The 227,398-nt window shown below is 68.1% G+C and carries 214 protein-coding genes, 8 tRNA genes, 3 rRNA genes, 1 other RNA gene, 3 pseudogenes and 1 riboswitch (2 of these 230 running past the window's edge); of the genes and pseudogenes, 140 read left to right on the plus strand and 89 right to left on the minus strand.

What is annotated here, in order from left to right:
- From AC2D10_RS15805 to poxB, 4 genes are all read left to right on the plus strand, one after another.
- A protein-coding gene (locus AC2D10_RS15805) for an NAD-dependent succinate-semialdehyde dehydrogenase (protein WP_484709026.1) crosses the window boundary here: on the plus strand, positions 1–310 show its end. 1,166 nt of this gene lie to the left of the window's left edge; the window shows 310 of its 1,476 coding nt (coding positions 1,167–1,476); its start codon lies off the left edge, out of view; it ends in the stop codon at positions 308–310.
- Between the two features lie 34 nt (positions 311–344).
- Positions 345–1,709: an NAD-dependent succinate-semialdehyde dehydrogenase gene (locus tag AC2D10_RS15810; RefSeq protein WP_484709029.1), complete on the plus strand. Its 1,365-nt coding sequence runs from the start codon at positions 345–347 to the stop codon at positions 1,707–1,709.
- Between the two features lie 207 nt (positions 1,710–1,916).
- On the plus strand, positions 1,917–2,804 hold the full coding sequence (locus tag AC2D10_RS15815) for an endonuclease domain-containing protein (RefSeq protein ID WP_484709030.1): 888 nt from the start codon (positions 1,917–1,919) through the stop codon (positions 2,802–2,804).
- Positions 2,805–2,945: 141 nt separating this feature from the next.
- A complete protein-coding gene (gene poxB, locus AC2D10_RS15820; RefSeq protein WP_484709032.1) occupies positions 2,946–4,667 on the plus strand; it encodes a ubiquinone-dependent pyruvate dehydrogenase in 1,722 nt (573 codons plus the stop codon).
- Positions 4,668–4,679: 12 nt separating this feature from the next.
- Here the strand turns inward: poxB and AC2D10_RS15825 are convergent, their stop codons facing one another.
- Positions 4,680–7,478 carry a tetratricopeptide repeat protein gene (locus AC2D10_RS15825; protein ID WP_484709034.1) on the minus strand — a complete coding sequence of 933 codons (2,799 nt, stop codon included), beginning with the start codon at positions 7,476–7,478 and terminating at the stop codon, positions 4,680–4,682.
- 46 nt (positions 7,479–7,524) lie between these two features.
- On the minus strand, positions 7,525–9,369 hold the full coding sequence (locus AC2D10_RS15830; protein ID WP_484709035.1) for an HSP90 family protein: 1,845 nt from the start codon (positions 9,367–9,369) through the stop codon (positions 7,525–7,527).
- 170 nt (positions 9,370–9,539) lie between these two features.
- Between AC2D10_RS15830 and AC2D10_RS15835 the strand changes: the two genes are divergently transcribed.
- The 8 genes from AC2D10_RS15835 to AC2D10_RS15870 all read left to right on the plus strand — a co-directional run bounded on the left by AC2D10_RS15835 (position 9,540) and on the right by AC2D10_RS15870 (position 14,814).
- A tRNA-Trp gene (locus AC2D10_RS15835) sits at positions 9,540–9,612 on the plus strand.
- A gap of 39 nt (positions 9,613–9,651) precedes the next feature.
- Positions 9,652–9,912, plus strand: a complete 261-nt coding sequence (gene secE / locus AC2D10_RS15840; RefSeq protein WP_484709038.1) for a preprotein translocase subunit SecE — start codon at positions 9,652–9,654, stop codon at positions 9,910–9,912.
- Between the two features lie 42 nt (positions 9,913–9,954).
- Positions 9,955–11,019 (plus strand): transcription termination/antitermination protein NusG, encoded by a 1,065-nt coding sequence (gene nusG, locus AC2D10_RS15845; protein WP_484709040.1) that lies wholly within the window; start codon positions 9,955–9,957, stop codon positions 11,017–11,019.
- Between the two features lie 223 nt (positions 11,020–11,242).
- Positions 11,243–11,674, plus strand: coding sequence for a 50S ribosomal protein L11 (rplK, locus tag AC2D10_RS15850; protein WP_484709042.1), 432 nt, complete (start codon positions 11,243–11,245; stop codon positions 11,672–11,674).
- A gap of 11 nt (positions 11,675–11,685) precedes the next feature.
- Positions 11,686–12,372, plus strand: a complete 687-nt coding sequence (rplA, locus tag AC2D10_RS15855) for a 50S ribosomal protein L1 (protein ID WP_484709045.1) — start codon at positions 11,686–11,688, stop codon at positions 12,370–12,372.
- Between the two features lie 185 nt (positions 12,373–12,557).
- Positions 12,558–13,379, plus strand: coding sequence for an amino acid ABC transporter substrate-binding protein (locus AC2D10_RS15860; protein ID WP_484709046.1), 822 nt, complete (start codon positions 12,558–12,560; stop codon positions 13,377–13,379).
- A gap of 3 nt (positions 13,380–13,382) precedes the next feature.
- Positions 13,383–14,045, plus strand: coding sequence for an amino acid ABC transporter permease (locus tag AC2D10_RS15865; RefSeq protein ID WP_484709047.1), 663 nt, complete (start codon positions 13,383–13,385; stop codon positions 14,043–14,045).
- Positions 14,032–14,814 carry an amino acid ABC transporter ATP-binding protein gene (locus AC2D10_RS15870; RefSeq protein ID WP_484709048.1) on the plus strand — a complete coding sequence of 261 codons (783 nt, stop codon included), beginning with the start codon at positions 14,032–14,034 and terminating at the stop codon, positions 14,812–14,814. Before AC2D10_RS15865 ends, AC2D10_RS15870 begins: the two co-directional genes overlap by 14 nt.
- A 21-nt stretch (positions 14,815–14,835) precedes the next feature.
- On the opposite strand, the gene AC2D10_RS15875 is transcribed toward AC2D10_RS15870, so the two are convergent.
- Entirely contained in the window at positions 14,836–15,555 is a 720-nt protein-coding gene (locus tag AC2D10_RS15875; protein ID WP_484709049.1) for a LysE/ArgO family amino acid transporter, read from the minus strand.
- A gap of 70 nt (positions 15,556–15,625) precedes the next feature.
- On the opposite strand from AC2D10_RS15875, the gene AC2D10_RS15880 reads away from it, so the two are divergent.
- From AC2D10_RS15880 to AC2D10_RS15905, 6 genes are all read left to right on the plus strand, one after another.
- Complete coding sequence (locus tag AC2D10_RS15880; protein ID WP_484709050.1) at positions 15,626–16,510, plus strand: LysR family transcriptional regulator ArgP; 885 nt, start codon at positions 15,626–15,628, stop codon at positions 16,508–16,510.
- A 377-nt stretch (positions 16,511–16,887) separates the two neighbouring features.
- Positions 16,888–17,517 (plus strand): SipW-dependent-type signal peptide-containing protein, encoded by a 630-nt coding sequence (locus AC2D10_RS15885; protein ID WP_484709051.1) that lies wholly within the window; start codon positions 16,888–16,890, stop codon positions 17,515–17,517.
- A gap of 7 nt (positions 17,518–17,524) precedes the next feature.
- Positions 17,525–18,145 (plus strand): SipW-dependent-type signal peptide-containing protein, encoded by a 621-nt coding sequence (locus AC2D10_RS15890; protein ID WP_484709052.1) that lies wholly within the window; start codon positions 17,525–17,527, stop codon positions 18,143–18,145.
- Positions 18,146–18,180: 35 nt separating this feature from the next.
- Positions 18,181–18,774, plus strand: coding sequence for a signal peptidase I (locus tag AC2D10_RS15895; protein ID WP_484709054.1), 594 nt, complete (start codon positions 18,181–18,183; stop codon positions 18,772–18,774).
- Positions 18,771–19,406: an LPXTG cell wall anchor domain-containing protein gene (locus AC2D10_RS15900; protein ID WP_484709056.1), complete on the plus strand. Its 636-nt coding sequence runs from the start codon at positions 18,771–18,773 to the stop codon at positions 19,404–19,406. Before AC2D10_RS15895 ends, AC2D10_RS15900 begins: the two co-directional genes overlap by 4 nt.
- Entirely contained in the window at positions 19,403–19,945 is a 543-nt protein-coding gene (locus tag AC2D10_RS15905) for a hypothetical protein (RefSeq protein ID WP_484709057.1), read from the plus strand. The genes AC2D10_RS15900 and AC2D10_RS15905 overlap by 4 nt, the downstream gene beginning before the upstream one ends.
- 19 nt (positions 19,946–19,964) lie before the next feature.
- On the opposite strand, the gene AC2D10_RS15910 is transcribed toward AC2D10_RS15905, so the two are convergent.
- A complete protein-coding gene (locus AC2D10_RS15910) occupies positions 19,965–20,645 on the minus strand; it encodes a YqaJ viral recombinase family protein (RefSeq protein ID WP_484709058.1) in 681 nt (226 codons plus the stop codon).
- A 358-nt stretch (positions 20,646–21,003) separates the two neighbouring features.
- Here AC2D10_RS15910 and AC2D10_RS15915 point away from each other — a divergent pair, with 358 nt between their 5' ends.
- From AC2D10_RS15915 to rplL, 3 genes are all read left to right on the plus strand, one after another.
- The gene (locus AC2D10_RS15915) at positions 21,004–21,981 is read left to right on the plus strand and encodes a hypothetical protein (RefSeq protein ID WP_484709060.1); all 978 of its coding nucleotides are present in this window, start codon (positions 21,004–21,006) and stop codon (positions 21,979–21,981) included.
- 460 nt (positions 21,982–22,441) lie between these two features.
- Positions 22,442–22,930, plus strand: coding sequence for a 50S ribosomal protein L10 (rplJ, locus tag AC2D10_RS15920; protein WP_053097428.1), 489 nt, complete (start codon positions 22,442–22,444; stop codon positions 22,928–22,930).
- 48 nt (positions 22,931–22,978) lie between these two features.
- Positions 22,979–23,356 carry a 50S ribosomal protein L7/L12 gene (rplL, locus tag AC2D10_RS15925; protein WP_484709061.1) on the plus strand — a complete coding sequence of 126 codons (378 nt, stop codon included), beginning with the start codon at positions 22,979–22,981 and terminating at the stop codon, positions 23,354–23,356.
- A gap of 93 nt (positions 23,357–23,449) precedes the next feature.
- Here rplL and AC2D10_RS15930 read toward each other — a convergent pair whose 3' ends face one another.
- Positions 23,450–24,454, minus strand: a complete 1,005-nt coding sequence (locus tag AC2D10_RS15930; RefSeq protein WP_484709062.1) for a LacI family DNA-binding transcriptional regulator — start codon at positions 24,452–24,454, stop codon at positions 23,450–23,452.
- Between the two features lie 293 nt (positions 24,455–24,747).
- Here AC2D10_RS15930 and AC2D10_RS15935 point away from each other — a divergent pair, with 293 nt between their 5' ends.
- The 8 genes from AC2D10_RS15935 (at position 24,748) to AC2D10_RS15970 (ending at position 33,971) form a co-directional block, all read left to right on the plus strand.
- Positions 24,748–26,076: an ABC transporter substrate-binding protein gene (locus AC2D10_RS15935; protein WP_484709063.1), complete on the plus strand. Its 1,329-nt coding sequence runs from the start codon at positions 24,748–24,750 to the stop codon at positions 26,074–26,076.
- A 110-nt stretch (positions 26,077–26,186) separates the two neighbouring features.
- Positions 26,187–27,524 carry a carbohydrate ABC transporter permease gene (locus tag AC2D10_RS15940; protein ID WP_484709064.1) on the plus strand — a complete coding sequence of 446 codons (1,338 nt, stop codon included), beginning with the start codon at positions 26,187–26,189 and terminating at the stop codon, positions 27,522–27,524.
- Positions 27,524–28,495, plus strand: a complete 972-nt coding sequence (locus AC2D10_RS15945; protein WP_484709065.1) for a carbohydrate ABC transporter permease — start codon at positions 27,524–27,526, stop codon at positions 28,493–28,495. The genes AC2D10_RS15940 and AC2D10_RS15945 overlap by 1 nt, the downstream gene beginning before the upstream one ends.
- Positions 28,496–28,588: 93 nt before the next feature.
- Positions 28,589–29,980: a cystathionine beta-synthase gene (locus tag AC2D10_RS15950; RefSeq protein WP_484709066.1), complete on the plus strand. Its 1,392-nt coding sequence runs from the start codon at positions 28,589–28,591 to the stop codon at positions 29,978–29,980.
- A gap of 66 nt (positions 29,981–30,046) precedes the next feature.
- Positions 30,047–31,201, plus strand: coding sequence for a cystathionine gamma-synthase (locus AC2D10_RS15955; RefSeq protein WP_484709067.1), 1,155 nt, complete (start codon positions 30,047–30,049; stop codon positions 31,199–31,201).
- A 113-nt stretch (positions 31,202–31,314) separates the two neighbouring features.
- A complete protein-coding gene (locus AC2D10_RS15960; RefSeq protein ID WP_484709069.1) occupies positions 31,315–32,679 on the plus strand; it encodes a multidrug effflux MFS transporter in 1,365 nt (454 codons plus the stop codon).
- Between the two features lie 30 nt (positions 32,680–32,709).
- Positions 32,710–33,342: a phosphatase PAP2 family protein gene (locus tag AC2D10_RS15965; RefSeq protein ID WP_484709070.1), complete on the plus strand. Its 633-nt coding sequence runs from the start codon at positions 32,710–32,712 to the stop codon at positions 33,340–33,342.
- Between the two features lie 26 nt (positions 33,343–33,368).
- Positions 33,369–33,971, plus strand: a complete 603-nt coding sequence (locus AC2D10_RS15970; RefSeq protein WP_484709072.1) for a GNAT family N-acetyltransferase — start codon at positions 33,369–33,371, stop codon at positions 33,969–33,971.
- A gap of 165 nt (positions 33,972–34,136) precedes the next feature.
- On the opposite strand, the gene AC2D10_RS15975 is transcribed toward AC2D10_RS15970, so the two are convergent.
- Positions 34,137–34,221: transfer RNA gene (locus tag AC2D10_RS15975), tRNA-Ser, on the minus strand.
- Positions 34,222–34,453: 232 nt separating this feature from the next.
- On the opposite strand from AC2D10_RS15975, the gene AC2D10_RS15980 reads away from it, so the two are divergent.
- The 13 genes from AC2D10_RS15980 to trhO all read left to right on the plus strand — a co-directional run bounded on the left by AC2D10_RS15980 (position 34,454) and on the right by trhO (position 44,792).
- Positions 34,454–35,158 (plus strand): hypothetical protein, encoded by a 705-nt coding sequence (locus AC2D10_RS15980; RefSeq protein WP_484709073.1) that lies wholly within the window; start codon positions 34,454–34,456, stop codon positions 35,156–35,158.
- Positions 35,155–36,204 carry a daptide biosynthesis RiPP recognition protein gene (mpaB, locus tag AC2D10_RS15985; protein WP_484709074.1) on the plus strand — a complete coding sequence of 350 codons (1,050 nt, stop codon included), beginning with the start codon at positions 35,155–35,157 and terminating at the stop codon, positions 36,202–36,204. The genes AC2D10_RS15980 and mpaB overlap by 4 nt, the downstream gene beginning before the upstream one ends.
- A complete protein-coding gene (gene mpaD / locus AC2D10_RS15990; RefSeq protein ID WP_484709076.1) occupies positions 36,201–37,460 on the plus strand; it encodes a daptide-type RiPP biosynthesis aminotransferase in 1,260 nt (419 codons plus the stop codon). The genes mpaB and mpaD overlap by 4 nt, the downstream gene beginning before the upstream one ends.
- On the plus strand, positions 37,457–38,647 hold the full coding sequence (mpaC, locus tag AC2D10_RS15995; protein ID WP_484709077.1) for a daptide-type RiPP biosynthesis dehydogenase: 1,191 nt from the start codon (positions 37,457–37,459) through the stop codon (positions 38,645–38,647). The genes mpaD and mpaC overlap by 4 nt, the downstream gene beginning before the upstream one ends.
- Complete coding sequence (mpaA1, locus tag AC2D10_RS16000) at positions 38,648–38,782, plus strand: MpaA1 family daptide-type RiPP (RefSeq protein ID WP_484709078.1); 135 nt, start codon at positions 38,648–38,650, stop codon at positions 38,780–38,782.
- 36 nt (positions 38,783–38,818) lie between these two features.
- Positions 38,819–38,944: an MpaA2 family daptide-type RiPP gene (mpaA2, locus tag AC2D10_RS16005; RefSeq protein WP_484709079.1), complete on the plus strand. Its 126-nt coding sequence runs from the start codon at positions 38,819–38,821 to the stop codon at positions 38,942–38,944.
- 39 nt (positions 38,945–38,983) lie between these two features.
- Entirely contained in the window at positions 38,984–39,103 is a 120-nt protein-coding gene (gene mpaA3, locus AC2D10_RS16010; RefSeq protein ID WP_484709080.1) for an MpaA3 family daptide-type RiPP, read from the plus strand.
- Positions 39,104–39,170: 67 nt separating this feature from the next.
- Positions 39,171–39,998, plus strand: a complete 828-nt coding sequence (mpaM, locus tag AC2D10_RS16015; RefSeq protein WP_484709082.1) for a daptide-type RiPP biosynthesis methyltransferase — start codon at positions 39,171–39,173, stop codon at positions 39,996–39,998.
- Positions 39,979–41,661 (plus strand): daptide biosynthesis intramembrane metalloprotease, encoded by a 1,683-nt coding sequence (gene mpaP, locus AC2D10_RS16020; protein ID WP_484709083.1) that lies wholly within the window; start codon positions 39,979–39,981, stop codon positions 41,659–41,661. The genes mpaM and mpaP overlap by 20 nt, the downstream gene beginning before the upstream one ends.
- Positions 41,658–42,380: an ATP-binding cassette domain-containing protein gene (locus AC2D10_RS16025; protein WP_484709084.1), complete on the plus strand. Its 723-nt coding sequence runs from the start codon at positions 41,658–41,660 to the stop codon at positions 42,378–42,380. The genes mpaP and AC2D10_RS16025 overlap by 4 nt, the downstream gene beginning before the upstream one ends.
- Entirely contained in the window at positions 42,377–43,105 is a 729-nt protein-coding gene (locus tag AC2D10_RS16030; protein ID WP_484709086.1) for an ABC transporter permease, read from the plus strand. The genes AC2D10_RS16025 and AC2D10_RS16030 overlap by 4 nt, the downstream gene beginning before the upstream one ends.
- A complete protein-coding gene (locus AC2D10_RS16035; protein WP_484709087.1) occupies positions 43,102–43,836 on the plus strand; it encodes a hypothetical protein in 735 nt (244 codons plus the stop codon). The genes AC2D10_RS16030 and AC2D10_RS16035 overlap by 4 nt, the downstream gene beginning before the upstream one ends.
- Before the next feature lie 62 nt (positions 43,837–43,898).
- Entirely contained in the window at positions 43,899–44,792 is an 894-nt protein-coding gene (trhO, locus tag AC2D10_RS16040) for an oxygen-dependent tRNA uridine(34) hydroxylase TrhO (protein WP_484709088.1), read from the plus strand.
- 54 nt (positions 44,793–44,846) lie between these two features.
- Here the strand turns inward: trhO and AC2D10_RS16045 are convergent, their stop codons facing one another.
- Genes AC2D10_RS16045 through AC2D10_RS16055 form a run of 3 tightly spaced genes read right to left on the minus strand, consistent with a single transcriptional unit; the run spans position 44,847 to position 49,279 of the window.
- Entirely contained in the window at positions 44,847–47,111 is a 2,265-nt protein-coding gene (locus AC2D10_RS16045; RefSeq protein WP_484709090.1) for a transglutaminase TgpA family protein, read from the minus strand.
- On the minus strand, positions 47,098–48,291 hold the full coding sequence (locus AC2D10_RS16050; RefSeq protein ID WP_484709091.1) for a DUF58 domain-containing protein: 1,194 nt from the start codon (positions 48,289–48,291) through the stop codon (positions 47,098–47,100). The genes AC2D10_RS16045 and AC2D10_RS16050 overlap by 14 nt, the downstream gene beginning before the upstream one ends.
- Before the next feature lie 10 nt (positions 48,292–48,301).
- Positions 48,302–49,279 (minus strand): AAA family ATPase, encoded by a 978-nt coding sequence (locus AC2D10_RS16055; RefSeq protein WP_484709092.1) that lies wholly within the window; start codon positions 49,277–49,279, stop codon positions 48,302–48,304.
- Positions 49,280–49,422: 143 nt separating this feature from the next.
- Between AC2D10_RS16055 and ffs the strand changes: the two genes are divergently transcribed.
- The 16 genes from ffs (at position 49,423) to AC2D10_RS16135 (ending at position 68,724) form a co-directional block, all read left to right on the plus strand.
- An RNA gene (gene ffs, locus AC2D10_RS16060) (signal recognition particle sRNA small type) lies at positions 49,423–49,519 on the plus strand.
- A gap of 41 nt (positions 49,520–49,560) precedes the next feature.
- Positions 49,561–50,157 (plus strand): rhomboid family intramembrane serine protease, encoded by a 597-nt coding sequence (locus tag AC2D10_RS16065; RefSeq protein WP_484709093.1) that lies wholly within the window; start codon positions 49,561–49,563, stop codon positions 50,155–50,157.
- Between the two features lie 211 nt (positions 50,158–50,368).
- Positions 50,369–50,833: a hypothetical protein gene (locus tag AC2D10_RS16070; RefSeq protein ID WP_484709094.1), complete on the plus strand. Its 465-nt coding sequence runs from the start codon at positions 50,369–50,371 to the stop codon at positions 50,831–50,833.
- A 30-nt stretch (positions 50,834–50,863) separates the two neighbouring features.
- Positions 50,864–52,981, plus strand: coding sequence for a phosphate acetyltransferase (gene pta / locus AC2D10_RS16075; RefSeq protein ID WP_484709096.1), 2,118 nt, complete (start codon positions 50,864–50,866; stop codon positions 52,979–52,981).
- A complete protein-coding gene (locus AC2D10_RS16080) occupies positions 52,978–54,198 on the plus strand; it encodes an acetate/propionate family kinase (RefSeq protein ID WP_484709097.1) in 1,221 nt (406 codons plus the stop codon). Before pta ends, AC2D10_RS16080 begins: the two co-directional genes overlap by 4 nt.
- 131 nt (positions 54,199–54,329) lie before the next feature.
- Positions 54,330–55,121 carry an HAD family hydrolase gene (locus AC2D10_RS16085; RefSeq protein WP_484709099.1) on the plus strand — a complete coding sequence of 264 codons (792 nt, stop codon included), beginning with the start codon at positions 54,330–54,332 and terminating at the stop codon, positions 55,119–55,121.
- Positions 55,118–57,625 carry a glycoside hydrolase family 65 protein gene (locus AC2D10_RS16090; protein WP_484709100.1) on the plus strand — a complete coding sequence of 836 codons (2,508 nt, stop codon included), beginning with the start codon at positions 55,118–55,120 and terminating at the stop codon, positions 57,623–57,625. The genes AC2D10_RS16085 and AC2D10_RS16090 overlap by 4 nt, the downstream gene beginning before the upstream one ends.
- Positions 57,626–57,668: 43 nt before the next feature.
- Entirely contained in the window at positions 57,669–60,023 is a 2,355-nt protein-coding gene (locus AC2D10_RS16095) for a DNA polymerase III subunit gamma and tau (RefSeq protein ID WP_484709101.1), read from the plus strand.
- Positions 60,023–60,616, plus strand: a complete 594-nt coding sequence (recR, locus tag AC2D10_RS16100; protein ID WP_484709102.1) for a recombination mediator RecR — start codon at positions 60,023–60,025, stop codon at positions 60,614–60,616. Before AC2D10_RS16095 ends, recR begins: the two co-directional genes overlap by 1 nt.
- Before the next feature lie 34 nt (positions 60,617–60,650).
- Complete coding sequence (locus AC2D10_RS16105) at positions 60,651–61,568, plus strand: DMT family transporter (protein ID WP_484709104.1); 918 nt, start codon at positions 60,651–60,653, stop codon at positions 61,566–61,568.
- A 293-nt stretch (positions 61,569–61,861) separates the two neighbouring features.
- The gene (locus tag AC2D10_RS16110) at positions 61,862–63,142 is read left to right on the plus strand and encodes an aspartate kinase (protein WP_484709105.1); all 1,281 of its coding nucleotides are present in this window, start codon (positions 61,862–61,864) and stop codon (positions 63,140–63,142) included.
- Between the two features lie 115 nt (positions 63,143–63,257).
- Positions 63,258–64,328, plus strand: coding sequence for an aspartate-semialdehyde dehydrogenase (locus tag AC2D10_RS16115; RefSeq protein WP_484709106.1), 1,071 nt, complete (start codon positions 63,258–63,260; stop codon positions 64,326–64,328).
- 53 nt (positions 64,329–64,381) lie between these two features.
- Positions 64,382–65,851, plus strand: coding sequence for a malate:quinone oxidoreductase (locus AC2D10_RS16120; RefSeq protein ID WP_484709107.1), 1,470 nt, complete (start codon positions 64,382–64,384; stop codon positions 65,849–65,851).
- Positions 65,852–65,858: 7 nt separating this feature from the next.
- Positions 65,859–66,512: a thymidine kinase gene (locus AC2D10_RS16125; RefSeq protein WP_484709109.1), complete on the plus strand. Its 654-nt coding sequence runs from the start codon at positions 65,859–65,861 to the stop codon at positions 66,510–66,512.
- 126 nt (positions 66,513–66,638) lie between these two features.
- Entirely contained in the window at positions 66,639–67,433 is a 795-nt protein-coding gene (locus tag AC2D10_RS16130; RefSeq protein ID WP_484709110.1) for a FadR/GntR family transcriptional regulator, read from the plus strand.
- Between the two features lie 10 nt (positions 67,434–67,443).
- On the plus strand, positions 67,444–68,724 hold the full coding sequence (locus tag AC2D10_RS16135) for an alpha-hydroxy acid oxidase (protein WP_484709111.1): 1,281 nt from the start codon (positions 67,444–67,446) through the stop codon (positions 68,722–68,724).
- Positions 68,725–68,851: 127 nt separating this feature from the next.
- Here the strand turns inward: AC2D10_RS16135 and AC2D10_RS16140 are convergent, their stop codons facing one another.
- The 5 genes from AC2D10_RS16140 to AC2D10_RS16160 all read right to left on the minus strand — a co-directional run bounded on the left by AC2D10_RS16140 (position 68,852) and on the right by AC2D10_RS16160 (position 73,774).
- On the minus strand, positions 68,852–69,607 hold the full coding sequence (locus AC2D10_RS16140; RefSeq protein WP_484709112.1) for an HAD-IIB family hydrolase: 756 nt from the start codon (positions 69,605–69,607) through the stop codon (positions 68,852–68,854).
- Positions 69,604–70,080, minus strand: a complete 477-nt coding sequence (locus tag AC2D10_RS16145; RefSeq protein ID WP_484709113.1) for a VanZ family protein — start codon at positions 70,078–70,080, stop codon at positions 69,604–69,606. The genes AC2D10_RS16140 and AC2D10_RS16145 overlap by 4 nt, the downstream gene beginning before the upstream one ends.
- A 66-nt stretch (positions 70,081–70,146) precedes the next feature.
- Positions 70,147–70,223: transfer RNA gene (locus AC2D10_RS16150), tRNA-Pro, on the minus strand.
- Between the two features lie 51 nt (positions 70,224–70,274).
- The gene (locus tag AC2D10_RS16155) at positions 70,275–71,213 is read right to left on the minus strand and encodes a metallophosphoesterase (protein ID WP_484709115.1); all 939 of its coding nucleotides are present in this window, start codon (positions 71,211–71,213) and stop codon (positions 70,275–70,277) included.
- Positions 71,210–73,774, minus strand: a complete 2,565-nt coding sequence (locus AC2D10_RS16160) for a transglycosylase domain-containing protein (RefSeq protein WP_484709116.1) — start codon at positions 73,772–73,774, stop codon at positions 71,210–71,212. The genes AC2D10_RS16155 and AC2D10_RS16160 overlap by 4 nt, the downstream gene beginning before the upstream one ends.
- A gap of 89 nt (positions 73,775–73,863) precedes the next feature.
- Between AC2D10_RS16160 and sp36 the strand changes: the two genes are divergently transcribed.
- Positions 73,864–74,088 carry a Sp36 family protein gene (sp36, locus tag AC2D10_RS16165; protein WP_484709117.1) on the plus strand — a complete coding sequence of 75 codons (225 nt, stop codon included), beginning with the start codon at positions 73,864–73,866 and terminating at the stop codon, positions 74,086–74,088.
- A complete protein-coding gene (locus tag AC2D10_RS16170; RefSeq protein ID WP_484709119.1) occupies positions 74,085–74,543 on the plus strand; it encodes a RidA family protein in 459 nt (152 codons plus the stop codon). The genes sp36 and AC2D10_RS16170 overlap by 4 nt, the downstream gene beginning before the upstream one ends.
- A gap of 12 nt (positions 74,544–74,555) precedes the next feature.
- Here the strand turns inward: AC2D10_RS16170 and acs are convergent, their stop codons facing one another.
- Positions 74,556–76,523, minus strand: coding sequence for an acetate--CoA ligase (gene acs, locus AC2D10_RS16175; protein ID WP_484709121.1), 1,968 nt, complete (start codon positions 76,521–76,523; stop codon positions 74,556–74,558).
- 468 nt (positions 76,524–76,991) lie between these two features.
- Here acs and AC2D10_RS16180 point away from each other — a divergent pair, with 468 nt between their 5' ends.
- The 12 genes from AC2D10_RS16180 to AC2D10_RS16235 all read left to right on the plus strand — a co-directional run bounded on the left by AC2D10_RS16180 (position 76,992) and on the right by AC2D10_RS16235 (position 87,643).
- On the plus strand, positions 76,992–77,900 hold the full coding sequence (locus AC2D10_RS16180) for a TadA family conjugal transfer-associated ATPase (protein ID WP_484711857.1): 909 nt from the start codon (positions 76,992–76,994) through the stop codon (positions 77,898–77,900).
- Positions 77,894–78,796: a type II secretion system F family protein gene (locus AC2D10_RS16185; RefSeq protein ID WP_484709122.1), complete on the plus strand. Its 903-nt coding sequence runs from the start codon at positions 77,894–77,896 to the stop codon at positions 78,794–78,796. The genes AC2D10_RS16180 and AC2D10_RS16185 overlap by 7 nt, the downstream gene beginning before the upstream one ends.
- A 37-nt stretch (positions 78,797–78,833) precedes the next feature.
- Positions 78,834–79,067 (plus strand): DUF4244 domain-containing protein, encoded by a 234-nt coding sequence (locus AC2D10_RS16190; RefSeq protein WP_484709123.1) that lies wholly within the window; start codon positions 78,834–78,836, stop codon positions 79,065–79,067.
- Positions 79,048–79,419 (plus strand): TadE family type IV pilus minor pilin, encoded by a 372-nt coding sequence (locus tag AC2D10_RS16195; protein WP_484709124.1) that lies wholly within the window; start codon positions 79,048–79,050, stop codon positions 79,417–79,419. Before AC2D10_RS16190 ends, AC2D10_RS16195 begins: the two co-directional genes overlap by 20 nt.
- On the plus strand, positions 79,419–79,748 hold the full coding sequence (locus tag AC2D10_RS16200) for a helicase (protein ID WP_484709126.1): 330 nt from the start codon (positions 79,419–79,421) through the stop codon (positions 79,746–79,748). Before AC2D10_RS16195 ends, AC2D10_RS16200 begins: the two co-directional genes overlap by 1 nt.
- 78 nt (positions 79,749–79,826) lie before the next feature.
- Entirely contained in the window at positions 79,827–82,700 is a 2,874-nt protein-coding gene (gene topA / locus AC2D10_RS16205; RefSeq protein ID WP_484709127.1) for a type I DNA topoisomerase, read from the plus strand.
- Complete coding sequence (gene tmk / locus AC2D10_RS16210; RefSeq protein WP_484709129.1) at positions 82,697–83,332, plus strand: dTMP kinase; 636 nt, start codon at positions 82,697–82,699, stop codon at positions 83,330–83,332. Before topA ends, tmk begins: the two co-directional genes overlap by 4 nt.
- A gap of 259 nt (positions 83,333–83,591) precedes the next feature.
- Positions 83,592–84,749 (plus strand): DNA polymerase III subunit delta', encoded by a 1,158-nt coding sequence (locus AC2D10_RS16215; protein ID WP_484709130.1) that lies wholly within the window; start codon positions 83,592–83,594, stop codon positions 84,747–84,749.
- 35 nt (positions 84,750–84,784) lie between these two features.
- Positions 84,785–86,302, plus strand: coding sequence for an alpha/beta hydrolase (locus AC2D10_RS16220; protein ID WP_484711858.1), 1,518 nt, complete (start codon positions 84,785–84,787; stop codon positions 86,300–86,302).
- 81 nt (positions 86,303–86,383) lie between these two features.
- A tRNA-Thr gene (locus AC2D10_RS16225) sits at positions 86,384–86,456 on the plus strand.
- An 84-nt stretch (positions 86,457–86,540) separates the two neighbouring features.
- On the plus strand, positions 86,541–87,113 hold the full coding sequence (locus tag AC2D10_RS16230) for an isochorismatase family protein (RefSeq protein WP_484709132.1): 573 nt from the start codon (positions 86,541–86,543) through the stop codon (positions 87,111–87,113).
- Positions 87,110–87,643, plus strand: coding sequence for a DUF1697 domain-containing protein (locus AC2D10_RS16235; RefSeq protein WP_484709133.1), 534 nt, complete (start codon positions 87,110–87,112; stop codon positions 87,641–87,643). The genes AC2D10_RS16230 and AC2D10_RS16235 overlap by 4 nt, the downstream gene beginning before the upstream one ends.
- On the opposite strand, the gene AC2D10_RS16240 is transcribed toward AC2D10_RS16235, so the two are convergent.
- Entirely contained in the window at positions 87,640–87,864 is a 225-nt protein-coding gene (locus tag AC2D10_RS16240; RefSeq protein ID WP_484709134.1) for a hypothetical protein, read from the minus strand. The genes AC2D10_RS16235 and AC2D10_RS16240 overlap by 4 nt on opposite strands.
- A 25-nt stretch (positions 87,865–87,889) precedes the next feature.
- Here AC2D10_RS16240 and AC2D10_RS16245 point away from each other — a divergent pair, with 25 nt between their 5' ends.
- Complete coding sequence (locus AC2D10_RS16245) at positions 87,890–88,408, plus strand: CGNR zinc finger domain-containing protein (RefSeq protein WP_484709136.1); 519 nt, start codon at positions 87,890–87,892, stop codon at positions 88,406–88,408.
- Between the two features lie 100 nt (positions 88,409–88,508).
- Here the strand turns inward: AC2D10_RS16245 and AC2D10_RS16250 are convergent, their stop codons facing one another.
- The 3 genes from AC2D10_RS16250 to AC2D10_RS16260 all read right to left on the minus strand — a co-directional run bounded on the left by AC2D10_RS16250 (position 88,509) and on the right by AC2D10_RS16260 (position 90,080).
- Positions 88,509–89,054 (minus strand): type 1 glutamine amidotransferase domain-containing protein, encoded by a 546-nt coding sequence (locus AC2D10_RS16250; protein WP_484709137.1) that lies wholly within the window; start codon positions 89,052–89,054, stop codon positions 88,509–88,511.
- Between the two features lie 124 nt (positions 89,055–89,178).
- A tRNA-Lys gene (locus AC2D10_RS16255) sits at positions 89,179–89,251 on the minus strand.
- A gap of 160 nt (positions 89,252–89,411) precedes the next feature.
- On the minus strand, positions 89,412–90,080 hold the full coding sequence (locus AC2D10_RS16260) for a fasciclin domain-containing protein (protein WP_484709138.1): 669 nt from the start codon (positions 90,078–90,080) through the stop codon (positions 89,412–89,414).
- Between the two features lie 208 nt (positions 90,081–90,288).
- On the opposite strand from AC2D10_RS16260, the gene sigK reads away from it, so the two are divergent.
- From sigK to AC2D10_RS16285, 5 genes are all read left to right on the plus strand, one after another.
- Positions 90,289–90,888, plus strand: a complete 600-nt coding sequence (sigK, locus tag AC2D10_RS16265) for an ECF RNA polymerase sigma factor SigK (protein WP_484709140.1) — start codon at positions 90,289–90,291, stop codon at positions 90,886–90,888.
- Positions 90,885–91,682, plus strand: a complete 798-nt coding sequence (locus AC2D10_RS16270) for an anti-sigma factor (RefSeq protein ID WP_484709141.1) — start codon at positions 90,885–90,887, stop codon at positions 91,680–91,682. The genes sigK and AC2D10_RS16270 overlap by 4 nt, the downstream gene beginning before the upstream one ends.
- Positions 91,683–91,726: 44 nt before the next feature.
- The gene (locus tag AC2D10_RS16275; protein ID WP_484709143.1) at positions 91,727–92,356 is read left to right on the plus strand and encodes a DNA-directed RNA polymerase subunit beta; all 630 of its coding nucleotides are present in this window, start codon (positions 91,727–91,729) and stop codon (positions 92,354–92,356) included.
- Between the two features lie 163 nt (positions 92,357–92,519).
- A complete protein-coding gene (locus tag AC2D10_RS16280) occupies positions 92,520–93,404 on the plus strand; it encodes an aminotransferase class IV (protein ID WP_484709144.1) in 885 nt (294 codons plus the stop codon).
- A 31-nt stretch (positions 93,405–93,435) separates the two neighbouring features.
- The gene (locus tag AC2D10_RS16285) at positions 93,436–95,133 is read left to right on the plus strand and encodes a long-chain-fatty-acid--CoA ligase (protein ID WP_484709145.1); all 1,698 of its coding nucleotides are present in this window, start codon (positions 93,436–93,438) and stop codon (positions 95,131–95,133) included.
- 69 nt (positions 95,134–95,202) lie between these two features.
- On the opposite strand, the gene pstB is transcribed toward AC2D10_RS16285, so the two are convergent.
- From pstB to AC2D10_RS16320, 7 genes are all read right to left on the minus strand, one after another.
- Entirely contained in the window at positions 95,203–95,982 is a 780-nt protein-coding gene (gene pstB / locus AC2D10_RS16290) for a phosphate ABC transporter ATP-binding protein PstB (protein WP_484709147.1), read from the minus strand.
- Between the two features lie 25 nt (positions 95,983–96,007).
- Positions 96,008–97,114, minus strand: coding sequence for a phosphate ABC transporter permease PstA (gene pstA, locus AC2D10_RS16295; RefSeq protein WP_484709149.1), 1,107 nt, complete (start codon positions 97,112–97,114; stop codon positions 96,008–96,010).
- Position 97,115: 1 nt separating this feature from the next.
- Positions 97,116–98,087, minus strand: a complete 972-nt coding sequence (pstC, locus tag AC2D10_RS16300) for a phosphate ABC transporter permease subunit PstC (protein WP_484709150.1) — start codon at positions 98,085–98,087, stop codon at positions 97,116–97,118.
- 105 nt (positions 98,088–98,192) lie between these two features.
- Positions 98,193–99,296, minus strand: coding sequence for a phosphate ABC transporter substrate-binding protein PstS (locus AC2D10_RS16305; RefSeq protein ID WP_484709151.1), 1,104 nt, complete (start codon positions 99,294–99,296; stop codon positions 98,193–98,195).
- Positions 99,297–99,504: 208 nt separating this feature from the next.
- Complete coding sequence (locus AC2D10_RS16310) at positions 99,505–100,482, minus strand: NUDIX hydrolase (protein ID WP_484709153.1); 978 nt, start codon at positions 100,480–100,482, stop codon at positions 99,505–99,507.
- Complete coding sequence (locus AC2D10_RS16315; RefSeq protein ID WP_484709154.1) at positions 100,479–102,644, minus strand: RNA degradosome polyphosphate kinase; 2,166 nt, start codon at positions 102,642–102,644, stop codon at positions 100,479–100,481. The genes AC2D10_RS16310 and AC2D10_RS16315 overlap by 4 nt, the downstream gene beginning before the upstream one ends.
- Before the next feature lie 55 nt (positions 102,645–102,699).
- A complete protein-coding gene (locus AC2D10_RS16320) occupies positions 102,700–103,383 on the minus strand; it encodes a winged helix-turn-helix transcriptional regulator (protein ID WP_484709155.1) in 684 nt (227 codons plus the stop codon).
- Between the two features lie 72 nt (positions 103,384–103,455).
- Between AC2D10_RS16320 and AC2D10_RS16325 the strand changes: the two genes are divergently transcribed.
- The 3 genes from AC2D10_RS16325 to ygfZ all read left to right on the plus strand — a co-directional run bounded on the left by AC2D10_RS16325 (position 103,456) and on the right by ygfZ (position 105,663).
- Positions 103,456–103,746 carry a hypothetical protein gene (locus tag AC2D10_RS16325; protein ID WP_484709156.1) on the plus strand — a complete coding sequence of 97 codons (291 nt, stop codon included), beginning with the start codon at positions 103,456–103,458 and terminating at the stop codon, positions 103,744–103,746.
- A 152-nt stretch (positions 103,747–103,898) separates the two neighbouring features.
- Complete coding sequence (locus tag AC2D10_RS16330; protein ID WP_484709157.1) at positions 103,899–104,501, plus strand: nitrobindin family protein; 603 nt, start codon at positions 103,899–103,901, stop codon at positions 104,499–104,501.
- 1 nt (position 104,502) lies between these two features.
- Entirely contained in the window at positions 104,503–105,663 is a 1,161-nt protein-coding gene (gene ygfZ, locus AC2D10_RS16335) for a CAF17-like 4Fe-4S cluster assembly/insertion protein YgfZ (protein ID WP_484709158.1), read from the plus strand.
- An 11-nt stretch (positions 105,664–105,674) separates the two neighbouring features.
- Here the strand turns inward: ygfZ and AC2D10_RS16340 are convergent, their stop codons facing one another.
- Positions 105,675–106,499 (minus strand): class I SAM-dependent methyltransferase, encoded by an 825-nt coding sequence (locus AC2D10_RS16340; RefSeq protein WP_484709159.1) that lies wholly within the window; start codon positions 106,497–106,499, stop codon positions 105,675–105,677.
- 99 nt (positions 106,500–106,598) lie between these two features.
- Between AC2D10_RS16340 and AC2D10_RS16345 the strand changes: the two genes are divergently transcribed.
- A complete protein-coding gene (locus tag AC2D10_RS16345) occupies positions 106,599–107,348 on the plus strand; it encodes a phosphoglyceromutase (protein ID WP_484709160.1) in 750 nt (249 codons plus the stop codon).
- A gap of 113 nt (positions 107,349–107,461) precedes the next feature.
- Here AC2D10_RS16345 and phoU read toward each other — a convergent pair whose 3' ends face one another.
- Positions 107,462–108,160, minus strand: a complete 699-nt coding sequence (gene phoU / locus AC2D10_RS16350; RefSeq protein WP_484709161.1) for a phosphate signaling complex protein PhoU — start codon at positions 108,158–108,160, stop codon at positions 107,462–107,464.
- 199 nt (positions 108,161–108,359) lie between these two features.
- On the opposite strand from phoU, the gene AC2D10_RS16355 reads away from it, so the two are divergent.
- Entirely contained in the window at positions 108,360–109,595 is a 1,236-nt protein-coding gene (locus AC2D10_RS16355; RefSeq protein ID WP_484709163.1) for a sensor histidine kinase, read from the plus strand.
- A complete protein-coding gene (locus AC2D10_RS16360; RefSeq protein ID WP_484709165.1) occupies positions 109,592–110,275 on the plus strand; it encodes a response regulator in 684 nt (227 codons plus the stop codon). The genes AC2D10_RS16355 and AC2D10_RS16360 overlap by 4 nt, the downstream gene beginning before the upstream one ends.
- 83 nt (positions 110,276–110,358) lie before the next feature.
- Here AC2D10_RS16360 and AC2D10_RS16365 read toward each other — a convergent pair whose 3' ends face one another.
- Entirely contained in the window at positions 110,359–110,832 is a 474-nt protein-coding gene (locus AC2D10_RS16365; RefSeq protein ID WP_484709166.1) for a DNA modification methylase, read from the minus strand.
- 137 nt (positions 110,833–110,969) lie between these two features.
- On the opposite strand from AC2D10_RS16365, the gene AC2D10_RS16370 reads away from it, so the two are divergent.
- The 5 genes from AC2D10_RS16370 (at position 110,970) to AC2D10_RS16390 (ending at position 115,895) form a co-directional block, all read left to right on the plus strand.
- A complete protein-coding gene (locus tag AC2D10_RS16370; RefSeq protein WP_484711859.1) occupies positions 110,970–111,452 on the plus strand; it encodes a CarD family transcriptional regulator in 483 nt (160 codons plus the stop codon).
- Positions 111,453–111,546: 94 nt separating this feature from the next.
- A complete protein-coding gene (gene ispD, locus AC2D10_RS16375) occupies positions 111,547–112,791 on the plus strand; it encodes a 2-C-methyl-D-erythritol 4-phosphate cytidylyltransferase (protein ID WP_484711860.1) in 1,245 nt (414 codons plus the stop codon).
- A gap of 9 nt (positions 112,792–112,800) precedes the next feature.
- On the plus strand, positions 112,801–114,204 hold the full coding sequence (cysS, locus tag AC2D10_RS16380; RefSeq protein ID WP_484709167.1) for a cysteine--tRNA ligase: 1,404 nt from the start codon (positions 112,801–112,803) through the stop codon (positions 114,202–114,204).
- Positions 114,197–115,201 (plus strand): 23S rRNA (guanosine(2251)-2'-O)-methyltransferase RlmB, encoded by a 1,005-nt coding sequence (gene rlmB, locus AC2D10_RS16385; protein ID WP_484709169.1) that lies wholly within the window; start codon positions 114,197–114,199, stop codon positions 115,199–115,201. The genes cysS and rlmB overlap by 8 nt, the downstream gene beginning before the upstream one ends.
- Positions 115,202–115,253: 52 nt before the next feature.
- Complete coding sequence (locus AC2D10_RS16390) at positions 115,254–115,895, plus strand: NAD(P)-dependent oxidoreductase (protein WP_484709170.1); 642 nt, start codon at positions 115,254–115,256, stop codon at positions 115,893–115,895.
- A 37-nt stretch (positions 115,896–115,932) separates the two neighbouring features.
- On the opposite strand, the gene AC2D10_RS16395 is transcribed toward AC2D10_RS16390, so the two are convergent.
- Both AC2D10_RS16395 and AC2D10_RS16400 read right to left on the minus strand, forming a co-directional pair.
- Positions 115,933–117,237: a DUF4032 domain-containing protein gene (locus tag AC2D10_RS16395; protein WP_484709172.1), complete on the minus strand. Its 1,305-nt coding sequence runs from the start codon at positions 117,235–117,237 to the stop codon at positions 115,933–115,935.
- Positions 117,238–117,322: 85 nt separating this feature from the next.
- Entirely contained in the window at positions 117,323–118,426 is a 1,104-nt protein-coding gene (locus AC2D10_RS16400; RefSeq protein ID WP_484709173.1) for an ABC transporter ATP-binding protein, read from the minus strand.
- Between the two features lie 229 nt (positions 118,427–118,655).
- Here AC2D10_RS16400 and AC2D10_RS16405 point away from each other — a divergent pair, with 229 nt between their 5' ends.
- From AC2D10_RS16405 to AC2D10_RS16415, 3 genes are all read left to right on the plus strand, one after another.
- Positions 118,656–119,624, plus strand: a complete 969-nt coding sequence (locus tag AC2D10_RS16405; RefSeq protein ID WP_484709176.1) for a DsbA family protein — start codon at positions 118,656–118,658, stop codon at positions 119,622–119,624.
- A gap of 41 nt (positions 119,625–119,665) precedes the next feature.
- Positions 119,666–119,738: transfer RNA gene (locus AC2D10_RS16410), tRNA-Thr, on the plus strand.
- A gap of 100 nt (positions 119,739–119,838) precedes the next feature.
- A complete protein-coding gene (locus AC2D10_RS16415; protein ID WP_484709177.1) occupies positions 119,839–120,792 on the plus strand; it encodes an aldo/keto reductase in 954 nt (317 codons plus the stop codon).
- A gap of 24 nt (positions 120,793–120,816) precedes the next feature.
- On the opposite strand, the gene AC2D10_RS16420 is transcribed toward AC2D10_RS16415, so the two are convergent.
- From AC2D10_RS16420 to AC2D10_RS16440, 5 genes are all read right to left on the minus strand, one after another.
- Positions 120,817–121,503: a response regulator gene (locus AC2D10_RS16420; RefSeq protein WP_484709179.1), complete on the minus strand. Its 687-nt coding sequence runs from the start codon at positions 121,501–121,503 to the stop codon at positions 120,817–120,819.
- A complete protein-coding gene (locus tag AC2D10_RS16425; protein ID WP_484709181.1) occupies positions 121,500–122,786 on the minus strand; it encodes a sensor histidine kinase in 1,287 nt (428 codons plus the stop codon). The genes AC2D10_RS16420 and AC2D10_RS16425 overlap by 4 nt, the downstream gene beginning before the upstream one ends.
- Before the next feature lie 10 nt (positions 122,787–122,796).
- Positions 122,797–123,624, minus strand: a complete 828-nt coding sequence (locus tag AC2D10_RS16430; protein ID WP_484709182.1) for an ABC transporter permease — start codon at positions 123,622–123,624, stop codon at positions 122,797–122,799.
- Complete coding sequence (locus tag AC2D10_RS16435) at positions 123,621–124,532, minus strand: ABC transporter ATP-binding protein (protein WP_484709183.1); 912 nt, start codon at positions 124,530–124,532, stop codon at positions 123,621–123,623. Before AC2D10_RS16435 ends, AC2D10_RS16430 begins: the two co-directional genes overlap by 4 nt.
- Before the next feature lie 107 nt (positions 124,533–124,639).
- Positions 124,640–125,293, minus strand: coding sequence for an SOS response-associated peptidase family protein (locus AC2D10_RS16440; protein ID WP_484709184.1), 654 nt, complete (start codon positions 125,291–125,293; stop codon positions 124,640–124,642).
- Between the two features lie 104 nt (positions 125,294–125,397).
- Between AC2D10_RS16440 and AC2D10_RS16445 the strand changes: the two genes are divergently transcribed.
- Positions 125,398–126,312 carry a DMT family transporter gene (locus AC2D10_RS16445; RefSeq protein WP_484711861.1) on the plus strand — a complete coding sequence of 305 codons (915 nt, stop codon included), beginning with the start codon at positions 125,398–125,400 and terminating at the stop codon, positions 126,310–126,312.
- 4 nt (positions 126,313–126,316) lie between these two features.
- Here the strand turns inward: AC2D10_RS16445 and AC2D10_RS16450 are convergent, their stop codons facing one another.
- Together AC2D10_RS16450 and msrB are read right to left on the minus strand one after the other, a co-directional pair.
- Positions 126,317–126,868 (minus strand): nitroreductase family protein, encoded by a 552-nt coding sequence (locus AC2D10_RS16450; protein ID WP_484709185.1) that lies wholly within the window; start codon positions 126,866–126,868, stop codon positions 126,317–126,319.
- On the minus strand, positions 126,865–127,269 hold the full coding sequence (gene msrB, locus AC2D10_RS16455) for a peptide-methionine (R)-S-oxide reductase MsrB (protein ID WP_484709186.1): 405 nt from the start codon (positions 127,267–127,269) through the stop codon (positions 126,865–126,867). The genes AC2D10_RS16450 and msrB overlap by 4 nt, the downstream gene beginning before the upstream one ends.
- Positions 127,270–127,339: 70 nt before the next feature.
- Here msrB and AC2D10_RS16460 point away from each other — a divergent pair, with 70 nt between their 5' ends.
- The 4 genes from AC2D10_RS16460 to groL all read left to right on the plus strand — a co-directional run bounded on the left by AC2D10_RS16460 (position 127,340) and on the right by groL (position 130,980).
- Positions 127,340–128,332: a DUF2332 family protein gene (locus AC2D10_RS16460; RefSeq protein ID WP_484709187.1), complete on the plus strand. Its 993-nt coding sequence runs from the start codon at positions 127,340–127,342 to the stop codon at positions 128,330–128,332.
- Between the two features lie 9 nt (positions 128,333–128,341).
- Complete coding sequence (locus AC2D10_RS16465) at positions 128,342–128,599, plus strand: DUF3263 domain-containing protein (RefSeq protein WP_484709188.1); 258 nt, start codon at positions 128,342–128,344, stop codon at positions 128,597–128,599.
- A gap of 70 nt (positions 128,600–128,669) precedes the next feature.
- On the plus strand, positions 128,670–129,236 hold the full coding sequence (locus tag AC2D10_RS16470) for a LytR C-terminal domain-containing protein (protein WP_484709189.1): 567 nt from the start codon (positions 128,670–128,672) through the stop codon (positions 129,234–129,236).
- Positions 129,237–129,360: 124 nt separating this feature from the next.
- On the plus strand, positions 129,361–130,980 hold the full coding sequence (gene groL, locus AC2D10_RS16475) for a chaperonin GroEL (protein ID WP_484709190.1): 1,620 nt from the start codon (positions 129,361–129,363) through the stop codon (positions 130,978–130,980).
- Between the two features lie 86 nt (positions 130,981–131,066).
- Here the strand turns inward: groL and AC2D10_RS16480 are convergent, their stop codons facing one another.
- From AC2D10_RS16480 to AC2D10_RS16490, 3 genes are all read right to left on the minus strand, one after another.
- Positions 131,067–131,354, minus strand: a complete 288-nt coding sequence (locus tag AC2D10_RS16480; RefSeq protein ID WP_484709191.1) for a WXG100 family type VII secretion target — start codon at positions 131,352–131,354, stop codon at positions 131,067–131,069.
- A 131-nt stretch (positions 131,355–131,485) separates the two neighbouring features.
- Positions 131,486–133,177 carry a sensor histidine kinase gene (locus AC2D10_RS16485; protein ID WP_484709192.1) on the minus strand — a complete coding sequence of 564 codons (1,692 nt, stop codon included), beginning with the start codon at positions 133,175–133,177 and terminating at the stop codon, positions 131,486–131,488.
- A gap of 41 nt (positions 133,178–133,218) precedes the next feature.
- Positions 133,219–133,911: a response regulator transcription factor gene (locus AC2D10_RS16490; protein WP_484709193.1), complete on the minus strand. Its 693-nt coding sequence runs from the start codon at positions 133,909–133,911 to the stop codon at positions 133,219–133,221.
- Between the two features lie 131 nt (positions 133,912–134,042).
- Between AC2D10_RS16490 and AC2D10_RS16495 the strand changes: the two genes are divergently transcribed.
- Positions 134,043–135,071, plus strand: coding sequence for a CPBP family intramembrane glutamic endopeptidase (locus tag AC2D10_RS16495; protein WP_484709195.1), 1,029 nt, complete (start codon positions 134,043–134,045; stop codon positions 135,069–135,071).
- A gap of 48 nt (positions 135,072–135,119) precedes the next feature.
- Here AC2D10_RS16495 and AC2D10_RS16500 read toward each other — a convergent pair whose 3' ends face one another.
- From AC2D10_RS16500 to AC2D10_RS16510, 3 genes are read right to left on the minus strand one after another with little or no spacing between them, the layout of a single operon-like run.
- On the minus strand, positions 135,120–136,766 hold the full coding sequence (locus AC2D10_RS16500; RefSeq protein WP_484709196.1) for a DNA repair helicase XPB: 1,647 nt from the start codon (positions 136,764–136,766) through the stop codon (positions 135,120–135,122).
- A gap of 36 nt (positions 136,767–136,802) precedes the next feature.
- Positions 136,803–138,509 (minus strand): helicase-associated domain-containing protein, encoded by a 1,707-nt coding sequence (locus AC2D10_RS16505; protein ID WP_484709197.1) that lies wholly within the window; start codon positions 138,507–138,509, stop codon positions 136,803–136,805.
- A gap of 9 nt (positions 138,510–138,518) precedes the next feature.
- Positions 138,519–138,794: a multidrug ABC transporter ATPase gene (locus tag AC2D10_RS16510; protein ID WP_484709198.1), complete on the minus strand. Its 276-nt coding sequence runs from the start codon at positions 138,792–138,794 to the stop codon at positions 138,519–138,521.
- 114 nt (positions 138,795–138,908) lie between these two features.
- Between AC2D10_RS16510 and AC2D10_RS16515 the strand changes: the two genes are divergently transcribed.
- Together AC2D10_RS16515 and AC2D10_RS16520 are read left to right on the plus strand one after the other, a co-directional pair.
- Positions 138,909–139,289, plus strand: a complete 381-nt coding sequence (locus AC2D10_RS16515; RefSeq protein ID WP_484709199.1) for a cold-shock protein — start codon at positions 138,909–138,911, stop codon at positions 139,287–139,289.
- Positions 139,273–139,926, plus strand: a complete 654-nt coding sequence (locus tag AC2D10_RS16520) for a DUF3027 domain-containing protein (protein ID WP_484709200.1) — start codon at positions 139,273–139,275, stop codon at positions 139,924–139,926. Before AC2D10_RS16515 ends, AC2D10_RS16520 begins: the two co-directional genes overlap by 17 nt.
- Positions 139,927–139,936: 10 nt before the next feature.
- Here AC2D10_RS16520 and serC read toward each other — a convergent pair whose 3' ends face one another.
- A complete protein-coding gene (gene serC, locus AC2D10_RS16525; protein WP_484709201.1) occupies positions 139,937–141,049 on the minus strand; it encodes a phosphoserine transaminase in 1,113 nt (370 codons plus the stop codon).
- Between the two features lie 101 nt (positions 141,050–141,150).
- On the opposite strand from serC, the gene AC2D10_RS16530 reads away from it, so the two are divergent.
- From AC2D10_RS16530 to AC2D10_RS16540, 3 genes are all read left to right on the plus strand, one after another.
- The gene (locus tag AC2D10_RS16530; RefSeq protein WP_484709202.1) at positions 141,151–141,852 is read left to right on the plus strand and encodes an iron-dependent transcriptional repressor DtxR; all 702 of its coding nucleotides are present in this window, start codon (positions 141,151–141,153) and stop codon (positions 141,850–141,852) included.
- A 349-nt stretch (positions 141,853–142,201) separates the two neighbouring features.
- Positions 142,202–142,939 carry a M23 family metallopeptidase gene (locus AC2D10_RS16535; RefSeq protein WP_484709203.1) on the plus strand — a complete coding sequence of 246 codons (738 nt, stop codon included), beginning with the start codon at positions 142,202–142,204 and terminating at the stop codon, positions 142,937–142,939.
- A gap of 309 nt (positions 142,940–143,248) precedes the next feature.
- The gene (locus AC2D10_RS16540; RefSeq protein ID WP_484709204.1) at positions 143,249–143,746 is read left to right on the plus strand and encodes an HNH endonuclease; all 498 of its coding nucleotides are present in this window, start codon (positions 143,249–143,251) and stop codon (positions 143,744–143,746) included.
- A 37-nt stretch (positions 143,747–143,783) separates the two neighbouring features.
- Here AC2D10_RS16540 and AC2D10_RS16545 read toward each other — a convergent pair.
- The 9 genes and pseudogenes from AC2D10_RS16545 to idi form a co-directional block, all read right to left on the minus strand.
- Positions 143,784–143,860: transfer RNA gene (locus AC2D10_RS16545), tRNA-Arg, on the minus strand.
- A gap of 40 nt (positions 143,861–143,900) precedes the next feature.
- The gene (locus AC2D10_RS16550; RefSeq protein WP_484709206.1) at positions 143,901–146,087 is read right to left on the minus strand and encodes an MMPL family transporter; all 2,187 of its coding nucleotides are present in this window, start codon (positions 146,085–146,087) and stop codon (positions 143,901–143,903) included.
- Between the two features lie 32 nt (positions 146,088–146,119).
- A complete protein-coding gene (locus tag AC2D10_RS16555; protein WP_484709208.1) occupies positions 146,120–147,010 on the minus strand; it encodes a prenyltransferase in 891 nt (296 codons plus the stop codon).
- On the minus strand, positions 147,007–147,348 hold the full coding sequence (locus tag AC2D10_RS16560) for a lycopene cyclase domain-containing protein (protein WP_484709210.1): 342 nt from the start codon (positions 147,346–147,348) through the stop codon (positions 147,007–147,009). Before AC2D10_RS16560 ends, AC2D10_RS16555 begins: the two co-directional genes overlap by 4 nt.
- Positions 147,345–147,692, minus strand: a complete 348-nt coding sequence (locus tag AC2D10_RS16565; RefSeq protein ID WP_484711862.1) for a lycopene cyclase domain-containing protein — start codon at positions 147,690–147,692, stop codon at positions 147,345–147,347. The genes AC2D10_RS16560 and AC2D10_RS16565 overlap by 4 nt, the downstream gene beginning before the upstream one ends.
- Positions 147,692–149,329: pseudogene (crtI, locus tag AC2D10_RS16570) on the minus strand (phytoene desaturase family protein); the annotation flags it as partial. The pseudogene crtI and the gene AC2D10_RS16565, both read right to left, overlap by 1 nt.
- Positions 149,290–150,198 (minus strand): phytoene/squalene synthase family protein, encoded by a 909-nt coding sequence (locus AC2D10_RS16575; protein ID WP_484709212.1) that lies wholly within the window; start codon positions 150,196–150,198, stop codon positions 149,290–149,292. The pseudogene crtI and the gene AC2D10_RS16575, both read right to left, overlap by 40 nt.
- Entirely contained in the window at positions 150,195–151,277 is a 1,083-nt protein-coding gene (locus tag AC2D10_RS16580; protein ID WP_484709213.1) for a polyprenyl synthetase family protein, read from the minus strand. The genes AC2D10_RS16575 and AC2D10_RS16580 overlap by 4 nt, the downstream gene beginning before the upstream one ends.
- Before the next feature lie 3 nt (positions 151,278–151,280).
- Complete coding sequence (gene idi, locus AC2D10_RS16585) at positions 151,281–151,802, minus strand: isopentenyl-diphosphate Delta-isomerase (protein ID WP_484709214.1); 522 nt, start codon at positions 151,800–151,802, stop codon at positions 151,281–151,283.
- 76 nt (positions 151,803–151,878) lie between these two features.
- Here idi and AC2D10_RS16590 point away from each other — a divergent pair, with 76 nt between their 5' ends.
- Positions 151,879–152,514, plus strand: a complete 636-nt coding sequence (locus tag AC2D10_RS16590) for a MarR family winged helix-turn-helix transcriptional regulator (RefSeq protein ID WP_484709215.1) — start codon at positions 151,879–151,881, stop codon at positions 152,512–152,514.
- Between the two features lie 32 nt (positions 152,515–152,546).
- Here AC2D10_RS16590 and AC2D10_RS16595 read toward each other — a convergent pair whose 3' ends face one another.
- From AC2D10_RS16595 to AC2D10_RS16605, 3 genes are all read right to left on the minus strand, one after another.
- Positions 152,547–152,894 carry a histone-like nucleoid-structuring protein Lsr2 gene (locus AC2D10_RS16595; protein ID WP_484709217.1) on the minus strand — a complete coding sequence of 116 codons (348 nt, stop codon included), beginning with the start codon at positions 152,892–152,894 and terminating at the stop codon, positions 152,547–152,549.
- 69 nt (positions 152,895–152,963) lie between these two features.
- Positions 152,964–153,290 carry a DMT family transporter gene (locus AC2D10_RS16600; protein ID WP_484709218.1) on the minus strand — a complete coding sequence of 109 codons (327 nt, stop codon included), beginning with the start codon at positions 153,288–153,290 and terminating at the stop codon, positions 152,964–152,966.
- A 10-nt stretch (positions 153,291–153,300) separates the two neighbouring features.
- A riboswitch (guanidine-III (ykkC-III) riboswitch) is annotated at positions 153,301–153,368 on the minus strand.
- A 45-nt stretch (positions 153,369–153,413) separates the two neighbouring features.
- Positions 153,414–154,268, minus strand: coding sequence for a LuxR C-terminal-related transcriptional regulator (locus AC2D10_RS16605; protein ID WP_484709220.1), 855 nt, complete (start codon positions 154,266–154,268; stop codon positions 153,414–153,416).
- Between the two features lie 108 nt (positions 154,269–154,376).
- Between AC2D10_RS16605 and AC2D10_RS16610 the strand changes: the two genes are divergently transcribed.
- Positions 154,377–154,724 (plus strand): DUF485 domain-containing protein, encoded by a 348-nt coding sequence (locus AC2D10_RS16610; RefSeq protein ID WP_484709221.1) that lies wholly within the window; start codon positions 154,377–154,379, stop codon positions 154,722–154,724.
- Positions 154,721–156,358, plus strand: coding sequence for a solute symporter family protein (locus AC2D10_RS16615; RefSeq protein WP_484709222.1), 1,638 nt, complete (start codon positions 154,721–154,723; stop codon positions 156,356–156,358). The genes AC2D10_RS16610 and AC2D10_RS16615 overlap by 4 nt, the downstream gene beginning before the upstream one ends.
- Before the next feature lie 78 nt (positions 156,359–156,436).
- Here the strand turns inward: AC2D10_RS16615 and AC2D10_RS16620 are convergent, their stop codons facing one another.
- Positions 156,437–156,946 carry a methylated-DNA--[protein]-cysteine S-methyltransferase gene (locus tag AC2D10_RS16620; protein ID WP_484709224.1) on the minus strand — a complete coding sequence of 170 codons (510 nt, stop codon included), beginning with the start codon at positions 156,944–156,946 and terminating at the stop codon, positions 156,437–156,439.
- Positions 156,947–157,161: 215 nt separating this feature from the next.
- On the opposite strand from AC2D10_RS16620, the gene AC2D10_RS16625 reads away from it, so the two are divergent.
- Both AC2D10_RS16625 and AC2D10_RS16630 read left to right on the plus strand, forming a co-directional pair.
- Positions 157,162–160,845, plus strand: a complete 3,684-nt coding sequence (locus AC2D10_RS16625) for an AAA family ATPase (protein ID WP_484709226.1) — start codon at positions 157,162–157,164, stop codon at positions 160,843–160,845.
- On the plus strand, positions 160,838–161,044 hold the full coding sequence (locus AC2D10_RS16630; protein ID WP_484709227.1) for a hypothetical protein: 207 nt from the start codon (positions 160,838–160,840) through the stop codon (positions 161,042–161,044). The genes AC2D10_RS16625 and AC2D10_RS16630 overlap by 8 nt, the downstream gene beginning before the upstream one ends.
- A gap of 82 nt (positions 161,045–161,126) precedes the next feature.
- Here AC2D10_RS16630 and mscL read toward each other — a convergent pair whose 3' ends face one another.
- The 3 genes from mscL to AC2D10_RS16645 are packed head-to-tail and all read right to left on the minus strand — an operon-like array spanning position 161,127 to position 162,458.
- Positions 161,127–161,549 carry a large conductance mechanosensitive channel protein MscL gene (gene mscL, locus AC2D10_RS16635; protein WP_484709230.1) on the minus strand — a complete coding sequence of 141 codons (423 nt, stop codon included), beginning with the start codon at positions 161,547–161,549 and terminating at the stop codon, positions 161,127–161,129.
- A gap of 25 nt (positions 161,550–161,574) precedes the next feature.
- Positions 161,575–161,847, minus strand: a complete 273-nt coding sequence (locus AC2D10_RS16640; RefSeq protein WP_484709231.1) for an FmdB family zinc ribbon protein — start codon at positions 161,845–161,847, stop codon at positions 161,575–161,577.
- Between the two features lie 14 nt (positions 161,848–161,861).
- Complete coding sequence (locus tag AC2D10_RS16645) at positions 161,862–162,458, minus strand: 5-formyltetrahydrofolate cyclo-ligase (RefSeq protein WP_484709232.1); 597 nt, start codon at positions 162,456–162,458, stop codon at positions 161,862–161,864.
- A 40-nt stretch (positions 162,459–162,498) separates the two neighbouring features.
- Here AC2D10_RS16645 and galU point away from each other — a divergent pair, with 40 nt between their 5' ends.
- The 7 genes from galU (at position 162,499) to rrf (ending at position 171,126) form a co-directional block, all read left to right on the plus strand.
- Positions 162,499–163,386 (plus strand): UTP--glucose-1-phosphate uridylyltransferase GalU, encoded by an 888-nt coding sequence (gene galU / locus AC2D10_RS16650; RefSeq protein WP_484709233.1) that lies wholly within the window; start codon positions 162,499–162,501, stop codon positions 163,384–163,386.
- Between the two features lie 27 nt (positions 163,387–163,413).
- A complete protein-coding gene (locus AC2D10_RS16655) occupies positions 163,414–164,043 on the plus strand; it encodes a GNAT family N-acetyltransferase (protein ID WP_484709236.1) in 630 nt (209 codons plus the stop codon).
- Between the two features lie 90 nt (positions 164,044–164,133).
- On the plus strand, positions 164,134–164,982 hold the full coding sequence (locus tag AC2D10_RS16660; protein WP_484709239.1) for a hypothetical protein: 849 nt from the start codon (positions 164,134–164,136) through the stop codon (positions 164,980–164,982).
- A 50-nt stretch (positions 164,983–165,032) separates the two neighbouring features.
- Positions 165,033–165,105, plus strand: a tRNA-Ala gene (locus AC2D10_RS16665).
- A gap of 751 nt (positions 165,106–165,856) precedes the next feature.
- Positions 165,857–167,378: ribosomal RNA gene (locus tag AC2D10_RS16670) — 16S ribosomal RNA — on the plus strand.
- A gap of 419 nt (positions 167,379–167,797) precedes the next feature.
- Positions 167,798–170,901: ribosomal RNA gene (locus AC2D10_RS16675) — 23S ribosomal RNA — on the plus strand.
- A gap of 108 nt (positions 170,902–171,009) precedes the next feature.
- Positions 171,010–171,126, plus strand: a 5S ribosomal RNA gene (rrf, locus tag AC2D10_RS16680).
- Together the 16S, 23S and 5S rRNA genes form the textbook arrangement of a ribosomal RNA operon.
- An 82-nt stretch (positions 171,127–171,208) precedes the next feature.
- Here the strand turns inward: rrf and AC2D10_RS16685 are convergent.
- Positions 171,209–171,991 (minus strand): IclR family transcriptional regulator, encoded by a 783-nt coding sequence (locus AC2D10_RS16685; RefSeq protein WP_484709240.1) that lies wholly within the window; start codon positions 171,989–171,991, stop codon positions 171,209–171,211.
- 57 nt (positions 171,992–172,048) lie between these two features.
- Between AC2D10_RS16685 and hutH the strand changes: the two genes are divergently transcribed.
- Genes hutH through hutI form a run of 3 tightly spaced genes read left to right on the plus strand, consistent with a single transcriptional unit; the run spans position 172,049 to position 176,470 of the window.
- Positions 172,049–173,608: a histidine ammonia-lyase gene (gene hutH, locus AC2D10_RS16690; RefSeq protein WP_484709243.1), complete on the plus strand. Its 1,560-nt coding sequence runs from the start codon at positions 172,049–172,051 to the stop codon at positions 173,606–173,608.
- A complete protein-coding gene (hutU, locus tag AC2D10_RS16695; RefSeq protein WP_484709244.1) occupies positions 173,601–175,307 on the plus strand; it encodes a urocanate hydratase in 1,707 nt (568 codons plus the stop codon). Before hutH ends, hutU begins: the two co-directional genes overlap by 8 nt.
- Positions 175,304–176,470 (plus strand): imidazolonepropionase, encoded by a 1,167-nt coding sequence (hutI, locus tag AC2D10_RS16700; RefSeq protein ID WP_484709245.1) that lies wholly within the window; start codon positions 175,304–175,306, stop codon positions 176,468–176,470. Before hutU ends, hutI begins: the two co-directional genes overlap by 4 nt.
- Before the next feature lie 23 nt (positions 176,471–176,493).
- On the opposite strand, the gene AC2D10_RS16705 is transcribed toward hutI, so the two are convergent.
- Together AC2D10_RS16705 and AC2D10_RS16710 are read right to left on the minus strand one after the other, a co-directional pair.
- A complete protein-coding gene (locus tag AC2D10_RS16705) occupies positions 176,494–177,426 on the minus strand; it encodes an agmatinase family protein (RefSeq protein ID WP_484709247.1) in 933 nt (310 codons plus the stop codon).
- Position 177,427: 1 nt separating this feature from the next.
- On the minus strand, positions 177,428–178,705 hold the full coding sequence (locus AC2D10_RS16710) for a DUF445 domain-containing protein (protein ID WP_484709248.1): 1,278 nt from the start codon (positions 178,703–178,705) through the stop codon (positions 177,428–177,430).
- Positions 178,706–178,782: 77 nt separating this feature from the next.
- Between AC2D10_RS16710 and AC2D10_RS16715 the strand changes: the two genes are divergently transcribed.
- A complete protein-coding gene (locus AC2D10_RS16715; protein ID WP_484709249.1) occupies positions 178,783–179,058 on the plus strand; it encodes a metal-sensitive transcriptional regulator in 276 nt (91 codons plus the stop codon).
- Positions 179,059–179,079: 21 nt separating this feature from the next.
- Here the strand turns inward: AC2D10_RS16715 and AC2D10_RS16720 are convergent, their stop codons facing one another.
- Positions 179,080–180,627, minus strand: a complete 1,548-nt coding sequence (locus AC2D10_RS16720; RefSeq protein ID WP_484709250.1) for an amino acid permease — start codon at positions 180,625–180,627, stop codon at positions 179,080–179,082.
- 155 nt (positions 180,628–180,782) lie between these two features.
- On the opposite strand from AC2D10_RS16720, the gene AC2D10_RS16725 reads away from it, so the two are divergent.
- The 5 genes from AC2D10_RS16725 to AC2D10_RS16745 are packed head-to-tail and all read left to right on the plus strand — an operon-like array spanning position 180,783 to position 185,796.
- Positions 180,783–182,138 carry a glutamine synthetase family protein gene (locus AC2D10_RS16725; protein WP_484711863.1) on the plus strand — a complete coding sequence of 452 codons (1,356 nt, stop codon included), beginning with the start codon at positions 180,783–180,785 and terminating at the stop codon, positions 182,136–182,138.
- A complete protein-coding gene (locus tag AC2D10_RS16730; protein ID WP_484709252.1) occupies positions 182,119–182,871 on the plus strand; it encodes a gamma-glutamyl-gamma-aminobutyrate hydrolase family protein in 753 nt (250 codons plus the stop codon). The genes AC2D10_RS16725 and AC2D10_RS16730 overlap by 20 nt, the downstream gene beginning before the upstream one ends.
- Positions 182,868–184,229 carry an aldehyde dehydrogenase family protein gene (locus AC2D10_RS16735; RefSeq protein ID WP_484709253.1) on the plus strand — a complete coding sequence of 454 codons (1,362 nt, stop codon included), beginning with the start codon at positions 182,868–182,870 and terminating at the stop codon, positions 184,227–184,229. The genes AC2D10_RS16730 and AC2D10_RS16735 overlap by 4 nt, the downstream gene beginning before the upstream one ends.
- Positions 184,230–184,254: 25 nt before the next feature.
- Complete coding sequence (locus AC2D10_RS16740; RefSeq protein WP_484709254.1) at positions 184,255–185,034, plus strand: 3-oxoacyl-ACP reductase; 780 nt, start codon at positions 184,255–184,257, stop codon at positions 185,032–185,034.
- Positions 185,035–185,067: 33 nt separating this feature from the next.
- Positions 185,068–185,796 carry a FadR/GntR family transcriptional regulator gene (locus tag AC2D10_RS16745; RefSeq protein ID WP_484709255.1) on the plus strand — a complete coding sequence of 243 codons (729 nt, stop codon included), beginning with the start codon at positions 185,068–185,070 and terminating at the stop codon, positions 185,794–185,796.
- A gap of 31 nt (positions 185,797–185,827) precedes the next feature.
- Here AC2D10_RS16745 and AC2D10_RS16750 read toward each other — a convergent pair whose 3' ends face one another.
- The 5 genes and pseudogenes from AC2D10_RS16750 to AC2D10_RS16770 form a co-directional block, all read right to left on the minus strand.
- Positions 185,828–186,295, minus strand: a complete 468-nt coding sequence (locus AC2D10_RS16750) for an Lrp/AsnC family transcriptional regulator (protein WP_484709256.1) — start codon at positions 186,293–186,295, stop codon at positions 185,828–185,830.
- 110 nt (positions 186,296–186,405) lie between these two features.
- Positions 186,406–187,565 (minus strand): annotated as a pseudogene (locus AC2D10_RS16755) (acyl-CoA dehydrogenase family protein).
- Positions 187,562–188,320, minus strand: coding sequence for an alpha/beta fold hydrolase (locus tag AC2D10_RS16760; protein WP_484709257.1), 759 nt, complete (start codon positions 188,318–188,320; stop codon positions 187,562–187,564). Before AC2D10_RS16760 ends, AC2D10_RS16755 begins: the two are co-directional and overlap by 4 nt.
- A 41-nt stretch (positions 188,321–188,361) precedes the next feature.
- The gene (locus tag AC2D10_RS16765; protein WP_484709258.1) at positions 188,362–189,279 is read right to left on the minus strand and encodes a sugar kinase; all 918 of its coding nucleotides are present in this window, start codon (positions 189,277–189,279) and stop codon (positions 188,362–188,364) included.
- Between the two features lie 14 nt (positions 189,280–189,293).
- Complete coding sequence (locus tag AC2D10_RS16770; RefSeq protein WP_484709259.1) at positions 189,294–190,502, minus strand: MFS transporter; 1,209 nt, start codon at positions 190,500–190,502, stop codon at positions 189,294–189,296.
- A gap of 388 nt (positions 190,503–190,890) precedes the next feature.
- Between AC2D10_RS16770 and nrdH the strand changes: the two genes are divergently transcribed.
- The 6 genes from nrdH to AC2D10_RS16800 all read left to right on the plus strand — a co-directional run bounded on the left by nrdH (position 190,891) and on the right by AC2D10_RS16800 (position 196,633).
- Complete coding sequence (gene nrdH, locus AC2D10_RS16775) at positions 190,891–191,124, plus strand: glutaredoxin-like protein NrdH (protein ID WP_045279611.1); 234 nt, start codon at positions 190,891–190,893, stop codon at positions 191,122–191,124.
- Positions 191,125–191,132: 8 nt separating this feature from the next.
- Positions 191,133–191,582, plus strand: coding sequence for a class Ib ribonucleoside-diphosphate reductase assembly flavoprotein NrdI (nrdI, locus tag AC2D10_RS16780; protein ID WP_484709260.1), 450 nt, complete (start codon positions 191,133–191,135; stop codon positions 191,580–191,582).
- A gap of 41 nt (positions 191,583–191,623) precedes the next feature.
- Positions 191,624–193,723 carry a class 1b ribonucleoside-diphosphate reductase subunit alpha gene (gene nrdE, locus AC2D10_RS16785; RefSeq protein ID WP_484711864.1) on the plus strand — a complete coding sequence of 700 codons (2,100 nt, stop codon included), beginning with the start codon at positions 191,624–191,626 and terminating at the stop codon, positions 193,721–193,723.
- 32 nt (positions 193,724–193,755) lie between these two features.
- Positions 193,756–194,733: a class 1b ribonucleoside-diphosphate reductase subunit beta gene (gene nrdF / locus AC2D10_RS16790; RefSeq protein ID WP_484709261.1), complete on the plus strand. Its 978-nt coding sequence runs from the start codon at positions 193,756–193,758 to the stop codon at positions 194,731–194,733.
- A gap of 363 nt (positions 194,734–195,096) precedes the next feature.
- Positions 195,097–196,368 (plus strand): tyrosine-type recombinase/integrase, encoded by a 1,272-nt coding sequence (locus AC2D10_RS16795; RefSeq protein ID WP_484709262.1) that lies wholly within the window; start codon positions 195,097–195,099, stop codon positions 196,366–196,368.
- Positions 196,369–196,426: 58 nt separating this feature from the next.
- Positions 196,427–196,633, plus strand: coding sequence for a helix-turn-helix domain-containing protein (locus tag AC2D10_RS16800; protein ID WP_484709263.1), 207 nt, complete (start codon positions 196,427–196,429; stop codon positions 196,631–196,633).
- A gap of 3 nt (positions 196,634–196,636) precedes the next feature.
- On the opposite strand, the gene AC2D10_RS16805 is transcribed toward AC2D10_RS16800, so the two are convergent.
- Positions 196,637–197,620 (minus strand): DNA-processing protein DprA, encoded by a 984-nt coding sequence (locus AC2D10_RS16805; RefSeq protein WP_484709264.1) that lies wholly within the window; start codon positions 197,618–197,620, stop codon positions 196,637–196,639.
- A gap of 193 nt (positions 197,621–197,813) precedes the next feature.
- Here AC2D10_RS16805 and AC2D10_RS16810 point away from each other — a divergent pair, with 193 nt between their 5' ends.
- Entirely contained in the window at positions 197,814–198,170 is a 357-nt protein-coding gene (locus AC2D10_RS16810) for a sulfate permease (protein WP_484709265.1), read from the plus strand.
- A gap of 14 nt (positions 198,171–198,184) precedes the next feature.
- Here AC2D10_RS16810 and AC2D10_RS16815 read toward each other — a convergent pair whose 3' ends face one another.
- From AC2D10_RS16815 to AC2D10_RS16840, 6 genes are read right to left on the minus strand one after another with little or no spacing between them, the layout of a single operon-like run.
- Positions 198,185–198,751, minus strand: a complete 567-nt coding sequence (locus AC2D10_RS16815) for a hypothetical protein (RefSeq protein ID WP_484709266.1) — start codon at positions 198,749–198,751, stop codon at positions 198,185–198,187.
- Between the two features lie 18 nt (positions 198,752–198,769).
- On the minus strand, positions 198,770–199,225 hold the full coding sequence (locus tag AC2D10_RS16820) for a single-stranded DNA-binding protein (protein WP_045263447.1): 456 nt from the start codon (positions 199,223–199,225) through the stop codon (positions 198,770–198,772).
- A gap of 2 nt (positions 199,226–199,227) precedes the next feature.
- Positions 199,228–201,087 carry a type IV secretory system conjugative DNA transfer family protein gene (locus AC2D10_RS16825; RefSeq protein ID WP_484709268.1) on the minus strand — a complete coding sequence of 620 codons (1,860 nt, stop codon included), beginning with the start codon at positions 201,085–201,087 and terminating at the stop codon, positions 199,228–199,230.
- On the minus strand, positions 201,084–201,617 hold the full coding sequence (locus AC2D10_RS16830; RefSeq protein ID WP_484709269.1) for a hypothetical protein: 534 nt from the start codon (positions 201,615–201,617) through the stop codon (positions 201,084–201,086). Before AC2D10_RS16830 ends, AC2D10_RS16825 begins: the two co-directional genes overlap by 4 nt.
- A 35-nt stretch (positions 201,618–201,652) precedes the next feature.
- Positions 201,653–203,137: an ATP-binding protein gene (locus AC2D10_RS16835; RefSeq protein WP_484709270.1), complete on the minus strand. Its 1,485-nt coding sequence runs from the start codon at positions 203,135–203,137 to the stop codon at positions 201,653–201,655.
- On the minus strand, positions 203,134–203,898 hold the full coding sequence (locus AC2D10_RS16840; RefSeq protein WP_484709271.1) for a hypothetical protein: 765 nt from the start codon (positions 203,896–203,898) through the stop codon (positions 203,134–203,136). Before AC2D10_RS16840 ends, AC2D10_RS16835 begins: the two co-directional genes overlap by 4 nt.
- Before the next feature lie 142 nt (positions 203,899–204,040).
- Between AC2D10_RS16840 and AC2D10_RS16845 the strand changes: the two genes are divergently transcribed.
- Positions 204,041–205,762 carry a hypothetical protein gene (locus AC2D10_RS16845; protein ID WP_484709272.1) on the plus strand — a complete coding sequence of 574 codons (1,722 nt, stop codon included), beginning with the start codon at positions 204,041–204,043 and terminating at the stop codon, positions 205,760–205,762.
- Between the two features lie 2 nt (positions 205,763–205,764).
- Here AC2D10_RS16845 and AC2D10_RS16850 read toward each other — a convergent pair whose 3' ends face one another.
- From AC2D10_RS16850 to AC2D10_RS16905, 12 genes and pseudogenes are all read right to left on the minus strand, one after another.
- The gene (locus AC2D10_RS16850) at positions 205,765–207,231 is read right to left on the minus strand and encodes an SCO6880 family protein (RefSeq protein ID WP_484709274.1); all 1,467 of its coding nucleotides are present in this window, start codon (positions 207,229–207,231) and stop codon (positions 205,765–205,767) included.
- 6 nt (positions 207,232–207,237) lie between these two features.
- Positions 207,238–208,605: a conjugal transfer protein TrbL gene (locus AC2D10_RS16855; RefSeq protein WP_484709276.1), complete on the minus strand. Its 1,368-nt coding sequence runs from the start codon at positions 208,603–208,605 to the stop codon at positions 207,238–207,240.
- A 34-nt stretch (positions 208,606–208,639) separates the two neighbouring features.
- Complete coding sequence (locus tag AC2D10_RS16860) at positions 208,640–208,912, minus strand: DUF6112 family protein (protein WP_378821424.1); 273 nt, start codon at positions 208,910–208,912, stop codon at positions 208,640–208,642.
- A gap of 192 nt (positions 208,913–209,104) precedes the next feature.
- Complete coding sequence (locus tag AC2D10_RS16865) at positions 209,105–209,371, minus strand: DUF6112 family protein (RefSeq protein ID WP_484709277.1); 267 nt, start codon at positions 209,369–209,371, stop codon at positions 209,105–209,107.
- 8 nt (positions 209,372–209,379) lie between these two features.
- Positions 209,380–210,552, minus strand: a pseudogene (locus AC2D10_RS16870) (M23 family metallopeptidase); the annotation flags it as partial.
- Between the two features lie 12 nt (positions 210,553–210,564).
- Positions 210,565–211,248, minus strand: a complete 684-nt coding sequence (locus tag AC2D10_RS16875; protein ID WP_484709278.1) for a hypothetical protein — start codon at positions 211,246–211,248, stop codon at positions 210,565–210,567.
- Positions 211,249–211,278: 30 nt separating this feature from the next.
- Positions 211,279–212,286 (minus strand): ParB N-terminal domain-containing protein, encoded by a 1,008-nt coding sequence (locus AC2D10_RS16880; RefSeq protein WP_484709279.1) that lies wholly within the window; start codon positions 212,284–212,286, stop codon positions 211,279–211,281.
- Positions 212,283–213,134 carry a hypothetical protein gene (locus AC2D10_RS16885; protein WP_484711865.1) on the minus strand — a complete coding sequence of 284 codons (852 nt, stop codon included), beginning with the start codon at positions 213,132–213,134 and terminating at the stop codon, positions 212,283–212,285. The genes AC2D10_RS16880 and AC2D10_RS16885 overlap by 4 nt, the downstream gene beginning before the upstream one ends.
- 100 nt (positions 213,135–213,234) lie before the next feature.
- Entirely contained in the window at positions 213,235–213,603 is a 369-nt protein-coding gene (locus AC2D10_RS16890; RefSeq protein ID WP_484709280.1) for a hypothetical protein, read from the minus strand.
- On the minus strand, positions 213,600–214,175 hold the full coding sequence (locus AC2D10_RS16895; protein WP_484709281.1) for a DUF2637 domain-containing protein: 576 nt from the start codon (positions 214,173–214,175) through the stop codon (positions 213,600–213,602). The genes AC2D10_RS16890 and AC2D10_RS16895 overlap by 4 nt, the downstream gene beginning before the upstream one ends.
- A gap of 29 nt (positions 214,176–214,204) precedes the next feature.
- The gene (locus tag AC2D10_RS16900; protein ID WP_484709283.1) at positions 214,205–215,122 is read right to left on the minus strand and encodes a bifunctional DNA primase/polymerase; all 918 of its coding nucleotides are present in this window, start codon (positions 215,120–215,122) and stop codon (positions 214,205–214,207) included.
- Positions 215,119–216,204 carry an ArdC-like ssDNA-binding domain-containing protein gene (locus tag AC2D10_RS16905; RefSeq protein ID WP_484709285.1) on the minus strand — a complete coding sequence of 362 codons (1,086 nt, stop codon included), beginning with the start codon at positions 216,202–216,204 and terminating at the stop codon, positions 215,119–215,121. The genes AC2D10_RS16900 and AC2D10_RS16905 overlap by 4 nt, the downstream gene beginning before the upstream one ends.
- 340 nt (positions 216,205–216,544) lie before the next feature.
- On the opposite strand from AC2D10_RS16905, the gene AC2D10_RS16910 reads away from it, so the two are divergent.
- From AC2D10_RS16910 to AC2D10_RS16945, 8 genes are all read left to right on the plus strand, one after another.
- Positions 216,545–216,973 carry a hypothetical protein gene (locus AC2D10_RS16910; protein ID WP_045263463.1) on the plus strand — a complete coding sequence of 143 codons (429 nt, stop codon included), beginning with the start codon at positions 216,545–216,547 and terminating at the stop codon, positions 216,971–216,973.
- Positions 216,973–217,500: a hypothetical protein gene (locus AC2D10_RS16915; RefSeq protein WP_484709287.1), complete on the plus strand. Its 528-nt coding sequence runs from the start codon at positions 216,973–216,975 to the stop codon at positions 217,498–217,500. Before AC2D10_RS16910 ends, AC2D10_RS16915 begins: the two co-directional genes overlap by 1 nt.
- A complete protein-coding gene (locus AC2D10_RS16920) occupies positions 217,497–218,522 on the plus strand; it encodes a DUF6545 domain-containing protein (protein WP_484709289.1) in 1,026 nt (341 codons plus the stop codon). The genes AC2D10_RS16915 and AC2D10_RS16920 overlap by 4 nt, the downstream gene beginning before the upstream one ends.
- Positions 218,519–219,661: an alpha/beta hydrolase family protein gene (locus tag AC2D10_RS16925; protein WP_484709291.1), complete on the plus strand. Its 1,143-nt coding sequence runs from the start codon at positions 218,519–218,521 to the stop codon at positions 219,659–219,661. Before AC2D10_RS16920 ends, AC2D10_RS16925 begins: the two co-directional genes overlap by 4 nt.
- A gap of 252 nt (positions 219,662–219,913) precedes the next feature.
- On the plus strand, positions 219,914–223,459 hold the full coding sequence (gene mobF / locus AC2D10_RS16930; RefSeq protein ID WP_484711866.1) for a MobF family relaxase: 3,546 nt from the start codon (positions 219,914–219,916) through the stop codon (positions 223,457–223,459).
- A gap of 295 nt (positions 223,460–223,754) precedes the next feature.
- A complete protein-coding gene (locus tag AC2D10_RS16935) occupies positions 223,755–224,669 on the plus strand; it encodes an SCO6880 family protein (RefSeq protein ID WP_484709293.1) in 915 nt (304 codons plus the stop codon).
- Between the two features lie 89 nt (positions 224,670–224,758).
- A complete protein-coding gene (locus AC2D10_RS16940) occupies positions 224,759–226,351 on the plus strand; it encodes a hypothetical protein (RefSeq protein ID WP_484709294.1) in 1,593 nt (530 codons plus the stop codon).
- Positions 226,352–226,426: 75 nt separating this feature from the next.
- Positions 226,427–227,398: the 5' portion of a type IV secretory system conjugative DNA transfer family protein gene (locus AC2D10_RS16945; protein ID WP_484709296.1), read on the plus strand. 696 nt of this gene lie beyond the right edge of the window; the window shows 972 of its 1,668 coding nt (coding positions 1–972); its start codon is at positions 226,427–226,429; the stop codon falls past the right edge of the window.

Here is a 227,398-nt window from a genome sequence, read left to right on the forward strand (position 1 = left end):
GATCCTCCGCGAGGAGATCTTCGGACCGGTGCTCGCCATCGCCACGTTCGAGTCCGAAGACGAAGCCGTGCGCCTGGCCAACGACACCGAGTACGGACTCGTCTCGTACGTCTTCACCGAGAGCCTGCAGCGCGGGCAGCGCATGATCGACGCGCTCGAGACCGGCATGATGGGACTCAATGTGGGCGTCGTCTCGAACGCCGCGGCTCCGTTCGGCGGCGTCAAGCAGTCCGGCGTCGGCCGCGAGGGCGGCTTCGAGGGCATCCACGAGTACCTGTCCACCAAGTACACGCTGATCCCGGTCTCCTGACCGCGGCATCGCCACCGACCCGAGAGGACACGTCATGACCGACTACGCCGTCACCAACCCCGCCACCGGAGAGACGCTGCAGTCCTTCGACACCTTCACCGACGCGCAGATCGAGGAGGCCGTCGAGGCCGCCGCCCACGCGCACCGCGACTGGTCGCGCTCGTCGACCGTGGCCGAGCGCGCCGCCCTCGTGCGTCGCGCGGCGGAGCTGCACCGCGAACACCGCGAGGCGCTCGCCGACATCTTCGTGCGCGAGATGGGCAAGCCGCGCGAGGCGGCGCTCGGAGAGGTCGACTTCGCCGCCGACATCGCCGAGTACTACGCCGACCAGGCTGAGTCGATCATGGCCGACCAGCCGATCGACATCCTCGGCGACGGCTCGGCGATCATCCGCCGCTCGTCGCTGGGGCCGCTCGTGGGCATCATGCCGTGGAACTTCCCGGCGTACCAGATCGTGCGCTTCGCGGCGCCGAACCTGATCGTCGGCAACACGATCCTGCTGAAGCCGGCGCCGCAGTGCCCGGAGTCGTCGACCGCGATCGCCGCGATCTACGACGAGGCCGGATTCCCGCCCGGGGCGTATCAGAACGTGCTGGCGACGAACGATCAGATCGCGAAGATGATCGCCGACCCGCGGGTGCAGGGTGTCTCGCTCACCGGTTCGGAGCGCGCCGGTGCCGCGGTGGCCGAAGTCGCCGGACGCCACCTGAAGAAGGTCGCGCTGGAGCTCGGCGGATCCGACCCGTTCATCGTGCTGTCGACCGACGATCTCGACGCGACCGTGAAGGCCGGCGTCGACGCGCGTCTGGACAACAACGGTCAGGCGTGCAACGGCGCCAAGCGCTTCATCATCGTCGACGAGCTGTACGACGCCTTCGTCGAGAAGTTCGTTGCCGAGATGGCGGCGGTCGAGGCGAGCGACCCCACGCTCGACGACACGGTGCTCGGGCCGGTCTCGTCCGAGGCCGCGGCCGAGAACCTGCAGAAGCAGATCGACCAGGCCGTCGAGCAGGGCGCCACGCTGCTGACCGGTGGCACGCGCGACGGGGCGTTCTTCGCTCCCACGGTGCTCGCCGACGTCACGCCCGCGATGAACGTCTACCACGAGGAGCTCTTCGGCCCGGCGGCCGTCGTCTACCGCGCAGCCGACGAGGATGCCGCGGTGGCGCTGGCGAACGACACGACCTTCGGCCTCGGCTCGTACGTCTTCACGACCGACGCCGAGCAGGCCGAGCGCGTGGCCGACCGGATCGAGGCGGGCATGGTCTACGTCAACCTGGTGCTCGCCGACAGCCCGGAGCTGCCGTTCGGCGGCATCAAGCGCAGCGGTACCGCCCGCGAGCTCGGACACCTGGCGGCTGACGAGTTCGTGAACAAGAAGCTCATCCGCATCGGCTGATCTGCACGGGCCCGTCGCGCTGAGAAGTCACGGGCCCGTCGCGCTGAGAAGTCACTGAACGCCGCTTCCCGAGGCTGGGGGGCGGCGTTCTCTGACCCCTCACTCCCCGCGCCGAGCGCCCTCCACGGACGGCGCGGGGCGGAGGACTGTGCACAGGGCGTGAGGCTGGGGCGCGGGTGGTGAGGGTGATGCGAGCAGGATCAGCGGATGCATCCATCACCACTTCCACGGGGAACGCCGGTCGGCTTCACCGTCGCCGCCGCACGTGCGCAGGGGGTCACCCCGCGACGTCTGCGAGCCAAGGATCTCAGCAGCCCGTTCCACGGAACGCGAGCGCGCAGGCGGCTCATCGAGGCGGAGGTCGTGTCCGTGCTCCTGGCGGCGCTTCCGCCGCACGCTTTCGTGTGCGGCACGACGGCGGCTCGCCTGTGGGGGCTGCCGCTCTCTGCGGCGGATGAGGAGGATGCCTGGGCGCGACCGCGGATCGGCGTGCCTGCCGAGGAGACACGCATCCGTCGTGCAGGTGTGCTCGGGCATCGCCTCGTACTGCAGGGCGGCGATGTGGTCCACCGCCGGGGGATCCCGATGCTGTCTCCCGCGCGGACGTGGGTCGACGTCTCGCGCGAACTGCGCCTTCCGCGCTTCCTGGCCCTGACCGATGCGCTGATCAGTGTGCGGCGTCCGCTCGTCTCGATCGAGGAACTCGCGGACCACCATCAACGATTCGCCGGAGGACGCGGGACGACGATCCGACAGCGCGCGCTCGAACTGGCAGACGGTCGTGCGGAGTCTCCCCGGGAATCCATGGTGCGCCTCATCCTGATCGAGGCGGGGCTGCCGCATCCGAGGTGCAATGTCGAGATCCGCGACGGTCGCCGGCTCGTGGCGCGCGTCGACATGCTCTACACCGAGGCGCGGCTGATCATCGAGTACGACGGAGATCACCACCGGGATCCGCATCAATGGAGCCGTGATCAGATCCGACGCTCCGAGCTCGAAGCACTGGGGTATCGCATGGTCGTCGTGACGCGGCGGGATTTCGACGACCCCGCGGCGCTCGTGCGCCGTGTCAGACGGATGCTCGCCGCGTCATGACGGGCCAGGCGTCATGACGAGCCGAGGGGTCAGAGACTGTCGCGTGCGGACCTCCGCGGGCGGCGCTCTCTGACCCCTCAGCGCCGCAGAGCGCCGCAGAAGTCCGAGACCCCGCACCCGCGCCGGGCGTAGGGTCGAAGCATGGCCAATGTCGCTGAGAACATCGTCAAGACTCTGAAAGCCAACGGGATCGACCACGTCTACGGTCTGCCCGGAGATTCGCTGAACGGATTCACGGATGCCATCCGCAAGGACGGCAGCATCCGCTGGGTGCACGTCAGACACGAGGAGTCCGCGGCCTTCGCGGCGGCGGCGGATGCGGCGACCACGGGTGACCTCGCAGTCGTCGCCGGCTCCTGCGGCCCGGGCAACCTGCACCTGATCAACGGACTCTACGACGCGAATCGCTCCCGCGTGCCGGTGCTCGCGATCGCGGCCCACATCCCCACGACCGAGATCGGCACGGGCTACTTCCAGGAGACGCACCCGCAGGAGCTGTTCCGCGAGTGCAGCGTCTACGTCGAGTACGTCGCCGATCCGCGCCAGATGCCGCGGCTGCTCGAGATCGCGATGCGCACGGCGATCGAGAAGCGCGGGGTCGCCGTGCTCGTGATCCCCGGTGACGTGGCGCTGTCGGACATCGCCGACAACCGCGCCGTGGTCATCGAGCGGACCCGCCCCGTGGTCGCCCCCAGCGGACCTGAGCTCGAGAAGGCGGCCACGCTGCTCAACGCCGCGAAGAAGGTCACGATCCTCGCGGGAGCCGGGGTCGAGAACGCGCACGACGAGGTCATCGCGCTGGCGGACCGCCTGGGCGCCCCGATCGTGCATGCCCTGCGCGGCAAGGAGTTCATCGAGCACGACAACCCGTTCGACGTCGGGATGACGGGGCTGCTCGGCTTCGCCTCGGGGTACCGGGCGATGGAGTCGGCGGATGCGCTGTTGGTGCTTGGCAGCGACTTCCCGTACGAACAGTTCTACCCGGAGGACGCCACCACGATCCAGGTCGACATCCGCGGCGAGCAGCTCGGCAAACGGCATCCGCTCGATCTCGGACTCGTGGGCGACGTCGCCGCGACCGTCGACGCTCTGCTGCCGCGCCTCGCCGAGAAGGACCGCGGGCACCTCGATGATGCCCTCGCGCACTATCGCAAGACCCGCGCGAAGCTCGACGACCTCGCCGTGCCGACGAAGGCCGGACGCCCGATCCATCCGCAGTATCTCGCGCGACTGCTGAACGAGCAGGCGGCGGATGACGCGATCTTCACCGCCGACGTCGGGTCCCCCACCGTCTGGGCGGCCCGCTATCTGCGCATGACCGAGAACCGTCGCCTCATCGGCTCGTTCACCCACGGGTCGATGGCGAACGCACTCATGCACGGGATCGGCGCGCAGGTCGCGCACCCCGGGCGGCAGGTCGTCGCCCTCGCCGGTGACGGCGGGCTCGCCATGATGCTGGGGGAGCTGCTCACGCTCACGCAGAACGAACTGCCGGTGAAGACGATCGTGGTGAACAACTCCTCGCTGAACTTCGTGGAGCTCGAGATGAAGGCGGCGGGCTTCGTCACCTACGGCACCGGGCTCGACAACCCGAGCTTCGCGGCGATCGCCGAGGCGATGGGCATCTTCGCACGCCGCGTCGAGAACAGCGAGGATCTGCCGGATGCCGTGCGCGAGGTACTCGCGCATGACGGCCCCGCCCTGCTCGACGTCGTCACCGAACGCCAGGAGCTGTCGATGCCCCCGGCGATCACGGCTGAGCAGGTGGGCGGGTTCGCGCTGTACGCGATCCGCACGGTCATGTCGGGGCGCGGCGACGAGCTGCTCGACCTGGCCCGCGCGAACTGGCGTCAGCTGTTCTGAGCCCCCGCGGCTTCAGCTCTCGATGAGGGCCCGCACCTCCGCGGCCTCGCCATGGCGTCCGAGCGCCTCGAGCGTGTCACCGAGTTCGAGCGCGGCCACCTGCCGCAGCGGGGCGTGCTCTGCGCCATGATCGAGTGCGCTCCGGTAGATCGCGACTGCGTCGGCGGCTCGCTCGTTGCCCGCGAGCAGCCGGGCGGCGAACAGCTCCGATCCGCCGGCGGCACCGCTGTCGCCGATCTGGGCGAAGCCGTCGGCGGCGGTCAGGGCGGCCGCGACCGCATCGTCGACGCGTCCGAGCTGGGCGAGTGCGCGTCCGCGTGAGTCGGTCACGTCGGCGAGCAGCCAGTGCGCCTCATGCTCCTGCGCGAGAGAGGTGACCTCGTCGAACAGGGTGAAGGCGCGCTCGTCTCCGCGTCCGCCGTAGACCTGCCCGAGATTGTGCAGCACCTCGGCGCGCGCGCCGACGGCATCCGGGGCCCGGCGCACGATCTCGGCGGCGGACTCCAGCAGGGTCAGCGCATCGTCGTGCTCCTCGAACTGCGCGAGGATCTTCGCCTGCTCACCCATCGACAGTGACTGCTCGGCGTGCTCCTCCGCCTCGCCGTAGAGCTCGGCCGCGTACCCGAACGCGCCATACGCCTGGCTGAACTCGCCGGCGGCGCTCAGCGCCCGTGCGAGCATCGACGCCGTCATGGCGCGTGATGCCGCCGGTACCTCGGCCTTCTCCTCCTGCTCGAGCACCTCGCCGAACAACTCGGCCGCCTCCTCGGCGTCGCCGACCGCGAGCATCGCGCGCGCCAGACGGAAGTTCGCCCCCGCGAGGTCGCCGCCCTCCTGCGCGATCAGCCGCGCGGTGACGCGGTATCGGGTGACCGCCTTCTCGAGGTCTCCGGCATCCTCCCAGAGTGCGCCGGCGAGCAGATGCGCCGAGGCGAGCGCTGTCGTCGCACCGAGTCCGGCGAGCAGCCGGCACGTCTCGTCGGCATCCTCCGCGCCCTCGCGAAAGGCGTTCGTGCCCCCGCGCACTCTTGCGCGCGTGTGCAGCGCCTGAGCGCGGTGGCCGGTGCTCAGGTCATCCTGCGCCAGGAAGCGGTCGAGGATCACGATGGTGGCCTCGATGTCGTTCTTCTGCAGCAGTGCCGTGATCGCGATCAGTGTGGTGGTGTTCGTCAGACGGACGTCGCCGGCTTCGACGAAGGCGCGAGCCGCCTCTTCCACGCGGTCGAGGGCGGCGTCGGGCTCGTCGTCCTGCAGGTGCATGACGGCACGGCTGAGAGCGAGGTCCCCGCGCGACCAGGCAGGCAGGGCGGATGCGGCGGCGAGAGCCTCTTCGAGGTCGGCGGTCGATTCCGGGGTGTGCAGCCCGAACGTGGCGAGCCCGAGGCGTTCCTCGAGGTCGGCCTGCTCATGCCTGCCCGTCGCGCGCAGAGCGGCCAGACGGTCGGGCAGGAGCGCTGCCGCCTCGTCGGCACGGTCGAGCGCCATGAGCACGCCCAGGTGCATCGACAGCAGCTGCGCACGTTGGGCGGGATCGTCGACGCCGAGTGCGCGCGGCAGCGCCTCGAGGGTCTCCTTCTCCGCGCCGTACTGCGCGAGCTCCATCACCCGCTCGTACCATCCGGCGGCATCCGTGGGGCTGGTGGCGGCGGCGGTCGTGACGAACGCGTCCGAGCGGATCGGCACGTCGTAGTGCTCGTCGGCGAGAGCGCGCAGGCGCTGCAGGCTCTGCGCGTGACCGTCGGTGCCGTCTCGACCGTCGAACTCCGCGCCGATGCGCTCGGCCGTCGCCCACGCGGCGCCCGCGAGGTCATCGGCGCTCCACACCCCCTCGTGCGTGCCGAAGAACGGCTCGAGCGCCGGCGACTCCGCCCCGCGCACGGGAGTGTCGCCGTAACCTGCCGCCGTGACACGGTCGAGGGCGAAAGCGAACGCCGCCAGCGCCGCGAAGTGTGCGTCGACGTTGAGTCCGTCGTGTGCCAGCCAGCCGATGTGCCGCTCGACGAGCGTGAGCGCACGGGCCTCGTTGCCGGTGACCGCGGTGAAGACGATGTTGTTCGCGACGATCCCCAGGTTGTCGGGGTTGTCCTTCGCGAGGCGGTAGCTGCGCAGATGCGCGGTCTTGGCGTCGTCGCCGCGGCCGGCGCGCAGGTACGGCACCAGCACGCGCGAGAGGGCGTGCTCCGGCTCCTCACCGCACGAGAATCCGCCCTCGATCATCTCCTCCACCAGCCGGATCGCGTCGTCATCGCGCCCGGTCTGGGCGAAGAACCCCGCGAACTGGCTGCGCCCGCAGGCGTCGCAGTGGCTGTGCTCGTCGCGGGGCGTCGCCTCGAGCTGCACGCGCAGGGCTTCGGCGTCGTCCGTGCGACCGGCGTCCCACGCATCCTCGAACCGGGCCGTGAGCACGCCGCTCATGCCGAGGCCGGCGGCGCGGTAGTGCGCCTCCATGTCGTCGAGCACCGCAGCGATCTGCTCCTGCGAGAACGCGGGAGAGGAGCGCAGTGACGACGCCATCCACTTGAACTGCCACATCAGGTCGGCGCCGCCGTTGTCGAGATCGGCGGGGAAGCGCTGCGGATCCGCGTCATGGTGCGCGAGGCACCAGGCGAAGGAGTTCAGCATCACGTCGGTCGCTCCGTTCATGTTCGCCGACGCCGTTTGCCGCATCCGCGCCTCGTACTCGAGCTGTTCGTCGCCGATCTCGATCGCCAGCGCCACCGCCTCGGCCACGAGCGCGTGCTCGGCCGGGCCCCAGGGCGTCCGGTCGATCTCTTCGATCAGCTGCTGGAAGCGCTTCTTCGGACGTGCCATGGGGTGGTCCCTTCGAGGATGGATGCGGCGTCGGGTGCGAGGAGCGCTAGAGCGCCTCGTCGAAGGGGAGGGTGTCCTCTTCGAGCCCGGCCGAGAGTGAGACGAGGTCGCTGAGTGCCGAGGTCATGAGCCGCCGGTCGGCATCGGAGAGCGGATGGTGCCCGGACAGCAGCGCCTGGATGTACAGCAGCTGCACCGTGCGGGCGAACACGGCGTCGTCGCCCACCCGCACGAGCGCGCGCACCACGCGGTTCGACCAGTTCAGGCACAGTCGGGCGCTGAGGTCGTCGTCGCGCCCCGCCGACCGGGTCTGGTCGATGCGGTTGAGCACGCCGCCCCACAGTGCTCCGGTGACGCCCTTCGTGCGCGTGCGGTCGAGGGCGCGCAGCACCTCGGGGTCGGCGACGTAGAGCGCGGTGAGATCGGGGCGATCGATGGAGCGCACCACCACCGCGCAGTCGGATGCCGCGAGCACGGCCCCCGCGCGGGCTTCGAGCGCCACGGCCGCATCGCGATCGTCGAGCGGGGGCGGGTCCAGGCGGTCGAGCTCGCCGGTCACGTCGACCTTCTCGATCGTCACGTGCGGGTAGAGCTCGGGCAGCATCCGCACCAGGTCGGCGTCGTAGAGATAGCCGCCGTTGACGAGCACCTCGGAGCCGGGGGAGATGCCGGCCACCTGGCGGAACTCGTCGACCGAGGCGGCGTAACGCACGTGCGCGTAGCGTTCGACGAGATCGCCGACGCGCATCGTGCCGTGCGTGGTCTCGACCGTCAGCCACCGCGTGATGAACTGCGCGAGCTCGGGGTCGTGGCGCACGAGCGACTTGAGGCCCACCTCGTGAACGGCGACGAACTGCGCCAGGCGGTGCGGCTCGCGCAGCCCCAGCTCGAGGACCCAGCGGCGGATGCCGGCGCCGAGCTGTTCGCGCACGTGCTCGAGCGCCGCATCCTCGACCAGTGATTCGCGGCTGGCCGTGGGAGCGAGGCCGGTCGAGTCGACGACGGCGCGCACGAAGAACGCCCACTCCGGCAGTACGTCGTCGACGCGCTCGGCCAGCAGCATGCGCCCGAGGTACATGCGCGTGGCCTGGCGGGCCCCGGGCGGCGGGGCGAAGGGCAGCACATAGGCGAGGCCGCGGGTGCCGGTGGCTGCCTCGCTCAGCTCGATCACGTCGAGCGGGCCCGCGCCCAGCAGGTCGCGCCCGTACTGCAGTGCGTCGTCGACGTGGTCGACGGCGTCGAGGAACGGGGGCTCGCGGGTGATGTCGACATCACCGCCGGGGGAGTCGATCGTGACGCGCACCGGCAGGAACTCGCCGAACGTCGTGGCCAGCTCGTGCACGGCGGCGGGGCGCAGCAGCTCGTCGGCGTCGAAGCGGGGGATCAGGTGCACGCTGGTGCCGATCGGGAGCTCCTCCTCGATCTCGGCGACCCGGAAGGTGCCGTCAGCGCTGCCCGTCCACTCGACCGATGCCCCGCCCCGGGCGCTGCGCGAGCGGATCACGATCGTGTCGGCCACCATGAAGCAGCTCAGCAGTCCGATGCCGAACTGGCCCAGATAGTCGCTGCGGGGCAGGTCGAAGATGTCGCGCTTGGAGCTGCGGCCCACGGTCGCCAGCAGATCGGCGACCTCGGCGGCGGTGAGGCCCACGCCGTCGTCGCGCAGCACGAACTCGCCGCTCTCGGCGGTGAGCGGTGTGATGCGGATGCGACCGCCGCCTCCGTCGACCTCGCGGCGCGCGGTGATCGCGTCACGCGCGTTCTGGAGGAGCTCGCGCAGGTACACCCGCGGGCTCGAGTAGATGTGCCGGCTGAGCAGATCGACGACTCCGCGCAGATCCACTTGGAACTGCTGCACTTCAGCGCTCACCGGCGCTCCCTCCTCCTGCATTCCGCTCGCCGAGCCTAACAACAACGCCGCTTCGGGGCCGGTTCGGCTCCACCGGATCGATGCCGTATGCTTGTGGAGCAGTTGTTTTCTGCAATCTTTCGCCATGCCTGGGGTCCTCGGACCCCAGCTTTCGTGAAAGAGTGGAAGACACCCCGAGGTCGCAGACCTCTAGGGCGGTAGCTCAATTGGCAGAGCAGCGGTCTCCAAAACCGCAGGTTGCAGGTTCGATTCCTGTCCGCCCTGCGCGTCAGCGCACGCTGACACACGAAAGGTACATTCAGGATGGATCAGGAAGACCCGCGCGGCGAGGTCGTCGCTGCTGGCGCCCCCCGCGAGAAGAAGCTGGGCTTCTTCGCCGGCATCGCCCTGTTCATCCGTCAGGTCATCTCCGAACTGCGCAAAGTCGTCACGCCGACGCGCAAGGAGCTGTTCAAGTTCACCGGTGTGGTGCTCGTCTTCGTTCTGATCGTCATGGGCATCGTCTACGGCTTGGACACTCTGTTCGCGTACGTGACGCACTGGGTATTCGGAATCCCCGGCTGATGACGCCCCGCGGCCTCGGCCGCAGCAATGGAGAAGAAACACGTGGCTGAACGATATTCCGACGATGCCGACTGGGCGACCGCGGCAGAGCAGTCCAGCGAGGAAGACGAAGCCCAGGAGGGCAACGTCCTCGCTGCGGAAGAGCTCTCGGTCACCTCGGCAGAGCACGTCGCCCTGCACATCGAAGACCAGGACGGCGAAGAAGAAGACACCGACATCGATGGCGACATCGAAGTCGACGACCCGGAAGCGGATGCGATTGTGAACGACGCCCTCAACCTGGACGAAGCGGCTGAGTCCGAAGCCGCCGCCGAGGTCCTCAACGACGCCGTGGCCGAAGAGACGGCCGACCTCGAGGCAGCTGCGGCTGACGAGGTCACCCCCTACGACGGTCCCGACGTGAACGGCGACGACGACGCTCCGGCGGTCGACGCTGAAGACGCCGACGCTGAAGACGCCGACGCCGCGGAGGACGACGCGGAAGAGGACCCGTACGAGACCTTTCGCATGGATCTGCGCATGCTCCCCGGCAAGTGGTACGTCATCCACTCCTACGCCGGCTTCGAGCGCAAGGTGAAGGCGAACATCGAGCAGCGCAAGTCGACGCTCGAGGTCGAGGACGAGATCTACCAGATCGAGGTCCCGATGGAGGACGTCGTCGAGATCAAGAACGGCCAGCGCAAGATGGTCACCCGCGTGCGCATCCCCGGCTACGTGCTGGTGCGCATGGAGCTCACCGAAGACACCTGGTCGGTCGTGCGCCACACGCCCGGCGTCACCGGCTTCGTGGGCAACGCCCACAACCCGACGCCGCTGCGCTTCGAAGAGGCCTTCAACATGCTGAAGTCGCTCGTCGAGGTCAAGGACGTCCCGACCGCCAAGAACATCGCCTCCAAGGGCGGCCTCGCCGTGGCGCGTCCGCTGCCGGCCGAGGTCGACTTCGAGGTCGGCGAGACCATCACGATCAAGGAGGGCTCGTTCGCGGGTCTGCCCGGTTCGATCAGCGAGATCAAGCCCGAGAGCGGCAAGCTCACGGTCCTCGTCTCGCTCTTCGAGCGCGAGACCCCGGTCGAGCTCTCGTTCGACCAGGTCACCAAGATGCTCTGACCCTCGGGTCCCTCGAACGGCCGTCCCTCTCGGGGCGGCCGTTCTGCGTTTCTGATCCCGCAGCCGCAGTCGTCAAGCGTGGAAGGCGGAGCGGGCCGGGATCAGGTAGACTTACGTGGTTTGTGTGCCGCTTCGGCGTGCGCAGAGACGACCGCTGTCCGGAAACGCCGGATCCGCGGGAGAAACGGATGCTCCGGCATCCGATTCGATGAAAGGAAAGAGAATGGCACCGAAGAAGAAGGTGACCGGCCTGATCAAGCTTCAGATCAAGGCAGGTGCAGCCAACCCGGCGCCGCCGATCGGCCCCGCGCTCGGTCAGCATGGCGTCAACATCATGGAGTTCTGCAAGGCGTACAACGCCGCGACCGAGTCGCAGCGCGGCAACGTCATCCCCGTCGAGATCACCGTCTACGAGGACCGCAGCTTCACGTTCATCCTGAAGACTCCGCCCGCCGCGGAGCTCATCAAGAAGGCCGCCGGAATCCCCAAGGGCTCCGCGACCCCGCACACCGTCAAGGTGGCGAAGATCACCAAGGCTCAGGTTCGCGAGATCGCGGAGACCAAGCAGTCCGACCTGAACGCGAACGACATCGAGGCCGCCTCGAAGATCATCGCGGGCACCGCCCGTTCCATGGGCATCACGGTCGAGGGCTGAGGAGAATAATCATGGCTAAGTCCAAGGCTTACAACGCTGCCGTCGAGAAGATCGAGGCAGACCGTTTCTACACTCCCACCGAGGCAGTCGCCCTCGCGAAGGAGACCGGCTCCGCGAAGTTCGACTCGACCGTCGAGGTCGCGCTCAAGCTCGCCGTCGACCCCCGCAAGGCGGACCAGATGGTGCGCGGCACCGTCATCCTGCCCCACGGCACCGGTAAGACCGCCCGCGTCATCGTGTTCGCGACGGGTCCGGCCGCTGAGGCTGCGATCGCCGCAGGCGCCGACGAGGTCGGTGGCGCCGAGCTCATCCAGCGTGTCGCTGACGGCTGGACGAACTTCGACGCTGCAGTCTCCACCCCGGAGCTCATGGGCCAGGTCGGTCGTCTCGGAAAGGTCCTGGGTCCGCGTGGACTCATGCCGAACCCGAAGACCGGCACCGTGACCCCGAACACGGCCAAGGCCGTCGAGGAGATCAAGGGCGGAAAGATCGAGTTCCGCGTCGACAAGCACGCCAACGTGCACTTCGTCGTGGGCAAGGCATCCTTCACCGCCGAGCAGCTCGACGAGAACATCGGCGCAGCGCTCGAGGAGATCGTCCGCCTCAAGCCGTCGAGCTCCAAGGGCCGTTACATCCAGAAGGGTGCGGTGTCGACCACGTTCGGCCCCGGCATCCCGCTGGACGTCAACGCCATCTGAGTCTGACTCCCTGAAACGCCCTCGGCTCCCGCCGGGGGCGTTTCTGCACCCGCAACACGGTGCCCGCGTCGAAATGCAGGGTCACGCGCGGCCCACAGCCGCGAATCCCCGCGTACTGTGAAGAGGTTCCATTGACACCGCGCGCCACAGCAATCGCGCACATCGCACCCCAGGAGGGTTCGCCCATGTCCCGTCGTCTCATCGCCGCCACCGCTCTCGTCCTCACGGCCGCCGCGCTCACCGCCTGCAGCGGCGGCAGCGCACCCGAGGCGACCGGCGCCCCCGGTGACAGCACCGCCTCGTCGGACTTCGCACTCGTCACTGACGGAAAGCTCACCGTCGCGACCGAGGGCACCTACCGCCCGTTCAGCTTCCACGCCGACGGCGGCACGGGCGAGCTCACCGGCTACGACGTCGAGATCATCCAGGCGGTCGCCGAGAAGCTCGACCTCGAGGTCGAGTTCCAGGAGACGCAGTGGGACGCGATCTTCGCCGGTCTCGACGCCGGCCGCTTCGACGTGATCGCGAACCAGGTCACGATCAACGACGAGCGCGAGGCGAAGTACCTCTTCAGCACGCCGTACACGGTCTCGCCCGGCGTGATCGTGGTGGCCGAGGGCGACGACTCGATCACCTCCTTCGACGACCTGACGGGCAAGACCACCGCGCAGTCGCTCACCAGCAACTGGAACGAGCTGGCCACCGAGTCCGGTGCCACCGTCGAGCCGGTCGAGGGCTGGGCCCAGGCCGTCGCGCTGCTGCGTCAGGGACGCGTGGACGCGACCGTGAACGACAAGCTCACCTTCCTCGATTACGAGAAGACCGACGGACCCACCGGCCTGAAGATCGCCGCCGAGACCGACGACGCCGGTCAGCAGGCCTTCGTGTTCGCGAAGGACAAGGAGTCGCTCGTCGACGCCGTGGATGCCGCGCTCGAGGAGCTGCGCGCCGACGGCACCCTCGCCGAGATCAGCGACAAGTACTTCGGCGCCGACGTCACCGAGTAGCCCGTGGATCCCTGGGAGCTGTTCCTCACCTCGATCGGCCCGATCGCCCTCGCCGGGCTGGTCGGGACGATCCCCCTGGCGCTGAGTTCGTTCGCGCTGGGGCTGGTGATCGCGCTCGGGATCGCGCTGATGCGCATCTCGACGCGACGCATCGTCTCGGGCATCGCGCGCGTGTACATCTCGATCATCCGCGGCACGCCGCTGCTGGTGCAGCTCTTCGTGATCTTCTACGGTCTGCCCTCGATCGGTGTCACGATCGATCCCTGGCCGTGCGCGATCATCGCGTTCTCGCTGAACGTGGGCGGCTACGCGGCCGAGGTGATCCGGGCGTCGATCCTCTCGGTGCCGCAGGGGCAGTGGGAGGCCGCGTACACGGTCGGCATGGGCCGTACCCGCACGCTGACCCGCATCATCCTGCCGCAGGCCGCGCGGGTGTCGGTGCCGCCGCTGTCGAACACGTTCATCTCGCTCGTGAAGGACACTTCGCTCGCCTCGCTGATCCTTGTGACGGAGCTGTTCAAGGTGTCGCAGCAGATCGCGGCGTCGACCTACCAGTTCATGGTGATCTACCTGACGGCCGCGCTCGTCTACTGGGTGTTCTGCCTGGTGCTGTCGACGGGGCAGAGCGCTCTCGAGAAGAGGTTGGACAGTCGTGTCGCGAATTGAACCCGCCGAGGCGCTGCTCACGGCCCGCGGTCTGCGCAAGAGCTTCGGCGACAACGAGGTGCTGCGGGGCATCGACCTCACGCTGCACCGCGGGGAGGTCGTCGTGCTCATCGGCCCCAGTGGGTCGGGCAAGACGACGGTGCTGCGGTCGCTGAACGGACTCGAGACCCCGGACGCCGGCACGATCGCCGTACAGGGCGGCCCTGACATCGACTTCGCCACGCGTCCGGACGCGAGGCAGCGCTTCGCCCTGCGCGACCGCTCGGCGATGGTGTTCCAGCATCACAACCTCTTCCCGCACCTCACGGTGATCGAGAACGTGATCGAGGGCCCGTGGCGCGTGCACGGCCGTCCGAAGGACGAGGTCGTCGCCGAAGCCCGGGCCCTGCTCGCCCGTGTCGGTCTCGATGACAAGGAGAACGCGCGCCCGCATCAGCTCTCCGGCGGTCAGCAGCAGCGCGTCGGCATCGTGCGGGCGCTCGCGCTCAAGCCCGACCTGCTGCTGTTCGACGAGCCCACGAGCGCGCTCGACCCCGAACTCGTGGGGGAGGTGCTGCTCGTGATCAAGGAGCTCGCCGACGAGGGGTGGACGATGGCCGTCGTCACGCACGAGCTGAGCTTCGCCCGCGAGGCGGCCGACCACGTGCTGTTCATGGATGCCGGGGCGGTGATCGAGCAGGGTGCGCCCGAGCAGCTGTTCAGCGCCCCGCAGCACGAGCGCACACAGCGGTTCCTCACGCGCATCATGCGTCCGCTCGACGGGATCTGAGCCCGGCGGGCTGGGTGCGGCTCAGCCCTCGAGGACGGGCAGCACGAGGCTGATCGCGAGCGCGATCATGATCACCGCGATCACCGCGTCGAGGATGCGCCACGAGGTCGGCGTGCGCAGCCAGCGGCCGAGGTGACGGGCGCCGAAGCCGAGGGCGGTGAACCACAGGATGCTGGCCGTCACCGCGCCGCCCGCGAACAGCCATCGCTCCTCGCCGTGGGTGGCGGCGATCGATCCGAGCATGAGCACTGTGTCCAGGTACACGTGCGGGTTGAGCCACGTGAGCGCGAGCACGGTCAGGACGACCGGCGCGAGGCGGGTGCGCGTGGCGGTGGTTGTGGTTGTGGTTGTGGTTGTGGTTGTGGTTGTGGTTGCGGTTGCGGTTGTGGTTGTGGTTGCGGTGGCGATGCGTCCGTTCGAGGGCGTCGGAGCGGCGTCGTCGGCGCGCAGCGCCTCGCCTGTGCCCGTCCACGCGCGGCGGGCGGCGAGGAGTCCGTAGATCAGCAGGAACAGGGCGCCCGCGACCCGCGCGACGTCGACCAGCCACGGAGCGGCCGAGATCACGAAGCCGAGCCCCGCGACGCCGGCGATGATCAGCACGGCATCCGACACCGCGCAGATGATGACCACGGGCACCACGTGCTCGCGGCGGATGCCCTGACGCAGCACGAAGACGTTCTGCGCGCCGATCGCGACGATGAGGGAGAGGCCGAGGCCGAGGCCGGCGAGAACGGAGAGCATGGTCCCAGCGTAGGAACCTGCGACCTGCAGCACCAGACAGGATTCCTACCGAACCGTTAGCATCGCTCATGTGAGGATTGATCCTGAACTCGCGGCGACCGTGGCCGCCGTCGCCGACGAAGGCACGCTCGACGCGGCATCCCGGCGACTGCAGATCACCCCGTCGGCCGTGAGCCAGCGTCTCAAGACGCTCGAGCAGCAGCTCGGCCGCATCCTGATCGTGCGCAGCAAACCGGCACGGCTGACCGAGGCAGGCGAGGCGGTCGTGCGGCTGGCGCGCCAGATCGCGCTCCTTGAGCACGACGCGCTCGTGGGTGTCGGGCTCGACAGTGACAATGACAGCGACGCGCGGCGCATCACGGTGCCGCTCGCCGTGAACGCCGACTCCCTCGCGACGTGGTTCCTCGCGCCACTGGCGCGGCTGTCGACCGCGCGAGACATCGACTTCGACCTGCATCGCGACGACCAGAACTTCACCGCGCGCCTGCTCGAGTCCGGCACCGTGATGGCGGCCGTGACGAGCGAGAAGGAGCCGGTGGCGGGCTGTTCGGTGTCGCCGCTGGGTGTGCTCGAGTATGAGGCGGTGGCGGATCCGGCCTTCGTGGATCGCTGGTTCGCCGATGGAGCCACGTCGGCGGCGCTCGCCCAGGCGCCGTTCGTGGACTTCGACCGACGCGACACCCTCCAGCATGACTGGCTTCGTGCGCGCGGAGTCGAGCAGCAGGGTGTTTCCCGCCACTATGTGCCGGCGTCGCACGACTACATGCTGGCGGTGAGTCTCGGGCTCGGGTGGGGGATGCTGCCGCTGCTGCAGGAGTCCGAGGGGCTCGTGCGGCTGGGCGGTCCCACCCTGCGCGTGGCGCTGTACTGGCAGCAGTGGAACCTGCGCTCCCCGCTGCTCGACACGATCGCCGCCGAGGTCGCCGCCGAGGCCCGCACCGTCCTGCATCCCTAGCCCCCGCCCGCCGCCGGGCTCGCCCCCGAGAACGTCCCCCCGAGAACTTCCGCCGAGTGCACGGCATCCGGCCGGGTGCACGGGGTACCTGCGTCATCAGGCCGTGCGCTCGGCGATTCCCCGTGCACTCGGCGACCGCGAGACGTGCGCAGGGCGCGTTGCGCAGGGGGCGAGGTACAGGGCGGATGCCGGGGCGGATGCCGCGCCGTGATCGAGTTGTGACCGGATGCGCGCAATGAGCGCCCTCCCTGCGCCGACACGCATTGTCGCCCGGGATGCGCCCGATCAGGATTGAAGAGAAAGTGCGTGATTGCAGGCTGCTGAGGGGCGGCCATTCCCAGGCATCGCGTCATCGACGATTCCTGAGGGGGAACATCATGCCCAAGAAAGACACCCAGCGCAAAGTCCTCGCCGTCCTCGCCGGAGGCCTGGTTCTCGGAGTGGGCGTCGCCGTGACGCTCGCCGCGTGGAACGACTCCGAGTTCGCGACCGGCACCTTCACCGCCGGCTCGTTCAATCTCGAGGGTTCGACCACCGGCGATGTCGATGACGACTACGCCGACCATGCCACAGCCGGTACGGCCGCGACTCTCGCGTTCGACCTGCCTGCGGACCTCGTCTCGAGCATGTCGCCGGCCGACGTCGTCTACGCGGGCTTCTGGGTCCGACTCGCCGAGGGCACCACCACCGGCGCCACCCTGGAAGCCGACGGGACGACCGCCTCGGCCGACGCGACGTCGAACGCCGAGCACCTGTCCTACGACGTCTACGAGCTCGCGCCGGGTGCCACGTGCGACGCGACCACTGCTGTGGGCACTCCGGTCGCCTCGGGCGCCACACTCGACGTCCAGACCGGCGCCACCGACATCACACTCACCGAGGGCGCCACCGCCACCACGCCCGGGACCGCCGTGCAGCTGTGCTTCCGTGTCGAGGCCGGTGCCGGGCTCGAGCAGGGCCTCGCCACGACGGCTACGTGGGAGTTCGCGGCAACTTCCACGAGCTGAGCGGGCCATGAGAACCCGCCGCAGCGTGCGGGAGGCGAGGCGATTGCGCTCCCGCCGCATCCGAGCTGTCCTCGCGGGCGGACTCGTGCTGGGGATCGGGACCGCCGTCACCCTCGCCGCCTGGAACGACTCCGAGTACAGCGCCGCGACCTTCACCGCCGGGCAGTTCGGCATCGTGGGGGCGACCGACGGTGTCACATTCACCGATCACCCGGTCGCGTCGCCGGCGGCGCTCACGTTCACCGTTGCGCCCACGGCGATGGCCCCCGGCAACACCACGTACGCGCTGTTCAGCGTGAAGACGGTGAACCCGTCGGTCGCGGGCACCCTGCAGCTGACGGCGGGCGCGCCGACCGGCACCGGGCTGGCCCCGTTCCTCACGTACGGGGTGAAGACGGTCACCGGGCCGACGTGCAACAGCACCACGTACGCTGCCGGCACCTCGGTGTCGGTGGTGGCCGACGGCTCGGCACTCACCGCAGGCGGGGCGACGGCCCAGTCGCTCGCGGCCAACGGGGCCGCGGCGGTCAACTACTGCATCGCGGTCACCCTGCCCACTGCCGCGCCGAACGGTGCGCAGGGGCTCACGATGACGCAGACATGGACGTTCACGGGCACGTCGTCCTGACACGACAGGAAGAGGGAACGGGAATGAGCACGCCGGTGACCAGGCGCAGTCTGCGAGAGCAGACCGCCGACTCCGGCACGCCCGTCTCCGTGTCGGAGCACACGTCGACGCGGTCCCGCGCCGGCGCGGTCATCACCGACATCTTCCTGTGGATCGCCGCAGTGGCCGGAGTGATCTGCATCGTGCTCGTCATCCTGGCGTTCACCGCGCAGATCACGCTGATCATGTTCCGCACCGGTTCGATGGCGCCGACGATCCCGGCCGGCTCGGTCGCCGTCGTGCAGCGCGTCGATGCCGAGCGGATCGCCGTGGGAGACGTCGTGACCGTCGACCGCGCGGGCGACCTCCCCGTGACCCACCGCGTCACGTCCGTCGCCCCCAGCACGTCCGACGCGTCCGACGCCGAGCGGGTCATCACGATGCGCGGCGACGCCAACGCCACCGACGACGCCGCCCCGTACACCGTGTCATCCGTGCGAGTGGTGCTGTTCTCGGTGCCCGGCATCGCCGCGGTGATCGCAGGAATGGGCAACCCCGCCGTTCTCGGCGCGCTGACGGTCGGAGCGACCACGCTGGTCGTCTGGGCCTTCTGGCCGCGTCGGAGTCGTTCGAAGGCCGACAAGTCATGAGACGCCGGGCTGCCGTGACCGGAGCGATCGCACTGCTCGCGGCGCTCGCGCTCCCGAGTCCGGCGTGGGCGGCTCCGAGCACGCAGGTCGTGCAGGGGGAGGTGCTGCGTCTCGTGTCGGTCGCCGACTGGGACGCGGCGTCGAGCCTGCGCCCGGGCGTGCCGGTGCGGTGGGATGTGGCCGTCAGCGCCGCCGCTCCCGACCCCGGCACGGTGACCATCGCCGTGAGCGCGACCGGAGATGCCCCGCTGCACCTCGGCGTCGCGCTCTGCCCGACGGCCTGGCAGGAGAGCGGATGCCCCGGCGGCGAGACCACGCTGCACTCCGACTGGAGCATCCCCCGTGACGGCTCCGAGGTCGCCCTCACCGACATCGCCGACACGGAGGTCGCCCGCCTGCGTCTGACGATCGCGCTCGCCGCAGATCAGGCGGCGGGGAGCACCGAGGTGCGGGTACATGCGCACGGTGCGGGGGAGTCGGCGGTGATCGGCCCCGGCGGCGACGGTCTTGCCACGACGGGGCCGTCGTCCGTCGCCCCGTGGATGCTCGGGGGCATCGTCATCCTCGCTGCCGGGGGCGCTCTGCTGTTCGCGGCCAGGCGGCGTCGGCGCCGCGAGGAGGAGGAGGAATGATGCGCTCCTCTCCGCGTTCGGCGCGATCCTTCGCACGGCGGATGCTCGTCGGGGTGATCGGCCTCGCGGCGCTGGTCTCGGTCGCCACGGTGCCGTCCGTCCAGATGACGGAGGCGCGGTTCACCGATGTCGAGCAGGTCTCGGCATCCTTCACCGCTCTTGCGCTGAAGCCCGCCACGATCCTTCGCACGCCCCTCTGCGTCCGCCCTCCCGCACTGGGCGGAAACGTGTTCTCGATTGAATGGCAGTGGCCGACGTCGGCGCCGTACGACACCTTCACGGCTGCGAACGTGCGATGGAAGGTCGGGACAGCGGAGTCTGTCGCAGTCCCCACGACGGGTCCTGACGCGTCGGGGCGCTACACCTCGACGTTCAACACCGGACTGCTGACCGGCGTGCTCGGAACCCTGCTCGGGGCAGACCTGCGGGTCGAGATGCGCACCACATTGCACAACTGGACTTCGGGCGCCGTATCGGCGATGACCTACAACGCGCCGCTACTCGTCGGAGCGCCGACCTGCACTATCGCCAACGGTTGAGCGCCGAGCGGGGGAGTCGCTACTCGGCCAGTGCCAGTGCGCGGAACGCGTCGCGCTCGCGCAGCTGCTCGCGGCGGCTGGTCACCGGGTCGACGAGACGCGTGGGCGGCTGCTGACCGGTCGTGCGGCGGTAGAGCTCGTCGATCAGGTCGGTCGCGAGGGTGACCAGCTTCGCGATCTCGTGGTCGTCGCGGTCGATCCACACGCAGCGGGGCTCGTCGTGGATCGGCGAGAAGTCGACGTGCTCCTCCCAGACGAAGAGGGTGCGTTCGGCGCCGAGCACGTGCTGCTGCCACCAGATCTGTCGCAGGTAGGTGCGGGGGATGCCGCGGAACGCCTTGTTCGTGGTCTTGATCTCGGCGAGTTTGATGCGCCCCGCAGCATCCACGGCGATGCCGTCGGGAGTGGCGAGGTGGCGGTGTTCGACCTCGGCGCGGAACAGCGCCGACGAGGGGAGGATGCCGTGTGTCGCCGCCACCCACGCGGCGATCTCGGGCTCGCGGCGGCGTCCGTGATCGGTGTAGACGTTGCCGCTGAAGCGGGGTCCGCCGCCGAGTTTGGAATCCGCCGCCCGGGCGATCGACTTCTCGCTGGTGAGTCCGGCGACGTCGGTGGCGGTGATTCCGCGGGATCGGGCTCGCAGCCAGGCGACGCGGTCGCGGGAGTCCGCGACGATGCGTGCGGCGAGCTCCTGATTCACCCTTCGACCCTAACCCGGTCCGCCGACGTCGGGCTCCGCACACGCCGCCTTCCCCCTCACGCCCCCTTCCTCACACCCCGCCCGCCCCCGCCCCCGCCCGCCCCGCCCCCTCCCCGCACCCTCCCCGCCCCTCCCTCTTTCGCCGAGCGCACGGGTTGCCGCCGAGTGCACGGGCTGTCGGCGTCGGAAAGCCGTGCAGTGGGCAGGATGCCGTGCACTCGGCGACGGTTGGAGGGGGAAGCGGAGGGCGCTCGGGTGCGCGCGACCCTCGCTGCACAGGGTGGTGATGCGGCGGCGCACTCCACAGAAAGCGGGAACGCGGTCAACCGAGGGAGACGCTCCGCGTCAGCATGAGCGGATGCCGCCGCCACCGACACCCGTGATCGAACACCTCGTGCGCTCGCGCGCGCATCTGGTCATGAACGGATGGACCGACCGGCGGATCGCCGCCGCGGTCCGCACGGGGGAGCTCGCCCTGATCCGTCGAGGCTCGTTCATGAGCGCGGAGGAGCGGAAGCTGCTCTGGCCGGAGCAGCGGCATCACGCCCACGTCATCGCCGTCGCCCGCGATGCGCGCGGACCCGCGGTGATGTCGCACTCCTCGGCCGCGGTGCTGTGGCAGCTGCCGCTCTATGCGATCCGCTGCGCGCGCGTCCACATGACCTGCGGCACGCCGTCGAGGATCTCGAGCGCTCCGGACGTGCGGCGCCACTTCGCGCCGTTGCCGGCGGATGACGTGGTGACGGTGCGCGGCATCCGGTGCACGAGCCTGTCGCGCACCGTGTTCGACCTCATCCGAACCCTGCCCCAGGAAGCGGCGGTCGCGGTCGCGGATGCGGCCGAGCGCATGATGGCGGAGCGCCTTCGGGAGTGGGACCAGGATGCGGTGGTGTCGTGGCGGCGGCAGCTCGCCGTTCGGCTGCAGGCAGCCGGAGGTGCGCGCGGCATCCGGCAGGCGCGCTGGGTGGCGGAGTTCGCCGACGGGCGAGCGCAGCTTCCCGGTGAGAGCGTGAGTCGTCTGCAGCTGTGGCGGCTCGGATTCGCCCTACCGGACCTGCAGGTGCCGATCGAGGGGCCGGGAGAGTCGATGTATCTCGTCGACTTCGGGCTGTCGGACGTACGAAGCTTCGGCGAGTTCGACGGCAGGACGAAGTACCTCGATGAGGCGATGCGATCAGGCAGGACGCTCGAGCAGGTGCTCCTCGAGGAAAAGCAGCGGGAGGACTGGATCCGCGGGCGCACGCACTGGCGTCTCGCCCGCTGGGGGTCCGAGCACATCACCACGCCTCACGCTCTCGCCGCGCGTCTCGCCGCCTTCGGCATCCGTCCCCCCTGACCCCCGTTTGCCCTCCTCTCGCCCTCCTGCGCGCCCGCTCTCGCTCCCCGAGTGCACGGCCTGTCATCGAGTGCACGGCATTTCGACGTCGATACGCCGTGCACTCGGGGAGATCCCGTGCACTCGGAGGAGGAGGGGGGGAGGAGGAGGAGGGGGGAGGAGGAGTGAGCGAGGGAGGAGGAAGAGGGACGCCGGGGTGGGAGGGACGCGGAAGGCGGGAGGCGGCGGGCGGGATTTGGAGCGGAGCGAGGTGTCGGGTAGAGTTCATGTAACCGAAGACCGCTGGTCATCGTCCTGCGCGCAAGCGCAAGGTGATCGAAGCTCTGCATCGCAGAGGCCCGCGCAGGTGTCACGAACTCTCGAAGCTCCGTGCGCTTGCGCCGGAGCTTTTTTCTATGCAGCCGGGTCGAGGTCGGTGCCTCACCACCGTGAGGCGCCTCGTACACACCAAGGAGTGACCATGGCGCAGAAGGATGCATCGGTTGCCGAGCTCACGAAGTCATTCGAGAACTCGACCGCCGTTCTGCTGACCGAGTACCGCGGTCTGACGGTTGCCCAGCTCAAGGAGCTGCGCAACAGCATCCGTCAGGACGCTGAGTACGCCGTGGTGAAGAACACGCTGACCAAGATCGCCGCCAACAAGGCCGGCATCACTGCGCTGGACGACGACCTCAAGGGTCCGTCTGCCGTCGCTTTCGTGCACGGTGACTTCGTCGCCACTGCCAAGGCTCTTCGTGACTTCGCCAAGGCCAACCCGCTTCTCGTGATCAAGTCCGGCATCTTCGAGGGCAACGCCCTCTCTGCCGACGAGGTCAACAAGTACGCCGCGCTCGAGAGCCGTGAGGTTCTGCTGGCGAAGGCTGCGGGCATGATGAAGGCGACGATGGGCAAGGCTGCCGCCACCATCGATGCTCTTCGCGAAAAGCTGGAGACCGCAGAGGCCGCGTAAGCGTCCGGCGTTCTCGTTCAACAAACCCCATCTATTAGGAGATACACCATGGCTAAGCTCACCACTGAGGAGCTGCTCGAGCAGTTCGCCGGCCTCACCCTCGTCGAGCTCAACGACTTCGTCAAGGCGTTCGAGGAGAAGTTCGAGGTCACTGCTGCTGCCCCCGTCGCCGTTGCCGGCGCAGGTGGCGGCGCTGCTGAAGAGGTTGAGGAGAAGGACTCCTTCGACGTCATCCTCGAGGCTGCGGGCGACAAGAAGATCCAGGTCATCAAGACGGTCCGCGAGCTCACCTCGCTGGGTCTCGGCGAGGCCAAGGCTGTCGTCGACGGCGCTCCCAAGGCCGTGCTCGAGGGCGCGAACAAGGAAGCCGCCGAGAAGGCCAAGGAGGCCCTCGAGGCCGCCGGCGCGACGGTCACCCTCAAGTAATCCCGTCGGGGTCGGGCGCTCAGCGCCTCGACTCCTGCAGCATCGAAGGCCCCGGGTTCGCCCGGGGCCTTCACGCGTGTCCGGCCCTCTCGCTCAGCGCGGGGCCGACGTCGAGCTGCGGATGACGAGGGCGGATGCCGCGGCGACGTGCTCGAACGGCGCATCGGGCTCGGCCATGCGGTGTGTCAGCAGCCTGACGGCCTCGTGGCCCTGCTCCCGCGGCGACTGCCCGATCGTGGTCAGCGCGAACATCTCGGCGTGCTCGTGGTCGTCGATGCCGATCACGCTGAGCTCCGTCGGCACGGCGATCCCGAGTCGCCGCGCGGCGATGATCGCACCGATGGCCGCCTCATCGCAGACGCCGACGATGGCCGTCGGGCGAAGGCGTCGATCGCCCAGCAGTCCGGCTGCGGCCGCGTAGCCGCCCGGCATGCTGGGGGAGGCGCCCGCCACGCGCACGTGCGTGGAGAGCCCCGCCGCCTCGAGTGCGTCGCGGTAGCCGTCGACCCGCCGCGCGTCGCCCACACTCTGCTCGGTGGTATCGGCCTGGCCGCCGACGAACGCGATGTCGACGTGGCCCAGTTCGATCAGGTGCTCGGTGGCGATGCGTGCGGCCTCGGCGTCGTCGATCGACACCGAGCTGGAGTCCTGGTTGTACGGGCCGACGGTGACGAGTGGCCGGGCGGTGCGCTCCAGCTGCTCCAACTCCGACGCGCTGGGGCGGATGCCCACGGCGATGATCCCGTCGAACCGGCGGCGGGGGAGCACGCTCTCGAACAGTCGATCGCGCGTGGCGTGGCCTTCGGGCACTCCGTAGAGCGCCAGGTCGTAGTCGAGCGCGAAGAGCGAGTCCTGCACCCCCGCGAGCAGTTCGGCGAAGAACCAGCGATGCACGGGGGGCGTCACCACGCCGACGGTCTGCGTGCGTCCGGTCGCGAGGCTCGTGGCGGAGGAGTGCGCGATGTAGGCGAGGGCGTCGGCGGCGTCCTCGACCCGGCGGCGTGTCGACTCGGCGACGTAGCCGCGTCCGGTGAGCGCGCGGCTGGCGGTGGCCTTCGAGACGCCGGCGCGCGCGGCGACATCGGCGATCGTGCTCATCGGTCCTCCTCGACCAGGCCTGCGCAGAGGCACATCTGCGCTCCCCGCCGAAGCGGGCATGCGGGTGTCAGCGTAGCCGCTCATCGGTGAAAAGGGAACCGGTTCCACACTGCGAGCTTGGGAGCGCTCCCATCCGCGGCACGGTCGGTGAGAGAAAGGTTGTGAGCTTGTGATGTTCCTCACTTGTGCGGGGCATCGGAGGCCAAGTAGGTTTACCTGGAATCGGTTCCCCAATGGATGCGGCGATTGCTCCTCAGGGTGAACGGATGAACTACCTCAGAGGAGAGAAACACATGGCTTTGTCACAGCGATCCCGCCTTCTCGCTCCCCTCGCTTTCGTCGGAGTCGCAGCGTTCGCGCTGGCCGGCTGCGCCGAGGGCGGCAGCGGAGAAAGCGGAGACGGAGAAGGCAAGACGACCGTCCGGATCTCGGGCGGCATCACCGGCATCGAAGCAGATGACCTGAACGAGTCGTTCGCCGCCTTCACCGAAGACACCGGCATCACCGTCGAGTACACGGGCGACAAGTCGTTCGAGGGCAACATCGTCACGAAGGTGACCGGTGGCGACGCTCCCGACATCGCCATCGTCCCGCAGCCCGGTCTGCTCAAGACCCTGGTCGACACCGGCAAGGTCAAGGCTGCGCCCGAGGGTGTCGAGGCGGCCGTCGACGAGAACTGGTCCGAGGACTGGAAGAAGTACGGCACGTTCGACGACACGTTCTACGCCGCTCCCATGCTCGCGAACCTCAAGGGCTACGTCTGGTACTCCCCGGCGAGCTTCGCCGAGTGGGGCGTCGAGGTTCCCAAGACGTGGGATGAGATGATCGCACTCACCGACACGATCGTCGAGAAGACGGGTCAGCCCGCCTGGTGCGCCGGCTTCGCGTCCGACGCAGCCTCCGGTTGGCCGGGCACCGACTGGATCGAGGACCTCGTCCTGCGCCAGTCCGGCGCGGATGTCTACGACGACTGGGTGGCGGGCGACGTCAAGTTCACCGACCCGGAGATCAAGGAGGCGTTCGACGCGGTCGGCACCATCCTGCTGAACCCGGAGTACGTCAACGCCGGTTACGGAGATGTCAAGAGCATCAACGCCACCGCGTTCGGTGACGTCGCGGCCGCGGTCGCCGACGGCAGCTGCGCGCTGACGCACCAGGCCTCGTTCCTGTCGGCCAACTTCCTCGACGTGCAGACCGCCGCGGGCGAGACCCCGACCGTCGCACCCGACGGAGACGTCTACGCGTTCATCCTCCCGGGCCTGACCGAGGGCGAGCTGCAGATCGAGGGCGGCGGCGAGTTCGTCACCGCGTTCTCCGATGACGAGTCCACCGTCCAGGTGCTCGAGTTCATGGCATCCCCCGAGTTCGCCGACGCCCGCGTCAAGCTCGGTGGAGTGATCTCCGCCAACAAGGGCGCCGACCCGAGCCTCGCCTCGAGCGAGTTCCTGCAGGAGGCCATGGCCATCATGCAGGACGAGACCACCGTCTTCCGTTTCGACGCATCGGACCTGATGCCGTCGACGGTCGGCAACGGCTCCTTCTGGAAGGGAATGGTCGACTGGATCGACGGCAAGGACACCGAGACGGTGCTCTCCGACATCCAGGCCGGCTACGAGAACTGATCTCGCAGCACCGCAACAGCTGAACCGAACGGGGCCGGGCTCACGAGCCCGGCCCCGTTCCTCCCATCCACACCGCGTGGGTACGAAGCCGTACTCAGAAGGGGACACCCATGTCGCAAGCGACAGTCGAGCAGCCTGTCAAGGCAGATCCTCCCGTGACGACTCACGGAGCAGATGAGAAGGGACGCAGGCTGACACGCATCGTCGTGATCGCCGGCTTCGTCCTCCTCGTCGCCCTGGCCCTGGGCCTCGTCTTCACCACCTCCACCGAAGAGTCGGCCCGCATCACGATCGGCTTCTCGCTCAACAGCTTCTTCGTCTGGCTCGGCGGCATGCCGCCTCTCGTGCAGATCCCGGCGGTGCTTCTGGCCTTCGGCGTGGTCGTCACGGTCGTCCTCGTGCTCATCGAGTTCGCCCCGCGTCCCGGTCGCGGCTACTTCATCATGCGTCTCATCGCGTGCCTGGTCATCCCGGTGCTCGCGTTCCTGCTGCTTCGTCCCTACGCCAACGCGGTGCTCTACGTCGTGGCGATCTCGCTGCTCGTGGGCGCACTGCTCTTCTTCGCCGACTACCGGTCGCGCCAGGGAGCCGGGTACCTGTTCCAGCTCATCCTGTTCATGGCGCCGGCGGCGACCATGCTGATCCTCGGCCTCATCTACCCGGCGATCTCGACGATCTTCAAGTCGTTCTTCGACAAGACCGGGGCCGAATTCGTCGGCCTCGAGAACTACTACTGGGTGTTCACGAACCCGACCGGCACGGCCTCGGTCATCAACACGATCCTCTGGGCGCTGCTCGCCCCGACGATCTCTGTGGTCATCGGCCTCGCCTATGCGGTCTTCATCGACAAGGCGCGCGGCGAGAAATTCCTCAAGGTGCTCGTCTTCATGCCCGTCGCCATCTCGTTCGTCGGTGGCGGCATCATCTGGAAGTTCATGTACGACGCCCGTCAGGGCGACCAGATCGGTCTGCTCAACGCGATCGTCACCGGATTCGGCGGAGACCCCGTGCAGTGGCTCGCCGTGAAGCCGATCATCAACACCCTGATGCTGCTCGTCGTGTTCATCTGGATGCAGACCGGCTTCGCCATGGTCATCCTCTCGGCCGCGATTAAGGCCGTGCCGATCGAACAGATGGAAGCGGCCGAGCTCGACGGCACCAACGCCTGGCAGCGGTTCCGCAACGTCACCGTCCCCGGCATCCGGTCCTCTCTGATCGTCGTGCTGACGACCGTGACGATCGCCTCGCTGAAGGTCTACGACATCGTCGCGGTGATGACCGGCGGTCGTGACGACACCACCGTCCTCGGATTCGAGATGGTCAACCAGCAGCAGAGGTTCCAGAGCTACGGACACTCCTCGGCGCTCGCCGTGGTGCTGTTCCTGTTCGTGTTGCCCCTGATCATCTACAACGCCCGTTCGATGGCCAAGCAGAGGGAGATCCGCTGATGAGCGCCACGCAAGCCGTCGTCGCCCGCGACAACCGCACCAAGCGTCAGGTCGAGCGCGACACCCGCCGCCATGAGGCGATCGCCCACAAGAAGCTGACGTCGAAGGGGGCGACGATCGCCGCGGTGATCATCGCGATCTTCTGGACCATCCCGACGTTCGGCCTCTTCGTGACGTCGTTCCGCCCCGGAGCCGACACGCAGACCACCGGATGGTGGACCGCCTTCAGCAACCCGCAGTTCACGTTCGACAACTACATCGAGGCGCTGAGCTCGGGCGGCACGTCGACCACGCTCGCCTCGGCCTTCGTGAACTCGCTGGCGATCACGATCCCCGCGACGGTCTTCCCGATCGTGCTGGCCGCGCTCGCGGCGTATGCGTTCGCGTGGATCGACTTCAAGGGTCGCAGCATGCTGTTCGTGTTCGTCTTCGCCCTGCAGATCGTGCCGATCCAGATGGCCCTCGTGCCGCTGCTCAGCCTGTTCTCCGAGGGGCTGACGATCAACGACGTGCCGATCTTCCCCGGCTTCGGTCTCAACGAGGTGCAGTACAGCTTCGCCCGCGTCTGGATCGCCCACGCGATCTTCGCCCTGCCGCTGGCGACCTTCATGCTGCACAACTTCATCTCCGAGATCCCCGGCGAGGTCATCGAGGCCGCACGCGTCGACGGCGCCGGCCACGGGCAGGTGTTCTTCCGCATCATCCTGCCGCTGGCGATGCCGGCGATCGCGTCGTTCGCGATCTTCCAGTTCCTCTGGGTCTGGAACGATCTGCTGGTGGCGACGATCTTCGCGTCGCCGGGAGCGCTGCCCATCACGCAGGCCCTCAACTCGCTCTCGGGCACCTGGGGCAACCGATGGTTCCTGCAGTCGGCGGGAACGTTCATCTCGATCATCGTGCCGCTGATCGTGTTCTTCGCGCTGCAGCGGTTCTTCGTGCGCGGACTGCTGGCGGGTGCGACGAAGGGCTGACCCTTCGACGGCCGGGCAGGCCAGACCAGAGACGGATGCCGCGGCGGGTGCAACACGCACCCGCCGCGGCTTTCGTCGCCGTAGCCTGAACACATGAAGTACGCAGACTCGATCGTCGACCTGATCGGCGACACGCCCCTCGTGAAGCTTCACCACGTCACCGAGGGCATCGCGTGCACGGTCCTCGTGAAGCTCGAGTACCTCAACCCGGGCGGCTCGGCGAAGGATCGCATCGCCGCGCGGATCATCGACGCCGCCGAGGCCGCCGGCGATCTGCAGCCCGGCGGGACCATCGTCGAGCCCACGAGCGGCAACACCGGCGTCGGTCTGGCGCTCGTGGCCCAGCAGCGCGGCTACTCCTGCGTCTTCGTGGTGCCTGACAAGGTCGGCGCCGACAAGATCGACGTGCTGCGTGCCTACGGGGCCGAGGTGGTCATCACCCCGACCTCGGTCGCCGCCGACAGCCCCGAGTCGTACTACAGCGTGAGCGACCGACTGGCGCGCGAGATCCCGGGCGCGTTCAAGCCCAATCAGTACGAGAACCCCAACGGGCCGCGCAGCCACTACGAGACCACGGGGCCCGAGATCTGGCGCGACACCGAAGGGCGCCTGACGCACTTCGTCGCGGGCGTCGGCACCGGAGGCACGATCACCGGCACCGGGCGCTATCTGCGAGACGTGTCGGAGGACCGCGTGCGGATCATCGGCATCGACCCCGAGGGCAGCGTGTACAGCGGGGGCACCGGTCGGCCCTACCTCGTCGAGGGTGTGGGGGAGGACATCTGGCCGGGAGCGTACGACCCGACGGTGCCGCACGAGATCATCGCCGTCAGCGATGCGGAGTCCTTCGCGATGACGCGGCGCCTCGCGCGCGAGGAGGGCATCCTGGTGGGCGGCTCGAGCGGCATGGCGGTGGTGGGGGCGCTGCGCGCAGCACGCGACCTGCCGGCGGAGGCCGTGATGGTGGTGCTGCTGCCGGACGGCGGGCGCGGGTACCTCAGCAAGATCTTCAACGACGGCTGGATGCGCTCGTACGGCTTCAGCGACGTCGAGGACGGCGAGACCGTGGCCGATGTGCTCGCCGCGCGGACGCAGCGACAGGCCCAGGGGTCGAAGGCTGCGGGCATGCCGGATCTCGTGCACGCGCACCCGACCGACACCGTGCTCGAGGTGATCGGCATGATGACCGAGTACGAGGTGTCGCAGCTGGTCGTGCTCAGCGCCGAGCCGCCGGTGATGATGGGCGAGGTGGTGGGCACCGTCGACGAGAAGGGGCTGCTCGACCTGCTGTTCCGCGGCGAGGCCAAGGCGACCGATGCCGTGGGAGAGCACACGGGGGAGCGGCTGCCGCTGATCGGCATCCACGCCCCGATCGCGCAGGCCCGGGCGGCGCTCGCCGACGCGGATGCGCTGCTGGTGACCGAGGGCGGCAAGCCGCACACCGTGCTGACGCGGCAGGACCTGCTCGCCTACCTGTCACGCTGAGCGCGCCGCCGACGTCGGGCGTAACAGGGGCGTCCGACCCCTCGAGGGCGGTCGTAGGCTGGGGGCATGTCCGAGCATGCTTTCGCCACCCGAGCCATCCACGCAGGCCAAGAGCCCGATCCGCTCACGGGGGCGATCATCCCGCCGATCTACCAGGCCTCCACGCACGTGCAGGACGGCATCGGCGGCTTCCGCTCCGGCTACGAGTACAACCGCGCGGGCAACCCGACCCGGTCGTCGCTCGAGACCCAGATCGCCGCGCTCGAGGGCGGCACGAGGGCCCTGTCGTTCGCGTCGGGCCTCGCCGCCGAAGACGCGCTGCTGCGCGGCATCCTCAAGCCGGGAGACCACATCCTGCTCGGCAACGACGTGTACGGCGGCACCTACCGCCTGCTCACGAAGGTGCTCTCCGCCTGGGGCATCGAGACCACCACGGTCGAGCTCGGCGACATCGACGCGCTGCGCGCGGAACTGCGTCCGACGACGAAGATCGTCTGGCTCGAGACGCCCAGCAACCCGCTGCTCAAGGTCGTCGACATCGCGCGGATCTCCGAGATCGCGCACGCCGCCGACGCACTGGTCGTGGTCGACAACACCTTCGCCTCGCCCGCGCTGCAGCAGCCGCTCGCGCTCGGCGCCGATCTGGTCGTGCACTCGACGACCAAGTACCTCGGCGGGCACTCGGACGTGCTCGGCGGAGCCGTGGTGTTCGCCGATGACCGGTTCTTCGAGCAGGTCAAGTTCCAGCAGTTCGCGGTCGGCGCCGTCTCGGCGCCGTTCGACGGCTGGCTCACCACCCGGGGCATCAAGACGCTCGCGCTGCGGATGCGCCAGCACTCCGAGAACGCCCAGGCGATCGCGGAGTGGGCGCAGTCACGTCCTGAGTTCGAGACCGTGTTCTACCCCGGACTCGCCTCGCACCCGGGGCACGACATCGCCGCCTCGCAGATGAGCGGGTTCGGCGGGATGCTGTCGCTCGCTCTGACCGCGGGCCCGGCGGCCGCGCGCGGACTGGCCGAGTCGACCGAGCTGTTCCAGCTGGCCGAGTCGCTCGGCGGCGTCGAGTCGCTGATCGGGTACCCGGCCGAGATGACGCACGCCTCGGTCAAGGGAACTCCGCTCGCGGTGGCCGAGAACATCATCCGCCTGTCGGTCGGCATCGAAGACGTGTCGGACCTGCTCGCCGACCTCGAGCAGGGTCTGGCGCGCGTCGCGCGGTGACCGGGGCGGCTGGCCGAGCCGGCTGGCAGCGAGCGCCGGGTGCGGCGTAACATGGGAGGCTTCCCGCTCGAATCGATTCGAGCCCGCCTCCCCTGATCTCCGGAAGGACCTCTGTGTCCGACGCGCCACGCACCGACTCCGTCCCGACGCCCCCGCCGACCGAACGCACCGCGACCGGCAGCATCCGCGTGCCGTCTGCGACCGGCGCCATCCGCACGCTCGGATCGAACCCGGCCACGGCGCCGATCATGCTGCACCCCGGCGACGCCATCCCGAACCGGCGCCGTGTGCTCTACATCATCCTGCTCGGTGCGCTCACCGCGCTGGGCCCGTTCACGATCGACCTGTACCTGCCGGCGTTCCCGGTGCTCGAGGCCGACTTCCAGACCTCGGCGGCCGCGATCCAACTGACGCTGACCGGCACGATGGTCGGCTTCGCGATCGGCCAGCTCGTCGTCGGACCGCTGAGCGACAAGGTCGGGCGTCGCGTGCCGCTGATCGTCGTGACGGCGCTGCACGTGCTGGCGAGTGTGGCCGCGGCCTTCGCTCCGACGCTCGAGCTGCTCAGCGTCGCCCGCGTGCTGATGGGCATCGGTGCCGCAGCAGGTGGCGTGGTGGCGATGGCGATCGTGCGCGACCTCTTCGGCGGGCGCCGTCTGGTCGTCATGCTCTCGCGCCTCGCGCTCGTCTCAGGCGTGGCCCCGGTCGCCGCGCCGCTGATCGGCTCGTGGCTGCTCACCCTCATGCCGTGGCGCGGCATCTTCGTGGTGCTCGCGGCGTATGGCATCGTGATGCTGATCTCGGCGATCATCTTCATCCCCGAGACCCTGCCCGCCGCCCGACGCAGCGGAAGCGGAGGGACCACCGTCCTGCAGCGCTACCGTTCGGTGCTGTCGGATCGTGTCTTCATCGGTGTGCTGATCATCGGAGGCATGACGTTCTCCGGACTCTTCTCGTATCTGTCGGCTTCGCCGTTCCTGTTCCAGCAGACCCACGGCCTCGACCCGCAGCAGTACGGTCTGGTGTTCGCGGTGAACTCGCTCGGCGTCGTGCTCGGCGTGCAGACCGCCTCGCGTCTCGCCGCTCGCTTCGGGCCCCAGTGGGTGATGGCGTACTCGACCGCCGTGCTGCTGCTCGCCGGAATCGCGATCGTCGTGACCGACCAGATGGGGCTCGGACTCTGGGGCACGCTCGTGCCGCTGTTCGTCTTCATGACGGCGTGCGGCTTCACGTTCCCGAACGTGCAGGTGCTCGCGCTCGACCGTCACGGCAAGGCGGCCGGCACCGCGGCCTCGATCCTGGGTGCCGTCAACTTCGGCGTCGCCGGGCTCGTCTCGCCCATCGTCGGATGGGTGTCGCACGACGCCGGGATCACCGCCACCACGATGGCTTCGGTGATGGTCGGTTGCGCCACGATCGGCGTGCTCGCGCTCTGGCTGGTCGTTCGTCCGCGCACCGTGGGGATGCTCGCGCCGTGAGTACTCGGTTTCATCGGCCATGATAGGACGATGAACAGACGGAAGCTGCTGTGGGTGGGCGTGGCATGCCTCGTCCTCGCCACAGGACTGGGGGCCGCTGTCGTCTTCGGGTTCAACACGACCCCGGCATTCGACGCGTGGTGGAATGACCTGATCGCCGGAGTGAGAACCGACGGCATGATCGCCTTCGCGTCGGTGCTCAACGCGGTGGGCGGCGGGTGGATCGCGATCTCGCTGATCCCGCTGCTCGTGATCCTGGCGTTCCTGCTGGCGCGAAGGTGGAGATCCGCGGTGTTCATCGCCGCGTGCTTCATCGCCAGCGCCGTCGTCGTGCAACTGCTCAAGAACGTGTTCGGTCGCGCCCGGCCCGAGGACATGCTGGTGGTGAGCGACTTCGGCTCCTTCCCCTCGGGGCACGCGGCGAACGCGGCGACGATCGCCGCCGTCGCCTGGGTGCTGTTCCCGCGCCTGTGGGTCGCGATCGTCGGGGCGCTGTGGATGCTGGCGATGGCGCTCTCGCGCACGTTCCTCTCGGTGCACTGGGCGAGTGACACCCTGGGCGGCGCGCTCGTCGGTGTGGGCGTGGTCCTCGTGTTCGCGGCGTGGCTGCTCCCGTGGGTGCAGAAGCGCAAGGAAGCCGTTCCCGCGGCGGCGATAGGCTGAGGCTCCCGCCGTCCTGAGGAGCATCCGTGTCGCACATCCGCCCGTACCGCCCGGCCGATCGCGACGCGCTGTACGAGGTCTGCGCGCGGACGGCGGATGTTGGCGGCGACGCCACCGGCATCCTCTCCGACGACCGGCTCTGGGGCGACCTGTTCGCCGTGCCCTACGTCGAGCGGCATCCGGATCTCGCCTGGGTGGTCGAGACCGACGACGAACGGGTCATCGGCTACCTCGTGGCGACGGACGACACCGACGCGTTCTTCACCTGGTTCCGCGACGAGTGGTGGCCGGCGTTCCACGAGCGCTTCCCCCGGCCGGGAACGCGGACGACGCGCGAGGAGAAGATGATCGCGTACGGGTACGAGCGTGCCCCGGGCGTCGAGCCGCTGGCGACCGAGTATCCCGCGCACCTGCACATCGACCTGCTGCCCGAGACGCAGGGGCAGGGCCTGGGGCGGGAGCTGATCGCGACGCTGTTCGCTGAGCTCGAACGGCGGGGCGTGCGCGGCCTGCACCTGGGCATGGACCCGGACAACACCGGCGCCGCGGCCTTCTACGAGCGCCTGGGCATGACGCCGCTGCCGACCGAGCCGGGCGGGCAGAGCTTCGGCGTCCGCTTCGGGGAGTAGCGCGGCGGCTGCTTCACACCACCCCGGGCGGCGGGGGTCGCGGATGGCCGCATCCCTGCGCGTGAGGCGGCCATTCGCGACACCTGCGCGCGCGCCAACGCCGCGCGGAACGGCGGGGGAATGACTGAAGGGCCTCGCTTTCGCGGGGCCCTTCAGGCTCTTCGGCGGTGACGGCGGGATTCGAACCCGCGGTTGCTTGCACAACACACGCTTTCCAAGCGTGCTCCTTCGGCCGCTCGGACACGTCACCAAGGAACAACCTGTTCATCCTATCCGATCGGTCGAGTGTGACAGGACAGGAGTGGCTGAGCCTCTTCCCATCAGGACGTTTCGGAGGAGATCACTGCCCGGAGTTCCCCTTCAAAGGGTTGTTGTCGTGCATCTGGATGAATCTATAAAGTCCTCGTATGAGGTCGAAAACCACTGACAGGGCAGCGTCGTCGCGATCCAGCCATCGCACGGCACTCGCGTTCAGGCAATACGTGAGCGGCGTCCGAGCGAGTGGCTCCGGCATCGTCTTCTTCCTCGAATGCGCCGACCACATCGGTGCGGTCCGGCGTATCACCCGGCCTGCCGACACGGTGATCGCCCCGGACGACACCGGTCAGGCGCCCACGGATCGTCACACCATCGGCTACAGCGGGTCGTTCAGCGAGCCCGGAGGCGAGATGATCCTGGATGGGGGCGGGTCCTTCGTCGTGCGGGACTACCTCACTGCGGCGTCGACCTCCAGCACGGGGCTTACCGTCGTGCGGCAGGCATCGGCGGAGGGAGTGGCTGCCTTCCTCGGCGACGCCGACGCCGCCAAGCACTCCGGCAGATTCGTCGAACAGCTCCTCCGCAGTGATGTGCTGCTCGAATCCGTCGCCTCGTTCGTCTGCTCCGGATCGCCGGGTGACGCGCTGGTCCGCGTGCACGTGACCGCAGAGGGCGAGTACCGCGACGGGCCGGACGGTCTCCTGCTCGGAAGAGTCGGCCACACGCGGGCGAAGATCGAGGCGGCGGCTGCCGCCGGCGCCGGTCGAGGCCGCGCCTTCGCACGGATCGTCGACCGCCGCGTCCTCGAGGCAGACCTCGACGACCGGCCCTGGCTGGAGAGCTACGTGGCGGCACTCGATCTGCTGCGCCAGGGGAGTGCCGCACCGACACCGTCGGCCGCCACGGCGTACGGCTGGGACGACGAATGACACGCGACGGTGGCGGGAGCGGGCCGGAGCTGCTCGGAGTGCGAGCGCTCCGCGAGTGGATCACCGGAGAGCGGCACGAGTATTCGCGGGTCTTCCTGGTCGACCAGGGCGCGTCGGCAGAGGGAGTCGCTGACGTCGTCGGCCACGATGACGTGATGCTTCTGCCCGCGGGGAGCGGAACGTATGCGGGGCCGGCCCGCACGGCTCTCTACAGCGGCGCGCTGTGCGAGATCGGCGATGAGCTGTTCTTCGGCGAACGCAGCGTCGAGCTGCAGGACTACGTCGCTGCGGCGTTCGTGCAGATCGTCGGCCCCACGGCGGTGTCCCTCGTCGATGAGTCCAGCTGGGAGGCGTTCATCGACGACGCGGAACTCGCTCGCCGGACCGGGATCTTCCCCTCGCCGCTGATCGACCCGCGGGTGCTCCTTGCGGTCCGCAGCGCCCTGCTGAACCCCGATGAGGTGACCACGCCGAGCGCCATCCGGGTGACCCCGGGCGGCGGCGTCGGCGTCGGCATGCGCGGCGATGTCATCGGTACTGTCGGCCAGCTGGAGACCCTGCTCGAGGTCCCGCTGCCCCGCGCTGCGGCATGGGGGAGCCTGCTCCCCGCCGAGGTGCTCGTGGCTGACCTGTCGAGTCGCGGATGGATCGCGCGATACCTCCACGCGACGGACCTCATGAAGATCCTGCGTCTCGAGAACGGTGCTGCCCGAATCTCGGGTTTCGGCTGGTTCGGGCTCGATGACGACCTCGCCGACGCCGAGCCGCTGACCGCAGATCCGTTCCTGCTCGACACCGCAGAGGGATTCGTGCTCGCTGACACCGTGACTCTGCGCCGCCAGCTGCTGTCACCGGCGACAGCTACGGTCGTCGCCGCCATCCAGACCTCGAGTACGCCCGAGGTCGCGGCCGAGCGCGTGGCCCGGGAGCTCGGGCGGCCCGCTTCGGAGGCCCGCAGCCTCTGCCTCGAGGCCGTCACCGCCCTCAACGTCCATGTCGGCCGACGATCTGGCATCCTCTCCCCGGCGACGGGCAGAGAGACGTGAGCGCCCCCCACGCGCTGTGGACGTCGATGCTCCCGGCAGACACGACCTTCACTCCAGACCGGGTGGCCGTCGCTGCCGCCGGACACCGTGTCGAGTTCGCAGACGGGTCGTCACGCCTCTGCGCGACGAGCGGACTGTGGAACGTCCCGCTCGGCTTCGGCAACCCCGCCGTCGCCGAAGCCGTGAGCAGAGCGACCCACGACGCGTCGTACCTGTCGCTGTTCCGCGCGCCGCATCGGTACGCGGAAGCCGCGGCCGAAGCCCTCATCGAGCTCGCGCACCCGAGCCGGTACAGCAGGGTCATCTTCTCCACATCGGGCGGTGCGGCGAACGACGCGGCGATGAAACTCGCACGGCAGTACTGGGCGCAGAGAGGAGGTGGGCCCCGCTCGCTCGTCGTGGGCCTGAAGGGCAGCTATCACGGCACGATGTACGGCAGTCATGCGCTGAGCGGAGACGACCTCCTCCAAGCCGTGTACTCCGTCGACCGCCGGTCGGTGCGGCACGTGTCGCACAGCGACGACGGAGAGGAGCTGGAGACGCTGTTGAAGCGTGAGGGCTCGCGCGTCGCGTCGGTCGTCGTCGAGCCGGTCCTGGGCACCGGCGCACATGCCCTGTCGGCGGCGTTCATCCATCGCCTCCTCGCCCTGCGCGAGGAGTACGGGTTCCTGCTCGTCGCTGATGAGGTGGCGACGGGACTCGGCCGTACCGGCACGATGTTCGCCTCTGACCGCTGGGCGTCCGCGCCTGACGTGCTCATCCTCTCGAAAGCACTGACGAACGGAGCCATGGGTGCCGCGGCGCTCCTGGTGGGGGCTCGCGTCGCATCGGAATTCGTGTGTGGCGGGTGGACCTTCGTCCACGGTGAGACTCAGGCGGGGACTCCGGCGTGTGCGGCGGCGATCCTCGCGGTGATCGACGAACTGCGCCGTATCGACGTCGAACCGACGACGCAGGCGCTGGGGACCGACCTGCTTCGCCTCGCGACGGCTTGGAAGTCCGACGGTGTGGTCACGGAGATCACGGGGAGCGGATGCTTTGTGGGACTCGGTCTGCGCCACCAGGACGAGAGCCCGCTCTCCGGGGCCGAGGTTCTTCGTGTCGTCTCCGCCATCGCGAAGCACGGCGTCCTCGTGCAGCCGGGCCCCAGTTCCATCGAGCTGATCCCGGCCTATGGATTCTCGGCAGAAGAGCTTCGCGAGGTCGACACGGCTGTGCGCGCGGGTCTGGCACAGGCGCAGGAGGCGGCCGCATGACCTCCGAGTTCGCCGGTCGGCTCCCCACCCTCTGGCACGGGGAAGGCGTCGCGCGCCAGCGGGTGACGCACCTCACCGCGGGCCGCGAGACCCTCGTGATCGTGGATTCAGCAGTCGCCGCCCCTTTCGAGCTCGCGTCCTCAGCGAGAACCATCACGGTCGACGCGCCCTCGGTGGACGTCGGAGTGGTCGTCACGATGGCGCGGGAGATCGTTCGTCTGCGACCGACGCTGCTCGTGGCCGTCGGCGGAGGGACGGTGCTGGACGCCTGCAAGGTCGCCGCACTGGCTCTCGCCCCCGGGCGGGTGTTCGACTACGCCATCCGACACGCATCGAGGTCCGCGCTGACCCTCCTGCCACCTGCCCTGCCGCCGGTGGAGATCATCGCCGTGCCGACCACGCTCGGCACCTCGTCGGAGACGAACAGCGTGGGGGTTCTCAAGAACGACCGCGGCTACCGGCTGCTCGTGGGGCTCGCCCTCCGGCCACGCCACGCGATCATCGATCCGAGCGCGCTGGCGACGCTCACTCCCGCGGCGGTCAGGGAGGGCGCACTGGAGGCATTCCTTCGTCTGGCGGGCGCGTCGACGAGTGCGCACAGCAGCACGAGACAGAGACAAGACGCCATCACGCTCGGGAAGGCGCTTCTCGCCGCGGTCAGTCGTGACGTGGATTCGTCGGCAGGAAGGCTGCGTCTCGCGCGGCTGAGCGCCGCAACCCAGCGCAGCGCGGCGCTGCGCGGACCGGACCCGTACAGTGCACGGCACTGGTACGTAGCGAACGAGGTGGCGTTTCTGCTGGAGGTCCGCAAGATGATCGCCACGGCGGCGATCATCGCCGGGGTGTGGGGCCGGATCTGCTCGGGCGATGTGCGCTGGGGAGACCGGGAGAGCCTGGAGGACTTCTGGACTCAGGCTGCGGGCGGGATGTCTCTGCCTCTGGATCCGCCCGCCGGTATCGCCGCGCTCATCGACCGCTGGCAGATACCGCGTCCGTCGCGACCGTCGGGTAAAGACATCGACCGCATCTCCGCGGCCACCGAGAGCGCATGGGGAAATCATCGCCCGATGCTTTCCGGGCTCGTCGCAGAAGACTTCCGAGATGTGCTCCGTGAATCCTCATGGAGTCCTGAGCAGGTCAGGCGCGAGCGCCGACCTCCGGTGTTCATGGCGAGGGAGGTGAATTGAATGGACGAGAAGGATGAAAACAGAATCCAGTTCCACGAGCTGGACACGATGGAGGCCCCCAGTTGGGAGAGCTTCTATCGAGGCGTGTCGAGTGCGCTGATTCTCATTGGGATCGGCGCAGCGGCCGCGACCTGATCTCAGGTCGCTCGAAACGAAGGGGAGGAGGTGAAGATGCACTCCACAATGCCGACACTCGAGTTCACAGAACTCGAGGCCATGGAGGCCCTGAACGACACAGATGACTATATTCGCGGCTTTGCCGTGGGCGTCATCATCGGGATTCTTGCGCTGACCTGAAGCGCGCCGCGCACCTGACATCGACGAAGGAGGTGCAGATTGCACACAACCTCGCTGGAGTTCATGGAACTCGAACAGATCGACGCCCCACTCGAATGGTGGGAGCACGCCAGCTACATCATTCTCATCATCGGCGGCGCGGCAGCGATCGCAACCTGACCGGTGGGGTGCGCGCGAACATCCCGCGCGCGCACCCCATCGACCACTGCGGAGAGGAGACGGGCAGTTGTCAGAACTGATCACCGACGCGATATCGACGCGACTCGCCAGCGTCGGCGCGATCGCCCGGGCGCAAGACCTGTACGCCGGAGTCGGCACCGACTTCTACGAGCGACTGGTCGGTTGCGACCGAGCCGAGATCCGCGAGATGCTGGCGCTCGCGCGAGAGGCCGCGGATCCCATCCTCGATATCGCCGCGGGTGGGGGGAGACTGACGATTCCGCTGGTGAGATCGGGCAGACACGTCACCGCGATCGATCTCTCCGACGACATGCTGTCTCATCTTCGTCGGGCATTGCCCGCGCATTCGGCGCTCGAGTGCGTGGTCGCGGACATGCGCGACTTCTCCCTGGGCCGCCTGTTCGGACTCATCATCATCGGCGCGACATCCATCACGTTGCTCAATCGCGGGGGGCGGTCACGTCTCTACGCGACGGTGCTCCGTCACCTTGCTCCGGGCGCCGTGTTCGCCTTCACCGTCGCCGGCGGCGTCTCGGCCGACGAACTCGCGGTATCGAGGGACCAGGAGATCAGAGTTCCGGCACCCGGCGGCGAAGAGATCTACCTGTTCGCGCAACAGCTCGAAGACGGCGGTTCAGCGCGGGTCGTCAACTGGGTCCGTGCGTCCGACATCGCAGACGGCGAAGAGGTGACCGTGCTCACGAGCCGCCTGCAGGTGCTCCGCCACGACGTGATCGCGAGAGAGCTGGTCGAGGCCGGGTTCACGGAACCTGCCGTGTCTCCGGTGCGGACGAGCAGCGGAGTGGAGATCCTTCTCCTCACGACATCGCGGGCGGAATCGCGGGAGGTGGCGGATGACGATGCCTCCGACTAGTTCGCCACGCCGCCGAACCTCGCGTGAGAGTCCGCTCGCCGCCGACGCGCGTCCTCATCTCGCTTCCGGCGTCACCTTCGAGAAGGTGCCCGATGACGCTGTCTGGATCACGATGGTCCATGACGTGCCGTCGTCGAGGGTCTCGCGAACAGTCGTCGACCTGTTGACGGCGATGAACGGCGAGACCGCGCTGCGAGACCTGCACCTGCGCTTCGCTGCATCCGAATCGTGGGAGACGTTCTGCCACCTCGTCGAGCGCTTCCGCGCCAGCGGCCTCCTGGCGGGCGACACGAAGCTCCCGCCCGGCCGACTGGCCTATCGACCGCCCTTCACCGTGCAGATCGCGACGCTTCGTGCCCCGGGAATCTTCCGTCGCCTGGATCGCATGACCGTCCGGCTGCCGTACCGCCTGGTTCTGGTCTCGGTCGGTGTGCTCCTCCTGCTGGGGCTCCTGGCGGCCACGGTTCAGGCGAGAGATCTTCTGAACGTCCTCACCGGGCCGGTCCCCGTGGTCGGCCTCATGATCGTGGTCGCCGTGCTTTCGCTGACGACCCTTCTTCACGAGGTCGCCCATGGACTCACGCTCACTCGGTTCGGCGGAAGGCCTCGCCGGGCGGGCTTCATGCTCTTCTACCTGACTCCGGCATTCTTCGTCGACGTGACAGACGGCTGGCGTCTTGCAAGGCGACGCCAACGCGTCGCCGTCGCCCTGGCCGGCCCGGCCGTGCATGCTGTCATCGCAGCCGTGGCGCTTCTCGCCGCGCTCGCTTTCCCTCACCCGACGGTCCACGCGATGCTGTTGCTGCTCGCGCTCTCGTGCAGCGGCATCGTTCTGATCAACCTCATCCCGTTCGTGCGATTCGACGGGTACATCGCACTCATGAGCGCGCTCGATGAACCGAACCTTCGAGTACGGGCGATACGGGATGCCGCGAGCTTCCTGACCAGCCTCCTGTTCGGCGGACGACGGATGAGCAAAGACCTGAACAGGTGGTGGAGCGTGCCGTTCGGTCTCGCCAGCCTCATCGCCCCGGTCGTGCTGGTCGTGTTCGCCGTGGCCCGCACCGCTCACGCGCTCGCCGGGGGAGGACCGATTCTCGGCCTCCTCGTGGTTGCGCTGGAAGTCGTCGTCATCGTGGTCGGCATCGTGCTTCTGGCGAGGTCCCTGCGACGCGTGCGTCGATCGGGGGTCTCGCGGCTGCGGTTCGCCATCGTCTGCGCCGCACTGGTGGCGAGCGTCGCCATCGCCGGGGTGCTCATCCCCGTGCCCCGGACGGCGACGTACGGCTTCTGCACTCGCGGCGACCGGGTGGTGATCGTGAGCGCAGCAGAGAACACCGACGCGCACATACCCCCGGGTGCCCACGTCGTGCTGATGAGCAACGGCATCCTTGCGAATTCACACGTCGGCGAGGGAACTGTGCAGCCGCAGCGACCGAGATCGACGACGGTCCCACTCGATGCGCTCTTCCCCGTGACGGCCGACGGGGTGTCGGTGCCAGCGGTGATCGTCGCCGGGGTGGATGTCTCCGAGGCGACCGACGATCCACCCTCCACGGGGCTGGCGCGCATCGAGCTCGGCTCGAGAACGCTCTGGGAGACGCTCTGGGCGACGGGCGCGGCGCTGCCACTGTCGAATTCTGAGAGAGAAGGAAGCGAATGAGAATGAACGACCACGCGATCGAAGTCCGAGGACTCACGAAGAGGTACGGCCGACGCACCGCCGTCGAGGACCTGTCATTCGTCGTGCCGCGCGGGTCGATCGTCGGGCTCTTGGGTCCGAACGGCGCGGGAAAGTCGACGACGCTGCGAGCCATCGTCGGCCTGCTCGCGCCGACCAGCGGCGCCAGCCTCATCGACGGGGTGCCGTTCTCCGCACTCGACAACCCGGCATCGCACGTCGGTGTCCACATGGACGGCTTCGGCTTCGAGCTGGGCATCACGGCGAGACGACACGTCGAGATCTCCCGACTTGCGGCGGGAGCACCGCCCAGCCGTGTCGACGAGGTGCTCGACGAGGTGGGGCTCGCCGCGGATGCGCGTCGCCGCGTGAAGACGTTCTCGACGGGAATGGCCCAGAGGCTCGGGTTGGCCACCGCCCTCGTCGGTTCACCCCGCACGCTCATCCTGGACGAGCCGGCGAACGGGCTCGACCCCGACGGCATCCGCTGGCTGCGCCGATTCCTGGGCGGCTTCGCTGAACGCGGCGGCACCGTGCTGGTCTCCAGCCATCAGCTGGCCGAACTGGAGCAGTTCGTCGATGAGGTCGTCGTGATCAAGCAGCGTGCCCTCTTCGCGGGAAAGCTACGCGACCTCGTCACCGACGACGGCGACTCCCTCGAGAGCAAGTACTTCGATCTCGTGAAAGGAGCATCCGCATGAGCACGGTGATCCGCAGTGAAGTGCTGCGTTCGGTGAGCGGGCTGTCCGTGCTGGCGGTCTATCTCATCGCTCTCCTCATGCCCGCCTTCGTCCTCTTCTCCGACGGCTCGCGCTTCGATCTCGCCGGTGTCGATTCCGCCACCGCCACCGCGCGTCTTCTGGAGCCGCTCGCCTGGTCCGTCATCTCCGCGGCGTTCGTCGGTTCTTACGCCGTCACCCGCGAGTTCTACTACGGGTCGATGGACAGGACGCTCACCGCACTCGGCTTCGGTCGAGCCTTCTGGGGGAAGCTCGTCGCGGGGGTGGTCGTCGCGGTCGTGTTGTCCGTGGGCGTCTTCGTTCTCTGGACCGTGGGCGTCTTCGTCCTGCTGGTCCAGAACGGGCTGACACTCGATCTCACGCGCGGGGCCGGGCAGGTATACGCCGGGGCGCTGATCGGTGCGGTTCTCGGCGCACTCATCGGAGTGTCGATCGGGTGGATCACCCGTAACTACTACGTGACGGCCGCCATCGTGCTCGTCCTGCCGATGGTCGTGGAGTTCGCGTTGTTGCGCACGGCACCGGAGGTGGCGAAGTTCTCGCCCGGGCTCGCCATCGCCGCGCTGGGGGTGCCGGGATACGGGGGTCATCTGCTCGAGTTCGCGCCCGCGCTCGGAGTAGGAGTGGTGTGGACTGTCGCTCTGGTCGTGATCGCCTGGCTCCGGGGACGCCGGGGAGCCGCGTGATCGGTCAGGCCTTTCGGGCGCAGGCACGCATCGTCACGGGCGATGTCGTTCTGCTCGGCGTCGCGCTGGCGGCGTTCGTGCTGTCGCTCTCGTTGGCGACGAGTGTTCCGCCCGAGCTCCGAGATGCGCCGGACGCCGTCCGTGCCGAGTTCGTCGGGTCGTTCCGCGTCGTGCTCGCGACATACGCAGCCGTTCTCGCCGCCGTCTACGGCTCTTTCCGCTACACCATCGACCGGCGCGACGGCGTGATCGCCCAGCGTCTGACGGTGCAGCCCCGGTGGGCGATCTTCACCGCCAGAGTGCCGGCCTCCGCTGTCGGTGGGGCGATCGTGGCGCTCGCCGGGGCGGTGGGTGGCCATGTCGCGCTGACCGTCTGCGTGGGCGGGGTGCCGGTGGAGTGGTCAGCCGTCGGACCCACGCTCGCGTTCGGTGCCGTGGCGGGTCTCTGGGGATTGGGGATCGGGATCGTCGTGCAGGCCCATCTCGTGGCGCTCTTCGTCGCGTCGATGTCGATGAGCGCGGCCCTGCTTCTCGCGATGTTCTGGAGCTCCGGTGCCGTCTACCTGCCACCGCTCGTGATGCTGCAGGCGGTGGGGTTCGACGTCGTCGCCGCGGGGATCCCGCCGGAGGCTCGCCTCGACCCCGCCCTGGCGATGTGGGTGACGGCTGGCTGGGTGCTGGTCGCTCTCGGGGCCGGAGGAGTCTCGTTCCTGAAGCGTGATGTGAGGTGACGGCCCCGGCCCGCGCCACCGGCAGTTCGGATCGGCGCCGAGAGACGACGTAAGATCCCTGGGTGGCAACCCCCAAGATCGTGCTCTTCTACGCCTTCGCTCCGCTCGCCGACCCCGAGGCGATCCGCCTGTGGCAGCGCGACCTGGGCGAGGCGCTGGGCCTCCGTGGCCGGATCCTGCTGTCGAAGGACGGAATCAACGGCACGCTCGGCGGCGACGTGCGCGCCGTGAAGAAGTGGCTGCGGTCGTTCCGCTCGTACCCGCCGTTCGCGAACGCCGACGTCAAGTGGAGCGAGGGGACCGGCCTCGACGCCGAGGGCCGCAGCCTCGACTTCCCCAAGCTGAGCGTGAAGGTCCGCGACGAGATCGTGTCATTCGGGGCGCCCGGCGAGCTGCGCGTCGACGAGAACGGCGTGGTCGGCGGGGGTACCCGGCTCACGCCCGAGCAACTGCATGAGCTCGTGCAGGAGCGGGGCGACGACGTGGTGTTCTTCGACGGGCGCAACGCGCTCGAGGCGCAGATCGGCCGCTTCCGCGACGCGGTGGTGCCCGACACCGAGACCACCCGCGACTTCGTGCGACTGCTCGACTCGGGCGAGTACGACGATCTGAAGGGCAAGCCGGTCGTGACCTACTGCACCGGCGGCATCCGCTGCGAGGTGCTGTCGAGTCTGATGACGGCTCGCGGCTTCGGCGAGGTGTACCAGCTCGAGGGGGGCATCGTCCGCTACGGCGAGCAGTACGGTGACGACGGACTCTGGGAGGGATCGCTGTACGTGTTCGACAAGCGCGGGTCGATCGACTTCTCCGACCATGCCGCAGTGGTCGGACACTGCGTCGGATGCGGCACCCCGACCAAGCGCACCGCGAACTGCCCCGATCTCGCGTGTCGCGTGCAGTCGGTGGTGTGCGCAGACTGCGAGAGCGTCGCCTGCCCCGCCCACGCAGCGGCGTGAGCTGACAGCGCAGCTCAGCTCAGCTCAGCTTAGCTCAGCTCAGCTCAGCTCAGCTCAGCCCAGCGCCGCAGCGCTGCGCCCGCGCACCACGAACAGCGAGCGCGGCACCAGCAGCGCCTGCGCCTGGGTGAGACGGTCGCTGCGGCGCAGCATCCCTCCGATCACGGCGCGCAGCGCCCCCGAGAGATCGTCGTCGACCGTCCCCGTGCGCGCGTAGTTCGCCCGTTCGATCGCCGAGACGAGCACTCTCACCGCGTCGTCGTCGACCCCGTACTGCTGGGTGAGCGTCGCACCGCGCACCCGGGGTGTGTCGGCGTCTGAGACGGGCAGCTGCAGGTCGATCAGGGTGTCGCGCAGCTCGGCCCAGGCGGCGGCCGCATCGCCGGTCCGCGCTCGCCGCAGCCGCAGCTCGCGCTCGATGCGTCGGATCGCCGCGGGGATCAGCAGCAGGGCGAGGATGCCGGCGACCGTCCAGACGATGGGGGCGGGATCCAGCTGGCGCAGCTCGCCGGCTGTGGAGCTGTTGTCGCCTGCGTCTCCTCGGTCCAGCTCGGGGTTGGTCGTCTGCTCGGCCTGCGGGGCCACGGAGGGAGCCGGGTCTGAGGGGCCGCTGTCGCCGCCGCCGGGCGTGGTCGTCGCCTGCGCGAACGCGGTCGGCACTCCCAGCGAGGCGGTGGGCTCGAACGGCACCCAGCCGACGCCGGGGAACAGCACCTCGGGCCAGGAGTGCAGCTGGTCGCTGGTGACCGAGAAGATCGATTCGTCGCCGCGCCTCTCGGTCGTCAGCGCACCGGGGAGGTAGCCGACCACGATGCGGGTCTGCATGTCGAGGCTCTGCGCCATCAGGGCGAAGGCGCCGGCGAAGTGCACGCAGTAGCCCGATCGCACATCGAGGAAGCGCGCGACCGCGTCAGCCCCGGTGCCGTCGAACCCTTCGTCCACCGGAGTCTCGAGCGAGTAGGAGAACGAGGAGCGGAACCAGCTCTGCAGCGCCACGAGCCGGTCGTAGTCGGTGGACTCCTCGGCGGTCACCTCGGTCGCGAGGTCTCCGATCACATCGGGAAGATCGCGCACGTCGGGGTCGATCTCGGCCGACGCGGCGTCGAGGCCGCGGATCTGCTCGAGCGTCGGAGCCACGCTGGTCGCGGTGACGGTGTAGTCGTTGCCCGCGGCATCCTCGTTGCGCGACACGAGAGTGCGGTTCTCGGGCAGGACCCGCCAGGCGCCCGACACGCCCTGCACGCGGGTGGCGGGGTACGGCACCGGCAGCCACGAGCTCGACATGCGCAGCACCCGGATGGAGGTGCTCTGCTCCTCGGTGGTGATCTCGGGGGTCCAGTCCGGTGCGCCGAAGCCGTCGCTCTGCCGGTTCAGGTCGCCGCGGTCGGGCTGCCACACGCGACCGTTGAACTGCGACAGGGTGGTCAGGCGCAGGTACGGCGCGACCTCGCTCTCGGTCGCGACGGTCAGCACTTCGACCGGGTTGGGTTGGCGCAGATCGTCACCCAGGCGCAGCGAGGCGTCGACCGTGGTGCCCACTCCGGTCCCGGCGAGGCCGGTGGCGACGGGCAGCGCGGGCGCGACGACGACGGTGGCCGCGAGGGCTGCCACCGCCACGCCCGCCGCGAGTGCCACCGATGACCGGCGCGGAGCCAGCGAATGCCGCTGCGCGGTGTAGCGGAAGAGGATGACGGCGAGCACACCGAACGCGACGAACCACACCACGTGCGTGTCGCCCAGGGTGGCGATCATCGGGATCGCGCCCACCACCCCGACGAGCACTGTCGTCAGGACGGCGGAGCGCGCGGCGATGAGCTGATCGATCAGCAGCGCGACCAGCGCGAAGCCGAGCCCGAGTGCGGCGGCGAGCGCCGTCGACGCGGCCAGCGGCGCCGAGCCGAGCGCGATCTGCTCCCCGGCCGAGACGGCGAGCGTGCTGAACACCGACACGGTGGTCGAGGTCGGGAACAGGCCGAGGAACGCGGTGTCGCCGGCGACGAGCTGGGTCACCGCGGCCACCGCGACGGCCAGCTGCACCACGAACGTGACGATCTCGCGGATCCAGGCTCGGCGCCGACGGAGGGCCAGACGCATCAGCAGACCGGTCGCGGCGGTGGCGATGATCACCGCGATCACGACGAACGACCAGGCGCCCGGCGCGATCACCGAAGTGTACGGCCACATCGCGACGAGCCCGGCGACGAGCGCGAGCATGGCCGGCGCGATCACGGCATCCGGCTCCTCGCGCTCCCGATGCCAGGGGATACGTGCGGGGCGTGCGAGCGTGCGCGGCGCCCGCCCCCGCTCAGCGCGGAACATCGCTGGCTCCGACGGTGCGCTCGGGAAGCGCGTCCTCCCACGCCTCGGCGATGTCGTCGCCGAGAGTGGTGACCGACCATCCCTGGCGCTGTGCGGCCGCGGCCGCCCCGGCGAGCGGTTCGGTGGCGAACAGCATCGGGGAGGCGGCGCCCGAGGGGCGCAGCAGCGCGGCGTCCTCTTCGTCGATGCGTCCGGTGATGTAGATCAGTGGTCCGGGCGGCGTGCCGCCGACCAGCGTCGCGAGGTCACGCGCCTCGCCGCGCGGCGCTGCCATCGCGAGGGCGACCAGCAGTCCGTCGCGGTCGTCCTCGCGGCCGCGGAGCGCTCCCAGGAGCACGCCGGCGCTGTCGATCACGTCGACACCGTAGCCCTCGTCGGCGAGGTGGATCGCCGTCGACGCGCACAACGAGACGGCGGCCTCGAACCCGGGATCCTCGGCGTCTCCGGTGTCGCCCCACCGCGCGATGCCGCGGTCGAGCACGACGAGGGCGTCGGGACTGGATTCCTCTTCCTCCTGACGCACCATGAGTTGACCGCGGTGCGCGGTGGCTCGCCAGTGGATGCGGCGCATCGAGTCGCCCGAGACGTACCGGCGCGGGGAGAGGTTGTCGCTGCCCTGGCCGAGCCGGGTCGACGAGGTGTGCGCGGTGCCGCCGGCCGCGCCGAGCTTGACGGTCAACGCCGAGAGCGCGAACACCTCGGGCACCACGGTGACCGTGCGCTGCTCGCCGAACGCCTGCTCCCTTTGCGCGAGTCCGAACGGGTCGACGGTGCGGAGCATCAGCGGACCGATGGGCCAGACCCCCCGCCGCACACCCGTGATCAGGTAGCTCAGCTGGCCCGACTCGGGCGGATACTCCCCGCTCGAGTCACCGGTCACGGCGTCGGGCAGCACGTCGTGCCAGAGCCCGTGCGGGATCCGGATCGACCGCAGCGCGAAGCGCAGCGTCACCCGCGAGGTCTCGGCGACCGTCAGCAGGTCGGTCGAGATCTGCCGCGAGACCGTGCCGGATCGTCGGGGGAGCCGCACCACGACAAGCGAGAACGCCGTGAGCAGAGCCAGGAGCAGACCGATGTAAATCAGCACCGGTGCGCCGACCAGGTTCGCGGCGACCACGCAGCCCACCGCGGCGATCAGCGCACCGGCGCCTCGGACGGTGAGAGCTCGACGTCGTCGCATGGTCGGCGGATCAGGACCGGGTGGCCACGGGCACGCGCACCCGCTCGATGATCTGGGTGAGCGCGGCCTCGATCGGCTGGGCGCCGGCGCGATGCGCACCCCGTGCGGGGAGCAGCCGATGTGCGAACACCGGGATCAGCAGCGCGGTGACGTCGTCGGGGATCACGTAGTCGCGTCCGTCGAGGGCCGCCCACACCTTGGCGGCGCGGATCAGCTGCAGCGTGGCCCGCGGGCTCGCACCCAAATGCAGGTTCGGGTCCGCGCGGGTGGCCTGCGCGAGAGCGACCGTGTAGTCCTCGAGGGCGGGAGCGACGTGCACGGACCGCGCCCAGGCGATGAGTCGGGAGATGGAGGCGGCGTCCGCCACCGGGGTGACTCCGCTGAGCGGGTTGACCACGTCGCGCTGGCGCAGCATGAGCGCCTCGGCCGCGGCATCCGGGTATCCCATCGAGATGCGCATCATGAAGCGGTCGCGCTGCGCCTCGGGCAGCGCGTAGGTGCCCTCCATCTCGAGCGGGTTCTGCGTGGCGACCACCAGGAACGGCTCGGGCAGCATGTGGGTCGAGCCGTCGACGGTGACCTGCCCCTCCTCCATCGCCTCGAGCAGTGCGGACTGGGTCTTCGGGGAGGAGCGGTTGATCTCGTCGGCGATCACGATGTGGGCGAAGACCGCACCGCGCTTGAACTCGAACTCCCGATCGACGGGGTTGTACACCGAGACGCCGGTGATGTCGCCGGGCAGCAGGTCGGGCGTGAACTGGATGCGGCGGACCGTCGCGTCGACGCTGGCCGCGAGCGCCCGCGCCAGCATCGTCTTGCCGACGCCGGGGACGTCCTCGATGAGCAGGTGTCCTTCGGCGAGCAGGCACACCAGCGCGCTGCGCACCGCGTCGGGCTTCCCGTCGATCACTCGGCCGACCGACCCGAGGATCGCCGCGGTCTGCGCGGCGAACTGCTCGGTGGTGATCTGGGGGGAGTTCTCTGGCATGGTTCCCTCTCGCGGTGGCGCATCCGTGCGCGTTACTCGATCGTAACCTGCGTGGGGCTGCGCGGCTCTGGCAGCTTCCCCTGAAGGCGGAGTCCGTGCGAGCGGTCGATTCGAACCATCCCGCACCGTCGGTTAGGATGGGTGACGGCTCTCCGCGTGGCGGCATCCAGGCCAATTCCCCCAGGGCGGAAACGCAGCAAGGGTAACCGGGCTCTGCTGGGTGCGCGGAGGGTCACTTTCTTTTTCAGCGTCCTCCGGGGCGGCACTGCGAGGATCGTGACGTGACCACTCCCGCCGAATCCCGCCGCTCGACGCCGTTCGGTCGTTTCCTCGCCCCGGTCGCCCTCCTCGCTCTCATGTGGGTCATCCAACTGGCGGATGCCGTGCTCCCCGGGTCGTTCTCGGGGTTCGGGCTGCGCTCGTGGGATCCGGCGGGTCTCGCCGGAATCGTCGTCTCGCCGCTGCTGCACAGCAGCTGGGCCCATCTGATCGCGAACTCCGTCCCGTTCCTCGTCCTGGGCTGTCTGGTCGCCGTCGAGGGCGCGCGTCGGTTCTGGGCCGTGACCGCGATGATCGCGGTGGTCGGCGGCATCGGCACCTGGCTGGTGAACGCTCCGGGCACGCTCACCGTCGGAGCGTCGGGTCTGGTCTTCGGGTACTTCGGCTACGTCGTGCTGCGCGTCTTCGCGCCGGGTCGGGTGTCGCACCGCATCCTCTACGCCGTGGTGGCCGTGATCGTGATCTCGCTCTACGGCGCATCCATGCTCGCCGGAGTCGTCGGCGTGCGCGAGGGCATCTCGTGGCAGGGCCATCTGTTCGGCGCGATCGGCGGCGGCCTCGCGGCCTTCGCCGGCCGGCGTCGGATCACCTCGTCATGACCACTCGGTCGTCGACCACGCGGCGCCGGCCGCAGGGGTCGAAGCGCCGCACGAAGTCACCAGCGCGCCGCAAGCCGGGGGCGCGCGCCCGGGCGGCTCTGCGGCTGAAACGGCGACGGATGCTGCGGCGCACCCTCATCGCCACCGCCGTGGTCGCCGGCGTGGTCGGCGTCGCCGTGCTCGTGCGCTCAGCCTCGCGCATGATTCGGTCGTGGTGTGCGCGGCCGACCCCGCCACCTACCCGGCCGCCGGCATCGCGGGGTGGAGCGGCGAGCAGCTCGAGAACGCCGCGACGATCATGCAGGCGGCATCCGCTCTCGGACTCGGGCGTGACGCGCAGATCCTCGGGGTGATGACCGCGATGGGCGAGAGCAGCCTGAACAACATCGACTACGGCGACTGGGAGACCAACGGCGTCACCAACCCGGACGGCACGCGCACGAGCAGCATCGGGCTGTTCCAGCAGCAGTCCTGGTGGGGGAGCATCGAGGAGCGGATGGACCCCGCCATCTCGGCCGGGCTGTTCTTCACGCGCCTCGCGAGGTCGCCCGACTGGCCGACGCTGGAGCGCTCGCACGCCATCCACCGCGTACAGATCAACACCGACCGCGACTACTACACCCGCTACGAGGCGGATGCCGTCGCCGTGGTCGATGCGCTCTCCGCATCCTGCTGACTCCCGGTGAGGTGCGCCTAAGCTGGACGCGTGGCACGGAGCATCTACATCACCTCGGCCGAAGGCCATACAGGCAAGTCCACGATCGCGCTCGGCGTGCTCGACGCTCTGATGCGCGTGAGTCCGCGCGTCGGCGTCTTCCGCCCGATCGCCCGGTCGGTCTCGGAACGCGACGAAGTGCTCGAGCTCCTGCTCGCCCACGACGGCGTGCATCTCGACTACGAGGACTGCATCGGCGTCACCTACGACGACGTGCGCTCGGATCCCGACCAGGCCCTGTCGACGATCGTCGCCCGGTTCAAGGCCGTCGAGGCGCAGTGCGACGCCGTGGTGATCATCGGCAGCGACTACACCGACGTCGCGAGCCCGGCCGAACTCGGCTACAACGCCCGCATCGCGGCGAACCTCGGCGTGCCCGTGCTGCTCGTGCTCAGCGGCCGCGACCAGCAGCGCCAGGCCGAGCAGCTCGGCACCACGACGGCCCGTGTGCCGTCGGCGGTCGGCCAGATCGCCGCGCTCGCGCTCGCCGAGCTCGACGAGGAGCGCGCGGAGCTCTTCGCCGTGATCGTCAACCGGGCCGACCCGACAGTGCTCGGCGAGATCGTCGAGTCGGTGCGCGCGGTGCGCCCCGACAGAGACACACCGGTGTGGGCGATGCCCGAGGATCGGATGCTGGTGGCGCCGTCGATCCGCGGCATCCTGACAGCGGTCGACGGACGCCTGATCAAGGGCGATGCCGACCGGCTCGGCCGCGAGGCGCTGTCGATCGTCGTGGCGGGCATGTCGATGGTGAACGTGCTGCCGCGGCTCACCGAGGAGGCGGTCGTGGTGATCCCCGCCGACCGCACCGAGGTGCTGCTGGCGACCCTGCTCGCCGATGCGTCGGGCACGTTCCCGCGTGTGGCCGGCATCATCCTCAACGGCCCCTTCCCTCTTCCCGAGCCCATCGTGCGCCTGCTCGACGGCTTCTCGTCGACGGTGCCGATCATCGCGACCGACCTCGGCACCTACGACACCGCCGTGCGGGTGATGGGTGCCCGCGGACGCATCTCACCCGAGTCGCGCGCGCGGTACGACCGCGCGCTGGGCCTGTTCCAGACGCACGTCGACATCGCCGAACTCACAACGCAGCTCGGCCTGGCGGAGTCGCGGGTGGTCACCCCGCTGATGTTCGAGTACGGACTGATCGAGCGGGCGCGCGCTGACCGCCGTCGCATCGTGCTCCCGGAGGGCGACGACGACCGCATCCTGCGCGCCGCAGCCACGCTGATCGCACGCGAGGTCGCCGACCTGACGATCCTCGGCGACGAAGCGGCGGTGCGGGCACGCGCGACCGAGCTCGGCGTCGACATCTCGGCGGCGCAGGTGATCAGTCCCACCGACCCCGAGTTGGTGGAGCGATTCGCGGCCGAGTACGCCCGGCTGCGCGCCCACAAGGGCATCACGCTCGCGCAGGCGGCCGACACCGTGACCGACGTGTCGTACTTCGGCACCATGATGGTGCACCTGGGGCTCGCCGACGGCATGGTCTCGGGTGCAGCCCACACCACCGCGCACACGATCCGGCCGTCGTTCGAGATCATCAAGACGAAGCCGGGCGTGAACGTCGTCTCCAGCGTGTTCCTGATGGCACTCGCCGACCGCGTGCTCGTCTACGGCGACTGCGCCGTGATCCCGGATCCGACGAGCGTGCAGCTGGCCGACATCGCGGTGTCGTCGGCGGCCACGGCGACCCAGTTCGGGATCGAGCCTCGCGTGGCGATGCTGTCGTACTCCACGGGGGAATCCGGGTCGGGCGCCGACGTCGAGAAGGTGCGCGAGGCCACGGCGCTCGTGCGTGAACGCGCCCCGGAGCTGCTCGTCGAGGGACCGATCCAGTACGACGCGGCAGCGGATGCCGCGGTCGCCAAGGCGAAGCTGCCCGACTCCGCGGTGGCCGGTCGGGCGACGGTCTTCGTGTTCCCGGATCTCAACACCGGCAACAACACCTACAAGGCCGTGCAGCGCTCCGCAGGTGCGGTGGCCATCGGCCCGGTGCTGCAGGGGCTCAACAAGCCGATCAACGACCTGTCCCGCGGGGCGCTCGTCGACGACATCGTGAACACGGTCGCCATCACCGCGATCCAGGCGCAGGGAGAGACGGCATGAGCGCGATCCTCGTCATCAACAGCGGATCGTCGTCGCTGAAGTACAGCCTGCTCGATGTCGACGACGAGCATGAGCTGGCATCGGGGCTCATCGAGCGGATCGGTCAGGGCGGCAGTACAGCCGCACACACCGTTCGTCCTGAGCGGGCGGCGGATGCCGCGCCCACGATGCTCGATGCCACCTACAGCGACGATCGCGACATCCCCGACCATCATGCGGCGTTCGCGGTCATGCTCGAGCAGTTCGCCGCCCACGGTCCGTCGCTCGAGCAGCATCCGCCCGTCGCGGTCGGACACCGCGTCGTGCACGGCGGCGCGCGCTTCTACGCCCCGACGCCCATCGATGCCGACGTGGAGCGCCAGATCGAGGAGCTCTCGGTGCTCGCGCCGCTGCACAACCCGGCGAACCTCGCCGGGATCCTCGCCGCGAAGTCGGTCTTCCGCGGGGTTCCCCACGTTGCGGTCTTCGACACCGCGTTCCACCAGACGCTTCCGGCGGCCGCGTACACCTACGCGATCGACGCCGAACTCGCCCGAGCGCATCGGGTGCGTCGCTACGGCTTCCACGGCACGAGCCACCAGTTCGTCAGCGAGTCCGCCGCGGCCTTCCTCGAGCGCGATCTCGGCTCGCTCCGCCAGTTGGTCTTCCATCTGGGCAACGGCGCCTCCGTCACAGCGATCGACGGCGGGCGATCGGTCGAGACCTCGATGGGCCTCACCCCGCTGGAGGGGCTCGTGATGGGCACGCGCTCGGGCGACCTCGACCCGGCAGCGCTCCTGCACCTGTCGCGTCGCGCAGGCCTCTCGATCAACGACCTCGACGCCCTGCTCAACACGCGCAGCGGATTGAAGGGGCTCGCCGGTCGCAGCGACATGCGAGACATCCTCGCCGGCGTCGACGCGGGGGAGGAGGCGGCGACGCTCGCCTTCGACGTGTACGTGCACCGGCTGCGCGCCTACGCCGGCGCGTACATCGCGCAGCTCGGCGGCGTCGACGTCATCTCGTTCACCGCCGGTGTGGGCGAGAACGCTCCCCGTGTGCGCGCAGAAGCCCTGGCCACGCTCGGTTTCGCCGGCATCGGGATCGACCACGCGCGCAACGAGGAGCGGGGGCGCGGCATCCGTCGCATCTCGACCGACGACTCGCGCGTGACGGTGCTCGTGGTGCCGACGAACGAGGAGCTCCAGATCGCACGGCAGACCGCCGCACTGCTCTGAACCCGAGCCGCCCTCGCACCGTCGACACGCACTGGTCCCGGGGGTTCCCGCCGAGCGCGATCGCCAACTACAGTTGCACAGTGGCACGGAGAGGTGCCGAACTCCCCTCGCCCCTTCTCCTGGAGGCTTCTGTGCCCGAAACCCTGCCCGATCTGCTCGCCACGGACGGCGTGCTCTTCGACCTCGACGGCGTGCTGACGCCGACCGCCGAGGTGCACATGCGCGCCTGGAAGCTCGTGTTCGACGAGGTCTTCGCGCAGTGGGGACTCACCCCGGCATACACCGACGCCGATTACTTCGACTACGTCGACGGCAAGAAGCGCTACGACGGCGTCGCCAGCCTGCTGCACAGCCGCAACGTCGAGATCCCGTGGGGCGATGTCGACGACGCCCCCGAGGCCGAGACGATCTGCGGCATCGGCAACCGCAAGAACGCGGCGTTCTCCTCGGCCCTCCGCGCCGAGGGCATCGCCGCGTACCCCGGGTCGCTCGCCGTGGTCGAGCGCCTGCATGCGGCGGGGATCCCGCTCGGCGTGGTCTCCAGCTCGAAGAACGCCGAAGAGGTGCTCGCCACCGCCGGCCTGCGCTCGTACTTCCGCGTCGTGGTCGACGGCGTCGTCGCCGAGCGTGACGGTCTGGCTTCCAAGCCCGCGGCCGACATGTTCCGCCAGGGCGGCATCGACCTCGGCGTCGACCCGGCGCGCAGCATCGCCTTCGAGGACGCCACGTCCGGAGTCGCCTCGGCGTCCGCCGCCGGGTTCGCGACCGTGGTCGGCGTCGACCGCGGCGCCGGTCCCGAGGCGCTGCGCGCCGCCGGCGCCACCGTCGTCGTCGACGACCTCTCCTCCTTCCTCCCGCACCTTTCGAACGACACCACGGAGTCCGCATGCGACGTACTGAGCGACCAGAGGGAGTCGAAGTGATCGACCGCGACCGTTTCCCCGTCGACCCGTGGCGTCTGATCGAGACGCGTTACTCGGAGGAGGGCGTCGGCGAGACGCTGTTCTCCATCGGCAACGGCTACCTCGGCCTGCGCGGCAACCACATCGAGGGCCGCGGTGCGCATGAGCACGGCACCTTCATCAACGGGCTGCACGAGACCTGGACCATCCACCACGCCGAGCAGGCCTACGGCTTCGCCGAGGTCGGCCAGACCATCGTCAACGCGCCCGACGCAAAGGTCATGCGCGTGTACGTCGACGACGAGCCGATGTCGTTCGACGTCGCCGACGTGCGCGAGTACCGCCGCACGCTCGACATGCAGACCGGTGTCCTCGAGCGCATCGTCGTGTGGGAGACCCCCTCGGGCAAGCGCGTGCGCATCCGCGACGAGCGCATCGTGAGCTTCGAGGAGCGCCACCTCGCGATCCTCCGTCTCGAAGTGGTCGTCGAGAACTCCGACGCCCCCGTCACCATCAGCTGCCAGCTGCTCAACCGCCAGGACGGCGCTGGCGTGTACGCCGGCACTCCCGCCGCCGCGAAGGCCGGCGGGTTCGATCCGCGCAAGGCCGAGAAGATCGCCGACCGTGTGCTCGAGCCCGCGGAGCACTGGCAGGACGGCCTGCGCTCCGCACTGTCGTACCAGGTCGCCGACTCGGGGATGACGGTGGCCGTCGTCGCCGATCACATCATCGAGACCGAGAACGACTACAGCGCCCGCGCTCTCGTCGAGGCCGACATCGCCAAGAACGTGTTCCGGGTGCAGGCGAAGGCCGGCGTCCCCATCAGCATCACGAAGCTCGTCAGCTACCACACCTCCCGCGGCGTGCCCCCGCGCGAACTGGTCGACCGCTGCCGCCGGTCGCTCGACCGCGTGGCCGTCGAGGGCATCGAGACGCAGTTCCGCCGCCAGGAGGCGTGGCTCAGCGCGTTCTGGGAGCGCAGCGACGTGCAGATCGGCGAGCGCGACGAGCTGCAGCAGGCCACGCGCTGGTGCCTGTTCCAGCTGGCACAGGCGTCCGCCCGGGCAGACGGCACCGGTGTTCCCGCCAAGGGCGTGTCGGGGTCGGGCTACAGCGGACACTACTTCTGGGACACCGAGATCTACGTGCTCCCGTTCCTCACGTACACGTCACCGCAGTGGGCGCGCAACGCCCTGCGGGCCCGCGTGCACATGCTCCCCGCGGCCCGTCGCCGCGCGGCGCAGCTCAACGAGGCCGGGGCATTGTTCCCGTGGCGCACGATCAACGGCGAAGAAGCATCGGCGTACTACGCCGCCGGCACCGCGCAGTACCACATCAACGCCGACGTGAGCTTCGCGCTGGGCAAGTACGTGCGGGCCACGGGCGACGAGGAGTTCCTGCGCCGCGAGGGTGCGGACGTCGCGGTCGAGACCGCACGCCTGTGGGCGACGCTCGGGTTCTGGCGCAGCTCGCGCCTGGTCGAGGAGGTCGGGGTCGGCGACGGCATCCAGACCTTCCACATCCACGGCGTGACCGGACCCGACGAGTACACGACGGTGGTGAACGACAACCTCTACACGAACGTGATGGCGCGCTACAACCTGCGCTACGCCGCACGCATCGTCCGCGAGATCGCCGAGACCCACCCCGAGGATTACGCGCAGCTCGTGGAGCGCACGGGGCTCGGCGACGGCGAGGCCGAGGCCTGGGAGCGGGCCGCCGAGGCCATGTTCATCCCCTACAGCGAGTCGCTGGGCATCCACCCGCAGGACTCGCTGTTCCTCGAGCGCGAGGTGTGGGATCTGGCGCACACGCCCGACTCGCAGCGACCGCTGCTGCTGCACTTCCACCCGCTGGTGATCTACCGGTTCCAGGTGCTCAAGCAGGCGGATGTCGTGCTGGCGCTGTTCCTGCAGGGCAACCACTTCTCGCCCGAGGAGAAGCGTGCGGACTTCGACTACTACGACCCGCTGACCACCGGCGATTCCACCCTGTCTGCCGTGGTGCAGTCGATCCTCGCGGCCGAGGTCGGCTACCAGGACCTCGCGCTGGAGTACTTCACGCAGTCGCTGTTCGTCGACCTGCACGACCTGCACCACAACGCGGCGGACGGCGTGCACGTGGCCTCCGCCGGTGGCGTCTGGACGGCTCTGGTGTGCGGCTTCGGCGGCATGCGTGACTACGCGGGCGAGCTCAGCTTCGATCCGCGTCTGCCCGCGGACTGGCCGTCGCTGTCGTTCCCGCTGCAGTGGCAGGGGGCGGCGATGCAGGTCACGATCACGGCCGACGAGCTGCGTGTGCGGGTGAGCTCCGGCGCACCGGTGCCGTTCTCGGTGCGGGACGAGGCCTACATCGCCACGGTCGACGAGGTCGTGGTGGTTCCGCTGGCGGATCAGGGTCCGCTGATCCCCGGGCGCCCGTCGCTGCGTCCGTTCGCCGACGCGATCCGCGACGACGGCACGCGGCTGTCGGCCTCGGTTCCGGTGATCACCACAGCGATTCCGGTGATCGAGCCGGTCAGCTGACCGGCCCCGCCGGAACGTCGGTGGCACGCCGTAGGCTGGACTCGTGACCACAGCCCTCTATCGCCGCTACCGCCCCGAGACGTTCGGCGAGATGATCGGGCAGTCCCAGGTGACCGATCCGCTCATGACGGCGCTGCGCGGCGACCGGGTCGGCCACGCCTATCTGTTCTCCGGTCCGCGCGGGTGCGGCAAGACCACCTCTGCTCGCATCCTCGCCCGCTGCCTCAACTGCGCCGAGGGGCCGACCGACGTCCCCTGCGGCACCTGCCCCAGCTGCGTCGAGCTCGCTCGCGCCGGCGGAGGGTCGCTCGACGTGGTCGAGATCGACGCCGCCAGCCACAACGGTGTCGACGACGCTCGAGACCTGCGCGAGCGCGCGACCTTCGCGCCCAGCCGCGACCGGTACAAGATCTTCATCCTCGACGAGGCCCACATGGTCACGCCGCAGGGATTCAACGCGCTGCTGAAGCTCGTCGAAGAGCCTCCCGAGCACGTGAAGTTCATCTTCGCGACGACCGAGCCCGAGAAGGTCCTCGGCACCATCCGGTCCCGCACGCACCACTACCCGTTCCGGCTGGTGCCTCCGGCCGCGATGCTCGAGTACGTCGAGAAGCTGTGCACCGAAGAGGGCGTCGTCGTCGAGCGCGGCGTGCTTCCGCTCGTCGTCCGTGCCGGCGGCGGCTCCCCGCGAGACACACTGTCGCTGCTCGACCAGCTGATCGCGGGCTCCGACGCGCCCGCGGGTTCGGCCACCGTCACGGTCGGGTACGCCCGTGCGGTCGCGCTCCTCGGCTACACCCACGGAGCCCTGCTCGACGAGATCGTCGATGCGCTCGCCGTCGCCGATGCCGCCGCTGCCTTCCCCGCGATCGACCGTGTCGTGCAGACCGGGCAGGACCCGCGTCGCTTCGTCGATGACCTGCTCGAACGCCTCCGCGACCTGATCGTGATCGCCGCGGTCGGCAGCGGGGCCTCCGCCGTGCTCCGGGGCGTGGCCGAAGACGAGCTCGACCGCATGCGCGGGCAGGCCGAGGCGTTCGGCGCCGCGCGGCTCTCGCGCACGGCCGACGTCGTCAGCGCCGCCCTCGACGACATGTCGGGTGCCACCTCGCCCCGCCTGCACCTGGAGCTCATGGTGGCGCGCGTGCTGTCCGCCGCCAAGGCCGCAGCGGAGGCTGCTCCCGTGCCGGGCGCCGTCGCGTCTCCGGTCGGCGTTCCCACCATGTCCGCCCCCGAGCGCATGCCTTCGGCGCCCGCACCGGCGCCCGCCCCGGGTGCGGCTCCGGCTGCTGTCCCTGGAGTGGCACCCGCGGCAGAGTCGACGCCCGCACTCGTTTCTGAACCCGCAGCCGCCTCCGAATCCGCAATGCCTGCCGAACCGGCAACCCCGCCGGCGCCGGTGCCGTCGGGGCCGGTGACGTTCGCCCGACTCACCGCCGCATGGCCGAGCGTCCTCACGCGTCTCGAGAACATCAGCCGCACGTCGTGGCTCGTGGTCACCACGGTGCAGCCGCTCGCGTACGACACCGAGACCGAGGTGCTGACCCTCGGCTTCGCCAGCCAGCACGACGTCGGCAAGTTCAAGGGCACCACGCCCGGTTCCGGCACCTCCGACCACCTCCGCACGGCGATCGAACAGGAGCTCGGGGTGCGCGTGAAGTACCTTCCCGCGCCGCTGCCCGCCGCCGGTTCCGGCCGCGCCCCCGAGGCTCCGACGAAGAACTTAGCCGCTCCGAAGGACTCATCCCCGCGCAGCGCGGCCACTGGTGCCCCGGCCCGCGGTCAGGGCTCGTCGAACGACACCGCAAGCCAGCGCTCCGCGCCCGCCGCATCCGCTCGTCCTCAGACGCAGGGCCCTTCCGCGTCCGCGCCCACGGTGACGGAGTGGGCGGTCGCCACGATTCCCGCGGGCGAGGACGCACCCCCTGCGCCCAGCGCGCCACTCGCGGTCGACGACGAACCCGAAGAGGTCGAGGCGGCAGCATCCGCACCTGTTCCTCCGCACGACGGCGCGGTCGATACCGCAGAGCCGCCGCTGCCGAGTGACGACGACGCTCCCGACTTCGACGACGAGCCGCCGTACGATCCCGCCTACGAGCCTGCGCCGCCGAGTGGTTCGGCCGGCTCGTCCGGGCCGCGGGGAGCAGCAGCAGACCGACGCCCGGCCGCGGCCGCCACGACCAGCGTGGCCGAGAAGGCAGCCCCGGCCGCCCAGACCTCCCCTCGCGCCGCCGCACCGCAGGCTGCCCCGGCGCCGCGTGCGTCCGCGCCGGTGATGAGCGAGCGCGCCCCCACCGCGGGCGGCGTGCAGCGGTACGGAGAAGCAGTGATCCGCCAGGTGCTCGGTGCGACGTTCGTGCGCGAAGAGCCCTATGAGCCCCCGACGAGGTTCGCCTGATGTACGACGGAATCGTTCAGGAACTGATCGACGAGTTCGGTCGACTCCCCGGCATCGGGCCGAAGTCTGCCCAGCGCATCACGTTCCACATCCTGCAGACGCCCACGTTCGACGTGGCGCGTCTGGCCGAGCTGCTGTCCGAGATCCGCCAGCGCGTGCGCTTCTGCGAGATCTGCGGCAACGTGGCCGAGCAGGAGCGCTGTGTGATCTGCCGCGACCCCCGCCGCAACGCTGAGCTGATCTGCGTCGTCGAAGACGCCAAAGACGTCGCAGCGATCGAGCGCACCCGAGAGTTCCGCGGGCTGTATCACGTGCTCGGCGGAGTGATCAGTCCGATCGCGGGCATCGGCCCCGACAACCTGCGCATCGCGCAGCTGATGACGCGTCTCGCCGACGGCACCGTGCAAGAGGTCATCCTGGCGACCAACCCCAACCTCGAGGGTGAGGCGACCGCGAGCTATCTCAGCCGTCTCCTCACCACCATGCAGATCACGGTCTCCCGCCTGGCGTCCGGGCTCCCGGTCGGCGGAGACCTCGAGTACGCCGACGAGGTCACCCTCGGGCGGGCGTTCGAGGGGCGGCGCGTCCTGTGACCGCGCGCCTCAGCCCTGGTCCCGCGGTGCTGAGGTGAACGCACAGGCCGGCTTCTCCCGGCGCGGTTGGCTGCTCTTCGGGGCGATGGCTCTGCTGTGGGGCGTGCCGTACCTGTTCATCAGCATCGCCGTCGAGACGATTTCCCCGCCGGCCATCGTGGCCGGTCGTACGCTGATCGCGGCTCTTCTGCTGTTGCCGTTCGCGTTGCGCAACGGCGCGCTGCGTGCAGCCCTGAAGCACTGGCCGTGGATCCTCGTTTTCGGCCTGATCGAGATGGCGGGGCCCTTCCTGCTGCTGGGGCACGCCGAGATCACGCTGCCCTCCGGCATGACGGGCCTGCTCGTCGCCACGGTGCCCCTCTTCGCCGCGCTGATCGCCCTCGGAAGCGGCGACCGCGGCGTGCTCCGGCCGGTCCGCGCGATCGGACTCCTGGTCGGATTCGCCGGTGTCGCCGTCGTGGTCGCCGGCCCCGGGCTCTTCGGCGGCGAGGTCAGCCTCCTCGCGGCGGGAGAGGTGCTTCTCGTCGCGGTGCTGTACGCCATCGCGCCGTTCATCGTGGCGCGCAAGCTCACCGACGTCCCCTCTCTCGGCACCATCACGCTCTCGCTGCTGATGATCGGCATCCTCTACCTGCCGTTCGGCCTGCTGACCCAAAACGAGCTGCCGTCGGTCCCGTCCACGCTCGCGCTCCTGGCTCTCGCCGTCATCTGCACCGCCGTGGCGTTCCTGGCGTTCTTCGCGCTGATCCGCGAGGTCGGCCCTGTGCGCGCGCCGCTGTTCACCTACGTGAATCCGATCGTGGCGATCGTCCTGGGTGCCATCGTGCTGTCCGAGCCGATCACGCCCGGACTCCTGCTGGGCTTCCCGCTCGTCATCGTCGGATGCTGGTTCGCCGCCACCGGCGGACGCCTCCGTCCGACGGCATCCGTCCCCCTCGGCCCCACCCCCTGACGCGGCCCCGCGCCGCGCCGCGCCGCGCCGCGCCCGCGCCGCCCCGCGCCGCGCCCCGCGCCGCCCCGCGCCGCGCGCCGCCCCCGTCCCCTTCCCCGAGTGCACGGCCTGCTGCCGAGTGCACGGCTTCTGCGCGCGATCTTCCCGTGCACTCGACGCGACCCCGTGCACTCGGCGAAACCAGACAGCGCGACCGCCCCCCCACCCCCGCCCCCGACACATGCGCAACACGGCATACCCGGCGATCGTAGAATGAGCGAGGGCGGATCCGCCCGACATCCCCGGGAGTGAACGTGGCCCTCATCGTGCAGAAGTACGGCGGCTCATCCGTCGCCGACGCAGAGAGCATCAAGCGCGTCGCCAAGCGCATCGTCGACACACGTCGTGCCGGTCACGACGTGGTGGTGGCCGTCAGCGCGATGGGCGACACGACCGACGAGCTTCTCGATCTCGCGAACGAGGTGGCGCCGATTCCCGCGCCCCGCGAGCTCGACATGCTCCTGTCCAGCGGTGAGCGCATCTCGATGGCGCTCCTCGCGATGGCGATCCACTCGATGGGCTTCGAGGCGCGCTCGTTCACGGGCAGCCAGGCGGGCATGATCACCGATTCTCAGCACGGCGCGGCACGCATCGTCGATGTGACGCCCGTGCGCCTGCGCGAGGCGCTCGACGAGGGCGCGATCGTCATCGTCGCCGGGTTCCAGGGCTTCAACCGCGACACCCGCGACATCACGACGCTCGGCCGCGGCGGCTCCGACACGACGGCGGTGGCGCTGGCCGCAGCCCTCGACGCGGATGTCTGCGAGATCTACAGCGACGTCGACGGCATCTACACCGCCGATCCCCGCGTGATCCCGAAGGCGCAGAAGCTCGATCACGTCTCCAGCGAGGAGATGCTCGAGCTCGCAGCCAACGGCGCCAAGGTGCTGTACATCCGCGCCGTCGAGTACGCCCGCCGTCACGGCGTCCTCATCCACGCCCGTTCGACGTTCTCGTCGTCCGAGGGCACATACGTTCTGGGCGAGGGTATGAACAACCCGCGCGAAGCCGAGGGAGCAGTCATGGAAGAACCGATCGTCGCGGGCGTCGCCACCGACTTCAGCCAGGCCAAGATCACCGTGTCGGGTGTTCCCGACGTTCCGGGCAAGGCGGCGGAGATCTTCAAGATCGTCGCGAAGTCGGGTGCCAACGTCGACATGATCGTGCAGAACGTCTCGGCGACAGGACGCACCGACATCTCGTTCACGGTTCCGAAGGCGGATGCCGCGGCTGCCCTCAAGGCGCTGGCCGGCGAGCAGATCGAGGTCGGCTTCCAGAACCTCGTGCACGACGACCAGATCGGCAAGCTGTCCGTGGTGGGCGCCGGCATGCGCACCCACTCCGGGGTGTCGGCGACGCTGTTCGAGGCGCTGTCCGACAGCGGCATCAACATCGAGATGATCTCGACGTCCGAGATCCGCATCTCGGTGGTGCTGCGCGGCGACGACCTCGCCGCGGCCGCCCGCACCGTGCACACCGCGTACGGGCTCGACGGCGAGGTCGAGGCCACCATCCACGCCGGCACCGGCCGCTGACCTCACGGCACGGTAGACTCACCCACACCCTGACATCGGCGCCAGGCGTGGCATCCGCACCCCGACGCCGCGCCTGCCGCCTCGTACGCAGTACTGCACGACGCCAAGGAACATCATGACCCGCATCTCCGATTCAGGAATCTCCGTCGCCATCGTCGGCGCCACCGGCCAGGTGGGCACGGTGATGCGCGAGATTCTCGCGGAGCGGTCGTTCCCGATCCGCGAGCTGCGCCTGTTCTCGTCGTCGCGGTCCGCCGGCACGTCCATCACCTACGGGGGAGTGGACATCGTCGTCGAAGACGTCGAGACCGCCGATCCCGCCGGCATCGATGTCGCCCTCTTCTCGGCGGGCGCCACCGCCAGCCGCGCGTACGCCCCGCGCTTCGCCGAGGCCGGCGCGGTCGTGGTCGACAACTCCAGCGCCTGGCGCATGGACCCCGAGGTCCCTCTGGTCGTCAGCGAGGTCAACCCGCACGCGATTGACGAGCGCCCGAAGGGCATCATCGCCAACCCGAACTGCACCACGATGGCGGCGATGCCGGTGCTCAAGGCCCTGGATGCCGAGGCCGGCCTCGAGCGTCTCATCGTGTCGACCTACCAGGCGGTCTCGGGTTCGGGTCTCGCTGGGGCTCAGGAGCTGCTCGGTCAGATCGAGGGCGTGCTCGCCGAGGGTGACACGTTGCGTCTCGTGCACGACGGCTCGGCCATCGACTTCCCGAAGCCCGAGAAGTACGTCGCGCCGATCGCCTTCGACGTGATCCCGTTCGCGGGCAACCTCGTCGACGACGGCGACAATGAGACTGACGAAGAGAAGAAGCTCCGCAACGAGAGCCGCAAGATCCTCGAACTGCCGGGGCTCCGCGTCGCGGGCACGTGCGTGCGCGTGCCGGTGTTCACGGGGCATTCGCTCTCGATCAACGTCGAGTTCTCGGGCGACATCACCCCCGAGCGTGCACGTGAGGTCCTGAGCGCGGCTCCCGGTGTCGTGCTCGACGAGGTCCCCACGCCCCTGAATGCCGCGGGCAAGGACCCGAGCTTCGTCGGCCGCATCCGCGCCGATCAGTCCGCTCCCGAGGGTAAGGGGCTCGTGCTGTTCATCAGCAACGACAACCTGCGCAAGGGCGCCGCGCTCAACGCCGTGCAGATCGCCGAGATTCTCGCCGAGCGTCTGGTCGCCGCGGTCTGATCAGACCTCGCCACATGGTCCGGGGTGGCGTGCCCGCGAACTAGACTGTTCTGGTGACCGAAACCGTCGATGTCGTCTTGATCGGTGGTGGCATCATGAGCGCCACCCTGGGTACCCTGCTGCACGAATTGCAGCCGGATTGGAAGATCGTCGCCTTCGAGCGACTCTCCGATGTGGCCCAGGAGAGTTCGAACCCGTGGAACAATGCGGGCACCGGTCACGCCGCCCTCTGCGAGCTCAACTACATGCCGCAGGGCGACGGGCCGCTCGATCCGGCGAAGGCCGTCTCGATCAACGAGCAGTTCCAGCAGAGCCGTCAGTTCTGGTCGTCGCTCGTCGAGAAGGGTGTGCTCGACGAGCCGTCGACCTTCATCAACGCGACCCCGCACATGACGTTCGTGCGCGGCGAGAAAGACGTCGCGTACCTCCGTGATCGCTACGAGGTGCTGAAGAAGCAGCCGCTGTTCGCGGGGATCGAGTACAGCGAGGACTCCCGGGTCATCAACAAGTGGGCCCCGCTGCTCATGCAGAAGCGCCTGAAGGGCGAACCCTTCGCCGCCACGCGCGTGCCGGCGGGCACCGATGTCGACTTCGGTGCGCTGACGCATCAGCTCTTCAACCACCTGACCTCGTCGGGTGTCGATCTGCGCACCAACCACGAGGTCCGCAGCCTGAAGAAGCAGAAGGACGGCACCTGGCTGGTCAAGTACCGCAACAGCCTCGGCCTCACCCCCAACGATGTCAAGGCGCGGTTCGTCTTCGTCGGCGCCGGTGGATGGGCGCTCAAGCTGCTGCAGCGCTCCGGCATCCCCGAGATCAAGGGGTACGGCGTCTTCCCGATCGGCGGACAGTTCCTCAAGACCACGAACCCGAAGGTCGTCGCCCAGCACCAGGCGAAGGTCTACTCGCAGGCCTCGGTCGGTGCGCCGCCGATGTCGGTTCCGCACCTCGACACCCGCGTCGTCGGCGGCGAGGCGTCGCTGATGTTCGGTCCGTTCGCGACGTTCAGCCCCAAGTTCCTGAAGCAGGGCTCGATGTTCGACATCGTGTCGCAGGTGCGTCCACACAACCTGATCCCCATGCTGCAGGTGGCGGTGAAGAACCCCGACCTCATCACGTACCTCGTCGGCGAGCTGATGAAGAATCACGCCAAGAAGGTCGACAGCCTCCGCACGTTCATGCCGACGGCCGAGGACGAGGACTGGACTCTCATCGACGCCGGTCAGCGCGCTCAGGTGATGAAGAAGGACCCAAAGAAGGGCGGCGTGCTGCAGTTCGGCACCGAGGTCGTCTCGGCGGCCGACGGGTCGATCGCGGGACTGCTCGGCGCCTCTCCCGGCGCATCGACGGCGGTGCCGATCATGCTCAGCCTGCTCAAGAAGTGCTTCCCCGAGGACTTCCCGCGCTGGGAGCCGGAGCTGCACGAGCTGATCCCGACGTTCGGGCAGCAGCTGAACGTCGATCCCGCGCTCGCGGAGCAGTCGAAGGCGCAGACCGCCGCCACGCTCGGCATCAACCGCTGAGGTCTCGGTGGCGAAGCTCTACTTCCGCTACGGCGCGATGAATTCGGGCAAGTCCACCGCTCTGCTGCAGGCCGCGTACAACTATGAGGAGCGGGGCCAGCACGTGTTGCTGGCCAAGCCCGCGATCGACACCAAGGGTGCCGCCGAGATCTCGAGTCGGCTCGGAGTCACCCGTGGCGTGGACTTCCTGATCGCTCCGGATGACGACGCCCGCGCCCTGTTCGCCGCGCACCGCGAGCGTGTGCGGCGCTCGGCCGAGCAGGAGCTTCTGCCCAGCGGGCCCACGGATGTCGCGTGCCTCTTGATCGACGAGGCGCAGTTCCTGACGCCTGAGCAGGTGGATGATCTGTTCCGTATCGCGATCGAGGACGGCATCCCGGTGATGGCATACGGCATCCGGAACGACTTCCGCACCCACGCCTTCCCGGGCTCGGCGCGGCTGCTGGCCATCGCGCACTCGCTCGAGGAGCTCAAGACGATCTGCCGCTGCGGGCGGAAGGCCGTGTTCAACGGTCGCGTCATCGGCGGTCGGTTCGTGTTCGACGGTGACCAGGTCGCGATCGACGAGGGTGCGAGCGGATCGGCCGCGCCCGAGCTCACCACGTACGAGTCGCTCTGCGGCACGTGCTACCTCGAGGAGTCCGGCGGCCGCCTGGGCTGACCGCCCGCGGCATCCCTCCACGTCCCACGCGCCGCGCCTCGTGCCGCATCGTGGGGGAGCCGTACCTGGCGCGCTTGCGTGGTCTGACCACACGCGCTACTGTGTGGTCAGACCACAGGAGGCCGAATGACCGAGCAGCCGGCGCGCGCCTGGCGCCTCGTTCTCGAGCACATCGAACGCGACCTCCTCGAGGGTCGCCTCGGACCGGGTGATCGACTTCCCTCCGAACGCGATCTGGCCACGTCCCTCGGAGTCGGGCGCTCGAGCGTGCGCGAGGCGTTCCGCGTGCTCGAGGTGCTGGGCCTCATCCGCACCGCCACGGGCTCGGGGCCGCAGTCGGGCGCGATCGTGATCGCCACTCCGACGGGTGGCATGTCTGAGCTGCTCCGCCTCCAGGTGGCCGCACAGGGCTTCCCGCTCGACGACGTGATGCAGACGCGGCTCGTGCTCGAGGCGGCGGTCGTGAGCACCATCGCGTCCGCAGAGCACCGCGACACCGAGCGCGCGCATCAGCTGCTCCGAGCGATGGATGCCGTCGACCTGACGCCGTCCGAGTTCCTGGCCCTCGACGCGCAGCTGCACCTCTCCCTCGCGGAGTCGAGCGGCAACGTCGTGATCGCCGCCATGATGGCGGGGCTGCGCTCGTCGATCGAGTCCTACGTGCAGGCCGGCGTCGCGGCGATCCCCGACTGGCAGGCCATGGCCGCGCGTCTGCGCGCCGAGCACCATGCCCTGATCGCGGCGATCGACGACGCCGACCCCGACACTGCCCGCGATCTCGTGCACGCGCATATCACCGGCTACTACGCCGACGCCGGCCTGACCCGCGGCAGCGCCGGGGACACACGCTCCGAGCACTCCGATCACGCCCACTCCGACCTCCACGACCACTCCGATCGCCAGACCCGCGATCACGACTGAGAGGAACACCATGGTCCAGCGCCAGGTTCCCAACCCCGCCGAACTCCTCGAGCTGATGAAGTTCAAGAAGCCCGAGCTCAACGGCCGCAAACGCCGCCTCGACGCCGCTCTCACGATCGACGATCTGCGGTCGATCGCGAAGCGCCGCACGCCCAAGGCCGCGTTCGACTACACCGACGGTGCCGCCGAGGGCGAGCTGTCGCTGACGCGCGCCCGGCAGGCTTTCCAGGATGTGGAGTTCCACCCCGGCATCCTGCGCCCCGCGCCTGATGTCGACACGAGCGTCGAGATCCTCGGCGGACCCTCTGCCCTGCCCTTCGGCATCGCGCCGACCGGCTTCACGCGTCTGATGCAGACCGAGGGCGAGATCGCGGGGGCGGGTGCGGCAGCCGCCGCCGGCATCCCGTTCACCCTGTCGACGCTCGGCACGACCTCGATCGAGGGCGTGCGCGAGGCGACTCTGAGCGAGCCGAAGGCGACCACGCCCGGCCGCGACTGGTTCCAGCTCTATGTGATGCGTGATCGCGAGATCTCTTACGAGCTCACGCGCCGTGCCGCCGCTGCCGGATTCGATACCCTGCAGTTCACCGTCGACACCCCCGTCGCGGGTGCGCGTCTGCGCGACAAGCGCAACGGGTTCAGCATCCCGCCGCAGTTGACGCTGGGCACGATCATCAACGCGATCCCGCGGCCGTGGTGGTGGTACGACTTCCTGACGACGCCGAAGCTCGAGTTCGCCTCGCTGAGCACCACCGGAGGCACGGTCGGCGAGCTGCTGGATGCCGCGATGGATCCGACGATCAGCTACGACGACCTCGCCGTCATCCGCGACATCTGGCCCGGCAAGATCGTGATCAAGGGAGTGCAGAACGTCGAGGACTCGGTGCGTCTGCGCGACGCCGGCGTCGATGGCATCGTGCTCTCGAACCACGGCGGTCGTCAGCTCGACCGGGCCCCGATCCCGTTCCACCTGCTGCCCGAGGTGCGCCGCGCGGTCGGCGACGACTTCACCGTCATGATCGACACCGGCATCCTGAACGGTGCCGACATCGTCGCAGCCGTCGCGCTCGGCGCCGACTTCACGCTCATCGGACGCGCGTACCTCTACGGCCTCATGGCGGGCGGTCGTCAGGGTGTGGACCGCACGATCACCATCCTGCGCACCGAGATCGAGCGCACGATGCGCCTGCTGGGCGTCGCTTCGCTCGCCGAGCTCGAGCCGGGGCATGTCACGCAGCTCACGCGCCTGGTGCCCGTGTCGCGCGCGGCAGAAGAAGCCCGCACGGTCTGATCTCCGACGACGCCGCGGCCCGCTCGCACGAGAGTGGGCCGCGGCGTCGTCTGTCCAGCTCGTGTCGTCTCAGAGCGTGGTGGTCAGAGCGTGGTGGTCAGAGCGTGGTGGTCAGAGCGTGGTCGTCTCAGAGCGTCTTGAGCAGCTCGTCGAGCTTGTCTGCGGTGTCTTCCCAGCCCTCGACGGCCACCGAGGGCACCCCCAGCGCGAGCACGGGGTAGTCGTTGCCGCCCTCGTCGAGACGATCACCGTAGAAGAGCATCGACTCGAGAGCGATTCCCGTGCGCGCGGCCAGCTCGCGCATGCCGAAGGCCTTGTCGATGCCGGCCTGGGTGATGTCGATCGAGGTCGAGCCGCCGGAGCGCACCTCGAGCTCGGGCAGCCGCGCGGCGACGGCGTCCCGCAGAGCACCGCGCTTCGCACCCGAGGGGTCCCATGCGTGCTTCGCCTCGCGGGGGGCACGCTGACCCAGCGCCGAGAACGTGATCTGCGAGCCGCGGTCCTCGAGGATGTCGCCCCACGGCTCGGCTTCCCACAGGCCCAGCCGCTCCGCCTCTTCGCGCAGGGCCGTGAGCGCCGCGCTCTTCTGCGCGTCGGTCAGATCATGCGCGTAGATCTGTGTGAAGCCCTCGCCGTCGTGGCGCAGATAGCGGGTGCCGCAGGTGGGCAGCAGGTGCAGGCGGGACAGGTCATCGGCATCGGCGTCGCCGAGCTGCGCGATCACCTGGGTGCGGAACTGCGTCTCGTTGCCGCCCGAGATGATGGCCACCTCGACCGAGCGCAGCAGCGCGCGCAGCAGATCGGCGATGCGGGGGTCGATCGCTCCCTTCGAGGGGGCGAGGGTGTCGTCGAGGTCGAAGGCGACGAGGGCAGGTGCTGTCATGATGACTCCAGGGTAGGAGATGGATGCCGGGCCGCGCGCGGCGCGAACAGGAGCGTGCACAGCACGGCGACGATCACACCGGCGGTCGCGCCGGCGGAGTTGGCGACGACGTCGGTGACGGTCGCGGCACGGTGGGGGAGCGCGAAACGCTGCGCGAGCTCGATCGTGACCGACATCGCCGGGCCGATCAGCAGCGCCACGGGCCAGACGCGGCGGGGGAGCAGCAGGAATGCGAGGATCCCGATCGGTACGAACACGAGGACGTTCGCGAGGATCTCGAGGCGCGTGAAGTCGAGTGACTCCGCACCGAGTCCGTGAGCGAGGCCGAGCACGGTATCGAGCAGATTCGGCATCGACTCCTCGATGCGTTCGGGCGTCAGCGTCAGCAGAGCGAGGCCGGTGAGGAACGGGATGCCGAGACCGAGCGCCCAGCCGCGCGTGAAGCGCCGCGGAGGAGGGAGCAGAGGGCTCATGCCTTCCCTTTCGTGGCCATGCCGATACAGAGAAGGCCGCCCCTCGGGGCGGCCTTCCGGTGTCACTGGTCGGGGTGACAGGATTTGAACCTGCGACCTCTTCGTCCCGAACGAAGCGCGCTACCAAGCTGCGCCACACCCCGTTTGCAACCCTCCGAGTCTACAGGGAAAACGCCGGAGCGCCGAATCGAGGCTCAGTCCCGCGCGGTCAGCGTGAGCAGCGTCGCCTCGGGGCGGCACGCGAAGCGCACGGGCGCGTAGATCGAGTGGCCGCACCCGGCGCTGACGTTGAGCGGCACGCTGCGACCGCTGTGCGTCCAGGTGCTGAGGCCCTTGGCCTGCTTGAGCGGAATGTCACAGTTCGCGACCAACGCGCCGTATCCGGGGATGCAGACCTGGCCGCCGTGCGTGTGGCCGCCGAGGATGGCGTCTGCCCCGAGGTCGATGAAGCCGTTCAGCACGCGCTGGTAGGGCGCGTGCGTGACGCCGAGCACCGATATGTCCTCGGCGCGCGGGCCGAGGTCCGTGATCGCATCTGGCAGCACGTCGAGCCGATCCCAGTCGCGGTGCGCGTCGTTGACGCCGAACAGGTCGACGGTGTTGCCGGCGATGTTCAGTCGCGCGGCGGCGTTGTTGAGGCCCGTCCACCCGAGATCGTCGGTGAAGAACCGGTCCATGGCCGCGGTGTCGAGCAGTTCGGGCGCGCGGTGCTTCTTCGACGGCCCCGAGAAATAGAGCAGAGGATTGCGCGGCGATGGGGCAGCGACGTCATTGGACCCGTGCACGAAGACCCCGGGGATTCCGGCGAGAGGTTCGAACGCGCGGCGGATTCCCTCGAGCCCGTTCTCGTGGCCGAGGTTGTCGCCGGTGTTCACGATCACGTCGGGCTTCAGCTGTGCGAGAGAGGCCAGCCAGTCCTGCTTGCGATGCTGCCAGGGAGCCATATGGGCATCCGACAGGTGCAGGACGCGAATGGGTGCGGAGCCGGGCGCAAGCGCGGGAGCGGTGACTTCACGCACCGTGAAGAGGTAGCGCTCGATGCCGATGCCCCAGACCGCGGCGGCGACGCCCGCGGCCCCCACCGCGCCGAGCGCGATGAGGGCCGGGTGAGCCGAAGATCGTCTCGTGGTCAACAGGCCACCGAGATCTTCCGCGACTTGTTCGCTGCGGTGCCGGCGGGCGGATCCGTGGCCTTCACCTTCGCGCCGGAGGCGTTGCACGACCCGGCGAAGTCGACCGACGAGAACCCCGCTCCCAAGAGTGCGGCGCCAGCCGCGGTGGGTGCCTGGCCGGTGACGTCGGGCACCGTCGTGCCCTGCCCGTTACTCGGTGAGATCGTGACGGTGCCGCCGCCGGCGGTCTGGCCAGAGGGATCCTGCGCGGCGACGATGTTTGTTGCCTGGTCGCTGTCGACCGGAGCGCCGACGACCACCGAGAAGCCGGAGCTCTCGAGCGTGGAGGTGGCGTCGTCGACCGTCATGCCGACGACCGAAGGCACATTCGTCAGCACGCGACGCGTGAGCGAGTTGTCGGGGTCCGGGAACCGGTCCCCGCCGTATGCCTCATTGGCGGCCGCCTGCGCGGTCTCGGCGAGCGGGTAGCGCATCTCGTTGAGCGCGTAGCCGTTGGAGCGCTTCTGATAGATGTCGGCCTGGCCGAAGTGGCGGCCGACCCACACTGCGGTGGTGACCTTGGTGCTCGACTCGATCATCATCGTCTGGTCGCGGTTGTGCGTGCCGGTCTTGCCGATCAGCGGGGTGCCGTCGTACGGGTTCGCCCGCGATCCCGTACCGCCGCCCGTCATCACGCCCTGCAGCGCGTACGCCGTCGTGGCGGCCACCTCGGGGGTGATCACGCCGGGCGTGCAGGACGACGCGGGGAGCGGACGGTCTGCGCCGTCCGGACCCACCACGCGGTCGATCGCCTTGGGCGTGCAGTACGTGCCGCCGCTGGCGACGGTCGCGTAGGCGTTCGCCATGGCGAGCGGCGAGATGGCCTCCGGCCCGAGGACGTCGAACGGCACGTTGCTGTCGGTCGTCTTGTCTCCATTGGCGAGGGTGACGCCCATCCGGTCGGCGACCTTGTTGATGTCGCACAGGTCGAGCTTCGACGCCATCGCGAAGTACCCGCTGTTCAGCGACTGCGCCGTGAAGTCCATCACCGAGTTGGTGTAGCCCTGGTTGCCGCCGAAGTTGCCGATCTCCTTGGTGTTCGCCGTCGGAGTGCTCCCGCTGCAGGAGTCCTTGAACTTCATGTTGGTCTGCACGCGGCCGTTGAGCACCTCGTTGACCGAGTGCCCCTTCTCGAGCCAGTCGATCAGGGTGAACAGCTTGTAGGTCGATCCCACGGGGAAGCCGCCGGAGCGGCCGTTCTTCTGGTCTCCGGCGAAGACGAGCGAGCTGAACGCCTGGTCCTCGGTCGGGGTCTCGAGGAACTGCGTGTTCTGCGTGATCGAGAGCACGCGACCGGTGCCGACCTCGATCGACACCCCGGCTGCGCCGAAGAACTGGTTGTCGTAGTTGGCGGGAACCACCTCGGCCATCTTCTCGGCGGCCGGGTCCTGGATGCGGAAGTCCATCGTGGTGTAGATCTTCAGTCCACCGCGGCGCAGCAGGTCGCGGCGGTCCTGGTCGGTCTCGCCAAAGGCCGGGTCGTTCTCGACGATCGACTTCACGTACTGGCAGAAGTAGGCGTTGCGACCGGCGGCCTGGCATCCCTGCACCGGCTGCGTGACCGCGGGCTGGATCGGAGAGGCCGAGGCCTCGTCGTACTGCGCCTGGGTGATCTTGCCGTTGGCCAGCATGCGGTCGAGCACGTAGGTGCGACGCACCAGCGTGTCTTTGTAGCCGTCGGAGGCGGTGTTGTGGGCGACGCCGTCCTCTGTCGTGTAGGTGCCTTCGTCGCCGCGGTCGATGCGGTAGGTGTTCGGGTTCTGCACGATCCCGGCGAGAGTCGCCGCCTGCGCGACCGTGAGGTTCGCGGCGGTGGTCGAGAAGTAGTAGCGCGCCGCGGCTTCGATGCCGTAGACGGTGCCGCCGAAGTTCGCGATGTTCAGGTAGCCGAGCAGGATGTCGTTCTTCGAGTAGTCCTTCTCGATCTGGATCGCGTAGCGCATCTCCTGCAGCTTGCGCTGGATGCCCTCGGTTCCCTCGGCCTGAGTGGCGTTCTCCCAGCAGGCCTGGAGTTCTTCGGAGTACGTCTCCGAGGCCGTGTCGACCTCCTGCTCGCACCGCTGGATCAGCACGTTCTTCACGAACTGCTGGCTGATCGTCGATGCGCCGCGGGATGACGTGCCCTTGAGGTTGTCGATCACGGCGCTGACCGTGGCTCCGAGGTTGACACCCCCGTGGCTGTAGAAGTTCTTGTCCTCGCTGGAGAGGATCGCGTCGTAGAGCACGGGAGAGATCTGCTCGTACGTGACCGGCACGCGGTTCTGCTCGTAGAACGAGGCGAGCGCGATCGGGTTCCCGTCGGGAGCGGTCGCGTAGATGGTCGACTGCTCCATGGGGGTGTCGACCTTCAGCACCTCGGGGAGCTTGTCGAACAGCGTCAGGGTCTGCGTGCCGGCGAGGCCGGTCATCGCGAGGACCGGGGTGACACTGGCGGTGACCAGGAGGCCGGCGACGGCGCTGAGGCCGATGAGCCCGAGGAGGCCGCCGAGCACGCCATTCACCGTGCGATTCTTTTGAGGCATACGCTGATCGTAAGGGAGTTCCCTGAATACCGCCTTTGACGAGCGTCGGCCTCTTTCCGTGGCGCGCCGCTCGAATCGACAGGAGTGCCATGACCACGTGGGAGTACGTCACCACCCCGCTGCTGATCCACAACACCACAGCCATCCTCAACAACTGGGGCAAGCAGGGCTGGGAACTCGTGCAGATCGTGCAGGGACCGGAAGGCGGCCTCGTCGCCTACTTCAAGCGTCCGGTGACGCAGGACGGCTCGGCCAACGCCGGACTCGCCGCCGCTGCTGAGGCCGCACGCCAGTTCGAGGGCGGCGCGGCGTGACCGTCAGCGCGCGGCTCACCGAGCTCGGGATCGAGCTTCCCGCCGTCGCCGCACCGGTGGCCGCGTACGTGCCCGCCGTGGTGCACGGCGACTTGGTGTACACGTCGGGTCAGCTGCCGTTCGCCGCAGGCGCTCTTCCGGCGACCGGAAAGGTCGGAGCCGCGGTCTCGGCCGAGGACGCGAAGGAGTACGCCCGTACCTGCGCACTGAATGCACTGGCGGCTGCCGCGGATGCCGCGGGAGGCGTCGACCGCATCGCCGGCGTGCTGCGGGTCGGTGGCTTCGTGGCATCCGTCCCCGAGTTCTCCGGTCAGCCCGGCGTCATCAACGGCGCCAGCGAGGTGCTGGGGGAGATCTTCGGCGATGCCGGTCGCCACGCCCGTGCCGCCGTCGGCGTTCCGGTGCTGCCCCTCGACAGCCCGGTCGAGGTCGAGGTCACCTTCATCCTGGCCTGACGCGTCTCGGCGTTACTTGACCTGTGCCGAGATGATGCTCATCACCGCGGTGTCCGCGAGCGTGGTGGTGTCGCCGACCTCGCGGCCCTCCGCGACATCGCGCAGCAGGCGACGCATGATCTTGCCCGAGCGGGTCTTCGGGAGCTCGCCCACGATGTAGACGTCTCGCGGGCGGGCGATCGCGCCGATCTGCTCACCCACCCACAGCCGCAGCTGCTGCGCGAGGCCGGCCGGGTCGTGCGCGTCGAGGTAGCTCTGCTTGATGATCACGAACGCCACCACCGCCTGCCCTGTCGCCTCATCCGACGCCCCGACGACGGCCGCCTCGGCGGTGGCCTCGTGGGCGACGAGCGACGACTCGATCTCGGCGGTCGACAGCCGGTGGCCCGACACGTTCATCACATCATCGACCCGGCCGAGCAGCCACAGGTCGCCGTCGTCATCGAGCCGCGCGCCGTCGCCGGCGAAGTAGTAGCCCTGATCCTCGAACTTCTCCCAGTAGGTCTCGCGATAGCGCTCGGGGTCTCCCCAGATGCCGCGCAGCATGCTCGGCCACGGTTCGGTGACCACCAGCAGTCCGCCGCTGCCGTTGCCGACCTCGGCACCCTTCTCGTCCACGACGTCGATCGAGATGCCGGGCAGCGGAACCTGCGCGGACCCGGGCTTCGTCGCTGTCACGCCAGGAAGAGCCGAGACCATGATCGCGCCGGTCTCGGTCTGCCACCACGTGTCGACGATCGGCGTCGTGCCGGCGCCGATGACCTCGCGGTACCACATCCACGCCTCGGGGTTGATGGGTTCGCCCACCGAGCCCAGCAGTCGCAGCGACGACAGGTCGAACTTCTTCGGCACGCTGCGCCCGATCTTCATGAACGACCGGATCGCGGTCGGGGCGGTGTAGAAGATCGAGACCTTGTACTTCTCGATGATCTCCCACCACCGGCCCGGGTGCGGTGCGTCCGGTGTGCCCTCGTAGAGCACCTGCGTCGCGCCGTTCGCGAGGGGGCCGTACGTCACGTAGGAGTGCCCGGTGATCCACCCGATGTCGGCCGTGCACCAGTAGACGTCGTTCTCGGGGTGCAGGTCGAAGACGTACTTGTGCGAGTACGCCACCTGGGTGAGGTAGCCGCCCGAGGTGTGCAGTATGCCCTTGGGCTTTCCGGTCGTGCCCGAGGTGTACAGGATGAAGAGCGGGTTCTCAGAGGGGAACGCCTGCGCCTCGTGCTCGGCGGATGCTGCGGGCACGGCGTCGTGCCACCACACGTCGCGTCCCTCGACCCAGTCGACCTCGTTCTCGCCGCGTCGGACGACGAGCACGTGCTCGACGGTCTGCTGCTCGCCGTCGCCGCGGTCGCCGAGCGCCTGGTCGACGGCCGGCTTCAGGGCCGAGACGCGTCCCTTGCGGTAGCCGCCGTCGGCGGTGATGACGAGCTTCGCGCCGGCGTCGTCGATCCGCGAGCGCAGGCTGTCCGCGCTGAATCCGCCGAAGACGACGGAGTGGACGGCGCCGAGGCGTGCGACTGCGAGCATCGACACGATCGCCTCGGGGATCATCGGCAGATAGATCGCCACGCGGTCGCCGTGCGTCACGCCGAGGTCCGAGAGCACGTTCGCGGTGCGCTTGACCTCTTCGGTGAGCTCGGCATAGGTGATGCGGCGGGAATCGCCGGGCTCACCCTCCCAGTACAAGGCGACGCGGTCGCCGTTGCCGGCTTCGACATGGCGGTCCAGGCAGTTGTAGGCGACGTTCAGCTCGCCGTCATCGAACCACTTCGCGAACGGCGGAGTCGACCAGTCCAGCACCTCGGTGAACGGGGTGTGCCAGTGCACGAGCTCGCGCGCCTGCTCGGCCCAGAACGCTTCTCGATCGGATGCTGCGCTTTCGTACAGAGCGGGGGAGGAGACGGACTGCGCCACGAACTCCTCGGTGGGCGGGAACCGCCGGGTCTCGTCGAGAAGGTGGTCGATCTGGCTGCTCATCGGCAGGCGCTCCTTTGCGGCTGGGGGCGTGGTCGTGAGGGTGGCACGATCAGGTCCTGGCGAATCTAGTCCTGCCCGGAAGCCCCCGCCTACTGCCGAAAGTCGGTAGTGGCGCATGGTTTTGTGAGGACGGTTGCCTTGCGTACACTCGACGACAGCCGAATTCTCATTCTGGCCTGGGTGCCGCCCGATTCCCCCGATCGTGGCCGCGCCGTGGGCGGCATCTCATTCCCCCATGAGGTGCCGCCCTTCTCCGTCTCGGCCTCCCCTGCACGATGCTCTGCACGGTCTGCGCGCCAGGAGCAGTTCTGCACAGACCGCGCTCTGGTGGCATCGGCGCGGGAGTCGGGGCTCTTAGCGTCGGGGCATGACCTCGTCCTTCGTCATCCAGCCCCGCGGTGCGGCGACCGCCGACGCCTCCCATGCGACACCCAACGGATCGCTCCGGCTCGACCCGCCTTCGGCCCGCTGCGCGAGCACTGCGACGACGGCACGGTCACCGACGTGTTCGTGAACGGTGCGCACGGGCTGTTCGTCGACCGGGGCACGGGAGCAGAGCCTGTGCCGGGCTGGAGCGCGTCGGAGCGCGAGGTGCGCGATCTCGCGGTGGCGCTCGTGGGCCTGGGCGGCCGGCATCTCGACGATCAGGCTGCGTGCGTCGATGTGCGTCTCGACTCCGGGGTGCGCGTGCACGCCGTGCTGGCACCGGTGTCGACCCGGGGCACCGCGCTGTCGATCCGCATTCCGCGCGTGCAGGCCGCCGACCTCGACGCGCTCGCCGCCCTCGGGGCCTTCGACGCCCGTCAGCACCGCTGGCTGCGCGGACTCGTCGACTCGCGGGCCAACATCCTGATCACCGGCGGCACGGGCACCGGCAAGACCACTCTTCTCTCGGCGCTGCTGTCGGAGGTGCCCGAGAACGAGCGCCTGGTCACCATCGAGGACGTCGCGGAGCTTCGACCGCGGCATCCGCATCATGTCGCCCTCGAAGCACGCCAGGCGAATCTCGAGGGCGCGGGCGGCATCAGCCTCGCGCGGCTCGTCCGAGAGTCGCTGCGCATGCGCCCCGACCGGCTCGTCGTGGGGGAGTGCCGCGGCGAGGAGGTGCGCGAGCTGCTCACAGCGCTCAACACCGGCCACGACGGCGGAGCCGGCACCCTGCACGCCAGCGGCCTGCGCGACGTGCCGGCACGACTCGAGGCGCTGGGGGCGCTCGCCGGGATGGATGCCACGGCGCTGGCGCGTCAGGCGGTGAGCGCGTTCTCGATCGTGCTGCATCTCGCTCGTGCTCCCGGCGGACGGCGGCGGATCGCACAGGCCGGAGAGTTCGCCATCGAGGCCGACCGGCTCACGATCCGCGAGGTCGAGCCGTGGTGATCCGGCTGCGCCGCTCCGCACCGCTCGACGGCCAGGCGGCAGACGCGGCCACGTCTGTGCAGACCCTCGCGGTGCTGCTCCAGGCCGGGGCTGTGCCCCTGGTCGCCTGGCGGCACCTCGCCGAGACCGGAGACCGGCACGCGGCGGCCGTCGTCGAGCTCGTCGATTCGGGAACGCCCCTGCTCGCTGCGATCGAGGCGCAGGCCGGCGCCTGGATCGACCTCGCCGCCGCATGGGAGATCGCGACGACCGTCGGCGCCCCGCTCGCGGCCGTACTGCGCATGATCGCCGAGACCTTGCGCGACGCGGGTGCCGCCGCCGACGACGTGCGCATCGCGCTTGCTGAGCCCGCGGGAACCGCTCGTCTGCTGCTGTGGATGCCGCTGGCCGGACTGCTGCTCGGGGTCGCACTCGGGTTCGACACCGTCGGCATCGTCGTGCGCAGCCCGATCGCCGCGGCGTGCGTGGTCGTCGGACTGGTGCTCGTGGGCGCCGCCCGGCTGTGGACGAGCCGGCTGCTGCGCCGCGCGCGCCCGGCGCCGGGAACGCCCGGGATGACCGCCGAGCTGGTCGCCATCGCCCTGACCGGTGGCGCCTCCGTGGAGCGCGCGCTCCAGCTCGTCGCAGACACGGGCTCCGTCCGCCTCGGCGATGACGGGCGCATCAGGACTGTGCTCGATCTGTCGCTGGCCGCAGGCGTCCCCGCAGGAGAGCTGCTGCGAGCCTCGGCGGCGCAGGAACGCCACGCGGCCCGCGTCGAGGGCAGACTGCGTGCCTCCCGACTCTCCACGCAGCTCCTGATCCCGCTGGGCGTCTGCACGCTTCCCGCCTTCCTGCTCCTCGGCGTCGCCCCGCTGCTGCTCAGCGTCCTCGGGTCGACGTCACTGAACCTCTGAACCCCTCGAACCTCACCACACAGAAAGAAGGAACATCATGAACGCCACCCCGACCCTGCCCACCACCTCGACCCGGCGCGCGATCCCGCCTCTGACCCGTCGTCGCGCGCTCGCGCTCTTCGATGATGAGACGGGGGCAGCGACCGCCGAGTACGCCATCACGACGATGGCCGCCGTCGCTTTCGCCGGCATGCTCGTGGTCATCATGCGGTCCGACGAGGTGCGCGGCATCCTGACCGATCTCGTGCGTCGTGCGCTCTCCGTCTCATGAGCGCACCTCGGCGACTCCGCGTCGAAAAGATGAGCGCGGATCCGTCGCCGCGGAACTCGCTCTCGCTCTGCCCGCCGTGGTGCTGGTGATGCTCCTCGGCGTCGGCGCGCTGGGTGCGGCCTCACGCCAGGTCTCGCTGCAGGATGCCGCGGCCGACGCCGCCCGTCTGCTCGGTCGCGGTGAGGATGGCGCCGCTGCGGGAGCCGTGGTGACCGCGGCAGTGCCCGGCGCGTCGATGTCGTGGTCAGCGCGGGGCGACGTGGTCTGCGTCGAGGCATCGGTCGTCGTCGAGGTCGGCGTCATGCACCTGCCGCTCAGCGCCGCCAGCTGCGCGCTCGACGGAGGTCGGTGATGGCGGGGTCGACGCTCGCGGCCGGCGTGCTGATCGTCACCGCCGGGCTCACGCTCGGCTTGGCGGCGGTCGGCGGCGCCGCCGTCACCTCGCAGCGCGTGGCGGGAGCGGCCGACGCGGCAGCGCTCGCCGCAGCCGATGCGGCCAGCGGGGCGGTGCCGACGACGGACGAGCCGTGCGCACTCGCGGCGCGGGTCGCAGCGGCGGCGGGGGCCGCGCTCACGGACTGCATGCTCGAGGGCTTCGTGGCGACCGTGCAGGTGCGGGCGGCGTACGCTGGACTCACCGCCGTCTCCCGCGCCCGTGCTGGGCCACCCGAGGGTCATTGACGGTGGTGGCTACCTCTCTCACTGTGAATGAGTCCGCACGGTGGTGTGTATGGTGTGCTTCGAAGAAAGGACGCACCCTTGGCTGAAGGCAAGAAGCTCGTCATCGTCGAGTCCCCGACGAAGATGCGGTCTATTCAGGGATACCTCGGCGACGGTTACGAGGTGCTCAGCTCCGTCGGCCACATCCGTGATCTCGCCGACAAGAAGGACATCCCGGCCGACGACAAGCAGGCGTACGGCAAGTACTCGATCGACATCGACAACGGCTTCGACCCCTACTACGTCGTGTCCGATCGCAAGACGAAGACGGTCGCCGAACTCCGGCGCGCACTGAAGACCGCCGACGAGCTCCTGCTCGCCACTGATGAGGACCGCGAGGGCGAGGCGATCGCCTGGCATCTGCTCGAGACGCTCAAGCCCAAGGTCCCCGTCAAGCGCATGGTCTTCCACGAGATCACCAAGGACGCGATCCAAGCCGCCGTCGGCAACACCCGCGAACTCGACCTCGACCTGGTCGACGCTCAAGAGACCCGGCGCATCCTCGACCGGCTCTACGGCTGGGACGTCTCGCCCGTGCTCTGGTACAAGGTCAAGACCGGCATCTCGGCCGGACGTGTGCAGTCCGCCGCGACCCGTCTGATCGTGGATCGTGAGCGCGAGCGCATGGCGTTCTCGTCGGCGGAGTACTGGGACGTCGACGCCGCCGCCGCGGCTGCGGGAACCTCCTTCAAGATCCGGCTCGTCCGTGTCGACGGCGGCCAGCTGGCGCGCGGCACCGACTTCGACGACAACGGCAAGCTCAAGAAGGCCGTCGTCATCCTCGACGAGGCCGCGGCGACCGCACTGGCTCAGGCCGTCGAAGCCGTCGGCGCCGGCACCGTCACCAAGGTCGAGGCCAAGCCCGGAACGCGCAGCCCCTACGCGCCCTTCACCACCTCGACGCTGCAGCAGGAGGCAGGGCGCAAGCTCTCGATGGGCGCGAAGCAGGCGATGAGCGTCGCTCAGCGCCTGTACGAGAAGGGGTACATCACCTATATGCGTACCGACTCCACGGCGCTGAGCACCCAAGCGGTGCAGGCGGCGCGGAGCCAGGCCGTGTCCCTCTACGGCGATTCCGCCGTACCGCTGAAGCCGCGCGTGTACAAGTCCAAGAGCAAGAACGCTCAGGAGGCGCACGAGGCGATCCGTCCGTCGGGCGAGACCTTCCGCACCCCCGCGTCGCTCTCGGGCGAGCTGGACCGCGAGGAGCAGCGTCTCTACGACCTCATCTGGAAGCGCACCGTCGCCAGCCAGATGGCCGACGCCAAGTACGAGACGACGACCGTCACCATCGCGGTCGCTGCCGACGGCAAGAAGGCCGAGTTCACGGCATCCGGCACCGTCTACACCTTCAAGGGCTTCCTCGAGGCATACGAAGAGGGCCGCGACGAGAAGCGCGGCGACGCCGACGCCGCCGAGAACCAGTCACTCCCGGCCGTCGCCGTGGGCGACGAGCTCGCGGTGAAGGATGCCGAGGCCAAGGGCCACCGCACCACGCCCAAGCCGCGGTACACCGAGGCTTCGCTGGTGAAGGTGCTCGAGGAGAAGGGCATCGGCCGCCCGTCGACCTTCGCATCCATCCCCGAGACGATCCTCGACCGCGGCTACGCGGTCAAGCGCGGGCAGGCACTCGTGCCCACCTGGCTGGCGTTCAGCGTCGTGCGTCTGCTCGAGGAGCACTTCGCCGAGCTCGTCGACTACGACTTCACCGCAGCCCTCGAGGACGACCTCGACACGATCGCCCGCGGCGAGCAGAACCGCGTGGAATGGCTCAAGTCGTTCTACTTCGGTTCGGACTCGCACGTCGGCCTGCGCCAGGTCGTCGACAACCTTGGTGAGATCGACGCACGCGCGTTGAACTCCACCCCGATCACCGACACCGCGACGCTGCGTTTCGGCAAGTACGGCCCGTACCTCGAGGTCACCGACCCCGAGAACCCCGAGGCCAAGCCGCGAATCGTCAACGTTCCCGAGGATCTCGCTCCCGACGAGCTCACGTCCGAGAAGGCGCAGGAGCTCATCGACGCCCCCGTCGCGGGGGATCGCGTGCTCGGCACCAACCCCGAGAACGGCAAGATCGTCGTCGTCAAGGACGGACGCTTCGGCCCCTACGTGCAGGAGAACGACCCGGTGTCCGAGGACGCCGCGGTGGACGAGAGCACGGGAGAGGTCGTCGAGGCGCCCAAGCCCAAGCGCGGAGCGAAGAAGGACACCGCTCCCAAGCCGCGGACCGGCTCGCTGTTCCGGTCGATGTCGGTCGACACGATCGAGCTCGACACGGCGCTGCAGCTGCTCAGCCTGCCCCGCGTCGTCGGCGCGGACCCCGAGTCGGGCGAGGAGATCACGGCGCAGAACGGCCGGTTCGGTCCGTACCTGAAGAAGGGCGCTGACTCACGGTCGCTCGAGAGCGAGTCCCAGATCTTCGACGTTACGCTCGAGCAGGCGCTGGCGATCTACGCGCAGCCGAAGTACGGCGCACGCCGCGCATCGAGCGCGCTCGTCGAGTTCGAGGCCGACCCGGTCAGCCAGAAGCCGATCCGCATCCGCGACGGACGCTTCGGCGCGTACGTCACCGATGGCGAGACGAACGTGACGATCCCGCGCGGCCAGAAGGTCGAGGACATCACCTTCGAGACCGCGGTGCAGATGCTCGCCGACAAGCGCGCCAAGGGGCCTGCTCCCAAACGGGGGGCGGCGAAGAAGGCACCGGCCAAGAAGGCTCCTGCCAAGAAGCCCGCCGCGAAGAAGCCGGCCGCGAAGAAGCCGGCCGCCAAGAAGGCTCCGGCGTCGAAGACGGCGGCGGCTCCGGCCGACGCGGCGAAGTCCGCGGCACGATCGGCGGCAGCGAAGAAGGCGGCGGCCACCCGTGCGGCGAACGCGGCGGCGAAGGCGGCTGAGAAGGCGAACTCGTGACCTCAGGTCCGGGCGCGTGGATCACGCTCGAAGGCGGCGACGGCTCGGGCAAGACCACGCAGTCGAACCTGCTCGCCGACTGGCTGATCGATGCCGGGCACACCGTGGTCCGCACCCGTGAACCGGGCGGCTCCGAGGTGGGGCAGCTGATCCGCGACATCGTCCTGCATCACCGCGGCGACATCGCCCCGCGCGCCGAGGCGCTGCTGTACGCGGCTGACCGCGCGCATCACGTCGCCACGGTCGTGCGGCCGGCCCTGGAACGCGGCGAGATCGTGCTGCAGGACCGGTACCTCGACTCCTCTGTGGCGTATCAGGGGGCCGGCCGCGTGCTGGATGCCACCGAGATCCGCGATCTGTCGCTCTGGGCCGCTGAGGGCGCGCTGCCCGACCTCACGGTGCTGCTCGACCTCGACCCCGCTGCGGCGCGCGCGAGGCTCGACTCCGACGACAAGCCCTTCGACCGGCTCGAAGCCGAGGAGAGCGAGTTCCACGGGAGGGTACGAGACGCCTTCCTCGGCCTGGCCGCCGCAGAACCCGATCGCTTCCTGGTGCTCGACGCGGCAGCATCCGTCGACGAGATCGCGGCCCGTATCCGAGATCGCGTCGAAGCCCTGCTCGCTTCGCGCTGACCGCCGCCGGCCGCCTCGTCCACGTCGCCCGCGTCCTCGCAGGTGTCGCATCTGGCCGCCTCAGCAGGTCCGACACGGCCGTCTGCGTCCCCGGCCGTCCCGGGCACGGGCGGCAGGTGTCACGAGGGGCCGCTTCGACGTAGCCAATGCGGCCATTCGCGTCCCCCGGGCGGGGCGCCCCGCCACGCCCGCACCACGCCCACCCCAAGCGCGGCAGCGCCCGCACCCGGGCGTCGGTGCTCCCGATTAGGCTGAGGGAATGCCTCAGACTGTCGCCGCTCCGTTCCCGTGGGGCGATGTCTGGGGGCAGGATGCCGCGGTCGAGACGCTGCGCGATGCCGCGCGCGATCCTTCGGCGCTCTCGCACGCGTGGTTGATCACGGGTCCGCCCGGTTCCGGCCGTTCGACCCTCGCCTACGCGTTCGCGGCGGCCCTGGTCGCCGACCGTCCGGACGACGAGGCCGCGATGCGTCAGGTGCTCGCGGGAACGCATCCCGATGTGACGGCTCTGCGCACCGACAAGGTGATCATCACCATCGCCGAAGCGCGTGCCCTGGTCGAGCGCTCGTACTTCGCCCCCTCGGCCGGGCGCTATCGCGTGATCGTCGTCGAGGATGCAGACCGCATGGTGGAGCGCACCTCGAACGTGCTCCTCAAAGCGCTCGAAGAGCCCCCTGAGCTGACGGTCTGGATCCTCTGCGCCCCGAGCGAGGCTGATCTGCTGCCCACGATCCGCTCGCGCGTACGGTCGCTGCGGCTCCGCGAACCCGACGTCGCCGATGTTGCGAGACTGATCAGCCTGCGCACCGGCGTCGATGACGAGGTCGCCGAGCAAGCGGCACGGCACGCGCAGCGGCACATCGGCATGGCGCAGCGTCTCGCCACCGACGAAGCCGCCCGCCGACGTCGCGATGAGACGCTGCGGTCGGTGATCGGTGTGCGCGGAGTAGGCGACGCGGTCGAGGTCGCCGGGCGGATCATCCAGGCGGCGACGGAAGACGCGAAGGCGCTGACCGCCGAGCGCGATGCGCAGGAACGCGCCTCGCTGCTGCGCATGGTCGGGATCGGCGAGGGGCAGGCCGTCCCGCCGGCACTGCGGTCGCAGCTGTCGGCTCTCGAAGACGACCAGAAGAAGCGGGCGACACGCAGCCTGCGCGACGGCATCGACCGTGTCCTCACCGACCTGCAGTCGATGTTCCGCGACGTCGTGATGCTGCAGTTCGGGCAAGACGACGAGCTGATCAACCGCGAACTGCGCAGCGAACTGAGCGCGCTCGCGTCCGCGTGGCCGGAGACCCGTACTCTGGTCGTACTCGACCACCTTGCCGACACCCGGCAGTCGCTGGAGCGCAACGTCGCACCGCTGCTCGCCCTGGAGAGCTTGCTCGTGACCATCACGAGCGGGAGGACACCGTGAACACTCGATCCACATCTCGCTTCCGCCGAGCCGTCATGGTGATCGCGGGTCTCGCCGCGGCATCCGTCGCCCTTTCCGGGTGTCTCTACGCGATGATCCCCGAGCAGGCCGAACCGCGACCCTCCGTGACGAAGGCCCCCGACACCGAGGGAGTCGCCGCCGAACTCCTGCCGTTCTACTCGCAGGAGCTGGTGTGGACGACGTGCGGCACGGGCTTCGACTGCACCGATGTGACCGCACCGCTCGACTGGGAGAACCCGGGCGCCGGCGAGATCACGCTCTCGGTGGTGCGTCATCAGTCCGAGGGTGAGGCCCTGGGCTCGCTTCTCACGAACCCGGGCGGGCCGGGCGCCAGTGGTGTCGACTTCATCCTGACCAGTCTCGACTACGCGGTCGGGGCCGACGTCATCGAGAACTACGACGTGATCGGATTCGACCCGCGCGGAGTCGGGGCATCGACAGCGGTCACCTGCTACGACGCCGCCCAGATGGATGACTACCTCTACGGCATCCCGGCCGCCCCGCGGGGCACCCCCGAGTGGGAGGCCGAGCTGCTCGCGGCGCACACGTCCTTCGCCGAGGCGTGCGATGCGAACAGCGGCGGCATCCTGCCGCACATCACGACCATCAACTCGGCTCGTGACATGGACCTCATCCGTGCGGTGCTCGGCGACACGCAGCTGAACTATCTCGGCTACTCGTACGGCACCTTCCTGGGCGCCACCTACGCCAAGCTCTACCCGGAGAAGGCCGGACGCCTTGTGCTCGACGGCGCCATCGACCCGGCCGTGCCCGGCCTCGAGGTCGGAGCCACGCAGGCCCTCGGATTCGAGTCTGCGCTGCGGGCCTACATGGCGGACTGCCTCGCCACCGAGGGATGCCCGTTCACCGGCACGGTCGATCAGGCGATGACCGATCTCGGGGCACTCCTCGCGAGCGCGGATCGGACGCCGCTCGAGAACGGCGACGGCCGCATGCTCGGTGCCGACTCGATGATGACCGGGATCATCGCCGCGCTGTATTCCGAAGACAGCTGGAGCTACCTCACGCAGGGGCTGGATGCCGCGCTGCAGGGCGATCCGTCCGTGATGTTCGAGCTCGCGGACTTCTACAACGGCCGTGAGGGCGACTCCTACGCCGACAACTCCTCGGAGGCGTTCCGCGCATACAACTGCATGGACTACCCGGTGGAAGACGACCCGGCGGCTGAGGCCGCGATCGAGGCGAAGATCGCCGCGGGCGCGCCGACCATCGCCCCGTACTGGAACGGACCCGACTCCTGCGCGGTGTGGCCGTATCCGCCCACGGGCACGCGCGACGAGATCGCAGCCGAGGGCGCGGGCCCGATCCTCGTGGTCGGCACGACGAACGACCCGGCCACTCCGTACGAGTGGTCGGAGTCGCTGGCCGACCAGCTGGAGGAGGGCGTGCTGATCACCCGCGTCGGCGAAGGCCACACCGGCTACAACAAGGGGAACGCCTGCGTGGATGGCGCGGTCGAAGCGTTCCTGCTCGACGACGTCGTGCCGGAGGACGGTCTCCGCTGCGAGTGAGAGCGGGTGGTCGCGGCGTCGATTCGCGACCGGGCGCGAGACAGGGTAATATCGGTGATCGCGCCGGTTCGTCCGTCGCACGCCGCTTTAGCTCAGTCGGCAGAGCATCTCACTCGTAATGAGAAGGTCGTCAGTTCGATTCTGACAAGCGGCTCCCTGATGAAGAAGGCCCCGGAATGCGTGAACATTCCGGGGCCTTCTTCATGCCCGGCGCTCTCTCCGGCGCTACCCTCGAAGCATGAGCAGAGCGCTTCTGATCGTCGACGTGCAGAACGACTTCACCGAGGGTGGGGCTCTCGCCGTGTCGGGTGGTGATGCCGTGGCATCCGCCGTCACTGCTTACCTGCAGGCGCACGCCTCGGACTATCACGTGATCATCGCCTCACGCGACTGGCACTCGGCCGAGGGCGACAACGGCGGACACTTCGCCGACGCCCCCGACTTCGTCGACAGCTGGCCGGTGCACTGCGTCGAGGGCACGCCGGGGGCCGAGTACGACCCGCTGCTGGTGACGGATGCCGTCACCCATCATGTCCGCAAAGGGCAGGGCCTCCCCGCGTATTCGATGTTCGAGGGCACCACGGAGGCCGGCGAGACCGTCGGGGCGGTGTTGACGGCGTCCGGTGTGATCGACGCCGACGTCGTAGGCATCGCGACGGATCACTGCGTGCGGGCGACGGCGCTCGATGCCGTGGCGCACGGCGTGCGCGTGCGCATCCTCACGGATCTGATCGCGGGCGTCGCTCCCGAGCCGAGTGAGGCGGCGCTGGCGCACGCGGGCGCCGAGCTCGCGGACAGCTCGCGCGCATGACCCGCAGCGTCCTGCTGCTGCGGGCGGTCAACGTCAGCGGACGCAACAGCGTGCCGATGGCGCAATTGCGCGAGGTGCTTGCGTCCGAGACCGAGCTGACCGGAGTCTCGACCTACATCGCCAGCGGCAACATCATCTGCGACGAGTTGGCTGACCCCGTCGAGGCGTGCTCGCGGGTGCGCCGCGTCATCTCTGCGGCGTTCTCGGTCGACACCCCCGTCATCCACCGCACCCATGCGCAGCTGGTCGCGTCCGAGGCGGCGCAGCCCTTTCCCGAGGGGGAGGCGAAGTTCGTGCATGCCATGTTCCTCGAGGGCACGCCCGCGGCCGGGGCGGTCGAGCAACTCGAGGTCAGGCTGCAACCCGATGAGCGCCTGGCGCTGCAGGGTGACGACCTCTGGATCGACTACGGCTCGGGCGGGGTCGCGTCGACCAAGCTCACCAAGGGCGTCCTCGACCGGGCGCTGGGAGTCGCGGGCACGGCACGCAATCTGCGGACGGTCCGCACGCTGATCGAGCTGACGGCCTAGGAGTCCGCGCGCGGCGCGCCCAGCTCGCGACTCAGTGCCGTCGGCGGGCGGTCCGGGTGCGACTGCGCGTCCACGCGCCGGGTGTCGCACCCGCCGCAGCGCACATACAGCAGCGTCCCTGCACTCGTTCGATGCCGGGACTCGATCAGCCAGGCGTGCTCGTGAGCCGCCGCCGGCGCGGTGGGGATGCGGGGGATCGGGAGGGTGTGCAACGGGGTCATATGACCAGCGTGATGTAATGGCCTTATGCACCTCAACCCTTACGGTGAATATGCGGTGCTGCTCGCGGCATCCCTCGCCAATGAGTGGCCCGCTGATCGCGCCGGCATCGAGACCCGCACGCTCGACATGGGCATGACCATGACGTTCCCCCCGGCGCCCGACGACCATCTGCGCATTCGCTGCGTGATCGACGACTGGCTGCAGATCGTCGACGAACCAGACCACGACCGACGGGCCACGCTCCTGAACGCACAGCTCGCCGAAGCCGCCGCCTACCCGCGGCTCACGAACCACGACGGCGAGGGCTGGCACCTGCACTACCGCGACGACGTGCAGTCGCTGCCGTTCGTGCTGCGGGCGATCATCAACCTGGGCACGTCGCTGCACCTCGTCACCCGCGGCATGAGCAGGCTCGGACGTTGCGAGGCCGCGCCGTGCACCAACGTCGTGGCCGACGTGACGCGCAACGGCCGCCAGCGCTTCTGCTCGGTGCGCTGCGCGAACCGCGCCGCGGTCCGACGGCATCGGGCCCGCGCCGACTGAACGGCGAGCATCGCCGTTCCGGTCGCAGAAGAGGCCGCCTTCGCGGGTGCGAGGCGACCTCTTCTGCGACCGGAACCGACCGCCGTGCGATGAAGGAGCGTCAGGCGGTCTGGCCCGAGTGCTGGCCCTCGCCGATCTCCTCGATCAGCTTCGCGTTGAACGCGGGCAAGTCGTCGGGTGTGCGGCTGGAGACGAGGCCCTGGTCGACCACGACCTCTTCATCGACCCAGGTCGCGCCGGCGTTGCGCAGATCGGTCGCCAGGCTGGGGTAGCTCGTGAGCGTGCGGTCGTCGACGACGCCGGCCTCGATGAGGATCCATGCGCCGTGGCAGATCACGCCGACAGGCTTGTGCTGCTCGAAGAAGGCGCGGGCGAAGGCGATCGAGTCCTGATCGAGCCGCAGGTGGTCGGCGTTCACGACGCCGCCGGGCAGCACGAGTGCCTCGAAGTCGTCCGCCTTGGCCTTCGCCGCGGTGAGGTCGACCGACTGCGTGTGGCCGTTCTTCCCGGTGATCGAGGAGCCGTCCGGAGCCACCATGGTGGCGCTCGCACCGGCTGAGGTCACGGCTTCCCAGGGGCTGGTCAGCTCGCTGTCCTCGAATCCGTCCGTCGCCAGGAATGCCACTCGGCTGTTGAGGTTCGTCATCATGCGTTCCTTCCGTGGGGAGTCGCCCGTTTTCGGGATGTCTCGACCCTCGCTCAGGAACGCGGAGGAGTGAAGGGGGTGGCCGGATCCCCCGTGCGGATGCTACGGATGATCACGGTTGCGGTGGGCCCCGTGGGGCTCGAACCCACGACCCGCGGATTAAAAGTCCGATGCTCTGCCAACTGAGCTAGAGGCCCGCTCGACCAGTCTAGGGCGCAGAGAAGGGGCGTCGGTGACAGTGTCACCGACGCCCCTTCATGTCTTCCCGATGGCCTCCCCGCCTACGGGAAGACTGTGGGAGCCGAGGTTCCTTCTCGGCAGGTAGCCGGGTGTCCCATTCCGGCTGTCCCGAACTGCTTACGCAGCCGGGGGCATCAGCACCGAGTCGATGAGGTACACGGTCGCGTTGGCGGTCTGAACGCCACCACAGATGACGTTGGCGTCGTTGACCATCAGGCTGTCGCCGCTGCCGGTGACCTCGAGGTCAGCACCCTGAACGGTGGTCTGCATGCCCACGATGTCGTCCGGAGTGATCTGGCCGGGGATCACGTGGTACGTCAGGATCGAGCTCAGCGTTGCGCTGTCGGTCTTGAGTGCCTCGATGGTGGCCGGGTCGATCTTCGCGAAAGCGTCGTCAACCGGTGCGAAGACGGTGAACTCGCTGCCGTTCAGCGTGTCGACGAGGTCGACGTCGGGGTTGAGCTGTCCGCTCACGGCTGCGGTCAGCGTGGTGAGGATCGGGTTGTTGGACGCGGCGACGGCGACCGGGTCAGCGGCCATGCCGGCGACCGAACCTGCTCCGTCCGGCACTGCTTCTGCGTATGCGGCGCAGCCGGGGCCGACGAGGTTGGCGGCCGGGTCCATCGTCTCGGGCGTGGCCTCGGTCGACTCGGACGTCTCGGGAGCCATCGACGGCTCCGTGCTCTCGTCAGACGAGGTGGATCCACCTGAACACGCGGAGAGCAGGAATGCTCCGGCCAGCGTGAGGGTGAGGGCTGCGGTGACCTTCTTCTTGGTGCTGAACATCTCGAACCTCCGGATATTGTGCCCCGGCATTTCCGTGGCGTTGAAAGGTATTCGGAACCCCGCCGCCATCGGATGGGAGAAATCTGAAACTTTTTTGAGATCCGCGGAATGACGCGGATCCGCCTGGTGGCAGGAGGGCATCGGCACCGGTCGGGCTCGGTTCGGATTCGATGCTCGCGCTTGCGCGGGAAAGGCACCGGAATACGGCATGCTTATAAGGATGGTCATCGACGGAATGGACGTACCCGAAGACGGGACGGCACGCGACGCGGTCGCCGACCTGCTCGTGCGCGTCGCCGCCGGGGATCAGGCCGCCTTCGCGGAGCTCTACGACACTCTCTCCGCGCGCGCGTTCGGGCTCATCCTGCGCGTGCTCGTGAACCGCTCGCAGAGCGAGGAGGTGCTGCAGGAGGTATTTCTCGAGATCTGGCAATCCGCTTCCCGCTTCGCTCCGAACAAGGGTCAAGGACGGACATGGGTGATGACCATCGCACATCGTCGGGCCGTGGATCGGGTGCGAGCATCGCAGTCGAGCGCAGACCGTGATGTACGAGCAGGTCTGAAGGACATCGGCGTGGCGCACGACAGTGTGGCCGAGCAGGTGGAACTGGGTATCGAGGGCGAGAAGGTCGTCGATGCTCTGTCAGGTCTCCCTGAGGTACAGCGCGAAGCGCTCGTCCTCGCGTACTACGGCGGTTACAGTCAAAACGAAATATCGGTGCTCGTCGGAGCACCGCTGGGAACGATCAAGACACGGATGCGTGACGGGCTGACCCGTCTTCGCACAGCCATGGGGGTGACAGCATGAACGAGACAGAATTCGCGGAACTCGCGGCAGGCGCTGCCCTGCATGCGCTGTCGCCCGCCGATCGGCAGCGTTTCCGCGCCGCACTCGCCGCCCACCCCGAGTGGGCATACCTCGTCGACGACGACGAGGAGACGGCAGGAGCAGTGGCCATGACCGCAGGGACAGTATCTCCGCCCGCCTACATCCGGTCGGCTCTGCTGGCGCAGATCGCGGTCACCCCTCAGCACGACTCGTCACGTGACTCGTTCGACAGCGCGTCGTCCGCGGACTCCGGGGCGGTCGTCGCTCCGAGCGCACCGACGACGGATGCCACGCCGACGCGCCCGAACGCTCCCCGCCGCTGGTCCCGCTCGCTGCTCGCTCTCGCCGCCTGCCTCGCGCTGGTGGTCGGCGTCGGCATCGGTGCCGCGACGCTCAACAACTACATGGACCGGCCCGGCGCGGTCGTGGCCCTGGAGCAGATCCAGTCGGCCGACGACGCGCAGCAGGCATCCGTCACGCTCGCCGACGGCGGCGAAGCCACCGCGCACTGGTCGGCGTCGGTCGGAACCGCGGTGCTCGTCACCGACGGCATCCCGGCACCCGCCGACGGCGAGAGTTACGAGCTCTGGTTCGTGCGCGGCGAGACGCCGATATCCGCCGGTGTGATCGAGACCGATGACGGAGACGCCACCGCCGTGCTCGCCGGTGACATGCACGAGGGCGATGTGATCGCGGTCACGGTCGAGCAGGAGGGCGGCTCGCCGTCAGGCCTGCCCACCACCGATCCGTTCATCGTCATCCCCACCGCCTGAGCATTCCCGGAGACGGCCCTCGCGATCGCGGGTAGCCTGGTTCGATGCCCGAGCAGCATCACCGCCCCGTCCGCATGCCCATGAACGCGTTCGACAAACTCGTCGGCTCACACGACCCTGCCGAGGAGACGCGGGTCGCGCACGCGACGGCATCCGCCCTGCTCGCCCGCGTCCGTGCGGACGAGAGCGGCGTGAGCGCCGAACGTCTCGTGGCCTTCGCGGCAGAGCACGGGATCGATGAGATCGCCGAGCTCTGGTCGAAGGCGCCGCCCCGCACACTCCCGGGCGCGCTGTGGCGGCTGTATCTGCTGCAGCTGGCGATCCACGCCGACGCGCAGACGGCAGCGCTGCTGTACGAGCGCGGACGGGTCGAGCTGTCGTCGGCGGATGCCGTGATCGCGGGCGCGCCGGTGCCGGCGAACCCGGACGAGTTGGTGGTTCTGATCGACACGATCCTGCGCGGTGCGTTCCGCGGCGACTTCGCGGTGGCGCTTGAACGCGCGGCCGCGTTCTGCCGCATTCAGGCCTCGGGCGCGACGCACACGGCCGACGACTACGAGCCCACCGAACCCGCACGCGCCAGCGAACTCACCACTCGGGCACTGCGGCTGAGCAGCTACGGACAGGACCTGTCGGCGGCATCCGCCCTCTGGCGCGCGGGCACCCTCACCTGAGCGTCCGTCCCCGCATCCGGGCATGAAAAGACCGGGCCGCAAAAACGCCTCTCGGCGGAAGGCCGCTCGCAGCGGCGAAATATGGAGCCCGGGGTTATGCGGCCCGGCCACTCCAGTGTAACGCGATGGCGCGTGAGGTATTCCCGGCGTCTAGGCTCGGGTCATGACCCGGCGCTTCGCACTCATGATCGACCCGGTCGGCGCGGATGAGATCCGTGACGACTACGCAGACACCTTCACGAGGGTGGATGCCGCGGCTCCGGCCCTGAGCGTCGGGGAACTGAGCACGCAGCGCGGTGACGGCGTGTTCGAGTCGATCGGCGTGATCGACGGGCATGCGCAGGAGGTCGTGCCGCACCTCGACCGTCTCGCGCATTCCGCCCGTCTCTGCGACCTTCCGGTGCCCAACGCGCCGCAGTGGCATCAGGCGATCGAGCGTGCCGCTGCGGAGTGCGGTGACGGCGAGTCCGTGATCAAGCTCATCCTGAGCCGCGGCGTCGAGCACGGGCCGACGCCGACCGCCTGGGTCACCGCGTCGCCGGCTGCGGATTTCACCGCCGTGCGGGCGAACGGCGTCCGGGTGGTGACGCTGGACCGCGGCTACGACCTCGGCGCGGCTGAGCGGGCGCCGTGGCTGCTGCTGGGCGCGAAGACGCTGTCGTACGCGGTCAACATGGCGGCGCTGCGCGAGGCGCGTCGTCGCAATGCCGACGATGCGATCTTCCTCTCCACCGACGGCTACGTGCTCGAGGCGCCGACCGCGTCGCTCATCCTCCGCTTCGGCGATCGATTCGTGACACCGGCCCCCACCGGCGGGATCCTGCACGGGACGACGCAGCTCAGCGTGTACGAGCACCTGGAGTCGCGCGGCCTCGAGGTCGGGTATGACCGGGTCCCGGCATCGGACCTGCCCCGTGCCGACGCCGCATGGCTCGTGTCGAGCGTGCGTCTGGCAGCGGCGATCACCGCGATCGATGACGCGCCTCTTCCGGTGGACCAGGCGCTGACCGACGAACTCAACGCGTATCTCCTGTCGCCTCGGGACTGACAGACGGCCTCGTTCGGGGCAGGATTGAAGCATGTCCGTCAATCCGTATGAATCCCGTCCGTGGCTCGGCTCCTATCCGGAGAACGTGCCGGCTGAGATCGACGCGCCGACCGAGACGCTGCCGCAGATGATGTCAGCGAGCATCCGGACCTACGGCGCCAGGCCTGCCCTGGAGTTCTTCGGCGCGGTCACCACCTACCGGGAGCTGGGAGACCAGATCGAACGCGCGGCCGAGGGGCTGCGTCGTCTCGGCGTCGGCAAAGGCGACCGGGTGGCTCTCGTGCTGCCGAACTGTCCGCAGCACGTCGTGGCCTTCTACGCGACGCTGCGGCTGGGCGCGATCGTGGTCGAGCACAATCCGCTCTACACCGCGCGGGAACTGCGCCATCAGTTCGAGGACCACAACGCGCGCGTCGCCATCGTCTGGGACAAGATTCACGACACCGTCGCGGGCTTCCCGGCAGATCTGCGGCTCGACCACGTCGTGAGCGTCGACATGACCGAGGCGCTGCCCCTCGGCAAGCGTCTGGCGCTGCGGCTGCCGCTGAAGAAGGCACGGGAGTCGAGGGCGAAGCTCACCGGCACTCCGCAGGCGCGCGACCCGCTGACCTGGAAGAAGCTGCTCGATCATCGCCGGATCTCGCGCCGCGTGCCCGGACCGCAGCTCGACGACATCGCACTGCTGCAGTACACCAGTGGCACGACCGGGGCGCCGAAGGGCGCCATCCTCACGCATGCCAATCTGCGCGCGAACGCGATGCAGGGCCGCGCCTGGGTGCCGGGGCTCATCGACGGTGCGGAGACCTTCTACGGGGTGCTGCCGCTCTTCCACGCCTACGGCATGACGCTCTGCCTCACCTTCGCGATGAGCATCGGCGCGAAGCTGGTGCTGTTCCCCGCGTTCGACCTCGGTCTGGTCACGAGCGCGGCGCGGACGAGCCCGCCGACCTTCCTCCCGGCGGTGCCGCCGATCTACGACCAGCTCGCCCGCGCCGCGTCGCGCGGGACGATCGACCTCTCGACGGTGCGCTTCGCCATCTCCGGTGCGATGAGCCTCCCGGTGGCGACCGTGCAGCGCTGGGAGGACACCACCGGCGGTCTGCTGGTCGAGGGCTACGGCATGACCGAAAGCTCTCCGGTGGCGCTCGGGAACCCCATGGGCAGGACCCGGCGCCCTGGCACCGTCGGCGTGCCGTTCCCCAGCACCGAGATCCGGGTGGTGGATCCCGCGGATCCCTCCGTCGACCGGGCTGAGGGGGAACGGGGCGAGCTCCTCATTCGCGGACCCCAGGTGTTCCAGGGCTACTGGGGCCGGCCCGGTGACACCGCCGCCGCGCTCCTGCCGGACGGCTGGCTGCGCACCGGCGACATCGCCGAGGTCTCGCAGGACGGCTTCGTGACCATCGTCGACCGGCTCAAGGAGCTGATCATCACCGGCGGCTTCAACGTGTCGCCCAGCGAGGTCGAGGACGCCCTGCAGGCGCACCCGGACGTGGCTGCGGCCGCAGTCGTGGGTCTGCCGCGCTCCGGGGGAGGGGAGGACGTCGCTGCCGCCGTCGTGCTGCGCGAGGGCGCGGTCTTCGACTCCGGGGCGTTGCGCGACTTCTGCCGCACGCGGTTGACGCCGTACAAGGTCCCGCGTCAGGTCATCGAGGTCGAGGACCTGCCGCGGTCGCTGATCGGCAAGGTGCTGCGCCGTGAGGTCCGCGAGCGCATGCTGGCTGACTAGACGCGGCCCGCACACGACGAAGGGGACGATCTCGCGAGATCGTCCCCTTCGTCGTCTGTCAGCTCGGGATCACCCGAAGCGGCCCGAGACGTAGTCCTCGGTCGCCTGCACGGTCGGGGTGGTGAAGATCGACGTGGTGTCGTCGTACTCGATGAGCTTGCCCGGCTTGCCGGTGCCGGCGATGTTGAAGAACGCGGTCTTGTCGGAGACGCGGCTCGCCTGCTGCATGTTGTGCGTGACGATCACGATCGTGTACTCGTTCTTCAGTTCGCCGATCAGCTCCTCGATCGCGTAGGTCGAGATCGGGTCGAGGGCCGAGCACGGCTCGTCCATCAGCAGCACCTCGGGAGAGACGGCGATCGCACGCGCGATGCACAGTCGCTGCTGCTGTCCGCCCGAGAGGCCCGAACCCGGGCGGTCGAGGCGGTCCTTGACCTCGTTCCACAGGTTCGCACCCGTCAGCGACTTCTCGACGAGGGCGTCCTGGTCGCTCTTCGACATGCGGCTGTTGTTGAGCTTCACGCCGGCGAGCACGTTCTCCTTGATCGACATCGTGGGGAACGGGTTCGGGCGCTGGAACACCATGCCGACCTGGCGACGCACCAGCACGGGGTCGACACCGGGGCCGTAGAGGTCGTTGCCGTCGAGCAGCACCTCGCCCTCGACGCGGGCGCCGGGGATGACTTCGTGCATGCGGTTGAGAGTGCGCAGGAAGGTGGACTTGCCGCAGCCCGACGGACCGATGAAGGCCGTCACGCTGCGGGGCTGGATCTCGAGCGAGACCCCTTCGACCGCGAGGAAGCTGCTGTAGTAGACGTTGAGGTCATTGACTTCGATGCTCTTGGACATGCGGGTTCCTGTTCTTGTCGGGCGCTCAGCGGCCGGAGATCTTGGGGGCGAACAGCTTCGCGATGAGGCGCGCGAGCAGGTTCAGCACCATGACGATGAGGATGAGGGTGAGGGCGGCGGCCCAGGCGCGCGCGACCGCGGCGTCGGGACTGGTGCCCTGGTTCATGTACTGGTTGTAGGCGAACACCGGCAGGGTCATCATCTGACCGTCGAGGATGTTCGTGTTCATGCTCTGCGTGAAGCCGGCGGTCAGCAGCAGCGGCGCCGTCTCACCGATCACGCGCGAGATGGCGAGCATGATCGAGGTCGTGATACCGGCGATCGAGGTCGGCAGCACCACCTTGAGGATGGTCAGCCACTTCGGCACGCCCAGTGCGTACGACGCCTCGCGCAGCTCGTTCGGAACGATCTTGAGCAGCTCCTCGCTGCCGCGCACGACGACCGGGGTCATCAGCACCGCCAGAGCGAGGGCACCCATGATGCCCATCGAGATGCCCGGCTTGAAGATCAGCGAGAAGACGGCGTAGATGAACAGACCCGCGACGATCGAGGGGATGCCCGTCATCACGTCGACGAAGAACGTGATGCCCTTCGCCAGACGGCCGCGGCCGTACTCCACCAGGTAGATCGATGTCATCAGACCGACGGGGACCGAGATCACCGTCGCGGTGAGCGTGATGAGCACCGTGCCCCAGATCGCGTGCACGATTCCGCCGCCGTCACCGACGACGTTGCGCATCGACGAACTGAAGAACTCCGCGTCGAAGCGCTCGACGCCGTTCGAGACGACGGTCCACAGCAGCGAGACCAGCGGCAGCAGGGCGATCAGGAAGGCCGTGGCGACCAGAGCGGTCATCAGGCGATCCACCGCCTTGCGGCGGCTCTCGGCGATCGAGGAGATCACCGTGATGATGACCATGTAGAACACGATGCCGACGATGGCGGCTCCGGCGATGTTGAAGTCGGCGAGGTCCTTGCCGACGTTCGCGGCGGCGAAGATCGCCGCGGAGATGACGAAGGATCCACCGAGGATCGCCCAGGGCGCCCACTTCGAGAGCTTGCCCGAGGTGAGGGGCACGCTGGGTGTGGCGACCGGCGGCGTGGCGGCGGTGGGGGTGAGAGTGGCGGTCATGTCAGTTCGCTCCCGAGAACTCGGCGCGGCGGGCGACGATCCATCGCGCCAGCGCATTGACCGCGAAGGTCACGACGAAGAGGATGAGGCCGGTCGCGATGAGCGTGTTCACTCCGGTGTCGTGCGCCTCGGGGAAGGCCAGCGCGATGTTCGCGGGGATCGGCGTGGGGTTCGTCGACGTGAGCACCAGGAAGCTCACGACCGCTGAGGGAGAGAGCACCATGGTCACGGCCATGGTTTCACCCAGTGCCCGACCGAGTGCGAGCATCGCGGCCGACACCATGCCGCCGCGGGCGAACGGCAGCACGGCCATGCGCACCATCTCCCAGCGAGTCGAGCCGAGAGCGAGCGCCGCCTCCTCGTGCAGCTTCGGCGTCTGCAGGAAGACCTCGCGGCAGATGGCCGTCATGATCGGGATGCACATCACCGACAGCACGAGGGCAGCGGTGAGGATCGTCCGGCCGGTCGACGAGACCTGGCCGCCGAAGAACGGCACCCAGGAGGCGTTCGTGTTCAACCAGGCGTAGATCGGCTGGAGCAGCGGGGCGAGCACCAGGCCACCCCAGAGTCCGAAGACGACCGAGGGCACGGCGGCCAGCAGGTCGATGACGTACCCGAGCAACGCGGCCAGACGGCGGTGCGCGTAGTGCGAGATGAAGAGCGCGATGCCGATCGCGATCGGAGACGCGATCAGCAGGGCGATGAAAGAGGCCCACAGCGTGCCGAAGACGAGCGGTCCGACGTACTCCCAGAACGACCGTCCCTTGAGGATGTGGTTGCCGCTCGTGTCCGGCTCGAACGCCGGGATGCTCTGGATGATGAGGAAGGCGGCCACGAGCACGAGGACGACGAGGATCACGATCCCCGCTCCGAGCGCGGTACCGGAGAAGACCCGGTCGCCGAGTCGCTGCTTGGCCTTTATCGGTGGGGGCGGCGCCTGTGACGGTGCCGGCGCCTGCGATGTCGTGCTCATGATCTCCCTGTTTCGGGCCGGGTCGAGATGAAGCGGGTGCTGACCCGGCGGAGCCCCCGCGTCCGATCAGGACACGGGGGCGCCGCCATCAGCGGATCGGACGGGTCAGCCGACCTTGATCATGTCGATGGCTGCCTCGACCTGCTCGCGCAGGCCGTCTGAGATGGGGGCGCTGCCGGCGTTGTCCGCCGCGGCTTCCTGGCCCTCGGCGCTGGCGACGTAGGAGAAGTACTCCTTCACCAGCTCTCCGACAGCGGCGTCCTCGTACTCTTCGCAGCCGATGAGGTAGCTCACCAGGGCGATCGGGTAGGCGCCGTCCGCAGCAGCGGCCGGGTCGACGTCGAAGACGAGGTCACCGTCGCCGCGACCCTCGACCAGCGGCGAACCCTCGACGAGCTGCGAGGCTGCCTCGGCGGAGTATGCGACGAAGTCCTCGCCGACGCCGACGTGAACCTGACCGAGGTCGCCGACCTGCGACGCGTCGGCGAAGCCGATCGCGCCGTTGCCCGCGCCGATGGCCTGCACGACGTTCGAGGTGCCCTGGGCTGCCTCGCCACCCTCGATCGGCCACACATCGGCGGGCTCGTAGGTCCAGACATCAGGCGCGGTCGCGCTGAGGTACTTGGTGAAGGTCTCCTGCGTGCCCGAGGGGTCGGAGCGGTGGACCGGCGAGATCGCCAGGTCGGGGAGCTCGACGCCGTCGTTCAGCGCGGCGATGGCCGGGTCGTTCCAGTTGCTGATCGTGCCGGCGAAGATGCCCGCGATCGTGGCGGCGTCGAGGTTGAGCGTGTCGACGCCCTCGAGGTTGAACGCGACGGCGACGGGCGAGATGTACAGGGGGACCTCGACGATGGCGTCCGATGCGCAGGCGCCGAAGCCGCCGGCGGCGATCTCCTCGTCGTTGAAAGCACGGTCGGAGCCGATGAAGTTGCTGCCGCCCTCGAGGAAGTTCTCGCGGCCGGTGCCGGAGCCGGTGGGCTCGTAGTTGACGGTGACGTCGGGGTTCGCGGTCTGGAACGCGGCGACCCAGGCTTCCTGGGCGGCGGTCTGCGAGGACGCGCCGGTGGCGTCGATGGTGCCGGACAGGGTGGAGTCGGCCGGGGCGTCGGACGAGCCGCCGGTGCCGCCTTCGTTCGCGGCGCAGCCGGCGAGTGCGAGAGCAGCGACGGCGCCGATGGCGCCGATGCGAGCGATTCGGGAGATCTTCACTGTGGATCCGTTCGATCGTGGATGGGTAGAGGCCCGGTGCAGGGCACACAGTGACGCTAAGCGCGGCGGTTAACGAGACTCTCCCGCACAGGTGAACGGGAGGTGAACGACGGACGTCTCTCTGGGGGCGTCCCCGGGGAACACTGGGATCGGCGGGGTCGGCGATGGCCCACACGCCCCGGCTGCGGGCTCTGCGACCGGGGACCGTTCAGACCTTGGGGATGTGCGTCTCGATCGCGATGATCCCCGAGCCGGGGTTCGTCGACGACAGATGCACGACCGAGAACGCGGCGGGCTCGAGGTCGGCGGCGCTGCTCAGATACGACCCCTGGACGGTGCCGGTCGCCAGTGCGATCTCGGACAGCAGTCCGGGCAGCACCGGACCGTGGCTGCACAGCACGGCCGGCTTCCCCGACCGCACGCGGTGGCCGATGACCGACCGCAGGTCGTCGGTGCCGTCCTCCCATGCGTCCTGACTGATCTTCTCGGTCTGCACGACCTTGCGCCCGAGGGTCTTCGCCAACGGAGCCACGGTGGTCACGCAGCGCTCGGCGTCGCTGGTGACGATCTTGCGGATCCCGAAGGCGCTCAGCGGTCCCACGATGGACTTCGCCTGGATGCGGCCGCGCTCCGCCAGCGGGCGCCCGGCATCCGGACCGTCCCACTCCGAGCGGGCCAGCGCCTTGCCGTGCCGCAGCACGATGAGCGGGAAGGTGCGCAGCACCCCGTCGGCGACGAGCGTCGAGAAGAAGTCGAGGATCTCGAGATCGACCGGGTAGCTGAGGCGAGCGCGCGCCTTCTTCACGCTCACCCACTCCAGCGCCGCGATCTCGCGGTTGGGCACGAAGGTCGACGCGCGGATGGCGTCGTCGGTCGCCTCGGCCGCCCAGTAGTGGACGACCTTCTGCTTGCGCGACGCCATCACGTAGCGGCTCACGCCGACCGGAACCCCGAGCGAGACGCGGATGCCGGTCTCCTCGTGCACCTCGCGCACGGCGGTCTCGGCGAGCATCTCACCGGGGTCGACCTTGCCCTTGGGCAGCGTGATGTCGCGGTACTTGGTGCGGTGGATCAGCAGGATCTTCAGCTTGCCCTCGACCATGCGCCAGACGACCGCACCGGCGGCGTAGACGGCCTTGTCCGTCCATCCCGCCCGCGGAGCGTGCTTCGACTCCCGCGTCGTCATCGCGCCGCTCGTGCGCGGCGCCGGCGCTGGATCATCCCCATGGTCTTGTCCTGCAGGTCGATCAGCGGCTTGCCCTCGGCATCCTCGGCGTGGCGCTCCCAGATCCCCCCGGCCCCGAGGTGCCACGAGGTGGTGCCCGGGTCCATGGCCAGCTCGAAGAACGCGAGCAGGTCCTTCAGATGGCCGGGGTCCGTGACGCGCACCAGTGCCTCGACGCGACGGTCGAGGTTGCGGTGCATCATGTCGGCGCTGCCGATGTACACCTGCGGGTCGCCGGCGTTCTCGAACGCGAAGATGCGCGAGTGCTCCAGGTAGCGCCCGAGGATGCTGCGCACGGTGATGTTGTCGCTGATGCCCTCGAGGTCCGTGCGCAGGCTGCAGATGCCGCGCACCCACACGTCGACCTTTACGCCCGCCACGCTCGCACGGTAGAGGGCGTCGATGATCTCCTCGTCGACCATCGAGTTCACCTTGATGCGGATGTGCGCGTGCTTGCCCGCCTCGGCGTTCTTGCGCTCCGCGTCGATCTGGCGGACGAGCCCCTTGCGCAGGTGCAGCGGGGCGACGAGCAGGCGCTTGAACTTCTTCTCGATCGCGTACCCGCTGAGCTCGTTGAACAGACGCGTCAGATCCTTGCCGACCTGCGCGTCGGCGGTGAACAGCCCGAAGTCCTCGTAGATGCGGCTGGTCTTGGGGTTGTAGTTACCGGTGCCCACGTGCGAGTAGTGCTGGAGCTTCCCGTCTTCCTCGCGGATCACGAGGGCGAGCTTGCAGTGCGTCTTGAGTCCGACCAGGCCGTACACCACGTGCACGCCGGCCTTCTCGAGCTTGCGCGCCCATACGATGTTGTTCGCCTCGTCGAAGCGCGCCTTGACCTCGACGAGCGCCAGCACCTGCTTGCCCGACTCGGCCGCGTCGATCAGCGCCTGCACGACGGGGCTGTCGCCGGACGTGCGGTACAGGGTCTGCTTGATCGCGAGCACGTGCGGATCCCGCGCCGCCTGCTCGAGGAATGCCTGCACGCTGGTCGTGAACGACTCGTACGGGTGGTGCACCAGCACGTCGGACTTGCGGATCGCTTTGAACATGTCGGCGCGGGTGTTGCTGTCACCCGGTTGGAACGACACCGCCGTCGTCGGCAGGTGCGGCGGATAGCGCAGATCGGGGCGGTCGATGCGTGACAGCGAGAAGAGTCCGCGCAGGTCGAGCGGGCCGGGGAGGCGGTAGACCTCCTGGTCGGTGATGTCGAGCTCCTTCACCAGCAGCTCGAGCGTCACGTCATCCATGTCGTCGGTGATCTCGAGGCGGATCGGCGGGCCGAACCGGCGGCGCAGCAGCTCCGCTTCGAGGGCCTGGATGAGGTTCTCGCTCTCGTCCTCCTCGATCTCGACGTCCTCGTTGCGCGTGAGCCGGAAGGCGTGGTGGTCGAGCACCTCCATGCCGGGGAACAGGTCGCCGAGGTGATTGGCGATCAGCTCCTCGAGGCTCAGCAGGCGCACGATCTCGCTGGCACCGGGCACCTGCACGAAGCGCGGCAGCATGGGCGGCACCTTGAGGCGCGCGAACTCCTGCCGTCCGGTGCGGGCGTTGCGGATGCGGATCGCGAGGTTCAGTGAGAGCCCGGAGATGTAAGGGAAGGGGTGCGCGGGGTCGACAGCCAGCGGCATGAGCACCGGGAAGACCTGCAGCTGGAAGTACTCCGACAGGGCGGAGCGCTCGGAGTCGGTCAGTGCCGACCACTGGGTGATCTCGACACCGGCGTCGGCCAGCGCCGGACGCACGAGGGAGGTCCAGGCGTCGGCATGCCGCACCTGCAGCGCATGCGCCTCGCGCGATATGTCGGTGAGCGCGTCGACGGGGGAGCGGCCGATGTTGGTGGGCACGGCCAGACCCGTCACGATGCGGCGCTTCAGGCCGGCGACGCGCACCATGAAGAACTCGTCGAGGTTGCTGGCGAAGATCGCGAGGAAGTTCGCGCGCTCCAACTCGGGCAGCGAGGCGTCCTCGGCGAGCTCGAGCACGCGCTGGTTGAACGCGAGCCAGCTCAGCTCGCGGTCGAGGTAGCGGTGGTCGGGAAGCAGGGCGTCGGGCGACTCGATGGCATCGAAGTCGTCGTCTTCGGCGTCGCCGAGTCCGGCATCGGCGAGTGCGGGATCGATCATGGGGTACATCTAAGCACCGCCAGGTGTCGCGTGCGTGAACGCCGCCCGCCGCGCGTCACCGTGAGGCGGCGACCGTCTCGTCGTCGTAGACGTTGAAGCGATAGCCGACGTTGCGCACGGTGCCGATGATCTGCTCCTGGTCGCCCAGCTTCGCGCGCAGGCGCCGCACGTGCACGTCGACCGTGCGGGTGCCGCCGAAGTAGTCGTACCCCCACACCTCGCTCAGCAGCTGCTCGCGGGTGAACACCCGGGACGGATGCGTGGCGAGGAAGTGCAGGAGCTGGAACTCCTTATAGGTGAGGTCGAGCGCCTTGCCGTGCAGCTTCGCGGAGTAGGACTGCTCGTCGATCGTGATGCCCGACGCCTGCACCCGGGTCGGCGCGGCGACCTCGTCACGGCGCGCGATGGCGAGGCGCACACGCGCGTCGGTCTCGGCCGGGCCGGCGGTGGAGATGAGGACGTCGTCGATGCCCCAGTCGCCCGACAGCGCGCTCATGCCGCCCTCCGTGACGACGAGGAGCAGCGGTGCGTCCTGCCCCGTCGCGCGCAGCAGGCGGCACAGGGACTTGGCTCCGACCAGGTCGTAGCGGCCGTCGACGATGACGATGTCGTACTCCGGAGCGCTCACCAGCTGGGCCGGCTCCGCGGGAATCTGGCGGACGCGGTGGCTGAGCAGTTCGAGCGCAGGCAGCACCTGCTCCGATATCGGAGCGTTCGTCAGTACCAGAATCTCGGCCACGCGCACTCCTCACCTGCATCGGGCGATGCCGTGGGGCCATGATACCGGCACCGGATGGGTCACAATGGAGTCATGTCGGAACCAGCTCTCGCACCGCGCAACGCCTTCGTCGGCGTGATCGCCGTGTGGGTCGTCGCCTTCCTCGCGAGCATCGCCGTCGGGATCTTCGTGTCGGAGCAGTGGCGGGTGTCGTGGATGCTGGTCGCTTTCGGCGGCGTCGTGCTCGCCTCCTTCGCCGTGCAGCTGCGATACGGGCGCACCGACGGGTTCATCTTCCGGGTCGCGAGCAGCGTCACCGGTGCTCTGCTGCTGATGGGGATGATCTCGGTCGGCTTCGGTCTCGCCGCCCTGATCTCGAACTGACGCCTCACGCCGCAGGCGGGGTAAAGTGGAGCCATGGATCTCATCGCGCTCGAATACTTCTACATCGGCCTGCTGGGCCTGGCGAGTCTCGCGATCGTCTTCGTGTCGGCCGTGGTGCTGCGCAACCTCTTCCGCGGCCAGCGCTGAGCGTCGTGCTCGAACTCCCGGTCGACCTTCCCGCCGACCTCGTACCGCTCTCGTGGGTGATCGGCGTGTGGGAGGGCACGGGAGTGATCGACTTCCCCGTGGGCGACGATCGACTCCAGGGCGAGTTCGCGCATCGCGTGAGCTTCAGCCATGACGGCGGCCCCTTCCTGAACTACTCCGCGACCGCGACGCTGCTCGACGACGACGGCGCTCCGTCGGCACGACTCATCGCCGAGACCGGCTTCTGGCGTCTCTCACGTCCCGCGACCGACGCGGATGCCGGGCCGGCCCTCCTGCCGCCCCGCGCACCTGCACCGGAGCGGACCGTCGACGACGTCGAAGAGCTGCGCAGTGCCAGCGGCGGGTTCCCGATCGAGGTGTCGATCGCGCACTCCGACGGCATGCTCGAGCTGTACCTCGGCGAGGTCAACGGCCCGCGCATCGACATCTCCTCCGACGCGATCGTGCGCGGCGCCGGCGCCAAGGATTACGCGGCCGCCACGCGCCTGTTCGGCCTGGTCGAGGGACATCTGCTCTGGGCGTGGGACATTGCCGCCCTCGGAACTCCGCTGCGCTCGCACGCCTCCGCACGTCTGGCGAAGGTCTGAGATGACCTCGTTCTCCCAGATCAGCGGAGCCGTCGCCGACGAGCACGGCATCTCGCACTTCGGTGATCCCTTCCGCGAGCAGCGTCGGCTGGCCGCGGGAAAGGCGATCGCGCCCCTCGACGACCGCCGCGTGATCGAGGTCGCCGGTCCCGAGCGCCTCAGCTGGCTCGATTCGATCACCTCGCAGTCCGTCGCACGGCTGGCCCCGGGCGAGAGCACCGAGCTGCTCATCCTCGATCCGCAGGGACGCGTCGAGCACGCGGCCGGTGTGCTCGACGACGGCGCGTCGACCTGGCTGATCGCCGATGCCGACGACGCCGAGAGCCTCGCCACCTGGCTGACGCGTATGAAGTTCCGCACGCAGGCGACGGTCGACCTCCGGCCCGAGCTCACACTGCTCGGCTTCGTCGAGGGCGGATCGGCCGCTGACACCGTTGCGGGCGTCGCGCTCGCGCCGCAGGGCGTCGCACTGATCTGGGCCGACCCGTGGCAGCGGGTGTCCGTCGGCGGACACCAGTACTCCGAGGTCGCCGACCACCCGGGTGCCGCGCTCGCGTGGCGCGTGGGCATCGTCCGCTCCGAAGACGCTGACGCGCTCGCCGCATCCATCGACTCCGAGGCGGTGGCCGGCTTGCTCGCCGCCGAGGCTCTGCGCATCGCCGCCTGGCGCCCGCGCTGGGCTGCGGAGGTGGACGAGCGCTCGCTGCCCCACGAATCGGATTGGATCCGCAGCGCGGTGCACCTGAGCAAGGGGTGTTACCGCGGTCAGGAGACCGTCGCCAAGGTTCACAACCTCGGGCATCCGCCACGCCGACTGGCCGCCCTCCAGCTCGACGGCAGCGATGCGGTGCTGCCGGCGCCGGGGTCTGCGGTCTTCGCCGGAGACGACGAAGTCGGACACCTCACCTCCGTCGCCCGGCACCACGAGGACGGCCCGATCGCGCTCGCGATCCTGTCGCGTCGCGCTCCGGTCGGCGATCTCATCGTCCGCGAAGACGGCATCGACGTCGCGGCATCGCAGCAGGTGATCGTGCCCGGCGACGCCGGCGCCACCGCAGACATCCCGCGCATCACGCGCCTGTCCCGTCGCCCCTCCGCGCCCGACCCCCGCAGCACTGCCAGCAGCACCACCGGCAGTACTACCGGCAGCGACGCCGTCTGATCTCCGCCGCCTCAGGCCAGGGGCGCCACGGCATCCCACGGAACCGTGAGCTCGCCCAGGCGCCAGCGGCTGCGGCGTCCGCCGATCGGCCAGCCCTGCGCCTGCAGAGCGGTCACCGTGGCCAGGAAGCGCTGGGTCGGGCCGAAGGTCGACAGCGCGGCTGCGCGCTCCCACTCCCGGTCGAGGTCGGTGAGCAGAGCATGGATGCGTTCGCCGGGCACGTTCCGGTGGATGAGCGCCTTCGGCAGCCGCTCCGCGACGATGCCGGGGCGGACGAGCTCGGCGAGCCGCAGTGAGAGGGTGAAGCGACGAGCAGCGCCGTCGGGGCCGACGTCGACCCAGCTGGACACGCGTCCGATCTCATCGCACGTGCCCTCGATCAGCAGGCCGTCGGGAGTCAGCCGTCCGGCCATCGTCCGCCATGCGGCCGCCACGTCGGTCTCGTCGTACTGACGCAGCACATTCATGGCGCGGATCACGGCCGGCCGGCGCTGGTCGGGCAGCGGCACCTCGAAGCCTCCGCGGGCGAATGACACCGGCAGGTCGCGCCGGAACGACGTGCGACCGGAGCGCACCTCCTCGAGCTGCGCGTTCGCCGACGCCACGCGGGCGGGGTCGATCTCGAGGCCGCGGACCTCGGCCTCGGCACGGGCGGCCTGCAGACGCGTCGCCAATTCGAACGCCGTGACACCGCTCGCTCCGTAGCCGAGGTCGATCACCAGCGGGTCAGGCGCTCGCAGGAAGGCGGGGCTCGCGGCGATCCAGCGGTCGTTGCGCCGCAGCCGGTTGGTCCCGGTCGTGCCGCGCGTGGGCCGGCCGAGGGGAGAGGACGCCATGGGTCAATCCTTCCAGCCGGGAGGTGCGGTCAACGACCGGAGCAGAAATCGACCGCCGGGCGGCAGCGAACGCGAGACCGCCGCCGATAAACTGGCGGCATGACTGAGACGCGCACGCTGATCCTGCTCCGCCACGGCCGGAGCGAGTGGAACGAACTCAACCTCTTCACCGGATGGGTGGATGTCCGCCTGAACGAGCAGGGCATCCGCGAGGCCCGCCGCGGAGGGGAGCTGCTGGCCGAGTCCGGGCTGCTGCCCGACGTGCTGCACACCTCGCTGCTAAGCCGTGCGATCCAGACCGCGAACATCGCGCTCGACGCCGCTGACCGCCTGTGGATCCCGGTGACCCGCTCGTGGCGTCTGAACGAGCGTCACTACGGTGCCCTGCAGGGCAAGGACAAGGCGCAGACGCTCGAGGAGTTCGGACCGGAGCAGTTCCAGCTGTGGCGTCGCTCGTTCGATGTGCCGCCGCCCGTCCTCGACGACGACAGCGAGTTCAGCCAGGTCGGCGACGCCCGTTATATCGGCATCGACGGTGAGGTGCCGCGCACGGAGTCGCTCAAGCTCGTCATCGACCGCCTCCTCCCGTACTGGGAGAGCGCGATCGTCCCCGACCTCGACGCCGGCAAGACCGTCCTGGTCACCGCGCACGGCAACTCGCTGCGCGGCCTCGTCAAGCACCTCGAGGGCATCAGCGATGACGACATCGCCGAGCTGAACATCCCGACCGGCATCCCGCTGATCTACGAGCTCGACGAGAACAACGTGCCCACCGGCCCCGGCCGCTACCTCGACCCCGAGGCCGCCGCCGCCGGTGCCGCCGCGGTCGCCGCGCAGGGCAAGAAGTAATCCCGCCGAGACCCCGCTTTCACGCCGAAACCCCCTGTTGCGAACGTTCGCAGCAGGGGGTTTCGGCGACTGCCTCGGGTCTCAGCGAGAACGACAGGCGCAAGGGTGAACGATCAGGCGTGCCCGAACTCCTGCTGCTGCTCGGCGGCGAGGGCGATCTCGGCCTCGGAGACGTGCCAGTCGCCCGTGGCCAGGTAGACCATCTTCTTCGCGATCGCGACCGCGTGGTCGGCGAAGCGCTCGTGGTAGCGGCTCGCGAGCGTGGCATCGACGGTCGCCGTCGCCTCGCCCTTCCAGTTGTCGCTGAGCACCTTCTCGAACACGCTCGCGTGGAGTTCGTCGACGTCGTCGTCCGCGTTGCGGATCGTGTCGGCGAAGCGCAGGTCGCCCGTGCGCAGCAGATCTGAGAGGGTGCGAGAGATCTCGACGTCGAGCTCGCCCATCTTCACGAAGGTCCCCTTGAGACCCCGCGGGATGGCGCGCTCCGGGAAGCGGAGGCGTGCGAGCTGGGCGATGTGCTCGGACATGTCGCCCATGCGCTCGAGCGATGCGCTCACGCGCAGCGCCGTGACGACGATGCGCAGGTCGCGGGCGACCGGCTGCTGGCGGGCGAGGATCTCGATCGCCTGCTCGTCGAGGGTGACCGCGAGGGCGTCGATCTTCGCGTCGTCGGCGATGACCTCCTCGGCCAGAGCGACGTCGCTCGTCGCGAAGGCGCGTGTCGCCTTGTCGATCGAGACCGTGACGAGGTCCGCGATCTCGACGAGACGGGACTGCAGGTCCTCGAGGGACTGGTGGAAGACTTCGCGCATGTGCGGCGCAACCTTTCGTTCGATTCTCGACGGTGTCGTCCGCTGAGAGGAGTCGGTCCGCGCTCCCGCACAGGCCCGATGCGATTGTCTGCTCCGAAGGTTAACGAACGGTGCCCGACACGTGAATAGTACTTCGCCCCTTGTCGCGCAGGCCCGGAAACGCGCCGGAACGCGGGTGAACGCACTCTACGCTGGGGACATGACGTTGCCGCAGATCGCGCTGATCGCACTCGCTGTCGGGGTGCTCATCGGAGTAGGTCTCTCGTGTCTGCTGCTGTGGGCATATCGCGCGCGCGCTCGTGTCGAGCAGGAGACCTCGACCGTCATCCCGACCGGCATCACGGATGTTCTCGACAGCATGGACGACGCGGCGTGCGTCGTCGACACCTCGGGCCTCGTGCTCGCGGCCTCGCACGCGGCCACCCGTTTCGGCATCGACGTCGGCTCGACCCTCGACAACCCGGAGCTCCGCCAGCTCGTGCGCAGCGTGCGCGCGGCCGCCAGCGGCACCAAGACCGAATCGCTGCGGATGACGCGGGGTGGGGTGAGCCTCGACCCGCGTCTCGTGTCGGCGCGGGCGAGCGTGCTGGGTGCCCGGTTGGCGTTGCTGATCATCCGCGATGTCACCGAGCAGGAGCGGCTCGACCAGATGCGCCGCGACTTCGTCGCCAACACGAGCCATGAGCTGAAGACTCCGGTGGGTGCCGTCAGCCTGCTCGCCGAGGCGATCGAGTCCGCCGCGGACGATCCGCCCCAGGTGCGCATCTTCGCCGCACGGATCTCGGCCGAGGCCGGACGGCTGGCGCAGCTGACCGGACGCATCATGAGCCTCTCGCGGCTGCAGGCCGAAGACGGTCTCGCCGAGGTCAACCCGGTGTCGATCGACGAGGTGGTCGCCTCTTCCGTCGAGGCCCACGTCGTCCAGGCCGATTCCGCCGGCGTCGAGCTGACGCGCGGCGGCGACCGAGGCGCCTGGGTGCGCGGCGACGCGCAGATCCTGATCGAGGCGGTCGGGAACCTCGTCGCGAACGCGATCCTCTACTCGCCGCGAGGATCGCGGGTCGGAGTGGGCGTGAAGGCAGAGGACGGCGTCGTCGAGATCGCCGTGGCCGATCAGGGCATCGGCATCTCCGAAGCCGATCGGGAGCGCATCTTCGAGCGGTTCTATCGCGCCGACGAGGCGCGTTCGCGCCGCACCGGCGGCACCGGCCTGGGCCTGTCGATCGTCAAGCACGCAGTACAGCGTCACGGCGGCGAGGTGCGACTGTGGTCACGACCGGGGCGCGGTTCGACGTTCACCATCCGTCTTCCGCTGATCGACGCGCCCGATGCCGTCGACGACGACAAGAAGAGCAAGAAGAAGCGCGCACGCAAGGAGGCCAAGGCGAAAGCGAAGGCCAAGGCGGCACGCGCACGAAACGGAGAAACCGCATGACACGCATCCTTCTCGTCGAGGACGAGCCCGACCTGGCCGACCCGCTGGCGTACCTGCTGCGCCGCGAAGGCTACGAGGTCGAGATCGCCGAGGACGGTCCCGGTGCGCTGACGGCGTTCCGAGAGCGCGGCGCCGACATCGTGCTGCTCGATCTCATGCTGCCGGGGATGCCGGGGACCGAGGTGTGCCGGCAGATCCGATCGACCTCCGCCGTCCCGATCATCATGCTCACCGCGAAGGACTCGGAGGTGGACATCGTGGTCGGGCTCGAGCTCGGCGCCGACGACTACATCACCAAGCCGTACTCGTCGCGCGAACTGCTCGCGCGGATGCGCGCGGTGCTGCGCCGCGTGGTGCAGGCCGACAGCGAACTCGACGAACGGGTGCTCGACGGTGGGCGGGTCTCACTCGACATCGACCGGCACACCGTGTCTGTCGCGGGTTCCGTCATCAACATGCCCCTGAAGGAGTTCGAGCTCCTCGAGGTACTGATGCGCAACTCCGGCCGCGTGCTCACGCGCGGCCAGCTGATCGACCGCGTGTGGGGGAGCGACTACTTCGGCGACACGAAGACGCTCGACGTGCACATCAAGCGCATCCGCTCGCGCATCGAGGAGAACCCGAGCGAGCCGGTCATGCTGGTGACCGTGCGCGGCCTCGGCTATCGCTTCGAGGGCTGAGCGCGCGACGCTCCCGACATGCGAAGAGGCCGACCCCCGCGGGGGTCGGCCTCTTCGACGTGCCGGCGGCGGAGCCGCGGGGCTCAGTCCTCGCTGGGCGCGAGGTCGGAGTAGTACGAGAGAGTGCCGTCGAGCACGGGCACCTGCGTCTTGACGCCGAGCGCATCGCCCGACTGGAAGTGCATCTCGACGGTCGAGCCGGGCAGGGAGTCGAGGTCGACGATGCGCAGCGGCTCCTCGTCGGCGCCGAAGCTGATGCGGCCGTTCGCGGGCACCGTCACGGTCAGCGGGTCGATGCCTTCGAGGCCGATGGTCAGGGTCGCGCGCTCGTCGGTGGGGTTCACGACCGCACCGATGAAGTTGCCGACCGTGCCCTCCTCGTTCGCGACGATGAAGACGTTGCGAACGTCGAGCGGGCCGTCGGAGTCGGGGACGTTGACGCCATCCGAGGCCGAGTACTGGATCGTCGTCGCCTGCGGCGAGATGAACGTGCAGCCCGTCGCGCTGAGAAGAACGAGAGCGCTGAGGGCGGCAGACGCAACAAGGCGCGATTTCACGGGTCCTCCTGAGGTCCGGCGGGGTATCCGCATCCCATTCTACGGGTACGCGCGTCGGCCTCCGGAGACGCCCGAGGCGCGAACCTTAGTGCATATTCCCTGTGGTATCCTTGAGGTTGCCGAAAGGACCGTTTTTTATGCTTTTTGAGGTTGGCGAAACTGTCGTCTATCCGCACCATGGGGCCGCGACCATCATCGAGGTCAAGGAACGCATCATCAAGGGTGAGGCGAAGAAGTACCTGAAGCTGAACGTCACCCAGGGTGATCTCATCATCGAGGTGCCCGCTGAGAACGTTGATCTGGTCGGCGTTCGTGACGTGATCGGCAAGGAAGGCCTCGACAACGTGTTCGAGGTGCTGCGCGCGCCGTTCACGGAAGAGCCGACCAACTGGTCGCGTCGCTACAAGGCCAACCTGGAGAAACTCGCCTCGGGCGATGTCATCAAGGTCAGCGAGGTCGTGCGCGACCTGTGGCGTCGGGATCAGGACCGCGGTCTCTCCGCGGGTGAGAAGCGGATGCTGGCGAAGGCTCGCCAGATCCTCATCTCCGAGCTCGCGCTCGCCGAGAAGACCGATGAGGACAAGGCGAGCGCCATGCTCGACCAGGTCCTCGCGTCCTGACACCTCTCCTCGACGGAACTGACGAAGGGGCGGATGCTGCGGCATCCGCCCCTTCGTCGTCCCCGCAGCGAGACGGTAGCGTGAGAGCGTGAGCATGCTTCCCGTCCCGGACACCGCGATCATCGTCGTCGCCGCCGGCTCCGGCACCCGGCTCGAGGCGCGAGCGCCCAAGGCCTTCGTCGGCATCGACAGTCGCTCGATCCTGCGTCACGCGCTCGAAGGCGTGTTCGCCGCAGCCCCGGCGCAGGTCATCGTCGTCGCTCCTGCCGGCTTCGAGGGCGATGCCGAGACCGAGCTGCGCGAAGCAGCGGGCGACCGCCACCAGCTCGGCCGTGTGGTCACCGGGGGTGACACCCGCCAGCGGTCCGTCGCGGCCGGACTGGCGGCACTCTGGGGAGATGTGACGACAGTGCTCGTGCATGACGCGGCCCGCGCCCTGACGCCGCCCGCGCAGATCGATGCCGTCGCGCAGGCCGTGACCGCCGATGCGGGCGTGATCCCCGCGCTGCCGGTCGTCGACACGCTCAAGAAGGTGGACTCCGGCGTGGTCGTCGCCGCCGTCGACCGTTCCGAACTCGCCGCCGCGCAGACCCCGCAGGGGTTCCCGCGCGGTCTGCTGGAGGCCGCCTATGCCGCCGCGCTCGAGTCCGGCGTCGAGTACACCGACGATGCCGCACTGTTCGCGGCCAACGGCGGGCGCGTGCACCACATCGACGGATCGGCGCAGGCGTTCAAGATCACCACGCCCTCCGATCTCGAGCGCGCGCGGCACTTGCTGGCCGAGACGGTCCGCGCCCCCCGTCCGGCCTTGCGTCGAGCTCCGCGGAGCGACGCGATCCCGCGGGTGGGGATCGGCACCGACGTGCACGCGTTCGGCGGCGACGGCGCGCTCTGGCTCGCCGGCCTCGAATGGCCGGGGGAGCAGCCGCTGTCGGGGCACTCAGACGGTGATGCGGTCGCGCACGCGATCGTCGACGCCCTGCTCGGCGCGGCCGGGCTCGGCGACATCGGCGAGCACTTCGGCACCGCGCATCCGGAGTACGCCGGGGCGCACGCCGCGGTGTTCCTGGCCCGCACGCGTGAGCTGCTGCAGGAGGCGGGCTTCGATATCGGCAACGTCTCGGCGCAGTTCCAGGGCAACCGTCCACGCTTCAGCGGGCGACGTGCAGAGGCCGAACAGGTGCTGTCGCAGGCGCTCGGCGGTGCTCCCGTGTCGGTGACCGCGACCACCACCGACGGACTCGGGTTCGCCGGACGGGGCGAAGGCGTCTCGGTCACCGCGATCGCCATGGTGATGCCCCGGGAACGCACTCAGGGGCCGGGCACGCTCTCCGAGTAAGCTTGAGCGGTGACACTCCGCCTCCACGACACCCGCACGCAGGATCTGCGTGACTTCGTGCCGCTCGATCCCGAGAACGTCACGATGTATGTCTGCGGACCCACGGTGCAGTCCGGACCCCATATCGGTCATGTGCGGGCCGCCCTCAGCTTCGATCTTCTGCGTCGCTGGCTCGCCCATCGCTTCGGTCGCGTCACATTCGTGCGCAACGTCACCGACATCGACGACAAGGTGCTGCTGAACGCGACCGACGCCGAGCCGTGGTGGGCACTGGCCTATCGGATCGAGCAGGAGTTCACCGCGGCATATGCCGGCGTCGGCATCCTCCCTCCCACCTACGAGCCACGAGCCACCGCGTCGATCCCGCAGATGCAGGAACTCATCACCCGGCTGATCGAGCGCGGCCATGCCTATCCCGCACCCGACGAATCGGGAGATGTCTACTTCGACGTCCGCTCGTGGCCGCAGTACGGCGAGCTGACGCATCAGTCGCTCGACGCGATGGAGCCCGCAGAAGACGCGGATCCGCGCGGCAAGCGCAACCCGCAGGACTTCGCGCTCTGGAAGGGCTCCAAGCCCGACGAGCCGGCGGATGCCACGTGGCAGTCTCCCTGGGGCCCCGGACGCCCCGGCTGGCACATCGAGTGCTCGGCGATGGCGAAGCGCTACCTGGGTGCCGAGTTCGACATCCACGGCGGCGGTCTCGACCTGCGGTTCCCGCACCATGAGAACGAGCTCGCGCAGTCCGCGGCGGCCGGCGACGGATTCGCGCGTCACTGGATGCACAACGGCCTCGTGACCGTGAACGGGCAGAAGATGTCGAAGTCGCTCGGGAACTTCACCCTCGCCGCCGACGTGCTCGCGACGCGGGATCCGATGGTGGTGCGCTACGCGCTCGCGGCCGCGCACTACCGCTCGAGCCTCGACCTCGGCGAATCGTCGTGGGACGAGGCGGAGGCCGCGCTCGGACGCATCGCGACGTTCATCGCGCGCGTGCGCCGATCGCTTCCCGGAACGCCGGACGGGCCGCGGATCGGCATGGTCCCTGAGAGCTTCGCCGCCGCCATGGACGACGACCTCGGCGTGCCGCAGGCTCTCGCGGCGCTGCACGAGACCGTGCGTCGCGGAAACACGGCGATCGACGCCGGAGACCACGACGACGCCTGGAGCGCATTCGCCGAGGTCGACGCGATGATGCGTCTGCTCGGATTCGACGAGCTCATGACCTCCGGCGGAGACGCCGCAGAACACACCACCCTGGACGCCCTCGTCCAGACGATGATCGCCCAGCGCGCACAGGCGCGGGCGGACAAGGACTGGGCGGCAGCCGACCGCATCCGCGACGCTGTCGCGGCGGCCGGCATCGTCCTCGAAGACACCGCAGACGGAACTCATTGGAGTATTGATGGTTAAGCCACAGCGCCCCGGCGCAAGCAACGGCAAGAAGAAGGGCCCGCTCAAGGGCACCGGCGGACTCGGGCGCAAGGCGCTCGAGGGTCGCGGACCGACCCCGAAGGCTGAGGACCGTGCCTGGCACCCGGCCGGCAAGCGCAAGGCCGCGGCCGAGCGCTACGCCGCCTCCGGCGGCAAGGGTCGCCCCGGCCAGCGCCAGACCGGCGGCGGCAACCCCAATCGCAGTACTCGCGCGAAGGACAACACCACCGAGACCGAGGTCGTCACCGGACGCAACTCGGTGCTCGAGGCGCTTCGCGCGAAGATCCCCGCCACGGCGTTCTACGTCGCACAGCGTGTGGAGATGGACGACCGCGTCAAGGAGATGCTGTCGATCGCCACGAACCGTGGCATCCCCGTGATGGAGGTCACCCGCCAGGAGCTCGACCGCATGGCGGGCTTCGACGGCGTGCACCAGGGCGTCGCGATCAAGGTGCCGCCGTACGAGTACGCGCACCCGCAGGATCTGCTCGAGAAGGTCATCGGTCAGGGTGAGGTGCCGCTGTTCGTCGCTCTCGACGGCATCACGGATCCGCGCAACCTCGGTGCGATCATCCGTTCCGCGGCGGCGTTCGGCGGTCACGGCATCATCCTGCCGCAGCGTCGTTCGGCCAGCGTGAACGCGGCGGTCTGGAAGACCAGCGCCGGCGCCGTCGCACGCACGCCCGTGGCGATGGCGACCAACCTGACAACGCAGCTCAAGGAGTTCAAGAAGCAGGGTGTGTTCATCCTCGGACTCGCCGGCGACGGCGACATCTCGCTTCCGGCGCTGCAGCTCGCCGATCGCCCGGTCGTCATCGTCGCAGGCTCGGAGGGCAAGGGCCTGTCGCGCCTGGTCCGCGAGACGTGCGACCAGATCGTCTCGATCCCGATCTCGGCCTCGACCGAGTCGCTGAACGCCGGTATCGCGACCTCGGTCGCGCTGTACCAGGTCGCCACGAGCCGCGCCGCGAACTGACACGACCGCACCCGAACCGCTCACCAGGGAACAGCTCACCAGGGAGAATCGCATGGCTCGCATCGTCGTCCTCGGAGGGACCGGCTACGCCGGTCGCCACATAGTCGCGGAGGCGGTGAGCCGCGGGCACGCGGTGATCGCGCTGTCTCGCGCCGAGCCGAGTGATCCGGTCGCCGGCGCCGCGTACGTGCAGGGCTCGGCCCTCGATATCGACTCGATCGCCGCGGTGGTCGATGGTGCCGACGCGGTCGTCTCGGCGCTTTCTCCGCGTGGCGACATGGAGGAGCGTGTGCTCGAGGCGCTCGGCGGTCTCGTCGAGCGCCTCGCCGGGACCACGACGCGCCTGGGCGTGATCGGCGGGGCCGGCGGCAGCCTGGCCGCCCCCGGCGGTCCCCGGCTGTTCGACCTGGACTTCCCGGAGGAGTACAAGCACGAGGCACAGGTGGGCATCGACTCGCTCGCGCTCCTCGAAGAGGCGGGCGCCGGTCTCGACTGGTTCTTCGTGCACCCCGCTGAAGTCTTCGGCCCCTGGGCCGAGGGGGAGCGTACGGGGCACTACCGCGACGGCGGCGATGTCGTCGTGCGCGATGCGGAGGGCAAGTCCTCGATCTCGGGTGCCGACTTCGCCATCGCGGTCGTCGACGAGATCGAGCAGGGAAACCATCACCGCGAGCGGTTCACGGTCGGCTACTGAAGCCCGGCGCTTGCGACGGGTCTGAGCCTGTCATGGCTCAGACGAGGTCGCGCCAGTCGACGGCATCCGTGTCGTCTGACACCGACAGCGATCCCGTGATCACGGGCAGGCTCATGGTCTCGGTGGGCGGCCCCATGATGGTCGCCTCGTCGCGCCGGTGCCGCAGCACCTCGTTGATGTAGCTGGTGAGCACCTCGGCGAGCGGCACGGAGCGTCCGTGGGCCTGCGAGAGATACCACCGGTGTTCGAGCACCTGGTGGAACACCTCCGCGGGCTCCAGCTTGGCGCGCAGCTCATAGGGGATCGCGCGCACGACCGGCTCGAACACGCGGGTGAGCCATTCGTGCGCGTACATCTCCTCGTCGACCCACTGCTTGGTGGAGCGGGCACGGAACTCGTCGAGGTCGTTGAGCAGGCGCCGCGCCTGATTCTCCTCGACGTCGAGCCCGGTGAGCCGGATGAGGCGGCGCTGGTGATGCCCGGCATCGACGACCTTGGGCTGGATTTCCACGACCGTGCCGTCGGAGGTGGTCGACATCGACATCTCGTCGATGTCGAATCCGAGGGCGTTCAGGCGCTCCACACGCTCGGTGATGCGCCAGGTCTCGTTCGCCGAGAACGACTCCTGTGCCGTGAGCTCGGCCCACAGCGAGCGGTAGGACGAGACGATGCCGTCGGCGATCGCGACCGCGTCGACCCCGTGCTCCAATCGTCCGCCCGCCGCGAGGTCCATGATCTCCCCGGCGATGTTCGTGCGGGCGAGGTCGAGGTCGTACGACCGCTGGCCGTCCGTCAGGCCCTCTTCGTGCAGCTCGCCTGTCTCGGCATCGACCAGGTACGCGGCGAAGGCGCCGGCGTCGCGGCGGAACAGCGTGTTCGAGAGCGACACGTCGCCCCAGTAGAAGCCGACATTGTGCAGGCGCACGAGCAGAAGCGCGAGCGCGTCGACCAGGCGGGTGGCGGTGTCGGGGCGCAGCACCCGGGTGAACAGCGCGCGATAGGGCATCGAGAAGCGCAGGTGCGAGGTCACGAGCGCGGCCGGCAGGGGCTCGCCCGCGGCATCGGTCCGCCCGGCGATGACGGCGAAGCGATCGACGCACGGTACGTCGAGACGCGCGAGGTTGCCGAGCATCTCGTACTCTCGCTGCGCCATCTCGGCGGTGGTCTCCTTGACGGCGACGACGCGACCGGAGAGGTCTGCGAACCGCACTAGGTGCCGGGAGAGACCCTTGGGCAGTGACACGATGCGCTCGGACGGCCACGTCGCGAGCGAGGTCGACCAGGGGAGCGCGAGGAGTTCGGGATCGACCGTGCTGGCGGTGATGCGCAGAGAATCCTGCATGAGGCTCCCGGGGGCGAGGGGACGGGCGAAAAAGAGACGCGGCGCGGGTGACCGAGGTCAGCCCGCGCCGCGTCTGGGAATCCGATCAGGCGGAGACGACCGGCTTGTCGTTCAGACGCTCGCCCGACTCGATGTCGAACGCGTGCACGTGACCGGCCGACGCGGCGAGCGTAACCGTCTCGCCGGCGTTCGGGTGGCTGCGACCGTCGACGCGAGCGACGAGGTCGGTGCGCTTGCCGTTGATCTCGGTGTGACCGTAGAGGTAGCCGTCAGCGCCGAGCTCTTCGACCAGGTCGACCGTGACCGAGAGGCCCTTGCCGTCGACGGGACCGACGACGATGTCCTCGGGGCGCACGCCGACGGTGACCTGCGAACCGTTGGCACGGCCCACGGTGTCGCGGTCGAGCGGAACGACCTCGCTGCCGAAGCGGATGCCGCCCTCGGCGAGGTCAGCCGAGAACAGGTTCATCGCGGGCGAGCCGATGAAGCCGGCGACGAACACGTTGTTCGGCTTCTCGTACAGGTCGCGCGGCGTGCCGACCTGCTGCAGAAGGCCGTCCTTGAGGACCGCGATGCGGTCACCCATGGTGAGCGCCTCGGTCTGGTCGTGGGTCACGTAGACCGTGGTGACGCCCAGGCGACGCTGCAGCGACGCGATCTGCGTACGCGTCTGGACGCGGAGCTTGGCGTCGAGGTTCGACAGCGGCTCGTCCATGAGGAACACCTGCGGCTGACGGACGATCGCACGGCCCATCGCGACGCGCTGACGCTGACCACCCGAGAGGGCCTTCGGCTTGCGGGTCAGGTAGTCCTCGAGGTCGAGGAGCTTGGCGGCCTCGAGCACGCGGGTTGCGCGCTCTTCCTTGTTGATGCCCGCGATCTTGAGCGCGAAGCCCATGTTCTCAGCGACCGTCATGTGCGGGTACAGCGCGTAGTTCTGGAACACCATCGCGATGTCGCGGTCCTTCGGCGGCACGTCGGTGACGTCGCGGTCACCGATCAGGATGCGGCCGGCGTTGACCTCTTCGAGGCCCGCGAGCATGCGGAGCGACGTGGACTTACCGCAACCGGAGGGGCCGACCAGGACGAGGAACTCACCGTCTCCGACCTCGAGGTTGAGCTTGTCGACGGCCGGGCGGGTTCCGCCGGGGTACAGGCGGGTGGCGTCATCAAAGGTGACAGATGCCATGATGCTTCTCCTTCACCGGCAGGTACGTGCCGGACGATCCGTTGTGATGGAACCGGCAGAGTGACCCGCCGTGACCCGTCTTTGGGTCGGGATCAGTATGACACGAACAGCGGCACCTGGGTATTTCTCAGCCTGGCTGGTTAACATCGAACCTGGCCGCGTATTGCGGCGATCGACGCCTGAGCGTCGGTCGGGGCCAACCCGGACCCCCTGAGACTCAAGAGGAACGATGTCGAGCGACGAAACGCCGAACGTCCCCACACCTCGCAATTCTCGCGAGGCCGTGCGGGAGAAGGCACAGCGAGTGCACGCGCAGCAGTCCCGTGCGCGTCTCATGCGACGGATCATCATCGGCGCGGTCGCCGTGATCGCCGTCGGCGCGATCGGGACCGCGGTGACCCTGGCCGTCTCCTCGCAGGTGTCGAAGCCGCAGCTCTCGCCGAGCGGCATGAGCGGTGACGGCGTGGTCGTGACCGACATCACCGCCGCGGCAGCCGCGTCCGACGAGGCGCTTCCCAGCCCCGAAGCTGTGCCGACCGACGCGGGCACCGAGGTCACGCCGACTCCGGAGCCCACCGCGTCGGAGCGCGTCGACATCCACATCTACGTCGACTACCTCTCTCCCGACGCGGGGGAGTTCGAGCGCGCCAACTCCCGTCAGCTCGCCGGCTGGATCACCGAGGGTGCCGTCACCGTCAGCTACCACCCGGTCGCACTCCTGACCGCCAGCTCGAACGGCACCAAGTACTCCCTGCGCGCGGCGGCTGCCGCCGCCTGTGTGGCGACGCACTCGCCGACGCAGTTCTATGCGTTCAACCACGACCTGCTCGACAACCAGCCCAAGGTCGGCAGTGACGGTCTCTCCGACATCGAGCTCGCGGACGTCGCGGGTGCCGTCGGTGTCGAGAACGCGAAGGCCGTGCGCTCCTGCATCCAGGACGCCGACTTCGTCACCTGGGCGAAGGACGCGACCACCCGGGCCCTCGACGGTCCGCTCGCCGGATCCGACGACCTCGTGCTGACCGCTGCTCCGATGATCGTCGCGAACGGCGAGGCGTATGTGGGAGCGCTCGACGACCCGGCCGAGTTCTCGCAGTTCGTGCTCACGGTCGACGCCGACGCGTCGCAGACCGCGGCGCCGACTCCCGCGCCCACCGAGACGCCGACCGAGGCGCCCACGGAGACGCCCGCTCCGTGATTTCGGAGTGAGTCTTCGCCATCGCTAAGCTGATGGCACCCGCCGACTTGGCGCAATTGGTAGCGCACCGTACTTGTAATACGGGGGTTGCAGGTTCGAGTCCTGTAGTCGGCACCGTCTCCTCCTGTCTGCCCTGATCGGTGAAGGCTGACCGTGCGCGCGACATGCAGCGTCATCCGGGAATGCTCCTTCGCCGCGATCGGTTGTGCCGAGCATGACTCGTATCGGAACCAGTGATCTTGACGTCCTCCCGCTCTCGCTCGGCGGCAACGTGTTCGGATGGACGGCAGACCGCGAGGCCTCCTTCGCTGTGCTCGACGCGTTCGTGGCCGGCGGAGGCGACTTCGTCGACACGGCCGACTCGTACAGCTCCTGGGCGCCGGGAAACTCCGGCGGCGAGAGCGAGACGATCATCGGGGAGTGGCTGGCGTCTCGGAAGCCCGCGAACATCGTCGTCGCCACGAAGGTGAGTCAGCACCCGGATTTCGCGGGACTGTCAGCCGCGAACGTCCGCCGGGCGGCGGAGGCTTCGCTGCAGCGCCTCGGCGTCGACGTCATCGACCTCTACTACGCGCACTTCGACGACGCGTCGGTGCCGCTGGAGGAGACAGTGGGGGCATTCGGGCAGCTCCTCGACGACGGCCTGGTGAAGAACATCGCGGTGTCGAACTACAGCGCCGAGCGCGTCCGTGAATGGATCGACATCGCCCAGCGCACCGGTGCCACGCTTCCCGTGGCCGTGCAGCCGCACTACAACCTCGTCCACCGCAACGAGGTCGAAGAGACGATCATCCCCGTGGCGCAGGAATTCGGTCTCGGTCTCGTGCCCTACTACTCCCTGGCGAGCGGATTCCTCACCGGAAAGTACCGGTCGACGGATGCCGCCGGGCAGGACTCGCCCCGCGCCGAGGGGGCTGCGAAGTACGCCACGGACACCGGTCTGCGAATCATCGACGCCCTCGAGGAGATCGGCGACGCGCACGGTGCCTCGATCGCCGCGACCTCACTTGCCTGGCTGCGTGCGCAGCCCACTGTCGCGGCACCCATCGCCAGCGCACGCACGGTCGCCCAGGTTCCCGACCTGCTCGCCGGAGCACGTCTGGAGCTCAGCCCCGACGAGGTCGCGCACCTCAGCCGGATCTCGGAGTGGTCGGCCGCTCGCTCGTGAGCGGGCGGTGACGTCGGCGGGGGATCAGCGCGCGGAGCGCGGGGGTTCCTCGTCGACGAGACTCAGGCGGTGCGCGAGGATGACGGCGTGCACACGGTCGCGGGCCCCGAGCTTGGAGAGCACGCGTCCGACGTGCGTCTTCACCGTCGACTCGCTGACGAAGAGCGCCCGCCCGATCTCGGCGTTCGTCAGCCCTCGACTCATCGCCAGGAACACCTCGCGCTCCCGCTCGGTCAGCGACGAGATCATGTCGCTCTGCGCCGGAGCGCCCCCGGTGCCGAGCAGCGGTGTGACGTGGGTGAGCAGTAAGCGGGTGACGCGGGGCGAGAGGGCGGCGTCGCCCCGGTGCACCGCACGCACGGCCGCCAGCATCTCGTGGCGCTGCACGTCCTTGAGCAGAAACCCGCTCGCACCGGCCTGGATGGCGCCGAAGGCGTATTCGTCGAGATCGAAGGTCGTGAGCACCAGCACGCGCGTCGCCGGATGGTCGCGGACGATGGCCTCGGTCGCGGCGATGCCGTCGAGCCCCGGCATGCGGATGTCCATCAGGACCACGTCGGGCTTCAGGGCAGCGACCTGAGCGATCGCCTCGCGTCCGTCGTCGGCCTCGCCGACCACGACGATGTCGTCCTCCGCGTCGAGCACGAGCCGGAAACCGACACGGATCAGCTGCTGATCGTCCACCAGCAGGACGGTGATCGGATCGGTCATGGGCGGGTCTCCGTCGCTTCGATCTGAGGGGGGATGATGATCTCGCCGGTTCCTGCAGTGGGCGGGACCGTGGCGCGCAGCATCCATCGGTCGTCACCGACGCGGCCGTATTCGATGCTGCCGTGCACGTGGGCCATACGTTCGGTCAGACCGCGCAACCCGAATCCGGGGGCCTGCCGTGCGTCGGTCACGCCGTCGTTGATGATCGTGACCGTCGTGCCCGAGACCGCGTGCGTGATGCGCACTGAGATCGAGGTCGCCATCGGCGCATGGCGCATCGCGTTGGTCACGCCCTCCTGCACCAGGCGCGACACGGCGTGCGCGACGACGGGGCAGAGCTCTGCCGCATCCATGACCGACAGCGTGACGGGATAACCCGCGCGCTGCGCGTTCGCGACCGTCTCGTGCGGCGGCGGGGCCAGCAGAGGAGTGAGCGGCTCGCCCTTCGGATCATCGGTGCGGAGCACGCCCAGCATGCCACGCATCTCCTGCAGTGCGCCGCGGGCGGTGGACGCTGTCGCAGTGATGGCCGCATCAGCCTGTTCCCGGTCGGAGGTCGCCGACGCGCCCTCGGACAGAGCCACGATCACGGTGAGCGAATGCGAGACGATGTCGTGCATCTCGCGAGCGATGCGCGCTCTCTCGTTCGCCGCCGCGAGCTGCGCCTGTTGATCGCGCTCGACGAGCAGCTGGCGGGAACGGTCGATCACCGCCTTGATGTATCGCCGCCGCCCGGAGACGTTCGCGCCGATCAGAGCGCCGATCGTGCCGAGCAGGATGGAGTTGACGATGACATCCGTGCCGCCCTCAGGTGTCACGGCGCCGAGCGATATGAGGGGCGCCGCCGCGGCGATGACCACGGTCACTCCGACGCCCAGTCCGATCCACGCGGCGCGCACCGAGCCGTGCACCGCCAGTGCGTAGCAGCTGGCGAGGAGGATGAGCGTGCCACCCGGGCGCTCCCCGAGCAGAAGGATCAACTCGAGCGCGAATGCCGTGATCACCGGAACGACCGGTGCACGGCGGCGCAGCAGTATGGCGAGACAGGCGATCACGATCCAGGCGGGCGTCAGCACGTCGAGCGCCGCGGCGGCATCCGGCGAGAAGACGGGGCCCAGGCTCCCACCGGCCAGCAACCCGACCACGAGACAGAGCACTGCGATCGAGAGGTCGGCGAGGAAGGGATGGCGCGCCCAGAAGCGCCGGAACACCCCTGGATCGCGCGGCAGCCGGAGCGCCTCGTCCTGCAGGACCGAGATGCTGCGGCTGCGCGCGGTGCTCACGACGCCGACTCTACGCGTCGCGCGTGCGGAGCACGGCCCAGGCTGCCAGCATCCCGGCGGCGACCCACGCCGCAAGTGTCAGGTACCCGCCCGCACCTCCCAGGGCAGAACCTTCGGGGAAGATCGCGCTCTGTGCGGCGGCGACCGGCAGATACCCGAGCGCTTTGACGATCCACTGCGCGCCGTCTCCGGCGAAGGAGAAGAAGCTGGCGACGATCGGCAGCACGAAGAGCAGTCCGACCGTGGCGGAGATCGCTCCCGCAGCGGAGCGGAGGATAAAGCCGAAGGACACGCCGATCAGCGCGAAGACCGCCATGCCCACCGACGCGGCGACGATCGGTCCCAGCGACGCCGACGGATCCGCCCAGTTGATGCTCTGTCCGCGAGCAGCGATCACCAGCGACACCGCGAGGGATGCGCCGAAGAAGGTCGCGAGCGAAGAGACGAACAGAAGAACGGCGACCATCGCGGCCTTGGCGGCGAGCACGCGGCCGCGCACGGGATTCGCCGTGAGGGTCGATCGGATCATGCCGGTCGAGTACTCGCCGGTGACGCTGATCGCCCCGAGAATGCCCGCCAGCAGCATGGTGAACTGCAGCGGCAGCACGACGGCCTGGATCGGGTTGATGCTCGGGTCGGCGAGGTTCTGCGCGATCAGCATGGCGACGCCGATCGTGATCGCCGCCACGACGCCGATCGACCACCAGGTCGAGCGCAGCGTGGACAGCTTGATCCACTCGCCGTGAAGCGCTCGGACGAAGGTGACGCCGTGGGCGGAGTCCGATGGCACCGCCGAGTTCGGTCGCGAACGGGTGGTGGGGGTGCCCGGGGCGGTCATGAGTTCTCCTTGGTGCGGTATTCGACCGCGTCGCTGGTGAGCGCGAGGTAGGCGTCTTCCAGCGATCCCGCGGCGGGGGTCAGTTCGTGCAGCGGGATTCCGTGCTGCGCCGCGATGTCTCCGATGCGTGCCGCCGGGACGCCGGCGATCTCGAGCAGGTCCGGCGCGGTGCTCAGGATCTCGACCTCGGGGCCGCTGAGTGCGGTCGCCAGGTCGGCCGTGCGCGGGGTCCGCACGCGAACCGTGGTGCGCGTCCACGCCCGCACGAGCTCGTCGAGCGGTGCGTCGGCGAGCACCGTTCCCCGACCCATCACGATCACGTGATCAGCCGTCTGCGCCATCTCGCTCATGAGATGGCTGGAGAGGAGCACCGTCCGTCCCTCCGACGCGGCACGCCGCGCGAACTGTCGGACCCAGAGGACCCCCTCGGGGTCGAGACCGTTCACCGGCTCGTCGGGGATGAGCGTGTGCGGATCGCCGAGCAGGGCGGAGGCGATCCCGAGCCGCTGACCCATGCCGAGAGAGAACTTGCCGGCGCGCTTGCGGGCGACGGAGCTGATTCCCGCGAGATCGATGACCTCGTCGACGCGGGAGGCGGGGATGCCGTGAGTGGCGGCCATCGAACGCAGGTGGTCCCGAGCGCTGCGTCCGGTGTGCACGGCTTTCGCGTCGAGGAGCACGCCGACCTCACGGATGGGTGCGCGCACTTTGCTGTACTCGCGGCCCGCGATGGTCGCCCGCCCTGACGTCGGTCGGTCCAATCCGACGATCATCCGCATCGTGGTCGACTTGCCGGCGCCGTTCGGCCCCAGGAATCCGGTGACCTTCCCGGGCTGGATGGTGAATGACACGTCGTGGACGGCGGTCTTGTCTCCGAATCGCTTCGTGAGCCCCTCAGCTGTGATCATGCTGTCAACGCTACGGACGGAGACCCTTGTCGCGCGTCATCCTGAGGTGCCGTATTCCGGGCACCAGGTGTCATCCTCGCGGACGACGTGTCTGTTTTCGCGTGCGCTCAGAAGAGACGATCCGCCCGCTTGTCGTCGGAGCGCGCCCGTGTGCCGACGCGGTCGTCGAGACCCGACGCGGCCAAGAGGGCCTCGTCGATGACCTCTCGTCCGCTCTCGCCCGTGAGCCAGTCCTCGGCGAACGAGGACGGGACCAGCAGCGGCATGCGATCATGCACGTCGGCCAGGTGCGCGGGTGCGGGTCGCATCACGATCGAGTAGCACGTGAACGAGGTGCCGTCGGCCGTGCGGCCCCGCTGAGTGACCGCGGCCATCCCGAACAGTGCTCCGTCGTCGACGAGGAACTCGTGCCACTGCCGCGACGGCTTCTGCATCTCGAACCAGCTGGTGGCCGGCACGATCGCCCGCGACTTGAGCGCACCGGGCTTGTCCTGCAGGCGTTCGGAACGGGTGTTGATCGAGGGAAACTTCGCCGGCTCGCCGCCCACGAGAAAGCCCCACCACGCCGGCTCGAGCGCCACCCCGTCGTCGGAGGGCAGGACGAGCGGATTCAGGTTCCGGAGGTTCTTTCCCGTCGGTCGGATGGTCTCGCCCGCATTGTGTTCCGCCCACTCGCGAAGGCCGTCCAGCACCGCCTCGTCGGCGGCGGCCAGCAGCTCTGAATCGGTGAATCGGGGATCGAGGCCATAGCTCGCGCACATGCCGCCAGGGTAGCCCCGGCCGCCGACATCTGTCACGGCGGCCGCGCTGCCACCGGCTCGGATAGGGTCGTCGGGTGACTCAGACGCGCGCCATCCCCGCACCGCTGGCGCTCGGGGGCGCCGTGGCGATCGGCGTCATGACCGCGATCCAGGCACGCATCAACGGCGTCCTCGGAGTGCGCATCGACGACGGGATCGTGGCCGGGCTGGTGTCGTTCTCGGTCGGGCTGCTGGCGTTGATCGTCGTGGTCGCAGCGCTGCCCTCAGGCCGGTGCGGGGTGTCGCGCCTGTGGAGCGGAGTCCGCGGACGGACGATCCACGCGTGGATGCTGCTGGGCGGCACCTGCGGCGCCCTCACCGTGTCGACGCAGGGACTCACGGCCGGGGTGCTCGGCGTCTCCCTGTTCACGGTGGGAGTCGTCGCAGGGCAGACTCTGCACGGACTCGTGCTCGATCGGATCGGCTTCGGACCGGCGGGAGTCGTGGCCATCACTCCGGGGCGCGTGCTCGGGGGAGTGCTCGCGCTCGCCGCGGTCGGCATCTCGCTGAGCGGGGGCGTGCTGGCCTCGGCTCCGCTGTGGATGCTGGTGCTGCCGTTCGCGGCCGGTGTCGGCATCGCGTGGCAGGCCGCCACGAACGGTCGGCTGTCACAGCGGGTGGGTTCGCCGCTCACCGCGACTCTGATGAGCTTCGTCGCCGGCACGGTGGTGCTGCTGGTCGCCGCCGCCGTCAGTGTGACCGTGAACGGAATGCCGCAGGCGCTGCCCGGCGAGCCCTGGCTCTACCTCGGCGGCTTCCTCGGATTCGCGTACATCCTGCTGGGCGCGTTGATCGTCGCGCACACGGGGGTGCTCCTGATGGGACTCGGATCCGTGCTCGGTCAGCTATCGGCATCGGTCGTGATCGACCTGGTCTGGCCTGCGCAGTCGGGCCCGGCGCTCTGGCAGATCATCGCCATGGTGATCGTGGCCGTGGCATCCGTCGTCGTCGCAGTGCCCTGGCCCCGCCGCCGGGCGTGATCGGCTACTTCTTCTTGGCCTTCTTCGGCATGCGCGTGAGCAGCTTGCGGGCGTCGACCGCCTTGCGGCGACCCGCCCGCTTGCCCGCCGGCTTGCGTCCGACGTACAGCCATCCCAGCAGCACTTCGTTCTTCTCGAGCCCGTGTGCCTTGGCCACGGCCTTCGACCGCGTGTAGTGGCCGGTGCGCCACAGGACGCCCCACCCGGCCTCGTCGAGCAGCAGACTCAGCATGTGCGCGACGCCCGAGGCGACTGCCTCCTGCTCCCACTGCGGAACCTTGTCGCTCTTGCGGAAGCTCGCGGCCACAGCGATCAGCAGCGGTGCGCGCAGCGGTTTGGTCGACGGCGATCGATCGCCCTCGGCCTTGGCGATGGCTGCGCCGAGCAGCTCGCGGTCGCTTCCTCGCAGCTCGATCAGACGCCAGGGGCGCAGCGACGAGTGATCGGCCACCCGTCCGGCCGCAGCGACATACGTCAGCAGCTCTTCACGAGACGGCGCCGTGTCGTCGACCTTCGACCACGACTGACGGGATCGGATCGCGTCGAGCGCGCTCACGACTCTTCGGGCGTGAAGTTGAGAGCGATCGAGTTCATGCAGTAGCGGTCACCGGTGGGCGTGCCGAAGCCGTCCGGGAACACGTGACCCAGGTGCGAGCCGCAGTTCGCGCAGCGGACCTCGGTGCGCACCATGCCCAGGCTGGTGTCATCGATCAGCTGCACGGCATCCGGGCGGATCGATTCGTAGAAGCTCGGCCATCCGCATCCGGAGTCGAACTTCGTGCCGCTCTTGAACAGCTCGCTGCCGCAGGCCCCGCAGGTGTAGAGGCCGGCCCGGCCCTCGTCGAGCAGCTCGCCCGTCCAGGCGCGCTCGGTGGCCGCCTGGCGCAGCACTGCGTACTGCTCGGGCCCGAGTTCCTCGCGCCACTCGTCTTCGGTCTTGTCCACGCTGTACGACATGCTTCCTCCTGAGTCCAGACCATTCTCTCGCGTTCGAGGGGTGTCGGTCGCAACACAGGACAATAGACGTATGGATCAGGCTGTGCAGGAGCGCTACGCGCGATTCGCTCGCGACGAGGCGCCCGGACGCAGCGCGCTCTACGGGGCCTGGGCCGAGGGGGTGTCCGGCGACGCTGGCGTGCAGGCGGTGCTGGCACGCATCCCGGAGAACCGCCGTCAGCCTCCGCTCGTCTTCGCCGTCTCGCGACTGCTCGGTGCGCCGCTCGACGACTATGCGTCCTGGCGCCGGTTCGTCCTCGCCCACGCCGATGCGCTGGTGACCGAATGCGGACGACGCTCGCTGCAGACGAACGAGCCCCTGCGGCTGGCGCCCCTGCTGCCCGTGCTGTCGCAGATCGAGCGCCCGATCGCGTTGCTCGAGATCGGGGCGTCCGGGGGCCTCTGCCTGTACCCGGACCGCTACTCGTATCGCTTCACGGACGCGGACGGCGGAGTCCGTGCACTCCTGGATCCCGTCGACGGCACCTCGACGGTCGTGCTCCCGAGCACGGTGCGCGGTGCGCTGCCCCCGCTGCGGATGCCGGAGGTCGTCTGGCGCGCCGGCATCGACCTCGCGCCCCTCGATGCCCGAGATGCTCAGGATCGACGCTGGCTGCGCGGCCTCGTGTGGCCGGGGGAGACCGGCCGCGAGGAGCGGATCGACGCCGCGCTCGACATCGCCGCAGCCGACCCGCCGCTCCTCGTCACCGGCGACGCGCTCGCCGAACTCGATGCCCTTGTGGCGAGGGCTCCCTCCGACGCGACTCTGGTGATCACCACGCCGGGGGTGCTCGTGCACATCCCGCGCGCAGAGCGCATCGCACTCGTCGAACAGATCCGCGCGCAGCGGGGACACTGGATCACGATCGATCCGCCGGGGCTGCTGGATGTCTGGCAGCCGTCGGTGAACGCCACGGAGTGGGACGGATTCGTCGTCGCGATCGACGGTCGGGTGCAGGCGTCGGCTGACCCACTCGGACGATGGTGGGAGTGGCGCGCCTCGATATCGGAGGACGCGTTCTAATGTGAAGCCATGCTGGGTGAGCTCACGGAACGCGATCGCGCGATCCTCGCGATGGAGATCGCGTGGCCGCGCCACAGCGGCGCGAAGGAAGAGGTCATCCGCGCACAGCTCGGCATGAGTGCCGCCCGGTACTACCAGCTGCTCGGCCGACTGATCGACTCGGCCGCCGCGCTCGAGTACGACCCGATGCTGGTCCGACGCCTGCGTCGCATCCGTGATTCCCGGGCGTCAGTGCGGACCGCGCGCATGCCGGGTTTCGTCGGCTGAGAGCCACGCCGGCGCACGACGAGCGCGTGCGCGTCGCGGATTGACAGGTGCGTGCCGCTAGCATCGAGGGGTGTCAAAGCCCACCCGTGATCGATTCGACGACGTCCCCCATTCCGCCGGTCGTGTCGGAGCGCATCGCGCAGAAGCGCCGGGGATGAACGGCTGGGTCGTGCTGCTGTGGTCGTTCGTGGCGGCGCTCGTGCTCATCATCGTCGGCATCTTCGCAGCGCTCGTCGTGATGGGACGCATCACGCCGTTCCCCGAGCCGGGGTCGAGTGCGACGCCGGCGCCCGTGGACACCGGAGTGGTCGACACGACGTTCTCGGTCATGATCCTGAACGCCACACCCGACGAGGGCCTCGACACGCAACTGCGCGATGATCTGATCAACAACGGCTGGCCGGCCGAGATCGTCTACGCGTCTCCGAGCGAGAGCTCCGACTTCGCCACCACGACCGTGTACTACGTGGAGGCGGACGACGAGCCCGCCGCCGTCGGATTGGCCGGTCTCATCGGTGGCGCCGAGGTGGCGCAGAGCGACTTCTACGCCGGTCTCAACGAGAGCGGCGGGGAGCAGTTGGTGATCGTGATCGGTCTCGATCGCTCGACCTCCGCGCCGGAGACGCCCGCTCCCTGATCGACGGTCGCCGCGCGGATCGCGCGGCTTGCACTCGGAGGGGTCGAGTGCCAGAATGGCGTTAGCACTCTCACACCCTGAGTGCTAAACCCCACGTCTACGTCCAGGAGGGACGAAAAAACTCATGGCAAAGATCATTGCTTTCGATGAGGAGGCCCGACGCGGCCTCGAGCGCGGCCTCAACATCCTCGCCGACGCCGTCAAGGTGACCCTCGGCCCGCGCGGCCGCAACGTCGTTCTCGAGAAGAAGTGGGGAGCCCCCACGATCACGAACGACGGCGTCTCCATCGCCAAGGAGATCGAGCTCGACGACCCGTACGAGAAGATCGGTGCGGAGCTCGTCAAGGAGGTCGCCAAGAAGACCGACGACGTCGCCGGAGACGGCACCACGACCGCCACGGTCCTGGCCCAGGCGCTCGTGCGTGAAGGCCTGCGCAACGTCGCAGCCGGTTCCGACCCGATCTCGCTCAAGCGCGGCATCGAGAAGGCCGTCGCCGCGATCACCGAGGAGCTCCTCTCGAGCGCCAAGGAGATCGAGTCCAAGGAGCAGATCGCGGCCACGGCTTCGATCTCCGCCGCTGACCCCGCCATCGGCGAACTGATCGCCGAGGCGATCGACAAGGTCGGCAAGGAAGGCGTCGTCACCGTCGAGGAGTCGCAGACCTTCGGCACCGAGCTCGAGCTCACCGAGGGCATGCGCTTCGACAAGGGCTACCTGAACCCGTACTTCGTCACGGACCCCGACCGTCAGGAAGCCGTCTTCGAGGACGCGTACATCCTGATCGCGAACCAGAAGATCTCCAGCATCAAGGACCTTCTGCCGATCGTCGACAAGGTGATCCAGGACGGCAAGGAGCTCGTCATCATCGCCGAGGACGTCGAGGGCGAGGCTCTCGCGACTCTCGTGCTCAACAAGCTCAAGGGCATCTTCAAGTCGGTCGCCGTCAAGGCTCCCGGCTTCGGGGACCGTCGCAAGGCGCAGCTGCAGGACATCGCGATCCTCACCGGTGGTCAGGTCATCACCGAAGAGGTCGGCCTCAAGCTCGAGAACGCCACGCTCGACCTGCTGGGTCGTGCGCGCAAGGTCATCGTCACCAAGGACGAGACCACGATCGTCGAGGGAGCCGGCGAGGCAGCCCAGATCGAGGGTCGCGTCACGCAGATCCGTCGCGAGATCGAGAACACCGACAGCGACTACGACCGCGAGAAGCTGCAGGAGCGCCTGGCCAAGCTCGCCGGTGGCGTCGCCGTCATCAAGGCGGGGGCTGCGACCGAGGTCGAGCTCAAGGAGCGCAAGCACCGCATCGAGGATGCCGTTCGCAACGCGAAGGCAGCCGTCGAGGAGGGCATCGTCCCCGGAGGTGGCGTCGCGCTGATCCAGGCCGGCACCAAGGCTCTGGCCACGCTCAACCTCACGGGTGACGAGGGTATCGGTGTCAACATCGTGCGCGTCGCCATCGAGGCTCCGCTGCGCCAGATCGCGCTGAACGCCGGCCTCGAGCCCGGTGTCGTCGCGAACACGGTCGCCGGTCTCCCGACCGGTCACGGCCTCAACGCCGCGACCGGCGAGTACGGTGACCTCTTCGCACAGGGCATCATCGACCCGGCCAAGGTCACGCGTTCCGCTCTGCAGAACGCTGCCTCGATCGCCGGTCTGTTCCTCACGACCGAGGTCGTCGTCGCCGACAAGCCTGAGAAGGCCGGCGCACCGATGGGTGACCCGTCGGGCGGCATGGACTTCTGATCCTGCGAAAGGATCAGGGACTCCGAGTTCACTGACAGAAACGCCCCGGCTTCGGCCGGGGCGTTTCTGCGTTCATCGGCGGCGACTCAGCGGAACAGGCTCGCGGAGTACTGGTCGGCGTCGGCGTACTGGGTCGCGGCTGAGCCGAGGGCGGTGCCGATCGAGTCGAGGACCTGCTCGACGTGCAGTTGTGCGCCCCGCCACTGCTCGGCGCACGTCTGGAACGCGTTCGACGCGGTCCCGACCCACGACGACTGCAGCTGCCCCAGCTGAGCCATCAGTGCGGCGGACTCGCCCTGCAGGCGGGCCATGGTGGCATGGGTGGCGCCGTGCGCGGACTGCACGGCTTCGGTGTCGACGGTGAAGACGGACATTCGGACTCCTTCTCGTAGGGACTCCCGACGTTAGGCGTGCGAGGCTCGCCACGATCACCCTCGTCCGTGCCGCGAACGGGTCCTGTGCGCAACCGCGGGCGGCGCAGGTGTGTGCGGGGCGGGTGCGCGGTTCAGAGGTCGAGTCGCTGCAGCGGCTGCGTGTCTTCGAGCAGGTGCTCGGGGATCGCCCGCGACGGTGCGAGGGGGAGGGTGACCGTGAAGGTGGCGCCGCCGCCCGGGGTCTCCGACACCGCCACGCTGCCGTGCAGCGCTTTCATGATCGACGCGACGATGGCGAGGCCCAGCCCGGAGCCGCCCGTCTCGCGTGCCCGTGAGGTGTCTGCACGCCAGAACCTCTCGAATATCTGCTCGCGGATCTGCGGCGGAATGCCCTCGCCGTGATCGACGATGGCGATGTTGGCGGTGCCGCGCACGCGGTCGGAGTCCACGACGATCTCGATCGGACCGTCCTCGGGCGAGAACCGGCGGGCGTTGCCGAGCAGGTTCGTGACGACCTGACGGACCTTGTTCTCCTCGCCCTGCACGATCGGCGGCGTGCGCACCGGGGTGTCCGGCGACTCTGAGAAGTCGAGCATCGTGGTCGTCGGCTCTTCGGCAGACGGACGAGGACGGCGCCGTAGCCGACCCAGGGTGCCGCGCGTGATGGCGCGGGGCGGCGGGGTCTGGTCGAGCTGCTTCGGGATGCTGCGGGTGGGCGCCGACACCGATTCGTTGGTCAGGTCGATCACCGTGACGGTGCGACCTGGAGCCGCGGCGCGCAGGTCGAGCGCCGCATCGCGGGCGATCGGACGCAGGTCCAGCGGGACGATCTCGGGCTCGCGCTCCTCGTCCAGACGAGCCAGGGCCAGCAGGTCCTCGACGAGAACCCCCATGCGGATGGCTTCCTTCTCGATGCGCTCCATCGCGCGGGCGGTGTCTTCCTCGCCCTTGATGGCTCCCATACGGTAGAGCTCCGCGTACCCGCGAACGCTCACGAGCGGGGTGCGCAGCTCGTGGCTGGCGTCGCCGATGAAGCGCCGCATGTGCTGCACGCTGCGATCACGCTGGGCGAGCGACCCGTCGACCCGGTCGAGCATCGTGTTGATCGCCGTGTTCAGGCGACCGACCTCGGTCGTCGGCTCCAGGTCGGTGAGTCTTTGGCTGAAGTCGCCCGCGGCGATCGACATCGCCGTCGCCTCCACCTGCCCGAGGCGTCGGAAGGTCAGCGTGACCAGCCCGCGTGTCAGCAGGGCGGCGATGAGGATCGTGATGAAGGCGATGGTGATGTAGATGCTGAAGTACTGGCCGACGACTCGATCCGCACCCGTGAGCGGCAGTGCCACGAGCTGGGTGCGCAGGGCGCCGCCCTCGTAGGTGAGCACGGCGACCGTGGCACGGAAGACCTTCCCGTCGGAGCTCTTGATGTCGAAGACCGCCCCGTCATTCGCCTGGGCTCGTTGCAGCGAGAACGTGTCCTCGAACAGCGGGGCGGATGACTCGGTGCCGCCCGCGGTGGCCCGGAGGTTGCCCTCCGAGTCGTAGACGGCGAAGGCGAAGTCGCGCGGCTGCTCGGCCTTGCGCGTGTAGACGATCTCGCCGTCGACCGTCGTGGTGTCGAGATACCGCCCGACGAGATCGCCCGACACCAGCGCCGGCAGCTGCGCGTCGATGTTCGCCACGAGCGCCGAGCGCAGCAGCGGCACGGTTCCGATGCCGGCGATCAGCAGACCGAGGGCGAGAAGAGCCACGGTGACGCCGGTCACCTTCGCCCGCAGGCTGATGCGCCGCCACCAGCTGGTGACCGCATCCGGCTTGTGCGCCATGCGGTCCTCCCCGTGTGCGGCGTCGTGCGGTGAGACGGCGGTCAGACCGACTTGCCGACCTTGAGCATGTATCCGAAGCCGCGCTTGGTCTGGATCAGCGACTCCTCGGTGTGCGGATCGATCTTGCGGCGCAGGTACGAGATGTAGCTCTCGACGATGCCGGCGTCGCCGTTGAAGTCGTACTCCCACACGTGATCGAGGATCTGCGCCTTCGACAGCACCCGGTTGGGGTTGAGCATCAGGTAGCGCAGCAGCTTGAACTCCGTCGGGCTGAGCTCGATGGGCTCCTTGCCCACGTGCACGTCGTGGGTGTCCTGATCCATCGACAGCTCGCCGGCGCGGATGATCGACTCTTCGTCGGCCTGCATCGTGCGGCGCAGGATCGCCTGAGCCCTGGCCACGATCTCGTCGAGGCTGAAGGGCTTGGTGACGTAGTCGTCGCCCCCGGCGTTGAGCCCCTCGATCTTGTCGTCGGTGCCGTCCTTGGCGGTGAGGAACAGGATGGGGGCCGTGAAACCGGCACCTCGAAGACGCTTGGTCACGCTGAACCCGTTCATGTCGGGCAGCATCACGTCGAGGATGATGAGGTCCGGCTCCTCCTCGAGCACAGCGGAGATCGTCGCGGCGCCGTTGGCGACCGTCTTCACCTGGAAGCCGGCGAAGCTCAGACCCGTCGAGAGCAGGTCGCGGATGTTGGGTTCGTCGTCGACGACCAGGATGCGGGCAGCAGTCATGACCCCATTATGGTGACTCCGGCCATGATGATGCTGACCATCGCTCGGAATGGCGTGGTCCCGGGCCTTTCCCGGCGGGTCGTCGGCGCGCACGGCAGGCGATCCACAGGCGCGTCGGACAGGATCGATGCATGAGCTCGTACGAGGACGCCGTCGCGACCGCCGCCCCCGCATCCCCCTCCGTCGTGCCGGATCAGGCAGCGAACGACGAGCAGGTCGAGTACCACCGGCTCGCGCGGGTGCGGCCGCGTTACCGCTGGTGGCGGGTGCTGTTGACCGGAGTGCTCGCGCTCGCCTTCTACGTCGTGCTCCTGCTCGTGCTGATCATCCCCCTCGGCATCGCGACGGTGATGGTGCCGGCGTGGAACGCCGAGATGCAGGTGCTGCTGACGACGACGCAATACTTCGACCTGGATCGTCCGTGGCTGTTCCTCGCCCTCGTGGTGCCGCTGGTCCTCATGATCCCCGCGCTGCTCGCGGCCTCGCGCATCGTGGAGGGCCGTGGTGTCGGCACGCTGTCGTCGGTGACCGGTCGGCTGCGTCTGGGCTGGCTCGGCAGGAGCCTGCTCCTGGCGCTCGCCGTCTTTCTCGTCTATTTCACGGTGGTGCTGGGGATATCGGCCGCGCTCGGGGATCCCGTCGCGCCCGACTTCTCGCACCCGGGGCTCTGGGTCATGCTGGCGCTCGTGCTGCTGCTGATCCCGTTCCAGGCTGCGGCTGAGGAGTATGTCTTCCGCGGCTACCTGATGCAGCTGGTCGGCGGGTGGCTGCGGCATCCGGCTTTCGCCATCCTGCTGCCCGTGCCTCTGTTCATTCTCGGCCACGGCTACGACGTCTGGGGTGCGGCGAGCGTCGGGATCTTCGCCGTGGTCGCCGCGTGGCTCACGTGGCGGACCGGCGGACTGGAGGCCGCGATCTCACTGCACATCGTCAACAACGTGCTGATCTTCCTGCTCGGATCCGTCGCCGTGGTCGACGCCAACGCCACCTCGGGGGCCCCGATCGACCTGCTCGCCTCGACGGCCGCGATGGTCGTGTATGCGTTGCTGGCCGACCGGTGGGCGCGTCGGCGGGGCGTCGTGCGGACGCGATCAGTTCCCGCGCCCGTGCCTGCGCAGGCCGAGGGAACGCATCAGCTCGCGCGCATGCTCCACGGCTGAGTCGCAGACGGCAGCGACTCAGCCGGAGGTCACTCAGAGGGCAGCGACTCAGACGGCAGCGAGAGCGTCCGCGTCGAGGATCGTGTAGCTGTACCCCTGCTCCGCGAGGAACCGCTGGCGATTCTGCGCGTAGTCCTGGTCGATCGTGTCGCGAGCGATCAGCGTGTAGAAGCTCGCCGTGTGGCCGGACTGCTTCGGGCGCAGCAGACGACCGAGACGCTGGGCTTCCTCCTGGCGAGAGCCGAAGGACCCGGAGACCTGGATCGCGACCGACGCCTCGGGCAGATCGATCGAGAAGTTCGCGACCTTCGACACCACCAGCAGCGAGATCTCGCCCTCGCGGAACTGGCGGTACAGCTCTTCGCGCTCATCGATCGGCGTGGCCCCGGTGATCTGCGGGGCGTTCAACGCCTGCGAGAGCGTCTCGAGTTGATCGAGGTACTGACCGATCACCAGGATCCGCTCGCCCGGGTGCTTGTCGATCAGCTCGCGCACGGTGTCGATCTTCGCCGGAGCGGATGCCGCGAGGCGGTAGCGCTCGTCATCGGTGGCGGCGGCGTACTCGAGCCGGTCCTCCGGCGGCAGGTCGACGCGCACCTCGTAGCAGGCGGCGGGCGAGATGAAGCCCTGCGCCTCGATCTGCTTCCACGGTGCATCGAACCGCTTGGGTCCGATGAGGCTGAAGACGTCGCCTTCGCGCCCGTCCTCGCGCACGAGCGTCGCCGTGAGCCCGATGCGACGGCGCGCCTGCAGATCGGCGGTCAGCTTGAAGACAGGCGCCGGCAGCAGATGTACCTCGTCGTACACGATGAGCCCCCAGTCGAGGGCGTCGAGCAGTGCGAGGTGGGCGTACGCGCCCTTCCGCTTGGCGGTGAGGATCTGATACGTCGCGATCGTGACCGGCTTGACCTCTTTGGCCTGGCCGGAGTACTCGCCGATCTCCTCGGGCGTGAGACTCGTGCGCTTGAGCAACTCGTCGCGCCACTGACGTGCGGAGACCGTGTTGGTGACCAGGATCAGCGTGGTGGTCTTGGTCGCGGCCATCGCCGCCGCGCCGACGATCGTCTTGCCGGCGCCGCAGGGCAGCACCACGACTCCCGAGCCGTCCTTCGAGAAGGCATCCACTGCGTCCTGCTGGTAGGGGCGGATGTGCCAGCCGTCCTTCTCGGACAGGGCGATCTCGTGCGGTGTGCCCGGGGTGTATCCCGCGAGATCCTCAGCCGGCCAGCCGATCTTCAGCAGCTCCTGCTTGATCTGACCGCGCGCCCACGCGTCGACGACGAAGGTGTCGGGGCTCGGGTGGCCGATCAGCAGCGGCTGGATGCGCTTGTTGTGCGCGACCTGCGCGAGCACGGCCGGGTCGGAGGAGCGCAGGATGAGGGTGCCCTCGTCGTCGCGCTCGATCACCAGCCGGCCGTAGCGGTTCACCGTCTCACGCAGATCGACCGCGACCGACGGCGGAACCGGGAAGCGGGACCAGCGCTCGAGGGTGTCGAGCATGTCTTCGGCGCTGTGCCCGGCCGCGCGCGCGTTCCACAGACCCAGCCGGGTGATCCGATAGGTGTGGATGTGCTCGGGGGCGCGCTCCAGCTCGGCGAAGATCGCCAGCTCGTGGCGGGCGCTCTCGGCATCCGAGTGTGCGACCTCGAGCAGGACGGTGCGATCGCTCTGGACGATCAGGGGGCCATCAGACATAGCTGTCCAGTTTACCGGCCATTGGTGGACGCGGCGCTAAGAAGCGACGATGGTCGCCGAGCGGATGCTGGAGACCGGAAGCGTGCGCTCGACATCGGCCGCGCGATCGCGCCCGCGCAGACGCCCTCCGCCGAGACCCGTCGCCTCGAGCAGCAGTTCGCGAGTCGAGCCGTCGGGCATCCCGACCGTCACCTGCAGCACCGCCTTGGCGCGGACGGCGGCCTCGAGCTCACGGTCCATCCACGCGGCGTCGGCGTCGGGGCCCTGCCGAGCGCGCAGTCGCGCGATCAGGGCGGACGGGTTCGTCGACGTCTCGGCGGGGGGCAGGGTGGCTGCCGGGTGTCGTTCGCCGACCAGGGTCTTGCCGTCGGCGCCGACGAGGGTCGCGGGATAGTGGGCATCGGTCAGCGCCCAGAAGACGGTGTCTCGGCTGACGCGGGTGGTGAGCGAGTCGACGTGCTTGGTCAGTCCGAGCGGGCGCAGGGTCTGATCGACCGCCATCGCCTCGATGAGGTGCTGATCGACGCTTTCGATGCGAGTGCGGCCGGTGTCCTCGTCGGCCGAGACCCGGACCAGGCCGTGCCGCTGCTCGGCCTGGGTGACCAGGTAGCTGAGGGGCTGCGGGATGCCGGTGAGCGAGATCTCCGACAGGAAGCCGAGGATCGACTCCGCCGTCTCACCCGAGGCGAAGGCCCGCGTCACGGACTCGGTCGTGAACCGGTAGGAGGAGGCCTGTGCTGCGGACTCGCGGGCCGCGATCGTCCGCAGGCGGACGTCGAGGGCGGGCGCGAGGGGGCCGGGAGCGATCGCGGTGAGGTCGTTCTGCAGGAAGATGCGGTCCACCTCTGCCGGGAGCAGCCGTGCGAGCGCGTCGGACTCAGCCGGTCCTCCACGGCGCAACGGAGCGGACCAGGGGGGCTCGGTGTCGCCTTCGGCGATCAGCCCGAGCAGGCGCGCCGCAGTCAGCAGCTGTGCGCTGTGCTCCGGCCACGCCGGATCCCAGGGGTGCGCGACGGGCCAGTCCGCGGGCGCGATCCATCCGCCGTCCGGAGTGCGGACGCCCCGCGGCAGAGCATCGCGGAACGACGTCGCGAGCACGCTCCAGCGCTCAGCGGCGGAGGAGCGCAGCCAGTCCTCGGCCGCCGCACTCGTTCGCAGCTTTCGTTCATCGACGACCACGAGACGGGCGTCGAGGGCGATCGCGACGAGCGGGTCCACGAGGTCGGTCGGCACGCCGGCATCGCCGAGACGTCGCTTCTCGCCCGCGTTCACCGCGCCACCGGCCAGGAGGGCGAAGGGAGACTCGCGGGTGATGAGCACGAGGTCGGCGAGGATCGCCACCGTCGTGAACGCGCGCTCGGCGGCGTGAGCTGCGGCATCATCCGGCGCGGATGCGGGATCCGCAGCCGTGGGAAGCGGCACGCCGGAGCGGTCGACCACGGCTGCTGTCACGGGAGGCGGCGGGGTGCCGTCGGGACGCAGCAGAGCGAGTGCGACGAGCGCATCGCGCAGCTCTCCGGCATCGTCGCCCGTGGCGGCGCTGCGCAACGCTCGCGCCTCAGCTGCCGTGAGCGTGGGGAGTGCCTTGGCGATGGAGGTCGGATCGAGCAGCGCCTCGGCCGCATCGAAGAAGTCCTGCCACCCGGAATCCGCGCGGACGCGTCGCGCCGCGAAGAGATGCAGAAGCTCATCGTCGCTCGCCGCGGCCAGCCGATCGGCGAGCGGGCGTGCGTGAGTGCTCATGGCGGATGCCTAGGGCCGCGAAGCCGCGCGGCCCTTTCGGATGAAGCTCATGATGAGCAGTGTGATGATCATCACGAACGCCAGCGGCAGGCCCCAGAACGGGATCGCGGCGACCAGGGGCCACACACCGTCGCCGAATGCGTCCTGATCCATGCCGACGGCGGTGCCGATGATGATCGCGAAGAAGCAGATCACCGACGCTGCCGCGATTCCGAGCGCGGCGAATGCCAGGATTCGATCCAATCGCCGGATGGGAATCTCCGGTTCGGAATTCTGCGTGCTCATCCCTCTCACCTTAGTCGCTCCGGTCATCGGGTTCGGCTGCTCCTCGACCGGTAGGCTGGGGGAGGACGCGTGTGAGCGCGCCTTCTTTCGACACCGACACAGCGAGGTTCTCCCATGCCCACCGGCAAGGTCAGGTTCTACGACGAAGACAAGGGCTTCGGCTTCATCGCAGCCGATGACGGCCAGGACGTTTTCCTGCACGCGTCCGCCATGCCCACCGGCACGGTGGTGAAGACGGGTGCACGCGTCGAGTTCGGTGTGGCAGACGGCAAGCGCGGTCTTCAGGCGCTCTCCGTCCGGGTGCTCGAAGCGCCCCCGAGCCTCGCCAAGGCGAAGCGCAAGTCGGCGGACGACATGGCGATCATCGTCGAGGACCTCGTAAAGCTGCTCGACGGCATCGGCGGAGACCTTCGCCGCGGTCGCTACCCCTCGTCCAGCCACGGCCGCAAGATCGCCGCCGTTCTCCGCAAGGTCGCTGATGACCTCGATGCCTGACGCCGACGCGCGTCTCACCGGCGCGCATGATCTCGCGCTCGCCGCACTGCGCGAGATCACTCCCGCGTCGTCGATCGGCCCCGCCGCCGGGTACCTCCTCGAGGACGACGGGTCGGTGTCGCTGCGCTTCGCCAACCGCCTGCCGGGATACCCGGGCTGGTACTGGACCGTCACGGTCGCCCGCGTAGAGGACGACGACCCCACGGTGCTCGAGGTCGAGCTGCTGCCCGGTGACGGCGCGCTGCTCGCTCCCGAGTGGGTGCCGTGGGTGGAGCGGCTGGCCGAGTACCGGTCTCACCAGGCGGAACTCGCCGAGCAGGCCGCGGCCGACGCCGCCGAGTCCGGTGAGGTCGACGCCGATGCCGCGGACATCGACGAACTCGACGACGATGAGCTGGATGACGACGAGCTCGACGACGATGAACTCGACGATGAGGATGACGACCGTGCGTCGGACATCTTGCACGCCGGCGACGTCGACGGCGTCGACATCGATGAGCTCGACGTCAGCGCGACTGACGACGACGCGGATGACGACGACTCGGATGACGACGACTCGGATGACGGCTTCGACGACGACGAGGATGACCACTCGGACCTCGACGACGACGACGACGCGGACGACGAGGAGGAGTGACCTCCGGCGCTCAGGCGCCGAGGTTCTCCAGCACGTGGTCGATCGATCGCGTGAGCTGACGGACGTCGTCGGGCTCGATCGAGACGAACGTCGCCACGCGCAGCTGGTTGCGGCCGAGCTTGCGGTACGGCTCCGTGTCGACGATGCCGTTGGCGCGGAGCGTCTTGGCGATCGCCGCGGCATCGACCGTGTCGTCGAAGTCGATCGTGACCACGACCGGGGACCGGTGGGCGGGGTCGGTCACGAACGGCGTCGCGACATCGGTCCGCGCGGCCCAGTCGTACAGGACCGACGAGGACTCGCTCGTGCGGGCCGCCGCCCAGGTGAGTCCGCCGTGGGAGAGGATCCACTGCAGCTGGCTGTCGAGCAGGTGCAGCGTCGTGAGCGCCGGGGTGTTCAGCGTCTGGTTGAGACGTGAGTTGTCCAGGGCGTTCTTGAGGCTGAGGAACTCGGGGATGTAGCGATCCGACGCGGCGATGCGCTCGATGCGCTCGATCGCCGCGGGGGAGGCGGCGGCGAACCACAGCCCGCCGTCGGAGCCGAGGTTCTTCTGCGGCGCGAAGTAGTAGAGGTCTGCCTGGGCCGCGTCGAAGTCGATGCCTCCGGCGGCGCTGGTCGCGTCGATGACCGTCAGTGCGCCCTCGGCGTCGACGCGCTCGATGGGAGCGGCCACGCCCGTGGACGTCTCGTTGTGGGGCCAGGCGTAGACATCGACGCCCTCGACCACCTCGGCGGCGACGCGGGAACCCGGCTCGGACTTGCGCACGTCCGGCGCCTCGAGCCACGGAGCAGCGGCTGCGGCGGCGAACTTGCCCCCGAACTCGCCGAACACGAGGTTCTGGCTGCGGCGCTCGATGAGACCGAACGCGGCGGCGTCCCAGAAGGCGGTCGAGCCGCCGTTGCCGACGAGGATCTCGTACCCCTCGGGGATGCGCAGCAGCGCGGCGAGCTGCTCGCGGACGCTGCCGACGAGGTTCTTCACCGGAGCCTGCCGATGCGAGGTGCCGAAGATGCTCGCCCCCGCGGTGACGAGCGCCTCGAGCTGCGCTGCGCGCACCTTCGAGGGTCCGCAGCCGAAACGGCCGTCGACGGGCAGGAGGTCACGGGGAATCTCGATCGCCATGCGTCGAGTCTAGGGGCGCGGGGCCGCGCGCCGAACACGGTGACGAAGCCGATGTCCCCCTGGGAATGTAGGCTTGCCTAAGAACCTCGGAGGGCCTGCACATGACCGATCTGATCGACACCACGGAGATGTATCTCCGCACCATCCTCGAACTCGAGGAGGAGAACATCGTTCCACTGCGTGCGCGCATCTCCGAGCGTCTCGGTCACTCCGGGCCCACGGTCTCGCAGACCGTCGGCCGCATGGAGCGCGATGGTCTCGTCATCGTCTCCGAGGACCGGACCCTCGAGCTCACCGACGCCGGTCGTCGCAAGGCGGTCGACGTCATGCGCAAGCATCGCCTCGCCGAGCGTCTGCTGTCCGACGTGATCGGGCTGGACTGGGCGTTCGTGCATGAAGAGGCCTGTCGCTGGGAGCACGTCATGAGCGAGCAGGTGGAGCGTCGCCTGGTCGAACTGCTCGGGCACCCCACCGAATCGCCGTACGGCAATCCGATCCCGGGGCTCGATCAGCTCGGCGACCTGCCTGCTCGCACCTTCGACGAGGGCGTCATCGGCCTCGTGCAGAAGCTGACGGCGGCGGGCGAGCCCATCGAGGGCACCGTGCGTCGTCTGGCCGAACCCGCGCAGGTCGACCCCGAGCTCCTGCAGCAGCTGCGAGACGCGGGTGTCATGCCCGGCGCGCACGGCGACTTCCGCTTCAGCGAGGGCTACGTGCTCATCCAGATGGACGGCAAGGACGACGGTCTCGAGCTCCCCGTCGAGCTCGCCTCGCACATCTTCCTCGTCGGCGAACCCGCCTGACTTTCACCGCCTATCCGCGTGATCGGCCGCCCGTTGCGAGGATTGCCAGCTTCGCAGGGTGACATGATCGTTATCTTCCGGTAACCTCGGTCAAGTCGCCAGCGAAGCCCGTTGGCGACGAACCGCGAGGATCGCCTTTCCGGCTCGTCGTCCTCGTGGCAGGAACGCACAAAGTACCCGAAGCTACATTCGTGCCACGAAGCAGAGTGCCGACGAGCCAGCGCTACCCGAAGCGTGCAGGCGCAGGAGGAACAGAGTTTTGGCCGCAGACATCGAACCGACCGCGAAGAAAACCACAGACGTATCATCCGCTCGCCGCACCGGCGGGCACAGCAACTCCCGAACGACCGTGAAGCCTCTGCGCTCCGTCGCCATCTTCGGAGTCGTCGGCGTCCTCGTCGCCGGCATCGCCCTCCCCGCTTTCGCGGCGAGCAAGCCCGCAGAAGCGGCCACCACGACGGTGCAGCAGCTCGCCGCCGTCGATGCGCAGTCGCTCGTCGTCGCATCCGCAGCCACCGCGGCCCCGCTCAGCCGAGGCACCTTCACGGCGACGACGCCGGAGGAGATCGCGAAGAAGAAGGCCGAGGAGGCCGCTGCAGCACGAGCCGCCGCAGCCGCAGCCGCGGCCGCCAAGTCCTCGACGGCGTCGACGAGCTACAACACCACCGGCTATTCGCTCACCTCGCCCGGTTCCGGTGAAGTGCGATACCCGCTTCCGGGCGGATCGTACAGCCAGGGTCGAACGATCGGTGGCAGCCACAACGGCGCCGATATGCTGGCACCCGCCGGAACCCCGATCTACGCGGCTGCGGCCGGCGTCGTGCGCGCCTCTGCCGAGAGCATCGGCGGCTACGGCGTCTGCGTCATGCTCGACAGCGTCGTGGGCGGTCAGCGCGTGCAGACGACCTACGGCCACATGATCTACGGCTCGCGCCAGGTCGCGGCGGGTCAGACCGTCGCCGCCGGACAGCTCATCGGCTACGTGGGCAGCACCGGTCGCTCCACTGCGAACCACCTCCACTTCGAGGTCTGGATCAACGGCGGCCTCGTCGAGCCTTACTCGTGGCTCGCCACCAACGCCGGCTGACTCCCAGGGATCAGCCGAGAGTTCATCCGCAGTTTCGCCCTGTCCCGATGAGAATGGGTTAGCCTGAACCCGTTGTCGCACGGACGGGAGAGGCTGATGGCGCGAATACCGAGCATCCGAACCATGGATGCGCTCGGTCGTCACGTCCTTCTGCATCGCCCGCAGGGATGCCACGGTGTTGCCGTGCGCGAAAGGCGCTGTCTCTGAGACAGCGCCTTTCTTCGTCTCTGCGTACACTCTGTCGTCTGCGCGGCCACGTGTTATTCGAGAGTGCCGGGAAGCCGTCCCGGCGGATCGAGAGGATGACGAATGCGCACACTGGTCCTGAATGCCGGATACGAGCCGCTCGCGATCGTGTCGTTCAAGCGAGCCCTCGTGCTCGTGATGAATGACAAGGCGACGGTGATCGAACGCGTCGAAGACGATCCCGTGTGGGGCAGCCACGGCGTCTACGACCGGCCCGCGGTCATCATCCTGTCGCGCTACGTGCGCGTGCCGAACAGCCGACGCGTCCCGGTCACCCGGCGCGGGGTGCTGAGGCGGGACAACCACCGGTGCGGGTACTGCGGGAAGGCGGCCTCGACGATCGACCACGTGCTGCCGCGGTCGCGCGGGGGAGCGGACTCCTGGGAGAACCTCGTCGCCTGCTGCCTACGCTGCAACAACCTCAAGAGCAACCGCACACCGCAGGAAATGCGCTGGGAGCTGCGGTTCATTCCCCGGCCACCGCACGGAACCGCGTGGACCGTGCGCGGCACCGAGACGAGCGACCCGCGGTGGGAGCCGTATCTCGCGCTGGCAGCGTGAGCAGTCGGATCGACCGCGAGAACGGCTGCCGATGAGGTGGTGCCCTCGACAGGATTCGAACCTGCGACCTGCCCTTTAGGAGAGGGCTGCTCTATCCTGCTGAGCTACGGGGGCGTGCGTTCCAGTCTAAACGCTCGCCCCCGCTCGGTTCCGCTCAGTCCTGGCCGCGCCGCCACAGCTTCGACGGCCACCAGATGACGCGCCCGAGGTCGTACGCCAGGGCGGGTACCAGCAGCGAACGCACGACGAAGGTGTCGAGCAGCACGCCGAAGGCGACGATGAAGGCCAGCTGCAGCAGGAAGAGGATCGGGATCACCGAGAGCGCAGCGAACGTCGCGGCGAGCACGAGTCCCGCAGATGTGATCACCCCTCCTGTGATCGAGAGTCCGCGCAACACGCCCTCGCGGGTGCCGTGGGCGATCGACTCCTCGCGCACTCGGGTCATCAGGAAGATGTTGTAGTCGATCCCGAGCGCGACCAGGAACACGAAGCCGAAGAGCGGCACGGCGGGGTCGGCGCCCGGAAAGTCGAAGATGCCGTTGAACACGAGAGCGGAGACGCCCATCGCGGTGCCGAACGAGAGCACGGTGGTGAGGATCAGCAGCACCGGGGCGAGGATCGACCGCAGCAGCAGCATCAGGATGAGCAGGATCACGACCAGGATCACGGGGATGATCAGGGTGCGGTCGTGGATCGACGCGTCGTTCGTGTCGATCGCGGTCGCCGTCACTCCGCCGACCAGAGCATCGAGCCCGTCGAGCTCGGTGCGGAGTTCGCGGACGGTGCCGGCGGCGGCATCCGAATCCGCGGCGTCCGTCAGCGTTCCCTGCAGCAGGACCTGTCCGTCGACCACGGTCGGCTCAGGCGCAGGAGTTCCCGGGGGGCCGAGCGCGGTGATGCCGTCGGCCGTCACCGGTGCCGATGCGCTGGGGGAGTCGGAGGCGGTGACCGTGACGCCATCGACGCCGTCATTCGCCAGCAGCACGTCCGCCACGTCCTGCAGCTCGTCCTCGGCGGCGATGATCGTCACCGGACTGCCGGAGCCGCCGGGGAAGTGCTCACCGAGCGCGACCTGACCGTCGCGGGCCTCGGAGGCCCCGAGCACCAGATCGGACTGCGGCACACCATTGGCGTTGAGCTGGGTGACACCGAGCGCGCCCACCAGCAGGACCACCGTCGTGACCAGCCAGATCAGACGAGGGCGGCGGGAGACGAGCCGAGCGACGCGAGCCCAGAGGCCGGTGGTGCGCATGCCGTGCTCGGCGGCGACGACCTCGGGCTCGAACGCCGGCCGGCGCGGCCAGAATACCGCGCGACCGAAGAGGAACAGCAACGCGGGCAGCAGGGACAGAGCCGCGACCATGGCGAACACGATGCCGATCGCGGCGACCGGGCCCAGCGTGCTGTTGGACTTGAGGTCGCTGAGCAGCAGGCACAGCAGGCCCGCGATCACGGTACCACCCGAGGCGGCGATGGGCTCGAACGAGCCTTTCCACGCCGCGATGACCGCCGTTCCCTTGTCCTGCACGACGCGCAGCTCTTCGCGGAAGCGTGCGACGAACAGGAGCGCATAGTCGGTGGCGGCGCCGATCACGAGGATGAACAGGATGCCCTGCGTCTGTCCGCTCAGCAGCAGCACTTCGAACTTCGCCAGCCACCACACGACGAGCAGCGCCACGCACAGGGCGAACAGGCTCGTCGACAGCACGACCAGCGGCAACAGCAGCGAGCGGTACACGAGCACCAGGATCACGAGCACGGCGAGCAGCGCCACCCCGAGCAGCAGGCCATCGATCCCGGCGAAGCCCGCCACGAGATCCGCGCTGAATCCGGCAGGGCCCGTGATGTACACGGTGATGCCGTCGGGAATCGCCTCACGCAGTGACTCGCCCAGCGCATCGACGGTGTCGGCCAGCTCCGCGTCGCTCTCGATGGGGATGAACGCCTGCACGGCCTTTCCGTCCTCGGAGGGAAGCGCCGGCGACACGTCAGAGCCAATGCCCTCGAGGGACGACGCGTCGGCGATGGCGTCACCGATCGTGTCGACGTCGGCGGCTGTGAGCTCGTCGGATGACGTGAAGAGCGCGATCGCCGGGATCGCCTCGCTGTCGCTGAACTCGCCCCGAAGCTTCTGCACCTGCGTCGCGTCGGCCGACTCGGGCAGGTAGCTGGTCTGATCGTTCGAGGAGACCTCGTCGATCTTGCCGAAGAGCGGCCCGCCCAGGGACGCGCCGACGAGCCAGACGAGGATCAGGGCCACGGGGATGAACACCCGCACCCACGAGTGGCGGCGGATGCGTTCACGCCGTGTCGGCGGCGGTGTGACGGCGTTGCGAGACATCGGTTTCCTCTCGGAAGGGGGAGACGGCGGGGTCAGGAGACCCAGGCCAGGATGAGGATCATGGTCGCCAGGAACCCGGCGATGTAGTTGAGGGCGATGAATCGCCGCCAGGCCCGGTTGGTGGTGCCCGAGGTGTCATCGGTGACGTTCCACCAGGGGGCGGCGTTGACGATGTAGGGCACGGCGAGCACCGCGGCGAGTGGGCCCGGCCACGGAGTGAAGAGCATCGCCACGCCGGCGACCGTCCACAGGGCGAGCGCCATCCGCACGGTCGCACGGGCCCCGATCACGGTCGCGACGGAGCCGATGCCCGCCTCGCGGTCCGGCGCGATGTCCTGCACCGCCCCGAACGCATGCGCGGCCATGCCCCACAGGAAGAACGCTCCGAGCACCAGGTACGCGTCGGGGGTGACCGGCGTCGCCGCGAGCGCGAGACCGACGATCGCGGGACTGACGAAGTGCGTGCTCGAGGTGACGGAATCCAGGAACGGGCGCTCCTTGAAGCGCAGCTTCGGCGCCGAGTAGGCGATGACGGCGAACACGCTGACCGCGAGCCAGATCCATGACGTCGGGGAGCCCACCACGATCAGGTAGACAAGGAACGGGATGTTCGTGATCGCGGCCGCCCAGAGGGTCGCGCGGTGGATGCGGGGGGAGAGCAGGGCCCCTTCGATGCCGCCCTTACGCGGATTCGCCAGGTCGGAGGCGTAGTCGAACACGTCGTTGATGCCGTACATCGCCAGGTTGTACGGGATGAGGAAGTACAGCGTGCCGATCACCAGGGTGAGATCGAGCTCGCGTGTGCTCAGCAGGTAGGCGGCGGCGAAGGGGAAGGCGGTGTTGATCCAGCTGATCGGGCGTGAGGACAGCACGATCTGGGCGATGTCGCGGCCGAGGGTCGAGCCGCCCGTGCGGGTGCTCATGACAGCTCCCTGCTCGTGGCGTCATCGTCCCGAGCGGAGCTGCGGGTGCGCAGGGCGGCCCACAGTGCCGGGAGCAGCAGTGCCCCGGCGAGCGGATACGTGAAGTCCTCGATGGGCGCCAGACCGATGTGCACGCCCAGCAGATGGTCGGGCGAGTAGTGGAACAGTCCGCTCGCGATCATGATCGTGTCGAACACGGCGGTGAGGACGAACAGCGCGACCATCGTGATCGCGACGGCCGTGAGGCGCGGCCCGCGGGGACGCGCGATCAGGGCGAGCAGCACGGCGGCGATCGCGGCGACCGCGAGGAAGCAGGCGGCGAGCTGGAGGTAGGTCACGGGCGCGCCTCCTGTCGTGTGCGGCCCGCTCGCCGCTGCGCGAGGACCCGGACAGATCCCGTGTAGATCACCATCGTGCAGACGACCAGGAAGACCAGGAAGACCGGTTCCTCGATCGGGAGTTCGGGCGCGAGCAGGATTCCGGTCGCGATGGTTCCCTCTCCGCGGAAGAAGATGCCGCTGACGATCCCTGCAACGTCCCACACCAGGAAGAAGACGAGCCCCACCGCCGTCACGATCGACGCCGCGAACGCATCGCGCCAGAAGAAGAGGCGGAAGCGTCGGTCGAGCAGCAGCATGCACCCGAGCGAGACCAGCAGCGCGGCGAGGTACACCGCCCCCATCACTCGGCGTCCGTTCGCACCGGTTCCGCCGCGGGCTCCGGGAGCGGGCCGCCGCTGTGGTCTCCGCGGATGCGCTTGAGCACGATCTCGGCGCTGATCAGGCACATGGGCACACCGACGCCCGGTGCGGTGGTCGCTCCCGCGTAGAACAGACCCTGCACGCGCCGTGACACGTTCTGGGCGCGGAACATCGCGCTCTGGGAGAGGATGTGCGCCGGCCCCAGCATCCCACCGCGCCACGAGTGGTAGTCGTCGCGGAAGTCGGCGGGTCCGGTGGTCTCGCGCACGACGATGCGCTCGCGCAGATCGGGGATCCCTGCCCAGGCCGAGACCATGTCGATCGCGGCATCCGCCGCCGCCTCGATCTTCGGCGAGCCCTGGCCGTCGGCCCCGCCATGACCGAGGTCGACGTCGGCGGGGATCGGCACCAGCACGAAGAGATTCTCGTGCCCGGCCGGAGCGACGTCGGGGTCGGTGGCGCTCGGCCTGCAGACGTAGGTCGACGCCGGTGACGGTATCGACGGCGTGTCACCGAAGATCGCGTCGAAGTTGTCGTCCCAGTCCTCGGTGAAGAAGAGGGAGTGGTGCGGAAGTTCGGGCAGCGCGCCGCGCACACCGAGCATCACGAGCAGTCCGCCAGGGCCGCTGGTGCGACGCGCCCACCACGACTCGGGGTAGGTCTGCAGCGCGGGAGGAAGCAGCGCCGTCTCGGTGTGGTGCAGGTCGGCGGCCGACACGACGATGTCGGCGTCGTCATGATGCGTCGAGCCGTCACGGTCGGTCCACGAGACGCCCGTGACTCGCGTGCCGGGAGCGGCGCCTTCGGTGCGGATGCCGGTGACCTCCGCGCCGGTGACGATCTGCACACCGGCGCCACGTGCCAGGTCCTCGATCCGTTCGATGACCCGCCAGAAACCGCCCTGCGGATAGCTGACGCCCTGGTCGAGGTCGAGAGCGCTCATCAGGTGATACATCGCCGGAGCGCTCCGGGGGTCGGTGCCCAGGAACACGGCGGGGTACCCGAGGATCTGCCGGATGACGGGATGCCGGAACCGACGCGCGGCAAACGACTGCAGACGTGAGCCCAGCAGGGAGAACAGGCGGGGGAGCGCGCGCAGCACCTCGGGCGCGGTCAGGGAGCGCACCCGGGTGAACGGGTTGTACAGGAAGTACTTCTCGGCCATGGTGCTCGCATCGTGCGCGGAGTCGAGGTACGCGTCGAGGGTGCGAGCCGACCCGGGCTCGAGAGACTCGAAGAGCTGTGCCACGGCGGCGCGTCCCGCGGGAACGGTGACGGCGGAGATCGCCTCGTCTGAGGTGTCCGGGTCGCGGAACACGCGGTAGCCCGGGTCGAGCAGGGTGAGGTCCAGCTGTTCCTCGGTGGTGGTGCCCATCATGGCGAAGAAGTGATCGAACACCTCCGGCATCAGGTACCACGAGGGTCCGGAGTCGAAGCGGAACCCGTCGCGCTCGACAGTTCCCGCGCGTCCGCCGACGCGGTCGTTGCGCTCGAGGATGGTGACCTCATGCCCGTCGCGCGCGAGCAGCCCCGCGGTGGCGAGCCCCGCGACACCGGCGCCGATGACGATGACCCGGCTCATCGGTCCCGCTCCAGGGCGGTGACGGCGACGGCGCGCGCAGCGAGTGCGGCCTTGACCGGATCGGGGACGCGCACGCGGCGGCGGTAGAGCTCGTCGGCGGGCGTCGTGGCCACGCGCTCCGTGAGCGCGGCGAAGAGCGCATGTGCGCTGCGCACCGCGGCTCGGGCGTCCTTCGGCAGCAGCGGGATCGCGGCGCGGGCGTCGTCGAGTTCGCGTCGGATCGTCTGCACCCACTCATCGCGGTCGGCGTCGGTGAGACGCGAGGTTCCGCCCAGGTAGCCCCGGTGCAGGCGGTCGGTGTCGTCGGCGAGGTCGCGCAGGAAGTTCACGTTCTGAAAGGCCGATCCGAGCTGGCGGGCTCCGTGGTCGAGGGTGTGCAGTTCCGCGTCCGAGCGGCGTGCGTCGCGCAGGAACACACGCAGACACATGAGTCCGACGACCTGCGCGGACCCGAAGACGTACCGTTCGTGCGACGCCGAGTCGTGTGCGGTGAACCCGGCGTCGCTGGCGATGTCGGCGCGCATCGAGTCGAAGAACGGTTGCGTGAGGTCTTCGCCGATGCCGCTCTCACGGGCGGTGCGGGCGAAGGCATGCAGGATGAGGTCGCTGCTGTATCCGCTGCGCATCGACCGGTGCGTCTCGGCGATGTAGGCGTCGAGCGCGGCCGACTGGGCCGACACGTCGAGACCCGCCTCTGCGGCGACCCCGTCGACGATCTCGTCAGCGATGCGCACCATCGCGTAGATGTTGCGCACGTGCTGGCGGTGGCGCCGGCCCAGCAGGCGACTGGCCAGTCCGAACGAAGTCGAATAGCTGCGGATGACGTCAGTGGTCGCGATCTCGGCCGTGCGGGTGAATCGATCGAGTGCGTCGTGACCGTCGATCCTCGCGGGACTCCCGCTCATGCTCGTCGACTCTCGATGCGCGACGCCAGCCCCAGGATCGTGCGGCCGGCCTCTGCCGAGATCGTGCCTTCCGCCTCGGCCTCGGCCAGCACAGCCGACACGGCGACGAGCTGCTCCTCGACGAGGCTGCGGGCGAAGCCCTCGGCGCCGCACTCGCGGAGTCGGTCGCGGATGCCGGTGGCGTTCTCGACGCTCAGGCTCATCGAACCGAAGTGCAGCTCGATGCTGGGCCAGTGTCCGGTCATGCGCGCGTAAGCGATGATGGCGGTCTCCTTGCCCTCGCGCAGATCCGAGAACGGGTCCTTGCCGTGGGCGCGGGAGTCGCCGAACACCGAGAGCAGATCGTCCTGCAGCTGGTACGCGAGTCCGAGATGGCGCCCGATCGCGGTGAGCTGCTCCTCTGCGGCGGCGGAGGCTCCGGCCAGTACGGCAGCCGCGCGCAACGGGAGCACGAAGGAATAGGTCGCCGTCTTGTAGGCGCTCATCGACAGGATGGTGCGGAGGTCGGGAGCGATGATGCCGTCGCTGAGGCCGATGTCGGTGTGTTCGCCGGCGACGGTCTCGAAGATCGTCTGCTCCATCAGCGTCAGCAGCCGCACCCGGGTGTCGCTCGAGACCTCGGCCCGCGCGAATCCGAGGACGGCGGATGCCAGGAGCAGGTCGCCCATCAGGATCGCGCTCGAGCGGGCCCAGTGCAGCGCCGCGTCCTCGCGCTCGCTCTGGCGGCGCTCGGCAAGAGAGCCGATGAGGTTCGGTCGTCTCCGACGCATCAGGTCGCCGTCGATCACGTCGTCGTGCAGGAGGAACGCGTAGTGCAGCAGTTCCACGTGGGCTGCGATATCGACGGCGGTCGTGGTCTCGGAGGCGCTCAGTCCGCCGGGAGTCAGCGCGCGGTGGAAGTCGAGCAACAGGCGCGGGCGGATGAGCTTGCCGCCCAGGGCATGATCGGCCGCGGCTCGCCACAGCGCGGCGAACTCGGTGCCGTAGGACTCGGCGGCCGCGCTGCGCTCCGAGAATCGACGTCGCAGGACCTCCTCGATCCGGATGCCGAGGTCTTCGTCCGTCGCCAGGGAGGTCACGCGTCAGACCTCACCGATCTCGCGCAGCAGGGGGAGCTGCTCCTGGATCCACGGGCTGAAGGCGAAGGGCGTGCGGGCGACGGACTCGAGAAGCGCATCGATCTCCACCCACACCCACTCCGCGACCTCGTCGGGATTGGCGACCGGGTCTCCGTCGTAGACGGCGATGTGCACGGGGCAGATCTCGTTCTCGACGATGCCGCTCGCGTCGACCGCGCGGTACCGATAGGTGGGGAGGGCCAGGCGGACTTCCTCGAGACGAATGCCGAGCTCGTCGAGCGCGCGGCGGCGCACCGCGGCGATCATGTCCTCACCCGGACGCGGGTGTCCGCAGAAGCTGTTGGTCCAGACGCCCGGCCAGGTTTTCTTGCCCAGCGCGCGACGGGTCACGAGAACGCGCCCGCGGTGGTCGAAGACGTGACACGAGAACGCGAGATGCAGCGGGGTGTCGCGCGTGTGGACCTCGTCCTTGGGCAGAACGCCCACGACGGAGCCGTCTTCCGCCAGGAGGGTCACGTTGTCCATTGCAGCCTCTCCCCGACTTCGCTAACCAAGTAAGTAATCAACTTAGCATGAAACCGGTCCTGTGTAACATGATCGCATGGACAACGAGCCCGGCACCACCCCGACGCCGGGTGAGCCGGACCGGCCGACCGCAGACGCGACGTCGCCGGGCCCCGACGGCCTGAGCCACGCCGCCATCTACGACGTCGATGCGAGCGATCCGCGCAGCGCGCTGATCGACCGATCGGGCATCGCTCCCGAGGACCTGCGCCAGATCTCTCTGCTCATGGGTGCTCTCGGAGAACTCCGAGAGGCGGAGCAGCGGATCTCGCTCGCGTCGCGGCGCTACATGCAGCTCAACGACACCGACATGCGCGCGCTGCACTATCTGATCGTGTGCGCCAATCGCGACGCGATCGCCACACCCAGCGGGATCGCGCAGCATCTGGGGATCTCAACGGCCGCGACGACCAAGCTGCTCGATCGCCTCGAGAAGAGCAATCACATACACCGGGCTCCGCACCCGACCGACCGCCGCGCGCTGGCGATCACCATCTCGAAGGAGACCCGTCACGCGGCGATGCAGACGGTCGGGCGTCAGCAGTCGAAGCGGTTCTATGCGGCGGCCCGGCTGACCGCCGACGAGCGTGATGTGGTCATTCGCTTCCTGGCGGATATGACCAACGAGATCGCATTGCGCGACGAATCCTGGGCGACCGGTACAGCAGAATAGGCGCCCCGAGGGGGCGCCTATTCTGTGATATCTCAGTGGGCGGCGTGATATGCCTCGAGGACGGGCGCGGGAATGCGCCCGCGCTCGGAGAGGGGATGGCCGTTCTCATTCGCCCAGGCCCGGATAGCGGCGACCTCGGGATTGCGTCCCGGGCGCTTGCGGCCGCTGGCGGCGCGTGCGGCTCCGCTCGAGGATCCGGCACGTCGCCCTGCGGCGATATACGGCTCCAGGGCCTTCCGCATCTCTTCGGCGTGGTCGGAACTCACGTCGATCTCGTAGGAGGTCCCGTTGAGCGAGAAATGCACGGTCTCGCCCTCGCCGAGTTCCAGGACGGTGCCGTCGATATCGTCGACCAGCTGATGCACAATTCTTCTTGCCATGGGAATGACCTTACCTTCGGTAGCCCAGGGCGACAAGAAAGCGATATATCTGTGGAGAACCCTTAGTGGTCAGTGCGCGCCGGTGTCGATCAATTTCAGACCGACAATGCACCCGACCAGGCCCATCAGCAGAAGAATGCGCAGCCATGAGATCTCGGTGTCACCGGTGATCATTGCCCACACCACGGTGAGAGATGCGCCGATGCCCACCCAGACCGCGTAGGCGGTTCCGGTCGAGATCTCGCGCATCGCGAAGGCCAGCCCGAACATCGACACGATCAGTCCGGCGAAGAAGATGACGCTCGGCCACAGCTTGGTCAAGCCGTCGGACTTGCCGAGAGCGGTAGCCCAAACGGCCTCGAGAACTCCGGATGCGATCAGAATGATCCACGACATGATGGTCCTTTCGGACCAGTCTTTTCGCTTGCCGGGTACTGGTCTGCCTCGTCCGGGATCGGTGTTCGCCGATCGAGTTCCATGCTAGCCGTCGGCGCTGGGCAGGGGCTGTGCAGGTTGCGCCTAGGGCAGGAGCCCCGCGCGCCGGGCCTTGGCGACGGCGGAGTGCCGCGTCGAGGCATCCAGTTTCGACATCGCGGTGCCGAGGTAGGCCTTGACCGTGCCTTCGCGCAATCCCAGACGCGTGGCGATCTCGGAGTTGGTCGCGCCGAGTGCCGCGCAGGCGAGAACATCCGTCTCGCGCGGAGAGAGGCGGATCACGCCGATCGAGCCGGTGGCGGTGGCGACCGTGTCGCCGGCGAGTGCTGCCAGGCGCTGTTCGACCTGAGCGATCCGGTGCCGGAGGGCGTGGTCGTCGACCGAAGCGCCGATGCTCCGCAGCTCTGCGAAGGTCTCGCGCAGCTCCTCGCGCTGAGGAGGGGTCATGTCGTCGACGCCGGCGTGCAGGCGGAGCCGACGCTCGACCTCGTCGCGCACGCGGAGCTCGTCGGCGACCGACTGGGCGACCTGCATGGCCGGCGCCGTGGTGATACCGCCGATCTGCTCCTCATCCCACGCGCCGGCGTAGAGCACGCCCCTGGGGCGTCCGTCCACGACGATCGGCAGCGCCAGCAGGGTCCGCAGGCCTTCGCCGAGGACGAACACGTCGTAGTCGTGGGTGATTTGCTGGGAAGACCCGTAGTCGCTCGTCATGCGCGGGCGGAGCTCCATCATCGCCCGTCCGCCGAGCCCGCGCTCGGGCCGCACACGCAGACCGTCGAGGCTCCGGGTCCGATTGCCGACGATGCTCGTCACGCTGACGACACCCTCGTCGATGAGACCGCCGAAGGCGACGGGAAAGCGCGTACGGCGGGCGAGTTCACGCACCGCGTTGGCCACGAGTTCGGCCTCGGATTCGATGGTGACCGTTGAGCTCACGAATACCTACTTTCGGGGGTGACGGCACCGTTCCCCGTTTCGTAGGGTCGACCCTACCATTCGCGCGGCGGAGCCGTGCGAGCACCGGACATGTGGCAAGGAGGCCCCATGAGCGACCAGAGCCCCACGGAATCGCACAGTGACATCGACTACATCGCGATCGAGGAATCGCCGAGATTCCGAGAGCTGAAACGCACGCAAAGATCGTTCATCTTCCCGCTCGCCGCGTTCTTCCTCATCTGGTACTTCGTCTATGTTCTGCTGGCGGCGTTCGCGACCGATTTCATGGGCCAGCGCGTCTGGGGCGACATCACGGTCGGACTCCTGCTCGGCCTCGGACAGTTCGTCACGACATTCGCGATCACGATGGCGTACGTCTCATTCGCCAACCGCAGGCTGGACCCGATCGCGACTGAGATTCGGCAAGACCTCGAGAAGACGCAGGGGCAGGCATGAACGTCGTGCGCACGGCGACCGAGACGGTCGCGGTCGAGAGCAACCCCATCCTGAACATCTCGATCTTCCTGGCCTTCGTCGCGGTGACGCTCTTCATCGTCATCCGCGCCAGCCGCAACAACAAGACGGCCGCGGACTACTACGCGGCCGGCCGATCGTTCACCGGCCCGCAGAACGGCTTCGCGATCGCCGGCGACTACCTGTCGGCGGCATCCTTCCTCGGCATCTGCGGAGCCATCGCCATCAACGGCTACGACGGGTTCCTCTACTCGATCGGGTTCCTGGTGGCCTGGCTGGTGGCGCTGCTGCTGGTCGCGGAGATGATGCGCAACACCGGAAAGTTCACGATGGCCGACGTGCTGTCGTTCCGGCTGAAGCAGCGCCCGGTGCGGATGGCCGCAGCGATCACCACGCTCGCGGTCTGCTTCTTCTATCTGTTGGCGCAGATGGCCGGCGCGGGCGGGCTCGTGTCGCTGCTGCTGGGGATCGACGGAAGGCTCGGGCAGTCGATCGTGATCGCGGTGGTCGGCGTCCTGATGATCGTCTACGTGCTGATCGGCGGCATGAAGGGCACCACGTGGGTTCAGATCGTGAAGGCGTTCCTGCTGATCGGCGGGGCGCTGGCGATGACGATCTGGGTGCTGGCGATCCACGGGTTCAACCTGAACACGCTGCTCGGGGCCGCTGTCGCGAATTCCGACAAGGGCGAGGCGATCCTGGCTCCGGGGCTGCAGTACGGAGCGAACCCCTGGGACTTCCTGTCGCTCGGCCTGGCCCTGGTGCTCGGCACCGCCGGTCTGCCGCACGTGCTGATGCGGTTCTACACGGTGCCCACAGCCAAGGAGGCGCGGAGATCGGTGGTGTGGGCGATCTGGCTGATCGGCGGCTTCTACCTGCTGACGCTGGTGCTGGGCTACGGTGCCGGCGCGCTCGTGGGAGCAGACGTGATCGCGGCGGCGCCCGGCGGCGTGAACTCCGCGGCACCGCTGCTCGCACTCGAACTCGGGGGACCGGTGCTGCTGGGCTTCATCTCGGCCGTGGCCTTCGCAACGATCCTCGCGGTGGTGGCAGGGCTCACCATCACCGCCGCCGCGTCGTTCGCGCACGACATCTACGCCAACGTCATCCAGAAGGGCAGGAAGGATGCCGCCGGCAAGCCGGTGGAAGCCGACCCCAACGCCGAGGTGAAGGTCGCTCGTCGCACGGTGATCGTGATCGGCATCCTCGCGATCATCGGCGGCATCGGTGCGCAGGGACAGAACATCGCCTTCCTCGTGGCCCTGGCGTTCGCCGTGGCCGCATCGGCGAACCTCCCCACGATCCTGTACTCGCTGTTCTGGCGACGGTTCACCACACGCGGCGCGGTCTGGAGCATGTACGGGGGGCTGGGCTCGGCGATCCTGCTGATCGTCCTCTCGCCGGTGTTCTCGGGCACGCCGACCTCGATGATCCCCGGTATCGACATCGCGATCTGGCCGATGAACAACCCGGGCATCGTGTCGATCCCGCTCGGGTTCCTGCTCGGCTGGGTGGGCACCGTCACCAGCCGCCGCAAGGAGTCGCCGCAGCTCGCAGCCGAGATGCAGGTGCGCTCGCTCACCGGCTTTGGCGCCGAGAAGGCGACCGAGCACTGAGGTGAGCTGATCGGATGAGAGCACGTGGACCCGGCGGCCTACTCGCCGGGTCCACGTCGTTCCACGAGGAGCCGCAGGTCAGCGGGACTCGAGGTCGAGGAGGAAGCGCTTGCGCTCCGGATAGGCGCCGTAGTGGCCGGGCGACCCGTCGGCCTTGACGACGCGATGGACCGGGACGATGAGGGAGAACGGAGTGAGGCGGCACGCGGTGCCCACAGCCCGTGCGGCACCGGGGTTTCCGGCGCGTGCGGCCACCTCGCCGTAGCTCATGGTCTCGCCCCACTCGATCGTGCGGATGGTGTGCAGCGCGGAGAGCGCGAACCCTTTCGAGAGGCGCCAGTCGAGGGCGAGCCCCGAGAAATCGGTCGGCTGCCCCTCGAAATAGGTCTCCAGAAGAGCGGTCACCTCGTCGGCGGCGCCCGGATCCGGCTCGGGGACGGCACCCAGCGCACGGGAGATGCCTTCGAGCAGCCAGGGGACGGAAGGATCTTCGGACTCGGACAGATCGAAACGCACGATGCCCTCGTCGGAGAACACCGCGAGAGCATCCCCGAACGGGGTCGGCGCGAAATCGTAGCGGAACGTCATGGCACCATCTTGTCCGCCTGGGCCGACCTCGCCGCGGCCGAAAGACCGCAACCGGGGACGACGCTGCACGCGACCCACGTCGTGCAGAGTGGGTGATCATGCCCGCGCGAAGGCAGAAATACGGTGAAACCCGCCCGGGATACCCGACGTCGCCCTGTCACGCGCCTAGGGTGTGAATTGTGTGGCGACGGGAAGACAGGTCTGCGGACGACGCGGTGGCGGAAGCCGCAGTGACGCTCGGCGACCTGAACGACTCCTCGACCGGGGTGGCCGTGGCGCACGCGGCTGAGGCCGAGCGCACCCGTCTGCGGGCTGAAGCCGCCGACCTCGGAGGCGCCTCGCCACTGGTGAACTTCCGCGACAGACCCGAATCCGGCATCGACATCTCCAAGGCGCATCCGGGCAGCCTCCCGCAGTTCATCACCGGCCGATCGACCCTGCTGTCCAATCTCTTCCGCGATGAGGTCGGCCTGCGCACTGCGCGCCTGGCAGCCGAACGCATCACCGCGAAGCACACCGAACTGCGTACCGTTCGCGGCATCGATTCCGTGCACCTCACGGTCGGCGTCGCACGCTGGCGCATCGGCGGTGTCGGCTTCGCCGCTCCGGTCCTGCTGCGTCCGCTCGCGATCCGCCGCCACCACTCCGACTTCGAGCTCAAGCTGCAGGGCGCCTTCGAGGTGAACCCCGAACTCGTGCGCATCGCCCGCGAGCACTTCGGCATCACCGTCGACGCCACAGCGCTCGCCGCCCTGGCCTACGACGGGGGCATCTTCAAGCCGCAGCCCGTGATCGACAGCCTCCGTGCGACGACGCGTTCGATCGACACGTTCTCGGTCGAACCCCGTCTCGTCGTCTCGACGTTCGCCGACGTGGGCGGGGCGATGGTGCGCGACAGCCGCAGCCTCGACCATCCCGTGCTCAACGCGCTGGCCGGGCACGTCGGCGATCGCGAGCAGCTGGCCGCGCCCCGTGCGGCCCCGCATCACATCGGCCCTGACGACCGCGCTCCGGCATCCGACAACCTGCTGCTCGACGCCGACGCCGAACAGGAGGCCGTGCTCGCCCGCATCGCCGCCGGACACTCGCTCACGGTTGCCACGCTTCCGGGCACCGGCGGCACGCAGACGGTGATCAACGCGCTGGGTGAACTCATCCGCGCAGGCAAGCGCGTGCTGGTCGTGTCGGCCCGTCGGTCGACGCTCGACGGCGTGCGCCACCGTCTCGCCGGCATCGGGCTCGACAGTCTGGCCATCTCTCCGGCGAGCGTGCGGCGCGATCTCGTGCGCGCGATCGGTCGCAATGAGAAGGCGGTCTCACCGAAGGTCAGTGAGGTCGACGATGCGCTCGTGCGTCTGCGCACCGTGTTGCGCGACTATCGGCAGGCGCTCACCACCCCCGTCGCCGGCACCGATGCGTCCGTGCTCGATGCGACCCGGCATCTGACGCGCCTCGCGTCGCTGCCCACGCCGCCGTCCACCACCGCGCGTCTCGGCGTCGACGCCCTGCGTCGTCTCGCCGGCGACCGCACCTCGGCCGCAGCGGAGCTCGCGCACGCGGCGCGCCTGGGGGAGTTCCGCTTCGGACCGAACGACTCGCCTTGGTACGGCGTCACGTTCTCGAGCACCGAGGCGGCGCGCGCCGCCCATGAACTCGCGGGGCGGCTGCACTCCGACAGCATCCCGACCCTGCTGGAACGGGGCTATGCACTGATCGCGCAGACGCGGATGCGTCCGTTCTCGACGATCGACGAGCTGGGGGAGTACCTGCGCCTGCTGCAGGGCATCCGCGACACGCTCGACCGCTTCAGTCCCACCGTCTTCGAGCGTCCGCTCGGCGAGCTGATCCAGGCGCACGGGTCGCGCCGTGACGCTCCGGGCCTCTCGGGCGCGAACCGGCGCCGGCTGCGTCGTCTGGCGAAGGAATACGTGCGCCCCGGCGTGCACGTGACCGAGATGCACGAGGCGCTGCTGCGCATCCAGGCCCAACGCACACAGTGGCAGCGACACGTCGAGGCCGGCGTCGCCCCCGAGGTCCCGCTCGGACTCGCCGACGTCTCGGCCGCCTGGCAGCGCGTCGACGCGGAGCTCGCTGAGCTCGACGCCGCGCTCGGCCGCCGAGAGCCCCTGGCCACGCTCCCCGTCGCTCGCCTCGTGCGCACCCTCGCGGGGCTCGCGACCAAGTCCGACGTCTTCGACAATCTCGTCGAGCGCGCGCAGCTGCGCGACCGTCTGGCGCTCCTGGGTCTGGAGCCGCTGCTGGCCGAGCTGTCGGTCCGCCACGTGTCGGAGAACCGCGTCGGTGACGAACTCGAGTTCGCCTGGTGGCAGTCGCTGCTCGAACGCGCGCTGCAGGACAACCGGGCGCTGCTCGGCGCCAACACCGCGGTGGTGGATCGGCTGGAGCGCGACTTCCGTCTCGTCGACGAGGCGCACGCCGCGATGGCCGGCCCTCTGCTCGCCTGGCAGCTCGCCAATCAGTGGAAGATCGCCATCGTCGACGAGCCGCAGCAGTCGCAGCATCTCCGCCGTGCGCTGACGCAGCCGTCGTCGACGACGGCCGAGATCGTCAGCGCGGCACCGACTCTGGTCGACGTGCTCGCCCCCGTCTGGATCTCCTCGCCGTACCTGGTCCCCGAGATCCCGGAGTCGGTGGAGTTCGACACGGTTCTGCTGGTCGATGCCGCAGCGGTCAACCTCGCCGAGACCGCGCCCGCGATCCGTCGCGCCCGGCAGATCATCGCGTTCGGCGATCCCGTCACGCAGCGGCCGACGCCCTTCCACATCGCCGTCGATCCGAGCGAAGAGTGGGAGCCCGAGGTGCCATTCGACGACACCTCGGTCTTCGAGCGCCTCTCCGAACTCCTTCCGGTGCTGACCCTCACGCGCAGCTACCGGGCCGGAGGCGAGGACCTCGCCGAACTCATCAACGACGCCTTCTACGGCGGCGAGATCGTGTCGCTGCCGTGGGCGGGTTCGTACCTCGGTCGCGGCAGTCTCACCGTCGACTACGTCGAGGGCGGCACGGGAGCGCCCGATCCCGTCACGGGTGCCGTCGAGAGCCCCGATGCCGAGGTCGCCCGAGTGGTCACCCTCGTCGTCGAGCACGCGGTGCACCGACCCGCGGAGTCGCTGATGGTCGTGACCGCGAGTGCTCGTCATGCCGAGCGCGTCCGCGCGGCTGTGACCACCGCATTCGCGGGTCGCTCCGACGTCGCCGACTTCGTCGGTCGCGACACCGCCGAGCCCTTCGCGGTGCTCACCCTCGAGGAGTCCGTGGCCGAGAGCCGCGATCGGGTCATCTTCTCCCTCGGCTTCGGCCTGACCAAGCACGGCCGCGTCCTCAGCGACTTCGGCGATCTGTCGACGCCCGACGGGGAGCGCCTGCTGACGGTCGGGATGACGCGAGCCCGACGCTCGATGGTGATCGTGTCGTCCATCCGGCCGTCGTCGTTCGATGACGGACGACTGGCGCACGGCGCTGCCACACTGATGTCCATCCTCGGCGGTCTTGCCGCCCGCGGTCGCGACGCCCGCCTGGAGGATCTCGCCGATCCGCTCACGCTCGCCCTCGCCCGGGAGCTACGCCGACTCGGTGCCTCGGTCGACGTCGACTACCGAGGACGCCTGCCGCTTGTCGCCCAGCATCAGGGCAAGGCCGTCGTGATCGAATCCGACCCCGAGACACGTGGCGAGTCCCTGCGCGAGACGCTGCGCCTGCGCCCGCACGTGCTGCGGCGACTCGGCTGGCACTACGTCCGTGTCCACGCGTTCGATCTCTACAGCGACCCTGCATCGGTCGCCCTGCGCATCGCGGGGGTCCTGGGTATCGCCGAGTCCGCACCCCGTGCCGACAACGACACGCAGCCGCTCGACATCGTCGACCCGGGTGATGGCTGATCCGTCCTCGCCCGATCCGGACCGGCAGCGTGTCGAGCGGGTGTCCGGATCGCGGCGCGCGCGACTGACGCCGGCGCCCGGGACCGACCCCCTGCCCGACACTCGATCGGATGACGCTGATGACGTCGTCACCCGCCCGCAGGGGACCAAGGGGCCGAACGACGACCGTCTGATGCAGGACGTCCCTCCGCACTACTGATCCAGCACGGGCGCGATCCCGTGGCGACGAAAGAGGCGCACGACCCGGTGGGTCGTGCGCCTCTTCGACGGTCAGAAGTCGATCAGCTGCGCTGGCTGCGCGCGAGCAGGTCGCGGATCTCGACCAGCAGCTCGGCCTCGGTGGCGGCGGCCGGCTCCTCCAGGGGCTCCTCCGCGGGCGTGCCCTTGCGCGCCTCGACGTGAGCCTTGAAGGTGTTCATCGGAAGGACGAACACGAAGTAGACCACGAGGGCGACGGCGAGGAAGCTGATGATCGCCGAGATGAGATCGCCGAGCGGGAAGGTCACGTCGTTGCCGTAGATGTTCGTGACGGTGGGACCGAACTTGCCGGTCGAGTCCGCCTCGAAGAAGAGCGAGACGAGCGGTGTGATGATGCTCGCGACGACGGTGTTGACGATGGCGGTGAACGCCGAGCCGATGACGACCGCGACGGCCAGATCGATCACGTTTCCGCGAAGGATGAAGTCCTTGAACCCCTTGAGCATGGGTACCCCTCAGTGTTTCGAGACCTCAGGACGAGGTCGGGCTCGACGCGGCCGCCGGTTTGGCGCTCGTCGTCGATTCCGTCTTCGATGATGCCGAAGCATCCTTCGATCCGCCACTCTTGGCGCGCGAGTCGGTGCGATAGAACCCCGAGCCGTTGAAGGTCACACCGATCGACCCGTACTGCTTGCGCAGGGCGCCGCCGCATTCCGGGCACACGCTGAGTGCGTCGTCGGCGAAGCTCTGAACGGCATCGAATCGGTGTCCGCACGCAGTGCAGGCATAGGCATAGGTGGGCATGGCGTCCTTGGGAGTCAGCGTCGCGGGTGCGACAGGATCAGAGTCTGCGACGGGGTGATGACGCCGTTCACCGGCTGGTCGTGCACCTCCCGGGGCAGGGAGTCGAGTATCTCGGAATCATAGATGACCGCGTAGACGGGAGGGCACTTCTCCATGGAACCGATGGTCTTGTCGAAGAAGCCACGCCCCCAGCCCATGCGCATGCCGGTGCGGTCGACGGCGGCCGCCGGCACGATCATGAGGTCGACGTCGTTCACGGCGATGGGGCCGAGTACCTCGCCGGTGGGCTCCGGCAGTCCGAACATCCCCTCGGCGACCTCGGTGTCATCGGTCGCCACCGCCCAGTCGAGCAGGCCGTCCGACCGGGTGATGGGGAGGAGCACACGGATGCCGCGGCGTACCGCCCGGGTGACGAACTCGCGGGTGCCCGGCTCGTTCATCGTCGACAGGAAGCACGAGATGGAGCGGGCCCCCAGGGAGTCGACCAGCGCATCGAGGCGCTCGCCGATCTGCGTGGCCGCCGCCTCGCGCTGTGCGTCGGAGAGAAGGGCGCGTCGCTCGCGCAGGTCGGCGCGGAGTGCGCGCTTCTCGTGCTCGGCGTCATTCGACATGGCTCCGAGTCTACGGGGGCGTCCCCACTAGGCTGGGGGGATGGGTATCCAGAAGATCAAAGCCGTCATTCCTGCCGCGGGACTGGGAACGCGTTTCCTGCCTGCGACGAAGGCGATGCCGAAGGAGATGCTCCCTGTGGTCGACAAGCCGGCCATCCAGTACGTCGTCGAAGAAGCGGCGGATGCGGGCATCGAAGACATCCTCGTCATCATCGGGCGCAACAAGAACGCCATCTCCAACCACTTCGACTCTGTTCCGGAGCTCGAGGTGAAGCTCGCCGAGAAGGGCGATGACGGCCGCCTCGCGAGCGTCATGAAGTCGAGCGACCTCGCCGACATCCACTTCGTCCGCCAGGGCGAGCCCAAGGGTCTCGGCCACGCGGTGCTGCGTGCACGGACCCACGTGGGTGACAGCTCCTTCGCCGTCCTGCTCGGTGACGACCTCATCGACGCACGCGACCCGCTGCTGACCGAGATGATCTCGGAGCACGAACGCACGGGTGCCGCGGTGATCGCCCTCATGGAAGTCGATCCCGCCAACATCCACATGTACGGCGCAGCAGAGATCGACGAGATCGAGGGGTCGAGGTCCGTCCGCGTGAGGGGCCTGGTCGAGAAGCCCGCACGCGAGGATGCCCCCTCCAACCTCGCCATCATCGGCCGCTACGTCCTGCCGGCGTCCGTGTTCGAGATCCTCGAGCGCACCGAGCCCGGCAAGGGCGGCGAGATCCAGCTGACCGATGCGCTGCAGGAGCTCGCGGCCGACCCTGATGGCCCCGGCGTGATCGGAGTCGTGTTCCGCGGCCGCCGTTACGACACGGGCGACCGGGTCGACTACATCAAGGCGATCGTGCAGCTGGCGTCCGACCGTGAGGACCTCGGTCCCGAGTTGCGCCCGTGGCTGAAGGAGTTCGCGGAACGCCTCTAGGCGACTCTGCGAGCGTCGGTGCGCGGCATGGATCTGACGACGGGGATCCGACACGGGGCGGTCGAACTCAGGCTCGTACGCAGCAAGGACGCACGTCAGCTGCAGACCGAGCTGCTGTCGAACCGCTCCTGGCTGCAGCCGTGGGAGGCGACGGTGCCGTACGGCGCGGTCTCGTTCGACATGCGCCTGAGCATCCGTCGGCTGCTCCAGCAGTATCGCGACGGAGCCGGATATCCCTTCGTCATGGAGTACGACGGTGAGATCGCCGGACAGCTGAACGTCTGGGGAGTGGCGCGCGGATCGCTCTGCTCTGCGACGATCGGATACTGGGTCAGCGAACGCTTCGCCGGGCGCGGCATCACGCCGACGGCTGTGGCACTGGCGACGGACGCGTGCTTCACCGAGTACGGGTTGCACCGTATGGAGATCTGCATCCGTCCCGAGAACGCTGCGAGCATCCGTGTGGTGCAGAAGCTCGGGTTCCGGTACGAGGGACTGCGTCGGCGGTACATCCACATCGATGGGGACTGGCGTGACCACTACGCGTTCGCGCTGACCCGCGAGGATGTGCCGCAGGGTGTGCTGGCCCGGTGGCTGAACGGACAGGTTCCGGCCGCGGTGTCCGAAGTGCCGCCGGCAGACCGCATCACCTTCTGACGGGAGCGATCACGGCGATGTTCGACGGACTCGTCGCGACACGCGCCGACTGCCGGGCCGAGTCGCCCTCAGTCCCTTACCGTTAGCGATATGGACGGGCCGGTGCTGAGTGGGGGAGTGATCGTGCTCGTCTCCGTGCTCCTGTGGATGCTGTATCTGCTCCCGTCGTGGCGCGGACGCTTCCAGTACAACGCCGCCGAGCGCAATGCGGTGCGTCTGAATCAGGCCCTGCGTGTGCTCGCGGAGACCAGCGAGACACCGGGCGAGGTGCGCATCGAGCTGAATGCCCGCACCGTGCTCGCCCAGCAGAAGCTGGCCAAGCGTGTGCAGTCCGAGCGGGAGGCCGCCGAGTTGGCCGCCCTCCGGCAGGAGCTCGCCGCGGCGAGTGCTGATCCTGTGTTGCGCCAGGTGCGGGCACGTCGACGTGTGCGGATCACCGCGACGTCCGTGCTGCTGCTGGGAATGACGGGGGTGGGCCTGGGCGTCTGGCAGCTCATCGGCACCGGAGCCTCTGCGCTGTTGTGGGTCGGCGGAGCGCTCATGGTGGTCGCCGGGTTCGCGCTTCAGCGGATGGCGATGGTGGCCGCTCGTTCGGCTCGTCGTTCTGCTCCGGTCGCAGCCCCCGCGCAGGAGCGCGTCGCCCCACCGCTGCACGATCAGGGCAAAGCGACCTGGACGCCGCGTGCGTTGCCCGAGCCGCTGGTGGCTGTCGCCGGCTCGAGGGCGCAGACCGCACGTGCCGAGATGGATGCGCAGGAGGAGCGCCGAAAGGCCGCCCGCGTCGCCGCCCTGCGCGAGCGCGCGGAGGAGATGGCGCCAGCCGCGCCGGTCGCCTTGCCCGCCGCTTCGTCATCCCCGTACGCACGCATGGGATTCGTGGATGACGCGGAGATCGAGGCCCACGTGCGCGACCTGCTCACGCGTCGAGCCGCAGGGTGATCGTCTGACGTCGACCGCTCCGACAGCGTGATAACGTAGATCACGTTCCAGGGCCTATGGCGCAGTTGGTAGCGCGCCTCGTTCGCATCGAGGAGGTCAGGGGTTCGAATCCCCTTAGGTCCACAGAACAAGAAAGCCCCCGGCAGTCGCCGGGGGCTTTCTTCGTACCCGGTCGTTGTTCCGAAGCGGCGGCCGGATGGCCAGCACCTCTGCGCATGTGGGCGACAGCGCTGCGCGAGTGGGCGACACCGCTGCGAGTGGGCGACATGGAGCGGTGGCCGTCGGGGAGTGTCGCGCCGGCCAGGAAAGCGGGAGAGCGCAGCTGCCGCGGGATTCCGCGGAATCCCGCGGCGACACGCCCGGCGGTCGGCCTTGATTTGCCGGATCCCTGGGATCCGCGTAACTTATTACTTGTTCGCCCCACAGGGAAGCGGAGAGGCCGAGAGCTTCACCCCCCTCAAGTGGAGAACCGCCTTCCATCTTTCACATGCTTCTTGAGTGTGTGGGCCTTCGGGTCTAGGATGGGAGTTTCCACCTCTTCTTCGGTTGTTGTTGGTGCGCTTGTGGGTCTGTGATTCGCGGGTTGTGCTGATTTGACTTTCCGGTTGTGGTGGGTAAGATTGAGAAGTTGCCCTGCGGGCCTGGTTGTGATGGCCGGGTCGTGGGAGCATCCGATCCTTGAGAACTCAACAGCGTGCACTTGTCAAATGCCAAATTATCCTCGTCTAGCTTCGGCTGGGTGAGAATTCCTTTGGATCAAAGACCAACCTCCTTGTGGGGTTGGCATTCGGATGAAGTCAGCAATGAATTTGTCTCTTTGGTCAGCATCAAACTCGCTGCGTCACCGTTTTCCCGGTGTCGTATGCATTTCTTTTTTACGGAGAGTTTGATCCTGGCTCAGGATGAACGCTGGCGGCGTGCTTAACACATGCAAGTCGAACGGTGAAGCCCAGCTTGCTGGGTGGATCAGTGGCGAACGGGTGAGTAACACGTGAGCAACCTGCCCCTGACTCTGGGATAAGCGCTGGAAACGGCGTCTAATACTGGATATGTGACGTGACCGCATGGTCTGCGTCTGGAAAGAATTTCGGTTGGGGATGGGCTCGCGGCCTATCAGCTTGTTGGTGAGGTAATGGCTCACCAAGGCGTCGACGGGTAGCCGGCCTGAGAGGGTGACCGGCCACACTGGGACTGAGACACGGCCCAGACTCCTACGGGAGGCAGCAGTGGGGAATATTGCACAATGGGCGCAAGCCTGATGCAGCAACGCCGCGTGAGGGATGACGGCCTTCGGGTTGTAAACCTCTTTTAGCAGGGAAGAAGCGAAAGTGACGGTACCTGCAGAAAAAGCGCCGGCTAACTACGTGCCAGCAGCCGCGGTAATACGTAGGGCGCAAGCGTTATCCGGAATTATTGGGCGTAAAGAGCTCGTAGGCGGTTTGTCGCGTCTGCTGTGAAATCCCGAGGCTCAACCTCGGGCCTGCAGTGGGTACGGGCAGACTAGAGTGCGGTAGGGGAGATTGGAATTCCTGGTGTAGCGGTGGAATGCGCAGATATCAGGAGGAACACCGATGGCGAAGGCAGATCTCTGGGCCGTAACTGACGCTGAGGAGCGAAAGGGTGGGGAGCAAACAGGCTTAGATACCCTGGTAGTCCACCCCGTAAACGTTGGGAACTAGTTGTGGGGTCCATTCCACGGATTCCGTGACGCAGCTAACGCATTAAGTTCCCCGCCTGGGGAGTACGGCCGCAAGGCTAAAACTCAAAGGAATTGACGGGGACCCGCACAAGCGGCGGAGCATGCGGATTAATTCGATGCAACGCGAAGAACCTTACCAAGGCTTGACATATACGAGAACGGGCCAGAAATGGTCAACTCTTTGGACACTCGTAAACAGGTGGTGCATGGTTGTCGTCAGCTCGTGTCGTGAGATGTTGGGTTAAGTCCCGCAACGAGCGCAACCCTCGTTCTATGTTGCCAGCACGTAATGGTGGGAACTCATGGGATACTGCCGGGGTCAACTCGGAGGAAGGTGGGGATGACGTCAAATCATCATGCCCCTTATGTCTTGGGCTTCACGCATGCTACAATGGCCGGTACAAAGGGCTGCAATACCGTGAGGTGGAGCGAATCCCAAAAAGCCGGTCCCAGTTCGGATTGAGGTCTGCAACTCGACCTCATGAAGTCGGAGTCGCTAGTAATCGCAGATCAGCAACGCTGCGGTGAATACGTTCCCGGGTCTTGTACACACCGCCCGTCAAGTCATGAAAGTCGGTAACACCTGAAGCCGGTGGCCTAACCTTTTTGGAGGGAGCCGTCGAAGGTGGGATTGGTAATTAGGACTAAGTCGTAACAAGGTAGCCGTACCGGAAGGTGCGGCTGGATCACCTCCTTTCTAAGGAGCATCTGACTCTTCGGAGTCCAGAACCCCGATCAGAGCGTTCGTCTCTGCGGGGAGCTCATGGGTGGAACATTTGACATGGCATCAGGATCTGATTCTTGAACTAGTACACAGCTTGCTGTTGGAACGTTTGGGTGTCGGGGGTGGGTGTCTGCACGCTGTTGGGTCCTGAGGGACCGGATGTGCTCTGGCCTTTGGGTTGGGAGCCAGTCGGTTACTCTGGACCTCTTTCTGTTTGTCCGTTTGGGCAGGTGGATGGGGGTACCGCCCGTACTTTGAGAACTACACAGTGGACGCGAGCATCTTGCAACTGATCTTCGGATTGGTTGCACAAGATGATCTTAAAGATCATTAGTCAATTTCATGCCAAGCCTTTCGGGGTTTGGTGTCGATTCTGATTCAAACTCATGTGATTTCAAGTCTTTAAGAGCAAACGGTGGATGCCTTGGCATCTGGAGCCGAAGAAGGACGTAGCAATCTGCGATAAGCCTCGGGGAACTGATAAGCAAGTTTTGATCCGAGGGTGTCCGAATGGGGAAACCCCGCTGGGCGGCGTGCCGACCTAGTGACTCCCGCCTGAATATATAGGGCGGGTAGAGGGAACGTGGGGAAGTGAAACATCTCAGTACCCACAGGAAGAGAAAGCAACCGCGATTCCGTTAGTAGTGGCGAGCGAAACCGGAACAGGCTAAACCTAGCGTGTGTGATAGCCGGCAGGTGTTGCACGTTGGGGGTTGTGGGACTTTTCAGTCATCTCTGCCGAGGTGGCGGCGTTACAAGAAGGTATAGACGAACGGTCTTGAAAGGCCGGTCATAGAGGGTGCCAACCCCGTAGTCGAAATGCCTCTCTTGGCGCGAAGAGTATCCCAAGTAGCACGGGGCCCGTGAAATCCCGTGTGAATCTGTCAGGACCACCTGATAAGCCTAAATACTCCCAGATGACCGATAGCGGACAAGTACCGTGAGGGAAAGGTGAAAAGTACCCCGGGAGGGGAGTGAAATAGTACCTGAAACCGTTTGCTTACAAACCGTTGGAGCCTCCTTAGTAGGGGTGACAGCGTGCCTTTTGAAGAATGAGCCTGCGAGTTAGCGATATGTGGCGAGGTTAACCCGTGTGGGGTAGCCGTAGCGAAAGCGAGTCTGAATAGGGCGATTCAGTCGCATGTCCTAGACCCGAAGCGAAGTGATCTATCCATGGCCAGGTTGAAGCGACGGTAAGACGTCGTGGAGGACCGAACCCACTTAGGTTGAAAACTGAGGGGATGAGCTGTGGATAGGGGTGAAAGGCCAATCAAACTTCGTGATAGCTGGTTCTCTCCGAAATGCATTTAGGTGCAGCGTTGCGTGTTTCTTGCCGGAGGTAGAGCTACTGGATGGCCGATGGGCCCTACAAGGTTACTGACGTCAGCCAAACTCCGAATGCCGGTAAGTGAGAGCGCAGCAGTGAGACTGTGGGGGATAAGCTTCATAGTCGAGAGGGAAACAACCCAGACCACCAACTAAGGTCCCAAAGCGCGTGCTAAGTGGGAAAGGATGTGGAGTTGCTTTGACAACCAGGAGGTTGGCTTAGAAGCAGCCACCCTTGAAAGAGTGCGTAATAGCTCACTGGTCAAGTGATTCCGCGCCGACAATGTAACGGGGCTCAAGCACGCCACCGAAGTTGTGGCATTGATATTTTTGGTAGGCCTTCGTGGTCCAGCCGTATTGATGGGTAGGAGAGCGTCGTGTGGCCAGCGAAGCGGCGGTGTAAACCAGCCGTGGAGGCTACACGAGTGAGAATGCAGGCATGAGTAGCGAATGACGTGTGAGAAACACGTCCTCCGAAAGACCAAGGGTTCCAGGGTCAAGCTAATCTTCCCTGGGTAAGTCGGGACCTAAGGCGAGGCCGACAGGCGTAGTCGATGGACAACGGGTTGATATTCCCGTACCGGCGAAGAACCGCCCAAGCTAATCCAGTAGTGCTAAGTGTCTGAATCCCAGTGACTGATCCCTTCGGGGTGACGCTCTGGGCCTAGCGCACGACCCCGTTCTGGTGCGGTTAGCGTATTAACAGGTGTGACGCAGGAAGGTAGCCCAGCCGGGCGATGGTTGTCCCGGTGCAAGTGCGTAGGCCGAGTCGTAGGCAAATCCGCGACTCATACAGGCTGAGACACGATGCGGATAATAAGTGGGTGATCCTATGCTGCCAAGAAAAGCATCGACGCGAGGTTCAAGCCGCCCGTACCCCAAACCGACTCAGGTGGTCAGGTAGAGAATACCAAGGAGATCGAGAGAATCGTGGTTAAGGAACTCGGCAAAATGCCCCCGTAACTTCGGGAGAAGGGGGGCCTTCGGCGTATAGGGACTTGCTCCCAAAAGCGTTTGGAGGCCGCAGAGACTAGTGGGTAGCGACTGTTTACTAAAAACACAGGTCCGTGCCAAGTCGCAAGACGATGTATACGGACTGACGCCTGCCCGGTGCTGGAAGGTTAAGAGGACCGGTTAGCCGCAAGGCGAAGCTGAGAATTTAAGCCCCAGTAAACGGCGGTGGTAACTATAACCATCCTAAGGTAGCGAAATTCCTTGTCGGGTAAGTTCCGACCTGCACGAATGGCGTAACGACTTCCCAACTGTCTCAACCGCGAACTCGGCGAAATTGCATTACGAGTAAAGATGCTCGTTACGCGCAGCAGGACGGAAAGACCCCGTGACCTTTACTATAGCTTTGTATTGGTGTTCGGTGTGGCTTGTGTAGGATAGGTGGGAGACTTTGAAGCATGGACGCCAGTTCGTGTGGAGTCATTGTTGAAATACCACTCTGGTCACTCTGGATATCTAACTTCGAACCGTAATCCGGTTCAGGGACAGTGCATGGTGGGTAGTTTAACTGGGGCGGTTGCCTCCCAAAAAGTAACGGAGGCGCCCAAAGGTTCCCTCAACCTGGTTGGTAATCAGGTGTCGAGTGTAAGTGCACAAGGGAGCTTGACTGTGAGACTGACAGGTCGAGCAGGGACGAAAGTCGGGACTAGTGATCCGGCAGTGGCTTGTGGAAGCGCTGTCGCTCAACGGATAAAAGGTACCTCGGGGATAACAGGCTGATCTTGCCCAAGAGTCCATATCGACGGCATGGTTTGGCACCTCGATGTCGGCTCGTCGCATCCTGGGGCTGGAGTAGGTCCCAAGGGTTGGGCTGTTCGCCCATTAAAGCGGTACGCGAGCTGGGTTTAGAACGTCGTGAGACAGTTCGGTCCCTATCCGCTGCGCGCGTAGGAAATTTGAGAGGATCTGACCCTAGTACGAGAGGACCGGGTTGGACGAACCTCTGGTGTGTCAGTTGTTCCGCCAGGAGCACCGCTGATTAGCTACGTTCGGGATGGATAACCGCTGAAAGCATCTAAGCGGGAAGCCGGCCTCAAGATGAGATTTCCATACCTTCGGGTGAGAGGCTCCCAGCCAGACTACTGGGTTGATAGGCCAGATGTGTAAGTGCAGTAATGCATGCAGCTGACTGGTACTAATAAGCCGATGACTTGATAACACACCGTTTGTTGGTGCTACGCGTCCACTGAGTGGTTCTCGATGTACGGTCGAGAACCGCATAACAACATTGACTTTGTTATGTGTTTGATTGAAACATCAATAGTGTTTCGGCGGCCATAGCGTGAGGGAAACGCCCGGTTACATTCCGAACCCGGAAGCTAAGCCTCACAGCGCCGATGGTACTGCAGGGGGGACCCTGTGGGAGAGTAGGACACCGCCGGACTCCTTTTAAACAAAAGAGCCACCCAATGCTGGGTGGCTCTTTTGCGTTAACGCCTGCGCGCTCACGAGGCGCTGGAGCGCGATCATCGACGAAGCCGCGACTCAAGCGTGGCCGCGGTATCGCGCACTGCCTCAGCCAGCTGGGCTTCGTCGAGCTGGTCTCCGGCCCAGGTCACCGCGACCGCGGCGATCGGCCAGCCGGCATGATCACGCACGACAGCTCCGACGGAGCGCAATCCTTCCGCGATCTCGCTGTCTTCGGTGGCATAGCCCCGAGCACGCACCTCTCGCAGGAGCTCGCGCAGTTCGCTCAGGCGCTGCGGCCCGCGGCCTGTGCGCTCGGGGAATGCCGAGGCGCTGGGAAACAGCGCGCGCACCTGCTCCCGCGGCAGGGAAGCCAGCATCGCTCGACCACTCGCCGTCAGAGGGGCGGGAAGTCGAACTCCGACATCAGTCACCAGAGCCGGCCGACGCGGTGCGCGTTCCTCGACGATGTACAGCACGTCTCCGCCACTCATGACCGCAAGGTGAGCGCTCTCACCGAGGCGATCGGAGAGCGCGGCAACAAGCGGGCGGCCGAGGCGTGCCAGCGGCTGCTGCCGCGCGTACCCGCCGGACAGCTCAAACGCCGATGTGCCGAGGCCCCATCGGCGGTCGTCGCGAAAGTGCAGGACGTATCCGTGCCCGGCGAGCGTCGTGAGCAGGTGGTAGACGGTGGAGCGCGGGAGACCGAGCTCCCGGGCGATGGCTGAGGCGGCGACCGGGGCGGGTCGTCGCGCCAGGTGACTCAGGATCCTCAAAGTGTTCTCAGCCGCCGGCACCTGAGAGGCAGAGCGGTCGGCGGTCTCGGATGTGTCTGGGATCACAGACACAGGATGCCACATCGGCCTCGGCTGTGGGCTGTTCGGGTGTGGAATCGGAGCATGAGTCTTTCCGCAGCTGTTCTCGTCGGCGCACAGCCGTTGCTTCCTGCCGACGTCGTCGCCGTGGTTCGTCACGGCGCCCCGGTCGTGATCGAACCGTCCGCGCTCGAGCGGGTGACGCAGACGCGCGCGGTGATCGACGAGCTGGCGGCGGGTCCGCATCCGCACTACGGCGTCTCGACCGGCTTCGGTGCGCTGGCGACGACGTTCATCGCTCCGGATCGGCGTCTGCAGCTGCAGGCGAGCCTGATTCGTTCGCACGCGGCGGGTACCGGTGCCGAAGTCGAGACGGAAGTCACGCGCGGGCTGCAGCTGCTGCGGCTGCAGACGCTCGCCTCCGGCCGGACGGGCGTGCGTCCTGTTGTGGTGGAGACCTACGCGGCGATGCTCAACGCGGGGATCGTGCCAATCGTCCGCGAGTACGGCTCTCTCGGCTGCTCCGGCGACCTCGCTCCGCTCGCGCATATCGCACTCGCGGCCATGGGCGAAGGCGAGGTGCGCGTCATGCATGCGCCCGGTGTGGTCGGCGCCGACACGATGCCCGCCGCCGCGGCTCTCGCCGCAGCCGGCATCGCTCCGCTCACGCTGGTCGAGAAGGAGGGGCTCGCCCTGATCAACGGCACCGACGGGATGCTGGGGATGCTGCTGCTCGCTCTTCACGATCTCGAGATGCTGCTCCTGGCGGCCGACGTCGCCGCGGCGATGTCGATCGAGTCGCAGTTCGGAACCGATGCGGTCTTCGCGGCAGACCTGATGGCACTGCGGCCGCAGACCGGTCAGTGGGAGTCCGCGGCCAACCTGCGCGCGTTCCTCTCCGACTCGCCGTTGGTCGCCAGCCACAAGGGTCCGGAGGACGGCCGTGTGCAGGACGCCTACTCGCTGCGGTGCTCGCCGCAGGTGCATGGGGCGGCGCGCGACACGATGGCGCACGCGGCGATGATCGCTGAACGGGAACTGGCGAGCGTGATCGACAACCCCGTCATCACGGTGGACGGCCGCATCGAATCCAACGGCAACTTCCACGGCGCCCCGATCGCGGCAGTGCTCGACTTCTTGGCGATCTCGGTGGCCGACGTGGCATCCATCTCGGAACGCCGGACGGATCGTGCGCTGGATCCCGCGCGCAATCGGGGACTGCCGCCGTTCCTCGCGGACGAGGTGGGTGTGGACTCCGGTCTCATGATCGCGCAGTACGCCGCCGCGGGCATCGTGTCAGAGCTCAAGCGCCTCGCGGTGCCGGCATCCGTCGACTCGATCCCGTCGTCCGCGATGCAGGAGGACCACGTGTCGATGGGGTGGTCCGCCGCACGCAAGCTGCGCCGCGCCGTCGACGGACTCGGCCGCGTCCTCGCCATTGAGATCCTGACCGGTGCCCGGGCGCTCGATCTGCGCGCGCCCGTCGCGGCCGGGCCCGCCACAGGAGCGGTGCGGGATCTGGTCCGCACCGTGGCTGCGGGCCCCGGCCCCGATCGGTACCTCTCGCCCGAGATCGAAGCCGTCACCGCACTCGTCCAGTCGGGCGACGTCGCCCGCGTCGCAAAGGAGCACACGCATGTCTGACCGCACCGAATCGATTCCCGAAGTCGGGTCCGCGGGTGTCGGGCCCGCCGGCGCCGATCGGCGCAGCATCCGCGCCGCCCGCGGCAACGTCCGCACCGCCAAGAGCTGGGGAGCGGAGGCCGCCAAGCGCATGCTGATGAACAACCTCGACGCCGAGGTCGCCGAGCATCCCGAGGATCTCGTGGTCTACGGCGGAACGGGCAAGGCGGCGCGGAATTGGGAGGCGTACGACGCGATCGTGCGCACGCTCGACGAACTCGAGCCCGACGAGACGCTGCTCGTGCAGTCTGGCAAGCCCGTCGGCGTGTTCCGCACCCACGACTGGGCACCGCGGGTGCTCATCGCGAACTCGAACCTCGTGGGGGATTGGGCGACGTGGCCCGAGTTCCGCAAGCTCGAGGAGCTGGGCCTGACGATGTACGGCCAGATGACCGCCGGCTCCTGGATCTACATCGGCACGCAGGGCATTCTGCAGGGGACATACGAGACGTTCGCGGCGGTCGCCCGCTCGTTGGGTCGGGACTCGCTGCGCGGCACCCTCACCCTCACCGGCGGCGCCGGCGGTATGGGAGGGGCTCAGCCGCTTGCGGTGACCCTGAACGACGGCGTCGTGCTGATCGTCGACGTCGACGAGTCGCGGCTCGCCCGCCGCGTCGAGCACGGGTACCTCGACGAGTACACCACCGATCTCGACGCGGCCGTCGAGCGCGTGCTCGCGGCGAAGGATGCGGGCGAAGCGCTCTCGATGGGCGTGGTCGGAAACGCCGCCGAAGTCTTCCCCGAGCTGCAGCGTCGCGGCACGCCGATCGACATCGTGACCGATCAGACCAGCGCGCACGATCCGCTCGCCTACCTGCCCGTCGGCATGTCGGTGGCGGACTGGAAGGCCGAGGCGCAGCGCGATCCGGAGGAGTTCACGCTCCGCTCCCGTGCCTCGATGGCCACGCACGTGGCGGCGATGGTGGCGTTCCAGGATGCCGGCGCCGCAGTCTTCGACTACGGAAACTCCATTCGCCGGGAGGCGGAGCTGGGCGGATTTGACCGGGCGTTCGCGTTCCCCGGATTCGTGCCGGCGTATATCCGTCCGCAGTTCGAGGAGGGGCGCGGCCCGTTCCGCTGGGCCGCGCTCTCGGGCGATCCGGAGGATATCTACAAGACGGACCGCGCGATCACGGAGCTCTTCCCGGAGGACGCCGCTCTGCACCGCTGGCTGAAGAAGGCTGGCGAAAAGGTTCACTTCGAGGGTCTGCCCGCGCGCATCTGCTGGCTCGGCTACCAGGAGCGCCATCTCGCGGGGCTGAAGTTCAACGAGATGGTCGCGTCGGGTGAGCTCGCCGCTCCGATCGTGATCGGTCGGGATCACCTCGATGCGGGTTCCGTCGCCTCGCCGTACCGCGAGACCGAGGCGATGAAGGACGGATCCGACGCGATCGCCGACTGGCCGCTGCTGAACGCGCTGCTGAACACCGCATCGGGCGCCTCGTGGGTGTCGCTGCATCACGGCGGGGGCGTCGGCATCGGGCGCTCCATCCACGCCGGTCAGGTCACGGTCGCCGATGGCACCGAGCTCGCGGCGCAGAAGCTCGAGCGGGTGCTGACGAACGACCCCGGCACGGGCGTGATGCGTCACGTCGACGCCGGCTACGAGCACGCCCGCGACATCGCGCGCGAGCGTGGACTGAAAGTGCCGATGCTGTGAGCACGACACTGATCACCCGTATCGGAGAGTTGACCACGAACGCGGAGGCCGAGGGTGACGCCTTCGGAACGCAGCACGATGCGGCGGTGCTGATCGACGGAGACCGCATCGCCTGGGTCGGTGCCACGGCGGACGCGCCGACTGCCGATCAGACCGTGGACGCTGCCGGTCGCGCGGTGATCCCCGGTTTCGTCGACAGTCACAGCCACCTGATCTTCGCCGGAGACCGGGCGTCGGAGTTCGAGGCGCGGATGGCAGGGCAGAAGTATGCCGCCGGCGGCATCCGCTCTACGGTAGCGGCAACGCGGGCGGCGAGCGATGACGACCTGCGTGCTCGACTGCGCGGGTTCATCGACGAACTGCAGGCGCAGGGCACGACGACCGTCGAGATCAAGAGCGGGTATGGGCTGAGCGTGCAGGACGAGGAACGTCTTGTGCGCCTGGCGGCCGAGGTCACCGACGAGGTCACGTTCCTAGGGGCGCACGTCGTTCCCGCCGAGTACGCCGACCGGCCCGACGAGTACGTCGATCTGGTGGTCGGGCCGATGCTCGACGCCTGCGCGCCGCACGCACGATGGATCGACGTCTTCTGCGAGACGGGCGCGTTCACGGCAGCGCAGTCACGACGGGTGCTCGAGGCCGGGATCGCCCGCGGTCTGCGGCCGCGTGTGCACGCGAGCCAGCTCGGCCCGGGGGAGGGCGTGCGTCTGGCCGTGGACCTCGGCGCGGCATCCATCGATCACGGAACCTACCTGACCGAGGACGACATCACCGCGCTCGCCGGGTCGGAGACCGTGCTCACGCTGCTGCCGGGGGTGGAGTTCTCGACGCGTCAGCCCTATCCCGACGCCCGCGCCCTGATCGACGCGGGCGTGACGGTCGCGCTGGCCTGCGACACCAATCCGGGGTCGAGCTTCACCTCGTCGATGTCGTTCTGCATCGCACTGGCCGTGCGCGAGATGGGGATGACGCCGGCCGAAGCGGTGTGGGCGGCGACCGCAGGTGGCGCGCATGCTCTGCGGCGTGACGACATCGGCGTGGTCGCGCCGGGCGCCCGCGCCGATCTCGTGCTGCTCGACGCACCGACCCGCATCCATCTGGCCTACCGACCGGGCGTGCCGCTCGTGCGGCAGGTCTGGAAGGACGGGGTCGCGCTGCGCTGAGTCCGCCCTCCGGAGGGGCGCGTTCAGTCGCGCGCGGCGAGTCCGGTCAGCAGCTCCAGCACGCACAGCGCCGCGAGGCGCACGGTGCGGGCGTCGTCGGTGTCGGCCGTCGCGTCGACCTCGGCGATGTCGGCGCTGACCACGCGCTGATCCGTGGCCACGGCACGGGCGAGCGCGCGCAGCTCCCACGCCTGGAGGCCGCCGGGAACGCTCGCCGGGCAGCCGGGAGCGACGGCGCGATCGCAGACGTCCACGTCGATGTCGAGGTGGACACGTGCGCCGGAGCCCGATCCCGCGATCTCCAGTGCCTCGGAGACCACGTCGGGGATACCGCGTCGGCGCACCTCGTCGAGTGTGATGACCCGGATGCCCCAGTCGGCGGCGCGCTGCGCGTAGAACGCGGAGTTGGCGAAGTCGGCGATGCCGATCTGCACGATCCGCTGCGGGTCGATCGGGGTCGTGGGCACCGCCGATGCCCCGGGCGCATCCTGCACGAGCCGACGCACCGGCGTGCCGTTCGAGATGCCGTCGCGCAGATCGAAGTGCGCGTCGAAGGTGATGAGCCCCGTGGCCTGCGCGCCGAGCGCGACCGGATAGGTCAGCGAGTTGTCGCCGCCCAGCGCGACGACCAGCCGCGCAGCAGCGGTCAGCTCACGCACCCGGGCGATCGCGGTCGCCTCACCCGCATCGCCGTCGGGCTCGTCGACGTCACCGGCGTCGACGATGCGCAGCACATCGTTCAGGTCGCGGATCGGCGGGCCCATCAGTGCGGTCCCGTAGCGCGGGAGCGCCGTGCGGATCGCGGCGGGGGTGGCATGCGCCCCGGTGGGCGAGAGCGAGGTGCGCCACGTCGGCACGCCGAGCAGGACGGCATCGGCGGCGCCGTCGAACGCGGGCCAGCCGCCGGCCCGGGGCCAGAGCGGGTCGTGGCTCAGCGGGGGCGAGGACGATGCCATGTCAGACTCCGGGGATCAGCGCGTGGGCGAGGGTGAAGATCGCGAGACCGGCGAGGGCGCCGACGAACGTGCCGTTGAGGCGGATGTACTGCAGGTCGCGCCCGACCATGAGCTCGATCTTCTCGGTCGTCTCGACCGGATCCCACCGTTCGACCGTGTCGGTGATGATCGATGCGATGTCGTGCCGGTAGCGGTCGACGAGGAACACCGCGGCATCCGACACCCAGGTGTCGACACGGTGCTGCAGCGCGGCATCCGTCGTGAGGCGTTCGCCGACCTCCTGCAGTGCCTGCACGGCTCGGCGACGCAAACCGCTCTCGGGGTCGGCGAGGGCGACGAGAAGACCGTTCTTCGCCGTCTCCCACGCCTCGGCTGCCAGCGCACCCACTCGCGGGCTGTCGAACAGCGAGGCCTTCGCGTTCTCGAGCTTCGCGCGGGTGTCGGGGTCGTTCTGCAGATTGTCGGCCAGGCGCGAGAGGTAGCCGTCGACGGCGATGCGGGCGGGATGCTTCGGGTCGGCCTTCACGGCCTCGATGAACTTGATCGCCTCGTTGTACACCGTGTCGTCGACGAAGCGGTGAGCGAGCCGAGGAACCCAGGATGGCAGGCGCCGCGACACGAGCCCCGAGAATGAGTCCGCGTTCGCCTCGAGCCAGTGCCCGATGCTGTCGACGGCGAGATCCACCGCCCCCTGATGCGCGTCGGCCTCGACGATCTTCTCCAGCCAGGTGCCCGCGGGCGGACCCCACTCCGGCGACACCAGGTGCTCGCGGGCGAGGTCGCTGATGAGATCGCGCACGTCGTCGTCGCTGAGGGCATTGAGCACGGCCGTGGCGATCGTCGCGCCCTCGGCACCCACGCGCTCGGCGTGTGCGGTCTCGCGCAGCCACTGACCCGCGCGCTCGGCGATCTTCGTGCTCGCGAGCTTGGTGCGCACCACGTCGGCGGCGAGGAAGTTCGTCTCGACGAACTCACCCAGCGTGCGGCCGATCTCGTCCTTGCGGCTCGGAATGATCGCGGTGTGCGGAATCGGGAGACCGAGCGGCCGGCGGAACAGCGCGGTGACGGCGAACCAGTCCGCGAGGGCACCGACCATTCCGCCCTCGGCCGCGGCGCGGATGTAGCTCAGCCACGGCAGACGCTCCTGCAGCATGAAGGCGATGACGAAGGCGACGGCCATGAAGAGCAGAGCGCCGAGTGCGACGGCCTTCATCCGGCGCAGGGCGCGCAGTCGTTCCTGATCGGCGGGAGACAGCAGAGCCATGGGTGTGCGCGGCATGACGCCATCCTCGCACGGGGGCTGTGGTGGCGGCTTTCGACAGGCTCAGAGGGCCTGGGGCGGAGTAGCCTCGAAGAGTGATCGAAGACATCAAGAAGCGCGCCCTGCATCGCACCAGCATCCTCGAGGGTCAGATGCGCGGCGTCGCACGGATGATCGAGAACGAGGACTACTGCATGGACATCATCACGCAGTCCCGGGCGATCCAGCGATCCCTCGAGTCACTCAACCGCCTCCTGCTCGAGAACCATCTGCGCACGCACGTGACGCACATGTTCGACGAGGGTGGCGAGGAGCGCGAGAAGGCGGTCGGCGAATTGCTGAAGGCGTTCGACTTCGACTCGCGGTCGTAAGAGCCCGCGCTCCTCGCCGGGTCAGCGGCCGCCGCCGAAGACCTCGCCCTCCATGGCGTCGTACCCCTCGGCCTGCGGGTCGCCGTGCGTGCCGCCCGACAGCGCGTACTCCTCTTCGGGCGAGAGCACCAGGCGGTGCCGGAAGAACAGCGCGAACCCGAGCAGAATGACCACGTAGACGATCGCGATCGCGATGATCGCCGGCCCGAACGTGGGGTTGAGCAGGAATCCGACGAAGATGAGGGCGGCGATGACCAGCGCGACGGCAGCTCCCGGAACACCCCACGGGCTGCGGTAGGGCCGATCGGCGTTCGGGTACTTCCGGCGCAGGATCATGAACGACACCAGCTGCAGGCCGTATGCGAGCACCGCGCCCCAGACGGCGATGTTCAGCACGATCGCCCCGGCGACGGTTCCGGCTCCTTCGGCGTCGACGGCCGCCAGCACATCGAGCACGATGAGGGCGACGAAGCCGATCGCGGCGCCGACGGCCAGCGCGACCCAGGGCGTCTGCCGCTTTCCGGTGAGCGAGAGGAATCGCGGATAGTAGCCGGCCCGCGAGAGCGAGTACATGTTGCGTCCGTAGGCGAACATGATGCCCTGCAGCGACGCGAGCAGGCCGATCAGCGCGAACAGCGCCAGCACGGCCGCGAGCTGGTCGCCGACGATGGCACGGAAGCCGTCGAGCAGCGGCTCTCCCGCAACGCCCGTGGCCTCGGCGCCGATCACGCCGGTGTTGAGGAACAGCACCAGGAGTCCGGTCACGATGAGGGTGCCGCGAGCCCAGAAGCCGGCCTTGGGGATGTCACGGGTCGGGTTGTGCGACTCCTCAGCGGCGAGAGGCAGCTCTTCAATGCCCAGGAAGAACCACATCGCAAAGGGGAGGGCGAAGAGGATCGGCAGGACGCCGTGCGGCAGGAATGCGGTCTGGCCCTCGTCGGGGACGATGTCCCACAGGGCGTCCCAGCTGAACGCGCCGGAGAACAGCGCCATCAGCGAGAACACCAGGATGATGCCGATCGAGATGATCGAGACGACGATGGCGAAGCGGAACGAGATCGCCGCTCCCGCGGAGTTCAGTGCGATGAAGACGACGTAGAGGATCAGATACCAGACCCACCCCGGCAGCTCGAGGCCGAGCAGCTCGCTGGTGATGCCGTTCGCATACGACGCGGAGAAGTAGACGATCACCGCCGTGGTGGCGACGTACTCGATGGTCTCGGCGGCGCCGGTGACGAGGCCTCCCCAGGGGCCCATCGCGGATCGTGCGAACGAGTAGGCGCCGCCCGTGTGCGGCATCATCGCGGCCATCTCGCCGATCGCGAAGATCATGCCGTAGTACATGACGACGAGGATCGCGAAGGCGATCAGCATGCCGCCGAACCCGGCGAAGTCGATCCCAAAGTTCCAGCCCGAGAAGTCGCCCGAGATGACCGCGGCGACCGCGAGGCCCCAGAGCCCCCACACTCCGGCGGAGCGCTTCAGCGTGCGCTTGTCGAAGTAGTCGGTGCCGGCACGTGTATAGGTCGCTCCGCCAACCTTGCGGGAACCGCTGTTCTGCTCAGACATCCGCTCTCCACTCGCTCGCGCACAGGCGCCGGGTGCACCTTGCGGATGATTGTGACAGTCAATGGTGGTTTCGTCTACCTTTAAACCTCGTGGTGATCTACTCTGGTGCCGGAGCCGGTCGGTCGATCGCCTCGCCACGACGACGGGAGCCGAAGATGTCGGGAAACCTCAGCATCGAGCAGCTGGACGCCGGCATCGCCGCCGGTGAGATCGACACGGTCATCGTGGCGTTCGCCGATGCGCAGGGACGACTGGTCGGAAAGCGCGTCTCCGCGCGACTGTTCCAGGAGGACATCCTCCATCACGGCGCCGAGGCCTGCGACTACCTGCTCTCGGTCGACGTCGACATGAACACGGTCGACGGATACGCGATGTCGGGCTGGAACCGCGGATACGGCGACATGGTACTGCGGCCCGACGCCGAGACCCTGCGGCGCATCCCGTGGATCGAGGGCAGCGTGCTGGTCATGGCGGATCTCGTGTGGCAGAACGGCGAACCCGTCGGGCCGTCGCCACGTGCGATCCTCGACCGGCAGCGAGACCGACTGGCGGAACGCGGATGGACGGCGTTCGCGGGCACCGAGCTCGAGTTCATCGTCTTCGAGAACACCTTCCGCGACGCGTGGGCTCGCAAGTACGAGGGGCTCACTCCCGCGACCGACTACAACGTCGACTACAACCTGCTCGCCTCGACGCGCATGGAGCCGCTGCTGCGTGACATCCGCCTCAGCATGGACGGCGCCGGCATGTACTGCGAGGGCGTCAAGGGCGAGTGCAACCTCGGTCAGCAGGAGATCGCGTTCCGCTACGCGGAGGTGCGCGAGACCGCCGATCAGCACGCGATCTACAAGAACGGGGCGAAGGAGATCGCCGCGAATCACGGTCAGTCGCTGACGTTCATGGCGAAGTTCAATGAACGCGAGGGCAACAGCTGCCACATCCACCTCTCGCTGCGCGCCGATGACGGGACGCCGGTGATGGCGGGCGACGGCGAGCACGGCTTCAGTCCGGTCATGGAGCACTGGATCGCCGGCATCCTGGCCACTCTGCGCGAGTTCACGCTGCTGTACGCGCCGAACATCAACTCGTACAAGCGGTTCGCGAACGGAAGCTTCGCGCCGACCGGCGTCGCCTGGGGGATCGACAACCGCACCTGCGCGCTGCGCGTGATCGGCAGCGGATCGGGCCTGCGCGTCGAGAACCGGGTGCCCGGGGGAGACGTGAACCCGTACCTCGGCATCTCGGCGATCATCGCCGGCGGACTGTACGGGGTCGAGCACGAGCTTCCGCTGCCCGAACGCTTCACCGGCAACGCCTACGAGGCCGGCGTCGATCATCTGCCCACGACGCTCCGCGAGGCGGCCGAGCTGTTCCGGGCGTCGACGATCGCGCGCGAGGCGTTCGGCGACGATGTCGTCGAGCACTACCTGAACCAGGCCCGCATCGAGCTCGAGGCGTACGACGCGGCCGTCACCGACTGGGAGCGCGTCCGTGGCTTCGAGCGGCTCTGAGCGCACGCCGCTGATCGGCGTCACCACCTATCTCGAGCCAGCACGTCAGGGGGTGTGGGATGTGCGGGCGGCGTTCCTTCCTGAGCAGTACCTGACCGGGGTGACCGCGGCCGGAGGGATCGCACTGCTGCTGCCCCCTCAGGACGCGGCGGGAGCGGATGCCGCGATCGCCGGCCTCGACGCGCTGGTGCTGTCGGGCGGGGCGGATGTGGCACCCGAGCTGTACGGCGCCGAGCGGCATCCGTCGACCGATCCGGCACGCGTCGATCGTGACGCGTGGGAGCTCGCACTGTTCCGCGCGGCCGAGCGTCGGCGTATGCCCGTGCTCGCGATCTGCCGCGGACTCCAGCTCGTGAACGTGGCCCGCGGCGGCACACTGCAGCAGCACCTCCCGGACTCGCTCGGGACCGAACGGTATCGCCTCGGCGGCGGCGTCTTCGCCCAGAACCGCGTCGACGTGGCCGGAGACACCCTGCTCGCCGAAGTGCTCGGAGACGGAGCGGTCGAGGTGCACAGCTACCACCACCAGGGCATCGATCGGCTCGGAGAGGGGCTGACCCCGGCCGCACATTCCGATGACGGCCTGGTGCAGGCGTTCGTCGACACCGAGCACGGGCATGTGGTCGGCATCCAGTGGCATCCGGAGGAGAACGCCGAGGACCGGCGCCTCTTCGAGGATCTCGTCAGACAGGCGCGCGCGTTCGTCGCGGGTCGGAAGGAAGGCAGCGCATGAGCGCGTTCACCGTGATCAATCCGTCGACGGGCACCGCGGTGCGCGACGTCTCGCGCGCCGGCGTGGAGGAGACGGATGCCGCGATCGCCCGCGCTGTCGCGGCGCAGCGCCGGTGGGCGGCGCTCGCGCCCGTGGCACGCGCCGACGCCCTGCGGGCCTTCGCCCGGGCCGTCGAGGGGGCGGCCGAGGAGCTCGCCCAGCTGGAAGTGCTGAACTCCGGGCACCCGATCACCTCGGCACGGTGGGAGGCCGGTCACGTCGCGCAGGTGCTCAACTACTACTCCGCCGACCCGGAGCGGCTGTCCGGCCGACAGATTCCGGTGGCCGGCGGGTTGGATGTGACCTTCCACGACCCTTACGGCGTGGTCGGGGTGATCGTGCCGTGGAACTTCCCCATGACGATCGCGTCGTGGGCGTTCGCGCCGGCGCTCGCCGCGGGCAACGCGGTGGTTCTGAAACCGGCCGAGCTCACCCCGCTGACGGCGATCCGACTGGGCGAGCTGGGGCTGGAAGCGGGTCTGCCGGAGGGGCTGTTCGAGGTCGTCACCGGGTCGGGATCGGTCGTCGGGCAGCGGCTCGTCGATCATCCGGACGTGCGCAAGGTCGTCTTCACCGGATCCACCGAGGTGGGGATCGAGGTCGCCGCCGGCTGTGCCCGGGCGCTGAAGCCGGTGACGCTGGAGCTCGGAGGAAAGAGCGCGAACATCGTGTTCGCGGACGCCGACCTCGAGCGGGCGGCCGCGGCCGTGCCCGGCTCGGTGTTCGACAACGCTGGGCAGGACTGCTGCGCGCGCAGCCGTCTGCTCGTGCAGCGTTCGGTGTACGACCGCTTCCTCGAGCTCCTGGAGCCGGCGGTCGCCGCCTGGCGCGTCGGCGACCCGTCGCGCGACGACACAGACATGGGGCCGCTGATCTCGGCGCGTCACCGCGACACGGTCTCGGAGTTCCTCGACGGCGCCGACATCGCCTTCCGTGGCAGCGCCCCGGACGGCGACGGGTTCTGGTTCGCACCGACCGTCGTCCGCGCCGACCCCGCGGACCGGATCGCCCAGCAAGAGGTGTTCGGCCCGGTGGTGGCGGTGCTGCCGTTCGAGGACGAGGCGGATGCCGTGCGGCTGGCGAACGACACGGCGTACGGTCTCGCGGGCTCGCTGTGGACGGAGAACCTCGGCCGCGCGGTGCGCGTGGCACGCGGAGTCCGCAGCGGCGTGCTCTCGGTGAACTCGCACTCGTCGGTGCGCTACGCGACCCCGTTCGGCGGCATGAAGGCCTCGGGCCTCGGTCGCGAACTCGGACCCGACGCCGCCGAGCACTTCACCGAGACCAAGAACGTCTTCTTCGCCATCGACGAGCACTGAGCACGACCCCTATCCGGAGGAATCCATGAGCATCGACCTGACCCAGCGTCTCCGCGATCGTGTCGCGATCATCACCGGCGGCGCGAGCGGCATCGGCTTCGCGACCGCCCAGCGCTTCGCGGCAGAGGGCGCCTTCGTCGTCATCGCCGACGTCGACCCGACCGCAGGAGAGGCGGCGGCCGCGCAGGTCGGCGGCGTGTTCCGTCCGGTCGACGTCGCGGACGAGGCGACCGTGAACGCGCTCTTCGACGGCGTGGCCGAGGAGTTCGGGCGCATCGACATCGCCTTCAACAACGCGGGCATCTCGCCGGCCGACGACGACTCGATCGAGACGACCGAGCTGCCCGCGTGGGACCGCGTGCAAGACGTGAACCTCAAGAGCGTGTATCTCTGCAGCCGCGCGGCGCTGCGGCACATGGTCCCGGCTGGGCGCGGGTCAATCATCAACACGGCGTCGTTCGTGGCGCTGCTGGGATCGGCGACCTCGCAGATCAGCTACACGGCATCAAAGGGCGGGGTGCTGGCGATGTCACGCGAGCTCGGCGTGCAGTTCGCGCGGCAGGGCATCCGCGTGAACGCGCTCTGCCCCGGGCCGGTGAACACGCCGCTGCTGCGGGATCTCTTCGCCGCGGACCCCGAGCGAGCGCAGCGCCGACTCGTGCACGTGCCGATGGGGCGCTTCGCCGAGCCCGAGGAGCTCGCCGCCGCCGTGGCGTTCCTGGCGTCGGACGACTCGTCCTTCATCACCGCGAGCGCGTTCGTGGTCGACGGCGGCATCACCAACGCCTACGTCACCCCGCTGTGAGAGCACCCCGCCTCGCTGTGACACAGTGAAGACATGAGCGAGCACCCCGTCGACAGCGACCTCGTCGAGGTGCGTCGCGCGGTCTATCGGCCGTTGCGCCGGGGCAACGCGCTCGAAGACACCGTGGCCCGCCTGGTGCAGACCATCCGGCTCGGGGTGGTCGCGCCGGGCGAGTCCCTGCCGCCCGAGCGCGAGCTCGCCGCCTCGTTCGGAGTCAGTCGCGACACCGTCCGCGAAGCGATCCGTGAGCTGGCCGACGCTGACTACCTGCAGGCGCGTCGGGGGCGATACGGCGGCACCTTCGTGGCCGATCCGCTGCCGCATCCGATGAAGGCCGAGACGGTCACGGCCTCCGAGCTCGAGGATCTGTTGGGCCTGCGCCGGGTGCTGGAGTCGGGAGCCGCGCATGCCGCCGCGAGTCGGACGCTCGATGCGACGACCCGCGCTGACCTGTGGGCGCGGCACGAGGCCGCGCTGCCGGCGGGACCCGACGAATACCGTCGGCTTGACACACTCTTCCACCTGGCCATCGCCGAGGCGGCGGGCATCTCCTCCCTGGTCGCACTCGTGGCCGAGAACCGTGCGGGCGTCAACGCCTGGCTCGACGCCTTCCCTTTGATGCCGCGCAACATCCAGCACTCGGGGGAGCAGCACGAGCGCATCGTCTCGGCGATCCTCGCCGGGCGGCCAGATGCGGCCGAAGCCGCGATGCGCGATCATCTGGCAGGATCCGAAGCGCTGCTGCGCGGCTTCCTGATCTGACCGCCGGGCGTCGGCCGTCAGCGAGTCCGGCTCATCGCGTGCCCCAGTTGTAGAGCTGCTTCTGGAGCTTGGCGTAGATGAACGTCTCGGTCGACAGGACGCCGTCGATCGGGCGGATGACGTCGTTGATGAGCGCGAGCAGGTCGGCGTCGTCCTCGCACACGACCTCCGCGAGGATGTCGTAGGTGCCGACCGTGATCACGACGTAGTCGATGGCGGCGATCTCGGCGATCGCCTCAGCCACCACGCGCGAATCGCCCGAGGTGCGGATGCCGATCATCGCCTGACGGTGGAACCCCAGCTGCATCGGATCCGTCACCGCGACGATCTGCATCACGCCCGAGTCCGTGAGCCGCTGCACGCGCTGACGCACGGCGGCCTCGCTGAGCCCGACGACCCGACCGATGTCGGAGTAGGAGCGACGGCCGTCCTCCTGCAGGAGCTCGATGATGGTCTTGGAGACGGCATCCAGCGAGGGATGCTTCTTCGTCACGCTCATGGTGCGATCCTCGCACCGAGACGGCCGGTCGGCAACCGAATCCGCGTCCCGGGCGGGTCAGACCTGCGGAATCGACAGGAAAGGCGCACGGGAACCGCTGCTCGATGCGATCAGGATTCGACCGGTCCGAGCCAGGCGCTCGCCGCGGTGGAGTGTGCGGACTCCGGATCGGAGGGGTGGAACGCTCCGGCGAGCACATCGCGGTACAGCCGAGAGAGTTCGTTGCTCGAGAAGTACGAGCCGCCCCCGGCGACGAGCATCGCCTGATCGACGACGTGCTTGGCCATCGTGATCGCCCGGTGCTTGACGCCGGAGAGCAGCGAGAACCAGCGGGCGCCGTGGTCGGTGCGGCCGTCGACGTCGTGGGCGAGTGCGGCGATCTGCGGGGGAGCGCGTCGTACGCGAGCGCCATGTCGGCGATGCGCCACCGGATGTCGGGGTCCTGGCTGTACGCGGCACCGGTCTTCTTCGACCGCCGCGTGGCCGCGGTCTGCACCGCGAGGTCGAGCGCTCGGCGGGCGATGCCGGTGTAGACCGATGCGAGCAGGATCTCGAACACGCTGAAGATGCCGAACACGATCGGGTCGGGCGTAGGTCCGGCATCGATGCGGCGGACCACGTGCGCCGGCGCCGCGACGGCACCCGCGAGTCGGGTCGTGCGACTCTGCGTGCCGCGCATGCCCAGCGTGTCCCAGTCGTCGGAGGTCGTGACCGCGTCGGTGCGCTCCACGAACGCGAAGACGAGTTTCGGAGCATCTGCACTGGTCGTGTCGAGTCCGTGCAGCCCGAGCCGGGTCCACACGGGGGCGAGCGAGGTGAAGATCTTCGTGCCGGTGAAGGAGTAGCCGCCGTCGGGCAGGGGAGTGGCGTCGGTGTCACTGCCGAACAGCACGAGGTCGTTGCCCGCCTCGCTGATGCCGAAGGCGAAGACCTCGCCGGCGACGGCGCCGTCCTGCACGAACTCGAGCCCGGGCACGCCGCGGTCCGAGAAGACCTTCGCGACGCCGGTCCACACCAGGTGCATGTTGATCGCGAGTGCCGTCGCCGGGGCGGCTGTGGCCAGTCGCTGCTGCAGGATCGCCGCCTCGGCGAGGCCGAGACCGGCCCCGCCCCGCTCGCTGGGAACGAGGATCGACAGATACCCTGCCGCACGCAGTTCGTCGAGATCCTGCTGGGGGAAGGTGTTCTCGCGGTCGTGCTGCGGCGCGCGCTCGCGGATGCGGTCGAGCAGATCGTCGGGCAGGAACACGGTGGGGTCGAAGGCGCTCATGCGAGTGCCTCCCGCAGCTGACGAAGCGATTCCTCGGGCTTGTCGCGGTGCACTGAATGCCCGGCACCCTCGACGACCGACATCGTGATCAGCGGATTCGCCGCGAGCACCTCGTCGGCGAGGTCGCCGGTGAAGATGCTGTACACCTCGGGGTCCGCGGCGATCACGTGCGTGGGCACCGTCAGCGCCTGCGCCGCAGCCCGCACGTCCCACGGCTGGTTCTGCGCACTCGTCTGCTCCACGGCCCACGCGCTCGCGCGCAGAACGGCGTCGACCTTGAGCTCCTGATCCTGCGGGTGCCAGTGCGGATGCTCCTCTTGCACGACCGCGAGGCGGGTGTCGGCGAACGCGCGCTCCTGGCTCGCGCGCACGATGCTCGCGTCACGGCCCGAGACGAAGATGGCCGGGTCGATCAGCACGAGGCGCTGCGCCCACTCGGAGTCGGATGCGGCGGCCACCGTGCTCGACGCTCCTCCGAGAGAGTGTCCGATCACCGCATCCCACGCGCCGCCGCCATCAGGGCGCGTCGCCGCGAGATCCGCGGCGAAGGCTGCGACCGAGTAGTCCGTCGCGCGCGGGGCGTCGCCGTGGCCGCGCAGATCGACGGCCGTCGCATGCCATCCATCGGCCGCGAGGGCGCCGCCGATGCGCCACATCAACGCGCCCGAGGAGCCGAGCCCGTGCACGAGGAGCGCACGACGAGGGGCCGAGGGGTCGCCCCACGAGAGGCGGGGCAGCGTGAGCGGAGCAGGCATGGACCCAGCCTACGACCGGACGGATGGGGTCAGACGCGAGGTCAGACGCGCGCGGTCAGCGGCGGCAGGTCGGCGGCGATCATCAGCACGCGGCGCGCGGCGGCGTGCCCGGCGCTCAGCCGTGCGGCCAGATCGTCGCCCTCGAGTGTCGCGGCCAGGAAGCCCGAGGCGAACGCGTCGCCCGCGCCCACCGGTTCGACGACCTCGACCACGGGCGCCGGCACGAACACCGGGGCGTCGTCGCCGGCGAACGCGGTGGCACCCACATCGCCGTCCTTCACCACGAGCAGAGCGCAGTGCGGAAGCAGGGCGCGGATCTCGGCGGGCGTCGGCGTTCCCCAGATGCGCTCGGCCTCGTCGCGACCCACGAAGGCGATGTCGGCGGCGTCGGCGAGACGCGCGAGCGTGTGTGCGGCCTCTTGCTCACTCCACAGCGCGCGACGGTCGTTCACGTCGAACGAGACCAGCGCTCCCGCGGCACGGGCGGCGGCGAAGAGGCCGTCGACCATCTGCAGACACGTGGGCGAGAGAGCGGGGGTGATGCCGGTCGTGTGCACGATGCGTACACCGGCCAGGCGCTCGGCCGGCAGGAATCCGGCATCCATTCGCGACGCGGCAGACCCGCGTCGGTAGTAGTAGACGGCCGACGACTCGACCCCAGGGTCCTTGAACATGACGCCGGTGGGAGCATCCGTATCGCGCTCTACCCACAGCTCGACCCCGCGGAGGTGCATCTCGTCGGCGATGCGGTCGCCGAGCGGATCGGCGCCGAGGCGCGACGCCCAGGCGGCGCTGTGTCCGGACAGCGCGAGTCCGACCGCTACGTTCGCCTCGGCGCCCGCGAGGCTGATCGCCGCCGTCTCGGCGTCGGCCAGACGCGCGCCGGTGGGGGTGATCAGCGCCATGGACTCGCCGACGCAGACCACCTCGGGGGCCGCGGGCGAAGTCGAGGTCGTCAAGGGTGCGGAGGAGCTCATGAAGGTGTGACCGCCAGGGGTTCGGTGTCGGGATGAGGACTCGCGTCGCGATGACGCAGATCGGGGAAGGACCGGACGAACACGATCGAGACGAGAAGACCTGCGGCGGCGAACACGGTCGCCGCGAGGTAGGCGCCGCGCCAGTCGCCGGCGTCGACCAGGAAGCCCGCGACCGCGGAGCCCGCCGCCGCGCCGATGAGCTGACCGGTGCCCGCCCAGCCGAACGCTTCGGCGGTCTCGCTGAACTTGACGCTGGCGGAGGTGATCGCGAAGAGCACCGCCAGCGCGGGGGCGATGCCGATGCCCGCCAGGATCAGGGTGCCGCCGAGCCAGAAGACGTTGAGCATGACCATCGTCAGGGCCAGGCCCACCGTGACGATCAGCAGTCGTCGGGCCATCGCCCAGGGGCCGATCGGGATGTGCCCGAAGGCCAGGCCGCCGGCGAGGCTGCCGAGCGCGAAGACCGCGAGCACCAGCCCGGCGGTGAGACTGCCGTGCTCGAAGCTCGCCACCACGCCGACCTCGACCGCCGAGCAGGCGCCGATCAGCAGGAACCCGACCACGGTCGCCAGCATCACCGGGGGCTTGAGCACCACGGTGCCGAACGAGCTGCGGCTGCGGGGGATGCGCACGCGGCCCACCTCGGGCGAGAGGATGAACCACGCGCCGCCGCCGACCAGGATGACCGCGACCAGGAGCAGTCCCTCGGTCGTGCCGACCTGCGTCGACACCAGCGTGATGACCACCGGCGCCAGGACCCAGATGATCTCCTGCAGCGATGCGTCGAGGGAGAACAGCGGCGTGAGCTGGGTGGAGTTGACGAGCTTGGGATAGATGGTGCGCACCGCGGCCTGGATCGGCGGCGTCGACAGGCCGGCGATCATGCCCAGGATCATGTACCCGGGCACGGTGAGGGGGAGGAGGGCGAGCGCGATCACCGAGACCACGCAGACCGCGAGCGTCAGGGTCAGTACCCGCCGCATGCCCCACATGCCCATCCAGCGACTGGTGACCGGGCCGGCGATCGCCTGACCGACGCTTGTCGCAGCGAGGACGAGACCGGCGTAGCCGTAGGACCCGGTCTGCTGTTCGACGTGCAGCAGGATCGCCAGAGAGGACATCCCGTTGGGGAAGCGCGCGGTCAGCTGAGCCGCGATCATGCGCGCCACTCCGGGCGTGCCAAGAAGGTCCCGATATCCCGCCACCAGACAACGGTACCGGCCCGCGGGGTGAGGATCGAACGGGGTCCAGAAGGGGCGCGCGAGCGACCAGGAGGCGACACGCCGACGACACGCCGAGGGGCAGTTTCCACAGGCATCCGAATGTCGGAGGGGGGTCGTAGCGTCACCCCTGTGGATGGATCGTCTCCCGATGGTTTCGAGCCGCGATTTCTCGGGCCTCACGACCTCTTCAGAGGGGTGTCAGCCTGTGGAAGAAACGGTGGAGAACCTGTGTTGTCTATGGGGAGAGCGGTGGAAAACTACACGGATGTAACTACTAGCCCTAGTGGTCGCACCCAATGTCCGTCCCTATATGTAGTATTGAACTCCCGGCGGCGGTCCGCCGGGAAAACCACAGATTTGAGGGGATCAGATGTCGATCACGGTCTACACCAAGCCGTCCTGCGTTCAGTGCAACGCCACCTACCGCGCGCTTGACGCCAAGGGCATCGAGTACGAGATCCACGACCTGTCGGAGGACCCCACGGCCCTCGAGCAGGTCAAGGCGCTGGGCTACATGCAGGCGCCGGTCGTCGTCACCGACGAGGACCACTGGTCGGGCTTCCGTCCCGACAAGATCAACGAGCTGGCCACCCGCCTGGCCTGACCTGCGACATGAGCGCCGTGGCTACTGCAGCGCCGCTCCTGGTCTACTTCTCGAGCGTCTCCGGAAACACGGCACGCTTCATCGAGAAGCTGGGCCTGCCGGCCCGACGTATTCCTCTCCAACGACACGACGCAGATCTCGTCATCGACGAGCCGTTCGTCCTGATCACCCCCACCTACGGCGGGGGTGAGGGGCGCGGCGTCGAACGAGGAGCGGTGCCCAAGCAGGTCATCCGATTCCTCAACGACGAACGCAATCGGAGCAACATCCGCGGTGTTATCTCCGCGGGCAACACGAACTTCGGCGAGTCCTTCGGGCTGGCCGGAGACATCATCAGCCGCAAGTGCCACGTGCCGCACTTGTATCGCTTCGAAATCTTCGGCACACAAGACGATGTTGATCGCGTGAGCGACGGATTGGAACGACGGTGGACACCGCAGTTGACGAGCAGGCAGTGACCGAGCAGGCGGCTTTCAAGATCAACCCCGGGTATGAGGGCATGGATTACCACGCTCTCAACGCGATGCTGAATCTGTACGACGCGAACGGCAAGATCCAGTTCGACGCCGACAAGCGCGCCGCGCGGGAGTATTTCCTGCAGCACGTGAACCAGAACACCGTGTTCTTCCACTCCCTCAAGGAGCGACTCGACTACCTCGTCGAGAAGGAGTACTACGAGGGTGCGGTCATCGAGAAGTACCCGTTCGAGTTCGTGCAGAAGCTCAACGACCTGGCCTACTCGAAGAAGTTCCGCTTCGAGACCTTCCTCGGCGCGTTCAAGTACTACACGAGCTACACGCTGAAGACGTTCGACGGAAAGCGCTACCTCGAGCGCTTCGAGGACCGCGTCGTGATGACCGCCCTCGGCCTCGCCGACGGCGACGAGAAGCTCGCGGTCGCCCTGGTCGAGGAGATCATCTCGGGTCGCTTCCAGCCGGCCACGCCGACCTTCCTCAACGCCGGCAAGGCGCAGCGCGGCGAGCTCGTCAGCTGCTTCCTGCTGCGCATCGAGGACAACATGGAGTCGATCGCCCGCGGCATCAACTCCGCCCTGCAGCTCTCCAAGCGCGGCGGCGGCGTCGCCCTGCTCCTGTCGAACATCCGCGAGTCGGGTGCGCCGATCAAGCAGATCGAGAACCAGTCCTCGGGCATCATCCCCGTGATGAAGCTTCTTGAAGACAGCTTCAGCTACGCCAACCAGCTCGGTGCCCGTCAGGGTGCGGGCGCGGTGTACCTCAACGCGCACCACCCCGACATCATGCGCTTCCTCGACACGAAGCGTGAGAACGCCGACGAGAAGATCCGCATCAAGACGCTGTCGCTCGGCGTCGTCGTGCCCGACATCACCTTCGAGCTCGCGAAGAACGACGAGGACATGTACCTGTTCTCGCCGTACGACGTCGAGAAGGTCTACGGCGTGCCCTTCGGCGACATCTCGGTCACCGAGAAGTACCGCGAGATGGTCGACAACCCGCGCATCAAGAAGACCAAGATCAACGCCCGCGAGTTCTTCCAGACGGTCGCCGAGATCCAGTTCGAGTCCGGCTACCCGTACGTCATGTTCGAAGACACGGTGAACAAGGCCAACCCGATCAAGGGTCGGATCAACATGTCGAACCTGTGCAGCGAGATCCTGCAGGTGAACACGCCGACCACGTACAACGAGGACCTCTCGTACGACACCATCGGCAAGGACATCTCCTGCAACCTCGGCTCGATGAACATCGCGCTGTCGATGGATGCCGACGACCTCGGCCAGACCGTCGAGACGGCGATCCGCGCGCTCACCGCGGTCAGCGACCAGAGCCACATCGGCTCCGTGCGTTCGATCGAGGACGGCAACGACCGCTCGCACGCCATCGGCCTCGGCCAGATGAACCTGCACGGCTACCTCGCTCGCGAGCACGTGTACTACGGCTCTGAAGAGGGCGTCGACTTCACGAACATCTACTTCTACACGGTGCTGTTCCACGCGCTGCGCGCCTCGAACAACCTCGCGATCGAGCGCGGCACGTCGTTCGACGGGTTCGAGGACTCGACATACGCCAGCGGCGCGTTCTTCGACAAGTACATCGAGCGCGCCTGGGTTCCCGAGACCGACAAGGTCAAGGAGCTCTTCGCCGGCAAGCACATCCCGACCCAGGAAGACTGGGCCGAGCTGAAGGCGTCGATCCAGAAGCACGGCATCTACAACCAGAACCTGCAGGCGGTGCCCCCGACCGGCTCGATCTCGTACATCAACAACTCGACGTCGTCGATCCACCCGATCGCGTCGAAGATCGAGATCCGCAAGGAAGGCAAGCTCGGTCGCGTCTACTACCCGGCCGCGTTCATGACCAACGACAACCTGGAGTACTACCAGGACGCGTACGAGATCGGCTACGAGAAGGTCATCGACACGTACGCCGCCGCCACGCAGCACGTCGACCAGGGCCTGTCGCTGACGCTGTTCTTCAAGGACACCGCCACCACGCGCGACATCAACAAGGCGCAGATCTACGCATGGCGCAAGGGCATCAAGACGATCTACTACATCCGTCTGCGTCAGCTGGCGCTCGAGGGCACCGACATGGCCGAGTGCGTCTCGTGCATGCTCTGACCCGCTCCTGACAGACAAGAAACGACACAGACATGACACCCGAATCCCTCAAGCTGGTCGACCACGTGCAGGCGATCAACTGGAACCGCATCCAGGACGACAAGGACGTGGAGGTGTGGAACCGCCTCGTCAACAACTTCTGGCTGCCCGAGAAGATCCCGCTGTCCAACGACATCCAGTCGTGGAACACGCTGACTCCCGACGAGCAGTTGCTCACGATGCGCGTCTTCACCGGTCTCACGCTGCTCGACACCGTGCAGGCGACCGTCGGTGCCGTGTCACTGATCCCCGATGCGATCACCCCGCACGAGGAGGCCGTCTACACGAACATCGCGTTCATGGAGTCGGTGCACGCCAAGAGCTACTCCTCGATCTTCTCGACGCTCGCGTCGACGAAGGAGATCGACGAGGCGTTCCGGTGGTCGGTCGAGAACCCGAACCTGCAGCGCAAGGCGCAGATCGTCATGGACTTCTACCGCGGCGACAACCCGCTCAAGCGCAAGGTCGCCTCGACGCTGCTCGAGAGCTTCCTGTTCTACTCGGGCTTCTACCTGCCGATGCACTGGTCGAGCCGGGCGAAGCTCACGAACACCGCCGACCTGATCCGCCTCATCATCCGTGACGAGGCCGTGCACGGGTACTACATCGGCTACAAGTTCCAGAAGGGCCTCGAGAAGGTCTCGCAGGCCGAGCGCGATGAGCTCAAGGACTACACGTTCTCGCTCATGTACGAGCTGTACGAGAACGAGGTGCAGTATACGCAGGACCTCTACGACGGCGTCGGACTGACCGAGGACGTCAAGAAGTTCCTACACTACAACGCCAACAAGGCGCTCATGAACCTCGGCTACGAGGCCATGTTCCCGGCGTCGGTCACGAACGTGAACCCGGCTATCCTGTCGGCGCTCTCGCCGAACGCCGACGAGAACCACGACTTCTTCTCGGGGTCGGGCTCGTCGTACGTCATCGGCAAGGCCGAGGCCACGGAAGACGACGACTGGGACTTCTGAGAACTACTCTCTGAGATCCCAGCGAAACAGCTGGTCAAAGGCCCGGAACCGCGAGATCTCGCGGTTCCGGGCCTTTTTCGTGCCCTCTTCGAAATGACAAAGGAGGACAGAGATGACCAGGAATACCCATTCGGTGGGGCACGCGGAGGGCACAAGCGCACCTTCGAGCTGTACGAGGAGGTGTCCACCGGACCGATCGCGTGCCCGGCGTACCTCAGGGCTCGTGCCCCATCGTGCCCCTTGTGTCGTATGGAATGGCTCAAGTCCCGCGGAATCCTGGGGAACTCGGCGTCCGTGCGAATCGAGGGGCACGGAGGGGCACGACGGTCCACGCCCGTCCGTTCGAGTCCACGGGAGAGCACGATGAGCACAGCAAAGCGCGAAGCCTGGGGACGGTTGCGTAAGCTTCCGTCGGGGCGTTGGCAAGTTCGGTACTCGGGGCCAGATGGAGAGACGCACACAGCCCGGACCGACGATGACAAAGCGCTGACGTTCCTCACGAAGACGGACGCGCGGACATGGCTTGCCGCCGTGCACACGAAAATCTCGCTCGGCCAGTGGATACCGCCAGCGGCCGTAGCGGCACAGAACCGCGCCGAAGCCGCTGCGGAGAATGCGCGGTCGATGGGGTTCGAGGAGTACTCGGAGCGATGGGTACAGATGATCAAGACAGAGCGCAATCGCAGCGGCAAGATTCGGGCAATCGCAACCGTCCGCTCGTATCAGAGCAAGGTCAGCGGTTACCTCATTCCGGAGTTCGGTGACACTCCGGTGAGGGAGATCGACGTGGACCGCATCCGAGTGATGACGCAGCGACTCGACCAGATCCCTGCGCCGTTGAATCCCAAGTCGAAGTTCAACGGGATCACGCGGCCGGTGTTGATCGTGCTCATGATGATCTTGCGCCAGGCGGCCCGCGACGGGATCATCCCTGCTGCACCGAGCATCTCCATTCCGCGTCAGGAGTCGGTGCGTCACGATTCTGACCACGACGAAGGTGAGGATGTCGTGGCGCCCAGGCAGGTCGAAGCGCTCTACGCGGCGGTTCCCGAGCAGTGGGCGATCATGGTGCCGCTTGCCGCCTGGTGCCAGCTGCGTCGCGGGGAGTGCCTGGGACTCCAACGGCGCGACATCGAGTGGCACGATGACGGCAGCGCAACCCTGCATGTGCGTCGTCAGCTGAACGCCAACACTGGTGACTACACCGACACCAAGAGCGATGCAGGCAAACGGTCGCTCAGTATCCCGAAGCTCATGACCGTTCGACTCAAGCAACATCTGGCCGACAACGTCGACGGCGAAGCCAAAGCGCCGGTCGTTCCGGCGAGCGTCAGGGGCAGTATGCCGCTCTCGAGCACTCGCTGGGGGTACGTCTGGGCCGACGCGCGAGACGGCGTCGACGGCTTGCCGCATCGCTTCCGCTTTCACGACCTGCGACACACGGGCCTGACAATCTTCGCTCAGGAAGGTGCGACGCTCGCTGAGCTGATGCGTCGGGGCGGGCACGCGGATATTCGAATCGTGCTGCGGTACCAGCACGCCACCCTGGACCGTGATCGCGAGCTGGCGAATCGAATGAGCGACCGAGTTGCCGAGAACATCGCCCGCGCGCTGAAGGAGGATGAGGAGACCTAAGCGGACAGGCGCGGACACCTGTGAAGTGACACGAGTCCACTCACGGGGAGGTAGCGCCATGACTGTTCGAACTCGCTCCGAGGAGCACGACACCGGATTGGCCTCCCTGGCGATCGCGGCTGAGAGCTTGGGTGTCTCGGTCAAGACGATCCGACGTCGAATCTCCGACGGCACTGTCCGGGGATACCGGGTCGGACGACTCATCCGCGTCGACCTTGACGAGCTGCGGCGGAGTCTCGTCGTAGAGATCCCGACGGCAGGGTGACCGCTACAACACTCGAGTGTTCGGCGAGACGACATGAGGTGCCCCCGGGCGGATCGCATTCCGCTCGGGGGCGCTCGTGTTGTTCCCGAGCATTCGCACGACATCGGGTCCGCAGGTGACGACACGGGCACGACCGTTTTGAAGGAGACGGTTCGTACCGGCGCTGGCAGCGCTCGTCACCGGTCCCGGAACGGCGCCGACGATCCGTCCGAGGAATGAAGCCTCTCTCGCCGTCTGCAATGTGCCCGAGCGGAATCCCGCTTCAACGATGACGGTCGCTCCCGACATCGCGGCGAGGATGCGTGAACGATCGAGAAACCGCTGCCGTGTGGGAGCGGATGCAGGTGGCGCCTCAGTGAGCACAAGCCCTCGGTGTGCGATGCTCTCGATCAGGTCTGCGTGACCGACGGGGTACGCGCGGTCGACGCCAGAAGCGAGAACCGCGATTGTGTTGTCTCCGTGCATGAGTGCCGCGCGGTGTGCGGATCCCTCGATTCCGTAAGCACCACCGGCGACGAGGACTCTGTCGCTCTCGGCGAGGTCACCGGAGAGTTCCTCGGCGACGTGAACACCATAGCCAGTTGCCGCCCGTGCACCCGTCACAGTAGTGCGCTGGGCGAGCGGTGCGGTGAGGAGTTCAGTACGTCCCCGCGTCCAAAGCGCGTACGGGGTCCGTGCCCCGAGATCGTTGAGGGCCGGTGGCCATTCGGAATCCTCGGGGATCAGCACCCGGTAGTCGCCTCCTGAGCCCATGCCCGATGCGACGTGATCAGGGTTCGCAGTCAATCGCAAGCGATGTCGCCATACCGCGGCCTCCACACGATCCAGACCCGGGATCGACGAGTCACGCTCGATGAGGGAGATCAGGTCGACCGCGCCGACTCTCATGAGGAGACCACCGGTCACGGTGTCGTTGGGAGCGCCGATCAGCGCGAGCACCATACGGGCACTCCGCTCATCCTTGGCGAGGTGCGAGAGCGTGGGCATGACAGCCTCCTGGGCGTTGAGATCTCGATAGGAAGGTGAGCAGGATCAGCCCTTTTGGCTCCTGAAGAGCAGGCGTACCCTGGAAGGCGAAGCAGGTTCACAACTCTGCAGGCCCTTCGTGGCGGCCCTCCACGGGCACTCGACACACATGCTGCTTCCTCGACGGAGAACGACGTGTGACGAGAGGCCCATCATGATTCGTTCGATCTGGACGGTCAGCATCTTCATCCATGCTGTCCTGCAGCGGTGCGCACCTACGAACATCGTTCTTGGCCGCATCCGACGTCGCCGCGGACTCAAGTGGGGCGTTCCTGCGATGCTCCTCGCAGTGCCTTACTTGATCGCGGCCAGCCTGTGTTCCGCGGCGATCAGTGACGGCGCCCCGGGGTGGCTGAACCTCATCATCCTGCTGTGCCTGTGGAACGCGATGAAGTTCATCGTGGCGGGACCCGTCGCCGCGGTGCTCCTGCTCCGTGCTCGGCGTCGCGAGGCCGTCGCGAGGCGCGTGTCCGAGCGGGCGAACGCAGCCGTCGAGCTTGTCGCGGCCTGAACGCCCGACCGATCTCAGTCAGGGATCTCGCCGGTGCGTTCGTCGATAGTGGCGAAGAACGCATCCTCTGCGGCCTGGCGCGCTTGGACCTGTTCGATGATGAACTCGACGAAGTCGGCGTCTCGGTCAGCGATGACATGCTCGACGATGTCGACGGTGCGGTCTTCCCCCGGCCATACAGTCTGCCGCATCGGACGGTCCCGGTCGAGGCGGGTGCCACTGACCGTGACCCAATCGCGCAAACGCTGGCGAGCATCCGCGAAGTCGCGATGCCAGCCCAGCGGTGCCGATCCGTCTTGTTCGGCGTCGTAGGCGCAGAGCCAGTGCAGGTGGAGCGCTGACAGCTCCCAGACCAGCTCTGGATGGCGGTGCCAAAGCGGCGGAATCACTGCCGCCGGGATGCCGTACTCCAGCCGGAGCCAGTTCACCCAGCGGTTGAGCTCGAGGAGTTCTTGCTCAAGGTCGTGCGAGGTGAGCAAGTTCCAGTTGATCGGGTGCGGTGGCTCCGCAACGAGATCGGGCTCAAGCGGCTCAGCGTGCATGCTCTCGGGGCCCTCGTTGAGGGCGTTGTCGTCGTCCATGGTTACGTTCCCGTTGGATTAGCGACCGAGGGACGGGGCGTTGCTCACGGCTGGCTGCGCTCGGGGGTCAAACGCACGACTAGGCTCGCTGGCCGCGCGGTTCCGGTCGGCACCTCGAGGTGACCGGTCGACGTCGTACCGGGTGCGTGCGGTGTCGTGACCAATGCGCTTCGCGACGAACTCTTCGCTTTCGACTGTCTGACCTTCGCGCTCGTAGCTCACAGGCCGCTGGTATCCCTCGGCGAGAAAGTTGTCGCCCTTCGCGAACTTTGCGGATGTGCGTTCGGCCGAGCGTCCGAACATGACGAGGTGGTGGTAGCTCGTCTCCAACTGTGTGAAGGTACCGTCCTCTTCGCGACGAAAGTGCTCCTGTCCGAAGCGGAAGTAGAGGCGCGGGTTCCCGCTGGTGGAGTTCGTCAGCTGCGGCTCTGAGGCGACGAAGCCTGAGACGGACTCTTGCGTGTGGATCGACATGATCAACTCCCTATCTGGTCAGGTGGCCGGGTTTGTTCTGCCACTGCATCAGGTAGGTGCGCGTTCCTCCCCGGAGCGGTCTGATTCGTCGTGGGGCCCTCCATGAGTGCTTCCACGGCCGCGCGATCGAGTCGGAGCTTGTCGCCGTCAGCGCGCTTCGGCCACGGACGCAGGTCTGTGATGATCGGTGGAGCCGATCGGAGCAAGATGACGCCGGTGCCGAACGGGAGGGTGCGGACGCGGTCGGGCGGCAAGATCGGGACACGGCGGACGGAGCGCTGGTTGGAGCGTGAGCCGTAGTCGCCGAGGGTCACGGAGTCGGTGAACTCGTCCCGCTCGCCGATCAACGTGGAGAGGTCCTGGAGGTCGCGTGAATTGGACGCGCCGCCGAGGATGATCTTCGCGATACTGGCGTCCCAGATCGCAGCAGCTTGGTTGTCCGACCACTTGTCTCTCGCTTGAGCGAGCGACTGAAGCACGGGCATCGTTGTGATGCCCGTGCCGCCGCCTTCAGCCATGAGCGTGGGAAGTGACGGCAGGGGTGCGAGGTTCCCGATCTCGTCGAGTGCGAGCAACAGGGGTGGATCAAGCCGTGCGCCGGGTGATGGCGCAGCCATGCGACGTGCGGTTTCGACGATGTCTTCGATGAATGCAGCGACGAGCGCAGCGCTGTTTCCGGCGCCAGCTCCGGTCGCGAGCAAGTAGAGCGTGCCTCGGCGGAGAATGAACTGCTCGGGGTCGAAGTGTTCGTCTTCGGATGGGCTGACGGCATCCAGCACTCGGGGATCGGCGAGTGCGGCAAGCGCCAGGGACACGCCCTGCCAGATGCTGTCACGCGTGCGTGGGTCGGCATCAAGCATGGCCTCCAGTGATTCGGCCCACCCGGTCGCAGCCAGCGGTGAGCCGGTCAGGATCGCGACAGCTTCGGCCGCTGCGGCGGGGTCGAGTGTCCACCGGAACAGCTCCGTCGGGCTTCGATGATCGAGTGCCGCGGCGTGCAGGAGGGTCTGGAGCGCAATGCGGGTCTTGCCCTCCCAAAACCCTCCACCCTCAACGCCGCCAGACGACAGCTCGGTGGCGGCAGCGAGGCCAGTGGCACGGATCATCGCGGTGAGCGGATTCTCACACCCGCGGATAGGTGACCATCTCAGACCTGCGGGGATGCCTGCGGCCAAGTGCTGGGGGTCGAAGACCGCGACAGGACCGATCCGCTGGCGCGCCTTGAGAGTCACGGTGAGGTTGTCGGGTCTGGTTGAAGTCGTGACGACCGCTCCGGGCGCATCGAGGATCGCCGGGATCACGATGTGCAGACCCTTGCCAGATCGAGGCGGCCCGATCAGCAGGATAGAGTCCTCAACGCTCGCCCAGATCTGCTTGCCATGCGATCGCCCGAGCAGATAGCCGACATCCTCGGGCCTGGGATGGTCAAGGGACGGGCGCAGCGTGACAGCGCGGCGGAGGAGTGCCTTCATGGATGCGCGGGACGCGATCTCGTGCGCGCTGGCCGTGCCCTGGAGTCGACGCGGGTCAGCGTTGATGTCGATCGAGCGGCGTCGTAGCACCACCCAGGCCCACCCGATCACTGCGCCGAGTAGACCGAGCATGAGCGCTGCTACCGTCCAGTAGAGGACCGCAGTGAGCCCCGGCGCTTCGAGCGCCGCGGCGGGATCGGCAGGGTCGAACAAAACACGGACACCGCCACTGATCTCGACTCGCGGTTGCTCGATTCCAGCGAGCGCAGCAGCCACGGACCCCGCGCCACGAAGGACCGCGGCGACGCCGAACAACGCGACGAGCCCGATTGTCAGTGCATTGGTGAGTTCGTCTCCGCGGCCCCGGCCCGGCGCATGGGAGGTACTCATGACTGGACGAACTCCGAGATGACGACTCCCGAGACGCGGCCGATGAGGAGGATCTCGGACCGGTGGTCACCCAGCTCGCTCAGATCGATGACGGCACGAGCGGTTCCTTCGGCCGAGGCTTCCGCGCCGGAGATCGAGAGAGCAACGGTGATGTCTTCACCGGGGATAAACCCGGGCCCTCGGACCTCGAAGAGCAGGTGGGTCGGCCGATGCCGCGCTCGCCGCGCTACACCAGGCGCCGGGGAATCGACGTCTGTGTGCTCGCGTCTTGTGGCGTGGATGATGTCGGTGAAGAGGGAACCGTCGTGCTCTCTTACCTTGACGCGGATGGTGCGAGTGCGGTGGTCAGAAAGCGCATCGAGTAGTTCACCGAACCGCGCCCGACTCCATTCGGTGCCTGCGCTCGGAGGCGGAAAGTTGCGTCCGTTATGGGTGACGCGCATCAGGCCTCCCTCGTCAACGCGGATGCTGGCGAGTGGGAAGTTGACGGACGCGTTGAACGGGAAGCCTCCTGCGCTGCGTTTGCTCATGCCACGCAGGTGCGCGAGCGGCTCCTCGCGTCGGGTCAGCCGGTCATGCGCCCGGTCGTATCGAAGAGTTCCAACTCGGCTGGATGGAGCTGGTGCTGGCACACGAAAGATCGGTCCTTGATGCGCCACAGCCCCTGGCCCAACCCGAGGCCCGGAAGCAGCTTCTGCTCGGTGCCCGTGAGCCCGAGTGTTCTCGCAGTGCTGCCGAGCTGGTCGGACTCCTGACGGTAAATGATCCTCGTCTCGGCATTTGCCAACAAGCTGTTCGCGAGGGCGCGCATCGCCGAGCCTTGATCGCCGACGTTTTCCAGGTCGGTCAGCTTGTGGAAGATCAGCATGTTCGCGATCCCGTAGTGGCGTGCAAGTCGCCAGTGCGCGTCCATTCGTCGCAGTAGTGCCGGGTGGGACATGAGGCGCCATGCTTCGTCGTAGATGCACCAGCGCTGGCCACCGTTGGGGTCAAGCAGCGCAGACTCCATCCACGCCGAGGAGCAGGTCATGAGAACCGAGACCAGTGTCGAATTTTCCGTCACTCGCGATAGATCGAGCGAGATCATTGGCAGGGTCGGATCGAAGGCCACTGTCGAGGGGCCATCGAACAGCCCGGCGAGGTCTCCAGCCACCAAGCGCCGGAGAGCATGACCGACGAGGCGCCCGTCCTCGGCGAGCCTTCCGTCAAGGTCAGTGCGTGCGGTCGGGCTGAGGATGTGTTCGACGACCATCGGCAGGATCGGGATGTCGTTGCTCCGCACGACCTCGGTCAGCGCGGTATCGATCGCGGTGTGTTCCAGCGGCGTGAGTGGGCGGGCGAGCACCGTCTCCGCGAGCGCGCCGATCAAATCCCGGCGACGGGAAGCAACCGTGGACGCCCAGCTCACGTTGCTCATGCCGACTGGCCGGTATCCCTCGTCAAGTGGATTAAGCCGCGTCGTGAGCCCGTGCCCGAGCACGATGGCCTGTCCGCCCACGGCCTCGGCGACAGCAGTGTGTTCGCCCTTCGGATCGCCGGGCACGTAGACGCGGCGCCCGAACGGAATTGATCTCGTGTAGAGGCTTTTGGCCAGGCTGGACTTGCCAGATCCGACGATGCCGGCGAGCACGACGTTCGGAGCGGTGATGATGCCGCGGGCGTACAGCACCCACGGGTCGTAGACGAAGGATCCACCGGAGTACAGATCCTGGCCGACGAACACGCCCTCGGGTCCGAGCCCACCTTCAGCAAGAAATGGATACGCACGAGCGAGGGTCGCTGACGTGTCTTGATGCCGGCGCAAGCGGAACTTCCCGGATGATCGGAGCTGCGCTGGGCCGGGCTCACCGGCGGCAGGAAGGTACGTGGTGGCCCGGCGTTCGGCCAGCTTTGCGAGGTGCTTCGCGTGGGCTTCGTGTCGTTGAGAGTGCTGCTGGTCAGTCCGCAGTTTCACGGCGGCTCGTTGGCGCTGCTTGCGCAGTCGACTCTTCTCAAACTTCGGAGCGACGAGCACCGAGGTATGGAGTCGCTCGGCGTCATCCCGACTCACAGTCCCAAACTCCGCTGCTGCTTGAGAGTCGCGATGTTCGCCGGTTCGAACCACGACGCCGGCTGCTGCTGGGTCGCTGAACGTCCGCCGAGGCGGCGGGAATCGTCCTGCAGCGCGTCTATCGGCTCGACGTGGTGGAGCCGATAGAGGGCGACGTTCTCGAAGCTGTGACTGTACGCAAGGTGGTAGTCGCCCTCGCGGGTCTCGTTCTCCAGCGGGCCGCTCGGGGGTACGTCGTAGACGTAGCCGTTCTCCATCGCGGCGCTCGTGGTTTCGTCGCCATAGTCCCAGCTCTTCAGAAGATTCAGTCCCGCGGCGGCGCCGTCGGCGTCGATCATATCGAGCACCTCGTCAGCTTCTTCGCCTTGCAGGAAGACGACACTGAGCCAACGCTGCGCTGGGGCGTTGGCTGGCGCAAGAGAATCGAGCCAGGCGACACGACTTGCCGCGGATACTGCGACGTTTAGTCGGTCTTCGGCTTGGTCGATGAAGCTCGCGGCCTGGTGCAGTTCATCAGCAGCGGCCAGTGCGTTCCTCGACCCGGCCGCGTGGTCGCCGTGGTCATCGAACGCGCGAAAGCGGTTGTCGCCATGTACGTCAGCTAGCTGATCGAGAACCTGCCGCAGTGACCGCACGCCCGATAGGAGGTCGCCGAGGACGCCGTAGATGTCTTGCGGGTTCTCGAACGTGCGCGTCGCATGCGCGAGCCTGCGCAACGCATCGGATACCTCGCCGGCGCCGGGATCGTAGAACGTGGACATCAGGGGCCTCCAAGTCGCTCGCTGTGGATGCCCAGAAGGTGCGCTGCGTTCGCCATGCGATGTCGTACGCTCCTGCGATACTTGCGGAAACAGATGACGATAGTGACCACTGATCCGTCCAATGGAGAGAAAGCAGCCAGCGATGGATGAGGCACGAGAAGATCCGGACGACACCTCTGGCGACGTCGATGAGTCGTCTTCGGATGACGGAACCGAGTTGGACATCGCGACCTCCACAACGCTTGTCGAGATCAGCCCCGGTATGGCCGTCGTGTTCGGAGACGTTCCAGAAGGTCTAGAACTTCTCGAGATGGACTTTATCCCCTCCTTTGACAGGACCCAGCTCAACTCCGCGCTCGGAGCGCTGGGCAACGTCGGGACCATCGTCGGCAACGTTGGTGAAGCCATCGCGGGCGCCCAAGGGCTGTACCGTGTGAACGAAGCGACGCTGTCGATCCTCCAGAGTGGGGGGCAGCTTGCGGCAAAGGAGGGCGCGAAGCTCGGCGCCATCTTCAAGAATGGACAGGTTGTCGCTCAGGCGCGCTTCATTCCAGCGTCGATGACGGCGGCAACCGCAATAGCGGCAATCGGCCCGGCGGTCGCCATGCTCGCGCTTCAGATGCAGCTCGGCGAGATATCTGGTTTGGTGCGTACGAACATCGCGCTGACAACGGAGACTCTGAAGACCATTCGGAACGAGCAGTGGTCCGAGCTGGAAGCACTGATCGAGGCGGTCGACGAAGCGGCCGATCACGTACGAAGCATTGAGTCGGTCCCGGACTCGGTGTGGGAGTCGATCGCTGCGAGCTACCCGGCTCTCCGTAAGCAGATGAAGCTCTATCGGCGGAACGTGTCGGGCTACGTCAAGGAGCTCCGTGTGCTCCAGGGGCGATCTCGTCACGAGTACCTCGAATCAAATGCCGAGGCGATGGTTTTCGATACGTACGCGCTGCTTGGATCGTTGAAGGCTTATGGGGAGTACCAGGCGGTCAAGGCCATGCGGGCGCGGGCTCGCAGCGCCACCGATGTAAGCGAAGCACAGCTTTTCGAGCGGATTACTCAAAGCACGCCCATTGAGATCCAGAAGGCACGTGAGGAGATCGGTGACCTCACCGAGGCTCTCGTGCGCGAACTGCGGATCATCGCGGAGCTTCCAGGACGTGCGACAGTACCGCTCACGAAGAAGCGTAAAGACGCCAAGGCCGCGCGACTGACTTGCGAAAAGCTCCTGGGCGCCGTCGAGCCGCTCGCGAACAGCATCCAGATCCCCGTCGATATGCCGGACGTACCGGGGATTCTCTGCGTGCCGGAAGATCTCGACCTCGAGCCATATCTGCGTGTGCTGCGGTGGTACTTGAACCGCGACGAGATCTGGCACGGCATAGCGTTTCCGTACGAGGCGCGTGGCGTCGCGGCCGCGATGCCACCGATCCTCGCGAAGAGCGTGGACGCGTCCTGGGATGCGCTCGGGACGGGCAAGTTGAGCGCTGTCGTAGAGGTCTTCGCATCCAGTACGTTCGTAGCTGTCACGGACCAGCGCGTGCTGACCGCGACACCTCGATTCCTGCTCAGGGAGGGCGAGCTTCGAGACGTGATCTCTTTGGGTGAGATCCGGTACGTGCGTCCGCGCCAAAACCAAAAGGACAGTGTCCGGCCCGCAATCAACGTCGCGACCGAGCAAAGCGACATCCGGTGGATGTTTCCCGCAGCCGCGGACTCGGCACACATTGATCAGCTATCAACATCGCTCGGGGTCAAGCTGAAGCTCGGCTCCGGCGAACCTCTCCAGGTTGAGGCTGCATCGCCGAACGGGCGCGAAGAAGGACCCAGCCTTGAGGCGGAGGCAAACCGCCCTGAGGGTTGAAGCTAGACGACTCGGCAGAGTGGCAGCGCCGCCGCGGTGAACGCCTGGGCCTGCTGTCCGACGAGGAGCCGCGTCTCGCATGAAGACTGAATCGCGGCCTGCTCGATCGCGGCAACCGCGGCATCGAGGTCGTCCGCGGTGCGCGCTGAGACCGAGATGAGCCCCGTGTAGCGGAGCACGCCGTGTCCGGCGGTGAGATCGGCTTCCTGTTGCAATACGTCCTGGAACTCCGCCGTTTGCGATGCATCCTCGATCTGGCCGATCCGCTGGCGTTGGGCTGCGTCCGAGATGTGCTCGGTCTTCTTCTTCCGGATGTCGCGTGCCGCCTGATCAGAGCGCATCGGCGTGCACAGCAGCGAGAACGACCGTTGGATCCCCGTCGACAGCAGCAGCGGCGCGAGGAAGCCCGGGTAGACCATCGACCGCGGCCATTCCGAGATCCACAACACCGCGTGGAACGCCGAGTCAGTGCGAAGCCTCGACCACGACTCGTTCACCGCCACCGGTCCCGCGGTCGCGAGCGATTGCCCGAGCTCACCGTGGCGTTCGAGTGTCGCTGCAACGGCGGGGTCGTATGCGGAGCGCAGGATCACCGCGATCTCCCCGCACGAGAGCCATGAAGACGGCGAGAGGTCGGCGGAGCGCAGCGCGGCCACCAGCGCGGACATCTCTTGGCGAAGCACGGCAGCGGCACCGCGGATGCCGCCACCGGCCGTGCGGATCTGCCGCGACGCCGTTTGCATGTCGAGCGACAGAGACAGCGTGGTGGCGTGGCGTTCTCCGGCTGGCCCTGCCCGTTCGATCAGCTCGGCATACGTGGTCGAGGCCCACGATGCATCCGCTGTGCCATGCGAGGCCCACCATTCGGCGAGGCCCGTCCCGGAGTCGGGCAGGGTGCGCTCCAGCACCTGCAGCATCGAGATTCGACCGGACCGGCACATCGTCGCGAGCACACGTCCCCAAGAACTGACTCGACGTTCCTGCTCACCGGGGTCGAGGAGCACGAAAGCAGGATGCGAGACCGAAACGATCGCCGTGAGCGTTGCGGCGGTCGGGTCATGCACCATCGCGGCACCGGTGGCGGGATCATCGTACTCACGCAACCGCGCCATGTCGCCAGGAAGCGTGAGCGATCCGGCAGGGCGCGGCTTCACGACGCGTCGACGATAGAGCAACTGCCCGCCCGTGGTCTTCCACAACCACCAGAAGACGACGGGGATCCACTCGACGATCGCGCGCCCAGCGATACGGATCCATGCCACCGAGACAGCGGCGACCCAGACCGGAGCGGAGAAGGCAATGAGGATGCCACCTCCTGCGTAGAACGCCCACACGAGTGTGCCGATGCCGATTCCGAGCGCGATCAGCTGCGAGCGCGACAGGCCCAAGAGGACACCCCGTCGCGTCAATCGAGAGAACTTCACCGGGACGAGGTCTCCGGCTCGTCGGTCGTCGAGATCATTTGGCATGATGCGTCATTCCTTCCCGGAAGGCTGCGGTCGCGACCGACTGGGCGGAGCGGGATCTGCGCGCGGGGCCGACGGCTGCGGTGTGGAAGGCGACAGGGTCGCGGATGCTTCAGGTGCCGGAGTCCCCGGGTCTCCCGCGCTCACCGCAGCTGTCTCGGCGGTGCCACCGATGGACTGGCCGATCTTCGGTCCAGTAGTCGCGGCGCCTTTGACGACTTCGGCGCCAATGACCAGAGCTGCAGCGGGCCCGGCCGCCGCAGCAGCACCAGCTCCGGCACCTGCGCCAGCTCCGGCTCCAGTGCCCGCACTCGTGCCAGCCGCAGTGCCGCTGGGAGAGGCGCCAGCCGACGCCGTCGTGCTCGGTGCAGTGCTCGCGGGGGGAGTGGTGCTCGGACCGCCGCCGGACCCGTCGAGAACCTTCTTCACCCCATCGCCCTGCGGCTTCGACGGCACCGGGACGGGCCGGTTAATGGCGTGCTTGGCTTCCTGCTCACTTCCCATCGCATGGTAGAGGTCAAAGCCGAGGAACGAGATGAACCGGTAGACCATGTATGGCGCGAAGGCTGCGATGAACAGCAGCACGATGCCCGCGATCGGCTCGGTCACGGACGCGAGGTCTGCCTCGATCGGGGTGGACACCTGGGTGATCGCGATGAGGAAAACGACGACGAGTACGAGCTTGGAGATGATCAGCGCGAGGACGAACGCCGCCCACTTCCCAATCCATCCGCGGGTGACATCCCACGCCGCGCCCGCGAACGCGATGGGCGCGAGCACGATGGCCACCAACAGCAGGGCTTTGCGAATCAGGAGCGAGAACCACACGATGGCGACCGCGCAGATCATGAGTCCTGCGAGGAAGATCGTGATGATCGCGCCGACGCCGGGGGCCGCGATGTTGATGGTGGTGAGACCTGCGGTCAGGAGCGCGATCTTGTCGCCCATGGTCACGGTCGTTTCCCCTGCGGCCTGGACGATGCCGACGCAGAGTTGGTCGACGATCTCCAGCGCGGTCGCGGTGAGCGTGACGACAACGAAGGAACCGAGTACTGCTTTGGCAGCTCCGAGCGCGGCGCGGGAAAGCGCAGCGGGTTCGCGCCGGATGAGTCCTAGGACCAACTGGAAGCAGAAGAACAGCAGGACGATGAAGACGCCGATGCCGAAGAGCAGGTTGTAGACGTCGAGGTATCCGGAGGATTGGACGTCGACGAGAGTGGTGCTGTCGAAGACCGCCCACATGGCTTCGATGAGCCATCCGGCAGCTTGTCCCATTGTGGCGGCGAGCCAATCGAACGGGGCGGACACCAGCGAAGCCGCGCCTTCGCCGACGGCATCGCACACGGTGGAGATGACGGGGATATCGCAGACACTCATCGCGGGGTTCCCAACGGGTTACGACCCAGTGGCCTCAGACCTGCTGTCCGACGTTCCAGAAGAAGTTGATCAACGTCACGGACGCGCCACAGATGACCGCAGCACCACAGGAGACGAGCACGCCGAGCTTGCCTCGTGAGGCAAGGTGCGGGTTCGACGAGTTCGACCCGAATCCCCAGACGATCGCGGCCACGATCAGCGCGAGCACGGACAGGACGAGCCCGACCGTCATGACGGCGCCGACGATCGTGCGTAGCTGCGCGATCCCGGGTAGACCGGAGTCGTTCGGAGTGATGTCGATGTCCATCGGCAGGGCGGTGGCGACGGTCGCGATGAGTTCGAACACGGTGGCTCCTTGGCATCAACACCGCCAGCCACGGGCGGTAGGCGAAAGATGGTCGAGAGCCAGGTGTGCAGCGCCTCACCACCGGAATCTTTGAGGCTTCGCTCCTGGGTCTCGTAACCAGTCGCATGCCGATTCGCACACGGGGCGATGAGGTCAGAGCTGTTCGCCGACGCTGATGAGCCAGTTCATCCAGGACACGCACCCGCCAGCGAGCACCGCTGCACCGAGCGCGACGAAGACCCCGCTGCGCGCTTTCGCCGCAAGAGCGGGGTTGCCGGTGCAAGTAGCGATCGCCCAGACGATCGCGGAGATGATGATCATGAGCACGGCGACGATCAGGATGATCGTGAGTGCAGCACCGATGGCGACTTTGAGGTCATCGATACCGCCGAGACCACCGAAGTCGGGGAACACGTTCATCACTGGCCCCCTCCCAGTGCCGAGCACCCGGCGCCTGCGGTGGGCTCTGGGAGGTCTGCGGCGCCGTGGTCGTTGAGCCACTTTGCGGCGTCGACCGCCTCGGCCTTCGTGCCACCTGGACGGACTTCGAAGTGCAGGTGTGCGCCGGTCGAGCGCCCGGAGGAGCCGACGTCGCCGATGTGTCGACCGGCGATGACGTGCTCGCCGACGGTGACATGGATGCCGCTCTGCCACATGTGCGCATACGCGGTCGCAACGGTGACGCCGTCGATGCGGTGCTCAATCACAATGAGCCCGCCGTATCCGCCGGAGAACTCGGCGACTGTGACGACTCCGTCCGCGGCCGCGAGGATCGGCGTTCCATCCGGCGCGGCGAGGTCGGTGCCGGAGTGGAAGGCGCTCTCTCCGGTAAACGGGTCGACTCGCGGGCCGAAGTTGCCGGTGAGTACCCAGGTGTCCTCCGGCAATGGAAACACGACGCGGGCCGGCTCCGCAGCGCTCGCGGTCGGCGCAGGAGTGCTCCCGGCAAGTTGCGAGGTGACGCTAGTGAGAGTCGCGAGGATCTTTTCGGCGACCGGCTCGTAGTTGTTGTACCGGTCGGGGAATCCGGATACCTCAACCGCTTGCGCGGCTTCGCCCTTGCTCAAGTTCTGCCAGTCGGGGATATCGAGCAGGCCACGCGGGGAGGGATAGTTCGGTCCCGTCGGTCCGCCGAAGAACGCCGCAGCTTGATACTCCGGATCCATCAACTCGGCGACCGATCCCCATCCGGATTGCGGGCGCATTTGGAACAGACCGAGCGAATCGTGATCGGATCCGTTTCCATCGTTCGGATAGTCGCCGGACTCTGGGTCGGTGCTCGTGTTCGCCAGCTGCCGCAGCGTTGACTCGGTGAGCGCAGCCATGAGCGCGATCTGGACGCCATCGGGGGTGACGCCATCGATCCGCGACCCAACAGAGATGATCGTAGCCGCGTGAGTGAGCTGCTGCCGATTGAGTGTGAAGGTCCCTCCGTTCGCCGTCGTCACCACAAGCGAATCCGGAATGGGGCCGACGGTGAGACCCGTCGAGGCGAGGCACGCAATGACGGCGGGGTTTGCGACCAGACCGACCGCGACGAGTCCGAGTGTCGGCGCGAGGAACACGAGTCCGATGAGTGCGATCGCGAGCTTCTTCAGCATGAGTCGGCCGTCCTATCGGAGCGGGTTGTTCAGCTCGGACAGCCGCAGAACGTAGCAATTGTCATCGGTCGGGCAAGCGATGAAAACGGTGAGCGCTACCTCTTGCTGAGCTGTGATCGGATCGCCGTTCCAGGTGCCAGCGCGGTGACGGATGCCCTCGATCGTGTACGCAGTCGCGCCTTCGGGGAGTTGTCCGGGCCGTGCCTGCGAGCGCGCCTCAGGCCAGGCATCCGCCACGTACATCGACGTGATCTCCAGACGTTGCGTCGTCGCGTACTGACGCAGCTGCACCCATGCGTTCTGCGTCGGCAGGTAGGTGGCGATGTCGGCCGCGAGCCGCGGCTGCTCGGCACCGGTCGGATCGGCGACGTCGAGGATGACGTCGGTGTAGTTGAGCGGAACGAAACCGATGCCGGTGTCCCACGTGAACAGCGCCGTCGCGACGCTGCCTGCGAACGTCTCTGCATCTCGAGAGGGCAGGATCGTCGGAAGTCGCGGTGCCGTGGTGGCAGGTCGACGAGACTGCTCGGTGGTCGGCGCGGCGCTCGACGAGGTCGGCTCCGGCGAGTCCTCCGGCTCGGGTGATCCGGTGATGAGTCCGTAGGTGCCGACAGCGACGACGAGAACGGCCATCACCGCGACGGCGATCTGTGCGACCAGGGTGCGGCGTGAACGGGGAGCCTTCAGGTGCTTCATGCCGGGTAGGTGCGCAGCCCTGACCCCTGGTCAGATCGCGCGAAGGCTCCGCGCTGTCGTCTCGGTGTCTGAGCCGGCGTCGTTTCGAAATGCTCGGAGCTGCGCAGCGACGTCGACCGTGGCATCAACGACGTGGAGGAAGAGGTCGACCTCGGCGTCGCTGAGCTGTTGAGCCAGGTCGTCGACGGTGAAGTGCCGCCACCAGCCGTCGAGCTCCGTCCACGTCACGACGAACGCGCGCACGGGCCACGGATCATCACCGTCCGTACGTGCAGCGGGGCTTGGCGACGGGCGTCGCTTGGGCATCCGCTTGCCTTTGATGCGAGCCAGGGCTTCCTCGGCGAGTTTCGCCACGTTCGCCCCGCTCGCGCCGGGCTGCGCCGCAGCGACGAGTTGACGTGCCCGCTCGTAGCTCGGGTGCACGGCTGACCCGGATCCGATGAGCTCCAGCTCGGCTGCGACGCCCTCGCGCACGGACTGGGGCTGGGTCTCATCGTCGACGAGGCGCTGGAGGTAATTGATCTTCTCGAGCGTGGTGTGGGAGGGGCCATCTGGGATCATCGCAGCGGCCTGTTCGCGTGCGTCGCCCACAGCCTCTGACGGTGCCGCATAATTTGCGGCACCGTCACCTCCGGGCTGGTTCTCCCTGCTGAAGCGCGACGCTTCCTGGCGGCGAGCGGCATCCTCTGCCATCAACGTCTTGATCTCTCGGTACAGAGTCGCGTTCTCCAGTTGAGTGAGCGGCTTGTGGAGCACATTGTCGTCTTGCTCGGCAAGCAGGTACCCAAGGTCTCCCGAGATGCCCGAACGCACCCACACTTTGACGTGCAGCCACCCGAGTTGCTTGATCGCGGCCAGTCGCCGTGCACCGCAGACGAGGATCCCTTCTGGCGTGACGGTTATCGGTTGCAGCAGGCCGTCCCGCTCGATTGACGCGGCAAGCGAGGCGAGGTCGCCGAGTTCCGTCCGGTGGCGTCGCCCGACGCGAATGGAGTCGACCGACCGTTCCAGTTCGATATGCCCGTGGTCCGTGCTCATCGCTTGCCCCCGTGCGTGGGCGTGGACATCGCGATCGTCATCACCAAGTCGTCGTCACCGAGCAATGCGGGCAGCGAGTCGCCGATGATCAGACGGAACAGGATGCCGCGACCGGTGCTGGTCGACCGGTATGCAGGATGTGGATGCCCGAGCAGCACACGCAGCAGTGCCGCCCACGAGCCGGCAGGCAGATCGAGCAGCGCTCGGGCGTGCTTGTCGCGGCGCAGCAGCTCGCAGGCGCTCTGTCGAGACCCGGCCCGCGCGACCGCGGCGCAGACGTACTCGATCGCTGCGCGCGCAGTGCTCTCCGGCCATCCCAATGTCGTGAACAGGACGATCGACAGTTCGATCGCACGCTGGGCAGTGTCCACGTCCTCGGGTGCACCGGAGGCATCGTCGTCTTGAGTGCTCGGATAGTCGTCTCGGACGTGGAAAGCCGGATGGTAATCGGCCAGCGGAGTCTCTCGATCGGCGAACCGTTCGGGGTCGTGAAACGCGGAGACGTGCGGGCGGCGAGCTTGGTGAGTCGCGCACAGCAAGCCTTGCCCGCGCTCCTCGGCGATGCAGGTGATTTGAACACCGCGAGTGACGACGGCCCACGGATCGTCTGCTTCTCGTGCGGAGCGGGTTCGCATGACATCGAATGCTGCCGACGCTGCCTCCCAGGGGTCGAGGCCGTGCTTACGTGCTAAGGCGCCGTACTTTTCGGCCGAGAACACGGCGAGATCAGCGGCAACGCGGTCGTGCGCCCAGGCGCGAGCACCCGCGTGATGCAGGCGATTGAGCAGGGCGCGCAGCCCTTCGCTCGTTCTGTAATCCTCGCGCGCCGGTGAGCTGTGATGGGTCATGTCGAAGGCACCTCCTGACACGCAGGTGCGCACGCGCTCCCAGCTGCGGGGGTCTTGGATGCCGGTGAAGTGCCCATCAGGTCGTTTCACGCTTTGTTGTTCAGGCTGCGCCGACCGCGCCGCGCTCTGCTCCGCGTCGCGAGGAACCGTGTCCGAACGCGGACACGGGCGGGAGCCGTCGCGCCCGCTCCGCAATGCCGCGGATGCTGGTCGTCGTCGCCGCACGGGTGCGTCGATGTAGCTCAGCTTGGAAGGTGATGCCCGCTCCCGCCATGCGGGAACCGCCGTGTGCGATCAGATCTGTCGGGCGCACCCACTCGACGCCGCGGCCGCGGTATGACGCAGGATCCAGTGTCGCGGCGCGATGGCGACGGCGGATGCTTGTTGCTTCGACGGTCTCGGGCACGGTCGCGACGCTGTCGCCATCTCGATCAGCGATGCGCGTCGTTTCGTTCTCGATCTCGTTCATGGCGGTCCCTCCTCGGATGTGGCGGATGCGGCGTCCATCCGTTCCTGCTCGATAGGTGCGCTGGCGAACCAGCGGCCCACCGTCGACGGGTGAACGTCAAGTTCGCGGGCGATCCGCTTGTTCGACCATCCCTCCGCCCGAAATGCCGTTGCGCGCTCCTGCGGCGAGACCGACGTCACCGACTCGCTCGGACCTACGGTTTCTGGCGCGCGGATCAGGAGCACCGTCAGATGAGTGATCGCAAGCAAGACCACCGGTGGCACGGCTGCGACGGCTGCGGCGAGGAAGCCGGGCACGTCTGAATCGGCGGCGACGACGGCATGAAGCGAGTTCGCGGTCACGGATACTGCCGCAGCGCCCGCGAGGAGCGTCCATCGATACCAGGCGGCTCGTGCATCGGCGAGGGCGACGACGGCGACAGTCGAGACGACGATGACCCCGTCGACGATGAGCGGCCATGCCCACGCCTGCCCGTCGCCGATTCCTGAGCGCGCGGCAAGGTCCGCAAGCGAGGTGAATGACAGCCAGAACGCTCCGGCGGCGATGAATACCGTGCCCGCGACGGCTGTCATGACGGCCACCCGTCGCCCCCCGATATTCCTCATGCCAGTGCCCGTGACTCTGTGCCACTTGATGGCCTGTGTGGTGTCGCCGACGACGCAGGAGCTAGCTGCCTGGCCGGTGCGCCCTGAACACTTCGGTAGGCAGAGCGGACGGTCGTCGTCACCTCGCGCTCAGTGAGCCCGGCCTGCGCACCGGCCGCCGTCAGCGCATCGAGCGCTTCGAACGGGGGAACACTCTGCTCCGCCATCCGGCAAGCGGCCCAGAAGACCCCGTGGTTACGTTCGCCTTCCTGCCTCCGAGTAACCCACTCGGCGAGACGCTGCACATCGCCCGATCGGATCGCCGACTCGCCGCTACGGGCCTGATCCAGCCTGTGGGGAGGATCGAGGAAGTCGCGAAGTCGCTCCGCGTTGAACCCATGCACGCTTTCACTGGCGAGCCGAAGGACCTCATACCACAGCGGACGCCCGTCGATCACTCGACTTGACGGCGGAACGATGATGTAACCGCCGTCGCCGCGGAAGTCGATGCCCGCTCGTGCGCACTGCCAGGACCGCTGCTCCGACCCGCTCGTCGCGGGGAAGTACACATGCAAACCGTCAGACGGGGTTCTCACCGCAGCAGTCCAGCCGTCCACGAGACCTTCGGCTCGCGCGCGATCCAACGCTTCGTAGCCATCGACGGGGCAGTGCACATCAACGTCAGCCACGACGAGGCCCGATGCGGCGCCGGTCGGGATTCCGATGTTCGCGCTGGGTACCGCCGTCCACCATCGCCGCACCAGCACAGAGTTCGTGCTGGCGGCGTGAAATCCTCCAGCCACCGCGGGGCGCTTCCCGCGCGCAGCGCACGGGAACACGGGGATGCCGTGAGCCGCGTAAGCGAGCGCGCTCTCAGCTGTCGAGAGCCCGCGGCCCGAGCCATCGAGTGTCTGAGCGAACGCGGCGGCGTTCATCGCAGCGTCCGCGATTCGGTCAGAGCCGCACGCTGCGCGTCCGTCGAGGTCACCGGTACATGGCTCGCGCGGTTCGAGATGGGCGCACCGGTCCGCGTCGACGCACGTTCAAGTCCTGGCAGGGTACCGTCGCCGAGCATCTCCGTGTCGAGCCGGTCCAGAATTCTCATGACAGCGGCGCGGACCCGTTCGCCCGTTGCGCGGACGATCTCGGCTGGCTCCTGCCCGTCCACCTGCGCTGCCCAGGTCGACACGTACGGAATCGTGTAGCCACTGGTATCCATGCCGTGGGTGGCACCGATCATGAGCGCGACCGACTCGGCCTCCACCTCGCCGATACCACGATGCCGTCTCACTACATCCTGATCCGGGCCGTGCATGAGCACGTGAGCGAGTTCGTGGGCGAGCGTCTTCACACGCGCTGCGGGATCCATGTTCTTGCGGACCTTGACCGTCTTCTCGGTGTAGTCCGTGACGCCGTTCGCGCCAAAGATCATGTCCTCGTGCTCCACATCGAGTACAGCAAACCCGGCAGAGGTGATTTGCTGAGCGAGGCCTTCCCAGAGTCGGGATGGAGCCTCGCCCTTCAGCAGAGTCGGCGTCGGCGGCGTCGGAAACGCGTCGCCGGAAGTCTGGGAGGCATCCCACACGTACGCGGGGCGAACACCGATTATCTTCGAGCGCACAATCTCGCCGGGACGCGGCTTCTCGAACCGATTGAGTCGTCGCCACGACGCCGGATCAGATGGACTTGATGAAGCAAAGCGACCGGTGACGGGGGCGAGGATCTGATAGCCGGGCTGGCCCGTCTCCACTTGGCGCCCCAGCTTCTGCCACTGCTTGTACCCGGCGACGTATGACGGCATCGGCTCCGATACGAGTCCTGCCTCGTACGCCATGGAGTGCTGTATCCAGATCAGCAAGGTGTTGTTGAAGGAGCGGCTGCGGAATCGGGCCGCGAAGGTGAGGACTTTCGCCCAATCGTCCCCAGACACAAGCCGACCGACGGCATCCGCCAGCTTCTCGTGGACCTCGTCAAGCTTCGCTTCGCGCGCTGCGCGACGATCTTCGGTCGCGACCATCGGATGGCCTCCTCTCTGGGACGCCACGACCGGGAGGGGCGCGGCGACACACCAGAGAGGTGGGCGCGCGCGCCCGCGAGAGAACGATGAGAGATGCGGCCGCACGGCTCGTGCACGCTCGTTGCGCGCGAGCTTGGCAGAGCGCGCAATCGTCATCGTCCTGATTCTGGGCATCGTTCACCTCCCTTTGAGCAGGAGTGCGGTCACGCCACGTCACGAGCGTTGAGCATGCTCAAACCGCCTGGGGTCTTAGTTCTAACATCGACGTTGAGCATGCGCAACTGTTGATTTGGTCATGCTCAACGTATAGATTGAGCATGCACAAAGGAGGTCTGCGAGCATGGCCGAAGACGAGAGCAAGGATGCGGCAGCGGATCTCGCGAAACGCCTGCGGCTACTGCTTGACGTCGCGATTGCGGAGTCTGGTGCCGAACCGACGTACTCGCAGATTGCCGCCTACTTGGGTGACCGCGGCACCAACCTGTCGAGATCGCGCTGGACCTACATGGTGAACGGCCACCGGTACGTGCAAGACCCGGAGGTGTTTGAGGGGCTGGCGGCATTCTTTGACGTCGACGCCGACTTCCTGTTGGGCGCGGACGGGGCCGCGGTCCCAGCAAAAGTTAGCGCGCAGCTAGACCTTGTGCGCTCGATGCGCGCTGCGAAGGTCAAGACCTACGCGGCTCGCACCCTTGGAGATATCTCGCCGAGAGCACTCCAAGCCATCAGTAAGTTCCTGGATGAGGAAATGGCGCACGCAGTCGAGTAGTGACGACGTCCCGCGAAGCGGAGTGGGCGCCGGTAGATGCCCTCGAAGAGAGTGAGCACACCGTGAATATTGATGAGGCCGTGACGACGGCCATCACGGATCTCGCCCTGGGTAGCGTCTTCACGTTTGATGACTTGCTTAGCGCTGTGAGACGGCGCAGACGACGGCGGCTCCGTGTCGTCGAGCTGAGTGCGTTGGGCGACCATGATGGCGTCTGCGCGATTTGGCTAACGACCGGAGCAGAGGACGTGATCCTTCATGCGCACAGCGACTCGGTCCTGCATCAACAACAGTTCGTGCTCCACGAGTTCGCTCACATACTGCTCGGACACTGCGACGGCGACGAATGTTCCGTCGTGGACGCTCTGCTGCCAGACATCCCACCGCACACCAGAGCGCGTCTACTCCGACGCCAGGATTTCGACACCGACACCGAGATTGCAGCCGAGTCACTGGCAGACCGGCTCGCGGCGGGTATTCGGGGGTCTGTCTTCGCGGAGTCTCGTTATTCGGAAATCTTCGGATGATCCAGACGCTCATCGCGACGCTCTTGTGGGTGCTCGTGGCGAGCCTGCTCATCTTTCGCCGCCGGCGGACGGACCGCAGTATTACCCACGCTGCTCTCACGATCGCTGTCGCCATGACACTCAACGTCGACGCCGTCTACGTCGCCGTCGATGGTTTGCTGGGATCGACGAATTACGGAATGCTGTTTTCGGATGGCCTTCTGATCATCGGGCTCTTCTTCCTCGGACGAGCGGCGATGAAGGCTGGCGAGTACCGTCCGCGGCTGGTGCGCGCAGCGGTCGGTCGCCCCGCATTGTTCACCGCACTCGTCGGCACAACAATGGCGTTCTTCCTCATCGATCGCGGGGCGACGACTGTGACCTTCATGCGCGACCTCGGTGCGCAGCCGTGGGTCGCGGCGTACTCGATCATTATGTTCACCTACTGCGGGATCATCTTGGGTGCGATGCTCACATTGGCGATGAGGCAGTTCCGCATCGGTAAAGGAGCGCAGCTGATTCCCGCTTTGCTGCTTCTCATCGGCTCGAGCTCAGGTATCGCGCTCAGCGTCGCCGTGATCACCATGGATCTGGCGCACGTTACCGGCAATCTTCAATTCATGCGCTCCGTCAGTGCCGCGTACGGGCCGCTGTCTCTCCTCGCCTTTCTTTTTCTGTGTGCGGGCTTCGCCGTGCAGCCGATGGTCCGCAACTTGCAGGAGCGGGTTCGTCGCGCGCGAACGGCCGAGATGTTGCAGCGACTCGACTCACTGTGGCATCAGGCTGTGCGAGTGCGGCCAGGTCTCAGCAGGGCGCAGTCTTCGACATCGCAAATCGAAGACGAAGAAAGCCGCCTCCACCGTGAGATCGTCGAGATCAGAGACGCGATGATCGACCCGCGTACTGCGTTCGAGGTCACCAAAGCGGAAGAGACGCTACTCGAGCAGGCGGAACGTCACCTCCTCGGGAGCAGCGGCGCAGATGCCAACGGAAAACCCGCGGTCGTTGCGCCGCGCTCTCCCGACGAACGAGATCGAACATGAGGCGCATCGTTGTAGCGAGCATGGTGTTCCTCGGTGCGGGTGCGATGAGCCTCGGCTGGATCCTCGCTCGGAAGTTAACGTCGGCGGTCGGGTCTCGAACCTTCGACTTGAGACTTCGAGATATCGAGACTGACGAGGATCGGCGTTTGCTGATTCTCAACCGCACTCGCTCCACGGCCGCGCCAGGCATATTCAGCCTGTGGTTCGAAACGGGAGAGTGGGTACGAGTCTCCGACGAAGTGATCGATCGAGGGCCTGGCCAGATCGCTCGGGTTGTGACGCACGCCGCGTTCGACCGACTCCCATCTCTGGGGGCATCCTTTTCGTGGAGCGGGATCTACTTCGATGGCCCCGCGGCAGCGGGCCTCAGCGTGCGGGAGGTCTTCATCACTACGCCCGCGGGTCCGGCCCCGGCATGGCTCGCCGACGGCGAGCACCGCGCGGCGACATGGGCGATTCACGTCCATGGCATGGGCGGGCGCCGACGAGGAACGCTGCGCGGTGTGCAGGTGACTGCTGAGCTTGGCTGGACGTCGCTCGTCGTCAGCTTCCGCAATGACGGTGAGGGGCCGAGCGTTGAGAAGGGTCGCTCAACGCTGGGCTACTCGGAGGCCGACGATGTCGAGGCTGCTGTCGACTATGCCGTCAAACAGGGCGCTGAGCGGATCGTTCTCTTTGGATGGTCGTTGGGCGCTGCCATTGCTCTGCGCGTTGCCGATCGGATGCGGTCTGCGACGGTGATAACCGCGCTGGTACTGGACTCTCCAGTGCTCAGTTGGATCGAGGTGATCGAGGCCAATTGTGTACGAAGCGGACTGCCTGCTGTGGCGGGCCGTCTCTCGTTGCCCTGGTTGACGCTTGATCCGCTCGCTCGTATAGCCGGGCTGCCGGGGGCCGTTTCGCTTCGGGAGATGGACTGGATCGAGCGAGCCCGAGAACTCACCGTGCCGACTTTGATCCTGCACGGCGATCGGGACGATTCGGTCCCCCCTGCGGTGTCTCAAGCCCTCCGGGATCGCCGTCCTGGCTTCGTCGAACTAGTTGTGTTCGAGGCGGGCCATTCGCTGGCATGGAATTCTGACCCTGAGCGTTGGCGTTCGAGTGTCAGCGCCTGGCTATCAACAGCGGTCGTTGACTGAAGCAGAGCGATCTCCGTGCCTGCAGTTTGGCGTTGATCATTCAGCGCGTGCGCGTTAGTAACATCACCCCCTCAGCGCGGAGCATATGAGATGAGCCCGCGTGCATCTTCAGGCGCCTTGATCTGGCGCACTGATCAGCTGCCACGCCTCTTGCAGATCGAGGGGGACGCTGACGGATCGCATCTGTTGTGAACCGGCCGCATCGGCTCACCTCCCGAGTGAGGAAGGGAGGCGGTCTGGGTGACGGTCTCGATGCGGGTGATGAGCGCGGGCGACGGGTATAAGTACCTGTTGCGCACCGTTGCGGCCGGCGACGGCGACAGGTCGCTTTCCACCCCGCTGACCCGGTACTACAACGCCGAGGGTACCCCGCCTGGCCGTTGGCTCGGCACGGGCGTCGCCACGCTCGGCGGCGGTCGGATCAGCGTGGGCGATCAGGTTGCCGAAGCTCAGCTCCAGCTCCTGGTCGGCGTGGGCCGTGACCCGATCACCGGTGATCCGCTCGGCCGCGCCTACCCCGATTACCGGGGCGTTGCCGAGCGGATTGAGGAACGCACCGCGGCACTCGATACAGCTCTCGAACCGACATCACGCGCCGAGGCCGTCGCCGCCATCGAGGTGGAGGAGGCGGATCGTGGGTCGCGGCGGGCGGTGGCGGGGTTCGACTTCACGTTCTCGGTCCCGAAGTCTGCGAGCGTGTTGTGGGCGGTCGCGGATGCGGGGACGCAGGCGTTGATCGTGGATGCGCATGATGCGGCGGTTGCGGAGGTGGTTGCGTTCATGGAGCGGGAGGTTGCAGCTACCCGCGCGGGCGCAACCGGTCGCGACGGTGCGGTTGCGCAGGTTGATGTCCGCGGTCTGATCGCGACGGCGTTCGATCACTACGACTCGAGGGCGGGTGATCCGCACCTGCACACGCATGTCGTTATCAGCAACAAGGTGCAGACCGTCCTCGACAACAAGTGGCGGTCGTTGGACGGGCGGCCGATGCACGCCGCCGTGGTCACTCTCTCCGAACTGCACCAGGCCGTCTTCGCTGACCACCTCACCCGGATGCTCGGTGTCTCGTGGGAGGCGCGAGAAAGGGGCCGCGACCGGAACCCGGCATGGGCAGTCGCCGCGGTGCCGGAGGCGCTGGTCATTGAGTTCTCCACCCGTGCCCGGCACATCGACGCCGAGACCGATCGCCTCATCGGACAGTACGTCGAGGCACATGGGGGCCGGCCGTCACCGACGACGATCATGAAGATCCGCGCCCGGGCTACGCTCTCCACCCGCCCAGCAAAGGAGGTGCGGTCGCTGGCCGACCTCACCGCATCCTGGCGGGAACGGGCCGGGCGGGTGCTCGGGTCGGATGCGACGTCGTGGGCGCGCGGCGTGACGGCGAACGAGGACCCGTTGCTGCTGCGCGCCGGCGACGTGCCGTTGGATGCGATCGGATCGCTCGGGCAGGACGTGGTGACCGCCGTCGGTGAGAAGCGCTCTACCTGGCATCGTTGGAATCTCACCGCGGAGGCCGCGCGGGAGACGATGGGCTACCGGTTCGCATCGACCGAGGATCGAGAAGCCATCGTCGGCCTGGTCGTGGACGCCGCCGAGGTCGCGTCCCTGCGCCTGACCCCGCCGGAACTCGCATGGACCCCGGCGGCGTTCCGCCGGCCGGACGGGACATCGGTGTTCCGACCGAAGCACTCGGCGCTGTTCTCCTCCGAGGTGTTGCTGGCGGCCGAGGACCGTCTTCTCGAGCGCGCTCGCACCACCATCGCCCCGACCGTGCCGATGACGACCGTCGAAAGCATCACGAAGCGCCCGAACAGAAAGGGCCAGGTGCTCAATAGCGATCAGGCGGCCGCATTGACGAAGATCGCGGTCTCCGGTCGCGTGATCGATGTGCTGGTGGGCCCGGCTGGGGCGGGGAAGACGACGGCGATGTCGGCGTTGCGGCGGGCGTGGGAGCAGGAACACGGGCGCGGCAGCGTGGTGGGACTCGCGCCATCGGCGGTCGCCGCGCAGGTGCTCGCAGACGACCTCGGTGTCCAGACGGAGAACACGGCCAAGTGGCTCGACACCCACGACCGTACCGGCGGGACGTTCCGCAGGGGGCAGCTCGTTATCGTCGATGAGGCGTCGCTGGCGGGCACTATCTTCCTCGACCGCATAACCACCTTGGCGGCGGAGGCCGGGGCGAAGGTGCTGCTGGTCGGGGATCACGCGCAGCTCCAGTCCGTCACCGCCGGAGGCGCGTTCGCCCTCCTCGTGCAGGACCGCGACGACGCTCCGGAGCTGGTCGACGTGCACAGGTTCGTAAACCCGTGGGAGAAGACCGCCTCACTCGGCCTGCGGCACGGGCGCACCGACGTCATCGACACCTACGCCAAGCACCGCCGCGTGATCGGCGGTGATACCGAGGCGATGATTGATGCGGCCTACACCGCATGGCGCGATGATACCCTCGCGGGCCGGGCCAGCGTCCTCGTTACCGACTCCAACGAATCCGTCCAGGCGCTCAACAACAGAGCGCGCGCTGATCTGATCCTCGACGGCACCGTGAACGCACGCCGCGAGGTCGAACTGCGCGACGGTACCCGCGCCGCGGCCGGTGATAGCGTCATCACCCGCCGCAACGACCGTCGCCTGCGCGCTGGGCGGTCCTGGGTCCGCAACGGCGACAGATGGACGGTCAGCGAGGTTCGCGACGACGGCGCCCTCACCCTCCGGCGGGCAGGGCGCAGGTGGGGCGGGTCGGTGGTGGTTCCCGTCGAGTACGCGGCAGAACACCTCGACCTCGGCTACGCCGTCACCTCTTACCGGGCGCAGGGCATCACCGTGGACGCTGCGCACGTCCTCGGCGATGCGTCGATGACCAGGGAGACGTTCTACGTCGCCATGACCCGCGGCCGAGAGGAGAACATCGCCTACGTCGCCGTCGACAAGCCCGACCCCGCCCACGACGGCCCGCACCCCGGCGACAATACCGAGGCAACCGCTCGGTCGGTGTTGGTTGGGGTGCTGCAGCACGTCGGCGCCGAGCTCTCCGCGCACGAAACCATCACCGCCGAGCACGACACCTGGGCCTCGATCGGGCAGCTCGCCGCCGAATACGAAACCCTGGCCGCCGCCGCTCAACACGACCGCTGGGCCGCCCTCATCCGATCCTCCGGGCTCAGCGACACCCAGGCCGAGGCCGCAATCGCGTCACCCGCATTCGGGCCACTGACCACCGAGCTGCGACGGGCAGAGGCAAACCACCACGACATCCAGACCCTGCTACCACGCCTGGTCAGAGCGCGCGGGTTCGGAGATGCCGAAGACATCGCCGCCGTCCTGCACGACCGCGCCGCCAAAGCGACCTCCCGCCCAGCAGGCGCCGGCCGCTCCCGGAGAGCACCGCGCCTGATTGCCGGTCTCATCCCCGACGCCACCGGCATTATGCCGTCCGAGATGCGGCGGGCTCTGACCGAGCGGCGCGACCTCATCGAGAACCGCGCCGATGCCCTCCTCGACACCGCACTCACAGAGAAACACGAGTGGATCACGAAGCTCGGCACGCAACCGAAGCAGTCACGAGCGGCCCGGGCATGGCGCTACGGTGCCCGCACCATCGCCGCATACCGCGACCGCTACGGGGTCACCGGATCGCCACCGCTCGGGGCGCCCGCCGAGGCGGAGGCGCAGACGATCGACGCCACCCGCGCTCGCGCCGCCCTCGACCGGGCACAGAACCTCGCCCAGACCCACCAACCTGAGAAGGAACGAGCCCGCCGCATCGGAGTGCAGAGGGTCGGGCCGTCGCTGTAGCTGCTTTGCTACGACTGGTTGGTTCGATCCGGAGGTCGGATCGTCCGCACGCTCGAGACGTCACCCTGGTCCACGCAGTCATGAGAGGTCGTATACGTGCCCGCAAACGCTAAGATCGGCCGCCGTCGCGTCCACGGTGCTCTCGACACGTGCGTAGCGTGCAGGGGCGTGGAGATCAAAGCGGCGCGAAACGACCTGCTCTCGGCGGGTGGCGGACTGTGGATCGCCGCCCTCCATCCGGACTGGGCGAGCGGAGCTGGAGCTGCCGCTGGCGGTGCCTCAACGGCGGCAGCTGGTGGTGCTGCCGCCGGTGGTGGTGATAGCGGGAGGCGGCGCCGGTGCGGCGGCCGCAACGGAGGCCGGCATTTCGGCCGCCGCGTCACAGTCGGCGGGCCAGGGCGGCGCGTCGACGGCGGACGTGGACAGCGACGGGCTCTGTCCTCGAGCGGCAACGGTAGTTCGGCCGGCTGGAACGCCGCTGGATCCGCGATGGAACCGTCTCCCCGTCCTCCTGGCCTCTCTCGGGATGACCGGTGCCGGAAACGCCGTGCAGGCGTGTACGGCGCAGGACATCGTCGATTTCACCCGTGTGGCGTATGACCCGACGGTGGCCGCCCGCGTGGAGCAGGCCCGCCAGGAGGGCGGGACGGGCCTCACCTGGGAGGAGGCGGGTCCGGCGTTCGCTGAAGCGAAGTACGACCGGTATTACCACGACCGGGGCGTGTCGAAGTCGTGGACCATGTACGAAGGTCCGCGGTCGAAGTTCTACGCGACGGCGCTGCGCCGCGCATTCGAGCCGACAAAGGGCGTCCTCCGCAAGCGGGTGACGATCCTGTACCGTCCCATCCCGGCCGGGGATGCCCCGGACGTGATTGAGGCGGAGATCAACAACGCGCAATTCAACTCGTCGACGAAGCAGCGGGCGACGGCGCGGCAGAAGAACCGAATCCGGTTCGCGAACAAAGCAGCCGAAGAAGAAGCTGCCGGCGCTGGGCTCACGCGGTTCGGCATGATCATCACCACGACGTGCCGAACGAACGACGAGTTCCCCCGGCTGGAGAAGGTCATCCCGTCGCTGACAAACCAGGCTCGGCTCAAGATCCGTGAGGCGTTCGGTAACGAGGATGTCGCGTTCCTCGCGGGCTTGCCCCTGGGTGTGGTGCTCCCGGAGCACATGACGTTGCCCGATCAGATTAGGGACTGGCTGTAATGACTATGACGCGAGCACAGAAGCGACGGGATGCAGACCCGGGGGAGCTGCGGCTGACCCCGCGGGAAGCGCAGCGACTGGAGCGGAGAATGCGGCCGCCGGCCGCGACCCCGCTGCAACGGTGGCTGCAGTTCCTCGACCGCACGCGCACGCAGCGGCGCCGCGCACTGGGTAGGGCTGGTCGGCGCGGGTGGCGCACGAGCGGCACCGGCCGGATGCCGTGGATTGAGCCGTTGCCTGAGGCTCAGGGGACCACGGTCCAGGTGTGCGGCCTGTGGCCGTTCATCGCCGGGTCCAGCGACCTGCCCGTGGGCGTCCCGCTCGGGAAGAACCTGCTGAAAGGCACCGTCGTGTGTGCGGACCCGATCAGCTGGTTCCTCGCCAACCTGATCAACCAGCCCTCGTGCTTCGTTCTCGGCCGCCCAGGTCTCGGAAAATCGACTCTTGTGCGGCGGATCGTGACCGTCCTCGAGGCGTGGGGACACATCCCGATGGTGCTCAGCGACACGAAACCGGACTACGTCGATCTGATCGACGCGCAGGGTGGTCAGGTGTTCCATCTGGGACCTGGCCAGGAGACCATCAACATCCTCGATTTCAGCGAGCTGCTGCGCGAGCTGGCGCGGATCCCCGACGACGACGTGCGCGGCGATGCCCCTCGGAGGGAAGCGATCGACGCTATGAAGCGGCGGCGGTCCACTCTCGTCATCGGCCTGCTGGAGCTCGGCCGGGATGCTCGGATCAGTGAGAAAGAGCGCTCCATGGTCGTGGAGGGTCTGCGTATCCTCGATGAGGAATTCGACATCAAGAAGGAGGGCCGGCAGCCGCGGATCAGTGACCTGGTGCGCCTGGTCCGTGATCGGCACCCGCGCCTGACGGCAATTGCTCAGGACCGCGGGGACGCGGACCGGTACGCGGAGCGCACGGAGCTGCTGGTCGACGGTCTCATTGCGTTGACGTCGTCCGGTGTGTACGGGTCGATCTTTGACGGCGACAGCACCGTGCAGATCGAGGCCGGCAGGCCGGTCGTGTTCGATCTGTCATCGATCGATGACGGCGACCTGACGCTCCAGGCCGCGGTGCAGGCAGTGACCTGGTCGTTCGGGTCCGCGGTCGTCGACGCAGAGAAGTACCTCGCGGATGCGAAGCTGCGCTCTCGCCGGCACTACTTCCTCGTCATGGATGAGCTGTGGCGCATGCTCCGCGCCAGCTCCGCCATGGTGTTCTTCGTCGACGCGCTCACCCGTCTGAACCGTGCACGCGGTATCGCGCAGGCGATGATCACCCACACGATGGATGACCTCAAGCTGTCATCCGACGAGCTGACGACGATCGCGTGGGGCTTCGTTGCCCGCTCCGCGATGGTGTTCATCGGCGGGCTGGCGCAGTCAGAAATGGGCAACCTCGAACAGGTGTTCACGATGTCAGCGCGCGAGAAGGCGATGATCATGGACTGGAGCGCCGACGGCTCCCTAAACCCGCACACGGGCCAGCCGGCGATCCCGCCTGGGCGAGGGAAGTTCCTGCTCAAGATCGGCAAGAAGCCAGGGACCCCGTTCGAGCTGGAACTCACGCCGGCAGAGATGGACGTGAACAACACCAACCGGGCATGGACAGATGCCGCCGAGCGTTTCCGCCAGAATGCCGTCCGCGTCACCGAGACACTGGAGGAGGCCGCCTGATGCGCCCGAACCGGCGAGCACAGCCCATGGGAGCCGACACCGGGTGGATTGCTCGGCGCCTTGGTCGCTGTCGTGATGTTTGTCGGCATGCTCGGCTGGCTGGCGGCCCTGACCAACCCCGCGGTCGACGAGCTCAGCAGGCGGGACCCGTTCACCGTCCTCCGCGCCGTGCTCACCGGTCGGCTGTCGCCGACGCCCCTGCAGGTCGTGATCTTCATCGGTGGCCTCCTGGCCCTGGGAGTCACGCTCGCGGCGATCGCGACGCTGGCGCTGCGGCGCCGGTCCTCCGGCTCCCGCGTCGATCACAAGGCGGCCTCGATGGGGCAGATCCGCGAGCTGGAGGAGATGACGCAGAAGAAAGTCGCGGAAGACGCCGCCCGCCTCGGCGCCGGTGGCGCCGGTTGCGGTGTGCCGTTGGGTCGGCATGTTCCCTCCGGCAAGCTGTTGTTCGGCACCTGGGAGTGGGTGCAGATCTGGCTCATGGGTCCGCGCGCGGGTAAGACGAGCTGCGTGTGCGTGCCCCAGATCCTCGAAACACAGGGTCCAGTGTTCGCGACATCGAACAAGCGTGACATCGTCGACCTGACCCGCGGTCCACGGTCGGAGATCGGGCGCGTGTTGATTCATGACGTGCAGGACATCATCGGCGCGGAACCGACCTGGTGGTGGAACCCGCTGTCGTTCGTGACGAACTTCGAGCGCGCCGAGAAACTCGTCGACGTCTTCGTATCAGCCGCGGTGGATGCTGACTCGAAGGAAGATGCATACTTTGGACCCGCGGGGCGGGAGACCCTCGCCCGGCTGTTCCTCACCGCCGCGGTGAGCGGTCGCCCGATCACCGATGTCTACCTGTGGGCGATGGATCCCAGCGGCAAGGATCCGGAGATCGGAGATCCTTCGGTGCTGCTCGTCGAGGACGACTACACCCAGGCGATGGGACTCGCGAAAACCCAGACGCTCACGGAGAAGCAGCGTGACGGCATCTACGGCACCATGCGTACCATCTGCGGCGTACTCGCGAACAAAAAGGTGCTCCCGTGGATCACC

The organism is Microbacterium sp. PI-SA-G (assembly GCF_057215335.1).

Bases quoted from the DNA above. Each gene is read 5' to 3' on its own strand.
- AC2D10_RS16465 (WP_484709188.1), top strand. From the start codon at position 128,342: ATGCTGGGTGAGCTCACGGAACGCGATCGCGCGATCCTCGCGATGGAG.
- AC2D10_RS16905 (WP_484709285.1), bottom strand. From the start codon at position 216,204: ATGGTCGCGACCGAAGATCGTCGCGCAGCGCGCGAAGCGAAGCTTGAC.
- msrB (WP_484709186.1), bottom strand. From the start codon at position 127,269: ATGTCGTACAGCGTGGACAAGACCGAAGACGAGTGGCGCGAGGAACTC.
- AC2D10_RS16900 (WP_484709283.1), bottom strand. From the start codon at position 215,122: ATGAACGCCGCCGCGTTCGCTCAGACACTCGATGGCTCGGGCCGCGGG.
- AC2D10_RS16615 (WP_484709222.1), top strand. From the start codon at position 154,721: ATGAACGTCGTGCGCACGGCGACCGAGACGGTCGCGGTCGAGAGCAAC.
- AC2D10_RS16865 (WP_484709277.1), bottom strand. From the start codon at position 209,371: ATGAACGTGTTCCCCGACTTCGGTGGTCTCGGCGGTATCGATGACCTC.
- nrdH (WP_045279611.1), top strand. From the start codon at position 190,891: ATGTCGATCACGGTCTACACCAAGCCGTCCTGCGTTCAGTGCAACGCC.
- AC2D10_RS16815 (WP_484709266.1), bottom strand. From the start codon at position 198,751: ATGGACGACGACAACGCCCTCAACGAGGGCCCCGAGAGCATGCACGCT.
- AC2D10_RS16190 (WP_484709123.1), top strand. From the start codon at position 78,834: ATGAACGCCACCCCGACCCTGCCCACCACCTCGACCCGGCGCGCGATC.
- AC2D10_RS16050 (WP_484709091.1), bottom strand. From the start codon at position 48,291: ATGCGACGACGTCGAGCTCTCACCGTCCGAGGCGCCGGTGCGCTGATC.
- recR (WP_484709102.1), top strand. From the start codon at position 60,023: ATGTACGACGGAATCGTTCAGGAACTGATCGACGAGTTCGGTCGACTC.
- AC2D10_RS16495 (WP_484709195.1), top strand. From the start codon at position 134,043: ATGAGCTCGTACGAGGACGCCGTCGCGACCGCCGCCCCCGCATCCCCC.
- AC2D10_RS16920 (WP_484709289.1), top strand. From the start codon at position 217,497: ATGATCCAGACGCTCATCGCGACGCTCTTGTGGGTGCTCGTGGCGAGC.
- AC2D10_RS16240 (WP_484709134.1), bottom strand. From the start codon at position 87,864: ATGACCCCGTTGCACACCCTCCCGATCCCCCGCATCCCCACCGCGCCG.
- AC2D10_RS16285 (WP_484709145.1), top strand. From the start codon at position 93,436: ATGTCCGTCAATCCGTATGAATCCCGTCCGTGGCTCGGCTCCTATCCG.
- AC2D10_RS15955 (WP_484709067.1), top strand. From the start codon at position 30,047: ATGTCCGAGCATGCTTTCGCCACCCGAGCCATCCACGCAGGCCAAGAG.
- AC2D10_RS16910 (WP_045263463.1), top strand. From the start codon at position 216,545: ATGGCCGAAGACGAGAGCAAGGATGCGGCAGCGGATCTCGCGAAACGC.
- AC2D10_RS16880 (WP_484709279.1), bottom strand. From the start codon at position 212,286: ATGAGCACGGACCACGGGCATATCGAACTGGAACGGTCGGTCGACTCC.
- AC2D10_RS16735 (WP_484709253.1), top strand. From the start codon at position 182,868: ATGAGCGCGTTCACCGTGATCAATCCGTCGACGGGCACCGCGGTGCGC.
- AC2D10_RS16530 (WP_484709202.1), top strand. From the start codon at position 141,151: ATGACCGATCTGATCGACACCACGGAGATGTATCTCCGCACCATCCTC.
- rplA (WP_484709045.1), top strand. From the start codon at position 11,686: ATGGCTAAGTCCAAGGCTTACAACGCTGCCGTCGAGAAGATCGAGGCA.
- phoU (WP_484709161.1), bottom strand. From the start codon at position 108,160: ATGCGCGAAGTCTTCCACCAGTCCCTCGAGGACCTGCAGTCCCGTCTC.
- AC2D10_RS16340 (WP_484709159.1), bottom strand. From the start codon at position 106,499: ATGGCGTCCTCTCCCCTCGGCCGGCCCACGCGCGGCACGACCGGGACC.
- AC2D10_RS16830 (WP_484709269.1), bottom strand. From the start codon at position 201,617: ATGAGCAAACGCAGCGCAGGAGGCTTCCCGTTCAACGCGTCCGTCAAC.
- AC2D10_RS16260 (WP_484709138.1), bottom strand. From the start codon at position 90,080: ATGTTCAGCACCAAGAAGAAGGTCACCGCAGCCCTCACCCTCACGCTG.
- AC2D10_RS16390 (WP_484709170.1), top strand. From the start codon at position 115,254: ATGGCTCGCATCGTCGTCCTCGGAGGGACCGGCTACGCCGGTCGCCAC.
- AC2D10_RS16215 (WP_484709130.1), top strand. From the start codon at position 83,592: ATGCCTCAGACTGTCGCCGCTCCGTTCCCGTGGGGCGATGTCTGGGGG.
- AC2D10_RS15890 (WP_484709052.1), top strand. From the start codon at position 17,525: ATGAGAACCCGCCGCAGCGTGCGGGAGGCGAGGCGATTGCGCTCCCGC.
- AC2D10_RS16895 (WP_484709281.1), bottom strand. From the start codon at position 214,175: ATGACAGCCGTCGCGGGCACGGTATTCATCGCCGCCGGAGCGTTCTGG.
- sigK (WP_484709140.1), top strand. From the start codon at position 90,289: ATGCTTATAAGGATGGTCATCGACGGAATGGACGTACCCGAAGACGGG.
- AC2D10_RS16360 (WP_484709165.1), top strand. From the start codon at position 109,592: ATGACACGCATCCTTCTCGTCGAGGACGAGCCCGACCTGGCCGACCCG.
- AC2D10_RS16850 (WP_484709274.1), bottom strand. From the start codon at position 207,231: ATGCCAAATGATCTCGACGACCGACGAGCCGGAGACCTCGTCCCGGTG.
- AC2D10_RS15825 (WP_484709034.1), bottom strand. From the start codon at position 7,478: ATGGCACGTCCGAAGAAGCGCTTCCAGCAGCTGATCGAAGAGATCGAC.
- AC2D10_RS15965 (WP_484709070.1), top strand. From the start codon at position 32,710: ATGAACAGACGGAAGCTGCTGTGGGTGGGCGTGGCATGCCTCGTCCTC.
- AC2D10_RS16030 (WP_484709086.1), top strand. From the start codon at position 42,377: ATGAGCACGGTGATCCGCAGTGAAGTGCTGCGTTCGGTGAGCGGGCTG.
- AC2D10_RS16480 (WP_484709191.1), bottom strand. From the start codon at position 131,354: ATGTCCGTCTTCACCGTCGACACCGAAGCCGTGCAGTCCGCGCACGGC.
- AC2D10_RS16275 (WP_484709143.1), top strand. From the start codon at position 91,727: ATGCCCGAGCAGCATCACCGCCCCGTCCGCATGCCCATGAACGCGTTC.
- AC2D10_RS15810 (WP_484709029.1), top strand. From the start codon at position 345: ATGACCGACTACGCCGTCACCAACCCCGCCACCGGAGAGACGCTGCAG.
- AC2D10_RS16460 (WP_484709187.1), top strand. From the start codon at position 127,340: ATGGATCAGGCTGTGCAGGAGCGCTACGCGCGATTCGCTCGCGACGAG.
- AC2D10_RS16270 (WP_484709141.1), top strand. From the start codon at position 90,885: ATGAACGAGACAGAATTCGCGGAACTCGCGGCAGGCGCTGCCCTGCAT.
- hutU (WP_484709244.1), top strand. From the start codon at position 173,601: ATGTCTGACCGCACCGAATCGATTCCCGAAGTCGGGTCCGCGGGTGTC.
- mpaA1 (WP_484709078.1), top strand. From the start codon at position 38,648: ATGGACGAGAAGGATGAAAACAGAATCCAGTTCCACGAGCTGGACACG.
- AC2D10_RS16710 (WP_484709248.1), bottom strand. From the start codon at position 178,705: ATGCCGCGCACACCCATGGCTCTGCTGTCTCCCGCCGATCAGGAACGA.
- AC2D10_RS16435 (WP_484709183.1), bottom strand. From the start codon at position 124,532: ATGATCACAGCTGAGGGGCTCACGAAGCGATTCGGAGACAAGACCGCC.
- AC2D10_RS16490 (WP_484709193.1), bottom strand. From the start codon at position 133,911: ATGACTGCTGCCCGCATCCTGGTCGTCGACGACGAACCCAACATCCGC.
- AC2D10_RS16235 (WP_484709133.1), top strand. From the start codon at position 87,110: ATGACCCGCAGCGTCCTGCTGCTGCGGGCGGTCAACGTCAGCGGACGC.
- AC2D10_RS16565 (WP_484711862.1), bottom strand. From the start codon at position 147,692: ATGGGGGCGGTGTACCTCGCCGCGCTGCTGGTCTCGCTCGGGTGCATG.
- poxB (WP_484709032.1), top strand. From the start codon at position 2,946: ATGGCCAATGTCGCTGAGAACATCGTCAAGACTCTGAAAGCCAACGGG.
- AC2D10_RS16855 (WP_484709276.1), bottom strand. From the start codon at position 208,605: ATGAGTGTCTGCGATATCCCCGTCATCTCCACCGTGTGCGATGCCGTC.
- AC2D10_RS16430 (WP_484709182.1), bottom strand. From the start codon at position 123,624: ATGACCGCCCCGGGCACCCCCACCACCCGTTCGCGACCGAACTCGGCG.
- AC2D10_RS16145 (WP_484709113.1), bottom strand. From the start codon at position 70,080: ATGAGCCCTCTGCTCCCTCCTCCGCGGCGCTTCACGCGCGGCTGGGCG.
- rplK (WP_484709042.1), top strand. From the start codon at position 11,243: ATGGCACCGAAGAAGAAGGTGACCGGCCTGATCAAGCTTCAGATCAAG.
- AC2D10_RS16025 (WP_484709084.1), top strand. From the start codon at position 41,658: ATGAGAATGAACGACCACGCGATCGAAGTCCGAGGACTCACGAAGAGG.
- AC2D10_RS16485 (WP_484709192.1), bottom strand. From the start codon at position 133,177: ATGGCGCACAAGCCGGATGCGGTCACCAGCTGGTGGCGGCGCATCAGC.
- AC2D10_RS16640 (WP_484709231.1), bottom strand. From the start codon at position 161,847: ATGCCCACCTATGCCTATGCCTGCACTGCGTGCGGACACCGATTCGAT.
- rlmB (WP_484709169.1), top strand. From the start codon at position 114,197: ATGGTTAAGCCACAGCGCCCCGGCGCAAGCAACGGCAAGAAGAAGGGC.
- AC2D10_RS16760 (WP_484709257.1), bottom strand. From the start codon at position 188,320: ATGCCTGCTCCGCTCACGCTGCCCCGCCTCTCGTGGGGCGACCCCTCG.
- AC2D10_RS16395 (WP_484709172.1), bottom strand. From the start codon at position 117,237: ATGCAGGATTCTCTGCGCATCACCGCCAGCACGGTCGATCCCGAACTC.
- nrdF (WP_484709261.1), top strand. From the start codon at position 193,756: ATGACACCCGAATCCCTCAAGCTGGTCGACCACGTGCAGGCGATCAAC.
- AC2D10_RS16310 (WP_484709153.1), bottom strand. From the start codon at position 100,482: ATGACGACGCGGGAGTCGAAGCACGCTCCGCGGGCGGGATGGACGGAC.
- AC2D10_RS16885 (WP_484711865.1), bottom strand. From the start codon at position 213,134: ATGACCCATCACAGCTCACCGGCGCGCGAGGATTACAGAACGAGCGAA.
- AC2D10_RS16345 (WP_484709160.1), top strand. From the start codon at position 106,599: ATGACTGAGACGCGCACGCTGATCCTGCTCCGCCACGGCCGGAGCGAG.
- AC2D10_RS16405 (WP_484709176.1), top strand. From the start codon at position 118,656: ATGTCGAGCGACGAAACGCCGAACGTCCCCACACCTCGCAATTCTCGC.
- AC2D10_RS15935 (WP_484709063.1), top strand. From the start codon at position 24,748: ATGGCTTTGTCACAGCGATCCCGCCTTCTCGCTCCCCTCGCTTTCGTC.
- AC2D10_RS16420 (WP_484709179.1), bottom strand. From the start codon at position 121,503: ATGACCGATCCGATCACCGTCCTGCTGGTGGACGATCAGCAGCTGATC.
- AC2D10_RS16860 (WP_378821424.1), bottom strand. From the start codon at position 208,912: ATGGACATCGACATCACTCCGAACGACTCCGGTCTACCCGGGATCGCG.
- pstA (WP_484709149.1), bottom strand. From the start codon at position 97,114: ATGACCGCCACTCTCACCCCCACCGCCGCCACGCCGCCGGTCGCCACA.
- mobF (WP_484711866.1), top strand. From the start codon at position 219,914: ATGCGGGTGATGAGCGCGGGCGACGGGTATAAGTACCTGTTGCGCACC.
- AC2D10_RS16220 (WP_484711858.1), top strand. From the start codon at position 84,785: ATGGTGATCGCGGGTCTCGCCGCGGCATCCGTCGCCCTTTCCGGGTGT.
- AC2D10_RS16045 (WP_484709090.1), bottom strand. From the start codon at position 47,111: ATGTTCCGCGCTGAGCGGGGGCGGGCGCCGCGCACGCTCGCACGCCCC.
- AC2D10_RS16510 (WP_484709198.1), bottom strand. From the start codon at position 138,794: ATGAGCACGCAGAATTCCGAACCGGAGATTCCCATCCGGCGATTGGAT.
- AC2D10_RS15930 (WP_484709062.1), bottom strand. From the start codon at position 24,454: ATGAGCACGATCGCCGATGTCGCCGCGCGCGCCGGCGTCTCGAAGGCC.
- rplJ (WP_053097428.1), top strand. From the start codon at position 22,442: ATGGCGCAGAAGGATGCATCGGTTGCCGAGCTCACGAAGTCATTCGAG.
- AC2D10_RS15885 (WP_484709051.1), top strand. From the start codon at position 16,888: ATGCCCAAGAAAGACACCCAGCGCAAAGTCCTCGCCGTCCTCGCCGGA.
- AC2D10_RS16740 (WP_484709254.1), top strand. From the start codon at position 184,255: ATGAGCATCGACCTGACCCAGCGTCTCCGCGATCGTGTCGCGATCATC.
- AC2D10_RS16590 (WP_484709215.1), top strand. From the start codon at position 151,879: ATGGACAACGAGCCCGGCACCACCCCGACGCCGGGTGAGCCGGACCGG.
- AC2D10_RS16055 (WP_484709092.1), bottom strand. From the start codon at position 49,279: ATGCCAGAGAACTCCCCCCAGATCACCACCGAGCAGTTCGCCGCGCAG.
- AC2D10_RS16230 (WP_484709132.1), top strand. From the start codon at position 86,541: ATGAGCAGAGCGCTTCTGATCGTCGACGTGCAGAACGACTTCACCGAG.
- AC2D10_RS16595 (WP_484709217.1), bottom strand. From the start codon at position 152,894: ATGGCAAGAAGAATTGTGCATCAGCTGGTCGACGATATCGACGGCACC.
- AC2D10_RS16520 (WP_484709200.1), top strand. From the start codon at position 139,273: ATGACCTCGATGCCTGACGCCGACGCGCGTCTCACCGGCGCGCATGAT.
- nrdI (WP_484709260.1), top strand. From the start codon at position 191,133: ATGAGCGCCGTGGCTACTGCAGCGCCGCTCCTGGTCTACTTCTCGAGC.
- AC2D10_RS16160 (WP_484709116.1), bottom strand. From the start codon at position 73,774: ATGCCTCAAAAGAATCGCACGGTGAATGGCGTGCTCGGCGGCCTCCTC.
- AC2D10_RS16140 (WP_484709112.1), bottom strand. From the start codon at position 69,607: ATGACAGCACCTGCCCTCGTCGCCTTCGACCTCGACGACACCCTCGCC.
- nrdE (WP_484711864.1), top strand. From the start codon at position 191,624: ATGGATTACCACGCTCTCAACGCGATGCTGAATCTGTACGACGCGAAC.
- AC2D10_RS16505 (WP_484709197.1), bottom strand. From the start codon at position 138,509: ATGAGCACTCACGCACGCCCGCTCGCCGATCGGCTGGCCGCGGCGAGC.
- groL (WP_484709190.1), top strand. From the start codon at position 129,361: ATGGCAAAGATCATTGCTTTCGATGAGGAGGCCCGACGCGGCCTCGAG.
- pstC (WP_484709150.1), bottom strand. From the start codon at position 98,087: ATGAGCACGACATCGCAGGCGCCGGCACCGTCACAGGCGCCGCCCCCA.
- AC2D10_RS16575 (WP_484709212.1), bottom strand. From the start codon at position 150,198: ATGAGCGGGAGTCCCGCGAGGATCGACGGTCACGACGCACTCGATCGA.
- AC2D10_RS16550 (WP_484709206.1), bottom strand. From the start codon at position 146,087: ATGTCTCGCAACGCCGTCACACCGCCGCCGACACGGCGTGAACGCATC.
- AC2D10_RS15860 (WP_484709046.1), top strand. From the start codon at position 12,558: ATGTCCCGTCGTCTCATCGCCGCCACCGCTCTCGTCCTCACGGCCGCC.
- AC2D10_RS16805 (WP_484709264.1), bottom strand. From the start codon at position 197,620: ATGCCCACGCTCTCGCACCTCGCCAAGGATGAGCGGAGTGCCCGTATG.
- AC2D10_RS15830 (WP_484709035.1), bottom strand. From the start codon at position 9,369: ATGCAGGAGGAGGGAGCGCCGGTGAGCGCTGAAGTGCAGCAGTTCCAA.
- AC2D10_RS16825 (WP_484709268.1), bottom strand. From the start codon at position 201,087: ATGAGTACCTCCCATGCGCCGGGCCGGGGCCGCGGAGACGAACTCACC.
- AC2D10_RS16250 (WP_484709137.1), bottom strand. From the start codon at position 89,054: ATGACGAACCTCAACAGCCGAGTGGCATTCCTGGCGACGGACGGATTC.
- AC2D10_RS16400 (WP_484709173.1), bottom strand. From the start codon at position 118,426: ATGGCATCTGTCACCTTTGATGACGCCACCCGCCTGTACCCCGGCGGA.
- mpaB (WP_484709074.1), top strand. From the start codon at position 35,155: ATGACACGCGACGGTGGCGGGAGCGGGCCGGAGCTGCTCGGAGTGCGA.
- AC2D10_RS15875 (WP_484709049.1), bottom strand. From the start codon at position 15,555: ATGCTCTCCGTTCTCGCCGGCCTCGGCCTCGGCCTCTCCCTCATCGTC.
- idi (WP_484709214.1), bottom strand. From the start codon at position 151,802: ATGGACAACGTGACCCTCCTGGCGGAAGACGGCTCCGTCGTGGGCGTT.
- AC2D10_RS16515 (WP_484709199.1), top strand. From the start codon at position 138,909: ATGCCCACCGGCAAGGTCAGGTTCTACGACGAAGACAAGGGCTTCGGC.
- AC2D10_RS16800 (WP_484709263.1), top strand. From the start codon at position 196,427: ATGACTGTTCGAACTCGCTCCGAGGAGCACGACACCGGATTGGCCTCC.
- AC2D10_RS16245 (WP_484709136.1), top strand. From the start codon at position 87,890: ATGCACCTCAACCCTTACGGTGAATATGCGGTGCTGCTCGCGGCATCC.
- AC2D10_RS15900 (WP_484709056.1), top strand. From the start codon at position 18,771: ATGAGACGCCGGGCTGCCGTGACCGGAGCGATCGCACTGCTCGCGGCG.
- mpaP (WP_484709083.1), top strand. From the start codon at position 39,979: ATGACGATGCCTCCGACTAGTTCGCCACGCCGCCGAACCTCGCGTGAG.
- AC2D10_RS16315 (WP_484709154.1), bottom strand. From the start codon at position 102,644: ATGATCGATCCCGCACTCGCCGATGCCGGACTCGGCGACGCCGAAGAC.
- AC2D10_RS16720 (WP_484709250.1), bottom strand. From the start codon at position 180,627: ATGTCTGAGCAGAACAGCGGTTCCCGCAAGGTTGGCGGAGCGACCTAT.
- AC2D10_RS16925 (WP_484709291.1), top strand. From the start codon at position 218,519: ATGAGGCGCATCGTTGTAGCGAGCATGGTGTTCCTCGGTGCGGGTGCG.
- AC2D10_RS16810 (WP_484709265.1), top strand. From the start codon at position 197,814: ATGATTCGTTCGATCTGGACGGTCAGCATCTTCATCCATGCTGTCCTG.
- ispD (WP_484711860.1), top strand. From the start codon at position 111,547: ATGCTTCCCGTCCCGGACACCGCGATCATCGTCGTCGCCGCCGGCTCC.
- AC2D10_RS16555 (WP_484709208.1), bottom strand. From the start codon at position 147,010: ATGAGCACCCGCACGGGCGGCTCGACCCTCGGCCGCGACATCGCCCAG.
- AC2D10_RS16660 (WP_484709239.1), top strand. From the start codon at position 164,134: ATGGACGGGCCGGTGCTGAGTGGGGGAGTGATCGTGCTCGTCTCCGTG.
- AC2D10_RS16645 (WP_484709232.1), bottom strand. From the start codon at position 162,458: ATGTCGAATGACGCCGAGCACGAGAAGCGCGCACTCCGCGCCGACCTG.
- AC2D10_RS16370 (WP_484711859.1), top strand. From the start codon at position 110,970: ATGCTTTTTGAGGTTGGCGAAACTGTCGTCTATCCGCACCATGGGGCC.
- AC2D10_RS16820 (WP_045263447.1), bottom strand. From the start codon at position 199,225: ATGTCGATCCACACGCAAGAGTCCGTCTCAGGCTTCGTCGCCTCAGAG.
- AC2D10_RS16750 (WP_484709256.1), bottom strand. From the start codon at position 186,295: ATGAGCGTGACGAAGAAGCATCCCTCGCTGGATGCCGTCTCCAAGACC.
- AC2D10_RS16500 (WP_484709196.1), bottom strand. From the start codon at position 136,766: ATGTCTGATGGCCCCCTGATCGTCCAGAGCGATCGCACCGTCCTGCTC.
- AC2D10_RS16795 (WP_484709262.1), top strand. From the start codon at position 195,097: ATGAGCACAGCAAAGCGCGAAGCCTGGGGACGGTTGCGTAAGCTTCCG.
- AC2D10_RS16845 (WP_484709272.1), top strand. From the start codon at position 204,041: ATGGATGAGGCACGAGAAGATCCGGACGACACCTCTGGCGACGTCGAT.
- AC2D10_RS15945 (WP_484709065.1), top strand. From the start codon at position 27,524: ATGAGCGCCACGCAAGCCGTCGTCGCCCGCGACAACCGCACCAAGCGT.
- AC2D10_RS16115 (WP_484709106.1), top strand. From the start codon at position 63,258: ATGACCCGCATCTCCGATTCAGGAATCTCCGTCGCCATCGTCGGCGCC.
- AC2D10_RS16655 (WP_484709236.1), top strand. From the start codon at position 163,414: ATGGATCTGACGACGGGGATCCGACACGGGGCGGTCGAACTCAGGCTC.
- galU (WP_484709233.1), top strand. From the start codon at position 162,499: ATGGGTATCCAGAAGATCAAAGCCGTCATTCCTGCCGCGGGACTGGGA.
- mpaA2 (WP_484709079.1), top strand. From the start codon at position 38,819: ATGCACTCCACAATGCCGACACTCGAGTTCACAGAACTCGAGGCCATG.
- AC2D10_RS15815 (WP_484709030.1), top strand. From the start codon at position 1,917: ATGCATCCATCACCACTTCCACGGGGAACGCCGGTCGGCTTCACCGTC.
- AC2D10_RS16415 (WP_484709177.1), top strand. From the start codon at position 119,839: ATGACTCGTATCGGAACCAGTGATCTTGACGTCCTCCCGCTCTCGCTC.
- AC2D10_RS15905 (WP_484709057.1), top strand. From the start codon at position 19,403: ATGATGCGCTCCTCTCCGCGTTCGGCGCGATCCTTCGCACGGCGGATG.
- hutH (WP_484709243.1), top strand. From the start codon at position 172,049: ATGAGTCTTTCCGCAGCTGTTCTCGTCGGCGCACAGCCGTTGCTTCCT.
- AC2D10_RS15915 (WP_484709060.1), top strand. From the start codon at position 21,004: ATGCCGCCGCCACCGACACCCGTGATCGAACACCTCGTGCGCTCGCGC.
- AC2D10_RS16890 (WP_484709280.1), bottom strand. From the start codon at position 213,603: ATGAACGAGATCGAGAACGAAACGACGCGCATCGCTGATCGAGATGGC.
- ygfZ (WP_484709158.1), top strand. From the start codon at position 104,503: ATGACCTCGTTCTCCCAGATCAGCGGAGCCGTCGCCGACGAGCACGGC.
- AC2D10_RS16540 (WP_484709204.1), top strand. From the start codon at position 143,249: ATGCGCACACTGGTCCTGAATGCCGGATACGAGCCGCTCGCGATCGTG.
- AC2D10_RS16135 (WP_484709111.1), top strand. From the start codon at position 67,444: ATGGTCCAGCGCCAGGTTCCCAACCCCGCCGAACTCCTCGAGCTGATG.
- AC2D10_RS16940 (WP_484709294.1), top strand. From the start codon at position 224,759: ATGCGGCCGCCGGCCGCGACCCCGCTGCAACGGTGGCTGCAGTTCCTC.
- pstB (WP_484709147.1), bottom strand. From the start codon at position 95,982: ATGTCCAAGAGCATCGAAGTCAATGACCTCAACGTCTACTACAGCAGC.
- AC2D10_RS16130 (WP_484709110.1), top strand. From the start codon at position 66,639: ATGACCGAGCAGCCGGCGCGCGCCTGGCGCCTCGTTCTCGAGCACATC.
- AC2D10_RS16725 (WP_484711863.1), top strand. From the start codon at position 180,783: ATGTCGGGAAACCTCAGCATCGAGCAGCTGGACGCCGGCATCGCCGCC.
- serC (WP_484709201.1), bottom strand. From the start codon at position 141,049: ATGGCGATCGAGATTCCCCGTGACCTCCTGCCCGTCGACGGCCGTTTC.
- AC2D10_RS16325 (WP_484709156.1), top strand. From the start codon at position 103,456: ATGTCGGAACCAGCTCTCGCACCGCGCAACGCCTTCGTCGGCGTGATC.
- AC2D10_RS16875 (WP_484709278.1), bottom strand. From the start codon at position 211,248: ATGAAGCACCTGAAGGCTCCCCGTTCACGCCGCACCCTGGTCGCACAG.
- mscL (WP_484709230.1), bottom strand. From the start codon at position 161,549: ATGCTCAAGGGGTTCAAGGACTTCATCCTTCGCGGAAACGTGATCGAT.
- AC2D10_RS16840 (WP_484709271.1), bottom strand. From the start codon at position 203,898: ATGTCCACGTTCTACGATCCCGGCGCCGGCGAGGTATCCGATGCGTTG.
- secE (WP_484709038.1), top strand. From the start codon at position 9,652: ATGGATCAGGAAGACCCGCGCGGCGAGGTCGTCGCTGCTGGCGCCCCC.
- mpaC (WP_484709077.1), top strand. From the start codon at position 37,457: ATGACCTCCGAGTTCGCCGGTCGGCTCCCCACCCTCTGGCACGGGGAA.
- AC2D10_RS16355 (WP_484709163.1), top strand. From the start codon at position 108,360: ATGACGTTGCCGCAGATCGCGCTGATCGCACTCGCTGTCGGGGTGCTC.
- AC2D10_RS16200 (WP_484709126.1), top strand. From the start codon at position 79,419: ATGGCGGGGTCGACGCTCGCGGCCGGCGTGCTGATCGTCACCGCCGGG.
- acs (WP_484709121.1), bottom strand. From the start codon at position 76,523: ATGAGCAGCCAGATCGACCACCTTCTCGACGAGACCCGGCGGTTCCCG.
- AC2D10_RS15950 (WP_484709066.1), top strand. From the start codon at position 28,589: ATGAAGTACGCAGACTCGATCGTCGACCTGATCGGCGACACGCCCCTC.
- AC2D10_RS16620 (WP_484709224.1), bottom strand. From the start codon at position 156,946: ATGACGTTCCGCTACGATTTCGCGCCGACCCCGTTCGGGGATGCTCTC.
- AC2D10_RS16440 (WP_484709184.1), bottom strand. From the start codon at position 125,293: ATGTGCGCGAGCTATGGCCTCGATCCCCGATTCACCGATTCAGAGCTG.
- AC2D10_RS16080 (WP_484709097.1), top strand. From the start codon at position 52,978: ATGAGCGCGATCCTCGTCATCAACAGCGGATCGTCGTCGCTGAAGTAC.
- AC2D10_RS16600 (WP_484709218.1), bottom strand. From the start codon at position 153,290: ATGTCGTGGATCATTCTGATCGCATCCGGAGTTCTCGAGGCCGTTTGG.
- rplL (WP_484709061.1), top strand. From the start codon at position 22,979: ATGGCTAAGCTCACCACTGAGGAGCTGCTCGAGCAGTTCGCCGGCCTC.
- AC2D10_RS16280 (WP_484709144.1), top strand. From the start codon at position 92,520: ATGACCCGGCGCTTCGCACTCATGATCGACCCGGTCGGCGCGGATGAG.
- AC2D10_RS16705 (WP_484709247.1), bottom strand. From the start codon at position 177,426: ATGGCATCGTCCTCGCCCCCGCTGAGCCACGACCCGCTCTGGCCCCGG.
- AC2D10_RS16630 (WP_484709227.1), top strand. From the start codon at position 160,838: ATGGCTGATCCGTCCTCGCCCGATCCGGACCGGCAGCGTGTCGAGCGG.
- AC2D10_RS16745 (WP_484709255.1), top strand. From the start codon at position 185,068: ATGAGCGAGCACCCCGTCGACAGCGACCTCGTCGAGGTGCGTCGCGCG.
- AC2D10_RS16610 (WP_484709221.1), top strand. From the start codon at position 154,377: ATGAGCGACCAGAGCCCCACGGAATCGCACAGTGACATCGACTACATC.
- sp36 (WP_484709117.1), top strand. From the start codon at position 73,864: ATGACCACGTGGGAGTACGTCACCACCCCGCTGCTGATCCACAACACC.
- AC2D10_RS15940 (WP_484709064.1), top strand. From the start codon at position 26,187: ATGTCGCAAGCGACAGTCGAGCAGCCTGTCAAGGCAGATCCTCCCGTG.